The following is a 230,686-nucleotide window of genomic DNA, read 5'->3' as shown; positions in this document are numbered from 1 at the left end:
TCCAGCTCCCTGCTGTCCTCTTCCCGCTCCGCCAGAAGCAGCCTCCCGTTCCTTTCCAGATAACGGATACTGCCCGTCCTCTTATCCACCTCCAGGGCAAGCTTCTCCGTATACAGGACCACCCTGCTTTCCTGCTCCTCACAGGTCCAGCCGTCCCATTCCTTTTCTTCCAGAATGCCGATCCCGACGTTTCCTGTAAATTCACCCTTCTGCGTATAACTGATACGCACAATAGAATCGTTCCTGGGCTTCAGCCGCAGAAGCCCCTTCTGCGTCTCCAAAAAAAGACTGCCGCCCCTGCAGTAAGTCTTTTCCACCAAATCCTGTTTTCTCTTTACAACCTCCAGCATATAAAATCCCTCTCCCTTTCATCACTTTGTACCGCCAAACGCGGGGCATTATCGGAACAACAATAACAATCCACGGACCTGAACTGCTATGAATCCCATTTTTTATTCATATTACCATTTTTCCTCCCTCTTTTCTTGCACTTTCCCCTCAAAAAATAGTATAATTCTGACATCAGCAAAAACTGTCCGCTCACATGAAATGCGGGATGCAGAAACACTCCCGGATTTCCTTCATTCCGAAACCAAACAGGAGGCCAGCCGCATGAACTTATTCTTACAATACCAGGAAACCGGCACCAGACCCATGAGAGATATCCCCTTCTACATCTATGATCTCAAGGTAACCGAGCCCGGCCCCCATGTCCCCATACATTGGCACGAAGAACTGGAAATCATTCTTCCCTCCGTCCCCGGCTGCCTGGAAATCGACGGCAACCGCTTCCCCTTTCAGGAAGGCGATATCATGTTCGTTAACCCGTACGAACTCCATGCCACCCGCATCCACCGGCCCGGACAGGTCTGCCACATGCTCCTGCGCTCCGACTGTTTTCAGTTCCTCCACGACACCGCTTTCTTTTCCACAGGCCGCAAGCTGACAGAAGGAGAACTCTCCTTTCCCACCCTCATTACTGCCCACGATCCCGCCAACCGGGCACTCCTGCCCCCCATACTCCAAATGACCGCCATGAAACCGCCCTCCGACGAAGCCATGGCTTTTCACCTTGCCTCCCTCTTCTTCTCCATCCTCTCCACCCTTTTTGCCCAAAACCGCCTGCTCCCCTCAGCCCCCGACCAACACGCCCTCTGCATCCGCTATGTCAAACAAAGCATCCGCTACATGTACCTCCACCTGGACGAAAAACTCTCCGTCCCCCTCCTCGCCGATACCGCCGGCCTGTCCGAAGGCTACTACACCAGACTCTTCAAGAAATACACCCACACCTCCCCCGCCCGCTTCCTCTCCGACCTGAAACTGGAAACCGCCTGCGCCTGCCTCGCCTCCGGCCTAACCGTAACCGAAGCCGCCCAAAAAGTAGGCATAGACAACATCAGCCACTTTATCCGCCTCTTCAAACAAAAATACGGTATAACCCTCAAAACCTATCAACATTCCTATTGTTTCAATAATAATCCTCCACAGAACTAAACAGACCCCCTCCCACTAAGCCCCTTTTTCACTTACTCCCCCAATATAACCTATAACCTTCCTGTTTAAGCCCCGCCCATCCATCCGGCCTGTGTCTGTGCCCTCCGGTTCTTGTCCGGTTCCGGCACCTGCGCGGGCCATGTTATTTCACTGTGAATCTGAGAAAAAGATGATATTTCTTACTGCTCTGTTTTTTCTGCCTGCGGTCCGCCCTTAGCGGCGCTGTTTGACGACCGCAGGGAGGAGTTTGGCCGCGTTGACCGCAGACAGGAAAAACAGAGCAGTTAGAAATATCTCTTTTTCGAAGCTGAACAGTGAAATAACATGGCCCGCGCAGGCGCCGGAACCGGACAAGAACCGGAGGGCACAGACACAGGCCGGATGGATGGGCGGGGCTTAAACCTCACCGCCTAAATTATTTTTTATTCCCGGGGGTTGTAAATTCCAGTCAATCCGATAGACTGAAGGTAAGATTTAACCCGGCCGGTTAAACCAATCCAGTCAGGAGGAAACGCCCATGAATGAACAATTTTTTCATCTGCCCGAAGAAAAACAGCAGGCTATCATCAACGCATCCCTGGAGGTCTTCGCCACACACGAATACAAAAAGGCCTCAACAGATGACATCGCCGCAAAGGCAGGCATTTCCAAAGGACTGCTGTTCTACTATTTTCATAACAAAAAAAGCCTGTACCTGTTCCTCTATGACTATACGAAAAAAATTGTAACAGATCAGGTAGTAGATACCCATTTTGACGAGATCACCGATTTTTTTGAGCTTCTTTCTTATTCTGCTGAAAAAAAGGCGGCTCTCCTGTCACGCAATCCTTATATCATGGATTTTGTAATGCGCTGCTTCTATCCGGAAAAAGAAGAAGTATCCGACTCTTTGAACAGTACCAACCAGGAATATATTGACAATTCTATTTTCTGGTATTTTAAAAATGTGGATTTCACCAAATTCCGTGATGACACCGATCCGGAAAAAATACTCCGGATGCTCCTCTGGATGACCGATGGATATATCAGTGAAAAACGCAGACAGGGTAAGCCTTTTGTACTGGAAGTGATCATGCAGGATTTCGGGGAATGGAGTGACATGTTCCGCAAGATGGCCTACAAGGAGGAATTTCTATGAATGCTGTTCAAATCAGTCATATTACAAAAGACTATGGTAATTCCAGAGGAATTTTTGACGTCTCCTTATCCGTAAAAAAAGGAGAGGTATACGGTTTCCTTGGCCCTAACGGCGCAGGAAAAACAACTACAATCAGGCACCTGCTTGGTTTTCTGAAACCAGAAAAAGGGGAATGCAGAATTAACGGAATGGACTGTTTCAGCCAGGCTTCCCTCATCCAGAAAAACCTGGGTTATCTTGCAGGGGAAATTGCCTTTCCGGAAGATTTCACCGGCCACGGGCTTCTGCATTTTCTTGCGGATATGAAGGGTATCCGGGACAGAAGCCGGATGAAGGAGCTGATCGACCTGCTGGAACTGGATCCTTCCGGCAAAGTACGGAAAATGTCAAAAGGGATGAAACAGAAGCTTGGAATCATAAATGCTTTTATGGGGAATCCGGAAATAGTTATTCTGGATGAACCTACCAGCGGCCTGGATCCCCTGATGCAGAACCGGTTTATTGATCTGATATTGGAGGAAAAGAAAAAAGGAACCACCATTTTCATGTCCTCCCATCTTTTTGAAGAAGTGGAGCGCACCTGTGAACGGACTGCCATTATTCGCCGGGGGCAGATTGCCGCAGTTGAAGATATGGAAGGGCTGAAAAAGAAACGTTCACGGGACTATATCATTACCCTGGACAGCAAAAAGAGCGCCGATGCCCTGCAGCTTCCCGGCTATACGATCACAGGCCGGGAGGGGGCCAGCGTCACGGTAGCCGTCAAAGAGGATATCCCCGGGCTTTTATCGCTCCTGTCCTCCTGTCCTGTACGGGATATGCAGATCCATACCCAGTCCCTGGAAGAAATCTTCATGCATTATTATGGAAGTGAGGTATAAAAATGATTTCATTGCCGCTGTTGAAAAGAAATATGTCACAGACCTGGAAAATACTGCTTATCCTTCTGGCTGCCATGACATTATATACTACGGTCATCATTTACATGTATGACCCTGAGCTGGCCCATATGCTCAACGACTATCAAATCGCTCTTCCCGGCATCATGTCCGCTGTCGGTATGACGGGGATTGCCGGTAATCTGACAGAATTTGTATATATATATTTATATGGCTTCATTATGCTGGTGTTTCCCATTATCGCCATCATAATCCTCGGCAACAAGCTTCTGGCCCATTACATAGACAGCGGTTCCATGGGCGTTCTTCTTGCCACACCCAATTCCCGGCTGAAAATCCTGCTTACACAACTGCTGTCCATGCTGGCAGGCATTACTTTACTGATAGTCCTTATCACGGCTATCGGCGTCGGCACCTGCGAAGGCCTGTTTCCCGGAGAACTGGATATTCCCTTATTCCTGAAGCTTAACGCAGCTCTGCTTCTGTTTCACCTGATGCTGGGAGGCATCGCTTTCCTGCCGGCCTGTATTTTTAATGATTCCAAATGGTATTTTTCCATTGGAGCCGGGCTGCTGGTCTTATTTTTCCTCTTTCAGATGCTGGGAAATACGGGAGGAGATATGGAATTTTTCCGTTATCTTACCCCTTTTACCCTCTTTCCCGGAAAAAATATTGTGGATGGCGATGGGGAAGTGCTCCTGAAATGCCTGGGTATGGCCGGAGCTGCCATAGTCATGTATGGATGCGGGGCTGTTTGTTTCCATAAAAAGGATTTGCCTCTGTGACCATTTTTATAAAAAAAGCATCGGGATCGCTGCAAGGATGAAGCAAACCCTACGACCTTAAACAAATTTTCCAAATATTTATAGCCCCTGCAATAAGAGGTTTGCAGGGGCTATGATTATGTGTCAGGATATTCCAGTTGTTTCGCATTTGATTTTTTATCAGTTATATCTTATAATATAAGCATAATTTGATTGCAATTCAGATATACTATATGACATAATATTTAGAAAGGAGTTGACAGTTATGATTATTCGTGAGTCTTACTTATCCAAAATCCGTCCATTTATCGGAAAAGACATTATCAAAGTATTAACCGGTATTCGCCGCGGCGGAAAAAGTGTACTGTTAGAACAGATTCGTGATGAGATTAACAGCCCTAATACCATTTTTCTGAATTTCGAAGATTTGGGCAATCAACATCTATGTGAATATCACTCTTTACACGAATATGTATGTGATAAAATCGGCGGCAGCAAGGAGACTTTCTACTTATTTTTCGATGAAATCCAGGAAGTGCAGGGCTGGGAGAAGGCAATAAACTCTCTGCGCGTAAAGTTCCATGCAGACATTTATATCACAGGTTCCAATTCACAGCTTCTGTCCGGTGAACTTGCCACCTATATAGCGGGACGTTATGTTTCTTTTACCGTTTACCCTTTTTCTTTTACAGAGTTTAAAATGGTAAACCCGGATTATACCTTTGATCAATATATTCAATATGGTGGCATGCCATTCCTTGCCAGTATCGGCTTTGGGACGGAATTCAGCAAGAATTATCTGCAGGACATCTTTCATTCAGTTGTGCTCAAAGATATTGTCAAGCGCAACAATATACGGGATGTAGATCTTTTGGAACGCATAATCGCCTATGCCCTGGCGAACGTGGGAAAAAGTTTTTCAGCTACAAGCATCTCTAAGTTTTTCAAGTCCGAAAATCGGACTGTCGCTCCTGAAACAATCCTTAACTATTTGAAAGCCTGTGAGGAGGCTTACTTGCTGTACCGCTTAAAGAGCCAGGATATCAACGGAAAGAAAATGCTGAAAGTAAATGAAAAATATTATGTCGTGGATCACGGCTTACGGGAAGCGATTGTAGGAGAGAATCTGCAAAACGTTGAAATTGTCCTTGAGAATATTGTAGGGCTGGAACTCCTCCGCAGAGGTTACAAGGTCTGTGTCGGCCGTGTCGGTGAAAAAGAAATAGATTTTATAGGCGAAAAAGATGGAGACAAACTATACATCCAAGTATGCTATCTGTTGATTGATGAATCGACCATCCAAAGAGAATTCGGATCTCTTCTGGAGATTAGAGACAACTACCCAAAGATTGTTTTATACAAGGAAGGCTCGTTCAGGGGCAAATTTGAAGGCATCCCCGCAGTCAAAATTGAGGACTGGCTGTAAAAAATACGGGCGCCAGAATATCCTGCATACAGCAGAAAGTTATCCTAATGCTCCATCCGGCCAGAAATGCTACTGACAGCAGCACTTCTGGCCGGATGGAGTATTCGCGCCCTGGGACCAAAATGGCCCATAAAGGACATATTTCGTAAAATGTAGTGAATCCTGAACTTTTATACCGGAGCTGTGATGTTTACTCTGGCATTCACATCTGCCATCACTGGTATAGATACCGCAGCTCCCTCCCTGGATACCGTAACTGCCGCCGCGCAGGCCGCTGTTTTCATTGCCTCCTCTTCTGTCTTTCCGAAAGCTAAAGACGCGATAAAATAACCGGTAAAGGTGTCTCCGGCCGCTGTCGTATCGACCGTTTCCGCAGGGAAACACGGCTGCTTAAACTGCTTTTTACCGTTCTGATATAAGGCTCCATCCTTCCCCAGTGTGAGGATGACATTCATCCGGGGATAACGGCCCACCAGCGCATCCGCTATGCGGGCAGCCTCACTCTCACCGGTCATTTCCTTTCCTTCCGTCTCATTCAACATCAACCAGGTTACCCCCGACAAATCCATGTTTCTCAGATTTTCATCCATGGGAGAGGGATTCAGCATGATCTGCAGTCCCTTCTCTTTTCCCCTTTGAAGAAGATAATCCAGATTGCTGATTTCATTCTGTAAAAGGAGAATATCCCCTTCCGAAAAATCCTTCAGAACATCATCGATAAACGCCCTGTCATTCTCATAATTGCTCCCGTTAAAAAGGATGATACAATTCTCTCCTTCCCCGGAAACCTGAATCAGCGCATGGCCTGTAATCTGCCCGCTGTCTCTGAGATAACAGGTCTTCACTCCGCTCTGCTCCAGGATTTCTTTCAAAAAAAGGCCATCTTTTCCGATGGTTCCGGCATGCCAGATTTCCGCACCCGCCCTGGATACCGCTATGGACTGGTTCAGCCCCTTCCCTCCCGGGAAACATTCATAGCCCAGGGAGGAAATCGTCTCCCCCGGCCTGACAAAATGGGGAACCTTATATACCTTGTCTATGTTTAATGACCCAAAATTCAATATCTTCATTCCCATACCTCGCCGTCAGGATTCCGCCAGTTTACGAAACAAATCCTCAAACAGGTTATCTCTGTTAATATGGTACACATATCTTATGAAATGCCTGGTGGGATCAAAGCTGTAATGATGATCATACTGAGGAATCGGGCTGGGTATCAGTTTATCCTCCATAAAGCTTTCGTCCAGCAGCCATGCAACCGCAGTCACATCCCATATCACTCTGGTCCAGCAGCTGTTTTTGCTTCCCAGCGCGCCTTCTTTTTCCGTATAATCCACCAGATAATCGCACAGCTTGTTTTTTCCGCGCAGGAACATTTCCAGTTCTCCCGCCCCGGTGGTAAAAGAGGATACCACGCCCATGCAGGGCAGCTGTACCAGCGCTACGCCGCAGCCGAAAACCACACGGGCGGCAGCCACATCCTGAAAGAGGTTGAATTCTTTATTGTCCGGCCATTCCAGGGAATTTCCTCCCAGCCAGACAAGAACCATGCGCTCCTTGATTTCCGGCCGCATGAGCAGTGCGGATGCCACATTGGTTATGGCCCCGATAGCTACAACGTACAAAGGCTTTTCCGGCGTATACTCCATCGCCAGTTCCGTCAGATGGCGGGCGGCGGCGGATTCCACAGGGGTCTGTTCATCCGGCAGATATCCGGCGGAACCTTTATATACCCGCTCCTTATATTCCTCCTTCTCCAGCAGCGTGAGGATATGAAGGATTTCCTGATAGCTCTTTTCCATACCGTCCTCAGGGCCTGTGGATTTCTCATTGAAAAAAGGAGCCGCATAAACTGCCTTTAAATGCAGCTTGTCTCCCGATTTTACGAGATAAGACAACGCATACTGGTCGTCAATCTCATTGTAGGTATCCGTATCCAGCACCACATCCACCGGACCGGCAGGTTTGTTAAGACGATTCAATAACCCCAAATCATTATTCATTTTTATACCTCCTGTATATCGCAGGTTCGCCTGCTATACTGCCTTCCTGAAAGCGTAATTACTTACCCATATATTATATAAGTTAATTTGGGGAATGTCATTTAAAATTTATGACTTTCTATACCGGATTTTGTTGCAGCAAAAGGCTTTACCCTTTCCTGTCCTCCTTGACAGGAATATCTTCAAGCCTTAAAATTTGTATGGAACTGTTTATTCGAGGGAAATAGAAAATGAATCTGAAACAACGGGCCTCCCGGCTGAAAACAGATATACCAGCGATTTTCCTGTGCTTAAAAAGTAAAGAAACGCCGTTGATTCCAAAAATTCTCGCAGGCGTGACTGTCGCCTATGCGCTTTCGCCCATTGACCTGATTCCCGACTTTATCCCGGTTCTCGGCTACCTGGACGATTTTGTCATTCTTCCGGCATTCGTTGCTCTTACCATACATTTTATTCCGAAAGACCTGTTTGAGCATTACCGCAAAGAAGCGGAAGGAATGTGGGCAGATGGAAAGCCCAGGAAATGGATTTACTCTTTACCTGTAATAATCATTTGGCTTTTGCTTTTATGGCTTATTATTAAGATTATTTTTTTCTGACTGCTTAAAATTTTTATCTGTAAAATTTAAAACAGAACCATCCGCCAGCATAAAAAACTGCCGGATGGTTCTGTTTTATCCGATCATCATATCTATAATTTCCCGGTCGGTTTCCCTCATGCCGTCACGTCCCAGACGTGCTATATTGGCTATGGTGGACTCCACGCCCTTTTTTACAATTCCGTCTCCGTCCACGAATTCCTGCCCATTACGATACATATAGAAGCCCAGGATTCCGGCATCTACGGCGGATGCAATTTTAGCGGCACAGGAAGCCTTCGCCCCATCGCATACAATTCCTGATACATTTGCCAGTGTATTTACGATGGTATGGACGATTTCTTCATACCCTCCTCCCATAAGATAGGCAATCCCCGCGCCTGCACCTGTCCCGGCACTGACCGCGCCGCAGTAAGCGGATAAACGCCCGATGCCCTCCTTCAGATGAATGGCAGTCAGATTGGAAATCAGCAGCGCCCGGTAAAGCTTCTCTCTGCTCGCTCCCAGTTCCGCCGCGTATTCAATCACGGGAACGGATACGGTTATTCCCTGGTTTCCGCTGCCCGAATTGATTACCACGGGCAGCTCACAGCCATTCATCCTGGCATCCGATCCTGCCGCCGCCTTGGCTCTGGCACGGATTTTTACATCATCTCCATAGGACGCAAGCAATACTTTTCCTATATTTGCGCCATAATCATGCTTCATACCTTCCTCGGCAATTGCCATGTTGTATCGGATCTGCCGGTCAAGAAGCTCCTCCACATCCCGAATGTCCGAAGTCATCGCAAAATCCAGGATGCCTTCTATGGACAGCGCCGGCCGTTCCTCCCGCGCGCCGTTCTCATGGGCTGTTTCTTCCTCTTCTCTGAGAACTCTGCCATTCTTTTCTATATGTACCACATTAGTGTGGGAATCCGCTATCTGCACCTTAGCCTCCCGGACTCCGCTCCACACAGTTACGGTCAGGTCAAAGGTACGGCAGCCCCCGGCCTTCTGTATCTGAATCTCTGCCTTCTTCAGATAATCCCGGATTGCCAGCTGATCCTCCCGGGTCAGTTCCTCTAACAGTTCAAGCTTACGTTCCGGATGGCCGGCGACAACACCTGCCGCTGCAGCCGTCTGTATCCCCTTCATTCCGCCGGTTCCCGGAACAATGACGCTCTTTACATTTTTAATAATATTTCCGCTGGCTTCCACCCTGATTTTTTCCGGCATTTCCCCCAGAATATCTGCCGCAAGAGCGGTCCCATAGGCAATCGCTATTGGTTCCGTACACCCAAACGCCGGCACCAGCTCCCGTTCCAGAATCTGAAGGTATTCCTTATAAACACTGCTTTCCCGTTCCATCTTTTCCTTTCTTCCCGCCTCAGGCTTCTTCCGAAGCCTGACATACATCAATTTCTGTTTGTCTGCAGATCTCCCGCCTTTTCACCATTACATGCTTCTGGCAGTTTCCAGCACCCAGTGGATATGTTCAACAGGCAAATCGGAAGGAATTGTGCAGTCTGCGCCTAACAGAAAGCCTTTTTTTCCACAGGTTTCAATCAATTCTCTCGTAAATTTCCTGATCTCTTCTTCCTTTCCGGAATAAAGGATACCTTCCTTACGGTTATCAAATCCGCCCAAAGCCGGTTTTCCTGCAAAAAATTGTCTGCCGGAGGGAATATCCATATCCTCCACATAAACAGCCCAGTTAATGGCTGCGGCCTCATAATCCTGCCATACCTCAACCCGGTTCTTATCTCCGCCCCAGCCGCAGCAGTGAAGGATATTATGGGTACTGAGCGTATTCGCATAGTCAAGCACGTCCTTATCCGAAGGGGTAACCAGTCTGCGGTATTCTTCCGCCGTAAACCGGAAGGTTTCCGCATTCTGCACACAATAATAAATACCGTCACAGCCCGCTTCTTCGATCAGCCCTTTCACCAGTGCCTTTGCATCCTGTGCGATCACGCCGCAGGCATATTTCATGGCTTCCGGATCCGCCTTCATGCACTCCATCATTTTTTCCCAGCTTGTCTGAAGCCTGAAAAAGGACAGGGGACAGAAAACGTTATAAAAAACACAGCATTCTCCGTCAGCCGCCTTAACAATTGCCGCAGCACGTTCAATCTGTTCTCTGATAAAAGGATGATTTTCTCCCAGAGGCTTCATTTTATATAGCTCCGATACATCCGCAAGCTTCTCCAGGGTTTCGTTGGGATAGCCGAAGTAACCATCACACATAATCTTGATAAAATCCTGATCCGTATCCCGGTACCATTGCAGATGGGCATCCACGCATGCCTGTCCTTCCGCTTTTTCTGCGGGAAAATGAAACCAGAATGCAGCCGGTACATGATCTGTCTCCCGATTCTCCAACGCCGCCAGTACTCTCATTTTTTTATTCATAATGCTTACCTTCCTCTCAGTTTGTACTTTTATTATAGAAATTATCTCTTCCTTCTTCTATAACCTATTCCGCCAAAAACTGTGCAGATTCAATCATTTTACTTTTATTGCAACTCACATTCGGTAAATTCTTTTTGCCAGGCATGCCTGCATAGATTATAATAAAGGTCAGATAACGGAATTTATCCATGGAGGATTGTATTGCAATGAAAATAAGAAAGAACCAGGCCCTTTTCTCCCCTGCATTGGCATTTGTGCTTTGCCTTTTATTCTGTGCCGCCATTCCCCTTCCTTTAAGCGCTGCGGGTATACAGGGAACGGACGCATCCGATTCCGGCAGAGGCTCACAGCCCTCAGGAACCGCTGCTGCCGTACCGCAGGCAGATCGTGTCACTTATCAGGAGGGCTTTTTTTATGAATCCTTAAGCGAAGAAATCAAGGCCCGCATAACCGGGATTTCCTATGGGGAGGGCTGTATTGTTCCCTATGAAGATCTGAGATATCTGCATGTGCTGTATATAGATTTCCAGGGTCTGCCCCAGGCAGGTGAAATCATTTGCAATAAAGCCATCGCACAGGATTTGGCGGAAATTTTCTATGAGCTTTACCTGGCGGAATATCCTATTGAACGTATCCGTCTGATTGATGAGTACGACGGGGATGACACCGTGTCCATGGAGGACAATAATACCTCCTGCTTTAATTACCGGGTGGTTGACGGCACATCAAGTCTGTCCAAGCACGCCTATGGCATGGCCATTGATATTAATCCCCTGTACAATCCCTATGTTACCTATCCAAAAGGTAAAATAAGGGTTTCTCCGGCCGCCGGCGCCGTTTATGCGGACAGAAGCAAAGACTTCCCTTATAAAATTGATAAAAATGACTTATGTTACCAGCTTTTTACGGAACATGGCTTCACCTGGGGCGGCATCTGGAAAACCATGAAGGATTACCAGCATTTCCAGAAGAGCCTGCCTGAAAACTGATCTTAACGGAGGAATTTATGGATGAAAAAGGGATTAAAGAAGCGGATATCCTGGGGTTTTCTGATGAAGGGAATGTGGCTCTGCTGTTCGCGCTGAAGCATCCCGGCATGGTGCGCCGCCTGATTCTCAATGGGGCGGATCTTTTTCCCGGAGGCGTGAAACGCTCCGTACAGATTCCTATTATTATCGGTTACAAAATGGTATCCTTCTTTTCCCTTTTTGATAAGAAGGTTATTGCCCGTTCTATCCCGGACAGTAAGCTTTCCATACTGGAAGGAGATCATTTTATTGCTGCGAAAAATTGGGAGGCGTTTAACCGGAGCGTGGATACATTCCTTACGGAGCGGGAATGAAATGTTTTACTAAAATATAAATTTAATCCTATCTTAACGGTATCCTCCTGTATGTAAATATTACCTGAAATGCAAATTTAGGGCCCTATGAGCGTAAAGTAATTTCTATCAGACAAGATTATATGACATACTGTTGTCAAGTTTAGTGTGATACATTTTTAATATATTACCCCTATTATAAGGAGGTCTATAAATGTACGATACACATTATTTTACACTTCATAAAACCTGCCCCTGTCAAATTGATAACGAAGTAGTCAGAAAAACAAAAGAGATATTTAGTAAATCCTCCTGTTTTGTCCGGCGATGATGAATGTATTATCGCTATAAGAATTAATGAAAGAGAGGCAATATGATATGACACACGAGGAAAAGATGAAATTACTCATTGACGAAAAGTATCCTTTGTCAGCCAAATATGATCCTGAATGGATCTATGAAAATAAGATGGGCTGTCAGTGTCTCTGGCTTGTGGAATCCCTGTCACAAATCATGACCTTAAAACCAGGTATGCGCATCCTTGATATGGGCTGTGGAAATGCCCTCACATCAATATTTCTCGCTAAAGAATTCGGAGTAACCGTTTTTGCCAATGATTTATGGGTGAGTCCCACTGACAACTGGAAGCGCATTTGCAATGCAGGTGTGGAAAATTTAGTTTTTCCAATTCATGGAGAAGCTCATAATTTACCATATGCAGATAATTTCTTTGATGCCGTTGTATGTATTAATTCTTTTCAGTTTTATGGAACAGCAGACAACTATTTAAGCGATTATATGGCCCACCTAATAAAACCCGATGGACAGTTCGGGCTTGTTGTCTGGGGACCGGATAAGGAATTTACAGGGAAAGTACCTGCCGATATTGGTGAGAAATGGTGGCCGGACTTTTATTATTTCCACTCCTTGGATTGGTGGAAATGGCATTTTGAGAAGACCGGACTTTTTTCCATTGAAGCAGGGGATGATTTGGCCGGGGATGGTGTCAGAGTTACACGGCAATGGGCAAAGATAATGGAAAAATATGATAACACACATAATAACGAAATTATGCGATGGAACAGAATGGTTGCTAAACGCAATAGCCATCAGGCAGATGACTTCAGAAATTAGGCAAAACTTCCTTCCCAAAATAACAGGCCCCGCCCTCCGGTTTCCCGGAAGGCGGAGCCATCATAATCCTGTCTGTTTTCTATTTTTTCTTGCTTTCCTGATCCAGGCGCATGGTTAAGGAAATTCTCTTCTTGGCAAGATCCACATCCATCACCTTCACATCCACGATATCCCCAACACTCACGGCCTCCAGAGGATGCTTAATGAACCTGTCCGTAATCTGGGAAATGTGCACCAGTCCGTCCTGATGAACCCCGATGTCCACAAAGACGCCGAAATCAATGACATTGCGCACAGTACCTTTCAGAATCATTCCGGGCTTCAAATCCTTCATATCAAGAACATCGCTTCTTAAAATAGGGGCAGGCATATCCTCTCTGGGATCTCTTGCCGGTTTTTCCAGCTCTTTCAGAATATCTGTCAGGGTAATTTCCCCGATTCCCAGTTCCTGAGCCATTTTTCCCTTGTCCTTCACTCTGCGTTCCAGAGTGGCGGCCGCTGCGCTCTTTCCATCAGGAATTTCCTTTCCTCCGACATTTCCTGCTGCCGCGCTTTCTTTTCCTTTTTCATCCTGAAGGACAGCTCCGCCCATGGCCGCTGCCAGCGCTTTCCCCATGGCTGTGCTGGTATTGCGGATCACTACCTGTTTCTGCTTCTGAGGCTTGGGCTTTGCAGGAGCCGCGGCCTGCTGCTTCAGCCCGGCCTTCATACGCTTTGATTCCGCCTGCAGCTTCTTCACATCCTCCATAGACAAATCCAGCCTGTCCAGAAGCTTCATGGTAGCTTCATAAGATTCCGGATGCACACTGGTGGCGTCCAGCGGATTATCCCCGTCCGTAATACGCATAAAGCCTGCACACTGCTCAAATGCCTTAGGCCCCAGCTTAGCCACCTTTAAAAGCTGTTTCCTATTGGTAAACCGGCCGTTGGCTTCCCTGTAGTCCACAATATTTTTTGCAATGGTCTTGGAAATTCCGGAGATATATTCCAGAAGGGAGGCGGATGCCGTATTCAAATCCACACCTACCCTGTTCACACAGTCTTCCACCACACCGTTCAGGGCTTCTCCCAGCTTCTTCTGATTCATATCATGCTGGTACTGTCCTACCCCAATGGATTTGGGATCTATTTTTACAAGCTCTGCCAGAGGATCTTGAAGCCGTCTTGCTATGGAAGCGGCACTCCTCTGCCCCACATCGAAATTCGGGAATTCCTCCGTTGCCAGCTTGCTCGCCGAATAAACCGACGCTCCGGCTTCATTCACAATAATATACTGTACCGGTACGTCCAGTTCTTTAATTAAATCCACAATAATCTGTTCGGATTCCCTGGAAGCCGTTCCATTTCCCACGGATATCAATGAAATGCCATATTTCTTAATCAAACGTTTCAATTCCGCTTTTGCTTCTTCCACCTTGTTTTGGGGCGCTGTGGGATAAATCACCTTCGTGTCCAGGACTTTTCCGGTAGCATCCACTACAGCCAGCTTACATCCCGTACGGAATGCGGGATCCCAGCCCAATACCACTTTACCGGCAATAGGAGGCTGCATAAGCAGCTGTTCCAGGTTCTTTCCGAACACGGATATTGCCCCGTCCTCCGCTTTTTCCGTTAAATCATTGCGGATTTCCCGTTCGATTGCCGGAGCGATAAGCCGGTTATAGCTGTCTGCCGCCACTTCCTGAAGAACCGGGCCGGTAATCGGATTCTCCTTCGTTATTACCTTTTTTTCCAGGAAACGGAGAATTCTCTCCTCCGGCGCTTCTATTTTAACCGTAAGGAACTTTTCCTTTTCTCCCCGGTTCAGCGCCAGGATTCTGTGCCCTGCCGCTTTTTTTACCGGCTCCTCATAGGAATAATACATTTCATACACGCTGGCCGCTTTTTCATCCTTGGCCGTGCTGATAATTTTTCCTTCCTCAAAGGTGATATTACGGATATAGATACGATAATCCGCTTCATCGGATATCGCCTCCGCAATGATGTCCTTGGCTCCCTGAAGCGCATCTGCTGCGGACTCCACTCCCTTTTCTTCACTCACATATTTTGCCGCCTCTTTTTCCAAAGGCTCTCCGGTTTCCTGCGCCAGAATAAACCCGGCAAGCCCGTCCAGTCCCTTCTCCTTGGCAACACTGGCTCTGGTCCTTCTTTTCGGCCGGAAAGGACGATAAAGATCTTCTACCACTACCAGAGTCTCCGCCGCCAGAATCTTGGCCTTAAGCTCCTCATCCAGCTTTCCCTGTTCCTCTATACTCGCAAGAACCTGTTCCTTCTTTTCTTCCAGATTGCGAAGATAGTTCAGCCGTTCAAACAGATCACGGAGCTGTTCGTCATTCAGCGACCCGGTAACCTCTTTCCGATACCTGGAAATAAAGGGAATTGTATTTCCCTCATCAATCAGCTTGACAGCTGCTTCGACCTGCCATCTTTCCACCTTTAACTCTTCCGTCAGTTTCTTAATAATATCCATTCTCATACACTGCCTCATATCCTGCAAAATCCCTGCACGAATATATTCACATATTCGCAGTATTTTACGGATGGAAGGCTTCCTTTCTCTCAGCTACTTTGTGAAATGACACTCGCCTGTTTTCCATTATAATTGAAAGCGCCCTTCCTTTTCAAGTGCTTGATACAAACATTCCGCATAAAAAAGTTGACTTTTGAGCAACAATAAAGTATCATTATTATATTCTTAAATTAATTTGTGCAGTCGCACATTCTGGCAGTTTCTGCCGAAAATCACACATTTTAAATACGGCAGGAACTAAATGGATTATTATAAAATAATATCTTTTATTTCTGCCTGTTAAGGAGGCATGAATGAAAGAAAAAACATGGCTGTACCGGGTGCTGAGCGCAGCCGGCAGCAAAACACAGTACGATGAATATGTAAAACGTATTCTGGGAAGCCGACAGGTTCTTGCACGGATTCTGAAGGGAGCCGTGCCGGAATACAACAGGTATTCTATTGACGAAATTATACAGTGGATTGAACCAGACATTGAAATCGCGGATACTCCGCCGCAGCCCGGAGGAAAGAATAATTTCGATACGAGGATAACCGGAGAAAATACCGAAAGCAAAATACCCGGAGAAGGAACCATCAACTATGATATTCGTTTCCGCGCTTTTCTGCCCGGAAATAATGAGACGGAAAAAATCAAGCTTCTGCTTAATGTGGAGGCACAGAAGAACTTCTATCTTAAATATCATATTGTGACCAGAGGTATCTTTTATGGCGCCCGGATGCTGTCGGAACAGCTGAACAGCGAATTCACGGATTCTGATTATGATGAACTGAAAAAGGTCTGCAGTATCTGGATCTGTATGAATTCTCCCCTTCACATCGGAAATGCCATGTCTGAGTACCGGATAAGCAAACAGGATATTATCGGATATATTCCGGAGCAAAAATGCTGTTATGACAAACTGTCGGTAATTATTATTTGTCTGAATGAAACGGACGGCAAAGACCTCCGCGGAAGTCTGCACGGTTTTCTGAATACGCTGTTATCTCCCTATATGGATATTAACAAAAAGGAAGAGATACTGGCAAGGGACTATGGAATGATAATGGAATATGAATTAGAAAAGGAGTTGAGACAAATGTGTAATCTGAGTGAAGCGATTGAGGAAAACGCGATTTATTTAGTGAAAAAAGTGTTGAGTTTTTCCGCTGAAGGTATGAGTGATGCAGAAATTGCAGAGATCTGCGGAATTACAGAAGAAAAAGTTCAAAAAATACTTGAGGTTTAACAACTATGCAGGGGCATGAAATATGAATAAGTTCCCTTAATAATTGTCTGCCCCTCCAAGAATACTTCATACTTTTTTCATTTGTGTCCTGTCCGCAAACGTGCTACAATAGCAACGATAAGGATCCCCGTATATTTCGGGGCAAATCCCATATCGCAGTCTGCAAAAAGGAGATTTTGTTATGGATAACTATAATAACGGGCCTATACCCCCTTACCAGAATAACAATTCCGGTTATCCTCCATACTATACACCGCCTACCCGTCATCCGGGGAGCAGCTTTGCCACCGCTTCCATGATTCTGGGTATCATCGCAATTATTTCTGCATTCTTTGGTACGGTATATCCGCCGATTATCTGCGGAGGACTCGCCGTTATCCTTGGTCTGCTGTCCAAAGGAAATGACAAAGCCATGCTTCCCAATGCCAAGGTAGGGGTGCTCACCGCTATTCTGGGAATAGTAGTCAATGTGCTTGTTGTGGGAAGCGTTATTATTATGCTTTTTACCAACCCTTCTTATAAAGAAGATTTCCACAGGCAGCTGAACCAGTACTCCGAATATTTTTATGGAGAAAGCTTTGACGATATGTGGAATCAGATCGAAGAAGGAACGAATCGCTACTAGGACTATCCGAAAGAGGATAATAAGGAGTATTTATCTATGGACAGACATGCATCATCAGCTGAACTTAAGGCTAAAGCCAAAGGTCAAATGCTTGGAAAATACGGGACTCTGGTTCCAGCCTTCCTCGTTGTGGAGGCAATTATGGTTACCATCAATTTTCTGGCTACCTTCTCTCTGGATACCAGAGCCATGACGGGGCTTACCATACAATTTGTCATCGAATGCCTGCTGCAGCTATTGGCCGGTATTTTTATAGCAGGACAGACCTATATGTATCTGAATGTTTCCTGCGGGGGCAATATTAAAATCAGTGATGTTTTTTACGGCTTCACCAATCATCCGGATAAGGCCATATTGATACAGCTTTTACAGCTTCTGCTTTGTCTGGTATTTTTTATTCCGTTGTTTATCTGCCTCGGCGTTTTTGCTTTTACTGACAGTTCTCTTTCTGTCATGCTGCTGTTGATTTCCATCACCTTCTGTATCGGGCTGGTGGGGTCTACCATTATAAGCTTACAGTATTCCCAAAGCTATTTCGTCATGCTGGATTTTCCTGATTTCACTGCAGTCCAGTGTCTGCGTTACAGCCGGGAAATCATGAAGGGAAATAAGGCACGCCGTTTTTATCTGGGGGTAAGCTTTATTCCTTTGTATTTACTCGGACTTCTTACCTGCTGTATCGGGCTGTTGTTCGTAACTCCTTATGCCAATACTACTTTTTCCAATTTCTATCTGGAACTGATGAGTTACCGCAACCGTCATAATCTATAAAAGCGAAACCAGCGATGCTTTTCAGGGAGAATTTGCTATGACACCCGGTAATAAGAACCTCCCCATCACATACAGAGAATATAAATTTGCGGAGGAGTTCCCCATTCTTCTGATGGAAGGGAAAAGTACCTCTCCGCAGATTGACTTTATTCATTTTCATAATTGCATTGAGATAGCTTTTTGCAGAAAAGGAACTATGACGTGGAATCTGGAGAACCGGATATTTTCCCTGACACCGGGAAATATCTGTTTTCTTCCGCCGTTTTTCACGCATGGTTCCTTTTTCCCGGTTCTGCCTGAGGCCGCTCCTAAGGAGACTGTACCAAAAGAGACTGCGCTTAAGGTGGTTTTTTCAGAGGCAAAGGGTTTTTCAGAGGCAAACATTTCACCTGGAAATGACACAATGGAAGATGTCCCGGATACGGATGTATCCTGTGTCTATCTGTTTTTTAACCCGGAACAGCTGCTGGCGCCCTTCTATCCAAACGGCCTTCCCCGGGAGTTCACCTGGTACCAGTATACGGATTTTCCTAAAATACTGCCTGCTGCACTTTTTCCCGAACAGGTAAAGCTTATCCGCATGATCATACAGGAACTTCAGGAGAAAAAAGAGCATTACCGGCAGTCTGTCCGGGGTATGGTGGAAACCCTCCTTATCCTGCTTTACAGACAGCATCTGGACTGTCCTGTTTTCGGAGGAACGGTTTCCGCACTTCCTCAGTTGTTTCCTGCCGTATCTTTTCTGGATACCGAATATGCTTCGGAGCTTGATACGGCTCATTTGGCCCATTTATGCGGCCTTTCCCAAAGGCAGTTCCTTCTGTATTTTCAGGAATGCTTCAGCCAGACACCTCTGCAGTATCTCAGGACCGTACGAATCCAGAAGGCCTGCCGGCTTTTAACGAGTACGGAAACCGGCATACTGGATATTGCACTGCAGACCGGCTTTCATTCCCTGTCCAGCTTTAACAGGTATTTTCACAAAATAGTAGGGAGCAATCCCCAGGCCTTCCGCAATGACAGACGTGTCATTGTCAAAAAGGATCCCAGGTATGCTCCCTATCACGCAGAATAAAAGAATCCGTAGCCATTTCCTCCCTGCTGTTATTCGGAGGCTGTAACGGATTCTTTTAACCGGTCCGAAATTCTGTCCGTCTTTCTTTCCTTTCCCACTCCCATTGTCTGAGGGCTTCTGTTACCCAGCAAAACCGTTCCGTCTCAAAGTCCGTCAGAAAGGAACAGTCCGCACCGAGTATCAGGCCGTCCGTACTGCCGAAAGCATTCCGGTAGGTTTCCAGGATATTCGTGGTTTCCCGCCGGATTTCTTCCTTTGGCCCGGAATACAGCAGCTTTCCCCGGCGGTTGTCAAAGCCGCCCATACAATTGCGCATGCCGAAATATTTTCTTCCCTCAGCCAGGGGCAGCTGTTCCACATAAACAGCCCAGTTAACGGTATTCCCCGGATAGTCACGCCAAAGCTCCAGCTGATTTTTGATTTGGTTCCAGCCGCAGAAATGAAGGATGTTATAGGGAGAGCTTTCCTGTGCCGCGGACAGCACCAGCTGTTCGGAAGGCGCTATATAATCTGCAAATTCCTCCGGGGTGAAAAGACCGTTTTCCGCTCCCTGCATGGCTAGAAAGATACCAAGGCAGCCTGCTTCCTGAATCAGCTTTTCACTCAGATATGCCAGATCCTCTCCCATAAAAAGCAGGGCATCCTTCACCGCCTGCGGATCTTCCCTCAGAAACCCCAGCAGTCTGTCATCCCCAATCCTTCTGAGAAGTGTGAAGGGAGAAAAAATATTACTGTAGGTATCCGTTTCTTCCAACAGGGATTCGTTAATCCGTAAGGCACGCTCCAGGTATTCCCGGATATAGGGATTCCGGCCTTTTATCGGCCGGTAGGCCTTTAACTCTTCCAGGCTGGTCAGGCCGAGATCAACAGGTGCCGTCAGACCGTCATGCATGATTTTTAAGAAATCGGGATCTGTCTGTTTATAAAACCGGATATGGGCTTTTACACAGGCTTCCCCATGCAGCTCTTCCGGCTTCAGATGCTGAAAAAAGCTCACAGGAATGTGCTCATGAGGCTGTCCTTCCAGCATACGCCGCAGATTTTCCTTTTTCTGTACCATCAGCCTTTCACCGCCCCTATCATCACGCCTTTTTCAAAATATTTCTGAAGGAACGGATAGATAATCAGTATGGGAATGGTGGATACAATAATAGTACAGTATTTTACCAGCTCACTGCTGAAGGTGTCCTCCACGGCAGCGATCAGGGAATCCGCATTCTGCGCCTGATTCTCTATGAGAATTTCCCTAAGTATCATCTGCAGAGGGTATATTTTCCTGTCCCTTGTGAACATGGCCGCAGGAAACCAGGAATTCCACTGGCCCACTCCGTAATACAGAATCATAACCGCAACAACAGGCTTGGACAGAGGCATGATGATTCTGGAAAAGATAGTAAAATCATTGGCCCCGTCAATGACTGCCGCTTCTTCCAGGCTTTCCGGAATGGATTCAAAGAATGTTTTCATAATGATCATGTTATAGGCACTGATCGCATAAGGGATACTGGATACCCAGATGGTATTATAAAGCCCTGTATTCCTGATGACAAAAAACAACGGAATCAGCCCTCCGCTGAAAAACATGGTAAATATCATCAGCTTCATCACTCCTCTGCGGATCAGGAAGCATTTTCTGGAAACCACATAGGCGGCAAAGCTGGTCAGCCCCACCTGAAGCAGGGTACCCGCTATCAGATAAAACAGTGTGATTTTAAAGCCATTGAACAGGCTTTTGTTTGCCAGGGTTTTCTGATACCCTGCCAATGTGGCTTCTCCCAAAGGCTTCCACAGAAGCCCTGTGTGGGATTTCAGGAGAATCGGATCGCTGATGGAGGCTACCACCACGTAATACATGGGATACAGGGTGATTCCAATCAGGAAAATCATAATCAGGACGTTTACGACCTGAAAGGGTTTTATTTTTTTCTTCATACCGCACCTCTCTTTATCAACATGGACTCTGCTCTCACCACAGGCTTGTTTCATTCACCTTCCGGCTCACGGAATTGGCCAGAATCAGCAGAATGAAATTAATGATGGAGTTAAAAAATCCCACGGCAGCAGCAAAGCTGTATTCAAAATTCATCAGACCAATCCGGTAAACATAGGTGGAGATAACGTCCGCTTTTTCATAAACCATAGGGTTATAAAGAAGCAGGATTTTATCCCAGCCCAGAGTCATCATATTACCGATACGCATGATGAGCAGAATAACAATTGTGGGAGAAATACCGGGAAGGGTAACATGGAGGATTTTTTTCCAGCGGTTCGCACCGTCTATTTCTGCTGCTTCATACAGGCTCTGGTCAATACCCGTCAGCGCCGCAAAATAGATAATGGAATCCCAGCCGAATTCCTGCCAGATACACATCAGCACGTACAGCGGCTGGAAATAGGCGGAGTGGCTGAACATATTGGAGGCTTCCTGGCCTGTAATGGCGGTGAAGACACTGGTGATAACGCCGTTGGTTTTGCAGAAATCCAGCATAAGGCCGCAGATAACCACCGCAGAAATAAAATGGGGCATGTAGGTAATTGTCTGTGTGATTTTCCGGAGTCTGGTGCCGGTCAGTTCATTCAGCAAAATGGCAAAGATAATCGGAAAGGGAAATCCGAAAAGCAATAACAGCAGGTTTATGGAAACCGTATTTCTCATGGTACGGAAGAAATAAGGATCTCCCAGAAAGGCTTTAAAATGCTTCAGCCCCACAAAATCGCTGCCGAATACCCCCTTTGTAGGAACATAATCAAACAGGGAAATGATCATTCCATACATGGGATAGTAATGATACACCAGAAAATACGCAAGAACGGGTAAAATCATGATGTACAAAAGGGGATGCGACCTCATGTTTTTCCACAGCTTCTTAAAAAAAGGGTCTTTCTGCGTCATAACCGCACCTCTTTTCATCGTTGCTCCTCTCTGCGTGCGCCGGCACGCATATAAATTCAAAGGCTGGCTTTACTGACGCCAGCCTTTTTCTGCATTTTACAGGGTTAAATCTTCTTACTCACGGGCTTCATATCTTGCATATGCGGCTGCATTGATTTCCTCTCCGCGTTCGCTGCCCAAATCCTTCAGCTGTGCCACAAAGCCATCCCAGCCTGTTTCCAGATCTTCCTCTCCAAAAATAAAACGGTACACCATTTCATCGGAGTAATTGGCAAGCTTTGTTTTGATCTGTGTCAGTTCCTTGGATTCTTCAGTCGTCAGTGTCAGGTAGCCGGGAAGCGTATGCTTGTCATCATTCTGACTGCCCCATGCATCCCATGACTGGTGGCATTCTTCCAGCGCATACTGAGCCGCTTCCATCGTTTCATCGTATTTAATCTGGAAAGGTGCGCACATGTAAAGTGATCTTACCGTATCGTAATCCAGGCCATCCGGGTTGTTGCTGACAAACTCGGTAAATTCCCTTGTTCCGTCCGCATTTTCCGTATATGTCTTTTCTTCTCCCTCATTGGTTCCCCATGCGGTAAGAAGCATTACATCAGGATTCATCAGATAGTCTACGAATTTCACAGCTTCTTCCGGATGCTTGCTGGTAGCGGAAACCTGCCAGGAATAGGAGTTTATGGAGCTTGTTATCTTGGACATATGAGTGATATCATCCGCATTCACTCTCGGCATCTCGCAGGAAGTGAGCTTGAATTCCGGATCCACAGCCGCACCGGCTGTCACAGACTGTTTTACATTATAGGTATGGGCAAAACACATACCTGCCGTACCGTTCTGAAAGAGCTTGAGAGAGTCGTCAATCGTCCGGGAAACAAAATCGGTATCGATCAGGCCTTCCTTCGCCCATTGATTCAGCACTGTCAGAAATTCCTTGTAGCCGTCCTGGGTTCTGCTGTAATGAACATTGCCTTCGTCATCCAGATCGAAATCTTTGATGGACACATCAAAAGCGGAGGCTATTGGGTTATTTGCATAAAACTGTGCCTGGTTGAATTCGCAGAGTGCAAGCGGAATCTGCACGCCGTTTTCTTTAAATGTACGAAGTACATTGGTATAATCATCCAGGGTAACCGGCGCTTCCAGATTATACTTGTCAAGCCAGTCCTGTCTTACGATCAGGCCATTGAATACTTTGTTGTTATCGGTAGGGGGAAGCCAGGTCGTTCCGAATTTAACGATGTTGCCTTCGTCACCTCTGATTTTCTTCTGAACGTCCGGGTCACCGCTTTCTTCACAAAGCGTGTTGAAATTCACTGCATACTGTTCCACCAGATCCGTTACATTATAAAGAACGCCGTCTGCAATGGCTCCTTCCACGCCGCCTGGGTAGGTGGTCTGGAACAGGTTGGTATACATCAGATCCGGAAGATCTCCGGATGCCAGAAGCTGCTGGAAATAAGATCCGTCATCTCCCACCGGTGCATGAATAAACTCGAATTTCAGTCCGGTATCCTCAGAAATCTTCTGTACTACAGGATTTTCGCCCAAATCAGAATAATAAGCTCTTGCTGCCGTCTGGAAATCGCAGAATATGGTCAGGGTCACATCCCCGTCTGCAATTTTAGTGCTTCCGCTCTCCGTATCCGCCGCCTCTGTTCCTGCATCTGCCGCCTGGGCGGAAGTCTGTTCCTGTGCCGTTGTACTGCTTTGTGCTGTTTCTGATGCTGCGCCGCCGCATCCTGCCAGCATAGCTGCTGTCAGAATTGCTGCCGTCAGCGCCGCACTTGCTTTTTTCAACTTTCTCATAACCTCTTCATCCTTTCTCTCTTATGCTACACACATGGTTATCCACGTGATACTGCCTTTTCATGGTTTTACATCCAGCTTGTCTATCCGCAGGATTCCGCAGATATATATTTCCAGCGCCCTGCGTATCCTCAGAAGGGAAATGCTTTCATCCGGCTGATGGTAATCGCCGTGTCCGGGTCTGAACAGGCCTGCAGGCGGAGACGGAAGCTTCATCCCGGTACCGAATGCAAAGGCATTGGGAAGCTTTCTTGCGTAGGTTCCTCCGCTCATAACAAAAGGTTCCTCTTCATTTTTCAGGATTTCCCTGCAGGTTCGGGTGAGCGTCTGTGCCACCGCATGTTCCGGATTAAAATAATTGGCTTTGGCAAGCCGGGTTGTTTTTAAGTCAAATCCCTGCCGTTTTGCTGCCGCTCCCGCCCGTTCTTCAAATGGGAAATCACTGCAGGTTATAGGATATTTGGACAGGAATCCTATTACCAGATGACCGTCCTGCATACGCAGCTGGGTCGCGGTCAGACTAATGGGACCGGAGAGGGTATCCTCACAGAATACATCCAGGGCTTTTCCTGTACTGTCCAGGTTAATGGCAGGAATGATGCGAAACAATTCCTTATTTTCGTCGCTTATCAGAGTCTGAGAACAAAGAGCTTCCGCCAGTATAGTCAGTGCATTTTCTCCTGCTTCAGGATTGGATGCGTGGGCAGAAATCCCCCTTGCCCTGATTTGTATGGTTTCGCCTGCTCTTTCAGCTTCCAGAGGAAGGGGAAGACAGGATGCTTTTTCCCAAAGTTCTTTGCTGTATGTAAGTGTCACCTGTGCCATATCGGGTATCGTATAGAGTCCACAGTCACAATGTGCCTCCAGAAGTTCTTTCCCGCATTTCTTACGGGAAATCAATTCAGCATTAAAGGATCCTCTCTCGCCGCAGCATACAGGAAAACCGCTGTCAGGCACAAGGGATAAGGCAGGGCATTCATAATTATCGCAGTAGTAATCCAAATCGAACATCCCCTGTTCCTCACAGGTTCCCAGATACAGCTCCAGCCCATGCTCCAGGCGGATATGATGCTCCTTCATATATTTCAGTACATAAAGTCCCATAATGGCGGAGCTCTTATTATCCTGGCAGCCCCGCGCAATAAAATAACCGTCCTTCACCACCGGGACATAGGGTTCATAGTCCCAGCCCTCCCCTTCGTCCACCACATCCAGATGAGCCCATATACCGATACTTTCTTTTTGTTCCGAGGTATCGTAGGAAATCTTCCCTACATAATTATCATAGTTCCGGGTAGAAAATCCATTTTCTTCACCCATATGCAGCATCTCTTCCAGGACCTCCAGGCAGCCCTTTCCATACGGAGGACATTGAACCGCTTCTGTTTCCGCTACGCTTCGGATCCGGCAGATATGTGTCAGGTCTTTTACGATGTCCGGCATCTTGTCTTCAACCCATTGCTGAATTTCCGGCAGACCGACCTTATTTTTATTCAGGAATTCGTCCATATATCATTCTCTCCCCATCAAAAATCGTTCATTCACTACTTTTCTGTTTATGATATATCCACCCGCATACCTTTACTTTTCTTACTCTTTCCGTTATAATTTTCCGGAAAGCAGGTAGTTAAACAACCGCATATTACTGAACTTTTATGCACTTTATTACTTTTTTCTTCATTTATTGATTTACTATTATTATAATTATACAAAGTACCGGCTTCCTATCATTAAGGAGATAAAAACTATGCAGAAACAATCATTCCAGCGCTTTCCTATCCGATACAGGCCCTATGATTTTCCCGCCCGTTTTCCGGTTCTTGCTTTTCTCGGAGAAAACTGGACCATTTCTGTGGATTCTCCGGAATATCTTCATTTCCATAACGGACTGGAAATCGGGCACTGCATCCGGGGAAACGGGCAGGTGTTTATGACCGGGCGTTCTCCCTCTGTTTATGAAACAGGGACGTTCAGCATCCTCTTCCCTCAGGTTCCTCATATGGCTGTCTGCGGTACACAGGAAAGCCAATGGGAATATATCTATATCGATCCCATACGTTTTCTGGAATCGGCTGCGGACTACGGTTCCGATATCTGGCAGATTTTCTATATGCTGCAGGAAATCCCCGTGATCATACAGGAGGATACTTTTCCTCTGCTGTTTTATTTTCTGTCACGGATTTTTCAGGAATTCCACGAAAAAAAGCCTCTGTATCAGCAGGCTGTCCATGGTCTTCTATTCTCTTTGTTTTCAGAAATCAACCGTATCACTCTCGCGGCTTCGGCCGGGCATACTCCGGAATCAGAAGATGGGTATTCTTATATACGCAATGCTCTTACCTTTATATATGGCCATTATGAGGAAGCTTTTTCCGTACGGGAGCTGGCCTCCCACTGCTGTATCAGCGAAAGCCATCTGCGGCGGCTGTTTAAAAATATGGTGGGAATCAGCCCTCTGGAATGTCTGCAGCATTACCGCATTCAGCAGGCCTGCCATCTGATTCACCTGAACCAGAAGCCTGTGAACAGTATTGCCAGGCAGGTGGGGTATGTCAGTCTTTCCAGCTTTAACCGGCAGTTTCAGCAGTATATGCATATGTCTCCTTCTGAGTGGAAGAAGGAGCATCTGTCGGAGGCGACGGAGCATGAGGTGCGGTCTTATGAAGATAACAGTACGCGGCATATCTTTCAGTTTTGACGGCGGGGGAGCGGGAAAAACGCATCCGCCGCAGGGTCCCTCTCTGCTTTCCGGCCCGCCTTTTCCTTCCTCCCCGGGCGGCGGTGGGTGTGGGTGTGGGTTCGGATCCAGCCTCAAAAAAGGGATGTTTCTAAATGTTCCGTTTTGCCGGGAGGCTGCCAACGCGGCAAAACTCCTCACCAGCGACTGACGTCGGCTGATGAGTCAGACAAGCCGCTAAGGACGGCAGTCTCCCGGCAAAACGGAACATTAAGAAACAGTCACCTTTTTTTCCCATGGGTCCGTACCCACACCCACCGCCGCCCGGGGAGGAAGGAAAAGGCGGGCCGGAAAGCAGAGAGGGACCCTGCGGCGGATGCGTTTTTCCCTGGGGTAATTTCTGAATTTACTTAAAATAAGGGATAAAAAGGGCCATTGAGTCCGCAGTGATATTGGCTGTGGATACAATGGCCTTTTAGGATTATTTTTGTGATTTGATTAGTTTGTTATTCGTTGTCCGGGGAACTTCCGGTGCTGATCCATTTCAGGTAGGCGTTGATGAAGGGATCTAGGGCTCCGTCCATTACTGCGTCTACGTTTCCGGTTTCATGGTTGGTTCTGTGGTCTTTTACCATGGTGTAGGGTTGGAATACGTAGGAGCGGATTTGGTTGCCCCAGCCGATTTCTTTGACTTCGCCGCGGATGCCGGAGAGTTTTTGGGCGTTTTCTTCCTGTCTGAGCATGTATAGTTTGGCCTTGAGCATCTGCATGGCCTTGTCTTTGTTCTGGAATTGGGAGCGTTCATTTTGGCATTGTACCACAATTCCTGTAGGAAGATGGGTGATGCGGATTGCAGAGGATGTTTTGTTGATGTGCTGTCCGCCTGCACCGCTGCTTCGGTAGGTATCGATACGGAGATCTTCATCGTTTATTTCAATATCGAGGTCTTCTTCGATATCCGGCATAACATCCAGGGATACGAAGGAGGTCTGGCGTTTTCCCTGTGCATTGAAGGGGGAGATTCGCACGAGGCGGTGCACTCCTTTTTCGGACTTCAGGTAGCCGTAGGCATTTTCGCCGTTTACCTGGAAGGTAACGGATTTGATTCCGGCTTCGTCTCCGTCGAGGTAATCGAGGACTTCCAGGGTAAATCCCTTGCGTTCCGCCCATCTGGTATACATGCGGTAAAGCATGCTGCACCAGTCGCAGCTTTCTGTTCCGCCTGCGCCTGCGTTGAGTTTGAGGATAGCGCCGTTTTTATCGTATTCTCCTGTAAGGAGGGTGCTGATGCGCAGCGTTTCCAATTCATCCGTGAAGGAATCCAGTTCTGAGCGTATTTCTTCTGCCATGGATTCATCATCTTCTTCATTGCCCATTTCGATGAGTGTTTCTATATCCTCATACTGGGTACTGAGATGTTCTATCTGCTCTACAGTATCCTTCAGGTTCTTTAATTCTTTCATTTTCTTATTGGAATACTCCGGATTATCCCAAAATCCCGGAGCCTCCATTTCACGTTCCATCTCTTCGATCCGCTTCAACTTTTCTGCTAAGTTAAAGTGAATCCCTCACTTCCGCCAATGGAGTTTTATAAGCCTGTAATTCCTGTTTCATCTGATCTAACAAAACCAATGTCGAACACCACCTTTACTTTTTACTATCTACGAGCCGGGCGCAGGAGAGGAATCAGAAAGCTTTCGGGAAACAGACGCCCGGGCCGCCCCTTGCCCGGACGCCTGCTTCCCGAAAGCTTTCTGATTCCTCCCCTGCATGCGGCGACAGCCGCAAAGCGAAAGGGCCGGAGGCCCTTGAGCCTGCCCGGCGGGTTACCGGGTTACACAAAAAGTCGCGGACACCACACCCTCCCGGGTTTTCATTCCAAGAAACGCCTTTCATTCCCAGGAATGCTATTTATTCCTTCCACAACAATTCTTATACTTCTTCCCACTTCCGCAAGGACAGGGATCATTCGGATAAACCTTAGCCGCGCCCCTCTTCACCGGAGCCTTCGGGCCTGAGTCATCCTTATTGGTGCCGGTCACCTTAGCGACCTGCTCTCTTTCCACCTTCTGCTCCACTCTCACATGGAACAGCAGACGTATCGTATCCTCACGGATACCGTCGGTCATGGCATCGAACATCTCATAACCGCTCATCTTATACTCAACCAGAGGATCCCTCTGGGCATAAGCCTGCAGGCCGATTCCCTGACGCAGCTGATCCATATCATCAATATGGGCCATCCACTTGTTATCGATAACCTTCAGCAAAATAACCCGTTCCAGTTCACGGATAGCCTCAGGTTCCGGGAATTCCGCTTCCTTGCTCTCATACAGCTTCACAGCTTCTTCTTTCAGCTGCTGCTTCAGATTGTTTCTCTTCGAACCGTTCACACGTGACTTCGTAACAGGCACCAACGGTATTATCGGCAGAAGAAGGGAATTCAATTCCTTGAAATTCCAGTCCTCCACATCCGCATCTTCCCCGATTACCATGTCAACGGTATTATCCACAATATCCGTGATCATCTTGTAGATAACATCCCGCATGCTTTCTCCATCCAGGACACGGCGTCTCTCCGCGTAAATGATTTCACGCTGCTCATTCATAACCTGATCATATTCCAGCAGGTTCTTTCTGATACCGAAGTTGTTGCTTTCTATCTTCTTCTGAGCCGTTTCAATGGCGTTGCTCAGCATCTTATGCTCGATTTCCTGATTTTCCGGAACACCCATGGTGTTGAACATATTGATCAGACGTTCCGAACCGAACAGTCTCATCAAATCGTCTTCCAGTGAAATATAGAACTTGGACTCACCGGGATCTCCCTGACGTCCGGAACGGCCGCGCAGCTGATTGTCAATACGTCTGGATTCGTGTCTTTCCGTACCGATGATCTTCAGGCCGCCCGCTTCCTTCGCGGCATCATCCAGCTTTATATCCGTACCACGGCCTGCCATGTTCGTCGCAATGGTTACAGCCCCGTGCACACCGGCATCCGCAACGATTTCTGCTTCCAGTTCATGGAACTTCGCATTCAATACCTTATGAGGGATTCCCTTCCTCTTCAGAAGCCCGCTCAGCTCCTCGGAAGCCTCAATCGTAATGGTACCAACCAGCACCGGCTGTCCCTTTGCATGGGATGCCTCCACCGCTTCCACGATCGCATGCAGCTTTTCTTTTCTCGTCTTATACACCGCATCCTGCTGGTCAAGTCTCAGAATGGGCTTATTCGTAGGAATCTCAATAACATCCATTCCATAGATATCACGGAATTCCTTTTCCTCGGTGAGGGCGGTACCTGTCATACCTGATTTTTTCTCAAATTTATTAAAGAAGTTCTGGAAGGTAATGGTCGCTAGCGTTTTGCTTTCCCGCTTAACCTGTACGTGCTCCTTCGCCTCAATCGCCTGGTGCAGACCATCGGAATAACGGCGTCCCGGCATGATACGACCGGTAAATTCATCTACGATCAGAACCTGATCATCCTTTACCACATAGTCCTTGTCACGGGCCATCAGGTTGTTGGCACGCAGGGCCAGGATAATATTGTGCTGGATTTCCAGGTTTTCCGGATCCGCCAGGTTTTCAATCTGGAAAAACCGTTCCACCTTGGCAACACCCTGCTCTGTAAGGTTTACCACCTTATCCTTCTCGTTAACTACGAAGTCGCCGCTTTCTTCCTGTTCCACACCCATGATGGCGTCCAGCTTGGACAGATCTTCCATATCCGCGCCGCGTTCCATCTGTTTGGCGAGGATATCACAGGCCTCATAAAGCCTGGTGGATTTCCCGCTCTGTCCGGAAATAATCAAGGGCGTTCTTGCCTCATCAATCAATACGGAGTCAACCTCATCGATGATGGCATAATGCAGGTCACGAAGCACAAGCTGCTCCTTATAAATGACCATGTTATCTCTTAAGTAATCAAATCCCAGCTCATTATTGGTAACATAGGTGATATCCTTGGCATATTCAGCCCGCCTCTCCTCCGGCTTCAGGCTGTTTAAAACCACACCTACTTCCAGGCCCAAAAACTCATGCACAGCGCCCATCCAGGCGGCATCTCTGGCGGCCAGGTAATCATTGACCGTTACCACGTGGACTCCCTTGCCTTCCAAAGCGTTCAGATAAGCAGGAAGCGTGGACACCAATGTCTTACCTTCACCTGTTTTCATTTCAGCGATACGTCCCTGATGCAGGATAATACCGCCGATCAGCTGCACGCGGAAGGGCTCCATATTCAGTACTCTCCTGGCTGCCTCACGTACCGTGGCATATGCCTCCGGAAGCAGATCATCCAGAGTTTCCCCATCGGAAAGACGCTTCTTATATTCCTTCGTCTTATCCTTCAGCTGTTCGTCGGAAAGTTCCATCATGGAAGGCCTTAAAGACTCAATCTTGTCCACTATGGGAGTGATTCGCTTTAATTCCCTTTCACTGTGCGTGCCGAAAACTTTTTGAATTACATTCATTTTGTATTTGCTCCAATCGTTTTGTCCGCATAAAATAACCTGTCGCGGCCCGTTTCCCGGCCTTTTACAGCCTGAGCCGGACATGCACTACCCCCTATAATAGCAGAAAAGCGGCGTTTGTTCAACTTTTATCTGCTATCCGGGAAAACCTTAGCCTGTTTTTGGCAGCTGTTTTCAGGAATATCTTTACAAAAGCTGCCGCTTCCATTTTATTTATCATTTATGTTATATGACTTTTTCCCAAAAAAATCTATAGATAAACTATGAAAAGTCTGTAAATTTTCCCTTTAGTATCCAGGCCGCAGACACATCCGTCCGCTGAAACTGCTCAGTCAAACTTGTATCATATAAAAATATGACTCAGCAAAAAGACTGTCGGCAGCTCCCGTGATCACTGCCGACAGTCTTTCTTTCCTTTTCTTGAGACACCTTCCTTTTTTTCAAATCGTCTTTTTCCTGGTAGATTCCCGTTCCAGCACGGAAGGCAGTGTGCTGTAATAACGCACCGTCAGATTAGGCTTCCTGATTTTAGACAAAATACACTTTCCGGTCTGATACCCCATATCAAATACATCAATATCCACCACCGTAAGCATTGGTTTTAAAATCCGCGACAGCGGATATTCATCAAAAGCAATTACTCCTATCTCCTCCGGAATCTCTGCTCCATGCTCCTTCAGCGCCATGACACAGCCATAGGCGATATAATTATTTGCACAGATAACAGCATCCGGGCGCTCCTTCTGCGAAAGCAGCTCCTCCGTCATGGCATAACCGCTGTCACAGTCAGAGGCTCCGTGTCTCAGATGCCCTCCCGGGATCAGCACATCATGTTCATTTAATACGGAAAGCACCCCTTCCAGGCGGTGTCCGCTGATACGGTCCTCCTGCCTTCCTCCCAGAAAAGCGAGAGAACAATAGCCGCACTGCAGCAGATAACGCGCCGCAAGTTCTCCGCCCAGGCGGTTATCAATGTCTATCCAACTGAAATGGCTGGGGAAATCAGGGATGCCGATTACGATATGGGGAATTTCCCTCGCGGCAACCAGCTCATCCATGGCCGGTGAAATAATGGATGCATGAAGCACCACGCCGTCCGCCTCCTTGGAATCAAATATCTTTTCCACAAAGCCGCAGGCCTCTTCCGCCGCAATGCTTTTCACACAAAGCAGATAGCCCTTTTTAGCCAGCGCCTCTTCCATTCCGGACATCATTTCAAACATATGGGGATTGCTGAAGCCCGCATTTTTACCCAATGTTGTCAAAAACAGCACCATTTTTGTGGACTGCCTGGCGAAATTGCGCGCCCTGGCGTTGGGATGGTATCCCAAATCGCGCATGGCCTGCTCCACACGGTCAATGGTCGCCTGTGAAATGGAACCGGAACCATTCATCACCTTTGAAACGGTAGCCGCAGATGTCTGCGCGGCCTTTGCCACATCCCTGATTGTTACCGACATACTCTTCTCCTCACCATTCCTTTTTTATGACCGCAAAGCCTCTGCTGCCCAGCCGCTCACCCCGCAGCCCTCGCTGCCACAGGATCCGGCCTTCCAGCCATTCCGGCATAAGCGCCGCATCGTTTTCTTCCATATTCATGGCAACCAGCACGGACTCTTCCGGAAGCCGCCTTTCATATACATACAGCCTGCTTCCCTTTTCAGCGCTCACCGTGCGGAAGCTGCCCCGGCGCAGGGCCTTTTCCCCGTTCCGAAGGCGGATAGCCTCCCTGTAAAATGACAGGAGCGTATCCCCCCGCCCCCAGGGCATAGCCTGTCTGTACTCATCCTCCAGCACACCCTCCACCCCCAGCTCATCCCCGTAAAATACGGAAGGCATACCCGGAAAGGTCATAAGGAAAAGCACCGCCAGTTCATAAGCCCCTCTGTCCTTGCCGCACAGTGACAAAAACCGGCTCACATCATGGCTGTCCAGCAGATTCATCTGGGCGAAAACGCTCTGCCTCCTGTAGCGTATCCGCATATGGGTAACCCTCCCGTCAAAGGCCGCCGCATCTATGGAGCGGGAGGCAAAAAACCTGCGGCAATGCTTGCGGAAATCATAATTCATGGAAGAATCAAAAATCTTTCCGTCCAGCCAGTGTCCCGCGCTCTCCCACACTTCGCCGATCAGCGCCGCTTCCGGATTCACGCTCTTCGCCGTCCGGTAAAACCGCCGCCAGAAATCGTCATTCACTTCACTCGCCACATCCAGCCGCCAGCCGTCAATATGGAACTCCTCCAGCCAGTACCGGCATACCCGGCAGAAATAATCCGCCACCGCTTCCCGGTCCGTTGCCAGCTTCGGCATCATGCGTTCATACCCAAAACACTCATAATCCGGATAAATTTCCGGATCCTCCGGCCTGTGCACCGGGAATTCCAGCCGGTAAAACCAGTCACTGTATTGGGAATCCTTCCCTTTATCCACAACATCCTCGAATTTATCCCACTGCCATCCACAATGATTGAACACGCCGTCTATAATAACACGCATTCCGTTTCCGTGGCACGTATCCACCAGTTCGCGGAAATCCTCATCCCGGCCGAAGCACGGATCCACATGAAAATAATCGATCAAATCATACTTATGATATTCCCCCGCGGCGAAAATCGGATTCATATACAGGGTGTTAAATCCCAGCTCCTTCAGATAACTGATATTTTCCGTAATTCCCCGCAGTGTTCCGCCCCGTTTCCCTCGTACTGTTTTTCCATGGAATTCCTTCCTGCTCCCCTCATTGCTGATAAACCCTTTCCCTGAAGCAAAGCTGTCCGGAAAAATATTGTAAACCACCGCATCCTGCATCCATTGGGGAGGCCGGACAAGATCATCCCTGTGCATATAGGGAAACTGGTAGTATTCCGAGCGGTCATCCACACAATGATCGGAGAAAAAATCCCCATAATACAAAAACCGTTCTTCCCCCGCCGTCAGCTCGAAATAATAACATAACCGCCTGTAGGGGCTTACAAACTCCGTTTCATAATAATCGAACAGCTCATCCTGCGCCGCCACCTTCATGAGGACAGAATCAAAAATCACCGGCGTCTGCCGACAGGAACGATCCCCGTAATACAGCCGGCAGGCATCCATATCTCCCCGCGCCGTACGGAGCCGGAAGACCATACGTTCCTCATCCAGGGCAAAAGCATACTGTGACATGGGAATATGCAAAACTGCTTTTTTGTTCATACCGTATCCTTTCAGCCTTTTACACCGCCTGATGTCAGGCCGGTTGTCATGTTTCTCTGCAATGCGAAGAATATGATCAGGATAGGGACGGAAACCACTATGGACGCCGCCGCAAACACCGGCCAGCTGCCGCTCATCTCCGTAGCCTGCAGGGAATAAAGCCCTGCCGCCAGCGTATATGTTTCCTCTCCCGTCATAAAGTTAATGGCAAAAATATATTCATTCCACACATAAATAAGCACCATCATCCCCGTCACCACAATCGTGGGCCTCGCCAGAGGCAGCACGATTTTCGTCACCAGCTGCACCGGTTTCGCCCCGTCAATCATGGCCGCTTCTTCTATTTCCACCGGAATCGTATCAAAATACCCTTTCATATTCCACAGGGCAAATACCGACATGGTTCCCGTATACACAATGAGAAGCCCCATCCTGCTGTTGATAAGCCCCATGGGACTCAGCAGCTTATACAAAGCCGTCATGGAAAGCAGCGCCGGAAATGCATACAGCAGAATCAGAAGCCGCAGAATAACTTTCCTTCCCGGAAATTTTTTCCTGGAAAACACATAGGCTGCCGGGATTCCCGTCCCCAGGGAAATGAAAACCGCGGCCGCCGCCATCCATATACTGTTGGAAAACCATCTTAAAATAGGTTCCTCCACAAATACCGCCCGGTAATTCGCCAGCGTCATATGCTTCGGAAGAAAAGAAAAATCGGAGCTAAGCAGACTGTTGTCAGCATTCAGTGACACGGAAAATGCATACAGCACTGGTATCAGCACCAGAAAACACAGCAAGACAAAAAAGAGATTAACCACAAGCAGCAGCGCCGCTTTCCTGGCTTTTTTCCCGGTTTTATAAGCCATTTACCCCTCCTCCTTCCTCTTCCCTCCGGTCACACAGGAAAACAGAATCAGCATAAGGAATATAAGAATAGACACTGCCGAACTGTACCCGTAATTATTGGTTATAAATGCATTTTCATAAGCATAGGTAAGAATGGTATGAATATGCGCGCCTGTCTTCCCTCCCGCCTGCTGTGTCAGCAGGTAAATCACATCGAACTGCTTGAAAGTGGTGAAGACCGTAATAATGACGGACGGCGCAATAATGGGCCTGATCATGGGAATCGTGATATACCGCGCCCTGTCCAGCCAATTCGCTCCCTCCAGCAGGGCACTCTCATAAAAGCTTCTGTCCACGCTCTGCAGGGCACCGTCAATGATAGTTATCATAAACGGCAGCGCCAGCCACAGATTTACAACCGTACAGCACACAAAGGCAAGCCCGTCCCCCGACAGCCAGCTTACCGGCTCCATCCCCAATTTCCCAAGCCACTGATTCAAAAGCCCGAACTGCGAATTAAACATCCCCGTCTTCCAGAGCAGAATGGAAACATATCCGGGCATCGCCCAAGGAAAAATCAGCAGCGTTTTATAAATATTGCGAAGCCGCAGTCCCGGAAGATTCAATAAACTGGCAAGAAGGAACGCTATCACCAGCTGCAGCACCATATTGACAACTGTCCATACCACCGTCAGAACAAGCGCCTGCAGAAACCCATTATCAAATACCAGCAATGCATCCCTGTAGTTATCCAGCCCGATCAGCTCATAATCAAACCAGTGGTATACGTTCATATTGGTAAAAGAAATGTAACCCGTATATACAATGGGAAAGATAACGATCAGCAAAATCAAAAGCAGCGAAGGCGCCGACCACAGATATGCTGCTATTATCTCTCTCTTTCTCCCCTTACGCTCCACCCTTTTTCTCCTTTCCCGCTTCTCACTTCATCTGCCCGATCAGCCGGAGTGCTTCCTTCTGCGCCTTGACGCAGCTTTCTTCCACTCCCCTGCCGCTCATATTAATATCAGCCAGCAGATTTCCTGCCACCGTCCACATAACATCCATTTCCGGCCGGTTCGGCATGGGAACCGCATCTTCCGCCGTCTGCTTCATAGCCATAACCACATCATCCGACAGGATTTCTTCCATCTCATAACAGGCCTCGCTGGCCGGGGCACAGCCGCTGGCCTTAGCCAAATCCACCTGAAGCTGCGGATCCATCAGCTTACGAAGCACCAGCTCCACCGCTTCTTTTTTATTCTCCCCTGCGATTTTAAGCACCTGGATCCCCTGAACCCCGCTGTAAGGCGCAATCGGCATTCCTGTTTCATCCACCACAGGCATGGGTGCAATCCCCAGATCCATTCCCGTCTGCCGCACAGCAGGCACCAGCCACGGCCCCGCTATCGTAGCATGTGCTTTCCCTTCGCTGAAAAGAGTATTTACCGTGGCATATTCGCTTTCCCCCGGCATAAGCTCCACAAACTTCTTATGATACTCCAGCGCCTTCTGCGTCTGAGGCAAATCCAGCCCCGGTTCCCCCTGGTCATTCATGATATATCCCCCGAAACCATGAATCCACCCCGCGCTGTAATAAGCCGTACTATGCTGCTCCACAAACCCATAATGGCCTCCCTTTGTATTCTCCTCCATATAAGAATAAAGCTCCTCCGTAGTCTGCGGAACCTCTTCCTCCTTCATATACCGCTTATTATACATAAACAAAAGCGTCTCATAATAAACCGGCAGCTGATATACCACATCCTGATAGGTTGCCGCCTTAATCGTCATATCCATATACGGTTCCAGTTCCTCCATGGGAATAAAATCCGTAACAGGAGACAAAATCCCCATCTCCGCATAAACACCAATCTTATCATGAGCAAAAAAATACATATCCGGCGCAGCTTTAGGATCATTCCCCACCATTTTCAAAGCTTCCGTCAAATCGCTTTTCCGCTCCAGCTTCACCGTCACCTCCGGCGCCAGCTCATCCAGCTGCTTCTGCAGCACCTGGACAACCGCATCCTCCTTATCATGCCATATCGTAATAACCGATTGATCCGCCGCTTCCTTCCCCTCCTGGCCGCAGCCCCCCAAAGAGACCGCAGCCAACATAAAGGCAAGTGCAGCGCTGATTATTTTCTTCCTCATACGCACCTTTCCGCCCCTAACCGGGCATCCCCTTACCCTTTCCTTTTCTTACCCGCCACCACCGCTGCAGCAATCACAGCCGCTGTCACCACGACCACCAGAATGATCACCGGCGCCCTGCTTCCGCTCTGTTCCACAGACACACCCGTTTCCTCCACACCAGGTTCCTGCGTTTCCTCCGCCGTCATCCGCTCCTCTGTCTCACCCGCCGTGCCTTCCGCCACAACTGCCCCTTCCGGCTCCTCATAAAAAACAGAAGCATCCTCCGCACTGTTCACAACCACCCAGACATCCTTTCCCGTATCAACCGAAAGATCCGCCGTCTGCACACTTCCCTCCGACCCATTAACAATAACAGAATTCACCCATCCAGGCACACTTATCTTCAGCCACCCGGAACCATCCTCCGCCAACGCTTCTCCCGGCCACGCCGCAAATGCATTCGTCCCATCCGGCGCCGACCACGCCCAAAGACAGGGACTCTCCCAATCCGCCGGCGCTTTCACCCACACTGTAACATCCGGAACCTCCTCCGCATCCGGATCCTCATAACTGAAATCATAACTCCCATCCTCACCGACACTCACCCAGATATCCGCAGGATCTATCGATATATCCTCCGTCTGCACCGCCCCGTCATCCGCATTCACAATAATAGAATTCACCCAGACAGGAACCTTCGCCTCATACCATCCGCTCTCCTTCAGAGCCAACACCTCCCCGGGCCATGCCTCAAACACATTCTTCCCATCCGGCGCCGACCAGGCCCACAAACAAGGCTCCTTCCAGCTTTCATCCACCTTCACCCGCACCACGAACTTTTCCACATACTCCGGAATATCCCCCTTCGTCTGCGGATCCGTAAAAAGCTCCGCATTCTCTCCATCCTCAACAACAATCCACGTATTCCTCCCCTCCAGCACCAACTCCCCCGTCTGCACATCACCCTCATCCGCATTAACAATCACATGATCCGCCCACGAAGGAATCCACACATAATACCACCCCTCATTCCCCCTGTCCGCATCCATCTCCTCACCCGGCCAGGCCGCAAAAGCATTATTCCCATCCTCATCCCAAGCCCATATACAAGGATTCTCCCAATCCTCCGGCACCTGCACATACACAGCCACCCGTTCCTCCCCATTTTCCGCCAAGACACTAAAAGGCACCCAAAACACACCCAACAAAACACCCAAAACCAACAATCCCCACTTCTTCCACCGTTTCAACATAATCCAACCTCCTCTTTCTCTTTTCCGCCTGTTCCAAAACCGCAACACAAACAACTCCCAAAACCAACTTCTTCCTACCCAATCCCATATCCCGCATCCCCTGAAATATCCGATTGATTATGCTCAAATTCTACCATCCCCACCCACCCCCAGCAATCACTATTTAAGTAACCGTTTACCCTGTTTTTTGTACAAATCCCATCATTTCCCACCCCATTTTCATACAATTACCCCAATCTTTTCCTCCTTTTCTTCAATCCCTCCAAATTTTTGTGAATTATTAACGAAACTGTTTCCCTCTTTCCCCTTAGTAAAAATCTCCTCTTATACCCCTTCCCCACCTTTCTCCCCATCGTAAACCTGCCCTTCAGGATAAACGCATCCTCCACAGGGGCCTGCCGCCCTGCCTTTTTCCCTCCTCTCCGGACGGCTGTGTATGTGTTTGCTGAGACATCTGAAAAAATAGTGATGTTTCTTAATGTTCCGTTCAGCCGGAAGACTGCCGCCCCTAGCGGCTTGTCTGACGAACGCAGTGAGGAGTTTTGCCGCGTTGGCAGCCTTCCGGCTGAACGGAACATTTAGAAACACCACCATTTTTGAAGCTGACTCAGCAAACACATACACAGCCGTCCGAAGAGGAGGGAAAAAGGCAGGGCAACCAGGCCCCTGTGGAGGATGCGTTTATCCGTTTCTCCGCCCAATGCTTGACCTTTATAAATAGAAGTGTTATAATTTTAACAATGGGCTTTAAAGGGAGGACTCTGCCCTCCCGCGCCCCCGAAACCTATTAAATATCACACAAATTCAATTCTATTAAATGAGGTATGGACAAATGAGTACAAGTTTCGATGGACTGATTTCCAAAGTAAAAGAATGCGGACAGAAGACAGTTTCCGTTGCTGTCGCACAGGACAGCGCCGTTCTTGAAGCAGTAAGAGCCGCCAAGGACCGCGGCATCGCCAATGCCATCCTGGTTGGTGACGAAGCCAAAATTAAAGCGATTGCCGAAGAACTCAAGATTGATGTTTCTGATTTTGAAATCATCAATGAACCGGATGAATGGACCGCTGCACTTACCGCCGTTAAGCTTGCCCATGATGGAAAAGCCGATATGTACATGAAGGGCCTTCTGGAAACCAAAACCTTCTTAAAGAGTATTCTTGACAAGGAAGTCGGCCTGCGCACAGGGCGCACCCTGTCACATGTCTGTGTATTTGATATCCCCGGAATCGAACAGCTTCTTTTCTTTACCGACGTTGCATTCATGACCTATCCTACTCTGGAGGATAAGGTACATATCATTGAAAATACCGTTGAAGTGGCTCATGCCTGCGGCATTCCTAATCCCAAGGTAGCTCCCCTTGCCGCCGTTGAGGTTGTGAATCCCAAAATGCCTGTTACCGTTGATGCGGCAGAGCTGACCAAAATGAATGAGGAAGGGAAAATCACCGGCTGTATCGTAGACGGACCTCTTTCCCTTGACCTGGCTATCGATGAAGAAGCCGCCCGCCATAAAGGGGCTACACACCGCAAAATCCAGGGAAATGCCGACGTCCTGCTCTTCCCTGACATCCATGCAGGAAACCTGGTTTACAAAGCTATCGTCCATATGGTTGACGGCGTAAAGAACGGCTGTATCTTAACCGGTACCAAGGTGCCCGCCATCCTTACAAGCCGCTCCGATTCCTTTGAGACAAAAGTAAATTCCATCGCTCTGGCCGCTGTCGTTGCGGAAGAGCTGAACAAGACCCGCTGAAAACAGTCCGTCAATGAAACCATGCGGCAAAGCCGCTGTGATTAGAAAAGGAGAGCGAAAACTATGTCTTATAAGAGCTTAATCATCAATCCCGGTTCTACATCTACTAAAATTGGCGTGTTTGAGGATGAAAACCTTCTTTTTGAAGAAACCTTAAGACACCCCACGGAAGAAATCTCCAAATATGCTTCCATCATCGATCAGAAGGACTTCCGTAAGGAAATTATCACAGACCTTCTGAAGGAAAAAAACTTTGATATAAATTCCCTTGATTTTGTCGTAGGACGCGGCGGCCTGTTAAAGCCTATCCCGGGCGGCACCTATAAAGTGAGCGACGAACTGCTTCACGATCTGGAAATCGGCTATCAGGGACAGCACGCTTCCAACCTGGGAGGCATCCTTGCAAGAGAAATCGGCGATTCCATCGGCGTTCCTTCCTTCATCGTTGACCCCGTTGTCGTTGACGAGCTTGAACCTATCGCCAGATATTCCGGCTGTCCTGAGCTTCCCAGAAGAAGTATTTTCCATGCGCTCAACCAGAAGGCTGTTGCCAGAAGATACGCAAAGGAATCCGGCATCCCTTATGAACAGCTGAACCTGATTGTGGTACACATGGGCGGTGGCTGCTCCGTAGGCGCACACAGAGGCGGAAAGATCGTGGATGTCAACAACATTCTTGACGGCGAAGGCGCTTTCTCACCGGAACGCGCCGGAACAGTACCTGCCGGTGATCTGGTTAAAATGTGTTTCTCCGGCAAATATACGGAAAAAGAAGTTTATAAGAAGCTGGTTGGCGGCGGCGGTTTCAACGGCTATGTGGGAACAAACGATGCCCGTATCGTAGAAGATAAAGCGCTGGAAGGCATTCCGGAATACGTGGCAATATTGGATGCATTCCATTATCAGATCGCCAAGGATATCGGAGCTATGGCTACCGTTCTGAACGGCAAGGTCGACAAAATCATCCTCACCGGCGGAATTGCTTATTCCAAGGTTACCCGTGATGATCTGCAGAAACGTGTGGGCTGGATCGCTGATTTTGTTGTTTATCCCGGTGAAGACGAACTCCTGGCTCTGGCTCAGGGAGGCCTTCGTGTAATAAAGGGTGAGGAAGAAGCAAAGGCTTATTAATCAGCCGCTGGGAAGGATAACGGATAAGATACATGACGAAAAAAGAACTGGCAATTGCCAATCATGATAAAAAATACAATTGCTGCCAGGCTGTGGCCTGTTCCTTCTGTAAGGAAATCGGAGTGGACGAGGAAACTCTGTTTAAGGCAGGAGAAGCTTTCGGGCTGGGCATGGGCGGAATGGAAGGCACCTGCGGCGCCGTATCCGGTGCGGTAATGCTTGCCGGCTTTAAAAACAGTGACGGACAGCTGAATGATCCGAAAACAAAAGCGGAAACCTACAAGCTTTCCCGTGAGATCGTAAGACGCTTTGAGGAAAAAAACGGCTCCCTCATATGCCGTGATTTAAAGGGCATTGATACCGGAACCGTGCTCCGCACTTGTCCGGGCTGCATTGAAGATGCAGTGGAAATTGTCCAGGAAGTCCTTGGACTGTAATCCCTGTTTCATTTCATTTTGATATAACTAGCAAAAAGCTTGTTCGGAGATTGTCGATCCGGGCAGGCTTTTTTGCTGTCGGAAAAGAATGCATCCGGCTCCGATGCCTGTTTTTACTATATTTATTGTTTTACTTTCTTTTCTTCCTTGAATTTGTTTCGATTATTTTATTAGATTTTAAGACCGGCCCGAAGGCCTGTTGATCAGACTGGCAGAAAGAAATACGGCCAGTCCTGAAGATTTTCAGACAATATCAGAAATCTTGTATTCTTTGCATAAACGTTCTCTTAGTACGGTGTCTTCACTGATCTGTGATAATTCCTCCAGACGGTTATCCTGTAAAAGAGCCTTAACCAATTCGAGGATTCTTTCTTCACTCTCTTTTTTCTCGCCTACTACCCATTCCTCAAATGTCATAAACTTTGCCTCCCATTCCCGGCTATATTATAAACATTTATTTACGTTTTATCAACCTGCATTTACCCGTTTTCCTATTTTTTTCCTGCCGCGGCGGTCAAAATCCTGCCGGTTCCAGCGGAACAAAGGCGCCAGGAATTCCACGAGCGGTTTCCAGGAAAATACAGCTACCAAAAGAACGCTGAACAGGAGGGCTACCGCCTCTTCATGCTCGATAAAACTGAAAAACTTTATCTTGCTTAACAGCTTAATCACAAATCCATGCAGAAGATATACCGGCATGGTATTGGCTCCGATATAGGAAAGAAAGGGAATCTTTCTCACGGGCATACACAGAAGGAAAAAAGCAAGCCACAAAAGGGCCGCAGCGATGCTTAGAAGCCTGAACTGCCAGCCATAATTTCCCTTTTCATAGGAAATAGATCCGTAAAACCATGCGGATTTGATATCCTCCACATTCTGTCCGATCAGCCAGACAAAGGCCCCCAGTATGATTCCCAAAATGAGAATGGCAGCGCCTTTAATAAGCCATTTTTTTCTTTTATCCGCCTGATAATCCGGCTGTTCCTTCTCCTTACGCAGCCCCGATGCCGTCTCCTGTGCTTTCCTCTTCATATCCCTGTAATAAACGCCTAACAGGAAGTAGGGGAAGAACTCCACGATCCTGGATGCGGACAGGAAATAACCGGCTTTCTCATCAAAACCGATGAATACGCTGGCAGCGGCCGCCGCGAGCAGCATGGCCATTTTTTTCTTCATCCCCTCCACCTGCACCAGGGGCAGCACCAGATTCCATACGATGATGGCAAAAAGATACCACAGCAGCCAGTAAGGGGTCGTATACTGCATATCCGCATCCTTGTCCAGAATCTGATTGGAAAAAAGCAGATACAGTGTCTGGAAAATCAGATAGGGATATATCATATTATTTTTTATCTTAGACGGGTTATACCGCGCAAAAACACCGGACACAAAAGCAAAAAGGGGCATGTGAAAAGAATAGATCACCAGATAAATCACTCTTTCCGGTGAATTTTTCCCCATAAACAGCTCCAGCATATGCCCGAAAACCACGGAAAAGATCAACAGGCATTTCAGATTATCCATCTGGTAATTTCTTCTGTTCGTACCGGCTGCAAGCATGTGGGCATCTCCCACTTTCTGTTCCATCATAAACCTCCAGGATGTCAATCAATAACTGCTTTACAAACTATAGCCCTTTTCCTTTCGGTTGTCCAGATTGAATATTCTTAAAAATATTTAATTATTTCTTAGTATACAGAACATTATTACAAGAAAAACCTTTCCCTTTTCCCATTATTAAGCAGCCGCGCCGGAAAGGTGCCCAATCCAGATGGTTACCCTGAAAATACCATCCTCATGGCTTATCTGTATATGGCCTCCGTAAAGCTCCACCACATCCCGGACCGATCGAAGTCCATAGCCATGCCCCTCCGCTTTTTCTTTCGTGGTCACCAGCCGCCCTTTTGCCTCCTTCACTTCTCCTGCAAAGGTATTTTCCACCTCAATGCAGAGCGCATCGCCGACCAGCCGGGCCTTCAGGGACAGTCTCCTTTTTTCCTTCTCCGGTATTCCCGAAGCCGCCTCCAGCGCATTGTCCAGAAGATTGGCAAAAATAGTGCACAGGCTCACATCATCCATATCATAGACTTTTTTCAGTTCCATGTTAATAAAACAGGGAATATCCAGCTTTTCCGCCAGATTATATTTTGCATTGATCACCGCATTCACCAGACCGTTCTCACAGAATTTCCGGCTTCCGGCTGCAGCGGCAACCTGCAGCTTCTTAAAATAATCCAGGGCTTTTTCATACTCTCCTGTTTCCATAAAGGAGCCGATAATCCCCAGATGGTTATTCATATCATGCCGAAGCTTGCGGATGGCAAGCTGATTCTGTTCCAGTTCTTCATAGTAGGACTGCCGCAGCTTCATATTTTCATTCTCCAGCTCCTGCCGCACAGCATCCCCGATATACAGGCACAGCCAGATACAGCCCAGGCTGGCAACAATACAGGCGATGCAGGAAGGATAAGCTGTCCATGCATTTTCAATCCTGGCTGTGGAGATTACCGTAATGCTCCCGATAAAAGCCGCCGTGCAAATCATATCCGGGAGCAGCCATATCTTAGCCGTCATCAATCCCGCCATTCTGGACAGCTTTTTCTGGAATCCATGATAAATTCCCGCCCAGAACAAAACGCGCAGCATATAGCTTATCCATGTCAGAAGCCTGTCAAGAAAATATCCGCCGGGCGTAAGGCGGAAATAAATCAAACCTGTCAGATCCGTAGTGATAAAATTCACGGAAACCATGATAGGGAATAAAATCAGCACTACGGATATTTTTTCGATATTGGTTCCCCCATAAAATAAGAACACCGTTGCCGTGTACAAGAGCAGCATTGCCGCTATATTAATGGGATCTTCCGGAAACACCACCATGTCACCGGTAAGCCAGATGCCTATAAAAGCAGCTATATTCCAGAAAATTCCCTGCTTTTTTTTCACAAAACAGGCAGTAAGGCGAAAAATGTAATATATATAGACAGATATTGTTCCTGCCAGAAACAGATATTCCAGTGTTAAATGTATCATCTCAGCATAAACCTCGCAAAAGCTGCCGCCGTTTCCTGGGCGCAGGATCGGCTCACGGCAATTTTATCCCCGCCGCAGAGCAGGGAGGTATTTTCCAGTCTCGTCACATAGTTCAGATTAACAAGGTAGCGATTATGGCACCGGATGAAGGTATCCGGCAGCTCCGGTTCTATTTCCCCAAGCTTTCCGTAAAAGGTTATATTCTCAGTACCGGTAACCGCCGTCACCTTTCTTCCCTCGCTGACGAAGTACCGCGTTTCCCGCAGAGGCAGCTTATATGTTCCCGACTTCTGCTCCACTATATAGTATTTTTCTGCCGCCATATCCAGCTCCCGGAGGGCCTGATCAAGAATCTCTCTTATTTTTTTATCCTCATAGGGCTTTAATATATAATTCAGGGCCTTCACCTCATACCCATGGAATACAAAATCGGGATAGGCGGTTACAAAAATAATAATTGCCGTACAGCCAGACTTTCTCAGAGCTTTGGCCGCTTCCATTCCATTCATCCCGCCCATTTCTATGTCCAGGAAAATAATATCCGCAGGCCGTTCCTCATTTCTTCGCAGAAGTTCTTCTCCGCTCTCAGCTTCAGTAATATGGTATTCAAGCCCGCTCAGCTCCAACTGCGTACCGGCAATATGGCGCAGGTCATTTCTTAATTTCTTTTCATCATCACAAATCGTTATTTCAAGCATTTCTCCGCTCACTCCAACCGCTGATTCCTACTGATTATTATTGCGTACGTATTAGTATACCATATTCCCGCTGTTCCTAAAATGGGCTTTCCATAGAAATCACTTTGTCCGTCCAATCTCTGTAAAACCGTTCCTCATGGGATACCAGAATCACGGTTCCTTCATATTTGACCAGCGCTTCTTTGAGGGCTTCCTTCGCCAACTCGTCCAGATGGTTCGTAGGCTCATCCAGAATGAGGACATTGGAGGGCATCAATGTCAGACGGCACAGCTTTACTTTCGCCTGCTCTCCTCCGCTTAAGGTAGAAAGCTGACGTTCTGCTTTTTCCCTGTCAATGCCGCAGCCTGCCAGATGCTGTCTGGCTTCCTTCTGCGTCAGGTGCGGAAACCAGTCCAGCAAAGCCGACAGTGGTGTCATATTCTTTCCATTCCATTCGGATTCCTGTTCATAATAACCTATGCAGGCAGTGTCCGCCAGGGTAAAACCACCCTTTAAGGGGGACAGTTCACCTACCAGGGTTTTCAGCAGAGTGGATTTACCGATTCCATTAAAGCCTGTGATCGCAATTTTCTGCCCTCTGCGTACCTCAAAGCTGATATCGCTTATGACCGGATAATAGTACCCTGCCGACAGATGGGATACCCGCAGGGCGGTCTCGCCGTGAGGTTCTCCAGCCAGAGGAAAGGTAAAAAAGGGCTTAATCAGTGTTTTAGCCGGCGGTTCCAGACGCTCCAGTCTTTCCAGCTGCTTCCGGCGGCCCTTGGCCATTTTACTGTTGACACCGGCAATGTTCTTCCGTATATACTCCTCGGTTTTCTTTATTTCCCTTTGCTGCGCCGCATACCTTCGGATGTATTCTTCCCTGAGGTGTTTTTTCTGCTTCAGGAAATCCGAATACTTCCCGGTATATTTATGAATCGTGCGTTCCTCAATATCACAGATGCATGTACAGACCTTTTCCAGGAAATTATAGTCGTGAGAGACTACCATAAAGGCTTTGGGAAAAGCGGACAGATAATCGGAGAGCCATTGAATGTGTTCCTTATCCAGGAAATTGGTAGGTTCATCCAAAAGCAAAACATCCGGTTCCTCTAACAGCAGCTTAGCCAGAATCACCTTGGCCCGCTGTCCTCCGCTCAGTTTCCCCAGTTCCTTTTCTATGCCGATGGCCATAAGGCCCAAGCCTTCGCAAATCCGCTGAATCCGATAATCAATGGAATAAAAGTCGGCCGCTTCCAGCATACGCTGATACCGTTCCGCCATTTTCCATACTTCTTCTGCGCTGCTGCCGGAAATCCCGGAATTCCCGGATACCGCACAGCCTTCATAGGCTTCCAGCATCTTTTTTTCAAGCTCATAGAGATTTGCAAAAGGGGAATGCAGATATTCCAGAATGGTCTGTCCCCCTTCCGTTTTTGCCTGTTGGTCCAGATAGCCGATATGGATTCCCGGCTGCCATACCAGGAAGCCCTCATCGGGTACCAGAATGCCTGCGCATAAATGTATCAGGGTACTTTTCCCCACGCCGTTGGCTCCCACAATGCCCATATGTTCTCCTTTAAAAAGAGAAAGTTCCGCATTTTTATACAGTATTTTGTCCCCGAAGCTGAGAGACAGTTCTTTTATATCTAGTAAACTCATTTCCTTTTCCTCACTTTTCCAACGATAAATATATAAAACCCACGATCCTTTTTTTCGCATTTTCGTTCCTTTGCAGATTTCTGCATCACAACAAAAAAGCAGAAGATCGCAATGTTACATTCGACCTTCTGCTTTCCCGTTTACCGCAATATCCGCCGCAGAAATAAATCTGCCGCTTTCCGGCAATACAAAAGGCCGCAGACAAAACATTGTCCGCGGCCGCTTTCACAGTAAAATCACTCATGTTAAAAACCGGTATACAAAACAAACATCCCTCCTGCCGTCCTTTATACAAACGGCAGCTGACATGTCCCTTCCTTCCCTGTTTTAACGATGAATTCTTTTACCTGTAATTAACCTCTGTACAATGTCTCATCCATTTCAATTGTACAGAGTTGATTCGCCTTGTTAACTGATCAGTTATTGCCGGAAGTTTCATTTTCCTGTCCCTGATACCTTTCCTTGAATATGGTTTATGCTATCATAACAGCAAATTCTTGTCAACCATTCCCTTTTTCACTGATATCTTCACTGATACCTGCCTGGCTGATACCCGCCATATATCCTTCGATCTGCAGATATTCCGACTGAATCCTGTGATACATATCCAGGATCGGCTGGCAGCGGTTTTTGGTTATTTCCATGATTTCGTCAAAATCCATCGTCACCTTGTCAACGACGTCTTTATCTATCAGTCCGTCCTCTTTCATTTTATTAATAATGGAGAGAATACGCTCTTTGGGAAATGCATCCTTATAGCTTCTGGTTCCTGCCAGCGCGCTGACAATATCAGCCACCGCGACGATCCGTTCCCCCATGGTAAGGTCTTTGCCGGAAATACCCTCGGGATAACCGGAACCATCCATTTTCTCATGGTGGCGAAGGGCAATCCTTTTAATTTTTTCTTCCACATCCTGCCCCAGTATTTTTTCTGTGAGCTCCACGTGGGTACGCATGACACGCATGGCCTGGGGACTTAATTTTCCCGGGAATTCCAGAATTTCCACCGGTATTCCAATTTTGCCCAAGTCATGAAGCAGTGCACCGAAATATACATCACTCAGCTGCTGGCCTGTGATCCCCAATCTTTTTGCCAGCTCGTAGCTGATGCTGGTCGTGGTCATCGTATGTGTTACGGTATGGCGGCTGCGGAAATCGATGGTGTATATGACCATATCCAGATACTTTCTGATTTCTTCCTGCGTAAAGGGAAAGCTCCATAAGCGTTCCCAGAATTCTTCTTCCCCCTCCTCCTGTACAGGCATAGTTTCTGCAAACGCATCTTGCATGAGCATCTCCGCTATCCACGGGCAGTATTTCTTTCCTCCGTCGGCTTTCAGCAGCTGAACAAACTCCGGGAAGCTCTTCCTTTCTTTTTCCATAAAGATATCGGCCCTGTCCGCAATATTCAGAAGCTGGGCCACTATTTTGTTTTCTTCCGATACCTCGTTCAGGTCTTTCAGAATGCACCAGGGTGTATGATGAAAAAGAACCGCAGGGGCAAATCTTGTCAAAGGAGTAAAATACTTGATGAACAGGTAGCCATAGGCCGAATGGTTCTGCACATTACTGGTTTCAAACTCCAGCATACGGCTGATCTCATCCGTTTTATAGGCGCCGATATCATGGAACATGGCGATGACGGAAATATCCCTAGCAGTCGCGGTATCATAACTTCCCATCTGTTCCAGAAGCCGGGAAACCATGCAGGCTACGCGGAAGCCATGATCCACCAGCCGGGAGTCCACATAATTGCAGGTGCGCCGGATGATGCCTATCATGCCCTTATTATCAATATAATTGGTGTATTCTATCATCTTATTTTTCCCTTCGCCTCTTCCTTCCGGGCAAAAATTTCACGGAAGGATTCCTCGAAGGGCGCCGTTGCGATCCCGTATTCCGTAACAATACCGGCAATCAGCTTATGATCCGTCACGTCAAAAGCAGGGTTGAATACCTTCACCCCTTCCGGCGCCATACGTTCTTTATACCACATTTCCGTAATTTCCTCTGCAGGACGTTCTTCGATATGGATTTCCGCACCGGTGGCTGTATTCATATCTATCGTCGATGTAGGCGCACAGATATAAACAGGAATATGATAATAATCAGCCGCAATGGCTACACTGGAGGTACCGATTTTGTTGGCGGTATCCCCGTTTGCGGCAACTCTGTCGCAGCCTACAAAAACAGCGTTTACCCATCCGTTTTTCATGACCGTGGCGGCCATGTTGTCGCAGATCAGGGTGACGTCCACGCCGGAGGAAAGCAGCTCATAGGCAGTAAGCCTTGCTCCCTGCAGCAGCGGGCGTGTTTCGTCCGCAAACACATGGAAATGATAGCCGCGTTCTTCTCCCAGATATATCGGGGCTGTTGCGGTTCCATATTTGCTGGTAGCCAGCTGTCCCGCATTGCAGTGGGTGAGGATTCCGTCCCCCGGCTTTACCAGGCTGAGGCCATATTCACCGATGGTCCTGCAGACCCGGATATCTTCTTCTTTTATGGCAATGGCTTCTTCCCTTAAAAGCGCTTTGATCTCTTCTACCGGCTTGTCTTTGCTGTCGGTCACTTTCTTTTCCATCCGGTTCAGGGCCCAGGAAAGGTTCACTGCCGTAGGACGGGATGAATCCAGATACTCCTTCTGCTTTTTGAATTCACTGTAAAAGGCTTCATAATCGGCAGCCTGAATCTGCTTTGCCAGAAGATAAATCCCAAAAGCCGCCGCCACACCGATGGCAGGGGCCCCTCTTACCTGAAGGAGGTAAATAGCGTCCCACATCTCCTGAGCCGTTTTCAGCCGTATGATCTCTGTCTTGCCGGGAAGCTTTGTCTGATCGATAATGACAAGGGCATTCTCCTGGTCGTCCAGTTCCACTGTTTCATAATCCATTATATTTTTATTTTCCATTATTTTCCCCTTCCTTATTTTCCGTCTTTTATTTTTTCTTCCGCTTATCCTTCAGTCTGCCCTTAAGTGTCCCAACGGTAATTCCTTTCGCTTCCAGTTCCTGCAGGACTGCTGTCGCTGCAAAGATAAGGAAGAAAATACCCACAATAAGAAAATCCAGCTTTTTGGACATTTTCTTTTCCCAGTTTTTTATTTTTGCATCTGCTGTCAGTTCTTTTTTAGCCATACGGAAACCTCCTTCCCGCTTTCTTATACCGGATACGGCACATTTTACTCCGTCACCACATCTTCAAACCGGGCCTCCGCCGCTTTTGCCAGATCGGCGGGCGCAAGCTCAATCTGGGAGCCGATCCGGCCACCGCTTACTATGACAGTTGGCAGGGCTTCCGCCTTTTTCTCAATCACTGTCCGGTACTGTTTTTTCATGCCTATCGCTGTACAGCCTCCCCGGATATAGCCTGTAACTCCATTGATATCCTTCACATGCAGCATCGCCAGGGATTTCTGCCCCACGGCCCTGGCGGCTTTTTTCAAATCCAGTTCTTCCGCAACAGGGATTACGAACACAAAATATTCTTTTGCAGGCCCCTGTGTCACCAGTGTCTTATATACCTTTTCATGGGGAAGCCCCAGCATATCCGCCACCTGAAGCCCGTCCACGAATTCCTCACATTCATAAGTATAGTGAGAATACGGGATTTTCATACGATCCAGTATGCGCATGGCATTCGTTTTGATTTCTTTGTTTTTGGCCATTTTCGTTTCCTCTTTTTTTCAGTACGTACTTCATACGAAGCTATTATAACATACAGGGTGGAAAACGAAAATCTGCAATATAAAAATCATACGGTATACACAATGTTTATTTTGCGGGGTAAAATCTATAATACTTGAAACGATATTGTATTCCTTCCGCATGAACCAGCAAGGTTCTCTCATCTATAAATTGATAACTGCAGCGCTCCAAAACCTTTTGTGATTTCATATTACTTACCTCAACTGTTCCAATCAAATAAGGAATTTCATAGTTTTCAAATGCCCATTTTGTTACGGCTTTTACTGCTTCTGTTACATATCCATGTCCCCTGAACTCCGGCCGCAATTGGTAAAAGATTTCAGGTTCATGCAAATCATCATGTTTACCAACACCTACAGTCCCTAATAATTCGCTTGTTTTTTTATCGAACATACCAAGGGAGATCAGGCCATTGATGATATCCATATTATTATATTGAGAAATTATCCAGTCAAAAAAATTTTTGGAACCGCCAAGGCATGTTCGCTGAACTTCGTTTAGTGTTTTTTCAAATTCAGGAAAATCTATCTCTTTTAATGTACTTATTTTTAATCTCGGTGTTAATAATTCCATCCGCTTTACCCTTTCATTTTTATAAACACAACATTGTTATCACCAATAATTTTACTATATCTCCCACTCATTTCCTACTGAAAACAAACCGGAAATCTGTCATTTCCCCACAGATTTCCGGTTTGATGTTTTTTATCCGGAAGCAGGCGCCGGCATGAACCGGGCCTTCCGAATATATTTATTGGATATTCCTAATTCCGATAACAAGCACTTCCTCAGATCGCCCTGGCAACATCATACGCCTGCCATATGGCATTCATCAGATTCCCCACCCTGGCGGCATCCCCAATGATATGTATGTTTTTGCCATCTTTTTCAGCCAGCCCGGAACCGGGGATATAGCCGATAGAGGTAACTACGCTGTCGGCGGGAAGCGTCTTTTTCCCTTCCGGCCCCTCAATCTCCACTCCCGCATCGGTAATGGCTGTGGTTTTCGTCTGTGTATAAACAGGGATCCGGTAGAAACGAAGGATCTCCCGGAGCATATTGCTGTTGGCCGCACAGAGATTTGGCACATTCAGAATATCATCCATGAGTTCCACAATAACAGGCTTTTTCCCCTTCAGCACCGCATCATAAGCGATTTCACAGCCGGTGAGGCCGCCCCCGACGATCACAACATTTTCTCCGGTTTCTTTATAGCCTCTTAAATATTCCACCGCATTCATAACATTTTCCCTGTCCGCACCGTCTGCACGGAGGCTGCGGCATTTTGCGCCTGTGGCTATGATGATTTCGTCCGCATCCAGGGATGAAAGATTCTCCGGGTTTATCTCACTGTCCAGCCGAATGTCAACCTTCAGCTTTTCCAGCTGCCTGATATACCAGGCAATCAGCATTTTATCCTTTTCCTTAAAGGAAGGGGCTGCCGCCGCGATAAATACACCGCCCAGTTCCCCGCTTTTTTCATACAGGGTAACCGAATGACCGCGCAGGGCCGCCACGCGGGCCGCCTCCATACCGCCGATTCCGCCTCCGATTACCGCCACCCTCTTTTTCACGGCTGCCGGGGTCAGGGCCTTCTTCTTCTCTTCCAGAGTCGCCGGGTTCAAGGCACAATGACCGTTTCCCACCGGGTTCGTTCCGGTCGTTCCGTCCGGCCCCTTGCTGATGGCGAAGCAGCCATTATGACAGGCGATGCAGGGACGGATATCCTCTATCTCCCCTGCCTGTACCTTCGCACAGTATTCCCCGTCCGCAAGAAGCTGGCGGCCTATGGTCACCGCATCGATTTTGCCGCTTCGGATCGCCTCCGAAGAGGTATCCGGATCTTCCATTCTTCCGGCACAGAAAACAGGGATATTCACATGTTGCTTAATGAAAGCCGCATCCTCCAGATTACAGGCCAGAGGCATATACATCGGCGGATGTGCCCAGAACCAGGAATCGTAGCTTCCGTTATCCGCGTCCAGGGCATCCGCACCGGCTTCTTCCAGAAGCCTTGCGAGGGAAATGCTCTCCTGTCTGTCGCGGCCGAATTCCTTATAATCCTCTCCGGGAAGCACGCCCTGGTTAAAGCCTCTCATTTTACTGGTGACGCTGTAGCGGACAATGACCGGATAATCCTTTCCGCAGGCCTTCTTGATTTCCCGGATGATTTCCGTTGTAAAGCGTCCCCTGTTCTCCAGGCTTCCGCCATATTCATCCGTACGCTTGTTGGTGCCGGCAATGGTAAACTGATCCAGCAGATAGCCTTCGTGAACCGCATGGATTTCAATACCGTCGATGCCGGCCCTTTTACACAGCGCCGCAGCCTTGGCAAAGCCCTGGATAATATCCTGTATTTCTTCTTCCGTCATGGCCCGCTGAAGCACCTTGGGATCCCATACATTAGGCATATTATCACTGGCCGCCACCAGAAGCTTGTCCGTCCCTATCATTTTCCCGAGGACTTTGTTGTTCATTACTTTTTTCAGTTCTTTGGGCATTACCAGAACCCGCCCGAAGCCTGCGCCGATCTGAAGAAAAAATTTAGATCCGTAGCCATGGATTTCCTCCATCAGATCATGGATCGGCCCCATAAACATCTTTTCACTCTGATACAGCCACTTGTTTCCCATCAGGCTTTTCACACAGGTGATACCCGGTATAATCAGCCCTACGCCGTTCTTTGCCCGTTCCACCAGGTATTCCCTGCTGCCCTCATTGAATTTAAAGCCGGCATACCAGTTGATCGGTGTCGTCCCTTCCATAGGCGCATGGACAAACCTGTTTTTTACGGTTACTCCGCCTACCCGGACAGGTGTAAATAAAATTTCATGCTTTTGCTTCATATTGCTTCCCCGCCTTCCCTCCACGTTTTTTTCATGCTATCATTGTATCAGATACCTGATTCCATTACTCGTACCTTGGTAACAAATCCGCACAAATGTAAGATAAAAGGTTACTGCACGCACCATAAAGTAACGACAAAGGGAGAGCGAATATGTCTGCAGATAATTCTGTTCATGATCATCTGACCAACGAAGAATATAATATGGCAAGTGAAGTGTGGTATCATGCGGAGCTGGTTCTGAAGCAATGTGTGGAGGCCGGTGACGACACAGGAGCCCTGGATGCCCTGGATACGCTGAAGGAAGCCGTATACCGGAGATTTCAGCCCATCCTCACCCACAGGGAGCTTGCCAGTACACTGCTGGGAATTCTGGGCGGGATCCTGCATTTTGCCTGCAGGGATGCCGGGCTTCCCCCTGCTTATCTGACCTTGATGATCTTATGGCAGAAGGAAACCTTCACGGCTGTCCGTACGCAAGAGGAATGGCTCAGGAGCCTGAAAGACTGCATCCGCTATGCCTGCGAACTGGTCCGCAGCTTTTCCCTGCCCTCCTGCGGCCCTCTCATCCGCCGGTGTATCGCCTTGATACAGCAGGGGCTGACGGAGGAGCTGCATGCGGAAGCCCTGGCCGGGGATCTGGGTGTCACGCGTCCCTATTTATCCTCTCAGTTTAAAAAGGAAACCGGAAAAACATTGACGGAATATATCAATGCAGAACGAATTAAGCTCGCCAGGCATTATCTACGCCAGGGGCGTCTTTCCGTCACCCAGGTTGCCCTGCTGTGCGGTTATTCGGATCCCAATTATTTCGGACGCATTTTCCGACGGCTGGAAGGACTGCCGCCGCGGGCCTTTGCGGAGCAATACCGCTTGCCGGTGTAATGTACTTTTTTACCCCTGTAGGGACACCCGGCACTCCTGACTTTCCCTGCCCCGTAACCTGCTTTCAGTCATCCCAGCATTCTTCCATCAAAGCAAATAGCTCTTCATCCGTCAGATGATTCTCCATGTTCATGATCAGCATCACCCTCCGGTCTTCTTCCGCATAAAGCAAGTCTCTCTGCCATTGATAAAAATGAGGACCGTCCCCTGCATTGCGCAGGTCACTCATCAGGCCCTTCAGCACCCACGCGGTCTGCTTCATATCCGTCAGGCATTCATTGGCATAGAAACCACGCCATTTCCCATGTTCCCTTTCCCGCATGGCGGCGTCCGCAAGCCTGTAACATTTTTCGGCCTTTCCCGCCAGGTAAAAGGCCTTCTTCCAGTCCTCTTCCATCGCGCACAGAAGGCCTTCCGCCGCCAGGTACGCACCGGTAAAACAGAAGTGGTGCAGCTTTGCCTGCAGCAGCACGGTATCCTCAAAAAGGATTTTGCTCCTGCCGGACATTCGTGCCCCCACGAGCCCGCATTCCTGCAGATAGCTTTCATAGCTCCCCTTTGCCCACAGGCACAGGTCCCGGTACCACTCCGTCTGTCCCCGGAGCGTTTCCGCGTCTGTCGCCCAAAGCAGTTCTTCTTCCCTGTGCGCAGGATCCCTCCTGTATTGGGAAACCAGCATACGGATCACATGATTGGCAAACTGCTCCCCTGCACGGTCATCCTCATGCGGGCCGTATTTCAGGGAATGCCTTGCGTAATGCTCCAGGCATCCCGCCACCTCCGCCGCATTCTCTTTTCCGAAATAGGTTCCGGCAAAGCGTTCCCTGTGCTCCGCAGGATTCACGGCGCTGTCCCGCCATATCTGTGCAATCAGGTCAAGCATGGAAACATGGGGCTTCACATTGGAGCAGTTGATTATAAAATAATCCTTCACCCCATGCATAAGAACCTCTGTCAGCTCGCTGCATACAAATTCTTCCGGACACGGCAGCATCGTCATATGGTTGGCCGCCTGCAGATCATAAAAGGACACATGATAATAGATCCCGTGCCTGCCATGCTCCTCCTCTCCCGGGAGTGCACACACTCTCGGGTTGTGATTTCCCTGCCTTCTGGATACCATTTTCCCGTAGCCGTTATCCGCCCAGATTTTAATCACATCCTCCGGAAGCTTCAGGCAGCCCGCCCGGTACAGCTCCATCGTTTCCCCGTACAGGTTGGTGCAGCACACCGCCTCTGGATCCGCTTTCTTTACCAGCCTGTACTGCTCTTCTATCAGTTCTCCCATCAGGGCCCCGCGTTTCTCGTCAGTGTCATATTCCGGGTCATTCTCCCAGAACGGGCTGTCCCCCTGTCCGCGGAAGCCCAGATTCCATATGGTCTTTTCCCCTTTCTGCGTTTCTATCCCCCTCCGCCACAGCTCCCTGAACTTTTCCGGATGCTCGGCAAAGGAAGGGTTCAGCTCCGGATAGACGCGGGCGAACATGGGCGCGCCTAGAGGCTCCGCGTGATGGTGTGTCACCCAGAGCCCCATATCCGCCGCCAGCCTCCTGTAATTGTGGCTGTTGGCGTCCGTTCCCGGAATCACCATGTTTCCGCCCAGACGCAGCAGAGCCTCCATGGCCATCTCAAATCCTTCATTTTCCGTGATCCCGCTTTCCCTGTCAAACCGGCTTTTCTTCCAGGTATGCAGAAGCACCTCATCATTGATAAACCAGCCCCGGTATTTCACTGCATAAGAGGGGGACAGGTACATCCCTTCCGGGATTTCGGCCTGCTTCCTTTTAACGAATTTCTGATCAAGCCAGTACCAGAATGGCTTCACCCCGAGAAATTTCTCACTCAGAAAAAGCAGGGCATAGAGAATACCCAGTTCATCCCCGCCTTCCAGCAGCATTTCCTTTTTTCCAGCCGTAATCCGGTATTTCTCCTCCCCCAGGGATGGGGTTATCCGAAGAAGAAGCGTTTCCTCCTGTTTTGCTCCTTCCGGCGATTCCTGCAGAGTCATTGCCAGATCTCTTTGAAACCTTTTCCATGCGCGTATAAGCACGGAACTTTTTTCCGTACCCCACGTTATCTTCATAGCGGATGTTATTTTCATCGCTTTACTGCTTCCTTTCCTCTCTTATTTTCCTTTGTAATCCCATGCGGATGCAGCGGTCTGCTCATTCCTGAAATCCCGTCACCAGAACTGTCCGGCCGCTCTGCATCCCCTCCGCATCCGCCGTAATACACGCCCGTCCGGTTTCTCCTGTCAGCCGTACCATCACACTGGCACACCCGTGATACATATGGATGCATTCTTCCCCATAGGGTTCGTTCCCCATCAGGTTTCCGTTATCCACCGCCATGATTTCCGCAGGGCCTTCCGCGCGGAAACGGACGGACGCACTTTCCCGGAAATACGGATTCCCGTCCTCATCCTGTGCGCGTACCGTCAGCAGAATCTCATAGCCGTTCTCCGGCGGCAGGAAAAGCTGCTCCTGATCAAAGGCCAGCTTCACCGCGGGTCCCGGAGTCGTTATCTGATAACGGCATTCCTCTTTTCCTCCGTTAAGGCCGATCACCGTGACCGTTCCCGGCTGCCAGGGCAGGAAGCCGGAAATCAGCCGGTTGGCGCATGCGGACGGCTTCGGTACATAGATCCGCTTTTCATTCAGATAAAGCCGTACCTCCTCACAGTTGGAAGCTATCACGTACGGTATCACCGTCTTACGGAACTGGGGAAAATGCCAGTGGTCAGCCAAAAGCGGCATATCCCAGTGCTCCTTTACGTTCTCATCCGACATGGAATAATCCATAACGGAAAAATGAACCATGGGTTTCTTACTCCAATAGCTCTGCAGAATATAGTAACCCGGCTTTTTCTCCCCGTTCGTCCGAATCGGCGCGCCGCTCCATCCCTTGGAGGGATAGCCCATGGATTCCCCCAGGTAGTCAATCCCTGTCCAGATCATCCCTCCGATCACATAAGGAAGCTTCTCCGGTACAAGGGAAGGATTTTCATCCGTAAAATTCTGCATCTGATCCGGATGCCCCTGGAAATACTGGTAAACCTCCGTCCCCAGGATCAGCTTATCCGGTATCCTTTCGTGTATCATGGGATACCACTGTTCCTGGTAGTTGCAGGAAATCACATCCACATATCCGGCGATTCCGGCAATCCGTTCCATCTTCTCGGCATTATCATATATTTCCGTATCACTGACTTCATCCACGAACTGCTGGATATCTTTGATCTTGGAAACATCCGCACCGCTCTCCCTCTTAAAATGGGGATTCATGGCATAGGTGACAGGACGGGAAGCATCCAGCCCTTTCACATAGGCCGTCAGCATTTCCAGGGTATCCAGCATCCCTTTCTGCCCCTGGTTTTCCACTTCATTCCCCACTCCCCAGATAAAAATGCAGGGCCGGTTTCTGTCCCGCTTCACCATGGCTTCCACATCCTTCTGCCATTCCGTCTCGAAATACCGGCCATACAGACCCCCATGCCATTTATCAAAACATTCCTCATACACGTAAAAGCCAAGCTCATCGCACAGATCCAAAAATTCCGGACAAAAGGTGTGGTGCGCCGCCCTTATGGCATTACATCCCATTTCCTTTAAGGAAAGCAGACGCTGCCGGAAGATTTCCTTACGCACCGCAGTCCCGAGACAGCCAGCATCCTGATGCAGACACACGCCCTTAAGAAGGACATGCTCCCCGTTTACGAACATGCCCTTTCCCGGCGCCATGGAAATCTCCCGGATGCCGACACAAAACGACAGCCGATCCGCTTCCCTTTCCCCGTCCATCAGGGAAAGGGTCAGCTCATACAGGTTCGGTTCCTCCGCCGACCAAAGCTTCGCCTCCGGCACCATGATTTCCATTCTTCCATCGTCTGTCTGTGCCAGCCATTCCTGCTCCCCGTCACGCAGTCCTGCACGCACCGTCCTGCCGGGAAGCCCTGTATAGACAGTAACCTTTCCGTTTTTTCCTTCCACGCCGGTATGTATGATAACCTCTTTTTCATCCAGATGAACCTCTTCCGTCTCGATCCACCTGACCGTTCTGTAAATACCGGCTCCGCTGTACCAACGGTCGGAAGGCGTTCCCGTATTATCCACCCGGATCTCAATCCGGTTCTCCCCTTCCCGGATAAGCTCCGTGACATCCAGACGGAAGGAGCTGTAGCCGTATTTATGGCCTCCCGCTTCTTTTCCGTTCACCCATACCGTGCTGTTTTCATAGATTCCGCCGAAATCCAGAAAGCAGCGGATGCCTTCCCTCTTCTCCTCCAGCGTCAGCGTCTTTCGGTACCAGCCGATGCCGTACCGGTTCCGGTAGCCCTGGGACGCGCCTTCCTCCATTGTTTTATCGAAGGGCCTGTTAATCGCCCAGTCATGGGGCAGCCTCACCGGCTGAAAATTTTTGCTGTTTCCATCGTTCCATGCGAATTCCCAGCCGTCCATGATCTCCCTGTCAATTCTCGGTGCCGTTAAATCTTTCACCTTCGCTTTGCCTCCCTTTTATCACATATGCTCTTCCCGGTACTGTCCCGGTGTCTTTCCCGTGTATTTCTTAAACCGCCTGGTGAACACATGATCGTCCTCATACCCTACCGACAGGCTGATTTCCCGTATCAGCATATTCGTGGTAACCAAAAGCTCCCTTGCCTGTTCCATCCTGAGATTTGCCAGATAATCCGACGGACGGATTCCCATCTTATTCTTAAATTCCACTGCCAGTGTGACCGAACTGATATGAAGATAATCCGCCAGCGCGCTCATGGTCAGCTCCGTCCTGGAGAAGTTCTCCTCCATATAATGAACCGCCTCTTCCACCAGCCTGGAACGATCCACATTTTCTTCCGGTCTGCTTTTCATAATCATGCTGCAGGCTTCGCATAAAAAATCATTAAAGTCCTGAATTGTCAGACACTGGGACAGCGTAAATACATTATAAATACTCTCCAGTCCCGCGCTTTCCGCCTTCCACTCTGAAATCAGCACATGGATAATATCATTGTACAAAAGACGGAACATCGGCAGCGAGGGGCTCTTTTTGGTCATCCGCATACAGATATCCTCCACCGCCCGTTCCACGCCCGCCTTGTCACGGCTCCGCAGCGCCTGCCGCAGCTTCTGCAGATAGGAATCCGGCAGCACATTCACCGTATCCCCAAAGGCCACATCCTCAAAGCGGATGATTTTATTGTTATCCTGAAGGAAACGGTTGTCAAAAGCCGTGTCCGCCTCCAAATATGCTGCGGAGCCTTCGGTAAGATCCTTATGATAATTGCTCACCGACATCACGAACTCTTCATAACAGTCCTTCCCGATGGAAAAAAGCATGCCCAGGGTCTCTTCTATCCGTTCCCTGGATTCGGAGAACAGGACAAACAGGCTCTGGCTGCTGCTGACCAGATGTATGCCATAGCCGTCCAGGTGGGCCGCCTGTGCGATTACCTCCAGCATCTTGGTATGTGCCTTATTCTCATTGCTGTCGCTGCGCTCTCCCAGCAGAACCGTCAGATATTCGGAATTTTTAATCTCCATGGAAACCTTCTCCGATTCCTGCAGCACTTCCTCCTGGTTCTTAAAATCATTCCGGATAAAATTCCGGATAAACCTGGTCTTCTTCAGCTGGAGATTTTCCTTTTCCTTTTGTTCATTGGCCTCCACCAGCATCTGAATCCCGTTTTCAATGCTGTTCAGGTTATAATTGGTTTCCTCCTGGGAATCCAGCAGCTGATTCATTTTCCGTACCTTTAGCGCCATCTTCCTGGATAGCACCACAAGCAGAAGCGCCGTGGGAATTGCGCAGATAATCAGCATCCCTATGATTCCCCACTGTCCGGTGACAATCTTATCATAAAAAATATCCATATCCTGCAGGGAGCAATAGAGCATCCCGCTGTCTCCCTGCTGTACTGTCAGCAGATATTTTTCTCCATCCAGCTTAACCTGCCTTTGCTCCCCGGATTCTTTTATCAGCTCCAACAGTGCCGCATGGTCTGTTTCCCTGCTTTCTCTGGATACAATCACTTCATTATCATAAAGAATAAAATCCGACCGCAGATCCTCAGCCTCATTTATCATAAGAGAATCGTAATAGGTATCCGGCACAAAAAATACAAGTGTTTCCTGAAATTTAGGAGGAATGGCCTGCATATAAAGCACAATTCTGGAATTCCCAATATATTTCTGCACCCAGAAGCCGGAAACCGACTGCTCAGGAAAGACACGCAGTTCTTTGGATTCGGAAGACAGCTCCTCCTTTACCGTCTGTGCATCCATCCGCTCCATTACACAGCCCTGCTCTGCAAAATAATCGGAGTCCACAGAGGTCGTGCTGCTGTAGAGATAATCATCCTCGTGATATTGATAAAGAAGAAGCCGAAAGAACTGACTCACCGTAGTATATTGGAACAGATGCTTTTCCAGCTGCAGAGCGGCCAGAGGTTTTTCTGAAAGCTTGAATTTCGTCACCTCCGCAGCCAATCCCATCTGGTAGACAATATCATTGATTATCTGTATATCGTTTTCATGCCTGTTCATTTCCCAACGGAGATGCTCCTCATTGGAAACAAGAAAATCCGTATAGATCGTCCTGTAATAAAAACGGTACAGATAACTGCCAAGCACAGTAATGATCAGTATTACTATGATACTGAAGGCAGCGATATAGTAAAAAACGTTTTGTGATTTCAGTTCTCTCCAGATTTTTTTCACAGACAGGCCCCCCGCTCTTTATGTCATCCTTATCGTCTTTCCCCTTTATTTATAACATACAAACTGCTCTGCCGCCATCCGACAGCAGAGCAACACATATTTATTTCGATTTATTCCAAATCCATGGTATCAATTGCATCCTGATACATCTGTACATAATCTGCAACTCCCATTCCGTCAAACATCGATACAAAAGAGTTCCAGCTGTCGTCCGTCACACCTGTGGTAACGAAAGCAGCAATGTTTTCCACAACTGCATTATTGATATCCGTTTCTTTCAGCGTGCTGTCCTGAAGCTGCTGGGAAGTGAGCGGCGCCATATCCAGATAGTCGTTGGAATATTTCTGGATGATGCCGGCTGCATCATATTTCTCACAGTATTCGGTCTTTTCCGTACGCTGTTCGGGCATGTTAAAGTTTTCGGCAAGATAATTGCCGGGTGCGAAGAACAGAGTATTACAGTCAATATAATTCTTCACGTCCGCGCTGCCGTCATTGGTGACGGTGATTTTGCCGTTTTCATCGTATATCCAGCCAAGGCCTTCCCCGGCATCCTTTTCTCCGTAGTAGAGGGAGAACATGGTTTCCGTATCCAGCAGGGCATCCAGCCAGCGCATGGTTGCGGGCACATTCTGATTTGTGCTGGTAACAAACGCACCGGGCTTGCAAAGCTCAAGGTAACGGTAAAGGCTTGCACTGCTGTCCGGCGTCCAGAGTACGGAATTGGATGCCACTCCGTCGTCATAGGCCATCGCCAGCAGTCTCCATGCCGTGAAGAAGCCCACATTTCCCTCTTTCAGCTTCGTCTCTACCGTATTAAAATCCTGGGATACAATTTCCGGATCCACGAGCCCTTCTTCATAAAGCATATGCAGCCATTCCATACAGTCACGGAAGCCATCCTGTGTGGCTAAGAACTGTACCTTTTTATCATCATCAATGTAAATCCATTTATCAGGGTCGCAGGGAAGCCCGAACAGAGGGAGCATATAACGGATACCGTTAAATCCTATATCCAGTCCCATCTCAAGAGGGATTTCATCCGCCTGCCCGTTGCCGTTGGGATCGCCTGTCTTAAATGCGCGCAGCACCTCGGTCAGCTCCTCCACATTGGACGGAGTCTCCAGATTCAGGGCATCCAGCCATTCCTGGTTAATGAAGAAATGCTGATTTGTATTGATTTTCTGGCCTACCAGGTAGCCTACCGTATACACTTTTCCGTCGGAAGCCACAAGACTGGTTGTCGGATCATCCGCTTCCGCATCCCTTCTCTCCGTATAATTGGGCATATACTGATTGATCAGTTCATCCAGAGGCAAAACAATTCCCTGGGTTACGCCATATTCTTCATCATCCACCGCTCCGTTTCCGTTCGTGGCGAGGAGAACATCGGGATATTCCCCGGATGCGAAGGCCAGGTTCAGCTTTGTGCTCCAGTCAGAGCCTTTAATCACTTCCCATTCCGCATGAATGCCTGTCAGTTCCTCCAGATGTTTAACCCCGGGCATCTCGTCAAAATTCGTCAGGGAATCCGAATCACGGATGGCTATCATAACCTTCAAAGTAATCGGTTCATTTACAATGGGATAACCTGTCTCGTTAAAATTACCGTCTGCTGCCGCTGATACAGAACTCTCCGCAGCGCCCGATGCCGTTTCTCCCGCTGCCGCTCCCGTGGCCTGTGTTGTCCCGGAAGAGCTGCCGCAGCCGGCCAGAACCGATATGGTCATGGCTGCTGCCGTCAAAAGTGCAATTGCTTTCTTCTTCATAAAGAAAAACCTCCTTATTTTTATTGCAACACTGTTCGTGTTGGTTTCCTTTTTACCAATCTGTAACCATCATCCCTTTAAGGATCCAATCATAACACCTTTTTCAAAATACTTCTGCATCAATGCATATAAGATAACCACCGGCCCTGTCGCCACCACAATTATGCAGTATTTGGAAACGTTGGCAATACGCATGGCCTCCTGCATGGATGCCGAGCTGTCCGCCATGGACATCATATAGTCTCCGGACTTATCCACCTGCAGGGTTGCCAGAATTTCCCGAAGCACCGTCTGCAGGGGAAGCAGGTTCCTGTCACGCAGATAAACCAGGCCATTGAAATAATCGTTCCATTTTGATACCCCATAATATACAGCCAGGACAGCGATAATGGTTTTGCTCAGCGGCAGCACCACTCTGGAAAAATACTGGAAATGCGTGGCCCCGTCCAGCATGGCCGCCTCGTACAGTTCATTCGGAATGTTGGTCTGTATGTAAGTACGGGCAACCATCAGATTCCATACGCTGACGCAGCCCATGAGAATTATTATGGCCCTCGTATTATATAAGCCGATATTTTTCATCACCAGGAAGGTCGGAATCAGCCCTCCGTTGAAAAACATGGTGAATACGAAGAAAAAGTTAAGGAATCCCTTCCCTGCGAACTTAGGCCTCGACAGCGCATAGGCTGCCGCCAAAGTCACCAGAATACTGATCACCACGCTGGCAAAGGTATAAAAAAGGGAATTTCCATAGGAAGACCACAATTCCTTATACTTAAATACCGATTCATAACCTATCAGGGAAAAATCAACCGGATGAAAGATAACCTCTCCCCTTACGATCGCATCCGGATCCGATACGGATGCGATGCAGACCAGATAAAGCGGATACAGAATAATCAGCATGACCACAATCCAGAAAAGGGTATTAAATATGTGGAAAACCCGATTGCTGAAGCCTATCTGTTTTCTTGCTTTTTTTTTCATAATGATAACCTCACAATCCTTTCATCAGAATAATCCCACATCCGTCATACGTTTGGACAACTGGTTCACAGACACAATCAGAATAAAATTGATGATATTGATAAACAGCCCGATTGCAGCCGTGTAGGAAAACTGTCCGCTTCCAAGGCCTACATTGTACACATAAACACCGATGATATCCGAAGTGGGGATATTCCCCGGCGTCTGCATGACCAGAGCCTTATTCGTATCGGAGGCAAGCATTTTGCCGCAGTCCAGTATGAACACCATCATTGCTGTGGGGATCAGGCTGGGGATATCTATGTACCGGATTTTCTGCCAGATACTCGCACCGTCAATTTCTGCCGCTTCATATAAGGATAAATCAATTCCGGTCAATGTGGCAATATAAAGGATCGTTCCGTAGCCTGCAGCCTGCCAGATCCCGGATATAATATAAATCGACCGGAATGCGGATGCGTCCGACATAAAGTCAATCGCCTTTAATCCGAGCGCCGTCCTTGCAAAATTAAGGATTCCGCTTGTGGGAGAAAGAAAAATATAAAGCATACCGGCAAGCACTACCGTGGAAATGAAATAGGGAACATAAATGCTTGTCTGGATAAATCTCTTTTTCTTCGTCCCGCGGATCTGATTCAGCAAAATAGCCAGAATCAGAGGCACAGGGAAGCTCCACAACAGATAATACACATTCAGCAGCAAGGTATTGGACAACAATCTCTTAAAATAGTAGGCGTTGAAAAAATTCTTAAAATGCTTTAACCCCACCCAGGCACTGCCTGCAATACCATCCACCGCCTTATAATCCTTAAAGGCGATTTGGATACCGTACAACGGCAGATAATTGAAAACCACGAAATATATGACCGCCGGAAGAACTAAAAGATATAACTGCCAGTTATTCTTTAATACTGCTTTCAGGCCCAGCCTCTTTTTCATGGCTTTCGGTTTTCCCAATGCTTTCACTAAAACCGCTCCCTTCTTTTTTGTAACATTCATGCACCTTTCATGTCAAAACTATACAAATTATTCGTCACTTTTTCAACGTTATAAATTTTATCCCCTTTATCAGCCCGCAAAATGACCGTTTTTTTCCTTATTTACTCGCAATCAAAGGCGCTTCTTACAATCGTTCAGCCGTAAAAAACAGGGAATCTTTCCGATTCCCAAATTTTATACCGTCTGAAATTTATAACCTCCCTGCATACTATCTGTCTAATTGACCCTGGCCGCAGATAAAATATGCATAATAACAGACAAAATGCCGGTATGCATCAGCCCCTGCCAATGCATACCGGCATGTACTGCTGAAATTATCCCATTCAGCCGGCCGGAGCGAGTTCAATTATTTTATCACAATATTTCTTCAAATCATAATCATGGGACACAATGATACAGAGTTTTTCCTTCGCTTCCTCCACCAGCGTATTGATTATGGCATCCCGGCTCACCGGGTCAAGCGATGCCGTAGGTTCATCAAACACAAGAACCGGCCTGCCCGAAAGAAGCGCTCTTGCCACAATAATCCTCTGCGCCTGGCCGAAGGAAAGGTTCTTACCATTCTCTTCAATCACCGTAGCATAACCCTCCGGAAGCTCCAGGATCGTATCGTGTATATTCGCTTTCACCGCCGCTTTCCTCACATCCTCAAAAGTCACACGCCTGTTTCCGTAGCGTATATTCTCTTCCACCGTCCCGGTATGCAGGATATGATCCTGGGGCACATAGGAAATACAGCTGCGCATCCCTGTTCCCGTAATTTTCTTCTCATCCAGCCATATGGCCACTTCTCCCTCCTGCGGCTCATAAAGTCCCAGGGCAAGCTTCAGGAAGGTGGATTTGCCGCAGCCGCTGGAACCGAAAATCCCCACAATCCGGTTTCCTCCCATTTCTCTGGTAAAATGCTCCATCACCTTTCCTTCCTCCCCATATCCGAAGGAAACATCCTGAAAGCAAAGCGTGGGAACCGCGTCTCCATATTCCGCTTCCATCTCCTCTGTCTGCGGCTCTTCCGGAATCTCCATCACCTCGATCACCCGCTTCGTACAGGCCAGATTGTTCTGCAGCTCCCCGATCAGCGGAATCATCTGAATAAAAGGCCAGGAAATATAATTGCTCACCTGCACCAGCCCCAGCACCGCGCCGATGGACATTTCCCCCCGGATAACATACCAGGCGCCCAGGCCGATCGCCGCAAAATTGATCATGATGCCCAGGAAACCGCTGCCCGCATTCATAACAGCCTGAATCTTCACCGATTTCAGCTGTTTTTTCTTTTTGTCACCGAACAGCTGGCTGAAGTCCTGCGCCGATTTTTCATAGCAGGAAAAACATTTGATGGTGACCAGGGTAGCCAGCTGCTCCTGAAGATAGCCTCTCACCTTTCCTTCCCCATCCTTTGCCTTCAGCGTCCACTTCTGCAGGGCAGGCATGAGGAAATTGCTGAAAATAACAGGCAGCGGCGAAAGCAGCACCAAAGCCAGGGCGATTTTCCAATTAATAAGAAAGGCATAGACAAACGCGAATAAAAAGGAAAAAATTCCTGCCGCCATATTCACAATAGATTCCGGAATTACCCTGGCGCTTTGCGCCGAATCCTCCGTCAGCCTTGTGAGCATATCGCCGCTGTGGTAGGACTGGCTTTTTTCCACCGGGATTTTTTCCATATGGATAAGGAGCTTTTCCCGCAGCCTCCCATCCAGACTCAGGATGGAATTATTCTGCAGATACAGCTTAATCCCATCCAGCAGCATACTGACAAGGCCTGTAAGCACCACCGCCGTCATCAGGAAGGAAAGAGGCGCCGCCCCTTTTCCCTGTGCCTTATCCACAATCAGCTGCACGGCAACCGCCAGGCATACCTGAAACACGGCAATAACGGATACCAGCACTAACAGTCCCAGTATCATTCCTCTTTTCTTTTTCGTGAGTGACCAAATCCATCTTATCTGTTTCATAATCCAATCCTTACCTCTCTCGTCCCTAATTCCGGACAATCCTTCTGGTTTTCAAGCTGAATTCAGGATAACATGGTTTTCTGCCCCCTTCACGCAAGGAGTGGTTGAGGAAACCGAGAGTGGAAATTCTTTGTAGTAAATATGGGAATATGTTAAAATTGTACCGGAACGCAACCGCTGCGGGCAATGCCCACGCCAGCAACATGATTGGAGAACCTTATGCTGTATTTTCTGCTTTTTGCCCGGACTGATACTATCAAAAAAGAATGGGAGGATTTTCTTTCCTCCTTCATACCGGAACCCTTCCATATAGAAACCGCCCTTTTTCCGGACGGCCCCGTGAGCCTGCTTCCGGAAAACCTTCCTTCCTGCTTCCTCATTGACAGAAGCGGTATGCCTGAGCTTCCTGAAAATCCCTGGCTCCAGCTTCTGTCCATCCAATACCCGCTAATTCCCATCTTATATTATGAGGAAGCCTCCGCTTTCCGGGAACAGCTGGAAAGCCTGCTCCTGAAAGAAACCGGCGGCAGCCTTCCAACCGGAATTCCCTGTCTCTCCTACGCGAAAAGCCGGTCTTTCCTGGATAACCTGACTTCACTCGGCTCCGCCAGCCCCCAGGAGGATCCTGAGCTTCCGGATTATTCCCATGTAAGCTTCGCCGCCTGCGCCGCCCGTTTATCCGATTCTACCCACGATGCCCCGGCGTATGAAGCCTGCGCCATGCTCACCCGGAAATATCCGAATTCCTTCTGCTATCTCAACCGGAAGCAAAAAATCCTGCTCTTTGTCCTGTATGAGCATACCGGGAATTTTACCCAGCTGGAATTAAACCGCCAGACTCTGATGGAGCAGGCCGCCGCAACCGATAGTTTCCTCCCTCCTTTTAAGTTTGGAGTGATACACCACGGGCTTTCCGGGCTGGTCTCCTCCTTTCTTGAGGCAGAGCAGGTATATTATGTTAACAGGCTCCGTACCCCCTGTCTTTTTTTTGAACAAATATCCGGGCCTCCGGGACAGCTGCTGAAAGCGGAACGCCTGATGGAGATCGAACGCTCCATACGCACCGATATCCAATTCAGAGAAGGCCAGAATGCCCTTGCCTATACCAGGCAGTGGTTTGCGGAATACCGCCGTCTGGGATACGAACCGGAAGCGGTGAAATACGATATGATCATCCTGTATGCCAGTATCAAGTATGTGCTCTTTGATATGTACGGGTTAAAGCTGAAACGGATAAAGTCCGGTCTTGAGGTGCATGAAATCATCCACATCGCCACTATGGATGAACTGGAGGAATGGTTTGTCACATGGCTGCTTTATACCCTGGACAACTTCGATCTGACCCGTTCCAATACCGGCTTCCGTATCCAGGAGGTCCTGCAGTTTATATCCAACCATGTCATGGACGACTTGTCCCTGAATACCATCGCCAGCTATTTCTATGTCAATCCTTCCTACTTCAGCACCCTGTTTAAAAAAGAGACAGGCCAGACCTATATCTCCTATATCACCAGGCTGAAAATGGATAAGGCGCGGGAACTGCTTGCCGCCAACTGCAAGGTTTATGAAACAGCCCACCTGCTGGGCTATGAGGATATCCGGCATTTCCGTAATACCTTCAAAAAATACCATGGGGTTTCCCCCTCCGAAGTCAAACCTCCGCCGGACGGACACGGCCATTAATTTTACTCCGCGAATCCTTAAGCCTGCTTCTGCAGAAATAGGAAAAGATAAAATACACCACAAAAAATCCGGGAATCTGCATCCCGGATTTTTTATGTCTATAGCTGCTGCCCCTATATTCTGGGCAGGTTATTGGTTCCTCTCGGCCCCTTCTTTTCCCATTTCACTTCCCGTACCGTCCCTGTTTCGCTCACCAGGACCACCGGCACATACATAACGCGCCTGTTCTTATTTTCTTCATAAGTAAATTCCGCCGCAAACCGGTATACCGGTTTCAGCGGGCCTTCCGCGCAGATTTCATACTCCAGCTCCTTGATTCCCGCTCCCATGTGTGCCATGGTAAGGAACACGGAAGCTTCATTCTGCGGAAGCACCGTACATCCCTCCCGGTTGTACAGATATACATTGATACGGTCGGAAGTAACCGATTTGGAGGTATTTGACAAAATAAATTTGATTTTCTTCGGCTCATCCCTGGTTATCACCGGATCCCCGCAGTAATCCACCCGTACATTGAGATAGGGGAATTCATACTTTATCGTTTTCATTTCCTCATAAATATTTCTGAAATAAGGCTTTGCAAAATAGCTTTCTTCCCGTTCCTCTTCCGTCAGAGCCAGTTCCTCCCAGGCCGTTTTCCGAATGGCAAGCACCCTGTCCGTGAGTTCCTCCACGGTTGCCGGAATCCTGCCCGCCATACGGAAAGGATCAATGCTGCAGGTCACTATTTTTCTGCCGATTGGCTCAATCCATTTTTCTTCAAAAAATTCAATCCCGTACATGATTCCGAAAAGAGAAGCGATGGTTCCTGCCGTACAATCCGTATCTTCCCCGTAATGCACTGCCGTCAGGACCGATTTTTCAAAATTACCCTCTCCGAAAAGCAGTCCGTAGATAATAATCATGATATTGGAAGGTACGTCCCACCCCATCTTTCCATTATTATATCCTTTTTCCTCGTCCTCTTCCGATATATAATGCCACTCCAGATGGCCTATGAAATTCTGCATGATATATTCCCTTGTTTCCTCTTCATTCATGCCCGCTTCATAGGTTTCGATGGCTTTTCTTATCCCCCGGTTCACCGCACAGTCCTCCGGTATATAAGACAGGCCGATTTCAATCAGTTTCCGGATATCCCTGCAGTAAAAAGCCGCACTTTCCATGGCTGCGATAAATATCTCCGCATAGACACCTTCTCCATCCCCATGATCCACGATCGCATCCTCAAAAGCATACTGCGCCGCAAGCTCCGGATGTCCCGGGAACAGACATGCCCAGATCTCCGAACGGATATAGGAACCGCAGCTGTCCTTGAAATCATTATTGAAGCTGCCCGTCACAGGAGGCTGGAAACCGCTTCTTAAATTCGTTTTTGCCACTCCATACTCCGCATGGGTAAAAATCATGAACTCATTAAAATACTCTCCCAAATCCTTGGCATCAATATGGATCCCCCTGTCCTCCATGGCGAGCAGCCACAGAATCTGAATATCCAGATCATCATTAGGAAGGGGCTCCCCGTTCAAATCATGGGTATAATAAGTAATCTCATTTTTGCAGCGTTCCCATTCCATAGGCATTCCCAGCGTTCCGCCTATATTTTTTCCCATCCAGCACCCGTATACTTTACTCCGAAATTCTTCTTTATTCATATTCTGATCACTCCCTTTATTTCATTTCCGGGCGCACCTATTCCTTAACCGCGCCCGCATTAAGACCGTTTACAATAAACTTCTGCATCAGCAGGTAAATAATAATTCCCGGCACCAATATAATAAACAGGGCCGCATACAGCTTACCCACGTTCCCGCCGTACATGGACTGGAACTTGGTGGGAATAACCGTAATGGTCATGATTTCTTCCTTACGCAGCATGACAAATGCCATCATATACTCATTCCAGCTGGACAGGAACGTCCAGATCACCGCCATGACAATAGAAGGCTTACACATAGGCACCGCAATTTTAAACAAAGTCTTCACGATACCGCAGCCATCAATCAAAGCCGCTTCCAGCACCGTATTGGGCAGTGCATCGAACCCGTTCTTAATAGTAAGCAGGTTAAAAGGAGCAATCAGCACCACATAAGGCCCCAGCACAGCCAGATAAGTATTTAAAATCCCCAGCTTTGAATTGATCTGGAAAACAGGCACCAGTATAGCCGCCGCAGGCAGAAGCAGCGCGGACAGCAGAAAAATATATATCCCGTTCTTAAATGGAAAATTCAGCTTGGAAAGCGCAAATCCCGCCAGCACATCCAGCACTACCACAAGTACCACCACGCTCACACTTATTATCAGACTGTTGATAAAATAGGTTTCAATATGATATTTGGTCAGGATATCCACATAATTTTTTATTCCGCCGCCCTGGAAAGAACCATGTATCAGGATACCGATAGGCAGAAGAATCACCGCAACACAGGCAATACAAATCAGGTACCGCAGAAGGTTACCCATTCCTTTTATTCTTTTCATGTCCCTACCCTCTTTCCTCAGTAAATGGTTTTGGAATTATAAAGCCTGAGCTGGAATACCGTAATCACTCCCGCTATCAGGAACATCACCACCGCGATCGCCGATGCATACCCCTGCTCATAATTAGTAAAAGCCGCCTCATACAGATAAGCGGCAAACGTCTGCGTGGAATTCGCCGGTCCGCCGCCGGTAAGAGAAGCCACCAGATCATACTGCTTCAGCGCGCCGATCACACCGATAATCGTCAGATTATAGGTAGTCCCCCTCACCAACGGAAACGTAATCTTCCTCAGAATCTGAAAATGCGTGGCCCCATCGATTTTCGCCGCCTCATAAAGATCCTCCGAAATCCCAGCCATAGCCCCATAATATAAAGTCATGGAATAACCCGTCCACTGCCAGATATTAACTATAATAATCGCCCATATGGCAAGCTTCGGATTCGAAAGCGGAGCACTCACCCCGAAAAAAGAAAGAATCCCCTTCAAATACCCGATATTCGGATCCAAAAGCCTGTAAAAGACCTGTCCGATTATTATAGAAGAAAGGATTGCCGGCATAAAAAGGATCGCTTTCGATACATCCCTGCCCACAAATTTCTTCTGGAACATATCCGCCAGCAGAAATCCCAGAACTGCCTGCACCGTCACCGTAAACAAGGCAAAAAGCAGAAAATTCCGCAGAACAATCCGAAACACCTTGTCCTTAAAAATATTAATAAAATTCGTCGCCCCGATAAACGTCATATCCGGGTCGATCCCATTCCAATCATAAAAACTGATTCTCACATTATAAAAAACCGGATAAACCATATACACCAACACAAATAAAATCAATGGCAGCACACACATAAATCCGATTTTTCTGCTGTTCCTAAAATTAATCACTCTTCCGGCCTCCTGCTTTTTCCCAGATCCTGTTTGAAAATTCCTTTCCATCACATGCCCGCCGCACTTTGCGGCATTTGCATACGTGAAAACAAATTTTCAAAAACACTCTAACCCTATAAACCCTGCACCTGCCGGGCACACCTGAAAAGGACCGCCGCACATACGATTTTTCTCGCCGTACGGCAGTCCCATTCCACAATACATATATCAAAAATTATCTTCTACCTGGAAATTCCCGCAGCCGCCTCTGCCATTGCCGCAGCCGCATCCTCCGGAGACGCCGCTCCTGTCGCCAAAAGCTGCAGCTGATCAAACAGTTCATCATTCAGCTTCGTATAGAAAGAACTGCGGAATCCCACCGTATTATCAGAAGCCGCTGCTGCTGAAATCGTATCATAAGCCGCCTTATAATCATCCGTCAGAGCAACCGCCGGACTGGGAGCATCCTTCAATACACTGAAAAAGCCCAGACCATCCACCACCGACTGCTGCATATCATAACACAGCCACTTTACAAACTCCCAGGCCGCCTGCTGATTAGGACTGGCCGCATTAATTCCCCACGCCACATCGGGAGCCGTAAGCACCGCACCCTCTTTTCCTTCAATAGAAGGCATCGTCGCTACCCTGATATCATTAGAAGAAAAATTCTCATAAAAAGAATTCTCCGCCTTTAATGAGCCCAAATCCCACGACCCATTAAAAATCATAGGAATAGAAGAATTCCCATCATCATCCTTCCACTGAGAATACCCCTCATTATAAATCGTCGTAGACAGCGCACCATCCTGCACAATACCATCCGTAAACAACCTCTGATAATAATCAAAAGCCTTTACCACATCACTCTCCGTCCACTCCGCATCCAAAGCAAAAACATCATTACACAAACCCTTATTAATCGTAGCCAGAATCGTAATAAACATATCATAATTCTGCCAATTATCCTTACCGCCGAACATCAAAGGAATCTGCCCCGCACTCCGCAGAGTCTGAGCCGCCTCCGCAAGCTCCTCCCATGTTGCAGGAAAACTTGCAACACCACTCTCCGTCATAAGCTTATTATTATACCAGACAGTCCCCGACGCACTCATAGCGCTGGGAAATGCATAAATCCCGTCACCCGAAAGCTTAATCGTAGTAAAAGACGCATCCGTAAACAGATCCTCCCAGCTATCCCCCCACTCAGCCTTCGCATAATCAGCCATAGGCGCCAACTGCGACTTATACTGCTCCAAATCCGCTCCCGGAGCAATCCCGATAACATCCGGCGCACTCCCCGCAGCAAAATCAACCTTCAAAGCATTATAATGATCCTCCTGCCTCATTATCGTAACAGTAGCATGAATCCCCGGATGCGTAGCATTAAACTCATCCGCCACAGCCTGTGTCAGCTCCGAATCCTCCGTAAACCCCTTATAATTCCCCAAGGCATACTGCCAGGACTGCACCGTGATCTCCACCACCTCACCGTCCCCGGCCGCCTCCGTTCCTTCTGCCGCCGCACTCTGCCCAACAGCCTCTTCACTGCCAGCCGTCTCTACAGCCCCCGCGTCCTTACTCCCGCAAGCCCCCAAAGACAACACCATCACACCCGCCAACAAAACCGCAATCATTTTTCTCATAACCAAACCATCCCTTCACTAACTCTTTTTCTCTGAATGCATTCAACTTACCCTTGCATTATAGTTTAACGACCATTTTTATCAAAGAGCATTATTTTTAGTAAAAACAGGTGGTTTTTTTTAGTTTATGAATTTTCCCCCATTTATTTATATTATACCCCCTCCTTATCTCTACTTTTTGGACATAAAAAAAAGACCCGAAAGCCTTCCTGGTTCTATCCGTGATTAGGGTATGCCGCCTGCGCCCTCTCTTAGTATCCGGGGGCTCCCTATGTCCCTGTTCCGGCTGCGTTCTCTCTGTATCCGCAGCTGCATCTCAAAAAAAGGGAGCGGTTTCTTACTGTTTTGATCCTATACTCTGCTGCCGCCCCTAGCGGCGCTGTCTGACGACCGAAGGGAGGAGTTTAAGCCGCGTTGGCAGCGGAGTATAGGGACAAAATAGTTAGAAACAGCCCCTTTTTTTGTCTGCAGCGGTGGATACAGAGAGAACGCCGCCGGACAGGAAGACCGGGAGGCCCGCAGGATACACAGAGAGAGGGCACAGGCGGCATACCCTAATTACGGATAGAACCTCCACACCCTCCCTCCTTTTTATCCCAACACCTTATTCCGTCCGTTCCTTCCCCCAGAAGAACAACGCCACCGTCCCCGGTCCCGTATGACTTCCGATGGTAGTCCCCACATAATTGATTACTACCTTCCCCTTCAATTTAGGGAAACGCTCCTCAATCAAATCGGCAACCGCCCTGGCATCCTCATAGCAGGCCGACTGGGAAATATAACACTTGTCGGAATATTCAAGCCCGCCGTCCGCATACTCTTCCATCTTTTCCACAATAGCCTGTATTACTTTCCGTTTGGTACGGATTTTAAACCGGGGAATAAGCCTTCCCTGATCATCCATATTCAAAAGCGGACAGATTGCCAGTACCGTTCCTATAAAACCAGATGCCTTGGAAATACGTCCTCCTTTAATATAAAAGGTAAGATCCGTTGAAAAGAACCAATGGTTCATCCTGAGCTTATTCTTTTCCGCCCAGTCATGAAGCTCCTCTATTCCCATTCCACCATCCCGTAAGTCAGCCAGCTTATCCATAATAAGGCCATATCCTGAAGAAGCCCCCAGGGAATCGACCACATAAATTTTTCTGTCCGGATAAAGCTCTTCCAGCTCCTGCTTTGCCGCCAGCGCGGAATTAAGAACGCCCGATATCCCTGACGACAGGCATAAATGCAGAATATCCTTGCCTTCCTTCAAAAAAGGTTCAAAATATTCCCGGAATTCCTCTAAATTCACCTGGGAAGTCTTCGTATCCGCTCCAAGCGTCATTTTTTTATAAAATTCCTCAAATCCCATGGATTTGCCCAAATCATCCGCATACTGCACTCCATCCAACTCATAATGAAAGCATATGTAGGATATATCCCTCTCACGAAAATGCTCCTCCGTAAGATCTGCCGTAGAACAGCAGCTAATAATATAATCTCCCATCCTCTCCGCCTTTCTATCCTTCTGTCAGGATTCTTTCTGTACTCAGCCGTATAGGCGGCCTTGTAGGGTTATTATACCCTATTCCACAAACCTCCACAACTCCAATTAATCGGAAATCACATTGACATAATCCGAAAAAACGAATTCTGAACAGAATTTTTGTCTCTTGTCAAAAAGCCGGCGCACTGCATTTTACAATGCAGGCGCCGGCTTTTTTATGTTGCTTCACTGCATTATTTTGCAGCTTTCGCTTCTTTGATTTTTTCGGTAAGGACAGGAACAATCTTGTTCAGGTCACCTACAATGCCGTAGTCAGCTACGTCAAAGATAGGAGCTGTTTCATCCTTATTGATAGCGATGATGAGATCGGATTCTTCCATACCAGCCAGATGCTGGATAGCTCCGGAAATACCGATTGCAAAATATACATTAGGGCGAACAGTCTTACCGGTCTGTCCAACCTGAAGATCCTTGGGCTTCCAGCCTGCATCAACAACTGCACGGGAACAGCTTACGGTTCCGCCTACTGCATCTGCCAGATCCTGAAGGATTTTGAAGTTCTCAGGGCTGCATACTCCACGTCCGCCGGATACCAGGATCTTTGCATCCATGATATCTGCTGTATCAGCTACGGATTTAACAACTTCCATGATTTCCACATATTTGTTGTTCGGAGTGAATCCGGGATTGAACTCTTCCACTACAGCCTTAGCGCCTTCCACCTTAGGAGCCTTCTGCATAACGCCGGGGCGTACGGTAGCCATCTGAGGACGGAAATTCGGGCATGCGATAGTTGCAATCGTATTGCCGCCGAATGCAGGACGGGTCATCAGCAGCTGATTGTGCTTCTGCTCCTGTCCGGGGATAGGATTTAACGGGAAATCACCGATATCCAGCTGTGTACAGTCTGCGGTCAGACCTGTATGGATTCTCGCGGAAACACGAGGACCCAGGTCACGGCCGATTGCAGTAGCTCCAACCAGGAAAATTTCAGGTTTATACTTCTCGATTACAGATGCCAGTGCATGTGCATAGGGCTCTGTTCTGTATTCTTTCAATTCAGGATCGTCAACAACGATTACCTTATCAGCTCCATAAGCAGCCAGTTCGTCAGCAAGACCCTTCACATCAGAACCAACCAGTACTGCAGTCACTTCAGTTCCTAAATCTTTTGCCAGATCTTTACCTTTGCCAATCAGTTCAAATGCGATTCCGCTCACTACGTTATCAACCTGCTGTGCAAAGACAAATACTCCTTTATATTCTTCTAAATTCATCCTTATTCACCACACTTTTCTGTTTATTATTAAATAACGTGTTTTTCCTGTAACTTTTCAACAATGAAAGATGCAGATTCTTCCGGAGTATCCAGAACTACCTTCTGTCCTGCGCCCTTTCTTACTTTATCGGAAGCCTTGGCAATCTGTGTGGGTGATCCCTTCAGACCCAGATTGGAATCGTCCACATCAACCAGATTTGCTCTTCCCCATACGGTGATTTCTTTCTTGTAAGCATCGAAAATTCCGCCGGGAGTCATGTAACGGGGCTCATTCAGCTCGCCCAGAGCTGTGATCAGGCAGGGCATTTTCGCTTTAAGTACATGATATCTGTCATCAAACTGACGCTCAACGATTACACTGTCGCCTTCCACTTTGATTTTCTGTGCATAGGAGATAACCGGGATTCCCAGATGTTCGGAAATCTGAGGTCCTACCTGTGCGGTATCACCATCGATAGCCTGACGGCCTGTGATGATCAGATCATATTCCAGATTGCGGATAGCTCCGGCAATTGTCTGGGAGGTTGCCCATGTATCAGCGCCGCCCAGTACTCTGTCAGTTACGAGAATACCGTTATCTGCACCCATTGCCATAGCTTCGCGCAGAACCTCTTCTGCCTTGGGAAGACCCATTGTGATTACGGTAACTTCTGCACCGTACTCGTCCTTCAGTCTCAGTGCAGCTTCCAGACCTGCCTTATCATCAGGGTTCATGATTGTAAGCATAGCACCTCTGTCCAGCGTACCATCGGGATTGAATTTAACGCCGCCCTTTGTATCAGGTACCTGCTTAATACAAACAACAATTTTCATTGTATTCCTCTCCTTGTTTTCTTATATTCTCTTAACCTCAGCGGTGTTATTTCAACAGTGCACCGGAGATTACCATTCTCTGAACTTCGCTTGTTCCTTCATAGATCTCGGTAATCTTGGCATCACGCATCATGCGCTCAACATCGTACTCTCTTGTATAACCATAACCGCCGTGCAGCTGAACTGCCTTGGTTGTAACTTCCATGGCAACCTCTGCCGCATACAGTTTAGCCTTGGCAGCTTCCACGGAATAAACCTTCTGGGTAGCTTTTGCCATAGCAGCCTTGTAAACCAGCAGCTGAGCACATTCTACCTTGGTAGCCATATCTGCAAGCTGGAACTGTGTGTTCTGGAAAGCGCCGATTGCTCTGCCGAACTGCTTTCTTTCTTTTACATAATCAACAGTACGCTCAAGAGCGCCCTCTGCAAGACCAAGAGCCTGAGCAGCGATACCGATACGTCCGCCGTCCAGAGTATGCATGGCAATACCGAAGCCCTTGCCTTCCGCTCCAAGCAGATTATCCTTGGGAATTCTGCAGTCGGTGAAGATCAGCTCATATGTGGAGGAACCGCGGATACCCATCTTCTTCTCTTTGGTACCAAAGGTGAAGCCGGGAGTTCCTTTTTCCACGATAAACGCAGAAATCATTTTTTTCTTTCTGCCTCTTTTATCTTCTACAACACTGGTAACAGCGAAAATTACATAAACATCCGCTTCTTTACCATTGGTGATGAAAATCTTGGATCCGTTAAGAACCCATTCATCTCCATCCAGATAAGCCTTTGTCTGCTGTCCCTGTGCATCGGTACCTGCTCCGGGCTCGGTCAGACCGAATGCGCCCAGCTTCTCGCCCTTTGCAAGGGGAACCAGATATTTCTGCTTCTGCTCTTCCGTACCATAGGTCATGATAGGGTCACAGCAAAGAGAGGTATGTGCGGATACAATAACGCCTGTGGTGCCGCAGACCTTAGACAGTTCTTCCACACACATAGCATAGGTTAAAGGATCGCATCCCTGTCCGCCGTATTCCTTCGGAACCGGGATTCCAAGGAAGCCAAGCTTAGCCATTTTTTCAACGGTTTCCCTGGGGAACTCCTCTGTTTCATCAACCTCCTGTGCAAGAGGCTTTACTTCTTTTTCTGCAAATTCTCTGAAAAGAGTTCTTGCCATTTCATGCTCTTTGCTTAAAGTAAAATCCATGATTAATTACTCCTCCGTTTTATCTTTATTAATCGCGAAAACCGCGGGGCTGTTTACTTGCTGTAATCATAGAAGCCCTTGCCGGTCTTCTGTCCAAGCTGTCCGCCACGAACCATCTTCTTAAGCAGTGTGTGAGGACGGTACTTCGGGTCACCTGTTTCGGATTCCAGAACCTCCATGATAGCCAGAACGATATCCAGGCCGATCATATCGCCCAGAGCCAGAGGTCCCATGGGATGGTTAGCGCCCAGCTTCATAGCGGTATCGATATCTTCTACGGAAGCAACGCCTTCTGCATAAATACCGATTGCTTCGTTAATCATGGGAACAAGGATTCTGTTAACAACGAAGCCTGCTGCTTCATTTACCTGTACAGGAGTTTTTCCGATAGCTGCGGAAACCTCTTTAATCTTTTCAACAACACAGTCAGGTGTATTCAGTCCTGCGATAACCTCAACCAGCTTCATAACAGGAGCGGGATTGAAGAAATGCATACCGATAACGGGTCTGTCAAGGCCTGCGCCGATTTCAGTGATGGAAAGAGAAGAAGTGTTGGTAGCGAAGATACAATCCTTCTTGCAGATATCCTGCAGTTCCTTAAAGGTCTGTTTCTTGATATCCATAACTTCCAGAGCTGCTTCCACAACCAGATCACAGTCTGTACAGATGGTCTTTACACCGGTAGTGATTTTAGCGAGGATTGCGTCAGCCGCAGCCTGCTCCATTTTTCCTTTTGCAACTCTCTTCTCCAGAGCCTTTGCAATTCTGTTCTTGCCGTTAGCAGCAAATTCTTCATTAATGTCGCACAAAAATACTTCGTATCCTTCTGTCTGGGCAAAAGCCTGCGCAATACCGGATCCCATTGTACCTGCACCAATAATACCAACCTTCATGTTGTATAGCCTCCTTGTGTTTTATAATTGAGCCGGGGTACAAGGAGCAACAGCCCCTGTACCCGGCGGAGTGACGGATTACAATTCCTTATTTATTAAGAAACTTCTCCACTTTCCTCTTCTCCAGGAAAGCAGCCATTCCCTCTTTCTGGTCATAGCTCTCGAAGCAATCGCCAAACAGCTTCTCCTCGATTACAATCGCCTCATCCATATCGGCATCCAGGCCATCATTGATAGCTTTCTTGCAGTTTCTCACAGCAATAGGCGCATTCTTTGCAATTCCGGCAGCCATCTTCTCAGCGGCTCCCATCAGCTCTTCCTGGGTATAAACCGCATTAACAAGACCAATTCTCAGAGCCTCGTCAGCCTTGATATTTCTTGCGGTATAAATCATCTGCTTAGCCATTCCCGGTCCAACCAGACGGGCCAGTCTCTGTGTTCCGCCGAATCCGGGAGTGATTCCCAGGCCAACCTCAGGCTGTCCGAACACTGCATTATCAGAACAGATTCTGATATCACAGCTCATGGAAATCTCACAGCCGCCGCCCAGGGCAAAACCGTTTACAGCAGCGATAACGGGAATGGGGAAGGTTTCCAGTTTACGGAAAACATCATTTCCCTTCTTGCCGAAAGCTTCTCCTTCGGCCTTTGTCAATGTACTCATTTCTCCGATGTCCGCTCCGGCAACAAAGGACTTTGTTCCTGCTCCGGTAAGGATCAGACATCTCACTTCGTCCAGGTTCACTCCGTCAAGAGTCTTGTCCAGTTCATCCAGAACCTGTGAATTCAGTGCGTTCAGCGCCTTTTCACGGCTGATAGTAATAACCGCATAAGCACCCTTCTGCTCATAAACAATATATTCCATGCCACTCTCCCTTTCTTATTCCCGCCCTCAGGCGGATTCCTCCGCCATTGCGGCGGTTAATCAACAGTATTCAGAAACCTTTACTGCATAACGAATGATTAGCAGACAAAAAGTCCACTAATCATTCCCTTTTAAAATGCTATATTAATCTCTCTCAACGATGGTTGCACAGCCCATTCCGCCGCCGATGCACAGAGTTGCAAGACCCTTCTTCGCATCTCTTCTGACCATCTCATGAAGCAGAGTAACCAGAATACGGCATCCGGATGCTCCTACAGGATGTCCCAGTGCGATAGCTCCGCCGTTTACATTCAGCTTGTCATTATCAATGCCGAGATCATGTCCAACTGCCAGAGACTGTGCGGCAAACGCCTCATTTGCCTCAATCAGATCGAAATCATCAATATTCATTCCTGTCTTAGCCATAACCTTCTTGGTTGCAGCAACAGGTCCGATACCCATGATAGTAGGATCCACGCCAGCCAGTGCGCCGGCAACCCATGTAGCCATAGGTGTAACACCAAGTTCTTTCGCTTTTTCTTCACTCATAACGATAACTGCAGCAGCGCCGTCATTGATTCCGGAAGCATTCGCTGCGGTTACAATACCATCTTTTTTGAATGCAGGACGAAGCTTTGCAATGCCTTCTGCCGTAGTTCCCGGACGAGGGCCTTCATCCTTATTGACAATGATGGTTTCTTTTTTCTTCTTCACTTCCACAGGAACGATTTCTGCATCGAATTTTCCTGCTTCCTGAGCTGCAACAGCCTTCTGCTGGCTCCATGCTGCAAACTCGTCCAGCTGCTCTCTTGTCTGTCCCCACTGCTCTGCAATGTTTTCAGCAGTGATACCCATATGATACTGATTAAAAGCATCGGTGAGAGCATCATTAACCATGGTATCCACCATTGTGGCGTTACCCATTCTGTATCCATAACGTCCCTGAGGAATCGCATAAGGAGCCATAGACATATTTTCCATACCGCCTGCAATAACGATATCCGCATCGCCTGCGAGAATCATCTGTGCAGCCTGGTTCACACAGTTCAGACCGGAACCACAAACAACGTTCATGGTAACTGCCGGAACCTCAATCGGTAAACCAGCTTTGATAGATGCCTGACGTGCCACATTCTGACCAAGGCCAGCCTGGATTACACATCCCATATATACCTGATCAACTGCTTCGGGAGCAACTCCCGCTCTGTTTAAAGCTTCCTTAATAACAATAGCACCCAGCTCAGCTGCCGGAGTTGTGCTTAAGCTTCCGCCCATAGTACCGATGGCTGTACGGCATGCACCCGCCAAAACGATTTTTTTTGCCATGTTTTCTCCTCCATATTCATTAAAAAGTGCGAGTTTACCGGGCTTTAACGGTATTGTTAATTTTTTGTCATTGCCCGCAGCATTTATTATAACATAGAGAATATTTATTAGCAAGGATTTTTCGACTCGAAATCCAATGAAATACGGGAAACTTCCCGGTTAAGTGAAATGCTCTAAAAATAATGTAAAAAATATAAATTTTCTATAAAAAAAGAAACTGGCGAACGTATCTTTTCATTATTAAAAGGATTAAAGGACATATGGGCTTTGACTCCCCTATGTCCCTGTTTTCATCTGTTAATTCAAAAATACTGCGATTGCACTTGCTCCCGGTCCCACATGAACACCGATTACCGAACCAACTGCCACCATTTTGTTATATTCTGTGCCCAGACGTTCGCGGATGAAATCCTGAAATTCTCCGAGGAACTCATTATTTCCGGTATAGCCCAGGTTATAGCCTCTGGATTTATCCATGCCGCCGTCCTTTTCCATTGCCTTCAGCAGCTTCTCCCTGGCCCCCTTCTGCCCCCTTGCAAGCCCCGCAACTTTAACCTCTCCATAGCGCACAGCCAGCACCGGCTTAAGGTTCAGGGCGCTTCCCACAACCATGCCTGTGGCAGAAAGCCTTCCGCCCTTCTGCAGGTAAAGAAGAGTATCTACAATAAGGTAAATACACACCTTTTCTTTTTCCTTTTCCAATATTTCCACGATCTGCTCCGCATTTTTCCCTTCCTTTTGAAGAGCAAATGCCCTTTCTGTCAGAAGCTGCGTTCCCAGAGTGGCCTGCATGCTGTCTATAATGTATATCCGTTCGTACTCCACAATATCCTTAGCCACCAAAGCACTTTGGCAAGTACCGCTGAGTTTGCTTGCGAGCAGGATGCAGATCACATCATCCCCCGCTTCTTTTGCTTCCCGGAAATACTGCAGGAATGCCTCCGGTGACGGCTGGCTGGTTGTCGGAAGTTCTTCCGAATCTGCCAGCATGTCATAAAAAGCCTCCGGTTTGATATCCACGCCGTCAAAATATTCTTTTTCTCCGAATAATACTTTGAGGGGAACAAGGGTGATGCCAAGCTCCTTTGCCTGCTGTTCTGTATAGTCACAAGTCGAATCACAAATAAAACGAATACTCATCTTTCCTCCTGTTAAAAGCACATGCCTCCGGTTTTTTATATCTGTATTTTATGCTTAAAAAAATACTTTGATACTCAAATCTTTTGAAAGCATAACAAATATACTGACGGCTGTCAATGTTATTCTTTGGCATTTCCCGTCAAATCTTATAATTCTGCCTGAAACAGCAGGGAATCAGGTAAAATAGTTTGCTATTTCCGAGGCTTTTTGATAGAATGAGTAAGAACCAAATTCGTTACTTCTATTATAAAGATGAAGAAAAGGATTTACACATGAAACAGGAAAACAAAAACAAAGGATTTACCTTAGTCGAAATGATCGTTGTAATCGTTATAATCGGAATTCTCCTGGCAATTTTAGTGCCGGGTCTTTTTAAGTACATAAAAAAGGCTAAGGATCAGCAGGCGCTGATTGAATGCCGGGCGGTGGTGACGGCGGCGCAGACAATGGCTCTTGAGTTATATGGAAAAAATTTATTTCTACCAGAGGATTTTACAACTGAAGCTACAAGGGGAAAAATATGCACAGAAGCTGGCGTTGATGGTTCCATTATTTCAGGTGTACTCTTTTCTTCTAGTGTTCATACTGAAGTTAGTTATCTGGAATATATGACAAAAGGTGAAACAAAAGTTATTTTCGACATTACTTCTGCGACACCCTATCGAATAAATGATAATCATACTGAATCCTATAGAGATAAATTGGATTATGTAACTAAATTTTATAATAAAAATTATTCGGGAAATGTAGAGGGAACATATAAAGAAGCAAGGGAAGATTTCTATAATTCAGATTATGCTACTTTATCATCAAAAGAAAAAGAATTATGGGAAAAATTAAATCTTCCGGGTACATCCGACAGTTATAAATGGAAACCTTGCATATATGTTGATAGTAATAATGAAACTCAGTTCTATTTTATAGCCACTGGTTCTGTACAAGGAAATGATAATACTTCCTTGGTTATGTTCAATGATAATTATTATGTGTGGAAGGGACAAGGTAATAAATACACCTCTAAATGGTTAAAGGATACTTTAGGAACCCCTTTTGAAGAAAGTGGTTATACGACAAGCGATGATCTCACGGATGTTAAGGATCAATGGATTAAAGTAGTGAACTAATATGTTTAGACTATGTTTTTATTTTATACTCTATCCCGATTATAATCCGGGATAGAGTAATTAATTATTAGTTATTCCTATACATATTCCTTTATTAAAAGTGTTGACAAATGCTCATATATTGTCTTCATATATACTTTTTCTATTCCTTTCTATCTTAAAATTCCAGCAATCAAATAATCATCCTCCTCATACCTATTCCCGGCAATCCTCCCCAGTAGCAATTCCACAGCCTTCTTTGCAATAGCCGCCTCATCCTGCTTCACATGAAGGAAAACCGGCCCGTACGGCGCCAGATAATCCTCGTCTATACAAGCCAGACGGATATCCTGTTCCAGGTCGATTCCCACCTGGGCAGCCGCTGTGGTAACTACAGGTACGATACCGTATTCTTCCGCGATTACCGCGTCTATTTCCCTTCGTTCTTTTTCCAGAAACTTCCTTACTGCGCGGATGGCATTCGGATCCGGTCTGTTATCAAGGAAGCCTTCGGCTCCCCTTCCGGAAGGCAGGACGCAGATTCCTGCCTCCGTCAAATTCAATCGTTCCATTTCATTGATAAAGCCATTTCTCCGTTCCCTGACAGAGATTGCCTCTGTATCCTCCGTAGTAAAAAAAGCAATTCGCCTGCAGCCTTTTTCCGCAAGTCCTCTGACTAAAGCCGCTGCTGCCGCCCTGTTATCTGTACGCACCGAGGGCACCGGTATACCACGCAATTTCTTGTCTATCATAACCATGGGAAAGTCGTCCAGATACAATTGCAGAATTGCGGGGCTGTAATGCTTCCCGTGGCTTGGCATAATTATTATTCCATTTACCTTCATGGAAAAAAGGAAGCGTATTTCTTCCGTTTCTTTTTCCCTGTCTCCATAGGAGAAGCGGACTATCAGCCTGTAACCAGCTTTTTGGGCAATCCTGTCCATCTGATACATCATCTCCAGGCCAAACGGAGTCGATACGTGTTCCAGAACAAGCCCCAATAAATGTCCTGTCCCTTCTTTTCTGCCTTTTGTACCCGCTTTTTCCCTTTTCTCTACATAGGTTCCTTTTCCTGGAACTCGTTTTACATGACCGCTTTCCGCCAGCATTTCCAACGCCTTTTTCAGGGTTATTGCACTGACCCCAAACTCTTCACATAACTCTTCGTCACCGGGAAGCTTGCTGCCCGGTAAATATATCCCATTCCTGATCCGTTCCAGCAGTTCATCATACACCTTCCGGTACAGAAATACCTTTCCCATATCTGCTCTCTTTTCCTTTCCGAAGCCGCTCCCTGAACTCCCGGCTCCCTAAACTCCCGGCTCCCGGCTCCCGGCTCCCGGCTCCCGGCTCCCGGCTCCCGGCTCCCGGCTCCCAATTTTATCATCTGTTTTTTCTCACGTAAAATCAATGTATATTAAAATATATTTTTTGTCAAATTTCTTTTCTCTCTACTTTTATAAAATATATTTTTTCCATATTTTATATGTAATTATATCCAGTATTTTCGTATATTTTTAGGTATTCTATAGAAAAAAACTGCTCATATTTACAATATATATTTAATATGCTACCTTTGATTTAAAGGAACTATCCCATTCGCCCCAAAGGAGGCCTATATGAATCAACAAAAGAAAACCAGTCCCTTCCGTTATGCTGTCGGTATGTTCGGCACCTCTATTCCTATCAATATGTTCAAAACCTATGCTGCTGCATTTTACGTGATCGGGCATGGGGTTACTACGGCTCAGTTTTCCATGGTGCTGTTTCTTTACACCTTCGTGGATGCCATCGATAATCCTGTCTATGGTTTTTTATCTGACCGTACGCGGACCCGTTGGGGACGCAGACGTCCCTGGCTTGTTATCGGCACTCCTCTTCTGGCACTCTGTTTTATCGCGTTCTTTAATATACCCGCTTTTTTAAACGGCAGCGGAATTTTTTCCTATATGCTTCTTATGTATATCCTCACCGGAACTCTGGATTCCCTGATCAATGCCAACTACGGCGCTCTTTTTCCCGAACTGTTTACCTCTGATTCCCAGCGGGCCAAATCCAATGCCATGCGTCAGGCTTTTCAGCTGCTCGCCATGGTCATCAGTATTGCCCTTACACCGCTTGTAACGGATGCTCTGGGCTATGGCCTGACCAGCATTATTTATGGAATCCTGGCGGTAGCGGTCATCCTTTACTGTACGTTTGGATGCCACGAAATTACAAGAACTGAGGATCTCCAGAAGCCCCGTCTGCTTTCCACTCTCCGGGATCTGCTCACCAATCCGAAATTCTGGATTTTCGGCCTTACCAATGCCTTTTACAGCGCGGCTATGTCTCTGGTTATGTCCGCAGTTCCTTTCTATGTAAAATACACGCTGGGACTTGGCAGTATGGCAAATACGATTCTTCTCGGCATGGTGCTTCTGTTTGCCATGGCAGGAGTATCCGTATGGGCTCTTTTTGTAAAAAAGCATTCGGTGATGCCGGTATGGCGAATCGCTCTGGCCGCATTGACCGTATCCTTTCTGCCCCTGTATTTTGTCTCCGGCCTTTTTCCTGCACTTGCTGCAGCCTGCCTTCTGGGCTTCGGTTATTCAGGGGCCATCACTACCATGGATCTAATCGGCGCCCGTATTATGGATGAGGATACCCGGAAAAACGGGCTGAGAAGAGAGGGGACTTATGCGAGCGCCATGGGATTTATGAACAGGCTGAGCGGCTTTTTTACCAGCTTCGCCTTCCTGATTGTAGGCCGTATCTACGGTTTTGAAAGCGGAGAGATACCAGGCCCCCGTCCACATGATGCCGCGCGTTTTCTGATGGTGGTATTTCCCTTTTGTGTCATGATCCTCAGCGTATTGTGTTCCCGTTTTCTGAAATTTCCGGAAGACGGCGACACTTCTGCGGCAGAGAGTCCGGCTGTACCCGGAAAGGAGACGAAATGAATGAACGTTTCCTTATTATAAATGCCGATGATTTCGGTCTGTGCAAAAGTATGAATCAGGCGATCTGTGAGCTGTTCCGGCTGGGTGCAATCACCTCCTCCTCTATCCTCTCTCCGGCTCCCATGGCCATGAATGCCTGCCGATATGCAAAGGAAGGCAGTTTTCCTGTGGGAGTTCACTGGACTCTTTTTTCAGAATGGAAGGAAGAATGCTGGATGCCCGCGGATAAAGAAAAGAGGGATTCCTCATTGACTGTGAACGGCCTGCTGCCTGCTGACGGAGGAGCGGCAGCAAAACGGGCTGTCTCAGGTGATGTGACGTGGGAGCTGGAAGCCCAATACCGGTTTATGACGGACGCCGGCTGTACGCCGGATCATGCCGACAGCCATGGAGGGACTTTATATGGCATCAACGGAAGGCTTTTCTTTCTCAACGCTTTCCGCCTCTGCCAAAAATACTGTCTTCCTTTTCGTTTTGCCCGTTCTCCTGCATTTCTGGAGCGTCAGTTCGGAGGAAAGGTATCCCCTGCATTGAAAGCTGCCCATGCCGCAGTCTGCTTTCTTGCCGACCGAATGAAGGTATCGCTGCCGGATGATTTTATTACACATCCTCTTCCTGTGGAAAAAATCCGGGATTATGAAGCCCTTTGTTCTTATTATGAAGAGCAGCTTGCCGCGGCGCCTGCCGGCATAAGTGAAGTATTCCTGCATCCGTCCGTTCCCGATCCTGTTCTTTCCCTGCGGACACCTCAATGGAAAAAACGGGAATGGGAGTATGAATTTTTAAAAAGCGGCCGCCTGAACCGCTTTCTGGAAAAGGAAGGTTTCCGGCTGGTTTCCTGGAAAAGTGCCCCGTTCCCATGCAAAAAGGAGAATTTATGAAAAAGAAAATACAGTTACAGTTATTTCTCGACAAATCCCGGGAAAGGGAGTATATCCGTCTTCCTTTCTCTGTAGATGCGGACACGGAAAGCATTTCCATCCGTTATTGTTATCCATCCTCTTTTGCAGGGCAGGATGGCCCTTTTGTTATTGAAGGGGAACCCTGCACGATTGATCTGGCGGTCATGATGCCTGACGGCAGAATGGCGGGTTCCTCCGGTTCGGATCGCAGCAGCATCCTGATTTCCCCTCTGGGCAGCAGCGCGGGCTTTCAATCCTGCGAACTGCCGGAAGGTACCTGGCATATCATAGCGGGCGCTTATCATATTCCGGCCAATGGTGTCGCCGTAGAATACGAAGTGGAAGTAACGCCAAAGGAACGCCGGCTTTTTAAGGGTGATACCCATGTCCATACCACCGCTTCCGATGGTATTCTGGAGCCAGAGGAAGCGGCTCTGCTCGCCAGGCGTATGGGATTGGATTTCCTTATATTTACCGATCATAATAACAGCGCCCAGAATGACAGGCTTCCTTTTTATGAAGATATCACGCTCATTCCGGGGACTGAATGGACTCATTATAAGGGGCATGCCGGTTTTCTGGGCACAGAACAGGCTTTCAGCACTCCTTTTTTTACCGCTTCTTTAGAAGAAACAAGGGCTTTATTCATGGAGGCAGAAGAAAATGGGGCTTTCCGTGTCATCAACCATCCCTTCTGCCCGCTGGTTCCCTGGGAATGGGATTTTTCTCTGCCCTTCGACGGTCTGGAGGTATGGAATGGTGTCATGTCCGAGCGGAATGAAAAGGCAGCCTTCTGGTGGCATCAGCAGCTTTGCTCCGGCCGGAAGCTGCCGGTTACCGGAGGCAGTGATTATCATCGTCCCGGTCTTCTGGGCAGCCTCGCCATGCCCTGCCAGTGTCTGTATGCCCCTTCCCGATCCAGGGCGGATTTGCTGAAGGCTCTGCGCCAGGGCAGCGGTTATGTTTCTTATCTGCCCTCCGGGCCTCAGGCAGATTTCGCTGCCATATCTCCGGAAGGCCTCCCCGCCTCCTTCGGGGACGTCGCCGTCCGCGGAGAATATACGGACATTCTGCTTACCGGCCTCTGTCAGGGCGATGAAATCCGCCTGATTACCGATACGGCTGCGGAATCTCTGATCGCTCCTTCCGGAGCCTGTGAACTGAAACTGCGAAGACGTTTTCCGGATGCCCTCTTCCTTCGGCTGGAACTGTACCGAAGCTATGCTCCCGGCCTGCCTCCCATGAAGGCCCTCCTCACTAATCCTGTATACTACCAATAACAGAAATTCCTATCAGAAAGGAACAGAAATGAATACAGCTGCCAAGAAAGTAATTGTTGTCTTTAAAACCCACCTTGACATCGGCTTCACCGGACTGGCACAGCAGGTTCTGGACAAATACTGTCTGGATTTCATCCCTTCCGCCGTAGAGCTGGCTTTTCGTGTGAATACCCCGCAGTATAAAAAATTTGTGTGGACGGTGGGCTCCTATCTCATCCGGTATTATTTTGCACATGCCGATGCGGCCGGCTGCAGCAGGCTGGAACAGGCCATCCGGCTGGGATATGTCCGCTGGCACGGACTGGCCTGCACCACGCATACGGAGCTGATGGACCGCCGGCTTCTGGATTATGATCTCTCCATTTCACATATGCTGGATCAGAAATTCGGCATCCATACCATCGCCGCCAAAATGACGGATGTACCCGGCCATACCATGGCCCTTGTTCCGGCTCTCTGCGATGCCGGAATTGAATTCCTGCATATAGGAGTAAATGATTCCTCCCGCATTCCTTCCGTTCCCGGACTTTTCCGCTGGCGCGCCGGAGAGCAGGAAATTGTTGTCAATTATTCAGCCTCCTATGGAGAGTCCACTTTCCTGGAAAACGGAACCGTCCTGGAATTTTATCACGCCCATGATAATTCCGCACCGCCCTCCCCGGAAGAGTTGGATACCCTTTACCGGGACTTGGCACAAAAGTATCCTCATGCGCATATCGAAGCCGGTACCATGGATGAATTCGCCGCCGATATACGTCAGATCCGGGAAAATCTCCCCATAGTGGAATCGGAAATCGGGGATACCTGGATACACGGAATTGCCACCGATCCCTTAAAGGTATCCCAATTCCGCCGGCTTATGCTTTTAAAAGAAAAATGGATTACAGACGGTCTGCTGACACCTGACATGCCCGCTTACCACAGTTTCATGGAAAACCTGCTGTTAATCTGTGAGCATACCTGGGGAATGGATACGAAAAAATTCCTTCTGGACTTCACCCATTGGGAAAAAAGTGATTTCACCGCAGCAAGAGAAAAAGACAGCACAGGTTATGAACTGTTTTCCCCGCAGAACCAGCATATATTTCAGGCACTGCTGCCGGAACTGGAGGCATATAAAGAGGAACGGGGAGGATCCGGATCTTCCTATTCTCTTTTTGAAAGTTCTCATCAGGAACAAAGAAACTACGTGACCCGTGCTCTGGATGCGCTCCCGGCCAGGGAGACTGCCGAAGCCCGCGATTTTCTTTCCTTTACTTATCCCGTTATTCCTTCCGGAGCACTTGAATGTCCTGTAAATTCTCCATTTGCCGCCGGACCTTATCAGGTAATCATAGGATCTTACGGAGAATTGACCAGCCTGAAGGATATGAGAACCGGCCTGAGCCGGAAGGTATCCATCGGGCTTCTGGAATATGAAACCTTCGGTGGAAAAGAGACAGATGACTGTTATTTCGCCTACGGGAGGAACCTGATCCAAAACTTCCACTGGGCGGAACCTGATTTCGGCAAACCCGGACTGCGTTATCATACACAGATCGGGCACCATTGCTATCGTCCCTTTCCTGAATCCGTCCGGCTTTGGAAAGATACGCTCTATGTTACTCTCCTTTTCCCGGAGGAAGCCTGTGCCGAATATGGCTGTCCGAGAGAAGCCATGGCTCTGTATCGTTTTACCGAACAGAAAATCCATATGGATCTTTACTGGAAGGACAAGGATGCCCTGCGAAGCCCTGAAGCGCTGTGGCTGGAAATCTCTCCGGGCGGCGACAACCCTGGCTGCTGGAAAATGGATAAAACCGGACTGCTGCTTTCCCCTGAAAATGTAGTACATAACGGAAACCGCCAGCTGCATGCCGTACAATCTCTTTCCTATGATGCCGCTGACGGCCGCATCCGGATTTATCCCCTCGATGCCCCTCTTGTTTCCTTCGGAGGGAAAAAGCTGTATCAGCCGGATAACTGCCTTCCGGATCTCAGCCTGGGCTTTTCCTTCCTTTTGTACAACAACCGGTGGGGCACCAATTTCAAGCAGTGGTTTGATGAGGATATGCGGTTTTCCTTTGATATTCTTCTCACCTGTCTCAATTGAAGTACAGGGCATGTTTGTATTTCGGCCCCGTTGCCATATTTCTAAGAGAAATGATATAATATGCAATAAACAGGAGGAACAGGCAATGGATTATGATATGCTTTTCAGCATTGGCGAATTGGCAAACATATGCGGCATCACTCCTAAAACATTGAGATATTACGATAAACTGGGGCTCCTGAAACCGGCCTATATAAACACTACGAATGGTTACCGGTTTTATACCCGATGGCATATAACCCGTATTTCAACCATTAAGCAGCTGCAGAATATAGGGATTTCACTGGACGATATCCATACCTTTTTCATGCAGGATGATGAAACAAATATTGTCGGCTGCCTTTCCGGATTATTGAAGTATCAGGAAAAATATATTACCGCACAGTTAACTGAATTAGAACAAAAACAGAAAAAAATCCGGTCTTTACAATTACAATGTGAAACACTTAAAGGAAAGACAGCCTATGATGAATCCATCGGAATTACGATACGGCCTATTCCGAAACGCAGGATACTTTATACGTCATATCACGGAACATATACACCGGGCCTGTTCAGGAAATGCTATCAGGAATTACTCTCAGACATAAAGGCTGCCGGTTATGATCCCGGAGAAATGGAATTATCCGCCCCCTTATCTATTTTCTGTATATCTGAAAACAGGAATGACAGCGGTAATGCAGATATCAAATTAGGCTATGAAATGAATAACCGGCAGGAGGTTTCTCTCCCTGCCCTATATATCGATGAGGGTTTATATGCCTGCTGTATTTGCAGAGGCCCTTATAACCGGCTAAAAACAGAGTTAAGCCGGACTTTGCATGAAACCATAAAAGATATGGGCTATCAGATATTCTCTCCGCAGATTGCGTATTATTATATTCATGAAGCGATTGCAGAGGATAAAAATTATCTTACCGAAATCCAGATTCCTGTTAAGATCATGGAAATTTAATTGACTTTGCCCTTAGGGCATACTCTATTCTCTCCTTATCAAAAACAAGGAGGAACAGGATGGGATATTCAATTTTCCAAAATACTATGGTCGATATGACCTACCCGCAGATAGAAGAAGAGATTAAAAAGGGAGCCTGTGCGCTGCTTCCCATATCGGTTGTGGAAGAACACGGTCCGCATCTGTGCACCGGAACAGATATTTATTTAACCCAGGCTGTCTGCGTAAAAATCAAGCAGCAGCTAAACGCCATGGGTAAACCGGTGATAATAGCACCGTCTTTTTACTGGGGAATCAACAGTATTACAGACAGCTTTGTCGGTTCATTCACTATCAGCGCCGAAACAATGGAGGCCCTGCTTTTGGATATACTGGCGAATCTGAAGAAATGGGGCATACATAAAATTTTCATGCTGAATTTTCATGGGGATTATGTTCATATCAGAAAAATAGCCGAAATAGCCAAAAAGGCATATATAGAAAGAAAAACAGAAGCTTACTTCATTAACAGCAAAAGCACATTCATGCAGTTCGGAATAACCGAAGAGGTTCCTTATCTGCTCAATGTTCCCCTTAATCAGAATCTGTTATCGTCCATGGGCGGTGACTCTATAGACATCCATGCCGGAGCTGCCGAAACCAGCTGGATGATGCTTGATTATGAAGAATTGGCGGATCCCGATATTGCAAAACAACTGAAGGCCACCAATCTTTCGATGGACGATTTAAGGATATGGCTGCATGGCGGTAATTCAGCAAAAGAAATTACTCCGTCAGGATATTGCGGGAATCCCGCAAATATAGATCTGGATGCAATACAACGGATAGAAAAAGAAACGTCAGAAGCTTTCGCTTCCTATATATACAAAGTATTATAAATAATAAATTTATGTATCCGGAAGAAAAGAAAAAATGGGGATGCCCAATAAAATCCGCCTTGACAATAATGCCAAAGCGGATTTTAATCGTCCCTGCTGCCACGATAATACCTATTGTGAAAATATATGGGCGCATATGAACAATATACTGCATCAGTTCCCTTATCATTCACCGGATAAATAGGCAGAATATGTAATTCCCACATTCCTTTTAAAAAGCTTCCCGAAATAATTAGGATCCGGTATCCCTACCTTTTGAGCCGTCATATACATGATGGTTCCTTTTTTTGCCAGTTCTTTTGCCTTCTCCATTCTAACCTCAGTGAGAAATGCGGATAAGCCTTGTCCCGTTTCTTCCTTAAATTTACGGCTTAAATAAGAGGAATTAAAACCAAACATTTTGGAAACAGAGGTTAAATTCAGCGTTTTGTCCTCATAGTTGTCTTTGATATATTTTATAATTTCCTCTATTGTAATACTGTATCCGCCTATTTCATCTATCGTTTCATCGGGCTCAGCCTGATTTCTTTCATCATCAAGCTGTCCTATTATTTTATGGAGAGTATCGTTGATTTCTGCTCTTACGATTGGTTTTAAAAGATAGTCACTAACTCCTATTCCGATACATTCCTTAGCATAATTAAAATCTTCATATGCAGTAAGTATAATGATTTTTAATTTCGGATATCTCTTGATTGCAAATCTCGCAAATTCAATTCCATTCATAAAAGGCATTCTGATATCAACAAATATGATATCAGGACGTATTTCATCAATAATATTAATCGCTTCAATCCCGCTCGCCGCTTCCCCTTCGACACGCAGGTTCATCTCTTCCCAATTGATTGTTCTTCTCAACAAACATCTAATTGCCTTTTCATCATCAACAATCATTACACGATACATGCTATCCCTCTATTCCTTATGCTTCCATTTGAATACAAATCATCTATTCGTATTTTAATTCTTCAAGCGGAATGTAGATCTCTACCTCAAAGTAATATCCCACTTCGCTGGAAATTTTATAGCTGACCTTGTTGCTGTAATATTTCGAAATTCTATCCAATGTACTTTTTAATCCAAAACTTTGACTTTTCTTTGATAATACCTCGGATATCCTCTCCTCACTTGCACCGATGCCAGTATCCTTAACTGTAATTACCAGCTTATCCTCCTTCTGTTTTGCATTGATATAAATATCTCCCTCTTCCCCTTTCGGTATGATGCCATGATAGAGTGCATTCTCAACTATGGGCTGGAGAATCAGCCGGGGAATCCGAACATTCTTTACCTTTTCGTCTATATCATATATATCATGAAAGATATCTCCATAACGTAATTCCTGCAATTTAAGATAATTCTTTACTATTTCAACCTCATCGGAAAGAGTGATTTCCTCCTGGCCCTTACTCAGAAATTTTCTATAAAATTTCCCCAAAGTTTCAATGGCATCATAAACCTCATCGCGTGGATTTTCAAGTGCCAATAAAGCGATCGTTTCAAGGGTATTATACAGAAAATGCGGTTTAATCTGTTCCTGCAATGCATTCATTTCCGCTTTTTGATACGCCTTTTCCTTTTCAACAAGTTCTTCTATCAGTCTGTTGATTTCCACAAGCATGGTATTGTAGCTATTTTTCAGTTCTCCTATTTCATCATTGGGCAGCTTTATGCTTACTCGTCTCAGCCATCCTGTTTTCACTTCCCTCATGGAAGAGACAAGACTCTCTACAGGATTCGTAATAGAAAACTTTATAAACAGTCCAAGAATAAAAAAGCCGAAAAGAGTAACCAGTATAAATACTATAATTGAAATAATAATTCGGGGCGCAACAAACTGAAACGCAGACGTATTATCTTTTTCTGCTAAGACAATAGGTGTATTGGGGATGTTCTTAATGAAAACATTTTTATCTATAGCTGTCACCTGGCAGGATATGTTTCCTTCTCTGATTTCATCGGAATATTTTTCCAGCTTTTCAGAGCCCTCAATGATATTTCCCTGGAGATCAAATACGGTAAACTCCTTTTCCGTATCATCAAATTCTGAATAGGAACTCTTTAATATATCATCGAAATAATTGATAACAATAATTCCAACAGGTTTTTGTGAATTTATATCATATATCGTACGAATCAGGGATATTACCGGTTTACCCGATATCTGACGAAAAGCTCCTCCCCCATTTATTTTTATGATATATCCTCCGTTTGCACGGTTTATTTCTTCATGCCATGCGGAATCCATCATGCTTTTATCTAAATATGTTACGCCATTATTTATACTGATATAAATACCATCATTTCTGAATATATAGACGGATGAAAGGGCTTTTTCTGCTATAGTAAATTCATAAATCACGGATAAGGCATCATAGGTTATTCCCAATTTATTTACATCATCGGTATTTAAAAAATATAAGACCTCCTTGCTGTTCATGATCCATTTACTTACCGTACTGCCGCCCGAGAAGCTGTTCATTATATTTTTCTCAACGGAATTGAGCACATCTTTATTGGCGTTATAGATATATTCATCCATATTGGCTTTGATTATAAACTGATATATTGCAAAAATAACAAGAACATAGGTACACAAAATTACCGCAAATAGAGCTGTTGTCTTTTCCTTCAATTTGCGTGAAGAATACCATTCTATAATTTTGTGCACCCATGTTCTCATATTATACCTGCTATCTAATAATACCTTATAATCCTGTCTCTTTTTCTTCCTCTCCTTACCCCTTTATCGCTCCGGCCATAAGAGACGACTGTATTTTTTTACTCATAAATAAGTAAATGATTAATGTTGGGAAGGTTGCAATTACAAGTCCGGCCCCAATGGGGCCCCAATCCGTCGTGTAAGCTCCCGACAGGCTTTGGATACCTACAGACAGTGTTCTGTATTTTGAATCACTGATATAAATGATCGCAAACATTAATTCATTCCATGCCTGCAAAAACGTAAATATGGCAACCGATGCAAAGGCCGGTTTCATAAGAGGACATATAATCACCCAGAATATTTTATATATTCCGGCCCCGTCTATGCAAGCGCTTTCTTCCAATTCAACAGGAATACTGATCACAAAAGAAGAGCATATCATAATTGCCATGGCAAGAGCAAATGCAACGTAAGGCACAATCAGGCTCTGATAGCTGTTGAGCATATGAAACTTTCTCAGTATAATAAAAATCGGAAGAATCGCCGCATGAATCGGAACAGTAAGTCCAAGCATAAACAATGCGTTTATTTGTTTTCTTCCCTTCCATATCATACGTTCAAGTGCATAGGCAGCCATAAGCGAAAACAAAATGGTAAATAGTATGGTAAGTCCGGTTACGACACAGCTGTTAAAGAAATACAGACCCATATTCCCGGCTATCAACGCTTTTTTATAGTTAGACCATAACCAATGCTTCGGCAGCCCAATTACATTTGACCCGAAAATTTCACTATTATCTTTTAAAGAAAACATCAGCATATAATAAAGCGGAAACAGGCTTACGAATGTCCAAATAATCAAAACAGTATATTTGACCACGTTTTTCACATTCTTTTTTGTTTTCATGTCACTCTCCTTCCACCTTGAATATTCTCTTAATTCCTATGGCAAATGCAAAACACAGGATAATAATTATCACGGCAACTGCAGAACCCAAACCATATTGGTTGCGCCCAAATATCAAGTTGATCATCAGTGTGGAAGGCACTTCGGAAGCATGGGAGGGACCGCCATTCGTGAGTACATAAATCATGTCAAATGTCTTAAACGAACCAACGACTGCAAATATTGTGCACATTCTTATAATCGGCTTAATCTGAGGAATGATAATCCTTGTATTGATCTGCCAGGAAGTTGCGCTGTCTACCTGTGCCGCCTCAATTAATTCCCTCGGAACGGATTTAATTCCTGCATAGAACAGCAGCATATGGTATCCGATAAATTGCCAGAGAATAGGAACCATCACCGCTGCCAAAGCCGTCTTTTCTTCTCCCAGCCAGGTGTGAACCCAGCCGGAAAAGCCAACCGTCTTTAAAAAAGTATTTAACAAGCCATAATTGGGATTATATATCTTTAACCACAACTGTCCGATTACCACACTGGAAATTAAAACAGGAATAAAAAATACACTTAAGAAAAAACGTTCTCCTTTGATTCCTTTCGCCAATATCAGGGCCAAAGCAAGGGAAATCGGAAGCTGGATGAAAACGGAAAAAATCGCGATAACGACTGCATGCCACAAAGTTTTGGGAAACTGAATGGACGTATCTTTAAAGAGATTAATATAATTGTCAAATCCAACAAATTTCCCCGTCGTCATGCCATCCCATTTCAGCAAACTGTAATAACAGGACATAAAGATCGGAACGATGATAATAATAACAAAAAGTATTGTAGCCGGTAAAAGAAATATGATCAGTGCTGTTTTATTCTTCCTTACCTTATCCATGCTGCAGCCCTTCCTTTCAAAAGCTTCCTCCGGCCTTTCCACAGACCAAAGGAAGCTTTATTTATCTCTTACTCTTTCGTGCTGTCTAATTGATCCGCCATTGCCTTCACATAGTCTTCCGGTGTAATTCCGCCTGAATACAGCTGCTGAAGAAGTTCCAGGTACTTATTGGCATCCTCCGCAGGAAGAAGTGTATCAAACCACAGTGTAAAGGAATTCGCCTTAGTGGTATAACCGGCAATTTCTTTTGTCATCGGTTCAACTGCGGAATCATCATAATCTATGTTCCAGGCAGGAATGGCAACACCCTCAAGGTATGCGTTCTTTGATATGTATTTGGCAATTTCAAATGCCGCATCACAAGCCACTTCCGGATATTTGGTTGATTTCGCAACCATAATGGTATCGGAAGCTCCGCCCATAAAATCACCAAGTGTGGCATTGTCAGAATTCACTACCGGAATAGGGGCGACGCCAAATGCCTCTTTATCATAAGATCTTGTATTAATATCCCCGCCTAACCATGAACCGGTAAAGAACATGGCTGCCTGACCATCAAGGAACGGCTGAACGGCTTCATCATTGGAAAGTCCTGTGGCTCCCTCTTCAAAAGCGCCTGCCTCATTCAATTCTACAATCGCTTTCGCGGACTGAAGCATATCCGGATCATTATAGCTTTGTCCTTCCTGCTTGAGCAATGCGTTCTGCAGCTTTGTCGGGCCCGCAGATTTCAATGTAAGCCCGTCATGAAGCATTCCAAGTACCCAGGTATCCTTCACCGAAGTGGAGATAGGTGTAATTCCGGCTGCCTTTAAGGTATTTACTGCTGCAAGAAGTTCATCATATGTAGTAGGAACGGCCAGATTGTTCTCTTCAAAGATCTTCTTATTGTAGAACATCACGGAAACCGGTGTGGTAAAGGTAGAGCCATAGATTTTTCCATCATATGTCTGGTTTTTCAGGGCAGCTGCCGGTAGCTGGTCTTTATAATTCGCATAATAATCATCAAGCGGAAGAACCTTTCCTGATTCTGCAAAGGGCTGTGAAAACCCTCCGCCAAAGGTAAAGAATAAATCAGGCAGTTCATTCGCCGCTACCGCAGATTTAATCTTTGTCTTATATGCCTGGTTCTCAAATGTCTCGAATTTGATCTTGTAGCCCTCGTGGTTCGATTCCCACTCTTCGATCGCTTTCAGGTAAGAACTGTGCATATTATCCGACTCAGTGGCAATGCTCCAAAAGGTAAGGGTTTTCTCCTCAGTGCTGCTGCTTTGGCTGCTTTGGCCGCTTTGGCTGTTTCCGCTGTCACTCACACTATCCTTGGTACCGCAGCCTGCAAGCAGACTTGCCGCCATGATCAGTGACAATAAAATACTAACTGCTTTCTTCTTCATAATATCCTCCTTTTAATCAGCAATTACATATCCGCAATCTGTTATTGGAATCTGCATAACACAATGCAATTCGCAAAGAATACGGAATTACGTGTCTTTATTGTTACAAAAATTATATGGTATTGCATATTGAATGTAAACGGATTATTTTTACTTGCATGTGGATTTTCTTTACCTGCAGATATTCCGTATAAGTGCTCGTTTTAGTGAAGTATCAGATTAAACAGGGGATAAATCGTTCAGGAAGTATTTGATTCTGCACGAAAGATTTCAGAAATTACAGAAATCAGAAAAGCGCTGAAGGTCATTTACCCATTGCAGTAAATGACCTTCAAGAATTGATTGATGGGAAGATGAGACGGGGTAATCGGGAAAAAGAAAGGGGCTTTTTCACAGCCCCCTTCTTCTGTCCTTTATTTCCGCAGTCAAACCCGGATAATATATCCGTCTTTTCTCGCTTTGGCCTGAGGATGCGGTTCATCGGAATAGCCCAGGATACAATTTCCGATACCTACGTATTCCTCGCCAAGCCCCCATTTTTTCATGAGGGTTTTTCCTTCTTCCGAAAGGAAAACCTCTTTCGCACGGTGGATCCAGCAGGAATCCACGCCAAGGGAAGCGGCGGCGTTCATCAGGTTCCCCATCACCAGGCTTCCGTCCTCCACATAGGTTCCCCTTGTGCTGTCGCCAAACACAATAACAACCGTGGGCGCTCCGTAAAAAGGATCTCCGTCATTTCCCATTACGGCGGCATTCATACGGGATATCTGATTTATGGTATCTTTATCGCGTACCACTACCATCACTGCTGACTGCATTCCCATTCCGCTGGGAGCATACTCTCCGGCTTCCAGTATCTGCTGAAGAATATCTTCCGGTACCTGCTCCTCTTTATAGGAGCGTACGCTTCTGCGTTCCATTAACGTTTTCAATGTCTCATTCATTTCCTTTTCCTCCTTTTCTTTTTTATATACCAACTCCGCCGTAAATGCGGATCGGCTGTCTGTTTATAAGAACCACTCATTTTTGCCCCTGATGTCCCTGAAGGGCGCCAGCTTCTGTTCCAGACCGGCCATGAGCGGCTCCGGAAGCGATCTGGCCTTTTCCGGGCAAATGGATACGCACCGCATGCAGAGAATGCATTTGGCGGGATCCGTTTTTTCCGGCTCTTCCCTGGGGATTGCTTCCACAGGGCACTTTTCTGCACAAAGCCCGCATTTGATACAGGCGTCGGAAACCAGAGGTACCGCCTGCATGGGATTCCAGTTTTTATAAGGGCGGTTTCCCGGCACGATGTAATTCCCGGGCTGCTCTTTTCCGGAAAGAATCCCTTCGTATTTACTGAGGATCTCTTCCGCAAACCGTGTGATTTCTTCCGCATCCTCCTGATCAGGCCTTCCTGCCGCCAGCTGTGTGACAATGGAATGCTGGGCGGCAAGCGCCGCTGATGCCAGCCTTCTGAAGCCCTGCTTCTCCACACTGTCATCCAGCTCAATCAGCGCGTCCTCATAAGCACGGTTTCCGTATACGGCCAGGGTAACCGCAAAAGCTCCGTTTCCCTGGATTTCCGCCAGCCTTTCGAGCATAACTGCGGGCAGGCGGCCCCCATATACCGGGCCCGCCACTATCACCACATCACCAGGCCCAAAGGACCGTCCCGTATTATGCGGCCTGGTCAGATCATATTCCTCTGTCCTGCCAGCCATCGCCTGCGCCAGAAGCAGGGCCGCCTTCCGTGTATTTCCGGCCGGGCTGAAATGTACCACATCTATTTTTTCCAGCATAACAACACCCCCTTGTCTTCCTGGAAAAACTCCTGCTTTTCCTCCGGCAGTTTTCCCTCCATCCTTCAGTATAGGTTCGTTTTTCCCAGATGTCAATCAAACCCGGCAGCACTTTTCCGTGACGGAAATCTGTTATGCTGCCGGGTTGCATATACTGTTTTTCCCGATATCTATCGTATATCGTTATTCGGTTTTCAGACTTTTTCCAAAATCAGCCTGTAAACGCCCTTTTTCAGCGAAAGTCTCTCTCTTTCCTCCGCCGGCGTACCATTTACGGATTTCACAGCCATCCCTTCCGGCACAAGGAATTCTGCCGTACAGTCAAACGGGATTTCCGCTTCATACAGGATATGATCTCCCTCATATTCCCATCCGCTCCGGTACAGGCCGGATGCCGAAGCATACTCGCCTTTTACCCACCGGAAGCGTTCATCCGGGCAGGGAGCCAGCACCGCCTTTTTAAAGCCTGCCGTACTCTCATCCGGCGCAATCCCGCAGACGCTCCGGTAAATCCACTCGGATACGGCGCCATAGGCATAATGGTTCAGGCTGTTCATTCCCGTATCACTTATTTTTCCGTCGGGCAGCACCGAATTCCATCTTTCCCAGACGGTGGTTGCACCCATATTCACTTCGTACAGCCAGCTCGGGAAATCCTCCTTGAAAAGGAGGGTATAGGCTTCACCGGAAAGACCCGCCTTGGTCAGCGCCTTGCAAAGATAGGCGGTTCCCACAAATCCGGTATTTAAATGCATCCCGTTTTCTTCCAGCATTTCCTTTAAGCGCTTTGCCGTTCTTTCTTTAAACGGTTCCGGTACAATATCAAAATACAGGGCGAGCACCAGGGCCGTCTGGGTGTCAATCGCCACTCTGCCTGTTGCAGTTATATATTCCCTGCGGATCGCTTCCCGGACTTCCTCCGCCACCTTTTCATAATAGGCCTGATCCTCCGTTTTTCCCAAAACGCCTGCTGCCTTCGCCGTCAGAAGGGCGGAATACAGATAATAGACGGAGGCTACATAATAAGGATCGGTCCTTCCGAAACAGCTTTTTTTATCCGGGTTATCAAGAGCCAGCCAGTCCGCAAAATGGAAGCCAATCTGCCACAGCCTTCCGCCGCCGCAGCAGGTTTCATCCATATGGATGATAAAATCCGTCCACAGCTTCATATTTTCATAATTTTCTTCCAGCTGGGTTTTATCCCCGTAAAACTGATAAACGGTCCATGGTATTACCGTTGCCGCATCTCCCCAGGCGCAGGAACCGGATTCCCCCCAGATATTTTCCGTAATATCAGGCGCCTCCTGCCCCATATTTTCCCTGGCTGCGGAAAGCACATCCGGCACCACGTAGGGAACGGAGCCTCCATTGATTTCCTGCTCATAGCGCATGTCCTTCAGATATTTGCGGTAAAAAGCCGCGGTATCCATGTGGAAACAGGCCGTTGCACAGAAAACCTGCGCGTCTCCGGTCCAGCCAAGCCTTTCATCACGCTGGGGGCAGTCCGTTGGCACATCCAGGAAATTACCCTTCTGTCCCCAGACGGTATTTTCAAAGAGACGGTTTATTTTATCATCGGAGGTGGTGACGGAACCCGTTCTTTCCAGCGAAGAATAAACGGCGCAGGCTTCAAAATGGAAGCTGCTCAGCATATCCTGGACAAGCGTTATCCCGCTCACCTTCACATAGCGGAAACCATAGAAGGTAAAATGAGGGCGCACATGCCTCTTTTCCCCGTCGGCGATATAGGTATATTCCGCCTTCGCCGTACGCAGGTTATCCCTGTAAAAGTTATCATCCTGCAGGATCTCCCCATACTGCAGCGTAATTTCGGTTCCTTTTTCCGCCCTGCAGTCAAATTCCACCCATCCTGTGATTTCCTGACCAAAATCCAACACCTGTTCTCCTGCCGGGGTAATAAGCAGGCTGGCGGGAGAGAACCTTTCATGAATCCGCACAGGCACACTCATCCGCTCCGTCAGCTTTCCCTTGGGAGCAGCCGCACGCACAGCAGGAACCGAAGCCTCTTCCACACCTCCGGCGAGCCTGCACGCATCCCTGTCCCAGATTTCCCGGCCTGCATCATAGACCTCACCATCATAGATATTGGAGAAAAGGACAGGGGACGAAATGCATTTCCATGTTTCATCGGTGGTGATCATCTGCCGGGTGCCGTCACCGAAGGTGATAAGAAGCTGCGCCGTCAGCAGGAAATCATCCCCGTATATCTCTTTGACCCTTGCTTCATCCAGATAGCTGAAACGGCCTTTGTACCAGCCGTCTCCCAGCATGACGGACAGTACGTTTTCTCCCGGTTTCAGCTGCTGTGTTACATCATAGGTCTGGTATTGGATCCAGAAACGGTAATCATTATAAAAAGGCGCCAGGTATTCATCGCCCGCTTTTTCCCCGTTCAGGCATGCTTCATAGACCCCAAGCCCTGATATGTAAAGCCTTGCGGAAGCGATTTGTGACGCCTCCTTCTCTTCCAGCCTGAATTTCCGGTACATTACCGGCTGTATTTCTTTTCCGAGAGGCGACGTTATCCAGTCCGCTTTCCAGCGCTCCCCGCAGCCGCCTTCGAACCATTCCACAGCGCTGGTTCCCTGGTCGCCGTCGTCCGCTTGCGCCGTAACATCCCAGTAATAACGCTTTCCGCCTTCCAATTCTGTTTCCGGGACAAAGGAAAGGGAGGAGATATCTTCCCTCATGCCGCTGTCATACAGAAGCTCCGACATGTCTTCTTTTTCTGCTATTCGGATTCGGGCCGCTTTTAATGTGCTTCCGCTGCTTTCCGCCACCTGTAAGGAAAAGGAGGGATTCTTAACGGAAAATCCGAGAGGATTCTTTAAATGATTTACTTTTAACTGAGTCAGTTTCATATTTTCACTCTCCTGTTTTCTCAATATCGTTCCGTCTTCACACATGCAGCAGGGCCGTCCGTCCACTGCAGCATATGTGAAAATCAATGTATATATTGATTGTAACCGTTGGAGTGAAAATAGTCATTGTCTTTTAGACTGTCTTTTTATGACCTTTATTGTCCACACCAGTCCTGCGCTTTATGTCCTCCGGCGGCCGTTTTATTTTCCCGCTGCTGCTATCCTTCCGAATTATCGGTAACACCGCTGCCCGATATGTCATTGCCTGACACGCCGTTTCCCGACACACTGTCCCCATGCTCCTCCAGATACTTTTCCACAGCCGGGTCTTCCATATCGTATATCCGTTTCCACTCTTTGCTTTCCTCCACCTTTACCGCTTCCGAACGGTTTTTATACAGGAAACGGGAAAGCTGGTAGCAGTCGATCCAGATCTCATTATCCGATTCCTTCTGTGACTCATCAAAAATAAGCTCCAATCCCCAATGGAGGTGCACTGTCTTAATGTTATTCACATTTTCCTTTTCGGAATAGCCTGTATGGCCCATATAACCAATGATGTCCCCGGCCGTCACGGCGTCACCCTCCGCAAGGCCCTCCGCATAAGGATAATCCTGGCGCAGGTGGGCGTAATAGTAATATCGCTTTCCGTCAAAGCTCCGGATGCCGATGCGCCAGCCGCCGTACTGGTTCCAGCCCAAAACTTCCACATATCCGGATTCCACAGCCACCACCGGCGTCCCGATCTGCCCCATCATATCATGGCCCAGATGGGGCCTTTTATAGCCATAGCTCCTGGAGGATCCGAAATCATCATAATCGGTATAGGGAAATCCCTTGGCAATGGGCGAATAAGCCTTCAGCCCATATTTCCGTTTCCACACCGTATTTCCGGATTCATCCTGTTCCTGAAGCAGGAATTCGCCCACCATACCGCCCAGCACGGCGTCATAGGCCTGATAAAAATAGTCATAGTTATTCAGGTCACAGGTGATTTCTTCCATCGTGGTTTCTCCGTTCCGGATTTTTTCCGTAATGGAATCCATATCCTTCAGCGCCTGCCTTCCGAATTCACCGCCGTTTTTGGCCGCGGTACAGGCCAGGAGAGATATCCAGTCTATATGGAAATCCTCACCGTAGGTTTCCACATCCGCATCATAAGCCTGACAGAGGGCTTCATAGGAAACATTAAAATCCACCCACTTAATATAATCCTTCTCCGCTTCTTCTCCCGCCTCTTCTTCCGGTTCTTCAACGATAATGGAACCCGAGGTTACAGGGGCAGAGGGTTTCCCTGCCTGTCTGACGGCAAAAAGAAGGGTGAGAAGCACCAGTTCAATCACAATTGCATATTTTAACTTCCCGCAGCGTTTCATGGCGGCTCCAGAGGTCTTTTCTATCCAATATATGCGGAAGACGGCGCCGTAAGTCCAAGGAAGCGCCGTTTTTTACAACGGCGCTCCGGCATATTCCTCATCAATCACCTTCCAGAGACGGAGTATATCCTCCATAGTCCGCTCCAGATTTTCTTCACTGCTTTTCCTGGCTTCCGTGAAAGGGACCGGCATCCTGGTAATGCTGAAGGCGGCGCTGACTCCGGATCCATAAATATCTCCCGTCCTCTCGTCAATGCTTCCCGCCACCACGATCAACGGTATTCCGTCCCGTTTGGCATACTTTGCCACGCCTCCCACCACTTTTCCCATCAGGCTCTGATAATCCAGCCTGCCTTCTCCGGTAAAAATAACATCCGCCCCTTCGATCCGTTCCTCAAATCTCACGGTTTCCAGCACCACCTCTATACCCGGGCATAACCGGGCATGCAGAAAGGCCGCCGCCCCTCCGCCCATGCCTCCTGCCGCGCCTGCTCCGGGAAGTTCGGATACATCGGTTCCCAAATCCGTCAGAATCTGACGGGAGAGGCAGCGCAGGCCTGCGTCCAGCCGATTAACCATTGCCGGATCCGCCCCCTTCTGCGGCCCGAAAATAAAGGCGGCCCCGTTGGCTCCATACAGGGGATTGTCAATATCGCACATGGCCGTGATGCAGGTTTGCTTTAAGCGCCTGTCCAGGCCGGATATATCAATTCGCTTTATATTCTTCAGCGTTCCTCCCACCGGCAGAAAGGCCTCTCCGTCTTCCCCATAGAATTTTGCCCCCAAAGCCGCCGCCATGCCGCAGCCGCCGTCATTTGTGGAGCTTCCGCCAAGGCCGATAATTATATTCCGGCATCCCTGTTCCAGCGCATCGGCTATCAGCTCACCCACTCCGTAGGTACTCGTCAATTCCGGATTTTCCCTGCCTTCCGCCAGAGGAAGCCCCGCGCAGGCCGCCATTTCAATGACTGCCGTTTTATCTCCGGTGTCCGGAATTCCATAAAAGCTTTCTATCCGTTCCATAAATGGGCCGCAGACCGTCACTCTGCGTTTCCGTCCCCCAACCGCCTGTAAAAAGCAGTCCACCGTCCCTTCACCGCCGTCGGCAACCGGTATCTGCACGATCTCGCAGTCCGGGAATTTATTATGTATACATTTACTCATGATCTCGCATACCTTAGCGGAGGATAAGGTTCCTTTAAAGGAATCCGGAATCAATACCACTTTTTTCATATTCGCTCCTGTCATCTGTCCAAAGGCGTGCAATCCTGCTCCGTTAAAAATACTTCCGTATAAATACCGCCTCGGAAATTTCTTTTTCCTTATTTTCCGAATAAGCTTCTATGCTGACCCTGCCGTCATATCCGCCTTCCTTCAGCACTGCAAAGAAATCTTCATATTCCTTACGGCTTTCTTTCGGAAAGCTCCGTCCGTCGGGATCCGCAAAATGAACATGCACAATATCAGGTATCCTTTTTTTCAGAGTTTCCAAAGACTCTTTTTCCAGCATAAAATGATAATAATCCGCCAGAAGGCGTATGGAAGGCCCGCCGGCCTCCGTCATCAGTTTTTTCCCTTCCTCCAGGTTCTGTATAATATTGCTTTCCTGGCGGTTGAGGGGTTCAATCGCAATATGGATCCCCGCAGAAGCCGCACAGGCATCAATCATCCGTAGGGCATCGGCAATCTGCCCGAACGCCCTGTCATAAGGAAAGCCTTCCGGCACATTCTTCGCACCGCTGCTGCCGAATACAATGACCCTGCTTCCCAGCTTAACCGCTCTGTCTATTGCTCTTTTTACATATTCCTGTACTTTTGCGGGATCTACCGTTTCCCCTGTCAGCCTCACCGATGCCGGGAAAAAATTATTGCAGCATTCACAGGGAAGGCCGGTTTTTTCCGCCTCCTCCGCCAATTCTGAAAAACTGTTTTCGGAAAGCTCCATGATCTGTGCCAGCGGAAGCTCCATGTAATCGTAGCCGGCCTCTTTTAATGTACCGATATATCTGCGCCCCACCGCATCGTTCTTATCTCCCAGCATATTCAGACAGCATCCTAATTTCATATCACCGTTTCCTCTTCTTTCCGGCATTTAGCCGCTGCCGGGGCCGGAAGCCCTGTCTCCCGGCCCCTTCTGTCTGCCAGTCAGCGTTTTATTTCGATATTTTCCTTCTCTTCATAGTAACGCAGAAGGGCGCTGTGATCGCATTTTCCCATGCCCTCTTCCTGAAGCTTTTTCATCATGGCAAGCACCTGCTCCGTCATCGGGAGCTCCATTCCCACTGCACGGGACGCATTTTCCGCATTTGTCAGATCCTTGATATGCAGCTCTATACGGAATCCCGGTTCAAAATTGCGATCCAGCATCATCGGCGCCTTGGCATCCATCACCGTGCTGCCCGCAAGGCCTCCCCGGATAGCCTGATAAACGTTTTCCGGATTGACTCCCGACTTGGCTGCCAGCACCAGCGCCTCCGACAATGCGGCTATATTCACGCCGACAATAATCTGATTGGCGAGCTTTGTCATGTTCCCGCTTCCAATGGGCCCTACCAGTACTATGGACGCGCCCATTTTTTCCAGTATCGGCTTTACCCGGTCAAATACCTCCGGCTTGCCGCCGCACATAAAGGAAAGCGTTCCGTCCACGGCCTTCGGTTCTCCTCCGCTCACAGGAGCGTCGATCAGTTCCCCGCCTGCCTCTGCCACTTCCTTTTCCAGTTCTATGGAAACGGTGGGATCAATGGAACTCATATCCACGATAACCGTCCCCTGCTTCATGCCTTCCAGTATACCGTCTTTTCCTTCGATCACTGTTTTTACCTGGGGAGAATTAGGAAGCATGGTGAGGATAACATCACTGCAGGCCGCCGTCTCCTTTGCGGTTTTGTACGGCACGCCGCCCGCTGCCGCCACATCCGCCACAGCATCCTCATTAATATCACAGATGTTCAGTTCATAACCTGCCTTCAGCAGATTTTTAGCCATGGGCTTTCCCATGATGCCAAGCCCGATAAACCCTATTTTCATACATTTACCCCTTTCCTTCCGATATGGATAGCTGTCTATTTTCCTGCCGCTTTTCTGATTTTCATAAGAACATTGAGCGCATCCAGGCCATAGTATTCCAGCAGTTCTTCATGGGAAGATGCCGACTGGCCGAATTCGTCCATAACCGCCACGCTCTCTATGGGTACTGCCGTTCCTCTGAGGATATAGCTGATAAGCATGTTCAGACCGCCGCGGATGCTGGCTTCCTCACAGACCACCACGCCCTTTTTATCTTCCGCGAAGGCTTTCACCGCCTTCTCATTAAGCGGCTTTAAGGTAGGGATATGAACCACGTTTACACGGATCCCTTCCTTCTCCGCCATTTCAGCCGCCTTCAGGGCTTCGTGTGCCATGATGCCGTGTGTGTAAACGGTCACATCGCTCCCTGCCCGAAGTTCCACCGGTTCCCCGATTTTATATTCTGCGCCGGCAGGAAAAATATCCTCCAAATCATTCCGGCAGAGCCTGATGTAACAGGGGCCGTCATGCCTGACTGCCGCTTCGGCCGCATACCGTACCTCAACACCGTCACAGGGCGTAAATACCGTCATGTTCGGGATCGCACTCATAATTGCGGCGTCATCAATGGACTGATGTGTCGCCCCGTCGCCGAAATCGGACATGCCGGAGCTGGAACCCACTATTTTCACATTCAGGTTAGCCGTCGCGATGCTCTGCCTTATCTGGTCATAGGCCCTCCCCGATGCGAAAACCGCAAAGGTGTTGGTAAACGGGATTTTCCCCGCCAGTGCAAGGCCGCCTGCGAAGCTGGTCATATTCTGTTCCGCAATTCCCATTTCAAAATATCTGTCAGGGAACGCCTCTTCAAACATACAGCTCATGGTTGATTTTCCCAGATCCGCTTCCAGCACCACAATATCCGGATTCTCCGTCCCCAGCTCCACCAGCATCTTACCGTATTCTATTCTCTGGTTATGTACCCCCATATCATGCCTCCGTTCTGCTGACACAGCGTAAATCCTGCAAAGCTTCTTCGTACTGTTCCTGTGTGAGCGTTCCGTTATGGAATCCTGCCACACCCTCCGCAAACGGAATCCCTTTTCCCTTTACGGTATCGGCAATGATGCAGACCGGTTTTTCCTTCACATCATCCGCTTTATCCAAAGCCTCTGCGATCTGCTGCATATCATGCCCGTCAATAACCAGCACTTCGAATCCGAACGCGCGCATCTTATCCTCAATGCTGCCAATCCGGAACCGATCCGCCGTCCTGCCCGTCGCCTGCAGCCCATTCCTGTCAATGATTACCCGAAGATTATCCAATTGGAAATTGGATGCCGCCATGAACGCCTCCCACAGCTGGCCCTCCGCAAGCTCTCCGTCTCCCACCGCCACATATACACGGGAATCCAGCCCGTCCAGCTTCAGCCCTGCCGCCAGTCCCGCCGCCAGGGATACGCCCTGTCCGAGAGAGCCGGTATTGGCTTCAATCCCCGGAAGCTTTCTCATATCCGGATGCCCCTGCAGCCGGCTTCCCAGCTTTTTCAGAGTATGGATATGGGCTTCCTTATCGAAATACCCGCATTCCATCAACGCCGCATACTGTACAATGGCGGCATGCCCTTTACTGAGCAGGAACCGGTCTCTTTCCTTCATCCGGGGCTCCGATAGCTTATGTTTCATTTTATAAAAATAAAGCACGGTAATTATATCCGCCAGAGAACAGGATCCGCCTAAATGTCCGGCTTTTCCCACTCCTATCATCGTAACGATATCTTCTCTGATATCCCTGGCCCGGTTTTCCAGCTCCAGTTTCTTATCTTGATCCAGCATCGCCTGTATCCCTCCCGTTTACATTTCTTCCAGCATTTCGCGGACTCTCAGAAAGCCTGTTTCCCCGCTGTTGTATACAGGAACCTTTGTATCCTTAAGAAAGGGTGCCAGCGCGGACATGGACAGCTGCGCCATCACGATACAGTCCACATCCTCCGACAGCTTATCTATGGCATCCACCAGGATTTCATTGTGCCGCTCAATGTTTCCCTTCGAGTATTCTTCAAAGGCTTCACTGCACAAAAGAGTTTTTCTTTCGATTTCCGCACCGGCTTCTGCTGCCGCTATGTCTAACAGTCTTTCCGAGGACGGAACCGTGGTTGCCAGCGTTGCCAGCAGGCCGATTTTTTTCCCTGTGCGCACCGCTTTTTCCATCATGGGACGGTCAATCTGCGCAATCGGCGTGTTCACAAGCGGCCTTCCCAGCTCGGCCGCATAATTAAAGGTAGAGCATGCCAGAAGGATCAAATCCACACCGGCCTCCTCCAGATTATGGGCATACTGGGCAAATTTGAAATAATTCACTTTCGGGATGACGCCTGCCCCGGCCTTGATGTTGTCCCTCTGAATGGTGTCATCGCACAGATGCATAATCTCCACCTCAGGGATAAACTGCCTGATATAAGGCTCCATCGCCTGAATCGTGATGTGGGATGCGTGAATGATACCCAATGTTTTTTTGCTTAAATCCTTCTTTCCTTCCATACCCCCGCCTTTCCGGCCCGTGCCTTTGTTCCTGAAAGGCACAGGCCAAGCAAATATTTATGTTTCTTCCTTATTTGATAACGAGATAAGATACTCCGTGCGCCGGCATTTCAAACTGTAATTCCAGGCTGCCCTGTACAGTCACCTTCTCATCGTCGCACAGCTTTTCCAGCCCATCCCTTGCCTTAATCGCCGCATACTGCTCTCCCTCCGGAAACAGCGGACGGCCCTGTTTTTCCCATTCGGCATAGGGATTGGAGTGCAGGGAGTCAATACGGTAATGGCTGACATTCACTTCCCTGCTGCCTACCCCGTCCACCTTCAGGCAGATTGTCTGGTCTTCCTCTTTATCTCTGTCATTGCAGTGGCTGTAAACCACTATCTGGATTTCTCCGTTCCTGCCTTTTACCGCGAAGCCGGATACGTCCGTATCCTCTCCCTCTCCGGTATACCGGCTGTGGTTTTTCACCCCGATCTCCGGCTCCTGCAGAAAATCCAGCTTCTCCGCGCCGTCGCTCTCAAAGGCCAGTTTCTCGTCCCCGAGGGAACCGTAGATCTTAAACATATTGAAAACAGCCTTGTCGATTCCCTGTGTGGTAAAGGTTCTGGTACCTTCAAAGCACCGTTCTCCAGGGAACATGAACGCCCATGCGAGAGGCCGCACCTTAATGCCGTACTGTACGCTCAACCGGTCAATTTTCTCATAGGTGGAGGCCACATAGGTCGCATAGTATTCCGTATTTCTGAAAATCATGTTGGCATTATCATATACCCCTCCGGCGGCCCAGCCGTCCGGATCCGCTTCCGACAGAACCACCTCGCAGTCCTGGTAACCGTATTCCTTTATGATATCCAGCCCCAGCTTCACCTGGTGAACCAGGCTTTCCACGGAAGGAACGGCCTTCGCCGCATGCATCTCAAACGGGAATCCGCCGCCTTTTACATGGAAGGTGATAAAATCAAGCCGGGTGCCTTTTTCCTGTGTACAGAAATTGGCGCCGTCCCTGCAGTGGCCCAGGAAGAACCGGAAAAACTTCTGCGCATGTCCGCCCTCAAAGATACCTGTCACAGCCGGCCCGGAAAGCCGTGCTTCAGGGAGCACCTCATGCACCGCATGTTCGGTATAATCAAACAATTTACAGTATTCCGCCGCTGTCCCGCTCCAGTAAAAAATATCCGGCTCATTCCAAAGCTCAAAATACCAGCTTATCACTTCTTCCCTTCCGTATTTTTCCGCCAGATGGGAAATAACCGCTTTGATAAAAGCATGCCATTTCTCATAATCTTTAGGGGGGCAGGTCCAGCCGACCTCCTTATACTGGGCATAGTTTTCCCAGTCTCCTCCTGACGGCTTCAGATAATTGGTATCCACCAGAGCCATGGGCATAAATCCCAGCTCCACAAACGGTTTATTCCCTGACTTGAGAAACGCATCTATAATGTAGTCATAATATGTAAAATCATAGACCGCTTCCCCGTTTTCATCCTCCCAGTAAATATTGGTGGAGCCGAATTTATACGTCCCGTGGCAGTTGCCCGTACAGAACATAAAGTGAGTTCTGAAATAATAAGGCGCATCGCCGAGAGCCGCAAATTTCCCCAGAAGCTCCATGCCTTCCGGAATGTAAGTATAATTGCACTCATCGTAACCGATAAAGCGCCACAGATGTTCCTGCACCCCTCCGGATTCCCCTGCATCAACCTTCACGTTTACCTGTTTACTCATCCTTTTTTCCTCCGACACATTCGTTTTTTATTTTCAAATCCCCTATTCCGTCCAAAGAGAGCTCATCGGCAAAATGACAAGCCACAAAATGGCCCGGTCCTGTCTCTTTCAGGGATGGACATTCCTGTTTACAGAGTTCCTGCGCGTACTTGCAGCGGGGATGGAAACAGCAGCCCGAAGGCAGATCCGCCGCGTTCCCTACCTCGCCCGGCAGCATGATACGTTCGTTCCTGACCGTGGGATCCGCCACCGGGATGGCGGACAGCAGAGCCTGTGTGTAAGGGTGCCTGGGATGATAGAATAATTCCTCCGTTTCCGCCAGCTCCGCCACTCTGCCCAGGTACATAACGCAGACTCTGTCGGATATATGCTCCACTACACTCAGATTATGCGCAATGAACATATAAGTCAAATCATATTCATCCTTCAGATCCTGCAGCAGGTTCAGTATCTGCGCCTGTATGGAAACATCCAGCGCCGAAACGGCTTCATCCGCAACCACGAATTTCGGCCCCAGAGCAAGCGCCCTGGCTATCCCGATTCTCTGTCTCTGTCCTCCGCTGAACGCGTGAGGATATCTGTTTAAATGCTTTATTTCCAGCCCTACCTTATCGATCAGATCACGTACCCTTTCGGAAATCTCCTCCTCCGGGTAGCCTCCCGCCAGCCTCATCGGTTCGGCCACAATATCAAAAATGGTCATCCTCGGATTCAGGGACGTATAAGGGTTCTGGAATATCATCTGGATATACCGGCGCATTCCCCTCAGCTGTTTTTTATCCAGGGACGTGAACTCTATTTCCTTATCGTCAAAATGAAACTTAATGCTTCCTTCCGTAGGTTCAATGATTCTCAGAATCGTCCTGCCCAGAGTTGTTTTTCCGCAGCCCGATTCTCCCACCACTCCCAGCACCTCATTTTTCTGTATCTGAAGCGTCACATCATCCACCGCTTTTACAAGGCCAACCTGTTTTTTGGCAATTCCGGCTTCAATCGGATAATATTTCTTCAGCCCAGTTATCTCCAACAATGCTTTCGGCATCTTTTCCTCCATTCCGCTGTCCGGGACAGCCTCTATTCCCCCTGATAATGAAAACATCTGACCAGATGATCCGGCTCCACCTCAACCAGCGGAGGGATACTGCCCGCACATGCCGCTGTTTTTTCCTGACACCGGGAACAGAATCCGCATTCATCGGGCGGATCAAGCGGCACCGGGACATTCCCTTCTATTGCGTGAAGTCTTTCACTGGACTTGTTTCCCAGCACCGGCATTGATTTCAGCAGGCCCTTTGTGTAAGGGTGAATAGGATTTTTGAAAATAGCCCTGGCGCTCCCGCTTTCCACCACGCGCCCCAGATACATGACGGCAATGGTATCCGCCATTTCCGCAATGACTCCCATATCATGCGTTATGTAAATGATAGACATATTGAATTCTTTCTGGAAATGCTTCATCAGATCGGTTATCTGCGCCTGCACCGTCACATCCAGAGCCGTGGTCGGTTCGTCCGCAATCAATATTTTGGGCTTATTAACCATAGCGATGGCGATCATGGCCCTCTGGCACTGGCCTCCCGACATCTGATGGGGATAGGCATTATATTTCTGCTCCGGATCCGGCATTCCCACGGCACGCAGCATTTCCATGCACAATTCCTTCGCCGCCTTTTTGTCCTTTTTTTCCTGATGCACCAGAACCGCTTCCATCATCTGCGCACCGATGGTATATACCGGGGAAAGGCTTGCCATCGGCTCCTGGAATATCATGGATATATCCTTCCCGCGCAGCTTTCTCATGGCTTTGCTGTCGGGTGAACAGGTCACCAGATCCACCGGCCCGCTCCCGTCGTCATACAGTATCCTTCCGCCCAAAACTTTTCCCGGGTTCTGCACCGTCCTGAGGATGGAGTGGGCGGTCACACTTTTACCGCAGCCAGATTCCCCGATGATACCGATTGTCTCATTTCTTTTCAGATAAAAAGTGACATCATCCACAGCCTTCAGAGTACCGGTATCCAGCTTAAAGTAGGTTTTCAGATTTTCAACCTGCAAAATGTAATCATTCATACTTTTTACACCCTTCCTATTTGTACGGATCTGCCGCGTCCCTGAGACCATCGCCCACAAAGTTAAATGCCAATACGGAAATGACTACAAAAATACCGGGAATCATCATCCATGGATACATGGAAACCGTATTGATGCTCTGCGCATCCTGCAGAAGCACTCCCAGGCTCACAATAGGAGGCGTAAGCCCGATCCCCAGAAAGCTCAGCGACGTTTCCGCCAGAATCATGCTGGGTATGGCCAGCGTCACATTGACGATCAGATAACTGCTGAAGGAGGGGAGCAGATGTTTGACTATGATATAGCCGTCCGTCGCCCCGGAAACCCTCGCCGCGGTCACAAAATCCTCATTGCGCAGCTCCAGAAGCTTTCCTCTCACCACTCTGGCCAGGGTCGTCCAGCCGATCAAAGAGAGAATAATCGTTATGGCGAAATAGATTTTCAGGGATGACCATGTGGTGGGAAATGCCGCCGCAAGCGCCATCCAGAGCGGGATGCTCGGCATGGACATGAGGAATTCAATGACACGCTGTATGATCGTATCGGTAACCCCTCCGTAAAAACCGGAAATTCCTCCGAATAAGCAGCCCAGCACAAAGGTGAAGAATACACCCACCAGGCCGGTGCTCAGGGAAATCCGGAGCGCGCTCAGCACGCGGGAATACAGGTCACGACCGGAAGCATCCGTCCCGAAGGGAAAATATACATCCGGCTCAGGCGTCCCGAAAAAGTGAATATCTCCGGGAATAAACCCAAGCAGCTTATAGGAATCCCCCTTGTAAAAGAAACGCAGCTTATGCTTGACTGTCGTATCCTCCACATAATATTTTTTCCAGGTCACGGGATCCTCTTCCTGCTTCAGGCCATAAACAAAAGGCTGTATGGAAAAATTCCCTTCCGCATCCACAAAATGTATCTGCGTGGGCGCCATACTGATAGCTGTCGTACTCCTTTTGGCAATATCCTGGGTGGCAAAAAATTCGCTGAAAATACCTACCGTATATAAAAGTATCAGTATAATCCCTCCCAGCATCGCCAGCTTGTGCTTCCTGAATTTCCGCCACATTAACTGCCACTGTGTTTCCATATAAATTTCTTCCTCTTTGGAAACATCCGTATTTTTTTTCTTAATCACGGCCATATGTCCTCCTTTCCTGTAACCTTCACATTTACTGCAGACGTATTCTCGGATCCACTACCACCAATAGAATATCGGAGATAAATGTGCCCACAATGGTGATTGCCGTAAGCATCAATACACTCGTACCCGCCAGATACATGTCCTGGGAGAGCAGTGCATTGTACAACAGGGAACCCACCGTGGGAATATCCAGGACAATAGCCGTCACCGTTGCGCCGGATACGATAGAAGGAAGAATACTGCCGATGGAGCTGATTATAGGATTGAGCGCCACCCTTACAGGATATTTATATATCATTTTATTTTCTTTCAGCCCTCTCGCCCGGGCCGCCACTACATAAGGCCTTTTCAGCTCATCCAGAAGCGTGGCTCTCAGGATACGGATCACATTGGCCATGCTTGCCAGGCCGATAACGATTACCGGAATGGGAAGGTGCTTGCACAAATCCCAGAGCCGTGCAAAGCTCCATGGCGCATTTTGAAATTCCGGCGAATAAAAGCCGCCTACACTCAGCCCGAAATACCTGTTGCTGTAATACATCAGTATCAGCGCCAGGAAAAAGCTGGGTGTCGCAAGGCCGATAAATCCCAGTATGGACGCCAGATAGTCTCCGATGGAATACTGGTGCCTTGCCGAATAAATACCTATCGGGATGGCGAGCGCATAAGCGAAAACCAACGTTATCACGGAAAGCGCGATCGTCATCGGCATACGGGTCGCTATCAGCGTGCCCACCGGCTGCTTCCACTGAAATGACTGGCCGAAATCCCCCTTCAGCATATTTCCCATCCAGAGAAAATACTGCTGCCACATAGGTTTATCCAGGCCATACTGCTGGCGCAGGCTGAGGATTACGGATTCATCCACCTGTCCCATCTGCTGCTGCAGATTAGCAATATATGATGTCAGATAATCACCTGGCGGCAATTGAATAACCACAAACGCAAACACTGACATAACCGCCAGCAAAACGATCATATAGATAAATCTTTTACATATATATTTCTTCATTTATCTTTGACCCCTCCTTCTTCCCCTCCGGGCAGCAAACCGGTCCCGGTATATAAACCGCGTGACGGGGAGGCACATGTCTGTACCTCCCCGCCATTTACCAAACATATGTCTGTCTCATATGTTCTGCAGCTGTGATACTTTCTGTCTGAATTATTCCGTTCTATTCACTTAATATTTGAAATACCATGTATCTCCGCGGTAAGGCTTCCAGAAGTTATAATCGTTGGCAAAGGTTCCTTCCGTGGGAGTGTTGCCCAGACGATTGCTGATGATAACGAGACGCGGTGAAACCGATACGCCAATGAACCAGCACTGGTCACTGATTCTCTTCAGAATACTTTCTCCCAGCGCAGCATATTCCGGATCCGTATTGGACATGGTTCCGAATTTCAGGCAGTCATCGTAGATTTCCTGTATTTCCGCCGGAGGCTGTTCTCCCTTGGCTCCGTTGCTGTCCCAATAATCCTTATATGCTCTCATGAACTCCAGATCGTCATAGGCATTCCCCGGACGAAGCCGGCTGAAAGCAGCGCCTCTCAGGTTAAATTCACCCACGCTGTCCATGGTGAACGCCTGCATGTCACGTTCATTCCCGACTCCTCTTTCCAGATAATAGGAACGTTCCACCTGCTTCAGGGTAACCTTGACACCCACCGCATTCCAATACTCACATGCCATTTCCGCCATGGGGACAAATTCCTCAATCGTTTCCAAAACAATATTGAAATCCTGCCCGTTGGGCATTGTCCTTACCGTATGTGCCGAATTCCATTCATATCCACATTCATCCAGCAGTGCATTGGCTTTATCCACATCATATTCAATAAATGCATTTTCAAATTCCTCCTTCATGAAGGAAACGTCTGCTGATGCCGTTGCCTGTCTCACCGTGCCTTTTCCGTAATACAGCGTTTCATTGATTGTATTCCTGTCCAGCGCATAGCTCATAGCCTGACGGAACTTCACGTTTGTAAAAATCTCTCTTAAATCCGGATTTTTATCCGTGATATTGAAAGTAAACGCACAGTCGGAGCCTCTCGTATTTTCAAACAGGAATACCTGATAATCGCCGTTGGCTTCGTTCTCCTTCAGCATGGTATAATCGGAAACCGGAAGCGGGTTTTCACCTGCCGCATGGATTTCCCCGCTGATGAGCTTCAGGGCGCGTACATCCTTATCCTGCACAATCATCGCTTCCTGTTCATCAATATACGGAAGCTGATTGCCCTCCTGATCCACTACATGATAATAAGGATTGCGGGCGAAAAATTTATTTCCGTTCGTATCTATCCTGTCGAGAACCCAGGGATAAACATCCGGCGCGTCACAGTCTGTCTGTGCCTGGGAATTGTCCAGATGAGCCTTAAAGCAGAGGATCCAGGATTCATAGCCTTCCTCTTTTGCCAGCTTATCCGCATCCGGGTTATATGTTTTATGCCACTGCTTCAGATATTCCTTGGGTGCAAAAAACGTCCGGATTATATTTGTGGCATAACGGGCCATCGTGATTTCAAATGCCGGATTCGGCTCCTCAAAAACGATATCCAGGGTATAAGGATCTATCTGCTCATAAACCATGGGTTTGCCGTTGCTGCAGTAGGCCGCTTCCACAGAAGGGTTAACATCGGTGTTGGTGAGAATATCCGTATACCAGAACATCCAGTCATCCGTAGTCAGGTCATCGCCGTTTGACCACTTCATCCCTTCTCTCAAATGGATCGTAAACCGGGTGGAATCCTCATTAATCTCATATGACTGAATCAGATTGGGCTTAAATGTCTTTAAATCCTTTTCAATGGTCAGAAGTGACTGGAAGCGCAGGCCCTCTGTATCAACCTGTCCGGAGCTGGGGCCGAATGCCGCTCCCACATAGGTTCCTCCATATGCGCCGATTTCATCAACCTCCACCACCGCCGGCTCTTTGGGAAGACGCTCTTCAATCGGAGGAAGCTCTCCCTTTTCCACCTGCTCATGCACCAGCGGAGATTCTTTATACTGCCCGTCTCCAACGCCTCCCCTGACGAGATTATCCGGCGCCGGCGTTTCCGTTCCTGCCGTCTGCGTGCTCTCTGCAGTCTGCTGCTCTCCCGAAGGCGGCGCCGCTGCCGGAGCCTGGCCCCCGCAGCCGATGCTCCCCGCCGCAAGACAGACGGACATCAACAATACCATCATCTTTCTTTTTTTCATTCTCCTACCTCTCTTTTCTACTTTTTTTAACGAAAGCCGAAGCTTTTGCATCATCAGTTACCTTCCCGAAAAAGGATTATCTTGTTTTATCAGTGTATCCCTGGTTATTAATATGGGCTGCAGAATGACCCGCTTATGAAATTTCTGCTCATCCATAACATTATTTTCTTCCCTGCTTCCCATCCTGCTCTCCGCAGCATCCATCAATGAAAAACATTCTGCAATCATCATGTTCGCATCCAGGGAATAAGTGGTCAGCGCAGGTGCAAACTGGCTTGCCAGCGGGATATTATCCACACTGAGCACCGAAACCTGATCCGGGACTTCTATCCCCTTTGTCCTCAGCGCCTGAATCAGCCCGATTGCCATCCAGTCGTTCGCCGCAAATACGGCTGTGAATTTCCGAATCATAACGAGGTTGGAAACCTGGTCCGCGAGTGCGTAGCCTCCTCTGAAATTCATCTTGCTTTCCAGAATCACATAATCGATTCCATTTTTCCTCGAGCCCCGGATAAAGCCGTTCTTCCGGTAAAGGGCCGAAGCGTATGTATCCGGCCCGGTAATATGTACCACCTTTTTATGTCCGTAACCGGCCAGGACCTTAGCCGCGTTGATGCCGATTTTGAAATGGTCAAAGTAAATCTGGGCGAAATCATCATGGTCCGGATAATTTTCAAAGGAAATAATGTGCGGATATATCTTCTTTATCCTCTGCAGGCTGTCCTCTTCGAATTTACCAATCATCAATACCGGGGAAATCATATCCCCATTTTCCAGAGTATCCAATGTCAGCGGAATCATATTCACACTGTTCTTGGCCGAATAGCTGGTGAGTTCCATCAGCATCCTGTTATAGAAAGGGTCATTCAGCTTGATGCTCGGTGAGCAGATGAGATTGACATATTTGTTTTTAACAATAGGCGCAATATATGTTCCCTTGCCCTCATACTTGATAAGGATCCCTTCTGAAACAAGCTGGTTTATTACTTCCCGGATCCTCTGCCGTCCTACCATCAGCCTCTGTTCCAGCTTTCTTTCAGACTCCAGCTTTATCAATCGGTCCGACTGAAGCTGTTTGACTTCTTTTCGAAGAATATCTGCAATTTCTTTATTTTCCCGATTCATAATTTCTTCTCCCGCCTCAATCAGATATGTTGTTTTTAGTAATTTTGCACAATATCATTTTCAAATTTGATATATGCTTTTTTCACAAAAATCGCATTTGGTTTAACCCAAACAAGAGTATAATTTGTAATTATTGCATAATTTTTAAATCTATAAATGTTTTTTAGTATGTCTATTAATATTTTACAAACCAATTTATTCATCATTTTTACTAATAATATATCACGATTATTCTGCTGTCAATAGCTTCTCTCATTTTCCTTTCTTTTCGTCGTTGTTTTGGTTATTTTATACTTATTTTGAGCATCATTTTTATGCATTTTCACAATCATATTTTAATCTCTTTTGTTCAGGCGATATGTCATTTGTCACATTTCACCTTTCCCAACAGCAGAAGACAAAAAAAGCAGCAGGTAATCTTCCTGCCGCCGCAAAAACACTTGATTCATTTATTAAAATATGGTTTAAAAAAAGCCCCACAAGCTTAATGCTCATGAGGCTTTCCTGTCTTTTATACACTTATATGGCCTAACCTTTAGTATTCAGGTTCAATCAAACCATAAGTATTTCCTTTTCTCTTATATACCACGTTGACCTGATCTGTTTCCGCATTGAAGAAAACAAAGAAGTTATGTCCCAGCAGCTCCATCTGGATGCATGCATCTTCGGGATACATCGGCTTGATGTCAAACTTCTTGGTTCTGACAATCTGCACTTCCTCTTCCTCGGGATAATCCTTCTCGATAAAAGCCTGCTGGAAATTGCCGCCGGACTGATGCTTGTCCATGATTTTATTCTTATATTTCTTAAGCTGTCTCTCAATTACCTCTTCAACCAGGTCAATGGACACGTACATATCGTTGCTTGTCTGTTCCGACCTGATAATACTGCCTTTTACCGGGATTGTTACCTCTATCTTCTGTCTGTCTTTTTCAACGCTCAGCGTTACGAGTACTTCTGTTTCCTGGGTGAAGTACTTCTCCAGCTTTCCGATCTTCGATTCCACGGCGCTGCGAAGCCCCTGCGTTATTTCGATGTTCTTTCCGCTGATAATGAATTTCATGCTGATCATCATCCCTTCTGTTTCATATTAGGCACAAAGGCAATACCGCCTGTCGCGTCCTGTAGCATGTCCTTTTGTCCTTAAATGGATTATACCATATCCCCACACCCGCATGCAATGTTTTCAGAATTTTAACTGAAAATTTATATTTGTTTCAGTCAATGCAAAACGACATATTTTTGTAATTATTCTGTAAAATTCGTGGAACTTACCAGAACATTCGTTTCAATATACGTTCTCCCGCACAGCTGTGAAATACTTTCCCAAACTGTGGATAATGTGTATAACTTCGTGTATAACTCCCAAACCCTCATAAATACCGCCTTTTTTATGTGGATATCTTTGTGGTTAAAAAATTCCCTTTTCGACAAAAAACATCAGATTTTGTGCAGATTTTACAAACCGCTTAAAATCAGCACATTTTCAGATAACTCATAAAGTGTCTGACAATTAGCTGATTTTATCAGTCTTTAGAGATATCGAAGTATGACGTACAACAGCTCCGCACATGGGATCGGCGCCCATTCGGCGGATAATTCCGGCCGATACGTTCCCGGCATTTTCGCGGAAACACATGCCGCCGGGCGCACCTAAAAAACGGGATATGAATTTACATTCATATCCCGTCCTGAATATTCTGATTATTACTGGATAACTCTTCTTACAGCAACCGGAGTTCTGTAATCAGCATCCGAAATCTTGATTCCGGTGCTCGCTGTACTCGCGTGTACAATCTGTCCGTCTCCGATATAGATTCCAACATGTCCGCTGTAGCATACAAGATCGCCGGGCTGTGCATTTTCAAGTCCGCCCACATCCACGCCTACATTTCTGTCTGCTGTGGAGGAATGAGGAAGAGATACGCCAAAGTTCTCATATACGCTCATAACAAATCCGGAGCAGTCAGCGCCGTTTGTAAGGCTTGTCCCGCCATATACATACGGATTGCCAACAAACTGAACCGCATAATCAACTACTGCATTGCCGCTTCCATGAGTGGATACCGATGCTGCTGAGGAAGGCGTTTCCGCCGCCTGGGTGGAAGACTCTTTAGAGCTTTCCTGGGTGGCTGCAGTTTCCACTGCTGTGGAAGACTCCATGCCTGCCGGGCTTTCTGTCTCAGTGGCAGTCTCTGTTGCTGTTTCCGTTGTTGTCTCGGTCGTTGTTTCTGTAGCAGTCTCGGATGTTGTTTCAGAAGAAGTCTCTGTCGTGGTCTCGGAGGCTGTTTCCGATTTGGTTTCCGAAGAAGTCTCGGAAGCTGTTTCCTTTGAGCTTTCCGTGGAAGATTCTGATTCCTTCTTAGACTCTGTTTCCTTTTCGGATTCCTTTTCCTGCTTATTATCATCGGCCTGAACTGTTTCTTCCTGTGCAGGCTTCTCTTCTGTTTCTGTCTTAGCTGTCTGTGTTTCCTTCAAATTAATCGGCTCTACAATCGTTTTGGGCAATTCTGCCGCTTCTCCAACAGCAAACGTATCTGTCGGCACAACAGCCTGTCCGCCTGATGCGGTATTATCACCGGCCGCCGTATTAGAAGAAGAAACTATCGGTTCCGGATTCACTACGGCATCCAGAACACTGGCTACTCCAACCCCATTGGCGATTGCAACTTCTGTCTGCTGCTCCTGAATGTGGCTGTCAACCTGAGCGTCAATTGAAGATTCTCCCACTCCGGTAATTCCCGATTCCATATCAGCAGAAGTCAAATCTGAAGATTCCTGTGCAACCTGAACGGTCTGTTCAGCCTTTTCACTTTGATCCGCCGCTTCCTGTACACTTCCAAGGGAACTGCCTTCATCCAGAGCAAGGCCAACACCAGCTGCCGGGAGTTCATAAGATACACCGGATGCACTTGTCTGCATTGCTGCTGTACTGAATAACATTGCCGATGCAGTCAGTGCACATGTCACTGCTTTCACGCGTGTATATTTCATGAGTTCCTCCAAAATATCAATTGAACTGTTACATTTGTTACGAAATTATTACATCTGTTGTTAACTATACCACCGAAGGCTTTCTTTGTCAACCTTTACACAAAAAACGACTTTAAAAGGAAAATCCCTTTAAAACCGCATAAAATCAGGAAAAGAAGGGTTTAAACCCTTCTTTTCAAATTGTGAACATTTTTTGAATTTTTGAAATATTCGTATTAGTTATGGAATAAATTAACAAAAATAAATATTACGTAACATTTAATATTTAAAATGTAATAAAAAATGAATATGGTCTGCGGGAAGCATTCCTACAGGAAGTATTCCTGTATGCCCTCAACTGCATTGGCTCCGTCCGCTACTGCGGTTACAATCTGGCGTAGCTTCTTCGTCCGGATATCCCCGGCCGCGAATACTCCAGGCATACTTGTTGCACAGTCCTCCCCGGCAATCAGATAGCCCTTCTCATCCGCCGCTATATTAGTAATAAAGCTTTCGGAATTAGGCTTGATTCCCACGGCTATGAAAACACCCTGTACCGCAAGTTCACTTTTGGTTCCTCCATTTTTATGAACCAGGGTAATTGAATTTACACGTCCCTCTCCATTGATACTTTCCACAACGCTGTTCCAGCACACCTCTACATTAGGAAGGGCAAGCATGGTATCCTGAAGGGACTGCGCCGCCCGCAGGCTGTCACGGCGATGGATCAGATACACCTTTTCGCAAGCTCTGGCCAGGAAAATGGCATCCTCTACCGCAACATCCCCGCCGCCAATCACGGCAACCGTCTTTCCCCGGAAAAAAGCTCCGTCACAGGTCGCACAGTAGGAAACTCCCATACCGCTTAATTCCTCTTCCCCGGGCACACCCAGATGGCTGTGGGAAGCACCGGAAGCTATGATGACCGCTTTTGCCTCATAGTCGCCATCCGCCGTTTTTACCAGCTTATAATCTCCCATATCCTCAACACCCAGGACATCGGCTTCTATAAATTCCGCCTGCATTTTCTCCGCATGCTCCCTGAATTTCATCCCCATATCAAAACCATTGATTCCGGGAAGCCCCAGATAATTGTCCACTTCATAGGTGTTGAGCACCTGGCCGCCGCTCATGGGATTCTTTTCTATTACTAATGTAGAAAATCCGGCCCTTCTTCCGTATACCGCAGCGCTGAGCCCTGCCGGTCCCGAACCGATAATAATCAAATCATGCATACTTTTACCCCTTTACTCTATAATACTTACCTGTTGATTTATATATATCCTGTTTCTGCTCTTCTTATTATACCGGTTTCCGCCTCAGCTTTCAACCTGCATGCATATATGTTATAATAGGAAAAATTATGGAGTCTGCGGATATCCTGTGCCGCCATCCCCTTCGCCTGTACTGTCCCCTCTCTGTCCGGGGCTTTTTGTCCGGCTGTCCGTGCTGCAAGGATTCCTGTAAAGGCCGTATGAAAACGCCGGTCCTTAGGTTGCGTATTTTGCAACCTTAGTACCGCTGCGTGTTTATCCGAGCGAAAGCGTGCCTGCACAGGAACCTTGCAGCACGGACAGCCGGACAAAAAGCCCCGGACAGAGAGGGGACAGTACAGGCAAAGGGGATGGCGGCACAGGATATCCGCAGACAGCAAAGTTAAGGAAATGGAGGACTGGTTATGGGAAAAAAAGCGTTGGTGACCGGCGCTGCCCGGGGAATTGGGAGGGCTGTAGCTGAGGAACTGGCAGGGCAGGGATTTGATCTGCTGCTTACCTGTCTGCATTCTATAGATGAATTAAATGCATTTTGTCTGTATCTGGAGGAGAAATATGATATTGCCTGTACCTCTTTTCAGGGAGATATGGGAGATTATGAAACAGTGAACAGGCTTTTTGAATCTGTCTCCGGACTGGATGTGCTGGTTAATAATGCGGGAATTTCTTATATCGGCCTTTTATCTGACATGTCGGCTGAAGAATGGCGGCGGGTTATGGCCACTAATCTGGACAGCTGTTTTTATACGTGCCGGAATGCCATACCTCTTATGGTGCATGCCAAACAGGGGCGGATTATTAATATCTCATCTGTATGGGGACAGGCAGGAGCATCCATGGAAACGGCCTATTCCGCATCAAAGGGGGCGGTGAACAGCTTTACCAGGGCTTTAGCCAAGGAACTGGCTCCCAGTAATATACAGGTAAATGCTGTAGCCTGCGGTGTTATTGATACCGATATGAACCGGTGTTTTGCAAAAGAGGAAATGGATGCTCTCATTGAAGAAATTCCTGCCGACCGCATAGGTACCCCAGAAGAAGTGGCTTCCCTTGTGGGACAGCTTGTAAATGCACCGGCTTATATGACAGGACAGATCATTACAATTGACGGCGGATGGCTTTGATGCAGACCATCCGCTGTTTTTTTGAATGAACAATTGTCAGATTTACGAGGACAGATGCCCGGTTCTGTGAGAATCCGGTACGCATTCTTTTTTCAGGGTTTCCCATATACCGATAAGATAAACAGCTCCCAGCGCCCTGTCATACAGGCCGTAGCCGGGTTTTCCTTCTTCATTCCAGATCATCCTTCCATGAGCGGGGCTCATATAGCCTGTATATCCAATATCATAATAGGCCTTCATGACAGCCTCCATATCCAGCGAACCGCAGAAGGAAGGATAGGCGCTTTCCTCAAAGGAGCCATCCTGAAGGATTTTGACATTACGCATGGGGGCATAATGAATCCTGCCCATACCACCTATTTTCCTGACCAACCGGGGGATGTCATTGCATGCTGCGCATCCCAGGCTGCCGGTGCACAGACTCAGGCCATGATGTGTGTCATTATACAGCGCGAGGAATCTGTCTATTGCAGCTTCGTCGGTAATAATCCTGGGGATATCGAAAACCGGCCACGGCGGATCGTCCGGCTGCAGGCACATATTTACATCGCACTCGATGGCTACCGGCATGATTTCATTGATAAAGTACTTTAAGTTTCCCCAAAGTCCCTCTATGCCCAGTATTTGATAAGCCTTTATCAGTCCGTCTATTTCTTCCGGAAAATAGGAAGTATTCCAGCCCGGCAGAACCATTTTAGCAGGATCCATCGTTTTTTCATCCGTTTTATAATAGGCCAGGGTTCTGGAGCCGTCGGCTAAGGGGTGATCCAGGCGGGAACGGGTCCAGTCAAATACCGGCATAAAATTATAGCAGATACATCGGACTCCCTCTGCAGCCAGTCTTCTGATATTTTCCTTGTAATTTTCGATATATTCCTGGAATTTTCCTCTGTGCAGCTTGATATCCTCATGGACCGGAAGGCTTTCGATCACTTCCAGTACCAGCCCCGCTGCTGTCACTCTTTCTTTCAGTTCCTTTATGGCCTCACAGGGCCATGCTTTTCCAACAGCGATATGATAAATGGCGGAAGCGATTCCGGCAACACCCGGGATTTGCCTGATTGCAGCGAGCGTCACCGGATCCTCTTCTCCATACCATCGGAACGTCATTTTCATAAAGACTGCTCCTTTCTGAGCCGTCCCTTCCTATATAAAGTAAAAGCCCAGCGGCAGATACCAAGGTCAGGCAAGCGGTGAATCGAAGGTTCACCTGGTTTTGGCTCGCTGCCTGTGGGAATAAATACAGGCGGACTTTAGGCAGTTTCATCTTCTGCTTTTATTCTTTCCCGGAGTTTTGTTTTTATGAAAAAGGGCGGGCGAAAGGAATTGGAAATTTTTCTCAGAAAAAAAGACCGGAGCCCCACATTCGGTTGCTCCGGCCAGATCGATACCTATTAATTCAGTTCAGCTGCAATTATATAAGCTGCGTATCTTTCATCAGCTTAATATGTTCCCTGTTAAGCTCCATCAGTAGTTCCTTATCCTTTGCTTCCATTGCCTTCACAATGTTCCTGTGAAGAAGCCAGGACAATTCCACAACCTCGGCTTTTCTGCCGGAATTCTTCAGATTTTTTCTCACAATCAGGAGGCAGGTTTCTATTTCATTAATATATTTAATCAATCTCTGCGAACCCGTCATCTCCGCTGTCATGAGGTGGAACTGAATATCATATTTTTCATGGTTTGCCAGCTGTTCCTCCTGCGGCAGGGCCAGGAAAGAATCTATATATCCATTCAGCCGGTCAATATCCTCCTTGGTAGCCTTGTCCGCACATTTGCAATAGCAGTAATCCTCCAGAACCTGACGCAGTTCCAGTAAATCTACAAGCTCTTCCCTGGAGATCTGGACACAATAAAGCCCTTTTCGCTTAACATTATGGATAAAACCATTCTGACACAGCTGATTCACTGCTTCCCGCACCGGTGTCCTGCTGGTTTCCAACTGTTCTGCAATAATATCTTCCCGGATCCGGTCTCCCGGCTTAATCGTCCCATTCAGAATCTGATCCAAAATATAATTGTATGCATTTTCAACAAGCAATGTGTTATTTGGCACGGCAATCCCTCTCTTTTCTTTTCCATAGTACCAATATTATACCGCGTAAGCATTGGAAAATCTATGAAAAAATATCCATTATTTGTCAGGTTCTGACGAAATACCAGCAATTACCTTTGCCAGTTTCTTTTTTTCTTCCAGCTTTCCCTGTCTGTTTATCATAATCCTCTGTGCCTGCGGGCTTCCGGCGCCATGCATGGATTCTGTCCTATATCCCACTGCCGCGCTTCCAAGTGTCATATTCTCAATCAGACGCAGGATTTTCATTCGCTCCACCGTATCCGCATCCGCACTTCCTTTAAAATATTTCCGGCAGATTTCCGCTGTTTCGGGTGAATTAAAATCTTCCTCAGAAGGCATGGTAACCATAAGGCCTCCTGCAATATCTTCGGCCAGCCGGGCGATTTCATAAGGGAATCTGGTTACATTCTGTTTGCAGACATTCGCCAGCAGGTTATCAATCTGATAATTTCCTGCAGCTGTCTGTGTGCCTAATACAGAACAGGCAATCCCACAGCTGTACATAGTTTCATTCAGCTGTATCATTTCTATAAGCTTATCCTTTATATGGGAGGCTTTCTGTACTCCATTATATTCTGCCGCAACGGCAGCCGCACCTATCAGCACATCACCCACACCGGTTTTACAGCCTCCGTAGCTCTGCCTGTGATAACCAGCAAAACGTTCCACCAGGACTCCTGCAAATTCGTATTCTTCACATAAAAATACTCGTTCCCAGGGCACAAAAACATGCTCAAAAACTACCAGGGCTTCCTGTCCGCCAAACCGGCAGTTGCCACAGTCCATACCACCCGATTTTTCCAGTTTTCTTGTATCACAGGACTGCCTGCCATATATCATCTTAATGCCTTCCGCGTCGGACGGTATGGCAAAGGATACTGCATATTCCTTGTCATTCTCCCCCATTGCCACCGTAGGCATGATCAGATGCTCATGGGAATTCACCGCCCCCGTCTGGTGCGCCTTCGCTCCGGTAACATAAATGCCTTTGGTGTTCTTTTCCACCACATGCAGATACATATCCGGATCCTTCTGTTTTCCCGGAGAAAGGCTCCGGTCTCCCTTGGGATCCGTCATGGCCCCATCCACTGTCAGATCTTTTTCCTGTACTTCTTTCATAAAGGCAATAAAGTTCTGATGATAATTGGTATGGTACTTCTGATCTACCTCAAAGGTCGTGGAATAAACCGCATTAAAGGCATCCATACCAACACACCGCTGAAAACAGGCTCCGGTCTTCTGTCCTAAAAGCCTCTGCATCCTGACCTTATTTATTAAATCCTGTTCATTCTGGTGTAAATGGCAGAAACGATTAATCGTTTTTCCCGTCAGATTGGAAACTGCCAGCATAATATCCTGATACTGCGGATCCAATGCCAAATCATAGGTCATTGCCACAGAATTGATGGATGGCCGTATGATAGGATGATCTACAAAATTTTCCACCCTCTTACCGAAAAGATATACCTTTGTATGCAGCCTGCGCAGGCTTTCTATATATTCCTGTCCCGTCATTAATCCCATATATTATCCTTTCCTCTTCAGGCAAAGTTACAGTATCTGGCCATGGACACATCCTGGAAACCCAGTTCCTCTGCCTTGGTCTTGCGGCCATTGCATACTTCCTCCACCATATCAAACAACTCAGCGCCCGCATTTTCCATAGAACAGAGGCCTTCCAATACCCCGCTGCAGTCAAAGTCTGTGTTATCCGCCATTTTTTCAGCCGTCTCCCTGTTTGCGGTCAGCTTAATTACCGGAAGAATGGCCGACCCTGTCGGAGTCCCATGACCAGTGGAAAAAATAACAGCCTGGGCTCCTGCCGCTGCCATCCCCAGGATAGATGCGATATCCTGACCGGGGGTATCCATTACCACCAGCCCCTTTTCCTTTATCGGCGCGCCATATTCCACCACTTCATTAATTATGCTGCTGCCTGCCTTATGAATACAGCCCAGGGACTTTTCTTCCAGAGTGGTAATTCCCCCTGCAATATTTCCCGGAGTCGGATTGCCGCTTCTGGGGTTTTCTCCCACACGTCTGAAATCTTCCTCATAATCCGCGATCATACGAAGGAGTCGGCGGCTGATTTCTTCATTCCTGCACCTTCCCGCCAATATTTCTTCCGTCCCCAGCAGTTCCGGGGTTTCCGACAATATCACGGTCCCCCCGTGTTCAACTACCCTGTCGCAGCAGACTCCTACAACAGGGTTTGCCGCCAGTCCGGAGGTGGGATCGGAACCGCCGCATTCGGTACCGAGAATCAGCTCCGAAAGCTGCGCTTCCTCCCTGCATACGTTCGCTGCATCGGCATACATTTTTTCAGCCAGCTCCGCTATCTTTTTCACAGCCCTGATACTTCCGCCTTCTTCCCGTATCACTATTGTTTCCAGAGGTTTATTGGTTTTTTTCCGTATTTCATTCTCCAGCAGTGACGCCTGCACCACCTCACAGCCGTTTCCTACCAAAACCGTACCGTAAATGTTGGGATTAGCCGCAATGCCGGACAGCACCTCCAATGTCACCTTTAAATCCCGGCGGCTCAGGGAACAGCCTCCCTGATTAGCCAGGTATACCGCCCCTTTTACATTCTCCGCCGCAAACCTCGCTGTTTCACTTGCGCAGAGAGAACAAGGCAGAATCAGTACATGGTTTCTGATTCCAAATCTTCCGTCAGGCCTTCTGTAACCACTCATTCTACCATCCATCATTTAATCTCCATTCTTTTCCGGCATTGGTACCAGGCACACACTTTTCAGATTGTGTGTATGTATCAGGTATCCTGCAGGAATATCTTCCACCGCCCTGCCAATCACCTGTCCATACTTATAGACAAGCTCTCCGTTCCTGATATCACGGCAGGCGGCTTTATGATAACAGGGAATACTTTCTTTCACCGGCAGACAATATTTCTGACCCGCTTTTTCATATACCACCATATCACCAGCCGCTGCAGGTTCAGAAAGAGTGACTGCCATATCATTATCTTTGATCAGAATCCCCTTCCTTTCCATCCTCACCCTTCCTTTCCGGCAGTTTCACCAGTATTCTTTTCTGTTTTCCGGGCAAGCTCCGCGTATCTCTCATATCGTTCTCTGGCTTCTCTGCCCGCCTGATTGTACATTTGCTCTGCCAGTTCGGGATCTTTCTTTTTGAGAGATGCAAACCGTACCTCGCTCATCAGGAATTCTTCGAAATCTCCTTCCGGTCTGCCCGAGTCCAGAACAAAGGGATTTTCTCCCCGTGCCTTTCTTCTGGGATCGAAGTGATAAAGATTCCAATAGCCCGCATCAACCGCACGTTTCTGCTGAAGCTGTGTCTGCCCCATACCGCCTTTAATTCCATGGTTGATACATGGTGCATATCCGATAATCAGCGAAGGCCCGGGATAGCTTTCCGCCTCCTGAATAATCCTTACCGCATGGGCCGGGCTGGCTCCCATAGCAATCTGTGCCACATATACATCGCCGTACTGGATTGCCATCATTCCCAGTTCCTTCTTTTTTCTCTGCTTTCCTGCTGCCGAAAACTTTGCAATGGCTGCCCTGGGAGTCGCTTTGGAAGCCTGTCCCCCTGTATTGGAATAAACTTCCGTATCAAATACCATGATATTGATATCAGCACCGGTGGACAAGACATGATCCAGACCTCCGTAACCGATATCATACGCCCATCCGTCGCCTCCGAATATCCAGTTGGAACGTTTGATCAGAAAATCTTCCCTGCTGCATATCTCCTTTACGCCTTCCATATGTATATTTTCTTCCAGACATGTTATCAGGTTTTCTGCCCGTTCCCTTGTTCCTGAGGCTTCGGCAAATTTATGATCCCACAGGCATATGGCGTCATACAGCCTCTTTTCATTCTCATTCCGGTCGTTTCCTTCCAGCCTTTCCTTCAGCTGCAGAAGCTGCTGACGTACTTCATTTCTTACGGTACTATAACCCAGATACATGCCGAGTCCATACTCCGCATTGTCCTCAAACAGGGAAAAGCCCCATGCAGGCCCATGTCCTTTCTCATCCTTCCGGTAAGGAACTGCCGGAGCGCTTCCTCCCCATACCGTGGTACAGCCTGCGGAGTTGGAAATCATCATCCGATCCCCGAAAAGCTGGGTTACCAGCCTTGCGTAGGGTGTCTCTCCACAGCCTGCACAGGCGCCGGAAAATTCAAAGTAAGAAGGAAGGAACTGACTCTCTTTTCCATTAATAAACGCACGCTCTCCTTTTGGCTTCTCCGTCTTTTTCTGCAGATATTCCCAGACATCATTCCCTGTTCCCTTCTCAAAGGGCGCCATTTCCAACGCTTTATCCTTTGCCGGGCATACACTGATACAGTTCCCGCAGCCTGTACAATCCGGCCGGGAAATTCCCATGTAAAAAAATTTATCCTTACAACCCGCAGCGGGTTTGGCTTTTCTTCCAATATCCCCCGGCGCTTTTTCTTTTTCTTCTTCTAACAGAAGCACCGGATGCAGTGCGGAATGAGGGCAGACGAGGGCGCATTGATTGCATTGGACACATTGTTCCGGCTTCCATTCCGGCACATAAAGGGCAATTCCTCTCTTTTCATACTGTGTTGTTCCAAGGGGAAACGTCCCGTCCTCATTACCCTGAAAAGCGCTGACGGGTATATTGTCACCCTTCTGCCTGTTCATTGGAAGCATAATATGATTGACAAAATGGTTCAGTTCTCCGGATCCTGTTTCTATCCTGACCGTTGCGGGATCCGGACGTTTTCCCTCCGCTCTCAGTGTCTTTACATCTACCTCTTTCAGATATCCGGGCGCAGCATCAATTGCCGCAAAATTCTTTTCAATGACTTCCTGACCCTGATGTCCGTAATTTTTCACCACTTCTTCCTTCAGATAACGTACCGCCTCTTCCATAGGGATAATTCCGGCCAAAGCAAAAAAAGCGGACTGCATAATCATATTTATCCGATTTCCAAGTCCCAGCTCTCTGGCAAGGGCAAATGCATTGATGGTAAAAAACCGAATTTCTTTTTCCTGTATGGTTCTGATCATTCTGTCCGGCAGATGCCCCGCCAGTTCTTCATGGCTCCATACACAATTCAGCAGAAAAATACCTTTATTTCTGATCCCCTCCAGCAAATCATACTGTTCTACATAGGACTGATTATGGCAGGCTATATAGTCTCCATGGCTTACCAGATAGGAGGAACGAATAGGACTGCTGCCAAAACGCAGATGGGATACGGTCAGTCCCCCTGATTTTTTGGAATCATAGGAAAAGTAAGCCTGCACATACTGATCCGTATGGTTTCCGATAATTTTAATTGCCGATTTGTTCGCTCCCACCGTACCGTCAGAACCCAGTCCCCAGAATTTGCAGCTTATTGTATTTCTTGGTTCCGTATCCGGTATGTTTCTTTCCGCAGGCAATGACAAGCCTGTCACATCATCTGTTATTCCTACAGTAAAACCATTCAGAGGTTCTTCCGACTTCAGGTTTTTTATTATGGAAATGACATCCCCGGGGGTAAAATCCTTGGATGCCAGGCCATATCTGCCTCCGATTATAAATGCGGTTCTCCCGCTTCCTGCAAAAGCGGTGCAGATGTCCTTATAAAGAGGCTCTCCGTCCGCCCCGGGTTCCTTGGTCCGATCCAGCACTGCAATCCGCTTCACCGTTTTGGGAATGGCTTCCAGCAGATGTTCACCCGAAAATGGCCTGTAGAGCCTTACCTGTACCAATCCGGCTTTCTCCCCCTGACGATTCAGATAATCAATCGTTTCCTTAATTACCTCACAGGAGGAGCCCATGGCTATCAGCACATAATCCGCTTCTTCATGTCCGTAATAATCAAACAGCTTATAGTATCTTCCTGTCTTTTCTCCCAACCGATCCATATAATTCTGCACAATTTCCGGAAGCCTTTGATAGAATGGATTGATTGCTTCCCTTTCCTGGAAAAAGATATCCGGATTCTGCGTCGTTCCCCGAAGAACCGGATGATCCGGGTTCAGCGCCCGGTTCCGGAATTCCTCCAGTGCTTCCCGGTTCAGCAGTTCCTTCAGGACAGCAGGCTCAACCACTTCTATTTTCTGTATTTCATGGGATGTACGGAAACCGTCAAAAAAGTGGACAAAAGGGAGTCTCCCCTCCAGTGCGCACAAATGGGCCAGACATCCCAAATCCATACACTCCTGTACATTTCCTGAGGAAAGCAGCGCCACTCCGGTCTGCCGGATACTCATAACATCCTGATGATCTCCGAAAATGCTGAGCGCATTGGAAGCCAAAGACCGGGCGCTCACATGCAGTACGCCCGGCAGCAATTCCCCGGCTATTTTATATAAGTTGGGAATCATCAGAAGCAGTCCCTGGGAAGAGGTATATGTAGCGGACAGCGCTCCTGCCTGCAAGCTTCCGTGAAGCGTACCTGCCGCACCGCCCTCCGACTGCATTTCCATGAGATTTACCGGACTGCCGAAAATATTCTTTTTCCCTTCCGACGCCCATTTATCTACTGCCTCCGCCATAGGGGAAGAAGGGGTAATGGGATAGATAGCGGCGACCTCGGTAAAAGCATAAGAGGCCAAAGCCGCCGCAGTATTTCCATCCATGGTTTCTTTTCTTATCTCTGTATTCATAATCTGCCTCATTTCCGGTCTTCATCCTCCCCGTCCTGATCCCGGAACACAATTCTTCCGGAAACCTGAGGGAAAAGTTCCATAGCCTTTTCAAATTCTTCCAGTTTCATCCGCTTTCCAACATACGAATTCAGGTCAATTCTGCCGGTTTTCAGTATATTCATGACTTCTGTCCAGGTCTCATACATACGGCGTCCGAAAATCCCGGTCACGTTCAGTTCCTTATAGACCACTCCATACATAAAATTCTGATAGGTAAGCGGTTTTTCCACCATTCCCACATGAACAATGGTACCTGCAATTTTTACAGCCTCCACCGCCTGATTAATCACTTTTTCATTCCCTGTAAAATCTATTACGGCATCCACTCCCTGGCCGTTGGTTTCTCTCATAACTACTTCCACATAATCTTCCTTCAGGCCGTTGATTCTGACATCCGCCCCTCTTGCAGCGCTTTCTTCCAGCTTCTGGTCATTGACATCCACTGCAAAAATCTTTACGCATCCTAAAAATTTTGCTATTTCCACAGCCATCTGCCCAATAGTTCCCACTCCTGCCACCAGTAATGTTTTCCCGGACGGCGCCGCTTTGGACACCGCATGCATGGCTGTTGCAAAAGGTTCCAGGATAGCTCCCTGTTCATAGGTCAGATTTTCAGGCAGCCGGATAAGCGCTTTTTGATGAAGCGCGATATAATCGGCGAAGCAGCCGTCTACAGTCCTTCCCAGGACTCCCATATGGTTTCCGCATATATGCTGGTTTCCCGTCCGGCAGGTTTCACAGTAACCACAGGGAATATGGGTTTCCCCGGCTACCCTGTCTCCTATGGCAAATCCTTTCACATCTTCTCCTGCCGCCACAATCTGTCCGGCAAACTCATGTCCCATAACAAAAGGAAGGGGATAGCCGGCCTTTTCCACAAGAGGAGTCCATTCATAAACATCCACATCCGATTTACACAATGCAGAGGCCTCCACTTTAATTAAAACCTCATCCCTTTTTATGGAAGGAATATCCCTTTCCGTTAAAACTGCCCCTGCCTGTCTTTTATCCTTAATCCATGCCTTCATAATATACTTTCCCCTTTCCATATTTCAGCTGCCTGTTCACTGATCCTGTCATAGTACCAGTCATTGTCTCCTCTGCTTATCACTTCCAGCGAGCAGATATCCACATTGCGCAGCATATTTTGCTCCTTTAATGCACAAAAATGTTTCCTGATATCCGCAATGGTAAAATCGCCGTCCTTTACCCCGAATAAAGGATGCTTATCCCCAAACAGCGGATTATTCCTGTTAACCGATACGCTGTTTGCCAGGTGCAGATGCCGGATCCAGGGTGCCAGGCTGGCAAAGCTTGCCTCGACATCCGCTCCCATCTGGGCTACATGGCTGGTGTCAAACGTGATGCCAATACCGCACCCCTGTGTCTGTTCATAAAGCTTTCTGACAAAAGGTACTTTACCGACAGCGAGTTCAGGTTCCCCTTCATCATTAAAAAATTCCAATGTTATTTCCGGTCCATCCCCGCCGATTACTGTTCCTATTTCTTCAAAGGATTTACAGGCCTGGCCCATAAGAGCCTGTCCGTCCTTTTCCTTCCATGCAGGCCCGCTTACAATCAGCATTTTCCCGGCTCCCAGACCCTGGCAGCGCTCATACATCCTCCTGCAGAATTCTACACTCTTCCTTCTGATCCGTTCATCCGGGCTGGTAATATCCACACCGTCCCTTTTCATAGGAAACCCTGACAGAAAAACGGAACACAGATTCTTTTTTTCCAATAGCTTTCTGATTTCTTCCTCTTCTCCGGCCGTTCCCTCAAAATAAAATTCCACACAATTAAAAATACCCTGAACCGCTGTTTTTTCCAATAATTCCTTTAATAAACCGCTGTCATACATAGCCTGTGGATAGACAGCGGTTAAACAGATCCCTTTTTTCATTCATCTGCCCCTTATTGAGGAATCCAGGATCTTCCGGGATATGGCAAGAACCTCTCTCCCTACAGTTATGTCACAGCCTACCGGAATATTTTTCTCAATGCAGGTTATGAAATGGCGGTTCTCTTCGAGATAGCCCTCTCCCTCCTGAAAAATATCATCCAGGCTTTCACAGACAGAGGTTCCATCCTCAAATTTTGCCGTCAGGCAAGTAGAATCCCAGATATCTTCCCCTTTAAGCATAACGCTTCCTCTGGTACCGATAATTCCTTTCGCATTAAATGCGATGTGGGAGCTCCAGCTTGCTGTTATGCTTCCGATACTTCCCCCTTCGAAAAGCAGGGCGGCGTTCACATTGTTATCAAATTGAGGCAGCGAAGCCACCGTTCCCTTTACAAAACCTTCCGCCTGTATCACTCTTCCTGCCAGAGACTGAAGGAAGTCAATATCATGGGAAAGAGATTCAATAGTCATTCCGCAAACATAACCTTCTGCCGTCCTCCAGCTGTCGTTCAGCTTTCCCCCAAATCCCGGCCCCGGACCTATACGGAAGCAATATGCCTGAACCACATCCCCCAGCCTTCCCTGATCCAGCCATTCCCGTATTATCCGGTAGCCTTTGCGGAAACGCTGGGTAAAGCCCACCATAAACTGTACGGGAACAGCTTTGGCCGCCAATTCCATTCTCTGTGCATCTTCCAAAGATATAGCCACCGGTTTTTCCATAAAAATATGTTTTTTATAAGCAAGTGCACATTCCACATACTCCCACCTTTTGGAAGGTGGAGTCAGAATATGTACCATATCTGCCCCGGCAATTGCATGTACCGGATCTGAAACAACAGGACATCCAAATGCCTCTGCAAGCCGTCCTGCATTTACCGGATTGACATCATATATCCCACTGATCTCTACTCCCAGTTTCCGCAATGCTTCACAATGCTTCCAGGCAATTCCGCCTGCCCCAATCAATACTGTTTTCAGCATTTTTTCCCCTTTCTTAGGAACTGTCTCAAAGTATACAAGTTCCTTATTCTTCCTCCAAAAAGGAATATAACTGCAATGGCTTCTCCCAGTCCTCAGCGGTAAAAGGAACGGTATTACCGTTTTCCCTTATTTCCGGCGATAGTTCTACAGACATGTAACCACTGTATCCTCTGTCTTTCATCCGTTTCACCATTTCCACATTATCAGTCCCGCCGCAGCCGAACCGGCAAAAACTCTTTGTTCCAAAAATCAGATTTTCTTTTAAATGGAGATGGTTTATTTGGGGATAAAACCGTTCAATAAAAGTTTCTGTTTTTTCCCCATGGGCTTCCAGATGTCCGCCATCCAGGCATATTCCAATATACGGACTGTCTATCCTTCTGAAAATATATTCGTAATCCTTCTCTCCGGCTAAAACATTTTGACAGTGATTTTCCAGGGAAAGCTTAACTTTATATTCTTCTGCCGCCTTTTCCACACATTCCAGCTCATAAATAATGTCATCCAGAGTGCCTTCGGACATTCCGGAAGCCACCACTGTGCTGCAGCCAAGCTCACATGCCGCTTCCATAGCCCTGAGCTTATGTGCCGCATTCAACGCACGGATTTCCGAAGTGCTTCCTCCGAATGCGGATACATGCAGTGCTATCGGCTCCAGGCCATTCTGCCTGCATCGTTCCTTTATGCTCCTGATCCTGGAAGGCGTCAGTGTTTCTCCATACCAGCAGTTGAATTCTACCCTGCGGTATCCTGTCTGCGCCGCATGAGCGAACAGGCACTTATAATCGTTGTTTTCAAAACTATCAAATGTTAATGACGAGGTTGCCAGACGCAGCATAATCTCACCCCTTTAATCCGCTGGTAGCAATTCCTTCAATCAGCTGCTTCTGGAAAAAGACAAACAGGAGCAGGATAGGAATAATAGAAACGGTTGACATGGCAAACATGGCGCCGAAGGCGCTTTTGGCTGTTGGATCCACAAACATCCTCAATGCGAGAGTAACCGTATATTTGTTATTCGTCCTCAGATAAATGATCTGGGTAAAGAAATCATTCCAGGACCACATAAAAGTAAATATGGTGGTGGTCACCAGCGCCGGCTGGCAGAGAGGAAGAATCACCTTCCAGAACACTTTATAAGCACTGCATCCATCCACAATGGCCGCTTCGTCCAGTTCTCTGGGAATCCCTCTGATAAATTGAATCAGCAGATATACAAAGAAAGCATCTGTTGCCAGAAATTTGGGGATTACAAGAGGTGAAAAAGAGTCAATCCAGCCCAGTTTATAGAAATATACATATTGAGGGACAATAATGGCATGCTGAGGAAGCATCATAGTCATCATCATCAGGGCAAAAAAGAGGTTTTTCCCTTTAAAATTCAATCTGGCAAATGCAAATGCCGCCAATGTACAGGAAAAAAGATTACCTATCACACACAACCCGGATACAATAATGGAATTAAGGAAATAGGTGGAGAATGTCACCCTTCCATTCGATCTCCAGCCAATTTCATAATTTTCCAATGTAAACTGTTTCGGTATAATACCCAGATCGGTAAAAATATCCGCTTCCGGTTTAAAGGAACTTCCTACCATCCAGATTAATGGGTATAATACCAGCAGGGCAAAAATGAGGAGGATCGCAAATTTCACCCATTCTGCCGTTTTATTTTTTTTATACATATCCTTCCCCCCTGTCAGTCATAATGAACGAATTTCTTGGACACTCCGAATACCAATGCAGTAAGTACGGCAATAATCAGAACAAGGAACCAGGCAAGAGCACTGGCATAACCCATTCTCATTTTACCGAAGCCTTCATTATAAATATGCAGCGTATAGAAAAGAAGGCTGTCCAGTACACCGCCGTTTCCGCCGCTGATGATATAGGATTCCGTAAATACCTTAAATGCGCTTATTATCTGCATAATCAGGTTAAATAAGATAATCGGAGAAATCATGGGCAGCATAATACGTATGGTCCGCTGAAATTTGGATGCTCCGTCAATGGCAGCCGCTTCCAGCATTTCCTGGGGAACCTGTTTAATTGCCGCCAGAAAAATAATCATCGGGGAACCAAACTGCCATACCCTGAGTACGATCAGCGTCCATACCGCCGTATTGGGATTCGCCACCCAGCTTATTGTTGATTCAATCCCCAACGCATTCAGCAGCTGATTCAATATACCGTTCATTCCAAAAATCTGTCTCCACAGAATGGAAATTGCCACGCTTCCGCCCAAAAGGGACGGCACATAAAAAGCAGCCCTGAATAAGGATAGCCCTTTAACCCCTTTATTCAGGATAAAAGCCAGCACTAAAGAAGCCAGCAGCTGCAGAGGGACAGATGCAAATACATAAATAAAAGTTACTTTTAAAGCGTTCAAAAAATGATAGTCAGAGGTAAACATTTTTATATAATTGGTAAGACCTACGAACTGCGGAGCGGACAGCAGATTATAATTCGTAAATGAATAATACAAAGACATCCCCATGGGAATAAGCGTCAGACCGATAAACCCTATCAGCCATGGCAGAAGAAATACATAACCCGCGTATTTATCACCTTTCTTTTTCATCAATACCCTTCCCCTTTCAAGCCGGACAGACTTAACTGTTTTAAATCACAAAAATTTCCGTTTCCTTTTCTTCCCTGTTTCGCAATGCAAGATTCACTTTATTTCCGCAGCAGATAAGGTTGTAATCACCCCGATAGCCCTCAATTACCGCCTCTCCGTTTTCATCTGTTGCCGTTTTTGTATCGGTCCACCACTTTTTATGTATCAATTCATAAAGCGCTTCATAAGCGGGCTTGACGGATCCGTCTTTTCTCAGCAGCCCGCCGGGAGCGTTCAGCCAGCCTCCGTCAACAAAGTTCCAGGATACAGCTGTCCTGACAAGCGGATGGGAAAAAAGGATTTCATACATTTCCGTAAATTCTCTTGCCTGCCGGTCTTCAAATTCAGGCGTGGTAGGCCAGTCATCTGTCTTATAGTCATTCAGATCCACAATATGCGGCGGCATAATATGTCCGGAGGTTAACGTGATTTCTGTAAAATGGAGCGGTTTTTGGAATTGTTCATATCTTTCCAGAATTTCCAGGAGCCGTTCCTCACCCATATAACCCTGATGCTGATGAGTCTGCAGACCGATTTCATCTATCGGTACCCCTGCATTCAAACAACCGTCAATAAGTATTTCATAGTTGGATGACAGATTAAAGTCATTAATCAGAAGCTCCGCCGAATCATTTTCTTCCCTCGCCGCTTCAAACATCGTCTTTAGCAGCTTTACCCGGCCCATTTCCTTGCATATTCGGGTGATACCATTATCATATTTATCAAAAACAGGCATGATAACCGCTTCATTCACCACATCCCAGATATCAATGACACCTTTAAAAGCCTTTACATCTCTTTGAATCCTCTTGACCTGTTCTTTCACAATTTGCTCGTTTGACATTTCATTCAGCCAGGGCGCTGTAAGAGTATGCCAGCACAAAGGATGTCCCTTAATAACCACATTCTGCTGTTTTAACCAATAAGCCGCCTTCAAAGTCTGCTCTATCCGTGGCTTCCCCCGTTCCGGTTCAAACCGCTGCCAGTAAAACGGGAAGGTAGCGTTATTAAACAGTGCGATCCATTTACGGAATATCTTCTCAAATGCTTCCTCTTCTTCGGGCTTCATTTCTCCGCAGACATAGGGAATCACATCAAATAAACCCGTTCCGAATAAAAATTCATGGCAATACATTTTTACTTCAATGTCTTTTCCTGTAACAGGTGTACCGTCCTTACGCACAAATTTTACTTTCTTTTTCCCAAGACGATGGGAGTAATCCCTGGTCATACGCTCCGTTTTTCCTTTCTTTTTACAATATCCTGCTGCCGTTTTTCCGATTCCGGGGAACGCTTATGCGCTCCCCGGCTGTTTCATGCCTTTAATTGGAATTTTCCGCTATCATCTCATTGGCAATCTCTTTAATATGTTTTGCTGCATCTGCAGGCGTCAGATTACCAACGGCCACCTGTTCTGCCACACTGCTGATTTCATTCTGGATTGCCCATACTCCGGGAGCCTTGGCAATAAAGGGAGGCGCTTCCTCCGAAATCATATTCAGATACTTGGTGGCTACAACATCGCTGGGATCCGCATCAGGCTCCAGCAGCTCCTGAATTGTCATGGAAGCGGGAACTCCCAGTTCCATGTTGAATATCTTCTGGGCCTCTTCATTATTAACAAAGAAATTAATATATTCCGCCGCTAAATCCTTATTCTTGGAGGTTTCAGAAATAGCAAACGCAGAAGTAATAAGCAAATCCCCATGTTTACCATTGTTCCCTACCGGGACTTTTCTGATCGCGAGCGTGTCTTCCATAGAATTCTGATATGTTTTATACTGATTCGCATTGGCAAAATAGAACAATACTTTTCTGTTGACCAAAGGGCCTTCTTCCCATGCTTTAGAGTTCCACTCCTGTGTCCACTCCACATTGGCAAATGCGCCTGATTTTCTCAGATTATTTGAGTATTCATACCAGGATGCAAGTGTCTCTTCAGACGGTGCGAAATTTCCGTCCTTATCCAGCCATTCATAACCTTCTTCACAGTTCTCCCTGATCCACACCCATACCAGGTCATTGTTCGTATAAATATCAAGTCCTGCATAGGTATCCGCTTCCAGTTTGGACTGTACCTCATTAAGATAATCCGCAAACTCATCCCAGGTAATATCTTCCTCCTCAGGCCACAGCTCCATCCCAAGCTCATTCAGGAAGGTTTCATTTACATACAGAGCCTGTGCGGTCATTCCCAGGGAAACCATGTACAGATTGTCATTATACCTGCCGGTATCCACAAACCCTTCGTTCCAGTTATCCAGATTAATAGTACCTGATGCAACATAATCGTCTAACGGGGCTAACACATTCTTGGAACAGTATTCTCCAATCTGATTGGATTGGAACTGTACGACATCAGCGGCGCTTCCGCTGGCAAATGCGGTTGACTGTGCGGTCCAGTAATCGTTCCATCCGGGACTCTCCGTAACGATTTCCACATTAGGATGCTCCGCCATAAACAGATCGTTAATCTGATAATAGAGCTGATCCCTGGTCGTTGTTCCCCACCATGCAACCCTGAGGGTCTCCTTCTCTCCGGTTTCCGCTTTTTCCTGATTTTGTTCGGAAGCCGCTTCTGTTGCAGCCTTCGGTTCCGGGGATGATTCCGTGGATGTCTGTGTGTTGTTTCCGCATCCGCCTAAAAGTAAGGAACAAACAATCCCAAGCGCCAATAATTTTTTACTTCTTCCCATTTTCTCTCCTCCTTGGATTTCATTTAAATAGAGATCACTTCTGCCTGCCAGAAGCTGATCGGTATTCCGCTTTATGGTTCTACCCGGAAATAGGAATCATTTTCCGACAGAACTTCATTTCCGCTGCTTATCTTCATATCCACCCGGCATCGATGGCCGGATAATTCCTCACCTAAAGGAAGTACGATATGATCCGGTATTTCCGCACTGTCCGCAAGCAGCTCCAGCCTGAAACTGTTTCTGCATAATATTTCATCCGTCTCACAGTCCGTCACCTTCCATTGCAGCAGTACATCAGGAATACTTTCGTAATTATCGTTAATCGCCCACACTCTTGCCGTATATGACATTCCCACATGGAATATCTTTTCCCTCCCCAGCTTATAAGGATGGATACACGGCTGTGCACATACCAGCACCGGTGTGTAAACCTTCTGCATATAGTCATATACTTTGTAAGGCCTTCTGTAATAGTCCAGAAGTCCGGAGCCAATCATGGGACAGGCATCCGACCAGTAATAAAGATACATGCTGGATACCGGATCATACTTTTTCATGCGCAGGAATTCGATCTGTTCTTTCACCGAAACCGCTTCATATTCCTGCGTATTTTCAATAAATTCTTCCAGCGAATTTCCCAGTTCGACTTTTGCAAATTCGAAGGTGTTGGAATAAAACAGTCCCCAGTATTCCCATGTATCCCAGTGGGGCGGCCAGAGCTTATCCTCCGGAATAAATGTCCTGAGTGTTTCCAGGCATGGGATTGACTGCGATCCGAATTCCACAATATTGGGCGGGATTATCAGATCATCCACATCCGTATCTCCGTCTGAGCAGCAGCCAATCATAATATTCATGACTCCTTCTCTGTAGTCACCCAGATGCACCCACCTGACCGGATCTACTGTCTTTAAGGTTTCCTTCAGGACCTGGCATAATCGGAAATAATTGTTCGGCTTATCCGGGAGCTGATAAATCTCCGGCTCTTTATATACCGACCACATTCCCATACAGGCATGATTGGTAAGCATCATCCCCATATCACGTATCATATCGGAAGCCCTGGAAATCATATCATCGTCATCGCTGACACAATAATGCAGCGGAAATACCTGCCACATCAAAAGCCCGAGTTCGTCACACAGGGAATAAAGCCCATCCTTTTCCATATGGCTGCCGATACGTATGGAATTGATATTCATCCGGATCATCTTTTCAAAATCCGGTTTCCACATTTCTTCTCCGGCTTCGCTCATCCACAGGCTGGAAATATAACGCATTCCCCTTAAAAATATCCGCTTATTGTTCAAGTACCATTGTCCGGTATCATCCTGTACGATTTCTTTTATTCCAAAACGGATCTTTACAGTATCCTCCTGCCATCCCAGCACCAGATTATAAAGGTGGGGATATCCATGATCCCAGGTCCACCAAAGCTTCGCTTCCTCTACTGTAATCACCATTTTTACCGTACTGCGGCCCGGAGGAATTACCACATTTCTGCTGCTTCGGGCAGCCACGCCGCCTTCAAAATTATCAGGTATGATATCCCCTCGCAGACTTCCGGTTACCGTTGCGGATGTCATATTATTCAGTTATTCAGCGTTATATCCAGGCTCACCATAGCCGATCCGGTATCCTTATCCTGACCGTCTCCCAGCCAGTCCTTTTTCTGAACCAGACGTGTGGATATTTTACAATACTCAATAAATTTTTCCGGTCTTATGATAAGTTCTGCTTTATCCCATATTCCGGCGGAGTTTCCATCCTGCCTGAAGGACGTCATCGCGCCGGGACGGTGCATGGCATCGATCATATGTCCCTTTACCTGGGTAATCGCTTTAGCCTGATGCCTTTGATACGGCTCGGACAGCGGTGTGTTTTTATCCAGTCCGCTGTTTATATATTCTGTTTCGTCTCTTGGCGCACTGTCCCGTACAAAAAGCCTGTTGCTGCCTTCCTTTTTCAGGAAATTTGTAATATCAAATTCAAACGGGTTAAATATCCCCTCATGGCAGCCCAGATAGATATCGTTCAGCCAGACATCCGCCGTATAGTCCACGGCGCCAAACCGCAGCCAGACATGCTCTTCTTTCGTAAATTCCGGCGTTTCAAATTCACATTGAAACCATATGGTTCCAAAGTAATCTCCTATTTCCGTCAGATACCAGTTATTCGGAACAGTAATCTCTTTCCAGCCATCCTCCGCATTTCTCTCTCCGGCATAAAAATCCTCTGTGGAAATTCCGTCCGTCTTTTCTGTTTCATAGCGGTACTTCCATGTTCCGCTCAAATCAATGGCTTTTCTGCCCTCATGAATCATTATCATCGTTTTCTCCCCTTTCCCTGTTTCGCATGCAGCTTCAGATGCATGCTTTCAACACACAATAATTGGTTGAGAGGATTCTGCCGTCTTCATCTTTGACAAACATATCTACCACATAGTTACCCACATAATCCTCCGGTATAATCCATGATATGGTATCCTTTACCGTTGCACTGTCCTGTTCCAAATCGGAATAAAATGTTTTTTCCGCAACAATACATTTCTGTCCCTCTCTATGGATTTCCCAATGGATCTGTGCCTTTTCAATATCATGGAAATGGTCGTTATTCACCCATACTTTTCCGGTAAATTTACTGCCTCTTGCATACTTTTTCTGTCTCCCGAGTATATGGGGTTCCGCTTCCCATTCCAGACTGATAAGCACCTGTGTATATACCGCCTTCATGGCATCGTATACCTCATAAGGTTCCCTGTAGTAGTCCAGAAGCCCGGATCCCATAATAGGACAGGCATCACTCCAATAATATAAAAACATGGAGGCAACCGGCTGATATTTTCTCTGACGGAGGAATTCAATTTGTTCTTTCACCACCAGCGCTTCATATTCCTGGGTATTATGGATAAATTCTTCTAGGGAATTACCCATCTCCACTTTCGCCCTGCGGAACTGATTGTAATAGAACAATCCCCAATACTGCCATGTATCCCAATGAGGCGGCCATAGCTTATCCTCCGGAATAAATTTTTGCAAAGACTTCAGACATGGCACCGAATCAGCCCCGAATTCCACAATATTAGGCTGGATTAACGCCTTATGTACATCCATATCCCCATCCTGGCAGGAACCGATCATGATATTCTGGACACCTTCCCGGTAATCCCCTTTATGTATCCAGCGTATCGGATCTACAGATCCCAGTGTTTCCTTTAAAATCTCACAAAGCTTAAAATAAACATTCGGCTTGTCCGGCAGCTGATAAATTTCCGGTTCTTTATAAACAGACCACATTCCCATACAGGCATGGTTGGTCAGCATCATACCCATATCCCGGATCATATCGGAAGCTCTGTTGATAACATCATCCGAATCACTGATACAATAATGAAGAGGAAACACCTGCCACATTAAAAGTCCCATTTCATCGCACATAGTATATAAACCATCACGTTCCACATGGCTGCCTATACGGATTGCATTGATATCCATGTCCAGCATTTTCCGGAAATCAGCTTCCCACATAGTCTCATTGGCTTCACTCATCCAAAGGCTGGAAATATACCGCATACCGCGAAGGAAAATATGCCTCCCGTTTAAATACCACTGCCCGGCTTCGTCTGTAGTAATTTCCTTCACACCGAAATTCATTTCTATCTGATCCCCGTCTGCGGAAAAAGCTGCCGTATAGAGATGGGGGAAACCGTGATCCCATGTCCACCACAGTTTGACCTGCGGTATGGTAACAGTAATCTTGTATACATTATCACCAGGCTGAAGAACTACCTCACGGCTGATATTGCTGACAGTATCATCCTCAAAGTTATAGGCGGTTACTGACAGTTTTATTTCCGTACGGACAGCTCTTCCTGTTCCGTTATTAATAAAAACATCAAAGGCTGCCAGGCCGGTTCCATCCGGTTTATCCTGCTTATCTCCGAGCCAGTCCTTTTTATAGCCTATCTTCGTAAAGCTCTTAACATATTGAATATGTACAGCCGGTCTGCCAATCAGCTTGACATCTCCCCAAATTCCTCCGGAATTTCCATCCTGTCTGAAAGAAGTCATGCTTCCGGGCCTATGCATTGCTTCAATCATGTGACCTTTAATCTGGGTAATTCCTATCGACTGGTGGAATTTATATTTTTCTGACATCGGCGTCTCATCATGATCTGCTTCCACATATTCCGTCAAATCCTTTGGGGCACTGTCACGGACAATAATGGTATTTTCTTTATTTATATCCACTAAATGAGTGATTTCAAATTCAAAGGAATTGAAAATCCCTTCATTCTGTCCCAGATATTCTCCATTTACCCATACATCCGTAATATAATCCACGCCTTCAAAGTACAGAAAAAGCCTGTCGTTTTGCATATATTCAGGAACCGTAAACGTTCTTGTGTACCAGATTGTTCCGAAATAATCCCCAATCTCTTCTTCCAGATACCAGTTATGCGGTACTTTAATTTCTTTCCAGCCCGGAGCTGATGCTTCCTTCTCCAGATACCAACTCTGTCTGTATCCCATATCATTTTGATCCAGGCGATATTTCCATATACCATTTAAATCTTCAAATTTTCTGTTATATACTCCTCGAAACACCAACTTTCCCTCCGTTCGTTACTTAGGAACCGTTTCCCAAAACTTTGTCAGTTACAGATTCAGGACGGTTCCTCACTGACAGGAAACAGCTTTTTCACATTTTCAGGTGTCAATACCCTTTTCAGCGCAAAACCTTCCAATTCAATCACAACCAGTTCCATCAGATATAAAACCCTGGTTCCCTTTTCCAAATGCCCCACATGAATCCCCTGTACTCCGCCTCCGCTAAAATGCAGATGTGCTACTCCATCAATTACCGTACCGGTAACCCCTCCTGTTTCAAAAGGTCCATCCAAAGAAAGGAATTCATCCTCTGTAGCTTCATCCATAGTCAGAGGCCTGTGATACTCCAGATGCTGGATACTTCCTACTGCGCTCGCAATATAAGCATTTTTAATTCCTTCTTTTTCCAAAGTCTTCTCTACACTTTCGACAATATCATCACCTCTGTCCAGTTCAAGTATCACCGTTCTTCCGACTCCACTGCCCATAAACGCTTTCACTCTTTCACCTCCTTGTTTATATTTTATAATTTATAAATTATAATTTATATATAACACATTAAACGTTTTGTGTAAACAAATATTTCTTTTTATTTTAATAATTCGTTATTATATCTAATATTATCATCTTTTTACAAGCACATTTTATATTTATCTGCTATATTTTTTGTCATCAATCACTCATTTCTTTGATCCAGCATATAATCATTCTTTATAATTATCGGTTCTCTTCTATTTTTTCATAAACAAAAAACCCTCAAGAGAACATAATTTTATGCTCCCTTGAGGGTTATTCTGTATCACACTTATTAAATAAATCCTACCGTACCTGCTTCATACACACAAAGGTAACCGGCCTCCCATACGAAACCGTCCGCCGTTCTCCATATCGTACAAATCCCGCACGTTCATAAGTCTTTATCGCTCTCCGGTTAAAATCAGCTGCCAGCAGTACCACAGTTCCTCTCTCATAATGATAAAAGCTGCGTGCATAGGATATCCCGGCATTCACAAACTTAAGTCCCATACCTTTTCCTGTCTCCTCCGGCCGCATACCCAGACCGATTTCCATCACTTTCTCTCCCTGTTCCTCGTGAAAACTGAATTCATAGAAGCCTTTCAGCATCCCGCTGTCATCGACAACAGCAAACCAGTTATCAATGGCTCCTTTGATTTCCTCCATACACTCCTGCCTGTTTTCTTCCGGTATGTTATAGAAGTCATAAGGAGAGGAATAATTCCAGCCAAGATACTCTGCAGCATACTCCTCTGTCATAGGAACAATATGCCAGCCGGAGACAGGCGGAACAGATTTCTCTTCCTGCTTTTCTTTTTTTGCTCTCCCGTCTATCAGCTTCAGTGACCGGGCCGCCTCGGCTCCCAGCAAATCCGTTCTTCCGGCATATTCTTTCAACACCCGGATTCCTTCCGGGACAGGAAAAGCAGAAAGACAGAGCAATGCTTTCCATTGGATAATCTCATCGCTTTCCTTTTTCAGGAGACGGATAACCCTGTCAGCGTTTTTTTCAGAAACCAGGGATGGATGATAAAAGGCCATAAAACCAACCGCATCCAGAGCCTCCGAAATTTTCCATCTATCCCCGGTATCCAGGACATCAAGGAGCAGAGGGAAAACAGCAAGATCCATTCCTGCCAACGTCCGGGCTATCAGATCTCTCGGCAGAGGATAGGATTTTTTGGCGGATACCTTATCCGGCAGGCTTCTGTGCTGATTTTTCCCCACTCTGCCCAGATAGGGAATCATCTTTTCAGCCGTACCCCTGCCGCCCTTTTCCAGGCTTTCACAGACAGCGATTCTTGTATAAAGACACGTTTCCCGGCACAACTGTTCCAGAAGCAGTTCTGCCGCGCCTTCGGTTTCCGGATGCAGACAGTATGCTGCCGCCGTTCTCCGGCAGGGATCGGGATTGTGCAGTTCCTTTGCCAGTTCTTCTGCCGACAGGCCCGCACAGGCTGCAATTTCTTCTTTGGAAGCCTTTCCCCGGCTTCTCAATTCGGTTTGTGTACTTTTCACTCCGCTCCTCCCTCTATTTCTTTTTATAGCATATTACAAATATAATCACTGAGGCCACAGCGGTCAAGGCTTCCGCCGCAGGAAATGCCGTCCAGATACCGATGACACCGGCAATCCTTATCCCCAGATATGCCGCAGGAACAATCAGCGCAAGATATCGCAGCAAAGATATAAGGAAAGAGGCAAAGCCTTTCCCCAACGCCTCCAGGGCGCCGGAACAGACCACGCTCACACCGGAGACCACAAAGCCAAAGCTTATAATGCGCAGGGCCAAAGCCCCTTCTCTGACAGTAACGGAATCCACGGTGAACATTTTCATAATGGAGCCGGAAAATACGAGGAACAGCAGCATCCCCACAGCCATAATCGCCAGTATCATCGCGCCGCATATCTGAATAATCCGTTTCATACGTTTTCTCTCATCTGCGCCGTAGTTATAGCTGAGAATCGGTCGCATTCCCTGTACGATACCATTTGCAGGAAGATAAATAAAGGACTGCAGCTTAAAATACACACCCAGAATCAGAATATAAATAGGGGAAAACGCTGCTGCAAAACCATTCAGTATGGTGATCAGCAGGGACGGAAGCCCCATGGTCATAGAACAAGGCACACCCACCATATACACCCTGCGGCAGATATCCGCAGTAGGTTTCATATAAGTCCTTTTGATTGATAATCCCATATCTTTCTTAAAATACCAAATCAGATACAGCAGAAGCGTAACCACCTGCCCGATAGCTGTTGCGATTGCGGCTCCTTTGACCTCCAGTCTGGGAACCGGTCCCAGGCCGAAAATAAACACAGGATCCAGTACAATATTGGTAATGCTTCCTGCCGCCATGCAGACCATGGGAACAAACATATTTCCGGTTGACTGATATATCTTTTCAAAAGCGATCTGCACCGTTACCACTACGGAAAAGCTCAGTACGATGACCGCATATTCCCTTCCCCACGCAAGAATCAGATTGTCTGCGGTGAACATGGGCAGAAAATACGGAATACAGATAACCGTACCCACAGAAAGAAGAATCCCATGAACCAGACTCAGAAAAAGCCCCTGGGACGCCGCCCTGTCAGCCTTTTCCTTTTCACCCGCTCCCATAAAAAAAGCGACCGTCGCGTTGATTCCCACTCCGAATCCCACCCCGATGGAAACGATGAGTGTCTGCAGCGGATAAACAAGAGAAACCGCAGTAAGCGCCTGCTCTCCCAGCCTGGCAACAAACATGCTGTCCACAATATTATAGAGGGAATTAATAAGCATGGACAGCATCATCGGCAGCGCCATAGAAAGCACAAGCGGCAAAATAGGTTTTGTTCTCATAAAATCCTGGTTCATATTCTTCTATCTCCTTTTACACAAAAAAAACTATAAATCTCACTGTTTGATTCAGAAACAGAAAAATTTATAGTCTCGTATCGGACGCTTTATTATTATAGCCAGTATAGGCTATCATACCCTGTGTAAAAACGCAAGTATATTTTTCTATGCCATACCCCAATTTTCAACCCATACTTTCAATCTCACTAAATTCCATACCTCAAAAGCTATCCCTGCACGGCGCTTCGTTACCATTCTCTCTCCAATTACCAGCTGCATCCTGCTTCACTGTTTGGCAGGCTTACCAGCTTCTGTCCTGTATTCCCTTGGCGTCACGCCGAATTCCTTACGAAACAGCTTGTTAAAGTAAGATATGTTATGGAAACCATTTTCCATAGCCGCCTCCATCACCGGCTGATCAGACTGCGCCAGGGCCGCCGCCACGCGGGAAAGACGATAATGATTAATATATTCCACACAGGTCATCCCCGCAAATTTCTTAAAAAAACTCATGAAATGAGCCTGGCTGAAATGGCAGACACCAGCCAGTTCCTCAATGCTCATAGTCTCCGTATAATGTTCCCGGATATAACTCAACACCGTTTTCAGCTTACGTTCCAACTCAGAATCCGTGGCGGAGCCTTCATTTTTTACCACATATCCATATTGATACAAAAGCCGGAAAAAACGGAATAAGAGTTCCTTCATATATAACTCATTCCCCTCCCGGCGCCTTACGCCCTCCGGCATTTCCCATTCCGGCCGAGGAGAATGATTCTTATCCTCCACACATGTAAGCATTTCCCTGAAACACTGCAGCAGTTCCCCATGCCCCGGACAACCGGCCCGGATTATAGGAACAAAACGGTACTTCCCTTTCAAAAGCGGACTGATATATTTGATAGTACAGGCATCCGGAGTCTGATACCCCAGCATATCAAGATGAAATACCAGACTCTCCGATATCATCTCCTCTTTCTTCAGCGCATGAGCCGAATGCAGCGTATGAGGGGATATAAGCAGGAGATCATCTTTTTTCACCCGATAGTTTTCAAAATTAATACCATAATCAATGCTCCCCCCTTCAATCCATGTGAACTCCACCTCATCATGCCAGTGAAGGGACAAATCCTGATAAGAAAAGGGTACGATACACCGATACCGCTGTATGGGCATCAGCACATCCCCATGAGATGCTTTTTCCTTATAATCAGAAATCCCCGTATCCTTCATATCCTCCCCCGCCTTTCCCTTTTTATTATAAACATATACCTGCCGCCCAGTCAATCTACTCCGTTCCTGGCGCCATTACACAACACAATACATCCCCAAAATTACTTCCCCGCAAGCTATACGCCACACTACCCCAGCCGTCCGCCCATTGGTTCGTCCTGCCCAGGCCATTGTCTGCCGCCCGGCCCCATGTCCCTGCGCCTCCGGCCCCCCGTATGTTGCCTCCCTGCCCTGCCGGCTCCGATCCGCCCCGGGGCTATGATGTCCCGCAGATACTTTCTATACCATGAAGAGGAGACCAATCAAAATCGGCAGCCCATCTGCCGATTTTGATGCTTTGGGCTCATCGGAATGCCCGGTATAGCAGTATCTGCGGGACATCATAGCCCCGGGGCGGACTGGAGCCGGCAGGGCAGGGAGCCAACATACGGGGGGCCGGAGGCGCAGGGACATGGGGCCGGGCGGCAGGCAATTGCCATCGGCAGGACGAACCAATGGGCGGACGGCGCCCTTCACGCCAAAAAAACAGAGGAGAATCTCTTCTCCCCTGCTTCCCAAGTACGATATAAATATTCTAATGGCCGAACCCAAAACATGATGGTACTACGGACGACAGAATACTTCTTTTTCTTCTGCTTATGCTGCGCAGACGTTTACCGCTCTCAGTTTTCTGCTGTCTCTGGGATCACTTTCCATTTCGAAAGTAACCTTCTGGCCTTCGTTCAGGCTCTTGTAGCCTTCAGAAACGATGGAAGAATAGTGTACGAACACATCCTCACCGCTTGCATCATTAGTAATAAATCCATATCCTTTTTCTGCGTTGAACCATTTCACTGTACCGTTATTCATTTTCAGTACCTCCATTATAATATTTATATCAATCTAAATCAGCAAGAAAACCACTGATGCCTGATTTCCAGAAATACCTGCGGCATTTTCCTTACAAAAAAAGCGGCCCCGTTATCAGTCATTAAGAAAAAAGGAATGACTCATAACTAAGGCCAGCTCTAAATTCAAATTGATTACTATCTGACTATATCATGCATTTGATAAATTGTCAAACATTTTTTATTTTTTTGATATAAAATAATTTTGAGGGACGGCTTCTGCTCCTCTGTACATCCCTGTCCCCTGCCAATCACGCATCTTTTTCTTTTTCAAAAACAGCATCAAATACGGAATCCCTTGCTTTTTCCACCGTAATGTTAAAAACGATGGCAAATTCGGAAATCAACATTTTTTCCGCTCTCTGCAGATTCTTTTCATCGGAGCAATTCAGTTTTTTCCCATTTTTCTTTTTTCTGTCCTGTTCCAGAAGAATCGCTTTCATCAGCTTCAGGTACTGGCTTACTTCACAGGATTTAAGGATCTGTCTGCTTAATCTTTCACGTTCCTTATTGTTCGCTTCATACTCTGCGGTCATTTCGGGAAGCTGTTCCAGATATTCTTTCGCTTCCTTCCTGGACATTACAGGCCGCATGTATACTTTGTCATTATTCAGCTTAACATATATGGTACTTTCATCATTCCCAACGGAACGCAAAGTATAATATGTCTCCGGCCCATCCACAAAATCAGGCTTTCCAATCGCTGCAATCCTGTACACACCACCGTTTTCATGCACTACAACATCATTTACATTATACATTTTACACCTATTCCTTTACAACTGAAAAAACTGCGCCGGTAACACAGGTCAGTTACCGACGCAGCAGTTATAGATTCATTATAGCACACTTTCAGGTAAAAAACACCTGTTTCTCGAAAACAGGCAAAAACTGTTATTTTTCGTTGATTTTTACTGTTAAACGGTTTCATCCCGTACCGCATCTGCGATCGATTCTTTACGGATACTCATAAAGGCCAGAAGATAGGCAATACCCACTGCCGCCATCACCAGCCCCATATTGGCAAGCACCTTGAGCCAGGGAAATGCCGGAAGCAAAGCTGCGGCAGAAATTCCCGTAATCCGCATGAAAAATATGCAGAGCAAGAAAATTATGGGAAGCCCTGTAAGAATCGGGGCCGCCGCCATCCGCAGACCTTCCAGCAAAAGCATTTTTTTCAGCTGTCCTTCATCCATGCCAACGGATCGCAGTACGGCAAATTCCCTTCTTCTCAGGCGCAGGGAACCCACAGCCGCAGAAAGCGCGTTGGAAATTCCTATCAGGGAAAGCAGTCCTCCCGTCAGATTAATCACCGCTTCCATGGCCCTTCCGGCGACTGCGCTGTCCCTCTCTTCTTCCATCCGGCTTCGTATCAGGAAATCCTCTTCCGCCAGATATCCGCCGCTGATTTCCCGGATTTGTTCTGCTGTGGAAAGATCCTCCTCCGGCGCGGTCAATGCCAATCCTCTGATTTGGTAATATTCCGCGGCCCGTTCCGGCAGAAACCCGGATACTATATACTGATATACTTCCATCGGCACATACAGCTGGATGCTGTAATCATCCGCATAATAATCCAAAACCGGTCTTTGGGACGCTTTTGTTCCCACGATAACGGGAAAACGGTAATCCGTGTTATCAGAATCCCGCAGCCTTTCTTCCAGAGTAAGCGCCGTTCCGGCCTCCAGATTAAGCATCTGATATTCCTGACCGTGTTTTTCCGGGTTATTTAATACATTGGGATAATAAGAAACATTGCTTACCATGATTGCCCGGGGTGTGTCCTGTCCATAGTAATCGGCAGGATTTTCTCCCAGTGAACGGCAGTATTCCTTAAAAAAAGAATCCTCCAGCCCTATGATATTCGCCCGTATCCGATAGCTTCCTTCCCTCTCCAGGACACTGAACCGGTTGGGATCCACCGCCCCGAAACCGCCCTTTTCCGTAAATTCTTCGGATTGTGCACCCGCATCCAGCCACAGGGATGTTTTTGTCCGGTAATACCAGGTACCTTCCTTAACAGCAGGAATCTGAAAAATATGCTCCATCATTTCTTTTTCCGGCTGTGAAGTCAGACTATACCGCATCTGAATATTATAATGATTTGTGCTTTCATTCCGCTTTGTTACCAAATCATTCACAGTAATCATGCAAAAGAAACCGGAAATCATCACAAAGCACATGGTAAGCGCCGCAAGTCCTGCCCGGAAAGCCTTTTTATGCGCCTTTTGGGATGCCGCCCCCAAAATTCCTTCTATTCCGAAATGAGAGCCGGCCATGGAATGCCGCTTCCTTAACACAGGGAACCGGCCTTTTTTTCTGCGCTTTTTCCCGGCTGCATCCGTCTGCATTCGTATGGCATCCACCGGAGTGAGCCTGGCCATCCTGGAAGCCGGTATGGCAGCGGACACCAGTACGGCAGTCAGAGATATGAATACCGCTCCCAGAATAATTCCGGGCGGGAACCGCAGATGCATGGGAAAATAAAGCAAATCCCCCAGTATTCCCGTATAAACCCGCATGGCCAGGACAGAAAACAGGCAGCCCAGCATAATTCCTGCAGCTATGGGAAGAATCGACACCGCGATGCCCTCAAACAGAACGGAAGCTCTTATCTGCCCGGGTGAGGCCCCAACGGATCGAAACAGGCCAAGCTGCTTTATCCGGCTTCCCGCCGACATGGCAAAAGCGCTGTGGATAATCAAAACAAAGGCTGCCGCCACAAGAACTACCAAGGCTGCATACAAAAACAGGGTGCTATAACGCTCCAGCATATCTGCGGAAAAACCCTCCGCAGGCGGAAACACAAAATACAGGGATAACAGCCGTCCATGATAGCGGAAATGATTTTCATAGCTTCCATATTCATTGGTTTCAAAGCCCAGCTGTTCCATGAGCTGAGGCATAACCCGGTATGTCTCTTTTATCCGGTTTACCTGTACATAAACTACCAGTTCATCCGCCGGGTCCAGTTCTTCCCGGTCTAAATAACCCATGGCATAATAGCCCGGAGTGGTAGTGGGAGTCGTCAGATCCAATTTTCCCACTATGGTGAAGTTTTTTTCTCCTGTTTCAGAAAATAGTTCGCCTTCCTGCCGGATTCCTGCATCCGTTATTTCCCCCTGAACCATTCGATGCCCAACCGGCAGTGTCAGGCTGTCTCCCAGAACAAACCCGGGATTGCTGTCAAAAAAAGATTTGGATACAGCTATCTCTCCCGGCTTTGCGGGTACTCTCCCCTCCGTTATTACATTTTTTTCCGCCATACATTCCCAGTAATCTTTATCCGCATCTCTGAGCATCAGGTAAGGAAGCCTGCTTTCTTCCGGCAGTTTTACGGAAAGGAAAGGACCTTTTACCATCGTGCGGCGTATATTCAGATTGTTGTCAATCTGCTCCAGGCCCTCCTTTGTAATGTATCCACCCACCTCTGCATGCCAGTCTCCGCCTTCATAAATTTCAACGTCCCGCTGCCAGGCGGTCTGGTTATAAAAAAGACTGCAAAGGGAACACAGAAGGGTGGAGGCAATGAGAACCGCCATCATGGAGGCAAGTGTGGTCCTCTTGTTATTTTTCATACTTCTGAGGGTATACAAAATCAAAACCTTCATTATACCCTCCATTCCCCGCCGCTCTGCATGCTGTCCTGCAGAATGCGGCCGTCCTCTATGGTGATGACGCGATCGGCCTCCAGCGCAATCCTTTCATCATGGGTGATGAGCACTATGGTCTGATGATAACGCTTATTGGAAAGCTTCAGCAGCGCCAGAATTTCCTCCGAATTCTTTCTATCCAGATTTCCGGTAGGCTCGTCGGCCAGAAGGACGGCCGGCCGGTAAATAAGCGCTCTTCCGATAGCGGCCCGCTGCTGCTGCCCTCCGGAAAGCTGGCTCGGAAGATGGGACAGTCTGTCACTGAGGCCTAAGGTATCCGACAGTTCCCGGAAGCTTTCCTCCTCCGGTTTCTGTCCGTCCAGCAAAAGCGGCAGAAGAATATTCTGTTTTACATCCAGCGTGGGAATCAGATTATAAAACTGATAAATAAGCCCCACTTTACGCCTTCTGAAAACAGAAAGCTGTTTTTCCGATAAGGTGGAAATATCCGTATCCTCTATCCATATTTTCCCGGAAGTAGGCCGATCCACTCCTCCCAGCATATGGAGCAGAGTTGATTTTCCCGATCCGGATGCCCCCACAATAACGGTAAATTTCCCCTTCTCTATCGCCAGATTCAAACCGTCCAGTGCTTTTACCTCTGACTGACCCAGCTGATAGGTTTTCGTCACGTTTTCACATCGCAGAATGTTCATGATTTCCTCCTTTCCAGACGGCTTTGTGCTGCCTGTTCACTCCGCATTGTAAAGGGCTTATGTGACAATCCGGTGACATTCAGTTTCCTTTTGCATAAAAAGTCATGACAAACCTGGCCCCGCCTTCCTTTCTGTTTTCCGCACGAAGCTCCCCGTTCTGGTTTTCCGTCAGTAATTTTGCCAGCGCCAGCCCCACTCCCGCGCTGTGCCGGTCCTGGCTTTTTCCCTTGTAAAACCGGTCAAATATATGTCTGCATTCTTCCGAATCAAGGCCCGGTCCTTCGTCTTCTATGAGAATGCGGGTATAAATGGCATTCTGCTCCACCCGGATTCGTATACATCCGTCTTCCGGCGTGTGTTCACTGCAGTTTTTCAGAATATTGCCTATCGCCTCACCTGTCCATCCCAAATCACAGCACAGCCGTTTTCCTTCCTCCCCCTGTATGCGCACTGCCTGTCTCTTATATTCTGTAAAAGAACGGACCGATTCCACAGCGGCTGAAAGCACTTCCTGCAGATCCTCCTCTTTTTTCTCCAGAGGAAGGACTCCTGCATCCAGCCTGGACAGAGTGAGAAGGGCTGAAGTCAGGATTCGGATATGGTCGGTCTGCTGTTCCATCCTGACGAGCAGCTGCCTCCCATCTTCGCCTTTTACCTGTTCCTCCAGCAATTCCTGAAGCAGGGAAACTGAGGTAAGAGGTGTTTTCAGCTGATGGGATATATCAGTCAGGCTCTCCGCCAGATTTTCCCTCCCTTTTTTCGCTTCCTCACGGCTTTCTCTCATAGTAATCATGGTTTTATAGATTTCATCCTGCAGCCTTGAATATTCATCCTCCCGGTTACCGATACCCGTATCATATATCCCGTTGTTTATTCGTATCATATAATCGGCCAGTTCCTGTATCCGCCGTCTGTGCCTCCTGCTTTCCATGGCGTACCAGAGCGCTCCCCCTCCTGACAGCAGCAGAAAAAAAAGAAGCAGGATACTCAGCAGACCGGCAGAATCCGCCCGCGTAAACAACCCTGCTTCATAACCATACTGCTTCAAAAGGGCCTCACCTTTTTCCACTTTCTCCGGCTGCTCCCGTTTCAGGGAACCCATCATTTCCCCTGCCTTTTCCGGTGCGCAGGCCGCCATGACAGCCGCTCTTTTATAAAAAGAAGCCTCGCTCCGACTGACAGCCAGCAATCCCGTTCCCAGGCAGACCAGCATGCAGATGAAAAGCCACAGGAACAGAAACGCAGTCTTTTTTTGGTTATGCTTCATTTCCATCCTCCGCCTTATAACCGATTCCTCTCACTGTTTTTATCATTCTCTGGGGATCACCGCCCAACTTCTCCCGCAGCCGTTTTATCAGGACCGTCAGCGTATTGCTGTTCACAAAATCTCCGTCAATATCCCACAGCTTCTGAAGGAGAAGGGTGCGTGTCAGGGTACGGTTCTTATTTTCCAGAAGGATTTCCAGAAGTCTGTACTCCCCGGCTGTCAGAAGGATTTCTTTTCCTCCCGCCTGTACCCTGGTTTCCTTTTTATCCAGGAGCACATCCCCGCATACAAGCCGCTCTGCTGCTGCCTCCTGCCCCTTTTCATCCGGCTGTGAACGGCGCAGGGCCGCCCGGATCCGGGAAAGCAATACCCCCAGCTTAAAAGGTTTTGTCACATAATCATCCGCCCCCATATCCAGGCCCCTGATTATATCAGCTTCCCCGTCCCTTGCGGTAAGTATGATCACAGGAGGGCCCTCCGCCTCTCTGCATTCCCTGAGGAAGCACAGACCTTCGCCGTCCGGCAGGCCCAGATCAAGTACAATTAAATCAGGATTTTCTCCCGCAAGTTTTTCCGCCCCGGCAAGGCTGCCGGCAGCCAGTATTTCATATCCCTCCCTGAAAAGAGCGGAACGCAGGGCAAAAAGTATGGTTTCATCATCCTCTACAAGTAATATCCGGCTCATTTTTATCTTTTCTCCTTTTTAGCTTTTCTGAAACCTCTCCCTCTTTCCTCACTTTCCTGAAAGCATATCCATCATCTCTTCCAATTCCGGCAAATGATCTTCCAGATTTTCTTCACCGATATAATAGGCCATAAGCACCTGATTATCCTTTCTGGCAAACAGGTAATGCAGCCCTCTGTCATGAATAACCAGCTCGTCAAAGCAGCCGCTGGCCACCCTTTGAGGCATCCATCCTTTATTCCAGTTCATGTAATAACGGCCCAGCTCACGCATAAGAGGAGCCGCCAGCTTTGGAGACGCCAGACGGTAATATTCCAGCTTCAGGGTACTCTCCCGGGTGCCGTCTCCAGAATTCCATATCCCATACTGCATCGTCTCCGCCTGTATCGGTGCAAATGGAAACCTGTTTATGGAAGAATAATTTTCCAGCTTCTCCCCTCTATAGTCAAGAGTCTGGTATTCCATTTCCGGCTGCTCTTCCAGCCTGGAAAGCGGAAGCAGCACAGGGGATATTTCTTTCCAGGAGGGATACTTGTCCAAAAAGGCCTTCGTCCTGAAATCCGATTCATCCCATCCGGCCTCCGATACTTTACCGGTATAAACGGAACGTACCCGGCCTGCCCCGTAATGAATTCCTCCCGCCATTCCCAATACCAGGCTGATAAGAAAGATTATTGAAAGCACCCTATATAACAGCCCCGGGGGATTCCCTGTTCCGCGCCTTTTTTTCTGAACAGATGTCCCTGCCCCATTCTTACGATTTCCGTCCGAAGGGTTCTCCAGGCCAAACCGATTCCGAATTCCTTCCAGAAGGCCATCCGCCACCCGTGCTTCCCGGAAGCTCCACATCTGCAATAGCCCACCAACCCCCATTGCCAGGAAAATCAGCCAGGCTACTCCCTTTGCAAAAAGCAGGAGAAATCCATACCCTTGAAAAAAATAGAAAAAGAGGAACCAAATCAGCCAGAAAATAAATGGGGAAAACAGCCCCCATATCCTTCCCCTCTGCTTCTTTCTCAGTTTTTTAAACAGAGTGTCGCCCGCAAGCAGCTGCACACGTTCACATTTTCCCGGCATTCCCCGCAGTATCAGTACCATACGGCCCAGCTGGGTAACATACTCCCAGCCGAATTCTTTGTATTCTTCTCCCTGATCCCTGGGGCCTTTCATGCCGTCAGGATCCATGGGTACCAACATATATGCAGTTTTTGCCGGTTCGCTTTTGATAAAAACCGCTTTTCTTCCGCTGTACCGTATTAACATAAGTCCCTGTTCCGCATTTTCTTCCAGCCAGCGCTCCGCCCTGTCCGGATTCGTAAAATCAGCGGGTATATTTTTAACGACTTTTTCACTTCTTTTCATAAAAAAAGCCTCCGTGGTTTGTCATCTTTTTATTATACTATTTTCTGCTTATCCCGAACAGATAAGAGTCTAAAAGGATTTCTTATTTTTTCTTTAAGGTAAAATTCCCTGTCTTTCTTGACAAATCGCCAAAAAGTTTCAATAATGGAGTATAATAATGGAATTTCTGAAGGGGTGTAACAATGAACAAAAGAAAGGCTTTTAACAATAAAAAGGGCTTTACTCTGGTGGAAATGATTGTGGTTATTGTAATTCTGGGAATTCTGCTGGCGATAATGGTTCCTCAGCTGATAAAATATGTTGATAAGGCCAAGGCTGTACAGTGCCGGGCGGATGTGAGTTATATAATGAAGGAATATCAGATCGAGGCTTTGGAAAAGGATCCGGGAAATGCGGAGGCAGCCTGTGATCTTCTGGAAAGCATCGTCTTAGAACATAACGGGAAACTGAAGAAAAAGGGCGAAATATTTAATGGTGGTATCTATTCCGATGTATGTACCTCAAAAGGCCTTTATACTTGTACATTTGATTATTCATATAAGTCCGTAACCGTTACCTGCAGTGAACATGATGAAGAACAGATTGAGATTAAGAAGCTTGCTGATGTGCTTGGTAAGCTGGATTTTACAGACATTCTCAATTTCCCACATAAAAATCTTAATGATTATTTTAAAAATGGCAGAACATCTATTAATTCAGAAGCACTTTCCACAGGTGGTTATGGTTCTTACGGTTCCTTGGCAAAAGTAATTGAGGCGAAGCTGCAGGAACAGGGTATTAATATGGCTGGACGCAGCTGGCGAATGGATAAAGAAGGTGATACCTACAACCTCTTTCTTACTGACTCCCAGAAGATAACCACGGAGATGGAGGGAAATAGAGTTGCCTGTACACAGTATGATATTAAGAATAATAAAGTTATCCATGGTACCATAGAAATATCAACAGAGAAAAAAGAAAAGGAAGTCTACCCTATACTAGTAGGCACATCCTTCGTTCCCGATAAAGAGTAATGTAACCTATACATAACCATAAAAAGAACTGCGGTTGCCGCCCAAACAGGCCTATCCGCAGTTCTTTATTATTTTACAGCTTATTCACTTTCAGTTTCCGCGGCTTCCGGGGTACTTTCCGCTGCCGTACCGTCACCAGCTTCTTCGCCCGTCTCTCCAGCGCTTTCCGTACTTTCCGTGCTGGTTTCCGGAATGGTCAGATATTTCATATCTCCTGCCACATCCGTCACTTCATATTTCTCAGTCAGCCCGTTCATATATTCTCCGGCCTTCTGATTGGCAAGGGTACTGGAAATAGAGCTGTTAGTGGTCTGTTCATCATTGCTTCTCTTAATGAATTCCACAACATAATAGTTATGGTTCGTTTCATCCGGAAGAATTGTGGTATCCCCTTCCTTACGGGCTTCGTCGAACAGCCAGTCCGAAATGGCTGCCGGGGCTGCAGAATAGGAACCGCCTTCTATCAGGCTTCCTTCCTTGTCGTCTCCGCCATAGAGATCCTTCTGATCATCGATAGCGTTCTCCACACAAAGTGCTTCGAAATCCTCACCGGCTTTTACAGCCTTTTCCATGGCTTCCGCCTTGACCTTCAGTTCGTCCATAACCTTAGCGATATCTTCTTCCGAAGCATCCTCCGCGACATTTCCTCTGAACGGGAAGCTTCTGTAATCTACCTTATCATAATTATTTTTGTTGGCTTCGTAATATTCCTGTACTTCTTCATCGCCGGGCTTATTGATTTCCGTCAGGTGTTCAAAATAAGCGGTGGCAAGCATGTTTTCCTCTGCAAAAGGCCGGATTCTTTCTGCCGTTGCATACTGGCCGTACAGCGAGGTGTACGCCTCCGCCTGGCTTACGGATTCGCTTTCCGCCTGCGCAGCAAGCTCCGTATCAAATGCCGACATATCCTCCGCTGTGTCATAGGTAAAGCCCTGCGCCGCAGCGTCATCCACTAACGCCTTTACCTGAGTGATCTGGCTGACCGTCATCTGGTCAAAATAATCCTTCCAGGTCATATTATCCGTATACTGCTGCTTGGAAAAATCCGAGCTGGTATCCAGGCCCATATAGGACAGGAAAGAACCATACATGGAAATGTAGCTGTTTACCGAATTATTATAATAGTAATCATATTCCACTCTTGTAACATCGTGATCGCCTATTTTAATATAGGGATTATGAAGAGCGCTGTATTTGCCATATGCGGATAAACCGATGGATATCACAATAGCTGCAGCGATTGCCGCTATAATAACGATACTGCCTATCTTCAAACGCTTCTGCGCTTTACGCTCCTTCTCCTCTTCAATTCTTCTCTTTTCCATTTTCCGGTCATATTTAGTCATGACCTTCTCGCTTTTTTCTTCCGTCTGCTTGTTATTAGACATGGTAAGCTTCCCTCCTTTTATCTCTGTCAGGTATTATACCTGATAAATGTGAAACAAGCGTGAACTTTTGCATGAATATTCCTTCATTATGTGAAATTCTGTACATCAGAACACCTTTTTCGCACAAATAACTGCCGATACAGCAGAAAAACCCTGTACGGACAGCACTATTCACAGTATAATACACTCTTCTTCCGGCTTCAACAAAAATCCGCATGCAAATTGCGTTTTTTGTAACTTTCAGCCTTCCTCTTCCCTTACCCGCCGTTTTTCTTCCTGAACCAGACATTCCTTCAGGCCGTCTTGTGTATTTTGAAAATGTATTCCAAAGGAAAGAAGCCTATCCTGGGAAAGCCGCAGATCTCTGGGCTTATCCGCAAAGGCTTCCCTGTTGGGCGCAAGCAGATCCATATCCGTTCCCTGCAGCCTCAGAAGCTCCTTAACCACCTCATATGTACTGCATTCATTAGGGCTTCCGAAATTATAAACACCGCCGGGAAGGAGGAGCGCCTTCTCCAGATGACGGATCATTTCCCCAATATACGTGATGCTTCGGAAATCATATACAGGATACTGCATCTGTTTTCCTTCCTTCAGCGCCTGCCGCACACTGGTAACCAGAGTGTCATGTTCCTCAGGCCGTTTCTTTTTATAATCAAACATCCAGCTCATTCTGAGAATGACTCCGTCCGGAAGTATCTCCAGGCACCGTTTTTCCGCCTCCAGCTTCTGCTTTCCGTAAAGCCGCTTCGGAGACAAAACCTCATCCTCCCTGCGGGGGCCTGCCGTATCATTCCCGAAATAAACCTGATCGGAGCTGAAAAATACCATCCGGCTTCCTGACTCCCGGCAGGCCGCCGCCACATTCTCCGCCCCATCCACATTTATTTTCCCGGATCTTTCAGGCTCATTGTCACAAACCGCCAAATCGGATATGGCCCCGCAATGGATCACAATTTCCGGAGAATACTCACAGATTACCCTGCGTGTCTCATCCCGATCCGTAATATCCATCTGCCTGCGTGACACTCCCCACAGCTCATGCCTGTCCTTCCAGGCTTCCATAATTCTGGATGCGGCAAATCCCTCCGCTCCTGTTATCATTATTTTCATCACAGCACCTGCCTCTCCGCTTCCGGAAGCGTATTATCTTTCCTCTCCCCATACCGGAATGTATGGGAGAAAAACATATGAAACAGCTTTAGTAAAACGGCATGATATACCGTCTTACTAAAGCTTCCTCTTTGTTATTTTATCCTTTTAATTTAGAAAAAGCCAGGAGAATGAACATTACACCGCTCAGCCATGATAAATTTAAGTTCAGCCGGGACGCGATCTTCCTTCCGAACAGCTGCCCTGCATACATGGCCCCCACTCCTACAAGGAACGCCACAAGCATAGTCAGAAGAATATTGAGCTGAAGAAACGCCGCAAAGGTTCCCGCCACCAGGCTGTCGATAGACATGGCAAAAGCCAGGAATACTGTCTCTCTCATGGAAAGTGTGTGGGAATGGTCACTGTCTGCGGCCGTGGGATTCCCATAAATACTGATGATAAACTTTAACTGGGAAAAAGAAAAATGAATATCTTTATGCACTTCACAGTTATGATTGATATAATTTTTAATTAATGAATCAGCAAGCCGGATTGCCCCAAGAATGAAAAGACTGGTAAAGCATACTGCCTTCGTCAGATCCTCCGGAACGATTGCCTGAAGAACGGTACCGAAACACAAGGCAGCGCCCAGACAGGCGCTGCATATACCGTTCATAACACCGGTTTCTTTCCAATTGATGCTTATTCCGCCTGCTCCATAGGCAATACTGGCTACAAATTCATCCATACAGAGAGCCAGACATAATACTAAAATCTGAAGCATGGTTATTTCTCTTTTTATTTTAGTATATTCCTGACTCCCTTTTTTGACATACTTTTGCCTTATCTTGCATATACGGTTCTATGCACAGATGTCCGCTGCTATTCCCGGCGCCTTCCCATTAAGGAAGGATATGTCCTCCTGCCAGATATATCTGATACCATTCCTCTCTGGTGAGCACAATTTCAGAAGCCCGGCAGATCTCCTGGAGCCGGGATAATTTCATGGTGCCCGCCACCAGCTGCATGCCGGCCGGATGACGCATAATCCAGGCTGCGGCGATAGCCGTATCCGTGGTATTATATTTTTCAGCCAGCTCCTTCAGCAGCTTATTCAGCTCCTCAAACTTGTCATTTCCCAGAAATACCCCTTCAAAGAATCCATACTGGAACGGGGACCAGGTCTGGATAGTAATGTCATTCAGACGGCAGAAATCAAGTACGCTTCCGTCTCTGTCCGCAGCACCGTCCGTCAGCATGTTCACTTCCATGCCGTTTGTGATCATATTGGAATTGGGAATGCTCAGCTGCAGCTGATTCGCTGCAATATCCTGTTTCACATATTTTTTCAGAAGCTGTATCTGGGAAGGCTTATGGTTGGAAACGCCGAAATAGCGGACCTTTCCCGCTGCCTCCAGCTTATCAAAGGCCTCCGCCACCTCTTCCGGCTCCACAAGGGCATCCGGCCTGTGCAGAAGAAGCACGTCCAGATAGTCCGTATTCAGCCGTTTCAGAATGCCGTCCGCAGCTTCCAGGATATGCTCACTGGAGCAGTCATACATCTTGCCGGGTATGATACTGCATTTGGACTGCAGGAACAGCTTGTCTCTCTTTCCCGGATTCGCCTGCAGGAATTTACCGAACATCTCCTCGCATTTTCCGGCTCCGTAGATGTCCGCATGATCAAAAAATACGGCATCCATATCCAGGGCTCCTGAAAGAAAACGTTCTGCCTCCCCCTGAGACAAATCGTTCATCCTCATACAGCCCACCGCCACTGCTGGAACCTGCAGACCGGTCTTCCCCAAATTTACTTTTTTCATAATAATCCTCCTTTTCTTGCGGAGTAAAATGCAATTTCCTAAGAAATTTGCCCTCTGTTGAACAGAGGTTTTCCCCTCCTGTTTTCTTTTTCATCTATTGTACTTTACTTTACGTGAAAAAGGAAGGATATGTCCTTATTTTCCTATATTTTTTTCGGTTACAGTTTATTCCCGGCTCAGCCCTTAACATATACAATAAGCTGGGATATCCCTTCCACCAGAATGGGGATAAGAATGGGCAGAAGCCAGATGAGATTTCTCACAAACCAGTTTCCGTTTCCCCTCTTCAGATGTTTTTCTTCCCTGCTGTAATATTCTTTTTTCTTTTCATCGTCGAAATAGATATCATAGGCAGGAAATGTGAACAGGGCGGTAAACACCACCGCCGCAAAAGTTCCGAAAACAGTCAGGGCCTGTTTTTCCCATCCTGCTTTCAGGAAAACCGCATAAAGGCATGGCCAGAACAGATACCACATCGACTGGTACCATATTTTCCGGATAAGCTTTTTGTCCGTTTTGATTTCTTCAGGCTGCGGTATGTCTACGGGCTTCTGATAATCCTCATACAGGCTTCTGCATGTATGGCACGTTTCCAGATGGGCCTTCACCACTTCCGATGTTTCCGGTGACGTAAGTCCCTCTGCATAATTGGGAAGCAAATCCCTGATAATACTGCACGAAGTTTCATTCCTCATTATTTATTCTCCTTTCCCTGACTTTTGTTTTCTTTTTCCTCCAGATACCGGATTAATCTGCATTTATCCCGCATAAAGGTCACTCTCGCCCAATTTTCCGTCTTTTGCAGTATCAGCCCGATTTCCCGGAAGGAAAATTCATTGACCAGCCTCAATATCAGCAGCGAACGGTGAGGTTCCTCCTGAACATTGATATAGTTAAAAATCTCCGCCGCCTGCTCTCTGTTTTCCCATTGTTCCGAAATACCTGCTTCATGGGAAACCACCTCCTTTAATTCTTCTGTAGGCGGATTTGCACGCAGCCAGTGGTAATATTCATGCCGCGCAATGGCAAAAATCCAGGTCTTAATGGGGCAGCTTCCCCGGAATCCGCGGATTCCTGATATTACTTTCAGAAATGTGTTCTGGCTGAGGTCTTCCGCCGTATGTGTATTACGGCACATTGACAGCAAATACCGGTAAACATCGGCATAATATTTCCGGTACAGGCCCTCAATCTCATTTTGTTCCTGCATATCCGCTTCCTCCCTTCTGCTTATTAGAGCCTGAAAAAATAATTTCGTTACAGTTTAATTTTAAATTTTAAAATTTCTGCCTGAAACGCAAAAAAGCATCCGGCTGTCTCTTAACAAAGAGTATACCGGATGCCCCGAATCAATTCTCACAACCATTCTTTTTCCAAAAATTCCACCATATCCAGCGCCCTGGGAGGACATCCCTTCAGGGATTTGGCAAAACAGGACGTACACTGACCCACGCCGATATTCCCGCTCTGCCCTTTATAGCCCTGTCCGATAGCAACCGGGGGAAGGCCTTTTTTCAATTCGCCTCTGTCCTGCAGGCGATCCAGCGCATAAATGAGAGAACCGAAGCAGGCGCTGCAGGCATCCCTGCCGTCCGTATAGGAAGCGAGCTTTTTTACCCTGCCGGTCATATGAAATTTGGATTTATCCGATAAATCCTCATTCAGGTAAACCACATTGGCCGACGAGGTATCCATACTGCCCACACCAAGCTGTTCCGCTCTCGTAATATATTCCACTTCTTCGGAAGAATATCCCATGCTCTCACATACAAAGGAGTCACAGAGCACCGGATCCAGAAAGGCCAGGATCCGGTTCATAACAACAGGATTCCCTCCTTCTTCAAAATCAAGATCCCCGCAGATGTTATCAACCAGAATAAAGTCGTTCCTGGCCACCGTGTTCAGATGGGCGATGGGCTTATGCAGCCCCATGGTATGAAAACGTCTTTTTTCCGAATTGGGAATTACACCCTTATTATTTTTCAGGGCACAGGTAACCGTAGTCTGGCAGTGCCCCTTCAATACAGGCATATTGATCATAAAGTCCACTTCTGCGGCGCTGTCGCAAAGCCGGATATCCATACCGGCCGCGTCATAGGTTTTCCAAGTGTCCGCCTGCAGATCCTTGAGTTCCACACCATATTGCCGGGAAATGCGATCATATCCCGCCGCACGGAAGGCTGCGGGAGTGCTGTCTCCCACCCAGGAACCTTCCATAATGGTTATATTCCGGAAGCCGTTATTCTGCAGATAGCAAATCACGCCTTCCAGCAGTTCTCCATGGGTAGTGGCACCCTGGGAAGGGTCCTTTGCCACCACCAGGTTCGGCTTCATGCCAATCTTTTTCTTTCTGTCTCCGATTAAGTCTGCCAGTCCTGCCTGTTCCAGCAGGCGAATCGTCATGTTCTTATAATCTGTACCATGAATAATAAGGATATCGTTATTCTTCATCAACATGCAGTTTTCTCCGCTTTTTCTTATGGATGAGCAGGTAAATAGTTGGCATCAGCAGCAGCGTAAGTAATGTGGACGCCACAAGACCGCCGATAATAACCAGCGCCATTCCCTGCATCATTGCGCCGTTGCTTCCAAGTCCCAATCCCATGGGCACCATGGAGAGGATGGTGGTAAGCGTGGTCATGAGGATAGGACGGAGCCGGATAGCTCCGGCATCGATCAAAGCATCCTCCAGAGGCATTTCCTCCTTCAGCTGGTTCACCGTATCCACATATAGAATTCCATTATTTACCACGATGCCGACAAGCATCAGGAATCCCATTAATGATACCATACTGATGGTCGCTCCCACAATAAAAAGCAGGAAAATAGAACCAACAAGACTGAAAGGAATACACATCATGACCATGAAGGAAAAACGGGGCGACTCAAACTGCATCGCCATTACCAGAAATACCAGGAATATAGCGATCAGGATAGAACGATACAGGACCCCGAACTCTTCATTCATAATTTCCGTCATCATATCCTGCGCCACTTCCACACCTGCCGGATAAGAAAGCTCCCTCACAACGGAATTCAGAGCTTTCTGGGCCGTAAACTGTGCTTCCTGAGTAGTGGCCGCCGTAAGGCTTATCTGATACAGGCCATCCACCTTCATGATTGTCTGCGGCGCATCCGTGTAAACAACCTTCGCAATTTCCCTGATGGGCACCTGAATTCCCTGGTTATTGGTAAGGGTTGCATCCATCAGGCTGTTCATGCTGTCATAAAGTCCTTCCGGATACTCAAGCTTGACATCATACTCCGTACCGTTATTGGTCACCGTAAGCACATTCGTACCGCTGAGGATATTACGTACGCTTCCCGCCACCTGCATCGGAGTCATTCCGTAATGCATGGCCATCATAGGATCGATCTCAAGTTTGGCGGCCGTGCTGGTATCCTGTGCGGAGGAAGAAACCTTAATAACCCCATTCACCTTTTCCATGGCTTCCTGGGCCTGCAGCGCCGCTGATTTAAGAGCCTGCATGTCCGCCCCGCGCAGATCGATTTCCGTAGTGGATGAGGACATCATGCCGCTTCCCATACTGCTGCCGCCGGAGGAAATTTCCAGTTCCATATCCGTATAGTCCCTGGTGTCCCTGTTCCATTTTTCAATGACATCCGCTGTTGTAAGCTTTCTGTCGCTTTTCAGATATGCCCTCATACTGGCAGTGGATCCGCTTTCTATACTGACGCTGTAGGAACGTACGTCAGGTTCTGCTTTAGCCAGCGCTTCCATCTTCTCCATAGCAGCTTCCTTGGCCTCCAGAGTGGTTCCCGGACGGAAGGATACGGATACTGCCACAATCCCTTCATCGGATGCCGGCATCAGTTCCATATTTACCCTGGTCATCATCAGCCCTGCCACCACTACGAGGGCGGCAGTCACTCCCAGAACCAGCCACTTTTTATGAAGCAGCTTTCTGAGGAAACCTTTATATACATGAGTTATTTTTTCCAGGACACGGTTTGCCGGAATATTCTTTTTTTCCTTCGGCTTAAACAACAGGTAAAATAAAGGCACAAGCGTCATAGCCGAAATGAGGGAGGAAACCATGGCAAACACAATGGTGAAGCCCAGCTGGCCGAACAGCTGGCCGGCCAGATCATCCACGGTTGCCAGAGGCAGATAAACCACAATAGTGGTAATCGTGGACGCTATGATTGACATGGTTACCGTTTTCGTCCCCTTAAAGGCGGCATCCCAGTAGCTTTCCTCACTGTCCTTCCATCGGAAGCAGCTCTCTATAACAACAATGGAATTATCTACAATCATACCTATGGCGATTACGAGGGAACCCATTGTTACGATATTCATGGAATATCCCATCATACTCATCAGGATCAGGGTTGCCAGAATGGATACCGGCATGGAGCTGCCTACAATAAGGCTGGCCTTGAAATCCCCGAAAAAGATAAACAGGACCGCCATGGATATCAGGACACCCGCTATCAGTGTCTTTCCCACAGACCACAGGGAGGATGTAATGATATCGCTGGAATTATATTCAATGCTGATATCAATTCCCGGATTTTTTTCCATATAGGAATCAATGAGCTTTATTATCTTCTGTGTGACCTGTACCACGCTGGCGCTTTGTTTTTTCTGGATGGAAATACTGATCGTTTCCCTTCCGTCGCTTTTGCTGATCGTATCCGGCTTTTCCTTTGCCATGGATACTTCTGCGATATCGGATAAATGGACGACACTGCCCGATGCGGTAATAACCGGCACCTGCTCCAGCCGCTGGACCGTATTGAATTCCATGGCGGCGCTGACGGAAATGTCCTGATTTCCCTGTTTCACGCTTCCGGCGGGAATCGTAAAGTCAACGGCCCCCAGATAATTGGCAACAGCAGCCATATTCAATCCATACTGCTTCAGCATATCCTCCCGCAGAAGGACCCGGATATAATCCTGGGTTCCGCCCGAAACATCCACCTGCGCTACATCCGTTATGGATTCCATATCCGGAATCAGGGTATCCTCCAGGGTCTTTTTCAGATCCAATTCCCCTTCCGCCCGGACATTCAGTATCATATCCGCAGACTGGGACATATTCAATTCGATAACCACAGGTGTGGACGCATCCTCCGGAAGCTGAAGGCTGGCCGTATCCAGGGCAGTCCGCAGATCCGCATAACATTCGTCAATATCCACGCCGTATTCATAGCTGAACATGACCATGGAAACATTCTCTGCCGACTGAGAGGTTACGGAATCGATTCCGTTCAGGGTGGAACCGGAATCCTCCACTACCTTAGTCACCAGCTCATCCACACTTTCCGGATCCGCACCGGGATATGTGGTCATTACGATGAGCATGGGCATATCCATGTCAGGGGTCAGCTGCATTTTGAAGCCCGGAATGGAACTCAGGCCGAAAACGGCCAGCGCCAGAATAATAAGAATTACCGAAACCGGACGCTTCAGCGCTAATTTTGTCAGGCTCATTTTCCGGCCTCCCCTTCTACCAGACGTACTTTCGCTCCATCCGTCAGCTGGGAGGACCAGGTATGTATTACGATGCTGTCGGCAGACAGCCCGCTCAGGATTTCTATCTTATCATCATTATAAAGTCCGGTTTCCACAAGGGTTTTCCTTGCAATCCCGTCCTCTGCACAGAAAACATAGGCCTGTTCGCCTTCATAATAAACCGCATCATAAGGAAGCAGCATTGCTGATGATGCGCGGTAGGTATCTGCAGTTATTTTTACCGTTACTCCGTTGGAAAGCGCCGTATTTTCCGTTGCCGCCTTGATTTCAAACAAACCGGTCCTGGCATCCACGGACTGTCCTATCTGGGTAATGGCCGCATCAAAGGTCTCTCCGCTTCTTTCCAGAGTGATTTTTTCTCCGGTAACAAGCTGGTTTTTTACCGCCTCACTCACATAAAAGGTGACCGTCAAAGAATCTTTGTTGGAAATGACGTAGACCGGATTTCCGGCGCTCACCATACCGAATTCATCCACATTTTTCTGTTCGATAACACCGGAAATAGGGGATGTAAGCGTGTAATTCTCCAGCTGCATTTCGGCGCTCTTGATTCCCACCTCCGAAGAAGCGATCTGATTCTGCAGAGCGGCCGCCGTATCCTGATAAGCCTGGCCGTTCTGGATTCCGTACTGTACCTGGGCATCCTTCAGATTTTCTTCATAGAAATCGATGGTATCTCCCGTGGTGGAACGGGAGGTTTCCGCCGAATCGATGCTGCTGTCTATGGAGGATATATTTCCGTCCAGCGTGGATGCCTGGGATTTCATGGATGCTATCTGGGTTGCAAAATTGGCAACGCTGCTGTCCAGACGTCCTTCTCCCACATCCGCAGCGGTGTAGCCAGCGGATTTGAACTGGGATACTACCGCAAGATTTCTTTGGTATTCTCCTCTCTTCGTAAGATACTCTTCGTAGCTGCCCTTATTGGATCCACCAGTGGTATCTACCTGCATGATACGATATTCTTCCGTCCTGCCTGTTCCTGCAACGGCATTAATAGCCGTCGGTTCTTCTGACAGTGCTCCGTACCTTCCGCTTTTACCTATGGAGAAACCTTTTCCTGTATAAAAAGCCACTCCCTGAGCTTTCGGTTCATTCCCTGACGGGCTTTCAGGTACCGAAGGACTTTCCTGCACCGCCGGACTTTCTGCAGCACTGCTCTTTGATTCCTCATCCGTTGCACTATTCTGTCCGGTACCTTCTGGTTTGCTTTCCTCCTGACTGGAGGATTCCTCCTTTTCCGGTTCTTCAGGCGCTTCTTCAGAAGAGTTCTGCCCGGAAGAATTCGTGCCGCCGTTTCCTGAGGAAGAGGATCCCGGTGCAGTCAGACCGCCGTTGGTATTAAGAGAATCCGGATTACCTCCTGGTGTTGTACTGCCTGTGGATGAGTCTCCTGCAGAAGAGGTTTCTGAAGGCTGGGTTCCTGTTGACGGCGTTGTCTCATATTCTTCCCCCCAGTTCGGTTCCGGATCCGTTATCCATCTCCACACACCGTATGTATCCTGATAAACATACTGCTTGGCGGTCTTCGCCATGTTTTTCATGTTGTTATAGCTGGATTCCATGTCGCCGATACTGTCATTGATTTTATCCAGCGCGCTTTTCATATCTTCTTTTTTCTGCTGGGTATCGGTAATGGAATTTCCGGCCGTATTGTACTGTTTCTTTGCCATATCAATCTGATATTGAATATTCTTGATATTGCTCTCCATGGACAGATTGCTCATCACCTGGCTGGAACCAAGTGTTCTCTGGGCGGAAAGCTCCGCGCCTTCCTTGGTAAGCCGGGCTGACTCCAGCTGCAGACGGGCCGCTTCGTCATCAATCTGAAGCAACACGTCACCGGCCTGAACCTGATCGCCCACCTGGAAATGCACCGAAGATACCTCTCCCGAAACAAGAGGAATGATGCTGACCTGCTCCTGGGGGCTTATCGTCCCGATGAAGGTACTGGAAACCGACAGATCTCCTACCTCCGGAACAGCAGCTTCCACAGCAAGTGATGTATCCGCAGTTTCCGTTTCCGCCTCATCCGTACTGCTCTGACAGCCGCCCAGTGCCAGGGCCGCCGTAAGCAGAACTGCCAAACTCTTCATACGGTAATTTTTTTTCATAACTGTACCTCTTTATTTTGATTACTTAGCATTGCTAACTATTGCTTTTTTATTCTAGCTTTCTGTTATATAGAAGTCAATTAAAAAACTATAAAATAAGCATTAATCATGCTATACTAATAAAAAAGCCGGATAATGGTCTCCGGCGGTTTTATTGAAAAGAGGAAATCATGCCCGAATCAAAAAAAATACCCTTTGAATTAATGAATAAATTTCACCGTTTCAAGTTAAGTAAATTTCCCATGCCCCTTCCGGAAAGCGAACTCATCACATTAGCCACCATCTACGAGGCCAACCAGTGGGAAAGCGCAGAAAAAACGATGATTTCCGGACTCGCGGAAAAGCTCCATGTATCCGTTCCCACCATATCCCGATGCCTGCACAAGCTTGAAGAAAAGGGATTGATACAAAAAAACAGCCAGACAAACGATCGCCGCAATACGTACGTCTGCCTGACTCCCAAAGGAAATGAGATATATAATGAGGCCTTCCGGACTCTGAGTTCTTTCGTGGAACAGGCTTTATCCCGTATTGACGAAGAAGAACTGGATCAGTTTTTTATTACCTTTGACAAAATTTATGATGCCCTTGTCATCGAATATAATTCCCTAGGTAAGGAAGATGAAGATGTTCCCCCTGTCTCTCCTGATTGATATCACTCTTCCCTTCTCACATAAATACGGAAACAGTTTCCATTTTTCCCATAGTCACCTATGGATACATAACCGCCCTGATCCCCGATGATTTTTCTTGTAAGGTAAAGTCCCAGACCAACGCCTTCCTGCAGCATAGCGGCCTGCTTCCCCCTGTAAAACCTTTGAAAGACCGTATTTCTTTCCCCTTCGGAAATACGGCTGCCCTCACTGCATACTTCTATACAGGCATACAGATCGTATGTGTTCGTCCGAAGCAGGATCTCCCTGCCCTCCCCATATTTCACAGCATTATCGAGAAGATTAAAAACAGCCTCCAGCGTCCATTTTCCATCCACATGAGCGTGGATATCCCTGTCTCCTTCCAGCAGGATCTCTTTACCCCTCTGTTCCGCCCTGGGTGCCGCCTGGCTGATCGCTTCCAGAATAACCGGCAGAAGCGGCTGTTTTATCGGCTGAACCGTAATGATGTCCGTCTCCAGACGGGCCGCCTTTTCAAAGCCCTCCCCGAACCAGCCAAGCTTTTCCGCCTGCCTGGATATATTGGCAAGAAAAAGCTTCCGGTTCTCCTCATCCAGATCCGGCATAAGCAGGAAATCACAATACATCCGGATATTGGTAAGCGGTGTATTCATCTGATGCACCAAATCCGCCACCAGGCCGCTGAGCTTTGTCTTAAGCTCCTGCTCCTGTTCTTCATGGCTTTTCATGATTCCATACAGCTTATAGATCTGCGTCTGAAGCTTTCCGGTGAGCGTATCCTCATGGGGATTAAAATAATTTCCGTCCGGCTTTTCTCCCCAATGTCCGTCAATCAGAGACTGTGCACAGTCACAGGCCAGTCTCAGGCTTTTATTCACACAGCCGGACAGCCAGAAGAATCCCCTGAATACTATGATGCATTCCAGAATGCCATAAATAACGCCCCACCACCGTACACCATCCGGCAGCAGGAACAGCAATAGAAAAAACAGAACTGTTATGAATACCTGTGCCGCCAGTATCCTTCGGATGGTCCCGTCAATCCATTCCGAACCCACATCCTCCTCCTGAATTGATTTTACTGACTTTCCTCTTCCATCCGACAGTCCGTTCCCGCCTGCGTACATCCTCATTGTTCCTCCCATTTATAGCCGATTCCGAATACTGTTTTAATCCTGCACGGCTTACCCGGATCCTCTTCTATTTTTTCCCGAAGCCGTCTGATATTCACCGCCAGCGCTTTTTCTTCCACGTAATTCTCCTTGTCATCCCACACCCGGGCAAGCAGCATTTCCCGGGTCAGCACCTGCCTGCGGTTATTCAGGAACAATTCCAGCAGCCGCAGTTCCGTCGGTGTCAGGGCAACCCGGTTTTCTCCAATGACCAGCTCCTTACCGGCAAAATCATATCGAAGGCTGCCATTGCAATAAACCTGACCGTCCCTGTTCCCGCTCCGGTTCAGCACCGCCTGTATTCTGCACAGGAGGAGGGGGACGGAAAATGGCTTGGTTATGTAGTCATCAGCCCCTGCATCAAATCCTGCAATCATATCCTTTTCCGTATTCCTCGCTGTGAGAAAAATAACAGGCACCTGGCTTTCCTTCCGCAGGCAGGGCAGAAAATCCCTGCTGTCGCCGTCCGGAAGGCTCACATCCAGAATAACCAGATCCAACGCTCCTTCCAGCTGCCCTCTCATTCCGGACAGGCTTCCTGCGGTCTTCACCTGATACCCTTCCCTTGTCAGGGCAAACGCAATGCCGTTTCTTAATATTTCATCATCCTCAACAACAAGTATACGGGCCATATTCTCTCCTTATTCCACCTCCCGCAGACGCTCCACTACCGGTTTCCTTGTAAGGAAACCGGTCAGCAGTCCCGCCACCAGAACGGATACCAGGCACATAACCACAAACAGCAGTACACAGCCGGCTGCAAAAATCTTCACAGAAAACCCGGAAACAAATAAAATCGCCTTTCCCAGCATATAACAGAAAAACGCTCCTAAGGGAATAGCCGCAAGCACACTCAGTCCGCTCAGCAGCAGCCCTTCCCGGCACAGCATGGCCCGCATCTGCTTTTTCGTCATTCCCACTGACTGCATGGCAGCAAATTCAATCTTCCGCGATAACACACTGGTAACCAGAGTATTCACAACATTGCAGATACCAATCATACCGAATACGCCCGACAAAAACAGCCCGATAACAATCATGGATGATTTCTCACTGCGCTCGGCTTCCCTCCTCATGACCTTGGATTCTATAGACAGCTGATAGTTAAAACTATCCTGCACTGCTTTCTCCACCTGAGCATATTCCTCTTTTGTCAGTTCTTTTATGGCATCAGCCTGTACGATGCCCACCATGTTCTGATAACCGGAATAAATCTCCTGAAATACCTTGTCAGGAAAAGCCAAAGCTGCAGATGCCAGCAGTCCTGTAGGAAATGGGTTGCTCCGTTCCACCACCGCAAGAACCTCTGCTTCTTTGTCCACATACTGCCCTCTGTCCGGATCGTAAATAGAAAAATGCAGAACCTGCCCCGCATGAATCAGCCCCGCTTCACTGTTCGACTGATTCGTTCCCTGGTTATAAATCACATATCCGCCGTCAGCAAATTTTTCTTCATCCAGACTGCCCTCTATAACATGGATATTCTCTTCCTCCAGATGCAGTTTATCCGCCGGGAATCCCCTGATGGAAAGACGGATATCACCGTTTTCCCTTTCGCTCATCCAACCGGTTCCCAATTTTTCACAACGGATAAATTCTTCCCTGAATTCTTCCGTCATCTTCATTTGCCCGTACCCGGCATCACAGCCTCCAAACTCGTTCACTTCCCAGTCTCTGGCCTGATAATACAGAACTATATCTTTTATAAACGGCAGTTCTGCAAGCTGTGCCAACATATCATGGGAAACAGGCTGATAGGGTTCATCACTGCCCCAAATCATAGCATCCTGACGGATCCCCACATCGGCAGTATGGTAGCGTTTCACCATATTTTCCACATTGTAGCCCATGGGTAAGGTAAATGCAACCAGAAAAATAATACCGCTCAAGGCGAAGGAAACTCCTGCCCACAGCTTCTTTCTTCCCGCTCTTTTTTCCCGATATCTGGCGGCCTCTGTCGGTGAAATCCGCATGGCCAGCCGGTATGCCTTCCTCGCGCTTATATATACGGTAAGCAGGGAAAAGATAACTGCCGAAATAAAAAACATGGGATTCGCCGAACTTCTGTAAAAATCTTTGTAATTTGTCTCTGCCATAACCACGGGGGCAATAAACAGACCTACCAGATAACCTAAAATCAGCCCAACAGTAATCCCCACGCAAGTAAGCCGGGCCACCTGCCAGTTTAAAAGAGCGCGGATCTGCCTTCCGGTGGTTCCGATTGTCTTAAGCATTCCGAAGAAACGGATATCATTCACAACTGATATATAGAATATATTATAAATAAGCAGATAGCCGCAGAACATGATCATAAGAACAAAAACCAGCACCACAAGCAGGTACAGAACCGTAAAACCGTTATCCATCCGGTATTGGACACCGGCTGCCCCCACTTCCCCTGCTATATCATATAATTCCCCGGGAATCGTATCTTTTATTTCTCCAGGGATGAATTTCACATAAATCCCGGCCGGTTCCTGAAGCATCTGCGGCTCATATTTTTCGGGGAAAGCCTCTGAAGTGTAGATTTCTTCATAAGTATGGGCCAGCCCTTTAATAGGTGAGGTTACGATTCCCGTTATTGTCACGGGGATTTCCTTTTCCACCTGCTGCCCGTCCTCCCAGATAACCGGATGCAGTACCAGCGTATCGCCCACATTGCCTTTGCCGCCCAGCCGTTCTGTCATAGTATCGGACACTGCGATTTCATCCGCCGCCTCCGGCAGTCTGCCCTCCAGAAGAGCTACTTTATTTCTTTCATAATATTCCCGCTGGGGAGCCAGAAGGGCTGTCTTGATTCCCGACATTTCCCGGTTATGCAGGCTTCCTATATTGCAGTAGATCACATACGCCGCCCATTCCACCTGAGGCATATCCCTGATTTCCTCATATTTTTCCAGCTCTGCCTTGATTTCTCCGTCCGCCAGGGGGCCGGGAGTAATATCCGTTCCTCTGTTTATGGTATCATAAAAGCTGATCCCTACCGTACACACCATGGTAATCAGAAGGGTGGTAAGCGTAATTCCCAGAATGGCCGTCAGATTGCGCAGCCTATGAGCCCTCATGCTTTCTCTTGCTATTTCCCTGACCGCTTCTTTGTTGGAGTTCTCAAACATCTGCCGTCCCTCCCACAATTCTGCCGTCTTCCATATGAATCGTCCTGTCAGCCAGCTGGGCTATCGCTTCATTATGAGTTATCATGATGACCGTCTGATGAAACCTGGTACTTGTCATTTTTAAAAGGCCCATCACTTCCGCACTCGTTCGGGAATCCAGGTTTCCGGTAGGCTCATCTGCAAGGATGATAGAAGGCTTGCCCGCAATGGCTCTTGCGATGGCCACCCGCTGCTGCTGTCCTCCTGAAAGCTGATTCGGAAAAGCCTTTCGCTTATCCGAAATCCCCAGCGCCGAAGTGATTCCCCCGATATATTCCTCGTCCACACGGTTTCCGTCCAGACGTATGGGCAGCGTGATATTTTTTTCCACATTCAGAACAGTAACCAGATTGTAGCTCTGGAAAACAAACCCGATATTTCTTCTGCGGAACACCGTCAGTTCTTCTTCCTTCATCCGGGTAATGTCCTGCCCGTCCACCAGGACCGTCCCCTCATCCGCGTAATCCAGGCCTCCCAACAGATTGAGCAGCGTAGTCTTACCCGATCCGGAAGTGCCTACCACCGCAACGAATTCTCCTTTTCTTACCGAAAGCCCCACATGAACAACCGCTTTTACCAGGCTGTCGCCGCTTCCGTAATATTTAACCAGATTATCTGCTTTTACTATTTCCATTCCTTTGTATCCTTTCCTGCCGCCCTGTCCCGACTGCGGCTGTAACAGGCAGCAGTCAGGGTTAGGGGCTTTCTTAGATTACTCTACCATATACTTCTTACAATCCGGTAACAAAGGATAAAGCAATCCTGGCTTTGTTTTATCGCAGATAACTGGAATTTACAGATATGCCCCTTTTCCGTTAATCCTCCGTAATCTCACGGATTTTTTCAGCAGGAATCCCGCATATCTCCGCCATTTCTTCTACACTGTGTCCTTCCTTTGCAAGACGGATTACCTGTTTTGCCAGAAGAAGCCCCTGTTCGAAACCTTCTTTTTCTCCGGCTTTCTTTCCCAGCTCAACTCCCTCCTGCCTTGCCATTTCCGCAATCTCTTCCAATGCTTTGCACATATTCACTTCCCCTTTCCCACTATTCGTGTCCTCATTTATCTTCCACCACTTATCCACATGAAGCAGTTCTCTCAGACAATCATATGTTTCATAGGAAATATGGCTGAATTCCTCCGATCTTTCCCGGATATATCTCTTCATTTCCTTCCCGTCTGACGCCATCGACAGGAGCCTGAAAATCAGCTTCAGATCTGTCCGGAAATTCTCCGGATCCACATCGGATGCCTGTACCAGATTCACTTTGTAATTCGTCATGAATGGTTTCATATCTTCAAACTCTTCCGGTATATCCAGTATATCAAATAACTCCCTCGGCCCATCCCATTCCGATGTCCCATAATAAAAGCAAATCGTAACCACCGGCGCCAGCCTGTCCTCAGCCAGCAGGCCCGATAAAAATTCCGCACTGTTATTGTAATCTTTTTCCCGCCGATGCCTGTCCGTCAGTTCTTTTATCTGCCCTGCATAATTCAATGCATCATAAAGCATTTCCCTCACCGGCATGGCATAATGGGTTTTCTCCTGCCCTTCCACGGCAAAAACAGCATAGGTAGTACTGCCGGATGCTTTACAGATAGCATCTCTGTACCGTCTCTCCGATACTTTCTGTCCTGCCTTATCCGGAAAGGTCAGCGCAGATTCTCCCGGCAGTCTTTCAAGCATATCCGCTCTCAGAACCTGTCTTCCGCAGAAAATAGATCCATTAAATAAATCGCTGAAATTCTCCGGTTTCTCCAGAAATTTTTTCACTGCCAAATCTTTTCTCTGTGACATAAAAGCACATCTCCTCCTTATGGTTTGATGATAAATCCAAAAGATATGTGCTTTATACTGATTATTATAGAGATATCCCGACAAAAAAGCAATTCCTTTGGATATAAAAAAGAAAGTAAAAATTGGAATAGTTGGCCGATACGACCGGTGTAAGAGAGTCTGATGACTCAATAAAGATGTTTATTCTTAAGAATATAATTATGATACTTTATAATTGGCAGACTGTCAATCCCCAGTCTGCCATCCGTCCGGCATTTTATTTTATTTTTATTCTTGTATAGTATTCCTTGTCATCCATGTGGTGGATATATGCCCCATTTTTTTCCTGTACCCGTAAGGATGCCGGATTATCCCTGTTTACCGACATATAAATCTCATCCTCTTTTACCAGTCTGCGCGCTTCTTCCAATGCCTGTGCCAGCCCGCGGGAAGCATATCCCTTCCCTCTGTATTCCTTCTTTATTCCGTATCCGATATGACCGGCCCCCTCTCTGAGAAAATCGTTGAAAAAATGCCTGATTCGGAACATTCCCACGATATGATTATCCTCCCAGAGAAAAAAATCCGTTTCCGGCACAAAGCCCTCCGGAAGCCCGACCCCATTTGAAAAATGAATCATCTCCGGAAGAGCTTTCTGCATAAAATCTTCTTCGGAAATTCCATAATACCTATTTGTAAATCCATTTTCGTCAGCTGGAAGATTCGTGATATAAACATATTCTTCCTGCGCATCCTGTTCATTTACTTTTTTCAAATACAGCATTCCGTTCTCCTTTTTCCTGTCTGCCTGTGTTATTCTCTCATGATAATCTCAGCGATTTCTTTCGCCTTTTTCCCATTAGCCGTTTCCTGATTCCCTGGATCATTCAGATAAACGGCAAAATATTTATTTTGCTCCCCATTCTGCACAAAACCCACAAACCACCCTTCTCCGTCAGGACCAGTTCCCGTCTTTCCATAAAGTATTGTTCTATTTTCCATGTCATTCTGCATGACACTACGCAATATCTGCGTTTCTTCTTCCGTATAGCTGCTGCCGCCTTCAAAAATTCGGGCAAGTACCTGCACCTGCTCCCAGGGGGAGATACGAAGGGAAGAATCCAGCCAGAAACCGTTCAGCTCAGGAAGCGGATTCACATCCCCGCCCTCCCATTCTGTTATATTACAATTGCCATACCGCAGTTCTTCCAGTTCCTTTTTCACCTCCGCTGAGCCCACCGCATCTATTACCTGACGGGAATACCAGATACAAGAGGTTTGAAAAGCTTCTCTGAGGGACAAATCCTTATTCCATGCAGAATTATAATATTGAGTGCCATTGTATTCCATTGCAGAAGTCTCATCCGCTATAACTCCGTTATGCAGCCCCATAAGTGCAGAAATAATCTTAAAAGTAGAATAAGGGGATGCCTGCTCCGTACACATCTCTTTATTATAGAAGTAACTGCTGTTATCCTCCGGTACATAAACGACTGCGCAGCCGTTTATCCCCTGAAAGGCCTGGCTGTAGTCCGCATCCACTTCTTTCTCTTCTGCTATGTCAATCGACACAGCTTCTGAAAGGCTTTCCTTCACCGACTCTTCTGTTATATCCGGCTTCTCCTCATTTTCCTGCTGCCCGGCACCTGTCTCTTCTCCGGTGCCTGCCCCTTCACCACTCAATGCCCCTGTCTCCTGAGCCAGTTCTGCTTTTCCCACACATCCGCTCATGCTGATTATGCATAAAAGAAACAGTAAACACCCTATAAAGCGTAATCCTGTATAACTGCCTGTTTTCACTTCCGATATCCTCTTATTTTTCCCAGTGCCGCCTTTCGTCTTTCCTTATGGACTGCCAAATATTGATGCGATTCCATAAATTCCCGAATCTCCTCTTCGCCCAGCCAGAAGAAAAAATCGTGTCCCCCACCTGAAGGCGAATTCTGTCCTTATCCCCGGCGGCCTTAATTGCCTTATCCGTAAGCCACAAAAGTTCCTCTCCATTTTACCCTCTGCCGCCCTTAAAGTCACTTGTTTTTTCCCTCCGGGAGAGTATAATTTTAACAGATATCACTTCCCGAAAGGAGTAATAAAATGGCAGTCTATTACAGCATCCGTCCACAGCTGGCGGAAATCCCCGCTCCCGAAAACGAAGACTCCCAATCCAGCCTTCCCCATATAATAATCATGACTCCCGAAGAAGCCGCCAACGGCACATTTCTGCAGACAAATATGTACGCAAAGCTGGAGCATTCTCAGGAGGTCCGTTTCTGTAAAGCGGAAGCTCATAAGGATTTTTTATACGGCACCTTTGTTATTCCTCCCAAAAGCAATAACAGGGAAAAAATTGCCTTCCGTTACCTTATCGCAAAGGACCGGATTGTCTTTATTGAAGACGGCGGTTTTGTAAAACACATGATAGATAAAATGCAGCAGGCCATCCTCCGGGAGAATCCGGGTATCGGCTTTTTCTTTTCCGATTTTCTCGATATGCTGATTTCGGAGGATCTGCTTTACCTGACCGAAATAGAAAACCAGATAGCTCATCTGGAGGACGAGGTACTTGCAGGCACTCTTGAGAATTTCAATCACAAAATCATGGCCTGCCGCAGAAAAATCCTCGTCTGTTCCCATTACTATCTGCAGCTTTCCGATATCAGCAATATTTTACAGCAAAATGATCATGGTTTTTTCACCCGGAATGAACTGGCTTCCTTCCGTCTTTTCAGCGAGCGGGTGGGACGGCTGCATGAGGAGGCCCTTATGCTCCGGGAATATTCCACGCAGCTCCGGGAGGTCTACCAGGCCCAGATTGACATCCGCCAGAATAAAATCATGAAAATCCTGACCGTGGTTACCACCATTTTTCTGCCTCTCACACTGATTGTGGGCTGGTACGGCATGAATTTCAAATATATGCCGGAGCTGAGCTGGAAATATGGCTATCTTGCGGTAATCCTGCTGAGCGCGGTCATCGTCTTTTTCTGTGTGCGGATATGCCGGAAAAAACATTTTCTATAACAGTTCCCCACCTTCCAGCGCATCTTCTTTCCAATCCAATAAAAAATCCCCATCCAATCACGGCTGCCCTCCTTAAACAGATGGTTCAGCAGTCCGATGATCGGATGAGGATCTTGTTACCGGTATTTTATGCCTTTACCGCTCCACTGTTCCGTTCAAACAGCTTCTTAATTCCCTGTACAGCCACAATCACTCCCAGAATCAGAAGTAAAACAGCAAATATAAGCTGGAGGGTATTGCCCAGGCTCAAACCGGTTGTAATAAATGCATTTCCCAGTTTAAAAATAGTCATTCCCAAAGCAGTAAAGGTAACAGCCATCATAAACACCATGGGAATCCACAGCATGGCGCCCTGCCTTTTGGTCCGTTTCAAAAAAACGGCGCAGGCGATCAGAGCCAGAACAGACAGCAGCTGGTTTGCGGAACCAAACAGCGGCCATATTTCCGCATATCCCACCTTTGCAAGCAGGTATGCCAGTATCAGCGTAATCGCAGTGGCAAAATACTTATTCGTCACTACCTTAAGGAAAGGGCTCATGTTTTCTTCATCCGTATCGTCATCCATGAAAAACTCCTGGAAGGAAAGACGGCCTACGCGGGCCACGGAATCCAGGGATGTCAATGCAAACGCGGAAACAGCCAAATTGATTAAAGTGAATACCAGGCTATAAGGAAGGCCTGCCGCTGTCAGGAAATTGGCAATCGCCCCTGCGAAAATCTGAGGCTGTGTGGTAAGCCCCTGAGCCGCCGCTTCCCCCTTGGCAAAGGAAGCCACTGCAATCAGGGCAATAATTGCCAGCATGCTTTCCATCAGCATGGCGCCGAAGGATACAGGGAGCATATTTTTCTCATTTTTAATCTGCTTGGAAGCGGTTCCCGAGGATACCAGGGAATGAAAACCGGATACCGCGCCGCAGGCAATGGTAACGAATAAAATAGGGAACAGATACTGCCCATCCACATGGAAACCGGAAAAAGCTTCCAGATTACATGCCGGGTTAGCTACAAAAATACCGACTACAGCCGCTGCGATCATAAATACAAGCAGATAGCTGTTCAGGTAATCGCGGGGCTGGAGCAGCGCCCATACGGGAACAACACATGCTACCATGATATAAAGGAAAATGATGATGTGCCATACTCCCCTGCTTAAAAAGATGGGGAATTTCAGCCCTACTGCCACAGCAACAACCAGCATGGCTACAGCGATAACTGTATTTAACCATTTAGGAAGCTTTCCATATTTTAAAAGCATGCCCAATGCCACCGCTTCTATAATAAAAAGCATGGAGGTCGTGGCTACAGCGCCGTTTGCAGTCACTTTTATAAACTCACCGGCTTCATTCGCCGTAAACCCGTTAAAGGTTCCGGCAACCACATCGGCAAAAGCAGCAACCACCAGAATACAGAACAGCCAGCAAAAAAGCAGAAACAGTTTCTTTCCCATCTTTCCAATATACTCTTCAATTATGTATCCGATGGTACGTCCTTTATTTTTAACAGAGGCATACATAGAGGCAAAATCCTGAACCGCCCCAAAAAAGACACCGCCTATTAAAATCCACAGCATAACAGGAAGCCATCCGAACAATGCTGCCTGTATAGGCCCGTTGATAGGCCCCGCACCGGCTATGGATGCAAATTGATGCCCGAATACCACGTTGGTATCCGCAGGGACATAATCCACACCGTCTTCCATTTCATAAGCCGGAGTCTTTGCATTGGGATCGATTCCCCATTTTTTCTCCAGATACCGCCCATACAAAAGATAGGCTCCTCCTAATACTACGATGGCAATAACCATCATGAGAATTCCACTCATTTTCTACCTCTCTTTCCGCTGCCGGCGGCAGCTCTCCTCATTGATAAGATGTACACAAACAATACAGCCTAAGGGAAACCACAAAAAAACCTCCACAGTCCCTGAGGACTGCAGAGGCGGAATTCATCCGTGGTACCACTCTGCTTGCCGCATAAAAATAACGGCCGCTCGTTTTCTGCTGTCTTTGGTTAACAGCATCTCCGTTAACGTAGAGAACCCGTCCCAACCTACTCGTAATGCTTTCAGCGGGATGCTCCAGGGTGATGTTACAATGGATACCATACCGCCTTTCACCAGCCGGCGGCTCTCTGTCATGATACTGCCCATGTAATTTATCCCATTCACTGCATTTTTTATGTTATTAATGTTTTACCACGTTACTGTAAAAAGGTCAAGCAAAAACTTTTTTTACGCACACTATCTCACTCTCACATGATGCTTCAGCATAAAGTTCTCATCGGAAGAGCAAAGGTACATGATACCCTCTATAAACCCAACGATGGCAGGAATATAGGTCCAGCAGAAGCAGATATACAGAATACCCATTCCCACCTTGCCCATATAGAATTTATGTATCCCGAATGTCCCTAAAAAGATGCCGAGAAGGCCTGCACAGAGCTTGCTCTTTACCGGCCAGGAAGGATCAATGGCGGGATTGTTATAATAACCGGGCATAGGCTGCTGATAGCCCTGGGGCTGCGGCGGAACCTGATAAACCTGAGGCTGCGGCTGTCCCTGATAGGGATTCGGCTGGGGACCTCCCTGGAAATTGCCGTATCCCGGTCCCTGCTGATAACCGTCTCCATAAGCCGGGCCTGACTGATAACCGCCCTGCTGCGCTCCGGCATCCGGCTGCACTGCCGACTGTTGAAAAGAAAGTCTTTCTCCGCAGTATTTACATTCTGTTGCACCAGCATCCACAGGCGCCCCGCACTGGGGACATCTTAATTCATTCATAATAAAACCCTCCGTTACTCATATTTTACTACGCTTTATCCTTTTTTCCCAATCCAATTACAGGGAATATTTACTGTATCTTCCTTCCGCACTCATAGCAGAATTTAGCGCCCGCCGGAAGCTTTGCCCCGCATTCGCATACTCTTTCCAGGAGGCTGAACCCGCATTCATCACAGAACTTGGCATCCCCGTCATTTTCTTTTCCGCAGCTGGGACAGCGTTTTTTCTCCACCTCCAGCTTTGCTCCGCAGGTATTGCAGAACTTGCTTCCCTGTACGGATTTTTCCCCGCATTTCGGGCAGATCACCATCTGTCCGGGATTTATCCGGGGAGCCATCCCCCCTGCCGCCTGAGCCACGTTCATCCCGACCCCTGCGCCGATTCCTCCTGCGGCAAAAGCGCCTGCCACTCCGTTATTGTTATTGGCAGCGCCCTCATAAACATCAAAGCTGCGCTTCGTCACATAACGGCCGTCCCCCATGATTTCAAAAGCGGCCTTATCTTCCAGGATTTTATTGATTTTTGCAAAATCATCATCGGGAAAGTTTATGGACTGTACAAAGAAATTTACCACGTTGAATCCGTATTTCTGGAATTCCCCGGAAATTTCCTCCCTGCATTTATCAGAGATATCATCTAGATGGGCCGAGATTTCCAAAGCGGAGATCTTCTCAGCCAGAATCATCTCAGAAATGATGGATTTCACTTTGGTGACCACCATTCCACGGTAAAACAGCTTGATTTTATCAAAGCTGACAATATCATTCTGATTCATGGAGCCGATCAGTTCACGGAAAAAGAGGCTGTAATCCATGAGCTTAAGACCCATCTGCCCAAAGGCCCGGATCCTCAGCTTCACAAAATATTTAGGATCGATCAGCTGGATCGGATCCGATGTCCCCCAGGGTATATCCAGCTTGGTCTTGGTATTGATGAAATAGACCTCCGCCGTAAAGGGAGTATTCCCTCCATAGGGAAGATTAAATATATGGAACAGGACAGGAAGATTATCCGTATCCAGAATATATGAGCCCGGATAAAATAAATCACAGACCTGGCCGCCTTTTACAAAAACAGCCACCTGCCCTTCATTAACAATCAGCCTGGTGCCAAAAACCAACGTGTCGGACGGAAACTTGTATACAAGCCAGTCTCTCGAACGCAGACCATCGAATTTTACGACATCAATAATCGCCATGTATGCTTACCTCCATATGTTGTGCCGCCTAACTGCTTCTTGCTTTATTTTAACATATATAGAGTAAAGAACAAGGCTTTTTTACCGATAATATACAGGCCGTACCATGCAGCAGATACACGACGCGGCCTGAACAGCTGCTCTGCCGTTACAAGGTTTCCAGCATCTGCGCCGCATTTTCCCCGGGCTTCACCTTGGTAAAGGCTTCTTTGATAATCCCCTCTTCATCAATGAGATAGGTGGATCGCACCACTCCCATTACCTTTTTTCCGTACATATTCTTTTCCTGCCAGACATCATACTTCTGTATAACCTCCAGCTCCGGATCCGAAAGAAGGGTAAAAGGAAGACCATATTTATCCGCAAATTTCTTATGGGATGCCACGCTGTCCTTGCTTACGCCCAGCACAACAGCACCCTTTTCCCTTATCTGCGGGTACATATCTCCAAAAGAACAGGCCTGTGTGGTGCATCCGGGCGTGTTATCCTTCGGGTAAAAATAGAGAATCACCTTTTTTCCCAGAAAATCCTTCAGGGAGACTTCCTCTCCGTCCTGATTCTTCAAAGTAAATTCCGGCGCTTTTATTCCTGTTTCAAGCATAACTGCTACCTCCTGTAAATCATCCATTTCTTTCCCTTACCATAACATACCTCTTTATCCCTGTGCAACATGCATTTACAGACGCTTCACCGCATCCATTGCCAGCACGGAGCGTTCACATTCCTCTGCATTCAGCGTGATCTGCCAGCATAACGGGCTTCCCTTCATATGCTCCGCCGCATAGTTCAGTCCCGATAGGACTCCGATTTCTTCTTCAGGCCCTCCAGCCGGTTCAGCGCTTCATACAGGGTATCGTCCCTCTTGGCAAAATGGAGCCGTATCAAATGATGCACCTCTTCCCGGAAAAAGCTGGAGCCAGGCACCGCGCCCACACCCACTTTTTCCGCCATCCATTCACAAAACCTCACATCATCCCTCACACCGAATTCCGAGACGTCCACCAGCACATAATAGGCGCCCTGAGGCTCTGTAAAGGTAAGCCCCAGGTCTTTCAGCCCGCCGATAAACAAATCCTTCATGTGGGTATAATGCCTGCGAAGCTCATAATAATACTCATCCGGAAAAGCAAGCCCCACAACGGCCGCTTCCATCAGCGGTGCTGCCGCTCCCACCGTAAGAAAATCATGTACCTTTTTGATCCGTCCGGCAATGTGGGGCGCCGCGATCACATAGCCCAGACGCCAACCTGTAATAGAATACGTTTTGGAAAGGGAACTGCAAATGATTGTCCTTTCGCTCATTCCCGGAAGCGAGGAGAGATAGGTATGCTTACAGGGTTCATATACAATATGCTCATAAACCTCATCCGTAATGACATAGACGTCATATTTCACCGCCAGATCCGCGATAATCCGAAGCTCTCCATAGGAAAATACCTTTCCGCAGGGATTGGAAGGATTACACAATATCAGCGCCTTCGCCCCCTGCCGGAAGGCCTGTTCCAGTTCTCCCACATGGAAAGAAAAGGAAGGAGGCTTCAGCGCTACATATATCGGTTCCGCGCCCGCCAATATCGTATCCGCCCCATAATTCTCATAGAACGGGGAAAAAATAATTACCTTATCCCCCGGATTCGTCACCGCCAGCATAGCCGCCATCATGGCCTCCGTACTGCCGCAGGTTACGACAATCTCCTCCTCCGGATCCACTCTTACCCCGGAAAAATGCTCCTGCTTTGCCGCCAGGGCCTCCCTGAAATTCTGTGCGCCCCAGGTCAATGCATACTGATGCGGGCCTTCCTTCGCCGTCTGTGCCAGTCTGTCCGTAACAGCCTCCGGCGGATCGAAATCCGGGAAACCCTGGGACAGATTAACCGCCCCGTACCGGTTGGATATTCTCGTCATCCTGCGGATCACCGAATCCGTAAATCCGGCTGTCCTGCTGCTCAGTTCTTTCATCGTCACTCCTGTCCGTGTGCACCGGCACACCTGTAATCTTTTATACGGGAAAGCCCTTTATTTCCGGTCCTCTTCCCCTGAACTTCTATTCCCAGGCCGGAAGGTAAGAACCTTTAAAGGCTTCCTTATACACCTCTTTTACCGCTTCCGTCTGATATGCTTCCACAATCCGCTTATACACCTCATTATCCGCTTCTCCCTTACCTGCCGCAATCAGATTCACATAATTTTTTCCTTCATATATATCAACACTGTCCTGAAAAATGGAATCCTTCCCGGGATTCAGCCCGTTATCCAGGGCATAGTTACAGTTTACCACAGCTATCGCCACATCGGGAAGAAGCGCACATACATTAGCGGCATCTACCTCCACCAGCTCCAGCTGCAGAGGATTATCCACAATATCCGCAGCCTCCGGGCTGTCCCCCGCCTTCTTATCCAGAGCTATCAGGCCTGCTGCCTCCAGTACCTTCAGGGCTCTTCCTTCATTGGAGGCATCTCCGGGAACAGCAACCTTACTGCCCCTTTGCACCTGGCTCACATCGGTAAGATTCCGGGAATAAATATTCATAGCCGAAATAAAGGTATCCCCGATTGCCTCGATTTCATAACCATAGCTTTCTATTTCCTTATTCAGATAAGCATAATGCTGAAATGCATTTAAGTCAATTTCGCCTCCTGCAAGAGCCGCGTTTGGCGTGGAATAATCCGTAAATGTAACCAGTTCAAGGTTTATCCCCTCCTTGGCAAGCTCTTCCTTTACCGGATCCCACATTTCCTGGGCTTCCCCCACCACTCCGATTGTAACAGTACTGCCGCCCTCCTCCGCTGACACCTGTTTTCCACAGGCCGATATGCCTGACGCCAGTAATATCCACAAAAAAACCAATGCTGTCTTTTTCATAATTTCTCCTCCTGTCTGCGGCCGGGCCGCAGATTCCTATGCAGAAGCCGCTCCATCATTCCGGGCCTTCCGTGTTTTCTCATACCATGTCACTGCCAGTTCAAAGTTTTCCCTCATAATCCTGCAGGATTCCCCGAATTTTTCCTTCTCTTCCTCCGTCAGCTTCAGTTCCACTACTTCCTTCACACCTTTTCTTCCCAGAACAGCAGGAACCGAAGCATAGACACCGTGCTGCCCGTATTCCCCGCTTAACAGGGTTGATACGGGAAGAATGGTACCCTTATCCTCCCAGACTGCCCTCACCACCTCTGCCAGCGCGGCTCCGATGCCAAATTCCGTACTTCCTTTTCCCTCAAGTATGGTCCAGCCGCCTCCGCGGACTTCTCCGGCCAGTGACTCCCAGTCGATACGGCCATATTTTCCCTTGTTTTCCTCTCTGAGCTCCGAAAGAGCCCTTCCCTGTATGGAAACCGTTGACCAGGCCGCGATCTGGCTTTCCCCATGCTCTCCCAACGCATAGCCTTCCGCATCCTCTATGGAAACTCCCACCGCCTCTGCCGTCACCCTGCGGAGTCTGGCGGAATCCAGGGTGGTTCCGGTAGATATTATTTTACCGGCAGGCCAGGAAAGCAGGTACTGCAGATAATGGGCGATCACATCGGCAGGATTGGAAATGCTCACCAGTATTCCATGAAAACCGGACTGCCGGATTTCTTCTGCAACATCCCTGATAATCGCCGCCGTAGCCGCGAGCGTATCCATTCTCGTCTCTCCCTTTGCCTTATCCGGATTGGTTCCCACCGCAATTACCATCACATCCCCGTCCCCTGCATCCGTGTAATCTCCCGCTTTTATTTTTACCGGATAAGGCAGATAAGCCGCCGCATCCCCGATATCCAGCGCCTGTGCCGCTGCTTTTTCCCTGTCGATATCAATCAAGACTATTTTTCCGGCCAGCCCCTGGGAGGCGAGGGCATAAGCCGCGTGGGAGCCCACATGACCCGCTCCTATAATGATTACTTTTCCTGCTTGTTTCATCGTTTCTTCCTCCTGTCTTAAAATCAATGTGTATGCTTCTTCGCCGTCATATTCCCTGCCAGCTGTATCAGGCTCACCAGACTGGCCAGTACCAGGATGGATGCCAGCGTCACATCTGTTTGGTTTCTCTGATAGCCGAAACGTATGGCAAAATCCCCCAGGCCTCCTGCTCCCACCGCCCCTGCCATGGCCGTCAGGCCGATAAGGCTGATTGCGGTAATCGTGACCGCACGGACAATTCCCGGAATGCATTCCTTCAGATATACCCGGAAAATGATCTCCACGGGACTGCTCCCCATGGACAGGGCCGCTTCCACAAGCCCCGGATCCATTTCTGCCAGGGCCGATTCTATCTGCCTTGCAAAAAAAGGAATCGTGCCGCATACCAGCGGTACAATGGCTCCCTCCACCCCGATGGCCGTCCCTGAAATCAGTCTCGTCAGCGGAATCAGTGCGGCCAGAAGGATAATAAATGGGATGGATCGGAAAAAGTTAATGATTTTATCCAGCACCTGATAAAGAGCCTTTGCCTGGAGAATACCTCCCTCCTTCGTTACCGTAAGCACCACACCGAGAAACAGCCCTCCCACAAAGGCTATCGCCCCCGCCCGGCCTGTCATGCGCAGGGTATCCAGAATACTTCCATAAAAATCCGGCAGCTTTGCCATCACATTCCCAAAATATGTATTAAGAAACTCTTGCATCCGCCAATACCTCCACTCCTACTTTTTTCTCCCGCAGGAAATCCACTGCACGCCTGATATTTTCTCCGCTTCCGCTTACAATGGCAACCAGCCCGCCTATGGGATTCTCACCAATCAGTTCTATATTTCCGAATATAATATTTACATTCAGGGAAAAATCCCTGGATATTTGTGACACCAGCGCTTCCGATGTATTTTTATGCAGATAGTGCAGACGCAGGATACATTCCCCTTTATTCAAACGGATAATTTCCGCTTTTTCTTCCAGGTAAGTATAGATTCTGGAAAGATTGGAAGCGTTGTTTACAAAATCCCCGGTGATTTTCTCATGAGGGTTGGAAAAGATATCAAAAACCTCTCCCTCCTCTACGACGCTGCCGCCTTCCATGACCGCCACCCTGCCGCAGATCTCCTTCACTACCTGCATTTCATGAGTGATAACCACAATGGTGACCCCCAGCTTACGGTTAACCTCCTGAAGCAGCCGCAGGATTGCCGTGGTGGTCTTGGGATCCAGCGCGCTGGTGGCTTCGTCGCAAAGCAGGATATCCGGCTCGTTTGCAAGCGCCCTGGCGATGGCTGCTCTCTGCTTCTGCCCTCCGGAAAGCTGTGAGGGATAGGCTGAGGCCTTATCCTCCAGGCCCACCAGGTTCAAAAGCTCTTCCACCCTCTTCTTTATCTCCTGTCTGGTCAATCCCTGGTGTTTCAGCGGATATGCCACATTTTCATATACATTACGGGATGCGAATAAATGGAACTGCTGGAATATCATCCCGATCTTTCTGCGCTGTTTCCTCAGTGATTTCCCTTTAAGGATGGTGATTTCCGTATCCCCGATCCATATCCGTCCCTGATCAGGTCGTTCCAGCAGGTTAATGCACCTGACCAGCGTGGATTTTCCGGCCCCTGAATATCCGATTATGCCGAAGATTTCTCCTTTTTTTATATGCAGGCTTACCTCCTTAACGGCCTCTACCTGCTTTCCGTTTCCGCGGAAGGTTTTGCTGACATTCTCAAAGCGAATCATGTATGGCTCCTTTCTGACTGACAATCAAATGTACAAAAAAACAGCGGCTGCACTTTTTATCTGCGCATCCGCTGTCCCTGTTTTATCCGTTCACATAAGGGAAAACTCAGCCTCCATACCTGCGTACGGCCGTTTTCATGCGCACTTTATTAAGCATGCCTTCCATCCTGCACATGCCCATACATCCCATATTCACCATATTCATAACAAAACTATCTGCTCGCATAATCTGTTCCCTTATCCTTTCTTCATTCTTCCTGTATCAATAAGGCAGCATAGACCGGTTGCTCTACGTTCAATTTTTCTCGTGCCGGCCTTATGCTGTTATTATAACAGCCCATACAAATAAGTGTTAATATGGAAAACCAATATTCCGTTATAGGCTAAACCTATAGCAGTCTATCCTTATAAGCCAGCAGTTCTTCAATATATACCCTGCCGATGCGGCTGATTCCGGCTCCTTTTCTGCGGATATAGCCAATCCTCATTTTCTCGCTTTCCGCAAGGGGCACCGCTTTGTAATCGGCTCCGTTCAGTTCCTCACAGATAATGCCGGAGCAAAGGGTATAGGCATTCAGCCCGACCATCAGGTTCAGGAGAGTAGCCCTGTCATCGGCCTTTATTATTTTCTTGTATTCATATGTGCTCTTCATTTCTTCTGCCAGATAAAAGGAATTGTTTTTTCCCTGATCAAACGCAAGACAGGGATACTCCTCCAGCTGATCCATGGAAATAACAGGTTCTCCTGAGAGAGGATGGCCGCTCCATAAATAAACATACGTATCACATTGGAATAGTTCCGTAAATTCCAGACTGTTTTCCCGCAGCAGCTTACTCATCACCTGTTCATTAAAATCATTCAGATACAGAATTCCTATTTCACTGCGGAAATTTCTAACATTCTCAATCACCTCATGGGTTTTGGTTTCATGGATGGCGAATTCGTATTGATCCATTCCCACTTTTTTCACCATCTCCACAAAGGCCTTTACAGCAAATGTATAATGCTGCATGGAAACACTGAATTTTTTCTTGGATTCCTTATCCAGATATTTATCGGTGAGCAGACGGTACTGCTCCGCCACCTGTCTTGCGTAACCCAGGAATTCTTCCCCTTCCGGCGTGATCACAATTCCTCTGTTGGAGCGCAGGAAAATATCCAGCCCGATTTCCTCCTCCAGCTCCTTTATGGTTCCCGACAGGCTGGGCTGGGAAATGAACAGACGTTTAGCCGCCTCATTCATGGAACCACAGTCCGCTGTCATTATCACATATCTTAATTGTTGAAGTGTCATGTCTTTTTCCTCCGCCGGTGCTCTGTCCGTCTTGTTTTTTCATATTTTTGCCGGGTATCTTTTCTTGAGGAATAAAATCCGCGCTTATTCAAACCAGTCATTGATAAGGGGAATTATATTTATAACCGGTTCTTCATAAGGATGGATTTCCCTGATGACCTTTTGAGCTTCTGAAACAAGTCCGACCGGGCAGCGTACCTCCAGCTTTACTTCTTCCCCTGTACAAACACTGCCCTTTTCACCCTGAAACGGATTGCTGTCCTCCAGCGGTCTCCAACAGCCTTTTGTTTCCTGCCAGGAGATCACATGATCATAGCTGCCGATTTTGCAGGCTCCCAATGCTGTAAGGGAATCCCGCAATGCAACAATATATTCTGCCGGTGTATAAATTTCCAGTTTTACCTGTGTGATGTTGCTTAAATCCATATCTATTATCAACCTTTCATTGCTTTCGCTAGTATTTCTTCTTTCCAAAGCACCTTCTGCAGCTCCAGCGTCCATTTCTTCGCAGCCCGGTTCGGATGCGGCATACTGATCACAAGAGTTGATTTCCCCTCGCACACTTTATCAGTCCGGAAATACCATAAATCCGGCTCCCGTTCCCGATCTTTACGTTTTCGTGGATCGTACCATGCACGATCTTCTTCCAAAATATGATCATGCAGGAAATCTGAAACCATTCCCCAGCCTCCTGTCAGGATGATATCCGGCTGATACAGCCTTACCTGCCGTCGTAATAAATCAACATCTTCCAAAGCTATTTTCTTCACTTCACGGTTATTTGCCCTGGCACCTCCAGCATATTTTTTCAGGTTTATGGCAGCAATCTCTTTTATGGAATTATCAAGTAATTCCCGGTCAACCCGTTCCAGATAAATCCCGTCCAAAATCATTCTTGTCCATCGGGCTACATTGTTCCAGGTACGATAATAGGTATCACTGCCCCCATTCCGAAGGAATTCAGCAAGGCTGCCTTCCAGCGCATCTGTTTCTTTCAAAATTACAAGTATGTGCTTTCCTTCAGGCAATTGTGACCATTTTTCATAGCTGACGATGCCATCCTGATTAAAATATGGATATTCTATATGACATTCCTTCCATCGCTTTTCCCATTCACTCATCAGAAGCTGTTCTTCATCAAAAATATCGGAAACTCCATTTATCAAATCCAAAAATTATCACACCTCATCCCGCAAAAATCATCATAATAAACTTTCTTTTATTATACTGTTCTGCGATACATAATACCATCAGAATAACTTCAAAAAAACCCACAAACCTGAAGTTTGTGGGTTTCCATTGCATATATGCAAATGATTATCTCTTGGAGAACTGAGGAGCACGACGCGCTGCCTTGAGACCGTATTGAAATTCTTTGATTGCCGTTTTTCCTTGATATTCTAGGCTTTTTTGCCCTTTCGGTTCTCGGTTGTCCTATTCCTTAACCACAAAAATAGGTGTTTTTTCAATCAGAAGCCCCTCTGATGTAGCGCATCATTTACCACCTCAAATAACTCCTCAGGCTTATTGTACTTTACCTTTGCATAGATGTCCATAGTTGTTTTGCTGTTTTCATGCCCTGCAAGGTACTGAACCGTCTTAGGATTCACTCCCGCATAGAGAAGATTGGTAATGTAAGTGTGCCGCAGCTGATGTGGTGTCACATCAAAATCTATCGTGTATTTGATTTTGGGTTGGTTCTTCTGTGTCATGCCCAGCGTTGGAGTAACCGTATATTTGATACTCTCCCCATTTACATACTTATAGTAGTTCCGGGGCTTAGTGGAACGGACAACTACATACTGCCATACCCTCTGAAACTGTGAATATGCAAGCGGCTCTCCTTTGCTGTCAGCGATCACATAATCTGATATAGAATTTTCTTTCGCTTCTCGCAGACAATCTACCAAGCACTTCGGTATCGGAATATCCCTTTTTGCTGCCGGGGTCTTTAGCACCGTAGAAACCACGGGTCTGTTATGCTCTGACCGCCATGCTCTCCGCACGGATATATACGGAGTAGGTGCATCCAGAAACACACAATCCCAGTGCAATCCAAGTGCCTCCTCCCGGCGAAGCCCAGAATACAAGCAAATCATAATGAACAAATAGGGTGGCAGCCCCTTGACTGTATCCAATAACACCTCAACCTGCTGGTCGGTTAATGCGTCTTTCTTCTTCGTTGGCTTTCCGCCCTTTGCAGATATTCCTACACAGGGATTATAAGTGATCAGCTCACTACGCTCTGCCGAGTAAAAAATACATTTAATGAGCATATTTACCGTATTGTATAACCCCTCCGATTTGTTGGTCAGCGGCACAAGCGCCAGACGAATATCATCTGCGGTTACTTCCTCCATATACATATCCCCCAAAGGCTTAATGATATAATTCCTCATGTCAGAGGTATATGCTTTCATCGTAGCTGAAGATACCTTTGCTGATTGCATCAGCAGCCATTTCTCACAATATTCAGCAACCGTCGGATGCTTTCGGCGAAAAACAATCTCCTCGACCTGCTTTTTTGCTGCCTGCTGTTTTTCATATAGTTCTTCACAAGTGGTCGCATACAAGCTGACCTGCTTGCCATCCGCATCCTGAATCCGTGTTCTGTAATATAGGATTCCTTTTCTCATAACAGTTCCGTACTGCGGAACACTTCTATTTTTCTTTGCCATATAGTTTTTCCTTTCTTGATAATGAGCGTTTACAACTTACACTCTCGTTTTATCAGAAAGCATGAATTTAATCAAAGATACGGATTGAGGAAAATGAAGAGCGAGACATCCTTGCCTCGCTCTTAACTAATTATGATGTTTCATTGCTTCTGCACTTTAGGCTCAAACACCATCCCACTGAGCAAATGCACCGCCCATGCTTTTAACCAGCTCATCCGGTCGATTGTATTTGACTTTTGCATAGATGTCCATTGTAATCTTGCTGCTCTCATGGCCTGCCAAGTATTGTACTGTTTTGGGGTCTACCGATGAATGAATCAGGTTCGTGATATATGTATGCCGGAGCTGATGGGGTGTTACCTCAAAGTCCAAGCTGTAAACCACTTTTCCGTTATGAGCAGCCTTTTCTCCCAAGACGGGTGTGACAGTATGCTTTACTCTTTTCCCATCTTCGTATCGGTAATAAACCCTCTCCTTTGTTGTTCTGGTAACTATATACTGCCAGAGCCGCTTGAACTGCGTGTAGGACAGCGGATCGCCATCACGATTTGGAACAACATACTCCGAAGCGGAGTTTGCTTTTGCTTCTCTCAGGCAGTCAGCCAAGCAGATAGGGAGAGGAATATTTCTCTCCGCTGCTTTTGTTTTCAATTCATCAAGAATGACCGGTCGGTTGCTTTCTGTGTGCCATGCCCTTCGTACTGTCAGGTATGGGGTATCCGTATCCAGATATACAGAATCCCATTGCAGGGCGAGGATTTCTTCTCTCCGTAAGCCCGCGTACAGACCAAGCATCACAAATACATACGGCGGAAGCCCTTGAATGGCATCCAATAAGCGGGCTGCCTGCTCATCTGTCAGAGCTTCTTTTTCTTTCTGCGGAACCCCTCCGCCTTTTGAGGTCAGATAGACCGTGGGATTCTTATCAATGATCCGGCTTTCCTTTGCTGCCCGGAAAATAGATTTGTAAAGAACAACCACAGACTTATAAACCGAAGCCGATTTTTTTGAAACAGGAACGAGGGCAAGCTGGATGTCATCCAAAGTCACATCCGCCATCCCCATATCACCCAACTCTTTGATAATGTGCCTTCTAACTTTAGATGTATAGTCAGTCATTGTGGTAGCCCGCACATGAACCGACTGCATCAGCAGCCATTTCTCACAGTATTCTGCTACGGTAGGAGACTTCCGACAAAATGTATCATTGTCGATCTGCTCCAACGCATTCAGTTCCTTATCATATAATTCTTCAGGTGTCCTTGCATAAAGAGCCCTCAATTTTCCATCTGCATCCTGAACTCTTGTCCTGTAATAGTCAAGACCGTTCAGCGTAACTGTACCGTATTGTGGAATCGCTCGTTTTCTATTTGCCAATTCCTCCACCTCCTAAGAATAATCTCCAGCGCTGTACCTTTGTTTTATCAGACCTCTCTGATTCCATCAAGGATACGGATCGGCTCACGATCTTCCGCTTCGAGGCTTACGGTAAGTTGTGCTTCTCTCAACTGGCTTTGCTCTATGCGTACATTTGGCGATATACTCCTGGAGACCTGCCGCAGTAAAATATACACAGCCATTCTGAACATATTGCACATAAGAGATCAAGCCGTTGTTACGGGCGGCATCCAGCGTTGCTATGCTGATTCCTAAGATTTCAGCAGCTTCTTTTCGTGTAATGAGTTTTTCCATAGACCATATTCCCTCCAATCTGTCAAGGTTATCATCTTGCTTTCAAAACCACATGAATACGCTGGCAACCGAAACTGCCAGCGCATGGTATCTGATTTTGAATAGAAAACGGCCACCTAAGAAAGTAATCGCTTCCTATTTTTAATGCAACTCAATTCTCGCCACATTTGCCACGCACCCCTGACGATGGGGACATTCCGGTCTCCGCTGGCGCGGCTGTCATAACTCCGCAGCGTCGTTTTACTCGTGCGCCGCAGGGTTCCCCCCAAGTCTTTAGGAGGCCGTGAGGAAGTATCTTTAAGCCCCCATGCAGTCATCGCGCCCCGAAATGCCGCTTTCGGGTTTCAGGCTTGCGTAGATTGCTCAGAACAGTCTTGTTCATCACCTCCTGGACTGTCATCTTCGCGGCGCGCCTGATTCGCTCGTACATGGGTTATGTACCGGAAATGCCGTCTATTCAGTTGTCAAGCTGCATGAGGGAGATAGACCCTCTCACTTACTTCCCCGTTGGGAGAGCAGTTTAGCAACCGATTTTAGAAAAATTCTTCAAAAATTTTTCTCAGCTTCAACAGTAGAACCCGTTTTCTCTTATTGACCGCCTGATGCGAAATGTGCAATATATTCCCGACTTCCTGTTCTGTCTTTTCTTGATAGAAAAGCAGGAAAATCAGTTCTTGTTCGTCTTCGTTTAATTGAGCCAAACAAAAGCGTATCTGTTCCGCTTCCAGATGTTCCAATGCAAGCTGTTCTACGTTTTTTCCGGGCGCAGCAAACTGCCTGTCCTTTTCCAACAGACGCTCATAGGAATCCTCTCTGCTGGGCAGGAAAGATGCAGTGTCTTTCTGGAACTTTTCCGTTTTCAGATCGTAGGAAAAGTATTCTTCTTTTCGCTCGTAGTGCTGATACACGCGGTAAATCTGTTCGCTTACCGGTACAGCCTGTCCATCTATATAAAGATAATAATTCGCTCTTTCTTCACGATTTTTGCTCACAGCCGTTACCTCCAAGAGTTTGAAAAGTGGATCGTTTTCGAACTCTCGGAAGGCGGCGAACGGCAGCGTGGGAATAAGGGAAAAATAATACGGACACAGGCACAGGAATATCCCATGTCGGTGTCCGTTCTGTTTTGTCGCTTTCTAATTGCTACTAATAGTTCCCATAAAGGCCATAAAAGACTGGCAGGGAAGAAGCGGGAATTTTGGGGTTCTGGCGTAGTTTTACAACCAGGTTTTCTTCGTTAAGAGGACCTGCCAGAAGCGGACAGGTCATTATTTTCCCACATAATCATCTCCTCCTAAGCAAAAAAACAACGCATAGTAGCTATAAAAAAGCCACTCTTCAATCATTTCGCATAATACTTTTACCCCGTAAAATATAATTATGTGAGGTGACGGAGAGTGAACAAAAAAATGCGACATATAGATTTTTCGTTTGGGGCATCCTTACGGAATGCCAGGGAAAAGCGAAACTACAGGAGAGAACAGATTGCGGAACGTGCAGAAATCAGTCCTCGTTTTTTGGCGGCCATAGAAAGCGGCCGGCGAAAGCCTAGCTTGGATGTCCTGATTCGTCTTGTCAATGCCATCGGCGCTTCGTTTGACGAAATCCTTGCGCCGCAGATGATCACAGACAGCGAAATCGTTGATCGGATTAGGCGCTTGGTCCCACAATGCAGTCAGCGAGATCAGGAGCTGTTGCTCGCCCTGATTGATAAAATGCTGGATACAAAAGAGAAGAAAGATAACAAATAATGCGGTCGGGTGTATTGCCCAGCCGCATTATCTGTCCGTTGCTATACGGGCAAACTGTTTTTCCTTTTGAGAGGAATAGTAATCCCTGAGTTTCTCAAAGGCTTCTATACTGATAGTATGTTCCATATGGCAAGCATCGGCCTCCGCTGTCTTAGGATTAACGCCTGCGGTTATTAACTGCTCCATGAAGAATTAATGGCACTCATAGATTTTTTCGGGCACCCCGCAGCCAATATCTGCTAGATGTAGGTATGCTCCTTTGCATACTGATACAAAACTACTTTAAAGAAAAACAATATTGACAGCATTCTTCCATAAACTCCGGATCATGTGTGATAACAATCACGGTTTTTCCGCGGCTGGCAGCGGCTTTCAATGCATCGGATATTCTCCTCATGTTTGCGCCATCCAATCCACTTGTAGGTTCATCCAACAAGAGTATCTCACGCTCCGAAAATATAGCGCAGGCAACGGCAAGTCTCTGTTTCTGTCCCCCTGACAGGGCTGCCGGATGTACATCCCGATACTCGTACAGATTCATGTTCTTTAACAACTGCCTTGCCCTTTCCATTCGCTCCTCTGACAACGGTTGATTCAAGAGCAGCTCTTCTGAAACACTTGCGGTAAAGAACTGTGTTGTCGTGTCATTGCCGCAGTAGTATACTTTTTTTCGCCTTCTAGACAGATGATTTTTACTCCCACAAACGATGATGTCACCGCCGCTCTTCTTAGAGAGACCTGCAAGCACTAAAGCCAGAGTGCTTTTTCCGGCGCCATTTCGCCCGGTGACAGCAGTGATAGAACCTTGGGGGAAAGCTCCTGAAAGATTTGTAAACACCTCTATTTCTCCGCATTTTTTACACAGGTCGTGCATAATCAGCGACCCACGCTCGAAAAGTTTCGGAAGTGGTAGCGGTTCGCGTGTTTGTACACGGTGCATCGTCCGAAGCCCCTTGTTGCGCCGTTCCATTTCCGGCATAGCTGTGAACTCCTTGGGAGTGTATTCGCGTACAATCCTCCCTTTTTCCATATATATAATCCGATCAGCAAGCTCAGAAAGCCATGAGAGACGGTGCTCTGCGATCACTAACGTGTAGCCCTGGGCTTTCAACTTAAAAAGCGTTCCCAATAGTTGCTCGATCCCCCCTAAATCCAAATTCGCAGTTGGTTCATCACAAACGAATACTTTGGGGCGCATGGCATAGACGGAAGCGATTGCCACGCGCTGCTTTTCTCCGCTGGAAAGCACATCCAGAGGTCTTTTTCTTATTAAGGAAAGAGAAAAGGTTTCAATGGATTTATCCGTCCTCTCTTGAATTGCCTCCCGGGAGAAGCCGTGGTTTTCGCATCCAAAGGCCACCTCACCCACAAGTTCTGATGAAAAAAACTGGCTTTTAGGATTCTGGAATACACTTCCGACGATTGTTCCGATTTCCCAGGCTGTCATCCCTGTAATGTCTCTATCATCTATACAAATACTTCCGGAAATGGAGCCTTTGAAATAGGATGGAGCCAGACCGTTCATCAATCTGGTCAGAGTCGTTTTCCCGCAGCCGGACACTCCTGTGAGTACCACACATTCTCCCTGTGCTATGGATAGATTTACGTTCCAAATTTGCTGTTCGCTCCCCTCATATTGAAAGGATACGTTCTTAAATTCGATCAAATTTTCACACCTCCAACGCAAAGAACTGCTGCTGTAACGATTCCCCAAAGCGCAAGGAAACACCAGTCGCGCATATGCATCGTTGTTTCGTAGTAACTCTTTCGCACGCCAGGGCACTCAGCGCCTCTTGCCACAGCGGAAACGGCCAGTTGGTCGGCAATCTGCAAAATACGTAGCAGAAGTGGGACAAGGACATATTCAACACTTGCAAGTGGATGTACTGCAAATTGTCTTACAGATGTAAGGCCCCGGTTTTTCATCGAAAGGCCCACTGCTTTAAGCTCAGCCTTCATGGTGGGGAAAAATCGAAATATGACCATCAGTCCCAATATGACGCCAGTGGGCATGTGGATACTTGACAAGAACGACGACAGTTCTCCAGGAGGCGTCATAAACAAATCCCAAAACAGCATGAGCATTACCATACTGCTCCAGAAAAACAACACAAGGAATTCGGAAATAATGACCGTATGATATCCCCAGAACCGAATCGCGTACAAAAGCAATGACAACAGCAGATAAAAGGCTCCACAGGATGTCATTAATCGGTAGTTTCTCTGGAATCCAACATACACGAAGCAGAATATCACCAAAACGGTGGTAAACAGAATGTTTTTCACCAGAAAAATACCTAGCATGGCGCAGAGCAATGCAAAAAACTTGGTCGGGACAGCAAAGGAGTGCTCACCTCTCATAGAACACCCGCTTTCTTGAAGTGTTTCCCAATCAGCCGACTCCCAAGTATACTGCCTAAAAAGCCACAGATAACAGAGAAAGATACAATAAAGATCAGCCAGCCGGGGGAGGTGTAATATTGTATGTAACTGTCAATATAGCTTTGATCCATGCCGCTTGCGACGGCAAACGCGTAAAAAGTGTCCCAGAAAAACAAAAGCGGAAGAAGATTGCCTCCATTATAAAACAGGCTCACCATCGCCCATGCGAAGGTTAATCTCTTTGCGTTGCGACAGGATCCCCGCTTCCATAGTACCACCTCGCATAGTAGGCCTACCAAAACGAAATAAGTTGCCTGTCAGCAAAAAAAACACGCCCAGAATCGTCAGATACGTCAAAGAAACGAATCTTTTATTTACCCTGCTGACCATCAGCATGTACACCGGGGCAGAGAAAAACATTGATACCCCAGGAGATAAAACGCAGTTGAAAAATTGATTTACCATAGAGACAGTAATAACTACAAAATGAATGCCGATGAGAAGCACCGTCAATAATACTGTTGTAATCACATCCTTGACTGTCCATTTGTTGTTTGTTTTCATATGATTTTCCTTTCTTCATTATGAATGAGAGGACAAGGCGCGCCAGGAATGACGGTCACCCCGTTCCCTTTACGTTAATACTGGAATTCTTCCGTCAGTTTTGCTTTCTCCACCAAATTGTTATAGGTTGGAGAAGCTTTAAGCAGTTCAAGATGAGTACCGGACGCCTCCACTCTCCCGCAGTCAATCACCACGATTCTATCTGCATTTTCAACGGATTTGAGACGGTGGGAAATAATGATAACGGTCTTATCCAGAATGAGGCGGTTCAAACTGTCCTGGATCTTTTTTTCGTTTTCCACATCCAAAGAGGCTGCAATCTCATCCAGAATGATAATAGGTGAATCTTTCAAAAAGGCTCTGGCGATGGATAACCGTTGACGTTCTCCTCCAGAGAGTGTTGCTCCATTTTCTCCAATCATCGTTTTATACCCATCCGGAAGCCTCCGGATAAATTCTTCGCAGTTGGCCAATCGTGCTGCCTGAACGACTTCCTCATCTGTGGCCGTCTTTTTCCCAATACGGATATTTTCCAGAACAGATGCATTAAACAGCGTTACATCCTGGAACACGATGGCTATCTTTTCAAACAAGGATTTTGTAGAGATTTCTTTGATATCCAGCCCGCCGATTCGAATGCTTCCGCCGTCATAATCATAAAGTCTTGACATCAGACGCAAGATACTGGTTTTTCCACAACCGGATACCCCTACTAAGGCAGTCACCTCGTTTTGCTTCGCGGTGAAACTGATGTTCTTGAGCACTTCCGTATCCTTATCGTAAGAAAAAGACACCTGATCAAATTCAATATCATAACTTGAGATTGTCTGATCCTTGCCCTGCTGTATCTTTGTCTCCCGCACCTCCCGGATACGTTTGACCATGGAATCCAGATAATACAGCTCTGCCACATTCATGCTGACCGCTTCTACGCTTTCCCGCACCTTAATGGAGGCCAGTACATATCCTAAAAAGTACAGGATATTGATCTCTCCTGTATGCAGCATTTGGACGCCTATCAGGATCACAAGCACAAAGGCAAATTGCAGAATGACATTCGAGCACAACATAGGAATACCCGCTGAAATCTCTGCACGAAGATGGATTTTCTCACTTTCTTCCATCTTTTGATAAAGAGTCTGCCGGATCTTCTGAGTCAAGCCAAAGCTCTTGATTTCCTGCTGATTTTCAATGGCCTCCTGAAAGCTCTCAGAGTTGTCCCGGAGCTTTTGATAATGTTTGAATGACTCCCGAATCTGAAGGTTTTTCGACAATAAAAGAAGCCCGAATCCAAGCAGAATTGGCAGAATGATAGCAAGCCCCAATTTAACATTGCCAAGGAGCAGCAGAACCGAAAGCAACGGAAAAAAGAACAGGAATCCCACTGCCTTTGCCATAGCGTGGCTCATAGCATGCTCAATAGCTGCCACATCCGCCATGATGGTTTGCGCCAGATCCGAAAGGTCATGCCTGGAAAAGTAGGATAAGGGCAACTTGGTCAGAATATCTGCAATCTCCGTGCGAAGATTCGCGCTCTCCTGATAAGTGGTGTTATACAGCGCATCATATTCAATTCGGAGCAGAATCCACATCACAGCCAGAACCAGGATAGATCCCCACAAATACAGCCCTGTTTCCTTGACATTGTTCAACAGCAACTCATCCACCAAGAGAAGCAGCAGCATTGCAGGGAAAAAGTTGATCACATAGACGAAGAAGGAGGCCGCGCTGGCCTTTTGCAAATCTTTGGCCCCCTTGTCGGTCAGGGCAAAATGCGTTTTAAACAGTTCTCTCATCTTACAACCCTCCATTCATTTGCCTGTTCATAGAGCGTTTGATATTCTCTGTACTTGGTATCGGTCGCCATCAACGCTGCGTCCGTTCCTCGCTCTGCTATTTTCCCGTCCTCCAAAACCAGAATTTCATCCACATTTCGAATGCTGGACAGCCGGTGTGCAATCATAATGACAGTCTTTCCCTTCATTAAGTGAGCAAACGCCTTTTGCAGCTCATGCTCATTCTCCGGATCGATTGCCGCGCTGGCCTCGTCAAGGATCACGATTTTCGCATTCTTTAGCATTGCCCGTGCGATTGCAATCCGCTGCTTCTCACCGCCCGACAGGTATACGCCTTTGGAGCCAATCACCGTATTTTCCCGATCCTTAAACTTATCCAGAATGCTGTCGCAACCTGCCTGATGCAGCGCTTCCATGACCTCCGCTCTTTGAGCGTCTGGGTTCGCCAGACGGACATTCTCGTAAATACTGATGTGAAACAAACGGACATTCTGGAACACAAAGGCGATATTGCGGATTAAGGCGTCCTCTGTATAGGCTTCAATGGGCTCTCCCCCAATCTTGACCGCTCCTCCATCCACTTTGTAAAAACCAGAAATCAATTTGGCAATCGTGGACTTTCCTCCTCCAGAAGATCCCACCAGAGCATAGCTCCTGCCTTCTTTCAGAGTGAAGCTAACATCCTCCAGCACCATCTGGTCTGTATACCCAAAGCATACCCGTTCAAATTCAATGTCATAGTTTTTGAATGTGCTCTTGTTCCCAAATGTAAGCCGATCCTTTTGCATATCTGAAAACACCTGCTCCAGTTTTTCAACCGCCGAAGTTCCCATGAATGCATACATACCTACATACATCACTTTCATAAAGGCGGTAAACATTACTCCACCAAGGAATAACGTCATAATGAGTTCCACCGCCAACACGGCAGGGTCTTGCATCCGATTCAGCGTTAAGGCTGCCACTGAAACGAGTACGGCAATAAAGCCGAATAGAATCAGCTGGAATAACACATATGGTCTGCGGCAGCTCATGGAATAGTTCAAGGCATGCCGTGCATAATCCGCGATTGCCCGATGCAGCGTCTTGAAAGATGTAGCGTCTATGCCAAAAATCTTGAGCACCTGTATCCCGCGTATGTACTCCACGGTCTCGCTGCTCATTGTCTCCAGCGCCTTTTGGTAGACTTCCATAAACTTCTTTTCCCCGGTCATCAGGACAAGGAGCACGCCACTCAGTAGGAACAGAACCAATAGAACAATGCCTACCCGCAGACTGATCAAAAACCCCACCACAAGCGCCAAAAACGGTGTCAGAATTGCTCCAGCATTGTCAGGAATCAGATGGGCTACAATAGAATGCGTTTGGGCCGCGTTGTCATCAATGAGTTTACGTGTCTTTCCCGATGAGTTCAGATCAAAGTAGCGGAAGCTGGCATTGGTCAGGCCGTCAATCCCACGCTTGCGCAAGTTGGTCTCCAGCCGGAAGCCCAACATATGCGTCAAAAGCACGGCTGCAAAATACAAGAGCGAACCGCCAATCAACAGCCCCGCAACCAGAAACGCATTATATTGAGCATGCCCCATATCTCCGTCTACCACCAATCGTTTCAAAAACTCATAGAGGTAGTAATAAGCGCCTACATTGAGCAATGTGGACACCACCGTCAGGCCGATTGCAATATAGGCCAAAGGTCGCTGCTTGGGCACATAATAGAGCAGTTTTTTGTATACTGCAAACATAGACAAAACTCCTTTCATACCGTGTGATCAGATTTGATTAAAAGCAAGTTAGCACGAGCTAACCCTTGCGCGTTATTATATTTCTTCGCAACGTCCAAAGAGGAACTTATGTTTTTAAAATTATTTCTTGCACTTCAGGATAAATTCTTAATTCTCTTTCGCAACAGGTTTTCCCTCATCTTATTCCCATGATCAAACAGGGATTTCAAACAGACGAAATAAACACCATGCTAATCAATAAAAGAAATTCTAGACGCTGATTCATTGATTTCATCTATATTCTCATTGATAGTCTGAGTCGATGCAGGAACACATAACTGACTTTTCAATTCAGGTTTGTAATTTGCATTTTGATCAGGATGTATGCTCCAAGGTGTAATAGTTCCTGTGAGTGCCAAAAGTTTTTCTAAGCTTGTTTCAATTGAAAAGTTGTTGGATTGCATCCAAGCATCATCAAGTAAAGTTTGAATGTAACGATCCCCTCCATCAGAAATAATGCACACGACACAATCGTGCGGAGAAAGCTGTTTAGTGATTGTTAATGCGACCAAAGCGCAAGCTCCGCCGGACGGCCCCATCAAAACACCTTCATTTCTGGCAAAGCATCTTGCTGCTACAAAAGCCGCCTCATCAGTGACCTTATACACAGAATCGATATTCTCGACTGCAACATTGCACGGTGTCCATGCCAGTCCAATACCAGGAATCAGATATGAGTGTGACTCACCGCCAAAAATAGAGGACCCAACAGCATCAACACCGATCACTTTTACGTCCGGCCTATATGTTTTCGTGTATCGTGAAATCCCACCCAGTTGTCCGCCAGTGCTTACTGCGGCCACAATAGCTGCGACATTATCTGGGCAATCAGCAAAGATTTCACGTGCTGTTCCTTGGTAATGCGCAGTGCTGTTTAACAGGTTGAAGCACTGATCTGGACGAAATGCATCAGGGATTTCACTGGCCAATTTATTCGCAAGAGAAATCCTTGTTTTGTGATAACTGCCGGAATCATCTTGTTCTGTTACAACAATAACCTCTGCGCCAAAGCATTTCAGGAGAGCTAAGTTAGTCGCAGTGGTTTTAGGATCGACCAGAATAATAACTCGATACCCCTTAGCAGCTCCTATCATCGCCAAGGATATTCCGAAGTTTCCACTTGAGGATTCTATAATGGTTCCCCCGGGTTTTAATAATCCTCGTTTTTCAGCTTCTGTCACAATGAACAACGCCGGCCTGTCTTTTATGCTTCCTCCCGGATTACCACGCTCATATTTAAACAGAAGTCGTCCTTCCGTAGAAGCGGTAGTGTTTCTAAGTTCAATCAGCGGAGTATTTCCTATTGTTTCCAGCAAATGCATTCTATCACCACCTTATTTATTATTTGCTCTTTTAGGCTGTACATCGAAAACTACCCATTTATACCAGCCTGCTAAATTATGATACCTCTGCTATGTGTAGTTCGCTGCTCAACAGGCAGTGTGTAAACTCGTTTTCCGACTGAGCGGCTAACCTGTCTGTCGAAACCATATCTACAAAAACCCCATTGTTCATAATTGCAACTCTTTCACAGGAATGACGGATGACTCTTGCGTCATGGGAAATCATAATATATGCAAAGCCAATGGATTTTTGGAGATTTAACAGGAGATCCAAAATCTGCTTTTGCAGTATCATATCCAGTGCCGATACGGCTTCATCGCAAATTAGAAGCTCAGGCTCCACAATAAGGGCACGGGCGATAGCAATCCTTTGGCACTGCCCCGTGCTGAGTTGGGGAGGACGACGGTGCAGGGCATCTCCATCAATCCCTACACTCTTTAAATAAAATCGAGCTTTTTCTGTGCGTTCCTTCGTCGTTCCTATTTTCAGGTATTTCAAAGGTTCCTGCACAAGCTCCAGTGCAGAGCGACGAGGATTAAGGCTGGCTCTTGCGTCCTGAAAAACGATTTGTAATGATTTGCAAATGTGTTGTCTCTTCCTTCCTCGCAGCATGGAAATATCCTGGCCGTTATACATAATCTTTCCCTGATCAGGCAATTCCAGTCCGGTGACGCACCTTGCTAATGTCGATTTCCCACAACCGCTAAATCCCAATATTCCAATAGTTTCCCCTTTATGCACAAGCAAGTCTACTTGGTTTAAGACGTTTTTGCACTTATTTCCTTTTTGAAATGCTTTTTTGATGCACTCAATCTTCAACAGCGGCTCTTTGCATTTTGAGCATGGCAGCGAAAAAGCGGGTAAGTTTCGCGCCTCAATCAGTTGTTTTGTATAATGTTCCTTTGGGTGTAAAAGAACATCCTGTACTGCCCCTTGTTCCACAATTTTCCCTTCATTTAAAACAATTACGCGGTCACAGATTTCATGAACGACACCAATATCATGGGTAATTAAAACAATAGATAATCCCAGCTTTTTTTGTGTGTCCCGAAGTAACTGCAGCACTTCTTTTTGACTTACTGTATCTAGCGCAGAAGTAGGCTCATCGGCAATAAGAACTTCCGGCTCAAGGCTGAGTATCATCGCAATATAAACCCTCTGGCACATCCCGCCGCTTAGCTCAAAAGGATAAGCATTCAGTACCCGCTCAGGATCATCAAAGTTCAGTAACCGGAGCATATCATAACAAACTTTCTCCATAGCTTCTTTTGATGGAAATGGCTTGTTTCTTAGAGTCTCCTCAAAATGCACACGTATTGTTTTCACGGGATTAAGTGCAAGCTGTGCGTCCTGATAAATCATCCCAATACGCATTCCACGTATTGTTTTCCAATTGATATCATTGTCAGAAATATCCACATAATCACCGTTCCCGAAACGGACAGTACCACTATCAATTTTTGCCGATGGCGGCAATACGCCTATGAGCGATTTCCCACAAGTGGATTTCCCCGAACCACTTTCTCCGAGCAGAGCAAGAATCTTTCCTTTTTCCAATACAAAAGAAATTCCGTCCAGCACGGGAAGTCGTTTTTTGTTTTGCACATAGCTAACCTTGAGTTGCTCGACAGATAGTGCGGCTTTCAAATAATTATCCATAGCGACCTCCTAATTCAAAATATCAATATGTTCATACGGGTCCAGCATATCCCGCAAACCTTCTCCAATCAAATTAAGCGAAAGGACCGTAAGAACAATGAACAAAGCAGGACCCAATAAAATGTGCGGAGCCTGAAAGAAATGTGCCCGGGCGTCAGACAGCATGCTTCCCCATTCCGGGGTTGGCGGTAACGCTCCCATGCCTAAGAATGAAAGGGCCGAAACAGAGAGTATCAGTGTGCCCAATTCAAACGTGGCCAGTACCAATAGAGAACCAATCATCTTGGGGAGCAGCTCAAAAACTCCCATCCGCCACCCAGACGCTCCCAGCACACGAGCAGCCTGTATAGACGGGTCATTCTTTACCTGAAGAACGATGCTTCTTGCCAGTCTCGCAAACGGAACCCACCAGACTGCGACTACTGCAATAAGTAAATTGGCCAACCCAGTGCCCCACAGCGCGGCAAACACCATAGCAAACACCATGAAGGGAAACGCCATCAGGACATCTATAACCCGCATTATGATCGTATCCAAAAGGCCGCGACTTCTCATGCCGGTGATAATACCAAAGAACGTGCCTATAAACAACGCCATTACAAGGGCAAGAAAGCACGCAGTGAGGGTAGTCCTGCCGCCATACAGCGTTCGGCAGAAAATATCACGCCCATAGCGATCCGTTCCAAAGGGATGTGAAAAGCTAAATTCCTGCAATCGTTCCGCAATTGCTTCATCGGGCGCATAGCTGGTAAAAAGAGGGGCAGCGATAACAAGCAGGATAATAACCAGTAATAGTATTGAGCCAAGTAAAACAGTGCTTGGAATTTTTCTGTTTCCCATACAAAGTCACCTCCTATTGCTGTGCAGTAGGGCGGGAAATTCCGCCTCTGCGCACCATCGGGTTGCTAAGTATATAGGTGATTTCTACAGTCAGGTTGATCAAAATGACTGTAGCAACCGTCAACACAGTATATCCTTGAACAGCAGGGTAATCATGTACCAATATGCTGTTGATTGCGTAATTTCCAATTCCCGGCCAATTAAAAATAGCTTCAATCACAACGGAGCCGCCTATCATATGTGCAAAGGACAGGGCTACGGTTGTAATGGCAGGGAGCAGTGCGTTCTGAAACGCTCCCTGAAGAACCATCTTGGAGGTAAGTCCTCGTGAAAGTGCCGAGGAAACATATAACTGACCCAACTCAGTCAGCATTGCTGCACGAACCATGCGGATACATCTGGGCGCTCCAATTATCCCTAGTGTAATTGCAGGCAGCCACAATCTGCCCCACTCCATTTGGCTGCTAATTTCATACCAATGAAGCCGAACAGCAAATAAAAACAGAAACAACAACGACAACACGAAAGCAGGAAGCGAAGCAAGGATAACACAAAACAGACGGATTGCGCGATCCTGTAATTTGCCGGCATGGACTGCCGAATAGATACCAAACAGCACACCCAATATCGTTTCGATAAATAATGCCGCCAGAGCGAGAGTGAATGTTGCGGGCACTCTACTCCATAGTTCCTGAGTGATGGGTCTGCCGCTACGAATAGAAGTCCCCATGTCCAGGGTTATGATCTTTTTGAACCAGTTTGCATACTGAACAGGAATACTGTCATTTAATCCATGCGCTTCCCGTAAAGATTCTCTACGTTCTTCAAGCAGTTCCGTGTTTACGCCAATATCGCCCGGCCCCTCTCCAAGTACCAGGTTGATCGGGTCGCCCGGAGCAAGTCTAACTAATAAAAAAATAACAACTGAGGACAGGAGCAGAGCAAGAAGAGCACTGCCAATCCTTTTCAGAACCATATTTCTGATCATCATGTCACCTCACTTAAAAAATGGCAGCAGGAGTCCAGTTCCGTATCTCCTGCTGCCGTTTTCGATATTATTTAATCCTAAGATTGGCATTCACCACATTTTCAAACTGACGGAAATGCGGGACAAATCCCTCAAGTGAGGTGCTAACAGCAGTGATTTGCGGCCTTGGTGCAATATAGAGCGCAGGGGATTGCTCTGCTACGTAAAGAGAAATCTCCTCACCGATTTTTATGCGTTCTTCCGTGGTTGCCGCTTGCGCCAGACTCTCTAGCATTCCTGCCAATTTTTTATCCTGGAATCGTCCGTAATTGGCTGCGCCGTCGGCAGCGTATTGGGCGTTCAGAAGCGCCGACACATTTCCGAACGTCCCCCATGCTTCGACAGATGCATCCCAATCACCCGTTTCACGCGCTGTGGTGATTAACGAATAATCTCCGTGTTGCACAGAAACATTAACACCGATTTTCTTCCACTGCATCTGAATGGTTTCGCCGAGTGCCTGATCGTTTCGGAAAGTACGAAGCAGGATGGTAAGCTGCTGTCCATCTTTGTAGCGGAAGCCATCCTCGTCCAGAATCCAGCCAGCATCATCCAATAGCTGCGCGGACTTCTCCACGTTGCAGGAATCGTAATACGCATTTTTTACTTTTTCATATGTGGGATTGGAACCAAGCCATGTAGTAACCGGCTCGCTTAATCCTTCCATACCCAGAGCAATCAGCTCCTCACGATCTAAAGCCCAACCTAAAGCCTGACGCACACGATAATCATTCAGTGCCTCTTTTTCACAGTTGAGATAAATTGTCTGGGTCTGCGCACCCGGAACCAGTACAATCTTCGCCTCTTCACTGTTATCAAACTGACTATAAGCCGACTGAGGAATATCCATTACCACATGGTATCGTCCACTCAGTGCAGCGATGACACGGGCGTCCGCATCACCAATCTGTTCATGTACGACCCTCTGGATCTCAGGTTTTGTACCCCAATAGTTTTCATTCTTTTCAAAAACCATGCACTGTGCAGGCTTAAACTCTACAATTCGGTACATACCGGTATAGTCTGCTGTCTCGATGCTCTCATAAGTATATTTTTCTGCGGTATTATGAATGAGCAACTGTGGGAATGACAAATTCAAAGTAATATCCACATTAGGAGTTTCTGTCACGGCCTGTATGGTCTCGGAATCTACCGCAGTAAAATCAATCCCTTGTAAGAAGGGGTTGGCTTTTGGATCAAGCGCCTTTGATCGCATCAAGGAAGCGATTACGGCTTCTGCATCGGCCGGGTCGCCGCTCCAGAACGTGGCATTGGGATGCAGTTTGATCTCCCATGTATATTCATCAAGTTGTGAAACATCTTTGGCAAAATAGGGTTGAATCACACCGTTTGCATCCGCTTTGAATAGAATTTCTCCAGCGCCCATATTCAGCAGATAATCCGCCGCAGGATATACGGTAGGATCTACGCCAATGGCAATTTCATTTCCCGCAACTACCAGTTCAGATGCAGAAATAGTAGCATTACTTTCAGTTAGAGCATTGCTGCTCTCATCGGTCGGTTTTGCACCGCAGCCAGCAAGCATTGAAACTGCCAGCAAGCAGCAAATCATAAGGATCGATTTTTGTCTATTTTTCGTACCAGTCATTTTTTGCCTCCTCCGTATCTATTGTTTTTGTTTTTCTGTTTCATCTTTTGGGGTGCCGAAATTCTTATACAACATAAATCCAATCATTGCCGTTCCTACCAGAACGCCATACAAGTACCACGGCGCATTCTCTAGAGTGTATTTTTTTGCCATATCAAAGGACGCGCCGCCAATAATCGTTCCAAAACCTTTGCCAATCGCAAAAGCTGTAGAATTCACCCCTAAATACATTCCCAACGCTCGTGTATCTGCCATTGATACAGCGATATTCTGCTGGTTCGGCCTCGCCAGTATCATGCCCACTGCGTAGCAGGCCACAATTGCCATAAACGACTTTACATCGGCGGCGAACGGGGTAGCAATCAATGCCGCTGTGATGATTCCGGTTCCGATTACTACCGCTGCCCGAGACGAGAATCGTTTGGAAGCAAGTGCTACCAGAGGATACTGTAATACTGCCATGACAACGGCATACACCGTATACATAATACCCACACCATCAGCTGAGCCGTAAATTTCCTGGACTCTTAGGGGGTATGTAATATCAATCTGGGACGCTCCCAGCCAAAACACCATCATCAAAAGGACGAATATTTGATATGGTCTGTCTTTTGCAATTCTTTTGACAGCAGGCATAACCGCATACGACTTTGCCTGCCGCATAATCGGTGGCATGGCAACACGTGATAATACGAAATTAATCATAAAGCAACTCGCTGCGCCAAAGCAGACAACTTTAAAATCCAGTCGAAGCAGGGCTACTCCCAAAAGGGGGCCGATTGCGCTTGCTATCCCCGTAATTGTGTTATTCAGCGAATAATATTTAGGACGATTGTCATTTGTTGTGAGCATTGCAATCGCAGACTGATATGGCATTTCAAAAAGAACTCCGCCTAGGCCGATCAATATCATGGCAGCAATCAGCATCCCATAGGCACTTGAAAATGCCAGGGTCAGAAATCCAAGAACTCTTAGAAATACGCCCACGCTGATAAGTGTTTTGACCTGAAACCGATCTGCCAAGGCACCACCGATCATCGCAAGACCCTGCTGCGAAAACTGCCGTATTGCAAGCGCTACTGAGACGGCAGTCGCAGTAAGGCCAACGTTGTTGACATAATGCCCGATAACCAGCGGCATAATCATATCAAATCCAACCACCATGAAAAACGTAAAAAATAAAAGTATGAGCAAGCCGCGGCGTTGATTGATCTGCGTTTCCACGCTTCCTAACACCTCCTTACTGCCTTAGATTGCTTTTGCTATTACTTGAAGCCTCCGCCCACTTAGTTCATATCCAAATTGAAATGGACGGATATCAGTAAATGAACTGATATGAGGTTCCGGTTTATCGAACAACTCAACAACCTCAAAGCCATTTGCTGATAACAACCCTGCTATTTCCTGCGGGAAGAAAAGACGATGCTCCAAGTGCTCAATAATCGCCTCACGAGTTCCAATTTTCCAATTATAGTCACGTTTTAAAATCTGTTTTGCTAAATCAATGTAAAAGCGTGTTTTTACAATTGCTGGTTTACCATCGAATATCGCTTCCTCCAAAAGCTCGTCCGTCAACCATCTCTGTCCCTCCTTTGTTAAGAAAAAAGCTGCATTCCTCATATCAAGATACAAAATGCCGCCATCTTTAAGATGCTTTCGGAAATTCGTCAGAGTAGAACCAGCATCTTCGTTGGTGTAGTTATACAGGAAGGTGCTCCCAACGCAAACCAGAGCATCAAATGTCTGGTTTAGGTCAAACATTGCCTGTTGCCCAATATAAAAATTGGCGTTTGGATAGTGCTTTTGTGACCAGGCAACCATATCTTCCGAAGCATCTATGCCTACAGCATCGTATCCTTTTTCTCTTAGAAAAGCTACTTCTCTCCCCAAACCCGATCCAACATCCAATACCTTTTTTCCTGTTTCGTATTTTTGGAGTATCGCGTGTATAAAACGCGCCATTTCAAAAGACTTATCGTTTTCAAACACAGCATACAGTTCCGGATTGGAGTGCAGCAAGTTGTCGGTATTTGTTTTTAAACGAATCAATTCTAGTCACCTTATCCTTTGTAGCAAAAAACACGGGTCGCGTTTGCACTGAATTGCGAAAAAGGAAACGATTCCGCTAAGAGAGAGGTGATTCCGTTGCCCACAAACCTCGCAGCAACAGCACTGCCAGTTTGCGCATAAACAGTCAGCGGAATATTGCGCTCCAGTACCCGTTCTACGACTCGATCAAAGGTTCCGTTGCTTAGGGTCATTCCTGTACAGATTACCCCGTCTGCAGAATCCAATACTTTTTCCATATCCTTTTCTACGGGGTCGCCCCATTGTGTTCTTTCCATTTGCAAATCGCAGGGAAGGCAGGTTCCTCCGCGCTTTCGTATTGCAGCTATAAGCGGGTTTACAACCCCAATCAACGCAATCCTCATGCCCTGTTCTATGTTGGCAATATCAGCAATCAGGTTGTCACGAAAATCCGCTTTCTCGGCCGGGGTTCCCCCCGGTAGTTCCACAGCATCGCTGCATTGCCTTTCGTGAGGATATACTGTGCCAAGATAAGCGTCCATTGCTGCAATTCTAACCGGCAAACGCGGGTCAATCACGCAGCTTTTGAGAGACTTGCCTGAAAACTCTCTTCCTGCTTCAATGCCTAATTGCTCCGGCACATGAGAGCATGCTCCAAAGTATGTCCCGACTCTCAGTAATAGATAATAGTTGTGGTATTTATTAATGGAGTTTGGAAATTGCGTTGTCTGATAAATATAAGACGCTCCTGTTACGAAAAAATCAGAAACAGAGGGATCCATATCTCCATTCACGATAGCACCCCATAATTCATTAACATTTTTATATTGCTTCATGTACTCGCTCCGTTTCCTCAAACTCAATTTCCAACCTTCTCAATGCAGTTTCAGCGAACATGCGAGCGCCGTACCCATCGCAATCTCGCGTTATAACGTGTCCCAAATAGCAGGCATTGTCGATTGGTTTTTCAATGGATTTACCCACACAGTCCTCGATTCTATACCGTATGATATTTGAATCTTCCCTTAACGTGTCAGCGCCCTTAATCTGCCTTATCTTGCCGCCGCAATCCGGAACAATAAACATAATCGCAGCACTGCTCACGTTGGTATCAGATACAGTAACGGACGGTTGCTGTCCTAAAGCAAGGGATACAAAGGCTTTAAGCATATTTACGCCGGTCACATATTCAATGAGTTCCACGATATAGTTTCCTGCTGTACGAGGGTTGATTTCCACCACTTTGGGACCATCCTTCGTGAGTTTTATCTCTGTGTGAGCGATTCCGTGGTCATATCCTGTTGCCAGCAATACATTGCGCACATAATCGCCTATCTCCTCTTTCACGTCCTCATCCAGTTTTGCCGGGAACATATGTCCGTTTTCTATAAAGTACGGACTGCCAGTCACAGACTTGTCCGTAATACCTACAACGGTAATCTCACCGTTATTTGAAACCGTCTCCACACTGACTTCTTCTCCGCATATATATTCTTCAATCAAAAATGCTCGCTCTCTTTCTTGATCACGGAAATTAAGCGGGAAATTCTCCAAATCACGATATGCCTGTTGCAGATCATTTGAAGTCTGAATAAGTTTAACAAATGCGCTTGAGGCTAAATCCACAGGTTTAAGAACAAGAGGATAACCTATTTCTTGCGCTGCCTTTTCAACTTCCTCCCAATTATAAGCAAGCATGTACTTTGGATTGGACAATCCAGCACGATCTACAGCCTGCCGCATTAAATGTTTCTGTCGTGCGGTCTTAACGTTGGCTGAAAACGGACACGGTACATTGTAAGCCTTTGCAACTTCACAAACCGTTTCGATGTAATAATCACACACCGTTATCACACCATCGAACCGCACGTGCCTAACCGATTCGATCAGCTGTTGCAGATCGTTCGTTTCTGTTTCGACAACATCGTCAGCATAACGGAAAACAGCGTGCTTTTCCGAGCTCATCGGATTTTGATAATGTGATGCCTTCCGGGTTACAAAAGTATAGCTATGTCCGAGTTCCCTCAATAAAGGTGGTAAGAGGTTTCCGCTTGCTCCGACCCAGCTTTCAATCATAAGCAAATGTGCCATTGCTATTCCTCCATTTCTTTTAATAGAGAGCATCATAGTCAATGTGGTTATGACGCTCCTATTGACATATTGTAGTTCTTGCCATATAATTTGTCCAACGAATAGTTTTTACAAACTTAATCGGAATTATTGATAGCGTGGAGGAGTACATGAATATAGATTACCTGAGAACATTTCTAACACTTGCGGAGAATGGAAGCTTCTCCGAAACGGCGAAAGAGCACATTGTAGTCCAGTCCACGGTCAGCAGCCGAATACAGGAACTGGAAAAAGAGTTGGGGCAGAGTCTTTTTATTCGTAGCTACAACCACGCCGAACTTACTTTAGCAGGGCAGGCCTTTCTGGAATATGCAAAAAACATAGTGGAATTAGAGAACAGAGCAATTGATAGAATTGGCTTGGTTGGTCAGTTTTCTGAGCGATTGACAATCGGAACGGTTTATGCTTTCCACAAGTGTTATCTGGTGCAAGGAACCAGACGTTTTTTGGAAAAGCATAGTGACATTTCTGTTCGCATAGAGTTCGGGCATTCAAGACATATTATTTCTGCTATGCACCAAGGAAAGATTGATATAGGCTATTCACATCACCCGTTTAGGCATACCGGTTTCCAGTGTGATCTTGTGTGTGAAGATGAAATCATACTTGTTACCAGTAAACAACCTACTGATCTAAATGAATGCATAACACTGAAAGACATGGAAACGCTGCGCATCTACAATTCAAATTTCCTATATGCGGATACACATAACAGGATTTTTTCAAGATACAAGGCATTTCAGCTCGATATAGATATAGGGGAAAATATCGTTCCATACTTATTGAATGATGACGGCTATGCCTTTGTGCCGCGAAAGATGGTGGAGCAGGAATTGTCCAACGAATCATTGTTTGAGGTTACAATTTTGAATGAAGAGATACCTTCAATGAAGAACTACGTAATTTATAAACCTACTTCCCCAAAACGAAAACTGATACAGCAATGGCTGAACGAAGTTGTTTCGGATTAAAAGGGTTGTTGGCCGTAATGATAAACAGGGAGAGATAGCTCTTTGAGCCGTCTCTCCCTTGTGTTATTGCCATTCTAAGCTTGTTGAGAATAGAGGAGCCAAATTCTATGGAACTGACTTCCTCTCCAACCCATAGCTTATCGGCAGAATCCACGCCAGTGTAACGGAATTTCTCTTGTGGAGACTTACATAAAAGGAGGATGGAGCTATAAATAGTCTTATCCTCAAACAACTGTGCATCCCCAAAATCATCAAGGCTTACCAAGTATCGGCCTTTTGCAATTAAGCTTCGCAGATGTTCTCCTGCACCAACTTTGAAAAATTTGTTTGGGACAATATAACAAATGTAGCCTGCATCCTTTGTTTTTCTGATAGCCTGCTCAACAAAAATAAAGTACTTATCAAATTGCTTGTAGTACTTGTCCCGAATTCGGGGTAAATCTGGCAAGCAATGCCGGTGTTAATACACTCGGCCCGCAGAGGGAAAAATCCTGCCGTGATTTTCCCCTCCGCTTTGCTTGCCTGGGGCAGCGCCCCCAAACCCCCTTGAACGCAGAATTTCATTCTGCGGCTGCGCGTTCTGCGAACGCTTTGGACCATGACCGGCTTACCGCTGGCCGTGGTCTTTTTCCTGTTCTTTTTTCTGTTCCTCATCCATTTTCAGCAGCCGGTCCACATTGGCTTTGGCCGTCAAAAGCTCCCGCATTTCTTCACGGGAGCGCCGGTACTCGGCGTAGGTTTTCTTCTTTTCTTCCAGCAGCTTGGCATACTCGGCTTGCAGGTCCTTGACCTTGGGCAGCTTCTTCACACCCATCTCGTCAAAGGCGTTTTTTGCCGCCTGATGAAGCAGGATTTCTTCTTCATGTTCCTCGCGGAATTTCTTGGAGTAACCAGCTTTCCGGTAGGCCACATAGGTCTCGCGGGTCTTGGCATAATTTACGATGTGGGTACGCAGGACAGCAATCTCCGCCATGCACTTTTCCGCTGCCTTGATCTGCGCCGACAGTTCGTTGTGGTGGGCGGTGGCTGCCGCCGCTTTTTCTGCCAGTTCCGCATAGTCCAGCAGATGATGTTCGGTAAGAAAATTTACAGTCTGCGCCATCTGTTTCAGGTTAAAAACCTTGGCCCAGCGCGCATACCCAGCGCCTTTCCCAGCCTGTAATTTTGCCTGAATGTCCACCAGCAGATTGACCTTGGGCGGCTCCGGCTGCACGATGGATTTCTTACGGGGCGTATGCTGTTTTTCTCCGGCCAGTACCGCACGGATTTCTGCTTCACTGTACCCGGCCCCCAGCTTGTCATCCATACGGGCTACATTCTTCCAGCCGGGTGCTTTGAGACGGATCGCTTTCCCGCGCCGGGATACTTCGCAGCCCATTTCCGAAAGCAGCTTCAGCAGCGCATCAAAGTCTGCCGGTTTCTGCTCCAGCGCACGGTCAATCATCACCCGCAGCTGCTCCCGATGGGAGGGCTTGGCCTGATCGCCCAGCCACTTGTTGTAGCTTTTTCCGTGGGGCTTTGGATTCTCCACAATGGACAGTCCGTTCTCGATACAGATGGTGTCGCTCAAGCGCCGGACGGCTCTGGTGCTGCCCCAAAAGTTGCGGAACTTTCGGTCACAATCCATATTGACCGCCGACCAGATGATGTGATTATGAATGTGCGATTTGTCTATGTGAGTGCAGACCACAAAGGCATGATTACCTTTGGTGAACCGCATGGCAAACTCCACGCCCAGCCGGTTTGCTTCCTCCGGGGTAATTTCTCCGGGTTTGAATGACTGGCGCACATGGTAAGCGATCACATCGTCCGCCCCGCGCACCCGCCCGGTGGCGGCGATATACTGCCGCTTCGCAAGCAGAAACTCTGCATCGGCAGTCCGGCTGTCACAGCCATAGCCGGTAATTAGTTTTCCGTTGTCGGTCTTTTGCGGATTTGCCACATAATCAATGATGTCGCTGACTGCCTGACTTTCGGTGCGGCCCTTGCCGATATGCAACGGCATGATGCGTGTGGTTGCCATAGGGGGGGAACCTCCTTTCCAAAAAGAAAAGGACAGCTGTGTGAGCTGTCCTTTGGTTAATCTGAATTTTCAACAGGCTGCTGTGCTTTTAAGGCTGCAATCCGTTTGGTGTCCACAAAATGAGTTGCATACCATTTCTCAATTTCCGAGTTTCCGCTTTTGCTGAACCGCAGCGGAATCACCGGCTTGTGTCCCTGCCCATTTTTCTTTTTTACACCCCATTGCTTGTAGTACCAGAAGGAGGGTTTTAAGCCGGTTTTCTGTGCGTACACCCGCATCTGGTGCATGATGAATGAGAGTTTGCGCAGATTGACGGTGCAGACCCGTTCCAAATAGTCCACCCGTCCAAACCGCCAGTCCTCATATTTCTGCTTTGGCAGGACACCGACCTCCATCAGCACATCCACCGGAGCCGCATAACCACGGCGCTGGCATTGATGATAGACCGCTGAATGTACTTTTCCAATCAGTTCTTTTTCAGTCATGGCGGTTGTCTTTCTTTTCGTGCCAGTTTTTCAAGACAGCCTCTACCTGAGCAATCAGCTGTTCCTTATCCGGCATATAGAGAACATACCGGGATGCGAAGATATTGTTGGACAGACCGCCCAGGGCATATTCTGCCGCGATGCTGTCTTTTTCCGTACAGAGGATAATACCGATAGGAGGGTTATCGTCAGGGTCGTTGACTTCCGCCGCATAGTAGTTTAAGTACATATTGAGCTGACCGGCAGCCTCTGGTGTCAGTTTTTTCGTTTTCAGTTCAATCAGCACATAAGCGCGGAGGATTTTGTTATAAAACACCATGTCCACATAGTAGTGGGTATTGTTCAGGGTCACACGCTGCTGGGTTCCGACAAACATGAAGCCTCGTCCAAGTTCCAAAAGAAACTTTTCAATCTGTGCCACAAGAGCCTTTTCCAAATCGCTTTCCAACATGGGTTTGTTCTCCGGCACACCCAAAAACTCGAACACATAGGGATCACGGATGATGTCAGCTGGCTGGCTGATCTCAACCCCTTTCTGAGCCAAAGAAAGAACCTTTTCTTTATTCACATCTTCACTGGAAAGCAGCAGCCGTTCATACAGCGAGCTGTCAATCTGCCGTTTCAACTCCCGAACTGACCAGCCCGAATTGACAGATTCCTTCTCATAAAAGCTGCGCTTGTTCTCATCGGTAATACTCAAAAGCTCGCAGTAATGGGACCAGGACAATTTGCCAGACACTGTCTGGCATTTTTCATAGGCAAGATAAAATGCCCGCATATTTTGTAGATTAGAACGAGAAAAGCCTTTGCCGAATTCCCGTGTTAGTTCTTTGGAAAGTTCCTTTAAGGTTTGTTTTCCATAGTCTGCGCGAATCTGATTTTGCTGTTCATACTCCACGATAATCCGGCCAATGTTCCAGTAGGTTGTCAAAAGCTGCGTATTAACCTGCTGTGCAACATTTTTTCTGGCGTTTTCCAGCAGCTCTCGGATTTCCAAAATCATGGAGTTGTTTGGCGTTAATTGATTTTCCATACACGCCCTCCTTTATCTAAAACTATCCGCACTCGGCGGCAGAATATATTCTTATATAGTATATCCTATTTTTTAGGGAAAGTAAAATAACATCAGTGACATATTTTATCCATAAACCAAATCCTGAATGGCAAACTTCAAATCCTGCACCTTGCCCAGCAGCCAGATGGCAGCCATCGGCAGACCAAACGGGCTAATAAGGAATGCCATCACCAGCAGGATAATGCCGTTTTGCAGGGAGTAGGTAATCAGAACCGCCACACCCAGCAGGGCGATCACCATGCTGATAAGCCCCAGCACCAGACCGGAGATATACACGATTCCCACACAAATCCATACAAACAGGGTCAGTGCCAAAATCACCGGAGCCACTAAAATCTTTAACAACAGTTTCAGCAAAAATACCAATGCCCTCATTGTTATGCCTCCTCCCAAAATCACAGTTCCTGTTCCTGATTCCATTATCCCTGTCTCACAGCCAAAAGGCAAGGATACGGGCAAAAAGAAAAAGCGGAGGAAGGCGCGGCGAAAAGAACGCCGTTCCTCCCTCCGCAGATGGGGTATTTGTCCCGGTTACGAAAGTTTGGAGAGCCGGGTCAGTATCTCCTTAACGCCGTCCCATAGCTGTTCCTGCCGCTGAGATATATCCTCCAGATCGGCATCGTAGATACGCCCGGTCTCATGCACCTTGCGGGTCAGTTGGTTTAAGTTGTTGCTGCTCCGGCGCAGCAGGGATACCAGTTCTTTCAGTTCCGGCAAATCCAGCTGCACCACATAGCCGTCCACAGCCATTTTTCGCAGATAGGCGCTCAGGTTTTTTGTTCCAAACTGCGCCATTTTCTGCTGAATCAATTCCATTTCATCAGCGGATACCCAAAACAGAACCGGCACATCTCGCTTGCGTTTGGGGCTGCTCATCGCTCCGGCTCCCGTTTCTTCGGGGCGGCAGGTTTGTGAATTGATGGTTCTTGTCTGAGCTTTTGCAGGACAGAGCTTTTCTGCTGTTCCTGCATGGTTTTTCTGGCTTGTCTGGTAAACAGGTCGGTCAGACCGGGATTGACCCCATCCACAACCAGATAGGCACAGTGGCGGGAAGTACCGCTGTCTTCCGGCATGGGAATGGTTTTTGCCCAGACTTTATTGTCCTGAGAAATACGCCCGTCACGGTTCTTGTGCTGGATGGTGTTGGCAAGAATAAACTGTACCCGTTCCGCCCCGAACTTTTCCAGCACATCTTTGACCGCCGCCTCCGTATCCAGCCGGTTCTCTGCATAGTGAGCGCTGATGGTCTGCTCAATGGCTTCTTTGCAGGCGCTGTTTGCCTGATAAGAACGGTTATATTGTGCCATCTCCCCATGCTGGGACGCATAGGCGGCAGAATGGGGGTAGAGAGGGGCAGTCCGTAATTCTTCCTGCGCCCTGCACGCATCATCCGCCCGGTTTTCAATGCTGTCCCGGATCGCATCCATATAGCCGGTCTCCAGCTTTTCAAAATAGCGGTACACATCTGCCAGCGGAGAGGGAGACTCCAAAAGTGCCTGTGCCTGTGCATCGGTCAGCTCCAGTTCCTCCATCGCCATCACGATGTCCTCACGGATGGCGTACTCATAGGTGTGGTGCAGGGTTTCTTCCGGGGGCTGGCTTTTCAGCCAGTCCCTGTACTTATCCTGTTCAGCGGCCATCTTTTCATAGAGAGCCGTATTCAGATCGTTGGTATTCATAATCATCGTACCTCCTCGTGTTGTTTTGGTTTCTTTTCAGGGCTGCGGGGCGGCACAGGGCGTTTCAGGCTGTCCAGCACCGAGGGACGCGCGCTCTTGGCAGCCACTGTTTCCGGCTGGGCGTGGCCCTTGCCGTCAATGTTCAGTAAGGTATCCAGTTCCACCAGACGGGCGGACTTGATCCGCAGATCGTCCTCAAAGGGGAACGGCTTGCCAACTTCCTCCTTGGCAGCGGCCTGCTGCTGGTAAAGGTTCTCCAGCTGGTTTTTGACCGCTTCCAGACGCTGGGGCATCTGCGCCAGTGCGTTGTCGATACGGGTGAGATTTCCGCGCGGGTCTGTACCCAGGGTCGCCCGATGGGTCATTTGTCCTTTCAGCAGGAGCGTATATTCCTGTTTCCATGCTTCAAATTCCACAGACATAATGAATCCACGGTAACTGCCAATCTGTACCGGATCGGAGGTTTTGACCTCCTTACAGGCATCCAGCAGGGCTGCACCGGCGTTTTCTTTGTCGGTCAGCACATCGCCCCGGATCTCCATACCAGCAAAGCCATCTGCCGGGTGTGGGTGGGCAACCAGTGTTTCCAAATCGACTTCAAAGCCCTGGATATACCCCTTGTTGGTTTCGATTTCCTGGGGGAAGTATTTGAGCAGCTGGTCCTCCAGACGGTACTGCTTGCTCTGGTGGTCGGCTTTCATCAGCTTCAGCTTGGCAACCTCAACATCCAAATCCATGCGCTCCTTGATACGGGGATCTCCGGCACACAGGGCCTTGATCTCAGCAAAAGAAAGAGCCGTTTCATCCACATCGTCGCAGGAGCGAACTGGGCTTTTGCTGGTCATGATTTGCGAAATGAATTTCTGCTTGTTTTCCACTGTCTGCCAGAGATAAGCGTCAAAAGTCCCCTCGGTGACATAGCGGTACACATGAACCAGCGGATTCTGGTTGCCCTGACGCTCGATGCGCCCCTTGCGCTGGGCAAGGTCTCCCGGACGCCACGGACAATCCAGGTCATGGAGGGCTACAAGGCGATCCTGCACATTGGTGCCAGCGCCCATCTTGGCAGTGCTGCCTAAGAGGACGCGCACCTGCCCGGTGCGGACCTTGGAGAACAGTTCCTTTTTCCGTACCTCTGTGTTGGCTTCGTGGATAAAGGCGATCTGGTCGGCAGGCATCCCCTGGGCGATGAGCTTTTGGCGGATGTCCTCATAGATGGTAAAGGCAGGCTCCGGCTCATCCAGTGGGATTGCTTCTTCCAACCCATGAAGCAGCGGATTGTCCAGCTGTTTGGCTGCCTTTTTGTAGGGGGCTGCCTGGGGTGTGGAAATGTCGCAGAATACCAGCTGGGTCAGCTTATCTGCGTCCCCGTCCCGCCAGATCTGCATGATGTTGTCCACGCACTGATTGACCTTGGTGCCGGGTTCATCCGGCAGTAGCTGGTTGATGATGCGCTGGTCCAGTCCCAGCTTGCGGCCATCCGAGGTGATTTTGAGCATATTATCCACGGACGGGTCCACACTTCCTCTGTGTACTTCGGAAGCGCGCTCGGAGAGTGCCTTCACCATTTCCTGCTGATGTTCGGTGGGCTGTGCCACAATATTGTGGTATTCCACCTCCGGGGTGGGCAGGTTCAGCTGGTCGGCGGTCTTGATGTCCGCCACCTCTTTGAACAGGTTCATCAGCTCTGGCAGGTTGAAAAACTTGGAGAATCGGGTGCGCGCCCGATAGCCGGTTCCCTCCGGGGCCAGTTCCAGCGCCGTGACGGTTTCTCCGAAACGGCTGGCCCAGCAGTCGAAATGGGTCATGTTCAGTTCTTGCAGGCGGTCATACTGGAGATACCGCTGCATGGTGTAAAGCTCGGTCATGGAGTTGCTGACCGGGGTTCCGGTGGCAAAGATAACGCCACGGTTTCCGGTAATCTCGTCCATATAGCGACACTTCGCAAACATATCGCTGGACTTTTGGGCATCGCTGGTGGAGAGACCTGCCACATTCCGCATTTTGGTGTATAAAAACAGGTTTTTGTAGTTATGCGCTTCATCGACGAATAGGCGGTCCACGCCCAGCTGCTCGAATGTCACTACATCGTCCTTGCGGCTCTCGGCCTGCAATTTTTCCAGCCTGGCTTCCAGCGATTTGCGGGTGCGTTCCAGCTGCTTGACCGTAAAACGCTCACCGCCGCTGGCCTGTACCTCGGCAATCCCCTCCGTGATTTCATCAATCTGCTCATATAGGAGCCGTTCCTGACGCTCCCGGCTGATGGGGATTTTCTCAAACTGCGAATGTCCCATGATGATAGCGTCATAGTCACCGGTGGCGATCCGGGCGCAGAACTTCTTGCGGTTGTGGGTCTCAAAGTCCTTTTTCGTGGTCACAAGGATATTGGCGGAGGGATAGAGCCGCAGAAACTCCGAAGCCCACTGCTCGGTCAGGTGGTTCGGCACAACAAAGAGGGATTTCTGGCACAGCCCCAGACGCTTACTCTCCATGGCGGCAGCCACCATTTCAAAGGTTTTGCCAGCGCCTACCTCGTGCGCCAGCAGCGTATTGCCGCCGTACAGCACATGAGCGATAGCGTTTTTCTGGTGTTCCCGCAAGGTGATGGCCGGGTTCATGCCGCCGAAAGTAATGTGTCCGCCGTCGTATTCACGGGGACGGGTGGAGTTCATTTCCTCATTGTACTGGCGGACCAGAGCTTGGCGGCGGTCCGGGTCTTTCCAAATCCAGTCTTTGAAAGCGTCCCGGATCGCTTGCTGCTTTTGGGCGGCCAGGGTGGTCTCTTTGGCATTCAACACCCGGCGCTCCCTGCCGTCCGCGTCCTCCACCGTGTCGTAGATACGGACATCACGTAGGTTCAGGCTGTCCTCCAGAATCTTGTAGGCGTTGGCGCGGCTGGTTCCATAGGTGGTATAGGCCGCCACATTGTTCTGGCTTATGGAGCTTTTGCCAGTGATCTGCCACTCTGCTGTAAATGGGGTGTAGTTGACCTCAATATTCCGCTGCATATAAAACGGGGTATCAAAGGTCTCGTACATAAACTGCTGGATGTACTCTTTGTCGATCCATGTTGCACCCAGGCGCACCTCAATTTCCGAAGCGTCCAGGTCTTTGGGCTGGGCGGCGGTAAGGGCTTCCACATTGGCGGCGAAGGATGGGTCCTGCTGTGCGGCCCGCTGTGCCTGACGCAGCTTGCGGCGCACATTGCCGGACAGGTATTCGTCAGCGGTCACATAATGGGGTGTGCCATCTTTCTCCACTTGTCCCGGTACACGGAAGATCACGCCTTGCAGCTCGGCAGCCAGTTCGTCGCTGGTCTTACCGGTCAGCTCCGACATATATGCCATATCCACACAGGCTCTCTCCGCGATGGAAACGGCAAGGGCTTCACTGGCGGTATCCACGGTTTCCACCGCCTTGTGGGGCTTGATGGTCCGTTTGGTGAACATATCTGCCTTGCGCTCCAGCTTGCCGTCCTCGTCAATGACTTCCAGCGCGCAGAGCAGATAGTAGCTGGAATCATCGGCAAAGGCCAGCCGGTTCGCCCGGTCATTGATCAGGCCATATTTTGCGGAAAAGCTGTCATAGAGCCGGTTCAGTTCGGCCTGTTTATCCCGGATGGCGCTGTCCGGTGTGGCAGCGTCCATTTGCAGGTCAATGAGCTGCTGGACACATTCTCGCAGCCCCACCAGCCCTTGCACGCGGGCCTCGGCGGTGGCATTCAGGTCTGGGCGTACCATGCGGCTGTTTTCACGGAAATACACATCTCCGTCCACCACGGTATAGGAGTAGTTTTTCACATTGGGGTCGGCGGGGATGGAGGTGTCGATGGCTTCGCCCTCACCCAGCTCCGGCAGATCGGCTTCCTGATAAGTGCCGCGAATGTGCTTCACCGCATCGTGCAGCTGATCGGCAAGCTCCAGTCCCTCGATGGGATTCACGGTGTAGTCCATACCATGGGCGGTGCTTTCCGGTTCCTGTCGGCCCAGCACCATTTCCGGGTGGTCCAGGAAATAGCGGTTGATGGCAAAACCGTCCTCGGTCTGTCCGGTCTGCGTCCATTCCGGCACGATGTCCAGTGGACGGTCCCGCTTTTGCAGGAAGATGATGTCTGAAACCACCTCGGCACCGGCGTTCTTTTTGAAAGCGTCATTGGGCAGACGGATGGCTCCCAGCAGCTCAGCACGCTGGGCAAGATACCGGCGCACGGTGGAATCTTTGGCGTCCATCGTGTAGCGGCTGGTGACAAAGGCCACCACGCCGCCGGGACGCACCTGGTCGAGTGCTTTGGCGAAAAAGTAGTTGTGAATGCTGAAATTCAGCTTGTCATAGGCTTTGTCCCGAACCTGATACTGGCCGAAAGGCACATTACCGATGGCGAGGTCATAGAAATCCCGCCTGTCGGTGGTTTCAAACCCAGCCACAGTGATGTCGGCCTTGGGATAGAGCTGTTTTGCAATCCGTCCGCTGATGGAATCCAGCTCCACGCCATACAGACGACTGTTTCGCATTTTCTCCGGCAGCATACCGAAGAAGTTGCCCACACCGCAGGACGGCTCCAGAATGTTGCCGGTCTCAAAGCCCATGCGCCCCACCGCTTCATAGATGGCCTGGATAACCGTAGGGCTGGTGTAGTGGGCGTTCAGGGTGGAGCTTCTGGCGGCAGCATATTCCTCCGGGGTCAGCAGCTCTTTCAGCTGGGCATATTCCGCAGCCCATGCGGGTTTCTCCGGGTCAAAGGCATCAGCAAGACCGCCCCAGCCCACATAGCGGGAAAGGATTTCCTGCTGCTCCGGCGTTGCCTGTCCGGTGGTTTCTTCCAGATGTTTCAGCAGTTTGATTGCTTCGATATTGGCCTGGAACTTGGCTTTCGGACCGCCTTCGCCCAAATGTGCATCGGTAATACGGAAGTTCTGTGCATTGTGGCGCAGGTTAGCCTTGTATTCCTCATAAGAAGCTTCCTCGGCAGCTCTGGCATTGGGGAAGGTCTGCCACTGGCCGTTTACCGGAATGGAAACCGGGTGTTCGTCCAGCACTTCCTCAAAGGTTTTCTCCGGCTCTGTCACAGGGGCTGGTGGCTCTGGCTCCTCGATATGCAGCCGTTCCACCACCACATCATAAGGCAGATTGTTCTTGTCGCCAGGATAGACGGCCACGGTCTCGGAATGGAAGGCCGGGGATTCGGCAGACGGTTGGGGCTGTTCCTGTCCAAAGCCATCCAGCTGACGGGCATACATCCCGCGCAGCAAAGGCGCAACCTCATCCCAGCGAATATACAGCACAGCCAGACGCTTTTCCTCTGCGTCCAGGACTTCCAGCTCCATGCCCTGTGCCGTGGTACGGTAATCGGCAATATCACCGGTCTCCAGATCCAGCGTCTCGATCTCACGGGGATAGGCTCTGCTCAGCCAGTAGGCGATCTCACTGTTGCTCCTGCCGGATTGCAGCAGCGTGGAAACCTGTTTTTTATCTGCTTCATCCATCAGTCCATGGGCCAATACATCCCGCAAGTCCTGATCTGCCTTGTCCGGGTCAATGGGAAGAAACTCGGTATAGTAAGCATTGCGGCGGTCTGCCCGAAGCAACTGCTCGAACTGTTCTTTGCGCTCTGCCCGGTAGATGGGATATACCATGCCGGTGGGCAGAAGCTGCACGGTGTCATCCCGCAGCTCGGTGATCTGATAGGCGTCATCCTCGATATACACGGTATCTCCCACGGCATAGACCGGGGTAGCAGGGTCATAGGAGGTTCTTTGCGGAATAGGGCTGCGAACGGCGTCATATTCCTCATCGGAAATGGAAACCTCGGAAGTCTGTTCTGCCTCAGCAGCTGCAATCTGCTCTGCATCCGACATTACTCGCTGGATAAACGGGTCATTGTCCAGTTTTTCCGGGTCTGCCACCTGGCCATTGACGATCCCTCTTTCCTCCAAGGCTTCCCGGATGGCGATAGGGTCGATGTTGTCAAAACGGTCCTGTTCTTCTTCGGTATAGAACCTGTCCTCCTGAATAAGCTGGGCAAGCCTGCGCTGTACCTTGGGCCAAGGCAGCTGCATTTCCTCCGGGCTGCCGGCACGGACAACAAACAGGCTGTTACTGCCGCCGTATTCCTGAGCCAGCCATGCGGCGGTGTCTTTCTCCCTTGCATGGTCCTTCATATAGCGGACAACGGCGTGTTTACTCTCGATATTGCCGTTCCATGCACAAAGGGCAGAATCAATATCTTCCTGAGAGAGAGGACGCAGCAGCTCATGGAGTTTGGGATAGGTTTCGTCTGCCACTTCCCGGTGCAGCCACTGGCGAAACTCCGGCACATCAGAGAACAGGCGGATCAGCTCTATATCGTGGGAATCAAGAATGGTGCGGCGCACAGCAGCATTACACTCGATCATAGCGTTTTCATAATCACTATGGCCGCAGGCGTTGCGGTATCTGGTGTCCTGGGTAACAGCTTCCATCACGATGGGCTTGTATTTCTCATACAGTTCCCGAATCGTAGGGGTTGCCTGTTCCGGCTCCATATCCCGGAACACTCTGGTTCCATCTGCGCCAAACTCTGCTTCCTGAGCATTGATGTGCTGTTCTGCCTCATGGTCGATGGAGAGCATGGAATACTCCTGACGCTCTCTGCCGCCCTCCGGGACAGCGGAAATAGTTACATCATGCTGATCCCGCAGATGTTCTACAACCTGCTCCAGCCGGTTTGCCGGAAAGCCGCACATTTCCACACGGCCACCGCCGGGGATAGCGCGGGTCGTGAGATGGAAGTCCAGCTCCGCAGCGGCAGTTTTGGCATCTTCACCATACAGTTCAAAGAAATCGCCCATCTGATAGAGAACTATGTCATCCGAGTGACGCTCCTTGACCCCGTTGTATTCCCATATCTCCGGGGTCGGCTGCTGGGCTTGCAGGGCATCTTCTTCGGCCAGCGCTTTTTCTGCCTGGATTTTGTCATACTGCGCCTGTTCCTGTTCAGTGAGATAGCGTCCCTTTTGAATCAGGCCGGTAATCCGTTTGGCAACTTTCTCCCATGTGAAATGCATATCCGGGCAGCCGTCTTTTTTATAGTGCAGACCCTTTCCATCGTGATCTTCATTACTGCCCATAGCGCCGGACAGGGCGTGAGAGTGACCGCCGATGCCGTACTCAGATTTCAGGAAATCCACCTTTTCCTTATCCGTATGGGGATTTTTGAAAAAGGTGAAAATGCGGCCCTTGCCGCCCTCGATACCGCTGCCGCCGGTCATGGCTGCGTCGATCTCGTCCTCTGTGATGAACTGCTTGACCGCAGGAACATCTTGCATTTCAGACGAAAAACTCTTGCGGGGCAGGGACAGGTCTTGCAGACTTTCCCAAATCTCTCTCGGTTTGTGGTAATGGAACCGCAGCAACTCCCGATCCTGCTGGTAGGCCGTCCAGAAAGCAGCGTATTCTTCCGCAAGGGTCTGGCGGAACTCCGGGCTATTCAGCTGTTCAGTAAGCCATGCGGTTTCTTCCGGGAACCCGGTCCTCTGAATACCGGACAGACAGGACAGATACCCGGAATCTCTGGCTTTATCGCTGAAATCGTGGTACAAATGCCAAAGTTTTTCCGCAAGGAGGGAGCGTTCATAGCCTGCCGCTTCTGCAAGCTCCACATTGGAGGCAAACTGGCCGCTCTCCAAAAGCTCCCCGATACGCTCTGCGGCGCTCTCCCAGGAAATGACCTGGGCAGACCTGTCATAACGGACAGACTTCCCGTGGGAAAG

190 protein-coding genes, 1 pseudogene and 1 other annotated feature (1 of these 192 cut by a window edge) are annotated in these 230,686 nt (G+C 47.6%); of the genes and pseudogenes, 32 read left to right on the top strand and 159 right to left on the bottom strand.

Features of this window, described 5'->3' with window-relative positions:
* Positions 1 to 350, bottom strand: the 5' end (the start) of a protein-coding gene (locus BLA28_RS22985; RefSeq protein WP_069157433.1) for a glycoside hydrolase family 31 protein. 1,999 nt of this gene lie to the left of the window's left edge; 350 of the gene's 2,349 nt are visible here — the first part of the coding sequence; its start codon is at positions 348 to 350; its stop codon lies beyond the left edge, outside the window.
* 262 nt (positions 351 to 612) lie between these two features.
* Between BLA28_RS22985 and BLA28_RS33495 the strand changes: the two genes are divergently transcribed.
* From BLA28_RS33495 to BLA28_RS22955, 5 genes are all read left to right on the top strand, one after another.
* On the top strand, positions 613 to 1,497 hold the full coding sequence (locus BLA28_RS33495; RefSeq protein WP_169897293.1) for an AraC family transcriptional regulator: 885 nt from the start codon (positions 613 to 615) through the stop codon (positions 1,495 to 1,497).
* A 517-nt stretch (positions 1,498 to 2,014) separates the two neighbouring features.
* Positions 2,015 to 2,635, top strand: a complete 621-nt coding sequence (locus BLA28_RS22970; protein ID WP_069157435.1) for a TetR/AcrR family transcriptional regulator — start codon at positions 2,015 to 2,017, stop codon at positions 2,633 to 2,635.
* The gene (locus tag BLA28_RS22965) at positions 2,632 to 3,516 is read left to right on the top strand and encodes an ABC transporter ATP-binding protein (RefSeq protein WP_069157436.1); all 885 of its coding nucleotides are present in this window, start codon (positions 2,632 to 2,634) and stop codon (positions 3,514 to 3,516) included. Before BLA28_RS22970 ends, BLA28_RS22965 begins: the two co-directional genes overlap by 4 nt.
* Positions 3,517 to 3,518: 2 nt before the next feature.
* Complete coding sequence (locus BLA28_RS22960) at positions 3,519 to 4,319, top strand: ABC transporter permease subunit (protein WP_069157437.1); 801 nt, start codon at positions 3,519 to 3,521, stop codon at positions 4,317 to 4,319.
* A 244-nt stretch (positions 4,320 to 4,563) separates the two neighbouring features.
* Positions 4,564 to 5,724 carry an ATP-binding protein gene (locus BLA28_RS22955; protein ID WP_069157438.1) on the top strand — a complete coding sequence of 387 codons (1,161 nt, stop codon included), beginning with the start codon at positions 4,564 to 4,566 and terminating at the stop codon, positions 5,722 to 5,724.
* A gap of 170 nt (positions 5,725 to 5,894) precedes the next feature.
* Here the strand turns inward: BLA28_RS22955 and BLA28_RS22950 are convergent, their stop codons facing one another.
* Positions 5,895 to 6,794: a ribokinase gene (locus BLA28_RS22950; protein WP_069157914.1), complete on the bottom strand. Its 900-nt coding sequence runs from the start codon at positions 6,792 to 6,794 to the stop codon at positions 5,895 to 5,897.
* Positions 6,795 to 6,809: 15 nt separating this feature from the next.
* A complete protein-coding gene (locus tag BLA28_RS22945) occupies positions 6,810 to 7,727 on the bottom strand; it encodes a nucleoside hydrolase (protein ID WP_009255161.1) in 918 nt (305 codons plus the stop codon).
* A gap of 230 nt (positions 7,728 to 7,957) precedes the next feature.
* On the opposite strand from BLA28_RS22945, the gene BLA28_RS22940 reads away from it, so the two are divergent.
* The gene (locus BLA28_RS22940; protein ID WP_069157439.1) at positions 7,958 to 8,326 is read left to right on the top strand and encodes a YkvA family protein; all 369 of its coding nucleotides are present in this window, start codon (positions 7,958 to 7,960) and stop codon (positions 8,324 to 8,326) included.
* A gap of 75 nt (positions 8,327 to 8,401) precedes the next feature.
* Here BLA28_RS22940 and BLA28_RS22935 read toward each other — a convergent pair whose 3' ends face one another.
* Positions 8,402 to 9,676 carry an L-cysteine desulfidase family protein gene (locus tag BLA28_RS22935; protein WP_069157915.1) on the bottom strand — a complete coding sequence of 425 codons (1,275 nt, stop codon included), beginning with the start codon at positions 9,674 to 9,676 and terminating at the stop codon, positions 8,402 to 8,404.
* 87 nt (positions 9,677 to 9,763) lie between these two features.
* A complete protein-coding gene (locus tag BLA28_RS22930; protein WP_069151254.1) occupies positions 9,764 to 10,720 on the bottom strand; it encodes a uroporphyrinogen decarboxylase family protein in 957 nt (318 codons plus the stop codon).
* 206 nt (positions 10,721 to 10,926) lie between these two features.
* On the opposite strand from BLA28_RS22930, the gene BLA28_RS22925 reads away from it, so the two are divergent.
* The 3 genes from BLA28_RS22925 (at position 10,927) to BLA28_RS22915 (ending at position 13,175) form a co-directional block, all read left to right on the top strand.
* Positions 10,927 to 11,709 carry a M15 family metallopeptidase gene (locus BLA28_RS22925; RefSeq protein ID WP_071699510.1) on the top strand — a complete coding sequence of 261 codons (783 nt, stop codon included), beginning with the start codon at positions 10,927 to 10,929 and terminating at the stop codon, positions 11,707 to 11,709.
* 17 nt (positions 11,710 to 11,726) lie between these two features.
* On the top strand, positions 11,727 to 12,062 hold the full coding sequence (locus tag BLA28_RS22920; RefSeq protein WP_069157441.1) for an alpha/beta fold hydrolase: 336 nt from the start codon (positions 11,727 to 11,729) through the stop codon (positions 12,060 to 12,062).
* Between the two features lie 357 nt (positions 12,063 to 12,419).
* On the top strand, positions 12,420 to 13,175 hold the full coding sequence (locus BLA28_RS22915; protein WP_071699509.1) for an SAM-dependent methyltransferase: 756 nt from the start codon (positions 12,420 to 12,422) through the stop codon (positions 13,173 to 13,175).
* A gap of 79 nt (positions 13,176 to 13,254) precedes the next feature.
* Here BLA28_RS22915 and BLA28_RS22910 read toward each other — a convergent pair whose 3' ends face one another.
* Positions 13,255 to 15,645, bottom strand: coding sequence for a Tex family protein (locus BLA28_RS22910; protein ID WP_071699522.1), 2,391 nt, complete (start codon positions 15,643 to 15,645; stop codon positions 13,255 to 13,257).
* Between the two features lie 353 nt (positions 15,646 to 15,998).
* Here BLA28_RS22910 and BLA28_RS22905 point away from each other — a divergent pair, with 353 nt between their 5' ends.
* From BLA28_RS22905 to BLA28_RS22890, 4 genes are all read left to right on the top strand, one after another.
* Complete coding sequence (locus BLA28_RS22905; protein ID WP_071699508.1) at positions 15,999 to 16,934, top strand: helix-turn-helix transcriptional regulator; 936 nt, start codon at positions 15,999 to 16,001, stop codon at positions 16,932 to 16,934.
* 181 nt (positions 16,935 to 17,115) lie between these two features.
* The gene (locus tag BLA28_RS22900) at positions 17,116 to 17,559 is read left to right on the top strand and encodes a hypothetical protein (RefSeq protein ID WP_009255173.1); all 444 of its coding nucleotides are present in this window, start codon (positions 17,116 to 17,118) and stop codon (positions 17,557 to 17,559) included.
* Between the two features lie 36 nt (positions 17,560 to 17,595).
* On the top strand, positions 17,596 to 18,330 hold the full coding sequence (locus tag BLA28_RS22895) for a DUF975 family protein (RefSeq protein ID WP_009255174.1): 735 nt from the start codon (positions 17,596 to 17,598) through the stop codon (positions 18,328 to 18,330).
* A 37-nt stretch (positions 18,331 to 18,367) separates the two neighbouring features.
* On the top strand, positions 18,368 to 19,405 hold the full coding sequence (locus tag BLA28_RS22890) for a helix-turn-helix domain-containing protein (protein ID WP_069157443.1): 1,038 nt from the start codon (positions 18,368 to 18,370) through the stop codon (positions 19,403 to 19,405).
* A 55-nt stretch (positions 19,406 to 19,460) separates the two neighbouring features.
* Here the strand turns inward: BLA28_RS22890 and BLA28_RS22885 are convergent, their stop codons facing one another.
* From BLA28_RS22885 to BLA28_RS22865, 5 genes are all read right to left on the bottom strand, one after another.
* Positions 19,461 to 20,465 carry a uroporphyrinogen decarboxylase family protein gene (locus tag BLA28_RS22885; RefSeq protein ID WP_071699507.1) on the bottom strand — a complete coding sequence of 335 codons (1,005 nt, stop codon included), beginning with the start codon at positions 20,463 to 20,465 and terminating at the stop codon, positions 19,461 to 19,463.
* Complete coding sequence (locus BLA28_RS22880) at positions 20,465 to 21,337, bottom strand: carbohydrate ABC transporter permease (RefSeq protein ID WP_044965254.1); 873 nt, start codon at positions 21,335 to 21,337, stop codon at positions 20,465 to 20,467. The genes BLA28_RS22885 and BLA28_RS22880 overlap by 1 nt, the downstream gene beginning before the upstream one ends.
* Before the next feature lie 34 nt (positions 21,338 to 21,371).
* Entirely contained in the window at positions 21,372 to 22,298 is a 927-nt protein-coding gene (locus tag BLA28_RS22875) for an ABC transporter permease (protein WP_242878390.1), read from the bottom strand.
* 114 nt (positions 22,299 to 22,412) lie between these two features.
* Positions 22,413 to 24,110 (bottom strand): extracellular solute-binding protein, encoded by a 1,698-nt coding sequence (locus BLA28_RS22870; protein ID WP_069157445.1) that lies wholly within the window; start codon positions 24,108 to 24,110, stop codon positions 22,413 to 22,415.
* Positions 24,111 to 24,170: 60 nt separating this feature from the next.
* On the bottom strand, positions 24,171 to 25,619 hold the full coding sequence (locus BLA28_RS22865; protein WP_071699506.1) for a Sapep family Mn(2+)-dependent dipeptidase: 1,449 nt from the start codon (positions 25,617 to 25,619) through the stop codon (positions 24,171 to 24,173).
* A 238-nt stretch (positions 25,620 to 25,857) separates the two neighbouring features.
* Between BLA28_RS22865 and BLA28_RS22860 the strand changes: the two genes are divergently transcribed.
* Entirely contained in the window at positions 25,858 to 26,808 is a 951-nt protein-coding gene (locus BLA28_RS22860; RefSeq protein WP_071699505.1) for a helix-turn-helix domain-containing protein, read from the top strand.
* A gap of 485 nt (positions 26,809 to 27,293) precedes the next feature.
* Here the strand turns inward: BLA28_RS22860 and prfB are convergent.
* The 9 genes from prfB to BLA28_RS33865 form a co-directional block, all read right to left on the bottom strand.
* Positions 27,294 to 28,419 (bottom strand): peptide chain release factor 2 gene (gene prfB, locus BLA28_RS22850; protein WP_408607642.1). Its coding sequence is split into 2 segments (ribosomal slippage): positions 27,294 to 28,355 and positions 28,357 to 28,419, totalling 1,125 coding nucleotides; the frame shifts between segments, so codons are not numbered across the junction.
* Between the two features lie 275 nt (positions 28,420 to 28,694).
* Positions 28,695 to 31,262, bottom strand: a complete 2,568-nt coding sequence (gene secA / locus BLA28_RS22840) for a preprotein translocase subunit SecA (protein ID WP_009255184.1) — start codon at positions 31,260 to 31,262, stop codon at positions 28,695 to 28,697.
* A 440-nt stretch (positions 31,263 to 31,702) separates the two neighbouring features.
* Positions 31,703 to 32,722 carry a LacI family DNA-binding transcriptional regulator gene (locus BLA28_RS22835; protein ID WP_071699503.1) on the bottom strand — a complete coding sequence of 340 codons (1,020 nt, stop codon included), beginning with the start codon at positions 32,720 to 32,722 and terminating at the stop codon, positions 31,703 to 31,705.
* Positions 32,723 to 32,732: 10 nt separating this feature from the next.
* Entirely contained in the window at positions 32,733 to 34,457 is a 1,725-nt protein-coding gene (locus BLA28_RS22830) for a glycoside hydrolase family 13 protein (RefSeq protein WP_071699502.1), read from the bottom strand.
* 11 nt (positions 34,458 to 34,468) lie between these two features.
* A complete protein-coding gene (locus tag BLA28_RS22825) occupies positions 34,469 to 35,323 on the bottom strand; it encodes a sugar ABC transporter permease (protein ID WP_071699501.1) in 855 nt (284 codons plus the stop codon).
* Positions 35,324 to 36,223 carry a carbohydrate ABC transporter permease gene (locus tag BLA28_RS22820; protein ID WP_071699500.1) on the bottom strand — a complete coding sequence of 300 codons (900 nt, stop codon included), beginning with the start codon at positions 36,221 to 36,223 and terminating at the stop codon, positions 35,324 to 35,326.
* Positions 36,224 to 36,245: 22 nt separating this feature from the next.
* Complete coding sequence (locus tag BLA28_RS22815; RefSeq protein ID WP_071699499.1) at positions 36,246 to 37,460, bottom strand: extracellular solute-binding protein; 1,215 nt, start codon at positions 37,458 to 37,460, stop codon at positions 36,246 to 36,248.
* A gap of 32 nt (positions 37,461 to 37,492) precedes the next feature.
* Positions 37,493 to 38,695, bottom strand: a complete 1,203-nt coding sequence (locus BLA28_RS22810) for a starch-binding protein (protein ID WP_071699498.1) — start codon at positions 38,693 to 38,695, stop codon at positions 37,493 to 37,495.
* A 227-nt stretch (positions 38,696 to 38,922) separates the two neighbouring features.
* A complete protein-coding gene (locus BLA28_RS33865) occupies positions 38,923 to 39,084 on the bottom strand; it encodes a hypothetical protein (protein WP_159464061.1) in 162 nt (53 codons plus the stop codon).
* 443 nt (positions 39,085 to 39,527) lie between these two features.
* Between BLA28_RS33865 and ptb the strand changes: the two genes are divergently transcribed.
* From ptb to BLA28_RS22790, 3 genes are all read left to right on the top strand, one after another.
* Complete coding sequence (gene ptb / locus BLA28_RS22800; protein ID WP_009255192.1) at positions 39,528 to 40,451, top strand: phosphate butyryltransferase; 924 nt, start codon at positions 39,528 to 39,530, stop codon at positions 40,449 to 40,451.
* A 63-nt stretch (positions 40,452 to 40,514) separates the two neighbouring features.
* Positions 40,515 to 41,582 (top strand): butyrate kinase, encoded by a 1,068-nt coding sequence (gene buk, locus BLA28_RS22795; protein WP_044963161.1) that lies wholly within the window; start codon positions 40,515 to 40,517, stop codon positions 41,580 to 41,582.
* Between the two features lie 32 nt (positions 41,583 to 41,614).
* On the top strand, positions 41,615 to 42,019 hold the full coding sequence (locus tag BLA28_RS22790; protein WP_009255194.1) for a C-GCAxxG-C-C family protein: 405 nt from the start codon (positions 41,615 to 41,617) through the stop codon (positions 42,017 to 42,019).
* Between the two features lie 243 nt (positions 42,020 to 42,262).
* On the opposite strand, the gene BLA28_RS33860 is transcribed toward BLA28_RS22790, so the two are convergent.
* The 11 genes from BLA28_RS33860 to BLA28_RS22740 all read right to left on the bottom strand — a co-directional run bounded on the left by BLA28_RS33860 (position 42,263) and on the right by BLA28_RS22740 (position 53,942).
* Complete coding sequence (locus tag BLA28_RS33860; RefSeq protein WP_169897292.1) at positions 42,263 to 42,436, bottom strand: hypothetical protein; 174 nt, start codon at positions 42,434 to 42,436, stop codon at positions 42,263 to 42,265.
* 51 nt (positions 42,437 to 42,487) lie between these two features.
* Positions 42,488 to 43,609: an acyltransferase family protein gene (locus BLA28_RS22785; RefSeq protein ID WP_081330002.1), complete on the bottom strand. Its 1,122-nt coding sequence runs from the start codon at positions 43,607 to 43,609 to the stop codon at positions 42,488 to 42,490.
* A 147-nt stretch (positions 43,610 to 43,756) separates the two neighbouring features.
* Complete coding sequence (locus BLA28_RS22780) at positions 43,757 to 45,052, bottom strand: sensor histidine kinase (protein WP_044963157.1); 1,296 nt, start codon at positions 45,050 to 45,052, stop codon at positions 43,757 to 43,759.
* Entirely contained in the window at positions 45,049 to 45,750 is a 702-nt protein-coding gene (locus BLA28_RS22775) for a LytR/AlgR family response regulator transcription factor (RefSeq protein WP_009255198.1), read from the bottom strand. The genes BLA28_RS22780 and BLA28_RS22775 overlap by 4 nt, the downstream gene beginning before the upstream one ends.
* Before the next feature lie 76 nt (positions 45,751 to 45,826).
* Complete coding sequence (locus BLA28_RS22770) at positions 45,827 to 47,392, bottom strand: ABC-F family ATP-binding cassette domain-containing protein (RefSeq protein ID WP_069157918.1); 1,566 nt, start codon at positions 47,390 to 47,392, stop codon at positions 45,827 to 45,829.
* Positions 47,393 to 47,892: 500 nt separating this feature from the next.
* Positions 47,893 to 49,209: an HD-GYP domain-containing protein gene (locus tag BLA28_RS22765; RefSeq protein WP_069157459.1), complete on the bottom strand. Its 1,317-nt coding sequence runs from the start codon at positions 49,207 to 49,209 to the stop codon at positions 47,893 to 47,895.
* The gene (gene mtnA, locus BLA28_RS22760; protein WP_069157460.1) at positions 49,206 to 50,300 is read right to left on the bottom strand and encodes an S-methyl-5-thioribose-1-phosphate isomerase; all 1,095 of its coding nucleotides are present in this window, start codon (positions 50,298 to 50,300) and stop codon (positions 49,206 to 49,208) included. The genes BLA28_RS22765 and mtnA overlap by 4 nt, the downstream gene beginning before the upstream one ends.
* A gap of 28 nt (positions 50,301 to 50,328) precedes the next feature.
* Positions 50,329 to 50,526: a hypothetical protein gene (locus BLA28_RS22755; RefSeq protein WP_069157461.1), complete on the bottom strand. Its 198-nt coding sequence runs from the start codon at positions 50,524 to 50,526 to the stop codon at positions 50,329 to 50,331.
* A gap of 44 nt (positions 50,527 to 50,570) precedes the next feature.
* Positions 50,571 to 51,056, bottom strand: a complete 486-nt coding sequence (gene ybaK, locus BLA28_RS22750) for a Cys-tRNA(Pro) deacylase (protein ID WP_044963147.1) — start codon at positions 51,054 to 51,056, stop codon at positions 50,571 to 50,573.
* Between the two features lie 106 nt (positions 51,057 to 51,162).
* Positions 51,163 to 51,669, bottom strand: a complete 507-nt coding sequence (locus BLA28_RS22745) for a GNAT family N-acetyltransferase (protein WP_069157462.1) — start codon at positions 51,667 to 51,669, stop codon at positions 51,163 to 51,165.
* Between the two features lie 215 nt (positions 51,670 to 51,884).
* Entirely contained in the window at positions 51,885 to 53,942 is a 2,058-nt protein-coding gene (locus tag BLA28_RS22740; RefSeq protein ID WP_069157463.1) for an oxidoreductase, read from the bottom strand.
* A 152-nt stretch (positions 53,943 to 54,094) separates the two neighbouring features.
* On the opposite strand from BLA28_RS22740, the gene BLA28_RS22735 reads away from it, so the two are divergent.
* Positions 54,095 to 54,826 (top strand): helix-turn-helix transcriptional regulator, encoded by a 732-nt coding sequence (locus tag BLA28_RS22735; RefSeq protein ID WP_069157464.1) that lies wholly within the window; start codon positions 54,095 to 54,097, stop codon positions 54,824 to 54,826.
* Positions 54,827 to 54,890: 64 nt separating this feature from the next.
* Here the strand turns inward: BLA28_RS22735 and BLA28_RS22730 are convergent, their stop codons facing one another.
* From BLA28_RS22730 to BLA28_RS22700, 7 genes are all read right to left on the bottom strand, one after another.
* Complete coding sequence (locus BLA28_RS22730; protein ID WP_069157465.1) at positions 54,891 to 56,927, bottom strand: glycosyl hydrolase 115 family protein; 2,037 nt, start codon at positions 56,925 to 56,927, stop codon at positions 54,891 to 54,893.
* A gap of 64 nt (positions 56,928 to 56,991) precedes the next feature.
* Entirely contained in the window at positions 56,992 to 59,322 is a 2,331-nt protein-coding gene (locus BLA28_RS22725) for a glycoside hydrolase family 2 TIM barrel-domain containing protein (protein WP_207648285.1), read from the bottom strand.
* Between the two features lie 21 nt (positions 59,323 to 59,343).
* Complete coding sequence (locus BLA28_RS22720; RefSeq protein ID WP_069157466.1) at positions 59,344 to 61,545, bottom strand: helix-turn-helix domain-containing protein; 2,202 nt, start codon at positions 61,543 to 61,545, stop codon at positions 59,344 to 59,346.
* Positions 61,546 to 61,655: 110 nt separating this feature from the next.
* Entirely contained in the window at positions 61,656 to 63,314 is a 1,659-nt protein-coding gene (locus BLA28_RS22715; RefSeq protein WP_069157467.1) for an extracellular solute-binding protein, read from the bottom strand.
* Positions 63,315 to 63,383: 69 nt separating this feature from the next.
* The gene (locus BLA28_RS22710; protein WP_069157468.1) at positions 63,384 to 64,301 is read right to left on the bottom strand and encodes a carbohydrate ABC transporter permease; all 918 of its coding nucleotides are present in this window, start codon (positions 64,299 to 64,301) and stop codon (positions 63,384 to 63,386) included.
* A gap of 24 nt (positions 64,302 to 64,325) precedes the next feature.
* Entirely contained in the window at positions 64,326 to 65,300 is a 975-nt protein-coding gene (locus BLA28_RS22705) for an ABC transporter permease (RefSeq protein WP_044963136.1), read from the bottom strand.
* Positions 65,301 to 65,623: 323 nt separating this feature from the next.
* Positions 65,624 to 67,258: an ABC transporter ATP-binding protein gene (locus BLA28_RS22700; protein WP_069157469.1), complete on the bottom strand. Its 1,635-nt coding sequence runs from the start codon at positions 67,256 to 67,258 to the stop codon at positions 65,624 to 65,626.
* Positions 67,259 to 67,477: 219 nt separating this feature from the next.
* On the opposite strand from BLA28_RS22700, the gene BLA28_RS22695 reads away from it, so the two are divergent.
* The gene (locus BLA28_RS22695; RefSeq protein ID WP_069157470.1) at positions 67,478 to 68,941 is read left to right on the top strand and encodes a helix-turn-helix transcriptional regulator; all 1,464 of its coding nucleotides are present in this window, start codon (positions 67,478 to 67,480) and stop codon (positions 68,939 to 68,941) included.
* A gap of 113 nt (positions 68,942 to 69,054) precedes the next feature.
* Here the strand turns inward: BLA28_RS22695 and BLA28_RS22690 are convergent, their stop codons facing one another.
* From BLA28_RS22690 to BLA28_RS22635, 12 genes are all read right to left on the bottom strand, one after another.
* A complete protein-coding gene (locus BLA28_RS22690) occupies positions 69,055 to 70,596 on the bottom strand; it encodes an ADP-ribosylglycohydrolase family protein (protein WP_069157471.1) in 1,542 nt (513 codons plus the stop codon).
* A gap of 37 nt (positions 70,597 to 70,633) precedes the next feature.
* Positions 70,634 to 71,422, bottom strand: a complete 789-nt coding sequence (locus BLA28_RS22685) for a carbohydrate ABC transporter permease (protein ID WP_069151220.1) — start codon at positions 71,420 to 71,422, stop codon at positions 70,634 to 70,636.
* A 17-nt stretch (positions 71,423 to 71,439) separates the two neighbouring features.
* Positions 71,440 to 72,309, bottom strand: a complete 870-nt coding sequence (locus BLA28_RS22680; RefSeq protein ID WP_169897291.1) for a carbohydrate ABC transporter permease — start codon at positions 72,307 to 72,309, stop codon at positions 71,440 to 71,442.
* Positions 72,310 to 72,533: 224 nt separating this feature from the next.
* On the bottom strand, positions 72,534 to 73,937 hold the full coding sequence (locus BLA28_RS22675) for an ABC transporter substrate-binding protein (RefSeq protein WP_069157472.1): 1,404 nt from the start codon (positions 73,935 to 73,937) through the stop codon (positions 72,534 to 72,536).
* A gap of 604 nt (positions 73,938 to 74,541) precedes the next feature.
* Positions 74,542 to 75,429: a DegV family protein gene (locus BLA28_RS22670; RefSeq protein WP_044963126.1), complete on the bottom strand. Its 888-nt coding sequence runs from the start codon at positions 75,427 to 75,429 to the stop codon at positions 74,542 to 74,544.
* Between the two features lie 233 nt (positions 75,430 to 75,662).
* Positions 75,663 to 76,706, bottom strand: a complete 1,044-nt coding sequence (locus BLA28_RS22665; RefSeq protein ID WP_009255229.1) for an electron transfer flavoprotein subunit alpha/FixB family protein — start codon at positions 76,704 to 76,706, stop codon at positions 75,663 to 75,665.
* A gap of 29 nt (positions 76,707 to 76,735) precedes the next feature.
* Positions 76,736 to 77,521, bottom strand: a complete 786-nt coding sequence (locus tag BLA28_RS22660; RefSeq protein WP_069151217.1) for an electron transfer flavoprotein subunit beta/FixA family protein — start codon at positions 77,519 to 77,521, stop codon at positions 76,736 to 76,738.
* Positions 77,522 to 77,567: 46 nt separating this feature from the next.
* Entirely contained in the window at positions 77,568 to 78,722 is a 1,155-nt protein-coding gene (locus tag BLA28_RS22655) for an acyl-CoA dehydrogenase (protein ID WP_044963123.1), read from the bottom strand.
* Between the two features lie 53 nt (positions 78,723 to 78,775).
* Positions 78,776 to 79,615 (bottom strand): 3-hydroxyacyl-CoA dehydrogenase NAD-binding domain-containing protein, encoded by an 840-nt coding sequence (locus BLA28_RS22650; RefSeq protein WP_009255232.1) that lies wholly within the window; start codon positions 79,613 to 79,615, stop codon positions 78,776 to 78,778.
* 88 nt (positions 79,616 to 79,703) lie between these two features.
* Positions 79,704 to 80,480 (bottom strand): enoyl-CoA hydratase-related protein, encoded by a 777-nt coding sequence (locus tag BLA28_RS22645; RefSeq protein ID WP_069157473.1) that lies wholly within the window; start codon positions 80,478 to 80,480, stop codon positions 79,704 to 79,706.
* 144 nt (positions 80,481 to 80,624) lie between these two features.
* Complete coding sequence (locus tag BLA28_RS22640; RefSeq protein WP_016360081.1) at positions 80,625 to 81,806, bottom strand: acetyl-CoA C-acetyltransferase; 1,182 nt, start codon at positions 81,804 to 81,806, stop codon at positions 80,625 to 80,627.
* A gap of 297 nt (positions 81,807 to 82,103) precedes the next feature.
* A complete protein-coding gene (locus BLA28_RS22635) occupies positions 82,104 to 82,946 on the bottom strand; it encodes a DegV family protein (RefSeq protein ID WP_069157474.1) in 843 nt (280 codons plus the stop codon).
* A 215-nt stretch (positions 82,947 to 83,161) separates the two neighbouring features.
* Between BLA28_RS22635 and BLA28_RS22630 the strand changes: the two genes are divergently transcribed.
* On the top strand, positions 83,162 to 84,070 hold the full coding sequence (locus BLA28_RS22630; RefSeq protein ID WP_141702928.1) for a type II secretion system protein: 909 nt from the start codon (positions 83,162 to 83,164) through the stop codon (positions 84,068 to 84,070).
* A 152-nt stretch (positions 84,071 to 84,222) separates the two neighbouring features.
* Here BLA28_RS22630 and BLA28_RS22625 read toward each other — a convergent pair whose 3' ends face one another.
* Positions 84,223 to 85,311 carry a GntR family transcriptional regulator gene (locus tag BLA28_RS22625; protein WP_069157476.1) on the bottom strand — a complete coding sequence of 363 codons (1,089 nt, stop codon included), beginning with the start codon at positions 85,309 to 85,311 and terminating at the stop codon, positions 84,223 to 84,225.
* Positions 85,312 to 85,668: 357 nt separating this feature from the next.
* Between BLA28_RS22625 and BLA28_RS22620 the strand changes: the two genes are divergently transcribed.
* The 6 genes from BLA28_RS22620 (at position 85,669) to BLA28_RS22595 (ending at position 93,098) form a co-directional block, all read left to right on the top strand.
* Positions 85,669 to 86,991, top strand: a complete 1,323-nt coding sequence (locus BLA28_RS22620; protein WP_069157477.1) for an MFS transporter — start codon at positions 85,669 to 85,671, stop codon at positions 86,989 to 86,991.
* Entirely contained in the window at positions 86,988 to 87,872 is an 885-nt protein-coding gene (locus tag BLA28_RS22615) for a polysaccharide deacetylase family protein (protein WP_069157478.1), read from the top strand. Before BLA28_RS22620 ends, BLA28_RS22615 begins: the two co-directional genes overlap by 4 nt.
* On the top strand, positions 87,869 to 89,173 hold the full coding sequence (locus BLA28_RS22610; RefSeq protein WP_069157479.1) for a CehA/McbA family metallohydrolase: 1,305 nt from the start codon (positions 87,869 to 87,871) through the stop codon (positions 89,171 to 89,173). Before BLA28_RS22615 ends, BLA28_RS22610 begins: the two co-directional genes overlap by 4 nt.
* Positions 89,174 to 89,201: 28 nt before the next feature.
* Positions 89,202 to 91,265, top strand: coding sequence for a DUF5054 domain-containing protein (locus BLA28_RS22605; RefSeq protein WP_069157480.1), 2,064 nt, complete (start codon positions 89,202 to 89,204; stop codon positions 91,263 to 91,265).
* Positions 91,266 to 91,350: 85 nt separating this feature from the next.
* Positions 91,351 to 92,220 (top strand): MerR family transcriptional regulator, encoded by an 870-nt coding sequence (locus BLA28_RS22600; RefSeq protein WP_069157481.1) that lies wholly within the window; start codon positions 91,351 to 91,353, stop codon positions 92,218 to 92,220.
* A 59-nt stretch (positions 92,221 to 92,279) separates the two neighbouring features.
* Positions 92,280 to 93,098 (top strand): creatininase family protein, encoded by an 819-nt coding sequence (locus BLA28_RS22595; protein ID WP_069157482.1) that lies wholly within the window; start codon positions 92,280 to 92,282, stop codon positions 93,096 to 93,098.
* Positions 93,099 to 93,263: 165 nt separating this feature from the next.
* Here the strand turns inward: BLA28_RS22595 and BLA28_RS22590 are convergent, their stop codons facing one another.
* From BLA28_RS22590 to trxB, 25 genes are all read right to left on the bottom strand, one after another.
* The gene (locus BLA28_RS22590; RefSeq protein WP_009255246.1) at positions 93,264 to 94,004 is read right to left on the bottom strand and encodes a response regulator transcription factor; all 741 of its coding nucleotides are present in this window, start codon (positions 94,002 to 94,004) and stop codon (positions 93,264 to 93,266) included.
* Positions 94,005 to 94,047: 43 nt separating this feature from the next.
* Positions 94,048 to 95,538, bottom strand: coding sequence for a sensor histidine kinase (locus BLA28_RS22585; protein ID WP_169897290.1), 1,491 nt, complete (start codon positions 95,536 to 95,538; stop codon positions 94,048 to 94,050).
* Positions 95,539 to 95,836: 298 nt separating this feature from the next.
* Entirely contained in the window at positions 95,837 to 96,670 is an 834-nt protein-coding gene (locus BLA28_RS22580; RefSeq protein ID WP_069157484.1) for a carbohydrate ABC transporter permease, read from the bottom strand.
* Position 96,671: 1 nt separating this feature from the next.
* Positions 96,672 to 97,553, bottom strand: coding sequence for a carbohydrate ABC transporter permease (locus BLA28_RS22575; RefSeq protein WP_069157921.1), 882 nt, complete (start codon positions 97,551 to 97,553; stop codon positions 96,672 to 96,674).
* Between the two features lie 68 nt (positions 97,554 to 97,621).
* Complete coding sequence (locus BLA28_RS22570; protein WP_069157485.1) at positions 97,622 to 98,947, bottom strand: extracellular solute-binding protein; 1,326 nt, start codon at positions 98,945 to 98,947, stop codon at positions 97,622 to 97,624.
* Between the two features lie 425 nt (positions 98,948 to 99,372).
* Positions 99,373 to 99,891 (bottom strand): nitroreductase family protein, encoded by a 519-nt coding sequence (locus tag BLA28_RS22565; protein WP_069157922.1) that lies wholly within the window; start codon positions 99,889 to 99,891, stop codon positions 99,373 to 99,375.
* 63 nt (positions 99,892 to 99,954) lie between these two features.
* Positions 99,955 to 100,731, bottom strand: coding sequence for an EFR1 family ferrodoxin (locus BLA28_RS22560; protein ID WP_069157923.1), 777 nt, complete (start codon positions 100,729 to 100,731; stop codon positions 99,955 to 99,957).
* A gap of 194 nt (positions 100,732 to 100,925) precedes the next feature.
* Positions 100,926 to 103,613, bottom strand: coding sequence for an alpha-L-rhamnosidase (locus tag BLA28_RS22555; RefSeq protein ID WP_069157924.1), 2,688 nt, complete (start codon positions 103,611 to 103,613; stop codon positions 100,926 to 100,928).
* Positions 103,614 to 103,831: 218 nt separating this feature from the next.
* Positions 103,832 to 104,989 carry a M23 family metallopeptidase gene (locus BLA28_RS22550; RefSeq protein WP_069157486.1) on the bottom strand — a complete coding sequence of 386 codons (1,158 nt, stop codon included), beginning with the start codon at positions 104,987 to 104,989 and terminating at the stop codon, positions 103,832 to 103,834.
* A 72-nt stretch (positions 104,990 to 105,061) separates the two neighbouring features.
* Entirely contained in the window at positions 105,062 to 106,222 is a 1,161-nt protein-coding gene (locus BLA28_RS22545; RefSeq protein WP_069157487.1) for a glycerate kinase family protein, read from the bottom strand.
* Between the two features lie 43 nt (positions 106,223 to 106,265).
* A complete protein-coding gene (locus BLA28_RS22540) occupies positions 106,266 to 107,054 on the bottom strand; it encodes a sugar phosphate isomerase/epimerase family protein (RefSeq protein WP_169897289.1) in 789 nt (262 codons plus the stop codon).
* Positions 107,055 to 107,134: 80 nt separating this feature from the next.
* Positions 107,135 to 108,019, bottom strand: a complete 885-nt coding sequence (gene garR, locus BLA28_RS22535; RefSeq protein WP_069157488.1) for a 2-hydroxy-3-oxopropionate reductase — start codon at positions 108,017 to 108,019, stop codon at positions 107,135 to 107,137.
* Positions 108,020 to 108,054: 35 nt separating this feature from the next.
* Complete coding sequence (locus tag BLA28_RS22530) at positions 108,055 to 108,987, bottom strand: transketolase family protein (RefSeq protein ID WP_069157489.1); 933 nt, start codon at positions 108,985 to 108,987, stop codon at positions 108,055 to 108,057.
* A 1-nt stretch (position 108,988) separates the two neighbouring features.
* A complete protein-coding gene (locus BLA28_RS22525) occupies positions 108,989 to 109,834 on the bottom strand; it encodes a transketolase (protein WP_069157490.1) in 846 nt (281 codons plus the stop codon).
* A gap of 18 nt (positions 109,835 to 109,852) precedes the next feature.
* The gene (locus BLA28_RS22520; protein WP_009255260.1) at positions 109,853 to 110,539 is read right to left on the bottom strand and encodes an aspartate/glutamate racemase family protein; all 687 of its coding nucleotides are present in this window, start codon (positions 110,537 to 110,539) and stop codon (positions 109,853 to 109,855) included.
* Positions 110,540 to 110,609: 70 nt separating this feature from the next.
* Positions 110,610 to 112,265: a GH39 family glycosyl hydrolase gene (locus tag BLA28_RS22515; protein ID WP_069157491.1), complete on the bottom strand. Its 1,656-nt coding sequence runs from the start codon at positions 112,263 to 112,265 to the stop codon at positions 110,610 to 110,612.
* Complete coding sequence (locus tag BLA28_RS22510) at positions 112,258 to 113,307, bottom strand: ABC transporter ATP-binding protein (RefSeq protein ID WP_069151332.1); 1,050 nt, start codon at positions 113,305 to 113,307, stop codon at positions 112,258 to 112,260. Before BLA28_RS22510 ends, BLA28_RS22515 begins: the two co-directional genes overlap by 8 nt.
* Positions 113,308 to 113,339: 32 nt before the next feature.
* Positions 113,340 to 114,335, bottom strand: coding sequence for an ABC transporter ATP-binding protein (locus BLA28_RS22505; protein ID WP_044972936.1), 996 nt, complete (start codon positions 114,333 to 114,335; stop codon positions 113,340 to 113,342).
* A 16-nt stretch (positions 114,336 to 114,351) separates the two neighbouring features.
* Entirely contained in the window at positions 114,352 to 115,476 is a 1,125-nt protein-coding gene (locus BLA28_RS22500; RefSeq protein WP_069151192.1) for an ABC transporter permease, read from the bottom strand.
* 28 nt (positions 115,477 to 115,504) lie between these two features.
* Entirely contained in the window at positions 115,505 to 116,488 is a 984-nt protein-coding gene (locus tag BLA28_RS22495; RefSeq protein ID WP_044972935.1) for an ABC transporter permease, read from the bottom strand.
* A gap of 171 nt (positions 116,489 to 116,659) precedes the next feature.
* Positions 116,660 to 118,678: an ABC transporter substrate-binding protein gene (locus tag BLA28_RS22490; protein ID WP_009255265.1), complete on the bottom strand. Its 2,019-nt coding sequence runs from the start codon at positions 118,676 to 118,678 to the stop codon at positions 116,660 to 116,662.
* Between the two features lie 57 nt (positions 118,679 to 118,735).
* Positions 118,736 to 119,803 (bottom strand): substrate-binding domain-containing protein, encoded by a 1,068-nt coding sequence (locus BLA28_RS22485; protein ID WP_044972933.1) that lies wholly within the window; start codon positions 119,801 to 119,803, stop codon positions 118,736 to 118,738.
* A gap of 535 nt (positions 119,804 to 120,338) precedes the next feature.
* Positions 120,339 to 120,866, bottom strand: a complete 528-nt coding sequence (gene hpf / locus BLA28_RS22480) for a ribosome hibernation-promoting factor, HPF/YfiA family (protein WP_025482901.1) — start codon at positions 120,864 to 120,866, stop codon at positions 120,339 to 120,341.
* Between the two features lie 644 nt (positions 120,867 to 121,510).
* Positions 121,511 to 122,797 (bottom strand): C40 family peptidase, encoded by a 1,287-nt coding sequence (locus BLA28_RS22475; RefSeq protein WP_069157492.1) that lies wholly within the window; start codon positions 122,795 to 122,797, stop codon positions 121,511 to 121,513.
* Between the two features lie 308 nt (positions 122,798 to 123,105).
* Complete coding sequence (gene trxB, locus BLA28_RS22470; RefSeq protein WP_069157493.1) at positions 123,106 to 124,011, bottom strand: thioredoxin-disulfide reductase; 906 nt, start codon at positions 124,009 to 124,011, stop codon at positions 123,106 to 123,108.
* Positions 124,012 to 124,454: 443 nt separating this feature from the next.
* Here trxB and ymfI point away from each other — a divergent pair, with 443 nt between their 5' ends.
* Positions 124,455 to 125,174, top strand: coding sequence for an elongation factor P 5-aminopentanone reductase (gene ymfI / locus BLA28_RS22460; RefSeq protein WP_009255270.1), 720 nt, complete (start codon positions 124,455 to 124,457; stop codon positions 125,172 to 125,174).
* 42 nt (positions 125,175 to 125,216) lie between these two features.
* On the opposite strand, the gene BLA28_RS22455 is transcribed toward ymfI, so the two are convergent.
* The 28 genes from BLA28_RS22455 to BLA28_RS22320 all read right to left on the bottom strand — a co-directional run bounded on the left by BLA28_RS22455 (position 125,217) and on the right by BLA28_RS22320 (position 159,826).
* On the bottom strand, positions 125,217 to 126,290 hold the full coding sequence (locus BLA28_RS22455; RefSeq protein ID WP_069157495.1) for a mannonate dehydratase: 1,074 nt from the start codon (positions 126,288 to 126,290) through the stop codon (positions 125,217 to 125,219).
* A gap of 298 nt (positions 126,291 to 126,588) precedes the next feature.
* Positions 126,589 to 127,230 carry a GntR family transcriptional regulator gene (locus BLA28_RS22450; RefSeq protein ID WP_069157496.1) on the bottom strand — a complete coding sequence of 214 codons (642 nt, stop codon included), beginning with the start codon at positions 127,228 to 127,230 and terminating at the stop codon, positions 126,589 to 126,591.
* A gap of 78 nt (positions 127,231 to 127,308) precedes the next feature.
* Positions 127,309 to 128,775 carry a 4-hydroxyphenylacetate 3-hydroxylase family protein gene (locus tag BLA28_RS22445; RefSeq protein WP_069157497.1) on the bottom strand — a complete coding sequence of 489 codons (1,467 nt, stop codon included), beginning with the start codon at positions 128,773 to 128,775 and terminating at the stop codon, positions 127,309 to 127,311.
* Between the two features lie 17 nt (positions 128,776 to 128,792).
* The gene (locus tag BLA28_RS22440; RefSeq protein ID WP_141702930.1) at positions 128,793 to 129,962 is read right to left on the bottom strand and encodes a UxaA family hydrolase; all 1,170 of its coding nucleotides are present in this window, start codon (positions 129,960 to 129,962) and stop codon (positions 128,793 to 128,795) included.
* Positions 129,963 to 130,265: a UxaA family hydrolase gene (locus BLA28_RS22435; RefSeq protein WP_069157498.1), complete on the bottom strand. Its 303-nt coding sequence runs from the start codon at positions 130,263 to 130,265 to the stop codon at positions 129,963 to 129,965.
* A 2-nt stretch (positions 130,266 to 130,267) separates the two neighbouring features.
* Positions 130,268 to 133,867, bottom strand: a complete 3,600-nt coding sequence (nifJ, locus tag BLA28_RS22430; protein ID WP_069157927.1) for a pyruvate:ferredoxin (flavodoxin) oxidoreductase — start codon at positions 133,865 to 133,867, stop codon at positions 130,268 to 130,270.
* A gap of 8 nt (positions 133,868 to 133,875) precedes the next feature.
* Positions 133,876 to 134,937: a zinc-binding dehydrogenase gene (locus tag BLA28_RS22425; RefSeq protein WP_069157928.1), complete on the bottom strand. Its 1,062-nt coding sequence runs from the start codon at positions 134,935 to 134,937 to the stop codon at positions 133,876 to 133,878.
* Positions 134,934 to 135,812, bottom strand: coding sequence for a sugar phosphate isomerase/epimerase family protein (locus BLA28_RS22420; RefSeq protein ID WP_069157499.1), 879 nt, complete (start codon positions 135,810 to 135,812; stop codon positions 134,934 to 134,936). The genes BLA28_RS22425 and BLA28_RS22420 overlap by 4 nt, the downstream gene beginning before the upstream one ends.
* Positions 135,813 to 136,796, bottom strand: coding sequence for a Gfo/Idh/MocA family protein (locus BLA28_RS22415; protein ID WP_069157500.1), 984 nt, complete (start codon positions 136,794 to 136,796; stop codon positions 135,813 to 135,815).
* 43 nt (positions 136,797 to 136,839) lie between these two features.
* Positions 136,840 to 137,634, bottom strand: coding sequence for a sugar phosphate isomerase/epimerase family protein (locus BLA28_RS22410; protein WP_069157501.1), 795 nt, complete (start codon positions 137,632 to 137,634; stop codon positions 136,840 to 136,842).
* Positions 137,635 to 137,638: 4 nt separating this feature from the next.
* Positions 137,639 to 138,481, bottom strand: a complete 843-nt coding sequence (locus tag BLA28_RS22405; protein WP_069151178.1) for a carbohydrate ABC transporter permease — start codon at positions 138,479 to 138,481, stop codon at positions 137,639 to 137,641.
* Positions 138,482 to 138,495: 14 nt separating this feature from the next.
* Positions 138,496 to 139,377 (bottom strand): carbohydrate ABC transporter permease, encoded by an 882-nt coding sequence (locus tag BLA28_RS22400; protein ID WP_069151177.1) that lies wholly within the window; start codon positions 139,375 to 139,377, stop codon positions 138,496 to 138,498.
* Between the two features lie 40 nt (positions 139,378 to 139,417).
* Positions 139,418 to 140,647, bottom strand: coding sequence for an endo-1,4-beta-xylanase (locus tag BLA28_RS22395; protein ID WP_069157502.1), 1,230 nt, complete (start codon positions 140,645 to 140,647; stop codon positions 139,418 to 139,420).
* Between the two features lie 91 nt (positions 140,648 to 140,738).
* Positions 140,739 to 142,112 (bottom strand): ABC transporter substrate-binding protein, encoded by a 1,374-nt coding sequence (locus BLA28_RS22390; protein ID WP_069157503.1) that lies wholly within the window; start codon positions 142,110 to 142,112, stop codon positions 140,739 to 140,741.
* A gap of 71 nt (positions 142,113 to 142,183) precedes the next feature.
* Positions 142,184 to 143,698: a glycoside hydrolase family 2 TIM barrel-domain containing protein gene (locus BLA28_RS22385; RefSeq protein WP_071699495.1), complete on the bottom strand. Its 1,515-nt coding sequence runs from the start codon at positions 143,696 to 143,698 to the stop codon at positions 142,184 to 142,186.
* Between the two features lie 5 nt (positions 143,699 to 143,703).
* Positions 143,704 to 144,441, bottom strand: coding sequence for a sugar-binding domain-containing protein (locus BLA28_RS22380; RefSeq protein WP_071699494.1), 738 nt, complete (start codon positions 144,439 to 144,441; stop codon positions 143,704 to 143,706).
* A 34-nt stretch (positions 144,442 to 144,475) separates the two neighbouring features.
* Positions 144,476 to 146,719, bottom strand: a complete 2,244-nt coding sequence (locus BLA28_RS22375) for a glycoside hydrolase family 2 protein (RefSeq protein ID WP_069157505.1) — start codon at positions 146,717 to 146,719, stop codon at positions 144,476 to 144,478.
* Positions 146,720 to 146,778: 59 nt separating this feature from the next.
* On the bottom strand, positions 146,779 to 147,222 hold the full coding sequence (locus tag BLA28_RS22370) for a PPC domain-containing DNA-binding protein (RefSeq protein WP_069151172.1): 444 nt from the start codon (positions 147,220 to 147,222) through the stop codon (positions 146,779 to 146,781).
* Positions 147,223 to 147,541: 319 nt separating this feature from the next.
* On the bottom strand, positions 147,542 to 148,756 hold the full coding sequence (locus tag BLA28_RS22365) for a GNAT family N-acetyltransferase (RefSeq protein ID WP_069157506.1): 1,215 nt from the start codon (positions 148,754 to 148,756) through the stop codon (positions 147,542 to 147,544).
* Between the two features lie 13 nt (positions 148,757 to 148,769).
* Entirely contained in the window at positions 148,770 to 150,101 is a 1,332-nt protein-coding gene (locus tag BLA28_RS22360; RefSeq protein ID WP_069157507.1) for an MATE family efflux transporter, read from the bottom strand.
* A 267-nt stretch (positions 150,102 to 150,368) separates the two neighbouring features.
* The gene (locus BLA28_RS22355) at positions 150,369 to 151,316 is read right to left on the bottom strand and encodes an AraC family transcriptional regulator (protein ID WP_069157929.1); all 948 of its coding nucleotides are present in this window, start codon (positions 151,314 to 151,316) and stop codon (positions 150,369 to 150,371) included.
* A 636-nt stretch (positions 151,317 to 151,952) separates the two neighbouring features.
* On the bottom strand, positions 151,953 to 152,165 hold the full coding sequence (locus BLA28_RS22350; protein WP_009255278.1) for a cold-shock protein: 213 nt from the start codon (positions 152,163 to 152,165) through the stop codon (positions 151,953 to 151,955).
* A 289-nt stretch (positions 152,166 to 152,454) separates the two neighbouring features.
* Positions 152,455 to 152,964, bottom strand: coding sequence for a CarD family transcriptional regulator (locus BLA28_RS22345; protein ID WP_069157508.1), 510 nt, complete (start codon positions 152,962 to 152,964; stop codon positions 152,455 to 152,457).
* A gap of 156 nt (positions 152,965 to 153,120) precedes the next feature.
* Positions 153,121 to 155,814: an ABC transporter permease gene (locus BLA28_RS22340; protein ID WP_069157509.1), complete on the bottom strand. Its 2,694-nt coding sequence runs from the start codon at positions 155,812 to 155,814 to the stop codon at positions 153,121 to 153,123.
* Positions 155,814 to 156,512 carry an ABC transporter ATP-binding protein gene (locus BLA28_RS22335; protein WP_044969771.1) on the bottom strand — a complete coding sequence of 233 codons (699 nt, stop codon included), beginning with the start codon at positions 156,510 to 156,512 and terminating at the stop codon, positions 155,814 to 155,816. Before BLA28_RS22335 ends, BLA28_RS22340 begins: the two co-directional genes overlap by 1 nt.
* Before the next feature lie 79 nt (positions 156,513 to 156,591).
* Positions 156,592 to 157,779: a sensor histidine kinase gene (locus BLA28_RS22330; protein ID WP_169897288.1), complete on the bottom strand. Its 1,188-nt coding sequence runs from the start codon at positions 157,777 to 157,779 to the stop codon at positions 156,592 to 156,594.
* A complete protein-coding gene (locus BLA28_RS22325; RefSeq protein WP_069157511.1) occupies positions 157,769 to 158,464 on the bottom strand; it encodes a response regulator transcription factor in 696 nt (231 codons plus the stop codon). The genes BLA28_RS22330 and BLA28_RS22325 overlap by 11 nt, the downstream gene beginning before the upstream one ends.
* 48 nt (positions 158,465 to 158,512) lie before the next feature.
* Positions 158,513 to 159,826: a DUF2812 domain-containing protein gene (locus tag BLA28_RS22320; RefSeq protein WP_069157512.1), complete on the bottom strand. Its 1,314-nt coding sequence runs from the start codon at positions 159,824 to 159,826 to the stop codon at positions 158,513 to 158,515.
* A 182-nt stretch (positions 159,827 to 160,008) separates the two neighbouring features.
* On the opposite strand from BLA28_RS22320, the gene BLA28_RS22315 reads away from it, so the two are divergent.
* Complete coding sequence (locus tag BLA28_RS22315; protein ID WP_069157513.1) at positions 160,009 to 160,839, top strand: type II secretion system protein; 831 nt, start codon at positions 160,009 to 160,011, stop codon at positions 160,837 to 160,839.
* A gap of 80 nt (positions 160,840 to 160,919) precedes the next feature.
* Here BLA28_RS22315 and BLA28_RS22310 read toward each other — a convergent pair whose 3' ends face one another.
* The 9 genes from BLA28_RS22310 to BLA28_RS22265 all read right to left on the bottom strand — a co-directional run bounded on the left by BLA28_RS22310 (position 160,920) and on the right by BLA28_RS22265 (position 172,759).
* The gene (locus BLA28_RS22310; RefSeq protein ID WP_069157514.1) at positions 160,920 to 162,227 is read right to left on the bottom strand and encodes a peptidyl-prolyl cis-trans isomerase; all 1,308 of its coding nucleotides are present in this window, start codon (positions 162,225 to 162,227) and stop codon (positions 160,920 to 160,922) included.
* Between the two features lie 240 nt (positions 162,228 to 162,467).
* A complete protein-coding gene (locus tag BLA28_RS22300) occupies positions 162,468 to 163,340 on the bottom strand; it encodes an SDR family oxidoreductase (RefSeq protein ID WP_069157515.1) in 873 nt (290 codons plus the stop codon).
* Positions 163,341 to 163,479: 139 nt separating this feature from the next.
* The gene (locus BLA28_RS22295; protein WP_009255290.1) at positions 163,480 to 164,106 is read right to left on the bottom strand and encodes a manganese efflux pump; all 627 of its coding nucleotides are present in this window, start codon (positions 164,104 to 164,106) and stop codon (positions 163,480 to 163,482) included.
* 118 nt (positions 164,107 to 164,224) lie between these two features.
* Entirely contained in the window at positions 164,225 to 165,145 is a 921-nt protein-coding gene (locus tag BLA28_RS22290; RefSeq protein WP_044970986.1) for an aldo/keto reductase, read from the bottom strand.
* 176 nt (positions 165,146 to 165,321) lie between these two features.
* Positions 165,322 to 165,840, bottom strand: a complete 519-nt coding sequence (locus tag BLA28_RS22285) for a zf-HC2 domain-containing protein (protein ID WP_044970987.1) — start codon at positions 165,838 to 165,840, stop codon at positions 165,322 to 165,324.
* Complete coding sequence (locus tag BLA28_RS22280; RefSeq protein WP_009255293.1) at positions 165,840 to 166,355, bottom strand: RNA polymerase sigma factor; 516 nt, start codon at positions 166,353 to 166,355, stop codon at positions 165,840 to 165,842. Before BLA28_RS22280 ends, BLA28_RS22285 begins: the two co-directional genes overlap by 1 nt.
* Before the next feature lie 146 nt (positions 166,356 to 166,501).
* Entirely contained in the window at positions 166,502 to 167,596 is a 1,095-nt protein-coding gene (locus tag BLA28_RS22275) for a DUF362 domain-containing protein (protein WP_069157930.1), read from the bottom strand.
* The gene (locus BLA28_RS22270) at positions 167,586 to 170,603 is read right to left on the bottom strand and encodes an efflux RND transporter permease subunit (protein WP_069157516.1); all 3,018 of its coding nucleotides are present in this window, start codon (positions 170,601 to 170,603) and stop codon (positions 167,586 to 167,588) included. Before BLA28_RS22270 ends, BLA28_RS22275 begins: the two co-directional genes overlap by 11 nt.
* Complete coding sequence (locus BLA28_RS22265; RefSeq protein WP_069157517.1) at positions 170,600 to 172,759, bottom strand: efflux RND transporter periplasmic adaptor subunit; 2,160 nt, start codon at positions 172,757 to 172,759, stop codon at positions 170,600 to 170,602. The genes BLA28_RS22270 and BLA28_RS22265 overlap by 4 nt, the downstream gene beginning before the upstream one ends.
* A 170-nt stretch (positions 172,760 to 172,929) precedes the next feature.
* Between BLA28_RS22265 and BLA28_RS22260 the strand changes: the two genes are divergently transcribed.
* Positions 172,930 to 173,412 (top strand): MarR family winged helix-turn-helix transcriptional regulator, encoded by a 483-nt coding sequence (locus tag BLA28_RS22260; protein WP_044970993.1) that lies wholly within the window; start codon positions 172,930 to 172,932, stop codon positions 173,410 to 173,412.
* Between the two features lie 2 nt (positions 173,413 to 173,414).
* Here the strand turns inward: BLA28_RS22260 and BLA28_RS22255 are convergent, their stop codons facing one another.
* The 7 genes from BLA28_RS22255 to BLA28_RS22225 form a co-directional block, all read right to left on the bottom strand.
* Positions 173,415 to 174,527: a sensor histidine kinase gene (locus BLA28_RS22255; protein ID WP_169897287.1), complete on the bottom strand. Its 1,113-nt coding sequence runs from the start codon at positions 174,525 to 174,527 to the stop codon at positions 173,415 to 173,417.
* Entirely contained in the window at positions 174,524 to 175,198 is a 675-nt protein-coding gene (locus BLA28_RS22250) for a response regulator transcription factor (protein WP_069157519.1), read from the bottom strand. Before BLA28_RS22250 ends, BLA28_RS22255 begins: the two co-directional genes overlap by 4 nt.
* 9 nt (positions 175,199 to 175,207) lie before the next feature.
* Positions 175,208 to 177,682: an ABC transporter permease gene (locus BLA28_RS22245; RefSeq protein WP_069157520.1), complete on the bottom strand. Its 2,475-nt coding sequence runs from the start codon at positions 177,680 to 177,682 to the stop codon at positions 175,208 to 175,210.
* Positions 177,675 to 178,355 carry an ABC transporter ATP-binding protein gene (locus BLA28_RS22240; protein WP_069157521.1) on the bottom strand — a complete coding sequence of 227 codons (681 nt, stop codon included), beginning with the start codon at positions 178,353 to 178,355 and terminating at the stop codon, positions 177,675 to 177,677. Before BLA28_RS22240 ends, BLA28_RS22245 begins: the two co-directional genes overlap by 8 nt.
* Positions 178,356 to 178,536: 181 nt before the next feature.
* Positions 178,537 to 179,520, bottom strand: a complete 984-nt coding sequence (locus BLA28_RS22235) for an RpnC/YadD family protein (protein ID WP_069157522.1) — start codon at positions 179,518 to 179,520, stop codon at positions 178,537 to 178,539.
* A gap of 256 nt (positions 179,521 to 179,776) precedes the next feature.
* Positions 179,777 to 180,283: a GNAT family N-acetyltransferase gene (locus tag BLA28_RS22230; RefSeq protein ID WP_069157523.1), complete on the bottom strand. Its 507-nt coding sequence runs from the start codon at positions 180,281 to 180,283 to the stop codon at positions 179,777 to 179,779.
* Between the two features lie 29 nt (positions 180,284 to 180,312).
* Entirely contained in the window at positions 180,313 to 181,218 is a 906-nt protein-coding gene (locus BLA28_RS22225; RefSeq protein WP_242880594.1) for a penicillin-binding transpeptidase domain-containing protein, read from the bottom strand.
* Between the two features lie 375 nt (positions 181,219 to 181,593).
* Between BLA28_RS22225 and BLA28_RS22220 the strand changes: the two genes are divergently transcribed.
* Positions 181,594 to 182,520: a magnesium transporter CorA family protein gene (locus BLA28_RS22220; RefSeq protein ID WP_081330013.1), complete on the top strand. Its 927-nt coding sequence runs from the start codon at positions 181,594 to 181,596 to the stop codon at positions 182,518 to 182,520.
* 127 nt (positions 182,521 to 182,647) lie between these two features.
* Here BLA28_RS22220 and BLA28_RS22215 read toward each other — a convergent pair whose 3' ends face one another.
* The 16 genes from BLA28_RS22215 to BLA28_RS22135 all read right to left on the bottom strand — a co-directional run bounded on the left by BLA28_RS22215 (position 182,648) and on the right by BLA28_RS22135 (position 198,786).
* Positions 182,648 to 184,342: a carbon starvation CstA family protein gene (locus BLA28_RS22215; RefSeq protein ID WP_069157525.1), complete on the bottom strand. Its 1,695-nt coding sequence runs from the start codon at positions 184,340 to 184,342 to the stop codon at positions 182,648 to 182,650.
* Between the two features lie 109 nt (positions 184,343 to 184,451).
* Positions 184,452 to 184,696, bottom strand: a binding site (T-box leader).
* A 63-nt stretch (positions 184,697 to 184,759) separates the two neighbouring features.
* Positions 184,760 to 185,299 carry a TM2 domain-containing protein gene (locus BLA28_RS22210; protein WP_044971322.1) on the bottom strand — a complete coding sequence of 180 codons (540 nt, stop codon included), beginning with the start codon at positions 185,297 to 185,299 and terminating at the stop codon, positions 184,760 to 184,762.
* Between the two features lie 70 nt (positions 185,300 to 185,369).
* Positions 185,370 to 186,497 (bottom strand): SPFH domain-containing protein, encoded by a 1,128-nt coding sequence (locus BLA28_RS22205; RefSeq protein ID WP_009255309.1) that lies wholly within the window; start codon positions 186,495 to 186,497, stop codon positions 185,370 to 185,372.
* A 148-nt stretch (positions 186,498 to 186,645) separates the two neighbouring features.
* On the bottom strand, positions 186,646 to 187,098 hold the full coding sequence (gene bcp, locus BLA28_RS22200) for a thioredoxin-dependent thiol peroxidase (RefSeq protein ID WP_069151148.1): 453 nt from the start codon (positions 187,096 to 187,098) through the stop codon (positions 186,646 to 186,648).
* 185 nt (positions 187,099 to 187,283) lie between these two features.
* On the bottom strand, positions 187,284 to 188,456 hold the full coding sequence (locus tag BLA28_RS22195) for a pyridoxal phosphate-dependent aminotransferase (RefSeq protein ID WP_069157526.1): 1,173 nt from the start codon (positions 188,454 to 188,456) through the stop codon (positions 187,284 to 187,286).
* A gap of 85 nt (positions 188,457 to 188,541) precedes the next feature.
* Complete coding sequence (locus tag BLA28_RS22190; protein WP_069157527.1) at positions 188,542 to 189,360, bottom strand: MetQ/NlpA family ABC transporter substrate-binding protein; 819 nt, start codon at positions 189,358 to 189,360, stop codon at positions 188,542 to 188,544.
* 36 nt (positions 189,361 to 189,396) lie between these two features.
* Entirely contained in the window at positions 189,397 to 190,398 is a 1,002-nt protein-coding gene (locus tag BLA28_RS22185; protein WP_069157528.1) for an L-lactate dehydrogenase, read from the bottom strand.
* A 23-nt stretch (positions 190,399 to 190,421) separates the two neighbouring features.
* Positions 190,422 to 191,102, bottom strand: a complete 681-nt coding sequence (locus tag BLA28_RS22180; RefSeq protein ID WP_069157529.1) for a methionine ABC transporter permease — start codon at positions 191,100 to 191,102, stop codon at positions 190,422 to 190,424.
* Entirely contained in the window at positions 191,086 to 192,129 is a 1,044-nt protein-coding gene (locus BLA28_RS22175; protein WP_069157530.1) for a methionine ABC transporter ATP-binding protein, read from the bottom strand. Before BLA28_RS22175 ends, BLA28_RS22180 begins: the two co-directional genes overlap by 17 nt.
* Positions 192,130 to 192,518: 389 nt before the next feature.
* A complete protein-coding gene (locus BLA28_RS22170; protein WP_069157531.1) occupies positions 192,519 to 193,424 on the bottom strand; it encodes a LysR family transcriptional regulator in 906 nt (301 codons plus the stop codon).
* 84 nt (positions 193,425 to 193,508) lie between these two features.
* On the bottom strand, positions 193,509 to 193,850 hold the full coding sequence (locus tag BLA28_RS22165) for a cytochrome C biogenesis protein (RefSeq protein ID WP_069157532.1): 342 nt from the start codon (positions 193,848 to 193,850) through the stop codon (positions 193,509 to 193,511).
* Between the two features lie 8 nt (positions 193,851 to 193,858).
* Positions 193,859 to 194,596 carry a hypothetical protein gene (locus BLA28_RS22160; RefSeq protein ID WP_069157533.1) on the bottom strand — a complete coding sequence of 246 codons (738 nt, stop codon included), beginning with the start codon at positions 194,594 to 194,596 and terminating at the stop codon, positions 193,859 to 193,861.
* 297 nt (positions 194,597 to 194,893) lie between these two features.
* The gene (locus tag BLA28_RS22155) at positions 194,894 to 196,102 is read right to left on the bottom strand and encodes a tyrosine-type recombinase/integrase (protein ID WP_002571065.1); all 1,209 of its coding nucleotides are present in this window, start codon (positions 196,100 to 196,102) and stop codon (positions 194,894 to 194,896) included.
* Between the two features lie 162 nt (positions 196,103 to 196,264).
* Positions 196,265 to 197,479 (bottom strand): tyrosine-type recombinase/integrase, encoded by a 1,215-nt coding sequence (locus tag BLA28_RS22150; RefSeq protein ID WP_002571064.1) that lies wholly within the window; start codon positions 197,477 to 197,479, stop codon positions 196,265 to 196,267.
* Positions 197,480 to 197,563: 84 nt separating this feature from the next.
* On the bottom strand, positions 197,564 to 197,794 hold the full coding sequence (locus tag BLA28_RS22145) for a helix-turn-helix domain-containing protein (protein WP_002571063.1): 231 nt from the start codon (positions 197,792 to 197,794) through the stop codon (positions 197,564 to 197,566).
* A 533-nt stretch (positions 197,795 to 198,327) separates the two neighbouring features.
* Positions 198,328 to 198,786 (bottom strand): sigma factor-like helix-turn-helix DNA-binding protein, encoded by a 459-nt coding sequence (locus BLA28_RS22135; protein ID WP_002571062.1) that lies wholly within the window; start codon positions 198,784 to 198,786, stop codon positions 198,328 to 198,330.
* 405 nt (positions 198,787 to 199,191) lie between these two features.
* On the opposite strand from BLA28_RS22135, the gene BLA28_RS22130 reads away from it, so the two are divergent.
* On the top strand, positions 199,192 to 199,545 hold the full coding sequence (locus BLA28_RS22130; RefSeq protein ID WP_002571061.1) for a helix-turn-helix domain-containing protein: 354 nt from the start codon (positions 199,192 to 199,194) through the stop codon (positions 199,543 to 199,545).
* A gap of 27 nt (positions 199,546 to 199,572) precedes the next feature.
* Here BLA28_RS22130 and BLA28_RS34825 read toward each other — a convergent pair whose 3' ends face one another.
* The 15 genes and pseudogenes from BLA28_RS34825 to BLA28_RS22055 all read right to left on the bottom strand — a co-directional run bounded on the left by BLA28_RS34825 (position 199,573) and on the right by BLA28_RS22055 (position 216,666).
* Positions 199,573 to 199,731 (bottom strand): iron dependent repressor, metal binding and dimerization domain protein, encoded by a 159-nt coding sequence (locus BLA28_RS34825; protein WP_006770731.1) that lies wholly within the window; start codon positions 199,729 to 199,731, stop codon positions 199,573 to 199,575.
* Between the two features lie 91 nt (positions 199,732 to 199,822).
* On the bottom strand, positions 199,823 to 201,211 hold the full coding sequence (locus BLA28_RS22120) for an ABC transporter ATP-binding protein (protein WP_002571060.1): 1,389 nt from the start codon (positions 201,209 to 201,211) through the stop codon (positions 199,823 to 199,825).
* Positions 201,208 to 201,906, bottom strand: coding sequence for an energy-coupling factor transporter transmembrane component T family protein (locus tag BLA28_RS22115; RefSeq protein WP_002571059.1), 699 nt, complete (start codon positions 201,904 to 201,906; stop codon positions 201,208 to 201,210). Before BLA28_RS22115 ends, BLA28_RS22120 begins: the two co-directional genes overlap by 4 nt.
* Positions 201,903 to 202,491: pseudogene (locus tag BLA28_RS22110) on the bottom strand (MptD family putative ECF transporter S component). Before BLA28_RS22110 ends, BLA28_RS22115 begins: the two are co-directional and overlap by 4 nt.
* A gap of 74 nt (positions 202,492 to 202,565) precedes the next feature.
* Positions 202,566 to 204,287, bottom strand: coding sequence for an ABC transporter ATP-binding protein (locus BLA28_RS22105; RefSeq protein WP_009255325.1), 1,722 nt, complete (start codon positions 204,285 to 204,287; stop codon positions 202,566 to 202,568).
* Positions 204,284 to 206,029 carry an ABC transporter ATP-binding protein gene (locus BLA28_RS22100; protein WP_002571056.1) on the bottom strand — a complete coding sequence of 582 codons (1,746 nt, stop codon included), beginning with the start codon at positions 206,027 to 206,029 and terminating at the stop codon, positions 204,284 to 204,286. The genes BLA28_RS22105 and BLA28_RS22100 overlap by 4 nt, the downstream gene beginning before the upstream one ends.
* 230 nt (positions 206,030 to 206,259) lie before the next feature.
* Positions 206,260 to 207,390, bottom strand: a complete 1,131-nt coding sequence (locus BLA28_RS22095; protein ID WP_002571055.1) for a PLP-dependent cysteine synthase family protein — start codon at positions 207,388 to 207,390, stop codon at positions 206,260 to 206,262.
* A 76-nt stretch (positions 207,391 to 207,466) separates the two neighbouring features.
* Positions 207,467 to 209,071, bottom strand: coding sequence for a nickel ABC transporter ATP-binding protein NikE (gene nikE, locus BLA28_RS22090; RefSeq protein ID WP_002571054.1), 1,605 nt, complete (start codon positions 209,069 to 209,071; stop codon positions 207,467 to 207,469).
* A 9-nt stretch (positions 209,072 to 209,080) separates the two neighbouring features.
* Positions 209,081 to 209,911: an ABC transporter permease gene (locus BLA28_RS22085; protein WP_002571053.1), complete on the bottom strand. Its 831-nt coding sequence runs from the start codon at positions 209,909 to 209,911 to the stop codon at positions 209,081 to 209,083.
* A 13-nt stretch (positions 209,912 to 209,924) separates the two neighbouring features.
* Positions 209,925 to 210,902 carry an ABC transporter permease gene (locus BLA28_RS22080; RefSeq protein ID WP_227055895.1) on the bottom strand — a complete coding sequence of 326 codons (978 nt, stop codon included), beginning with the start codon at positions 210,900 to 210,902 and terminating at the stop codon, positions 209,925 to 209,927.
* Positions 210,903 to 210,966: 64 nt separating this feature from the next.
* Entirely contained in the window at positions 210,967 to 212,547 is a 1,581-nt protein-coding gene (locus BLA28_RS22075; protein ID WP_024738142.1) for an ABC transporter substrate-binding protein, read from the bottom strand.
* 18 nt (positions 212,548 to 212,565) lie between these two features.
* Positions 212,566 to 213,771, bottom strand: coding sequence for an MFS transporter (locus tag BLA28_RS22070; protein WP_002571050.1), 1,206 nt, complete (start codon positions 213,769 to 213,771; stop codon positions 212,566 to 212,568).
* A 24-nt stretch (positions 213,772 to 213,795) separates the two neighbouring features.
* A complete protein-coding gene (locus tag BLA28_RS22065) occupies positions 213,796 to 214,596 on the bottom strand; it encodes a class I SAM-dependent methyltransferase (RefSeq protein WP_002571049.1) in 801 nt (266 codons plus the stop codon).
* Positions 214,597 to 214,607: 11 nt separating this feature from the next.
* Positions 214,608 to 215,411, bottom strand: a complete 804-nt coding sequence (locus BLA28_RS22060; RefSeq protein ID WP_002571048.1) for a Rossmann-like domain-containing protein — start codon at positions 215,409 to 215,411, stop codon at positions 214,608 to 214,610.
* Positions 215,398 to 216,666, bottom strand: a complete 1,269-nt coding sequence (locus tag BLA28_RS22055) for an ATP-grasp domain-containing protein (protein WP_002571047.1) — start codon at positions 216,664 to 216,666, stop codon at positions 215,398 to 215,400. The genes BLA28_RS22060 and BLA28_RS22055 overlap by 14 nt, the downstream gene beginning before the upstream one ends.
* 149 nt (positions 216,667 to 216,815) lie before the next feature.
* Between BLA28_RS22055 and BLA28_RS22050 the strand changes: the two genes are divergently transcribed.
* Complete coding sequence (locus BLA28_RS22050) at positions 216,816 to 217,676, top strand: LysR family transcriptional regulator (RefSeq protein ID WP_002571046.1); 861 nt, start codon at positions 216,816 to 216,818, stop codon at positions 217,674 to 217,676.
* Here BLA28_RS22050 and BLA28_RS34820 read toward each other — a convergent pair.
* The 8 genes from BLA28_RS34820 to BLA28_RS22010 all read right to left on the bottom strand — a co-directional run.
* The gene (locus BLA28_RS34820) at positions 217,618 to 218,124 is read right to left on the bottom strand and encodes an Eco57I restriction-modification methylase domain-containing protein (protein WP_006773178.1); all 507 of its coding nucleotides are present in this window, start codon (positions 218,122 to 218,124) and stop codon (positions 217,618 to 217,620) included. The genes BLA28_RS22050 and BLA28_RS34820 overlap by 59 nt on opposite strands.
* A 159-nt stretch (positions 218,125 to 218,283) precedes the next feature.
* A complete protein-coding gene (locus tag BLA28_RS22040) occupies positions 218,284 to 219,699 on the bottom strand; it encodes a relaxase/mobilization nuclease domain-containing protein (protein WP_006773179.1) in 1,416 nt (471 codons plus the stop codon).
* Positions 219,700 to 219,755: 56 nt separating this feature from the next.
* Positions 219,756 to 220,184, bottom strand: coding sequence for a hypothetical protein (locus BLA28_RS22035; protein ID WP_071699493.1), 429 nt, complete (start codon positions 220,182 to 220,184; stop codon positions 219,756 to 219,758).
* Positions 220,177 to 221,217 (bottom strand): PDDEXK nuclease domain-containing protein, encoded by a 1,041-nt coding sequence (locus BLA28_RS22030; protein ID WP_002571043.1) that lies wholly within the window; start codon positions 221,215 to 221,217, stop codon positions 220,177 to 220,179. The genes BLA28_RS22035 and BLA28_RS22030 overlap by 8 nt, the downstream gene beginning before the upstream one ends.
* A gap of 105 nt (positions 221,218 to 221,322) precedes the next feature.
* Complete coding sequence (locus BLA28_RS22025) at positions 221,323 to 221,634, bottom strand: CD1845 family protein (protein WP_002571042.1); 312 nt, start codon at positions 221,632 to 221,634, stop codon at positions 221,323 to 221,325.
* 156 nt (positions 221,635 to 221,790) lie between these two features.
* The gene (locus BLA28_RS22020) at positions 221,791 to 222,135 is read right to left on the bottom strand and encodes a plasmid mobilization protein (RefSeq protein WP_002571041.1); all 345 of its coding nucleotides are present in this window, start codon (positions 222,133 to 222,135) and stop codon (positions 221,791 to 221,793) included.
* Positions 222,132 to 222,938: a DUF3849 domain-containing protein gene (locus BLA28_RS22015; RefSeq protein ID WP_002571040.1), complete on the bottom strand. Its 807-nt coding sequence runs from the start codon at positions 222,936 to 222,938 to the stop codon at positions 222,132 to 222,134. Before BLA28_RS22015 ends, BLA28_RS22020 begins: the two co-directional genes overlap by 4 nt.
* A gap of 2 nt (positions 222,939 to 222,940) precedes the next feature.
* The coding region (locus BLA28_RS22010) for a MutS N-terminal domain-containing protein (protein WP_081365649.1) at positions 222,941 to 230,686 on the bottom strand (7,746 nt) is incomplete at its 5' end.

Origin of the sequence: Eisenbergiella tayi, assembly GCF_001881565.1 — a bacterium.
GTDB lineage: Bacteria > Bacillota > Clostridia > Lachnospirales > Lachnospiraceae > Eisenbergiella > Eisenbergiella tayi.
The sequence above is the reverse complement of the archived record's forward strand: the minus strand, read 5'-3'. Positions and strand labels throughout refer to the sequence as shown.

Coding starts and splice junctions, on each gene's coding strand:
- BLA28_RS22455 (WP_069157495.1), bottom strand. CDS start 126,290: ATGAAAATGACGTTCCGATGGTATGGAGAAGAGGATCCGGTGACGCTC.
- BLA28_RS22295 (WP_009255290.1), bottom strand. CDS start 164,106: ATGCTTCAGATTTTAGTATTATGTCTGGCTCTCTGTATGGATGAATTT.
- BLA28_RS22915 (WP_071699509.1), top strand. CDS start 12,420: ATGACACACGAGGAAAAGATGAAATTACTCATTGACGAAAAGTATCCT.
- BLA28_RS22410 (WP_069157501.1), bottom strand. CDS start 137,634: ATGCTGCGTCTGGCAACCTCGTCATTAACATTTGATAGTTTTGAAAAC.
- BLA28_RS22265 (WP_069157517.1), bottom strand. CDS start 172,759: ATGAAAAAAAATTACCGTATGAAGAGTTTGGCAGTTCTGCTTACGGCG.
- secA (WP_009255184.1), bottom strand. CDS start 31,262: ATGAATGTAATTCAAAAAGTTTTCGGCACGCACAGTGAAAGGGAATTA.
- nifJ (WP_069157927.1), bottom strand. CDS start 133,867: ATGAATACAGAGATAAGAAAAGAAACCATGGATGGAAATACTGCGGCG.
- BLA28_RS22300 (WP_069157515.1), bottom strand. CDS start 163,340: ATGAAAATAATGATAACAGGAGCGGAGGGATTTGCCGCATCCAGAATT.
- ymfI (WP_009255270.1), top strand. CDS start 124,455: ATGGGAAAAAAAGCGTTGGTGACCGGCGCTGCCCGGGGAATTGGGAGG.
- BLA28_RS22030 (WP_002571043.1), bottom strand. CDS start 221,217: ATGGAAAATCAATTAACGCCAAACAACTCCATGATTTTGGAAATCCGA.
- BLA28_RS22815 (WP_071699499.1), bottom strand. CDS start 37,460: ATGAGGAAGAAAATAATCAGCGCTGCACTTGCCTTTATGTTGGCTGCG.
- BLA28_RS22380 (WP_071699494.1), bottom strand. CDS start 144,441: ATGATAATGATTCATGAGGGCAGAAAAGCCATTGATTTGAGCGGAACA.
- BLA28_RS22810 (WP_071699498.1), bottom strand. CDS start 38,695: ATGTTGAAACGGTGGAAGAAGTGGGGATTGTTGGTTTTGGGTGTTTTG.
- BLA28_RS22605 (WP_069157480.1), top strand. CDS start 89,202: ATGAATACAGCTGCCAAGAAAGTAATTGTTGTCTTTAAAACCCACCTT.
- BLA28_RS22925 (WP_071699510.1), top strand. CDS start 10,927: ATGAAAATAAGAAAGAACCAGGCCCTTTTCTCCCCTGCATTGGCATTT.
- BLA28_RS22235 (WP_069157522.1), bottom strand. CDS start 179,520: ATGTCACAGAGAAAAGATTTGGCAGTGAAAAAATTTCTGGAGAAACCG.
- BLA28_RS22355 (WP_069157929.1), bottom strand. CDS start 151,316: ATGAAGGATACGGGGATTTCTGATTATAAGGAAAAAGCATCTCATGGG.
- BLA28_RS22080 (WP_227055895.1), bottom strand. CDS start 210,902: ATGATGATCAGAAATATGGTTCTGAAAAGGATTGGCAGTGCTCTTCTT.
- BLA28_RS22020 (WP_002571041.1), bottom strand. CDS start 222,135: ATGAGCAGCCCCAAACGCAAGCGAGATGTGCCGGTTCTGTTTTGGGTA.
- BLA28_RS22485 (WP_044972933.1), bottom strand. CDS start 119,803: ATGAATCGGGAAAATAAAGAAATTGCAGATATTCTTCGAAAAGAAGTC.
- bcp (WP_069151148.1), bottom strand. CDS start 187,098: ATGCTTGAAACAGGAATAAAAGCGCCGGAATTTACTTTGAAGAATCAG.
- BLA28_RS22340 (WP_069157509.1), bottom strand. CDS start 155,814: ATGAAGGTTTTGATTTTGTATACCCTCAGAAGTATGAAAAATAACAAG.
- BLA28_RS22745 (WP_069157462.1), bottom strand. CDS start 51,669: ATGGAATTATTAACACCGAGATTAAAAATAAGTACATTAAAAGAGATA.
- BLA28_RS22560 (WP_069157923.1), bottom strand. CDS start 100,731: ATGCTGGAAAAAATAGATGTGGTACATTTCAGCCCGGCCGGAAATACA.
- BLA28_RS22685 (WP_069151220.1), bottom strand. CDS start 71,422: ATGAAAAGAATAAAAGGAATGGGTAACCTTCTGCGGTACCTGATTTGT.
- BLA28_RS22690 (WP_069157471.1), bottom strand. CDS start 70,596: ATGAATAAAGAAGAATTTCGGAGTAAAGTATACGGGTGCTGGATGGGA.
- BLA28_RS22060 (WP_002571048.1), bottom strand. CDS start 215,411: ATGAAGCAATATAAAAATGTTAATGAATTATGGGGTGCTATCGTGAAT.
- BLA28_RS22245 (WP_069157520.1), bottom strand. CDS start 177,682: ATGTTTGAGAACTCCAACAAAGAAGCGGTCAGGGAAATAGCAAGAGAA.
- BLA28_RS22190 (WP_069157527.1), bottom strand. CDS start 189,360: ATGAAAAAGACAGCATTGGTTTTTTTGTGGATATTACTGGCGTCAGGC.
- BLA28_RS22950 (WP_069157914.1), bottom strand. CDS start 6,794: ATGAAGATATTGAATTTTGGGTCATTAAACATAGACAAGGTATATAAG.
- BLA28_RS22445 (WP_069157497.1), bottom strand. CDS start 128,775: ATGGGATTAATGACGGGACAGGAATATATAGAAAGCCTGCGCAGGCTG.
- BLA28_RS22910 (WP_071699522.1), bottom strand. CDS start 15,645: ATGGATATTATTAAGAAACTGACGGAAGAGTTAAAGGTGGAAAGATGG.
- BLA28_RS22865 (WP_071699506.1), bottom strand. CDS start 25,619: ATGGACGAATTCCTGAATAAAAATAAGGTCGGTCTGCCGGAAATTCAG.
- BLA28_RS22940 (WP_069157439.1), top strand. CDS start 7,958: ATGAATCTGAAACAACGGGCCTCCCGGCTGAAAACAGATATACCAGCG.
- BLA28_RS22735 (WP_069157464.1), top strand. CDS start 54,095: ATGTCTGCAGATAATTCTGTTCATGATCATCTGACCAACGAAGAATAT.
- BLA28_RS22390 (WP_069157503.1), bottom strand. CDS start 142,112: ATGGGAAGAAGTAAAAAATTATTGGCGCTTGGGATTGTTTGTTCCTTA.
- BLA28_RS22290 (WP_044970986.1), bottom strand. CDS start 165,145: ATGAAAAAAGTAAATTTGGGGAAGACCGGTCTGCAGGTTCCAGCAGTG.
- BLA28_RS22490 (WP_009255265.1), bottom strand. CDS start 118,678: ATGAAAAAAAGAAAGATGATGGTATTGTTGATGTCCGTCTGTCTTGCG.
- BLA28_RS22730 (WP_069157465.1), bottom strand. CDS start 56,927: ATGAAAATAACATCCGCTATGAAGATAACGTGGGGTACGGAAAAAAGT.
- BLA28_RS22220 (WP_081330013.1), top strand. CDS start 181,594: ATGGCAGTCTATTACAGCATCCGTCCACAGCTGGCGGAAATCCCCGCT.
- BLA28_RS22360 (WP_069157507.1), bottom strand. CDS start 150,101: ATGAACCAGGATTTTATGAGAACAAAACCTATTTTGCCGCTTGTGCTT.
- BLA28_RS22830 (WP_071699502.1), bottom strand. CDS start 34,457: ATGAACAAAAAAGCAGTTTTGCATATTCCCATGTCACAGTATGCTTTT.
- ptb (WP_009255192.1), top strand. CDS start 39,528: ATGAGTACAAGTTTCGATGGACTGATTTCCAAAGTAAAAGAATGCGGA.
- BLA28_RS22085 (WP_002571053.1), bottom strand. CDS start 209,911: ATGGGAAACAGAAAAATTCCAAGCACTGTTTTACTTGGCTCAATACTA.
- BLA28_RS22640 (WP_016360081.1), bottom strand. CDS start 81,806: ATGGCAAAAAAAATCGTTTTGGCGGGTGCATGCCGTACAGCCATCGGT.
- BLA28_RS22740 (WP_069157463.1), bottom strand. CDS start 53,942: ATGAAGCAAAAGCATGAAATTTTATTTACACCTGTCCGGGTAGGCGGA.
- BLA28_RS22580 (WP_069157484.1), bottom strand. CDS start 96,670: ATGAAAACAAAAAAGAATGTGAAAAACGTGGTCAAATATACTGTTTTG.
- BLA28_RS22310 (WP_069157514.1), bottom strand. CDS start 162,227: ATGTCTAATAACAAGCAGACGGAAGAAAAAAGCGAGAAGGTCATGACT.
- BLA28_RS22285 (WP_044970987.1), bottom strand. CDS start 165,840: ATGAGGAATGAAACTTCGTGCAGTATTATCAGGGATTTGCTTCCCAAT.
- BLA28_RS22545 (WP_069157487.1), bottom strand. CDS start 106,222: ATGAAAAAAGTGGTATTGATTCCGGATTCCTTTAAAGGAACCTTATCC.
- BLA28_RS22575 (WP_069157921.1), bottom strand. CDS start 97,553: ATGGATAAGGTAAGGAAGAATAAAACAGCACTGATCATATTTCTTTTA.
- BLA28_RS22875 (WP_242878390.1), bottom strand. CDS start 22,298: ATGACGCAGAAAGACCCTTTTTTTAAGAAGCTGTGGAAAAACATGAGG.
- BLA28_RS22665 (WP_009255229.1), bottom strand. CDS start 76,706: ATGAATTTAGAAGAATATAAAGGAGTATTTGTCTTTGCACAGCAGGTT.
- BLA28_RS22890 (WP_069157443.1), top strand. CDS start 18,368: ATGACACCCGGTAATAAGAACCTCCCCATCACATACAGAGAATATAAA.
- BLA28_RS34825 (WP_006770731.1), bottom strand. CDS start 199,731: ATGGAGCAGTTAATAACCGCAGGCGTTAATCCTAAGACAGCGGAGGCC.
- BLA28_RS22570 (WP_069157485.1), bottom strand. CDS start 98,947: ATGAAGAAGAAAGCAGTTAGTATTTTATTGTCACTGATCATGGCGGCA.
- BLA28_RS22195 (WP_069157526.1), bottom strand. CDS start 188,456: ATGAAAGAACTGAGCAGCAGGACAGCCGGATTTACGGATTCGGTGATC.
- BLA28_RS22670 (WP_044963126.1), bottom strand. CDS start 75,429: ATGGGAGATTATATTATTAGCTGCTGTTCTACGGCAGATCTTACGGAG.
- BLA28_RS22025 (WP_002571042.1), bottom strand. CDS start 221,634: ATGAGGGCATTGGTATTTTTGCTGAAACTGTTGTTAAAGATTTTAGTG.
- BLA28_RS22600 (WP_069157481.1), top strand. CDS start 91,351: ATGGATTATGATATGCTTTTCAGCATTGGCGAATTGGCAAACATATGC.
- BLA28_RS22330 (WP_169897288.1), bottom strand. CDS start 157,779: ATGAAGCATAACCAAAAAAAGACTGCGTTTCTGTTCCTGTGGCTTTTC.
- BLA28_RS22405 (WP_069151178.1), bottom strand. CDS start 138,481: ATGTATAAAAAAAATAAAACGGCAGAATGGGTGAAATTTGCGATCCTC.
- BLA28_RS22515 (WP_069157491.1), bottom strand. CDS start 112,265: ATGAGTAAACAGGTAAACGTGAAGGTTGATGCAGGGGAATCCGGAGGG.
- mtnA (WP_069157460.1), bottom strand. CDS start 50,300: ATGGAAAATAAAAATATAATGGATTATGAAACAGTGGAACTGGACGAC.
- BLA28_RS22755 (WP_069157461.1), bottom strand. CDS start 50,526: ATGGCTAAAAAAGAACTGACAGCAGATGCAAAAATAAAAAACTGGGAA.
- BLA28_RS22175 (WP_069157530.1), bottom strand. CDS start 192,129: ATGATTCGCTTTGAGAATGTCAGCAAAACCTTCCGCGGAAACGGAAAG.
- BLA28_RS22655 (WP_044963123.1), bottom strand. CDS start 78,722: ATGGATTTTACTTTAAGCAAAGAGCATGAAATGGCAAGAACTCTTTTC.
- BLA28_RS22040 (WP_006773179.1), bottom strand. CDS start 219,699: ATGGCAACCACACGCATCATGCCGTTGCATATCGGCAAGGGCCGCACC.
- ybaK (WP_044963147.1), bottom strand. CDS start 51,056: ATGGCCAAAAACAAAGAAATCAAAACGAATGCCATGCGCATACTGGAT.
- BLA28_RS22895 (WP_009255174.1), top strand. CDS start 17,596: ATGGACAGACATGCATCATCAGCTGAACTTAAGGCTAAAGCCAAAGGT.
- BLA28_RS22345 (WP_069157508.1), bottom strand. CDS start 152,964: ATGTATAATGTAAATGATGTTGTAGTGCATGAAAACGGTGGTGTGTAC.
- BLA28_RS22495 (WP_044972935.1), bottom strand. CDS start 116,488: ATGAAGAAATATATATGTAAAAGATTTATCTATATGATCGTTTTGCTG.
- BLA28_RS22510 (WP_069151332.1), bottom strand. CDS start 113,307: ATGCCGAAAGCATTGTTGGAGATAACTGGGCTGAAGAAATATTATCCG.
- BLA28_RS22055 (WP_002571047.1), bottom strand. CDS start 216,666: ATGGCACATTTGCTTATGATTGAAAGCTGGGTCGGAGCAAGCGGAAAC.
- BLA28_RS22145 (WP_002571063.1), bottom strand. CDS start 197,794: ATGGAAAAACTCATTACACGAAAAGAAGCTGCTGAAATCTTAGGAATC.
- BLA28_RS22095 (WP_002571055.1), bottom strand. CDS start 207,390: ATGCATTTGCTGGAAACAATAGGAAATACTCCGCTGATTGAACTTAGA.
- BLA28_RS22320 (WP_069157512.1), bottom strand. CDS start 159,826: ATGAAAAGAAGTGAAAAAGTCGTTAAAAATATACCCGCTGATTTTACG.
- BLA28_RS22155 (WP_002571065.1), bottom strand. CDS start 196,102: ATGGCAAAGAAAAATAGAAGTGTTCCGCAGTACGGAACTGTTATGAGA.
- BLA28_RS33860 (WP_169897292.1), bottom strand. CDS start 42,436: ATGACATTTGAGGAATGGGTAGTAGGCGAGAAAAAAGAGAGTGAAGAA.
- buk (WP_044963161.1), top strand. CDS start 40,515: ATGTCTTATAAGAGCTTAATCATCAATCCCGGTTCTACATCTACTAAA.
- BLA28_RS22550 (WP_069157486.1), bottom strand. CDS start 104,989: ATGAAACGCTGCGGGAAGTTAAAATATGCAATTGTGATTGAACTGGTG.
- BLA28_RS22935 (WP_069157915.1), bottom strand. CDS start 9,676: ATGGAACGGGAAAGCAGTGTTTATAAGGAATACCTTCAGATTCTGGAA.
- BLA28_RS22275 (WP_069157930.1), bottom strand. CDS start 167,596: ATGAAGAATAACGATATCCTTATTATTCATGGTACAGATTATAAGAAC.
- BLA28_RS22835 (WP_071699503.1), bottom strand. CDS start 32,722: ATGTCGGTAACAATCAGGGATGTGGCAAAGGCCGCGCAGACATCTGCG.
- BLA28_RS22435 (WP_069157498.1), bottom strand. CDS start 130,265: ATGGAAAGGAAGGGGATTCTGATCAAAGATAATGATATGGCAGTCACT.
- BLA28_RS22180 (WP_069157529.1), bottom strand. CDS start 191,102: ATGCAAGAGTTTCTTAATACATATTTTGGGAATGTGATGGCAAAGCTG.
- BLA28_RS22425 (WP_069157928.1), bottom strand. CDS start 134,937: ATGAAGGCATGGATTAAGGATAAAAGACAGGCAGGGGCAGTTTTAACG.
- BLA28_RS22185 (WP_069157528.1), bottom strand. CDS start 190,398: ATGAAACAAGCAGGAAAAGTAATCATTATAGGAGCGGGTCATGTGGGC.
- BLA28_RS22525 (WP_069157490.1), bottom strand. CDS start 109,834: ATGCTGGATCAAGATAAGAAACTGGAGCTGGAAAACCGGGCCAGGGAT.
- BLA28_RS22635 (WP_069157474.1), bottom strand. CDS start 82,946: ATGAGTATTCGTTTTATTTGTGATTCGACTTGTGACTATACAGAACAG.
- nikE (WP_002571054.1), bottom strand. CDS start 209,071: ATGGATAATTATTTGAAAGCCGCACTATCTGTCGAGCAACTCAAGGTT.
- BLA28_RS22350 (WP_009255278.1), bottom strand. CDS start 152,165: ATGAATAACGGTACAGTGAAATGGTTCAACGCAGAAAAAGGATATGGA.
- BLA28_RS22420 (WP_069157499.1), bottom strand. CDS start 135,812: ATGAAAAAAGGGATCTGTTTAACCGCTGTCTATCCACAGGCTATGTAT.
- BLA28_RS22880 (WP_044965254.1), bottom strand. CDS start 21,337: ATGAAGAAAAAAATAAAACCCTTTCAGGTCGTAAACGTCCTGATTATG.
- BLA28_RS22595 (WP_069157482.1), top strand. CDS start 92,280: ATGGGATATTCAATTTTCCAAAATACTATGGTCGATATGACCTACCCG.
- BLA28_RS22790 (WP_009255194.1), top strand. CDS start 41,615: ATGACGAAAAAAGAACTGGCAATTGCCAATCATGATAAAAAATACAAT.
- BLA28_RS22015 (WP_002571040.1), bottom strand. CDS start 222,938: ATGAATACCAACGATCTGAATACGGCTCTCTATGAAAAGATGGCCGCT.
- BLA28_RS22170 (WP_069157531.1), bottom strand. CDS start 193,424: ATGACACTTCAACAATTAAGATATGTGATAATGACAGCGGACTGTGGT.
- BLA28_RS22715 (WP_069157467.1), bottom strand. CDS start 63,314: ATGAAGAAGAAAGCAATTGCACTTTTGACGGCAGCAGCCATGACCATA.
- BLA28_RS22870 (WP_069157445.1), bottom strand. CDS start 24,110: ATGAGAAAGTTGAAAAAAGCAAGTGCGGCGCTGACGGCAGCAATTCTG.
- BLA28_RS22385 (WP_071699495.1), bottom strand. CDS start 143,698: ATGACATCCGCAACGGTAACCGGAAGTCTGCGAGGGGATATCATACCT.
- BLA28_RS22270 (WP_069157516.1), bottom strand. CDS start 170,603: ATGAGCCTGACAAAATTAGCGCTGAAGCGTCCGGTTTCGGTAATTCTT.
- BLA28_RS22215 (WP_069157525.1), bottom strand. CDS start 184,342: ATGAGTGGAATTCTCATGATGGTTATTGCCATCGTAGTATTAGGAGGA.
- BLA28_RS22540 (WP_169897289.1), bottom strand. CDS start 107,054: ATGAAATTAGGATGCTGTCTGAATATGCTGGGAGATAAGAACGATGCG.
- BLA28_RS22780 (WP_044963157.1), bottom strand. CDS start 45,052: ATGATACATTTAACACTGGAATATCTGTTTCTGGCAGGAACAATATCT.
- BLA28_RS22900 (WP_009255173.1), top strand. CDS start 17,116: ATGGATAACTATAATAACGGGCCTATACCCCCTTACCAGAATAACAAT.
- BLA28_RS22650 (WP_009255232.1), bottom strand. CDS start 79,615: ATGAAGGTTGGTATTATTGGTGCAGGTACAATGGGATCCGGTATTGCG.
- BLA28_RS22825 (WP_071699501.1), bottom strand. CDS start 35,323: ATGGCTTATAAAACCGGGAAAAAAGCCAGGAAAGCGGCGCTGCTGCTT.
- BLA28_RS22920 (WP_069157441.1), top strand. CDS start 11,727: ATGGATGAAAAAGGGATTAAAGAAGCGGATATCCTGGGGTTTTCTGAT.
- hpf (WP_025482901.1), bottom strand. CDS start 120,866: ATGAAATTCATTATCAGCGGAAAGAACATCGAAATAACGCAGGGGCTT.
- BLA28_RS22965 (WP_069157436.1), top strand. CDS start 2,632: ATGAATGCTGTTCAAATCAGTCATATTACAAAAGACTATGGTAATTCC.
- BLA28_RS22860 (WP_071699505.1), top strand. CDS start 25,858: ATGCAGAAACAATCATTCCAGCGCTTTCCTATCCGATACAGGCCCTAT.
- BLA28_RS22105 (WP_009255325.1), bottom strand. CDS start 204,287: ATGAGAGAACTGTTTAAAACGCATTTTGCCCTGACCGACAAGGGGGCC.
- BLA28_RS22165 (WP_069157532.1), bottom strand. CDS start 193,850: ATGGATTTAAGCAACATCACACAGGTAAAACTGGAAATTTATACACCG.
- BLA28_RS33495 (WP_169897293.1), top strand. CDS start 613: ATGAACTTATTCTTACAATACCAGGAAACCGGCACCAGACCCATGAGA.
- BLA28_RS22205 (WP_009255309.1), bottom strand. CDS start 186,497: ATGGCGATTATTGATGTCGTAAAATTCGATGGTCTGCGTTCGAGAGAC.
- BLA28_RS22395 (WP_069157502.1), bottom strand. CDS start 140,647: ATGACCAGGGATTACTCCCATCGTCTTGGGAAAAAGAAAGTAAAATTT.
- BLA28_RS22590 (WP_009255246.1), bottom strand. CDS start 94,004: ATGTATCGTGTAATGATTGTTGATGATGAAAAGGCAATTAGATGTTTG.
- BLA28_RS22240 (WP_069157521.1), bottom strand. CDS start 178,355: ATGGAAATAGTAAAAGCAGATAATCTGGTTAAATATTACGGAAGCGGC.
- BLA28_RS22530 (WP_069157489.1), bottom strand. CDS start 108,987: ATGGGGGTACATAACCAGAGAATAGAATACGGTAAGATGCTGGTGGAG.
- BLA28_RS22785 (WP_081330002.1), bottom strand. CDS start 43,609: ATGATGGAACAGAAAGTGGGAGATGCCCACATGCTTGCAGCCGGTACG.
- BLA28_RS22115 (WP_002571059.1), bottom strand. CDS start 201,906: ATGAGAGGTGAGCACTCCTTTGCTGTCCCGACCAAGTTTTTTGCATTG.
- BLA28_RS22255 (WP_169897287.1), bottom strand. CDS start 174,527: ATGAGGATGTACGCAGGCGGGAACGGACTGTCGGATGGAAGAGGAAAG.
- BLA28_RS22260 (WP_044970993.1), top strand. CDS start 172,930: ATGCCCGAATCAAAAAAAATACCCTTTGAATTAATGAATAAATTTCAC.
- BLA28_RS22475 (WP_069157492.1), bottom strand. CDS start 122,797: ATGAAATATACACGCGTGAAAGCAGTGACATGTGCACTGACTGCATCG.
- BLA28_RS22335 (WP_044969771.1), bottom strand. CDS start 156,512: ATGAACATTCTGCGATGTGAAAACGTGACGAAAACCTATCAGCTGGGT.
- BLA28_RS22610 (WP_069157479.1), top strand. CDS start 87,869: ATGAAAAAGAAAATACAGTTACAGTTATTTCTCGACAAATCCCGGGAA.
- BLA28_RS22440 (WP_141702930.1), bottom strand. CDS start 129,962: ATGATGGATGGTAGAATGAGTGGTTACAGAAGGCCTGACGGAAGATTT.
- BLA28_RS22775 (WP_009255198.1), bottom strand. CDS start 45,750: ATGCTTGAAATAACGATTTGTGATGATGAAAAGAAATTAAGAAATGAC.
- BLA28_RS22585 (WP_169897290.1), bottom strand. CDS start 95,538: ATGAACAGCAAGGAGGTCTTATATTTTTTAAATACCGATGATGTAAAT.
- BLA28_RS22770 (WP_069157918.1), bottom strand. CDS start 47,392: ATGAGTTTACTAGATATAAAAGAACTGTCTCTCAGCTTCGGGGACAAA.
- BLA28_RS22960 (WP_069157437.1), top strand. CDS start 3,519: ATGATTTCATTGCCGCTGTTGAAAAGAAATATGTCACAGACCTGGAAA.
- BLA28_RS22620 (WP_069157477.1), top strand. CDS start 85,669: ATGAATCAACAAAAGAAAACCAGTCCCTTCCGTTATGCTGTCGGTATG.
- BLA28_RS22415 (WP_069157500.1), bottom strand. CDS start 136,796: ATGCTGAAAACAGTATTGATTGGGGCAGGCGGAATTGCCTGGAAGCAT.
- BLA28_RS22520 (WP_009255260.1), bottom strand. CDS start 110,539: ATGGAAGGAAAGAAGGATTTAAGCAAAAAAACATTGGGTATCATTCAC.
- BLA28_RS22970 (WP_069157435.1), top strand. CDS start 2,015: ATGAATGAACAATTTTTTCATCTGCCCGAAGAAAAACAGCAGGCTATC.
- BLA28_RS22565 (WP_069157922.1), bottom strand. CDS start 99,891: ATGAATGAGACATTGAAAACGTTAATGGAACGCAGAAGCGTACGCTCC.
- BLA28_RS22230 (WP_069157523.1), bottom strand. CDS start 180,283: ATGCTGTATTTGAAAAAAGTAAATGAACAGGATGCGCAGGAAGAATAT.
- BLA28_RS22645 (WP_069157473.1), bottom strand. CDS start 80,480: ATGGAATATATTGTTTATGAGCAGAAGGGTGCTTATGCGGTTATTACT.
- BLA28_RS22885 (WP_071699507.1), bottom strand. CDS start 20,465: ATGGTACAGAAAAAGGAAAATCTGCGGCGTATGCTGGAAGGACAGCCT.
- BLA28_RS22695 (WP_069157470.1), top strand. CDS start 67,478: ATGCTGTATTTTCTGCTTTTTGCCCGGACTGATACTATCAAAAAAGAA.
- BLA28_RS22315 (WP_069157513.1), top strand. CDS start 160,009: ATGAACAAAAGAAAGGCTTTTAACAATAAAAAGGGCTTTACTCTGGTG.
- BLA28_RS22075 (WP_024738142.1), bottom strand. CDS start 212,547: ATGACTGGTACGAAAAATAGACAAAAATCGATCCTTATGATTTGCTGC.
- BLA28_RS22100 (WP_002571056.1), bottom strand. CDS start 206,029: ATGTTTGCAGTATACAAAAAACTGCTCTATTATGTGCCCAAGCAGCGA.
- BLA28_RS22675 (WP_069157472.1), bottom strand. CDS start 73,937: ATGAGAAAAATGATTGCGGTTTTGTTGGCGGGTGTGATGGTGTTGTCT.
- BLA28_RS22615 (WP_069157478.1), top strand. CDS start 86,988: ATGAATGAACGTTTCCTTATTATAAATGCCGATGATTTCGGTCTGTGC.
- BLA28_RS22630 (WP_141702928.1), top strand. CDS start 83,162: ATGAGTAAGAACCAAATTCGTTACTTCTATTATAAAGATGAAGAAAAG.
- BLA28_RS22505 (WP_044972936.1), bottom strand. CDS start 114,335: ATGAATGATTACATTTTGCAGGTTGAAAATCTGAAAACCTACTTTAAG.
- BLA28_RS22250 (WP_069157519.1), bottom strand. CDS start 175,198: ATGGCCCGTATACTTGTTGTTGAGGATGATGAAATATTAAGAAACGGC.
- BLA28_RS22955 (WP_069157438.1), top strand. CDS start 4,564: ATGATTATTCGTGAGTCTTACTTATCCAAAATCCGTCCATTTATCGGA.
- BLA28_RS22700 (WP_069157469.1), bottom strand. CDS start 67,258: ATGAAACAGATAAGATGGATTTGGTCACTCACGAAAAAGAAAAGAGGA.
- BLA28_RS22660 (WP_069151217.1), bottom strand. CDS start 77,521: ATGAAAATTGTTGTTTGTATTAAGCAGGTACCTGATACAAAGGGCGGC.
- BLA28_RS22210 (WP_044971322.1), bottom strand. CDS start 185,299: ATGAATGAATTAAGATGTCCCCAGTGCGGGGCGCCTGTGGATGCTGGT.
- garR (WP_069157488.1), bottom strand. CDS start 108,019: ATGAAAATAGGGTTTATCGGGCTTGGCATCATGGGAAAGCCCATGGCT.
- BLA28_RS22035 (WP_071699493.1), bottom strand. CDS start 220,184: ATGACTGAAAAAGAACTGATTGGAAAAGTACATTCAGCGGTCTATCAT.
- BLA28_RS22945 (WP_009255161.1), bottom strand. CDS start 7,727: ATGAATAATGATTTGGGGTTATTGAATCGTCTTAACAAACCTGCCGGT.
- BLA28_RS22050 (WP_002571046.1), top strand. CDS start 216,816: ATGAATATAGATTACCTGAGAACATTTCTAACACTTGCGGAGAATGGA.
- BLA28_RS22765 (WP_069157459.1), bottom strand. CDS start 49,209: ATGATAGAATACACCAATTATATTGATAATAAGGGCATGATAGGCATC.
- BLA28_RS22705 (WP_044963136.1), bottom strand. CDS start 65,300: ATGAATGTTACAAAAAAGAAGGGAGCGGTTTTAGTGAAAGCATTGGGA.
- BLA28_RS22400 (WP_069151177.1), bottom strand. CDS start 139,377: ATGAAAAAGAAAGGTGATAAATACGCGGGTTATGTATTTCTTCTGCCA.
- BLA28_RS22500 (WP_069151192.1), bottom strand. CDS start 115,476: ATGGCCGTGATTAAGAAAAAAAATACGGATGTTTCCAAAGAGGAAGAA.
- BLA28_RS22280 (WP_009255293.1), bottom strand. CDS start 166,355: ATGCAGGAACAAAATGAGATTGAGGGCCTGTACCGGAAATATTATGCC.
- trxB (WP_069157493.1), bottom strand. CDS start 124,011: ATGCATGATTTGATTATTATCGGTTCGGGACCGGCAGGGCTCAGCGCT.
- BLA28_RS22905 (WP_071699508.1), top strand. CDS start 15,999: ATGAAAGAAAAAACATGGCTGTACCGGGTGCTGAGCGCAGCCGGCAGC.
- BLA28_RS22710 (WP_069157468.1), bottom strand. CDS start 64,301: ATGAAAAAAAAAGCAAGAAAACAGATAGGCTTCAGCAATCGGGTTTTC.
- BLA28_RS22325 (WP_069157511.1), bottom strand. CDS start 158,464: ATGAGCCGGATATTACTTGTAGAGGATGATGAAACCATACTTTTTGCC.
- BLA28_RS22555 (WP_069157924.1), bottom strand. CDS start 103,613: ATGAAACTGACTCAGTTAAAAGTAAATCATTTAAAGAATCCTCTCGGA.
- BLA28_RS22930 (WP_069151254.1), bottom strand. CDS start 10,720: ATGAATAAAAAAATGAGAGTACTGGCGGCGTTGGAGAATCGGGAGACA.
- BLA28_RS22625 (WP_069157476.1), bottom strand. CDS start 85,311: ATGGGAAAGGTATTTCTGTACCGGAAGGTGTATGATGAACTGCTGGAA.